Source organism: Embleya sp. L77, assembly GCF_055557415.1.
Genome location: NZ_CM145710.1, coordinates 1020106 through 1249542, shown reverse-complemented (window position 1 = coordinate 1249542; position 229437 = coordinate 1020106). Strand labels below are relative to the sequence as shown.

The following is a 229437-nucleotide window of genomic DNA, read 5'->3' as shown; positions in this document are numbered from 1 at the left end:
GGCCGACCGGGCGCGGAACGGCAACCCCAGCCCGGGTAGGGGCGGCAGTCAGGGGTTCCGCCGCCGATCCCGGGTTCATACGCTGGCGGGGCCAACCGGTTGACCGCCGACGTCGTCGCGCCCGTCGAACCGGCGATTCCCGGACGGGCCGCGGGCGTTGCCCACACCACCGGAGCAGATCCGCAGGGCCCGAAGCGTGTTCGGGACGCATCGCCGAAGGGAGCCACGACATGGACGTGTCGCACCGGGACGAGGTCGGGGAGTTCGCCGCGAACGCGGCGGTCCTGATCACCCGACACTGGGGCCGGGCCGGCGCCGCGCCCACCGGGGACCTGGACCGGCTGTGGGACGTGGGCGCCGTGCACGGCTGGTTCGACCTGGGCGACACCGACGCCCTGGCCGCCGCGATCGCCCTGGTTCGCGCGCTCGGGCGGGCCGCATGCCCACTGCCGGTACTGGACGCCTTCGTCGCGGCCCGGTTGTTCGCCGCGAACACCGGCCTGGCCGGCGCGATCGCCGACGGCGGCATCCGGGTGGTGAGCGCGCTGCCGGGCGGGGGCGAGGCCGACGTCGGCACCGACTGCCTGATCGAGGCCGGCGACGCGGCCACCCACGTGCTGCGCCTGCCGTACGGCGGCGGCCCGGTCGGGCTGTACCGCATCCTCGAGGCCGAACCGGTCGAGGGTCTGGCCGTACCCCGGTGGTCCCGGGCCCGACTCGGGGCGGCCCTCGCGTACGGCGCGATCCCGACGGATCGGGCCGACCGGCTGACGACCCTGCTCCGACTGGGCCTGGCCGCACGCGCGTTCGGCGCCGCCGAGCGCACGGCGGAATCCGGGCGGGCCGGGAGCGGTGCCCGCCGCGAGGTCCGCATCGGGGTGCGCGGCCCGGGCAGGCCGCGGGCCGAGCACAGCCGGATCGAACTCGACGCCGGCGACCTGCTGATCACCGACGCGGTCCGCCGGTACACCGAGGGCGCCACCGACTGGGTGCTCGCCGCCGAACTGGCCGTCGCGCACGTGCGCCGGGTCGCCCCGCGGGTGCGTGCGGATGCCCATCAGCCACATGTTTCGGCCGCCGGCCGCTTCGACGAGCACGAGACGCCGTGGTTGTTTCGCCGGGTGCACACCGACCTGGCCTGCCTCGGTGCGTTCGGCACGCCCGGCGGCGAGGTCGCCGATCGCCTGTTGGAGGCCGACCCGGACACCGACGCGGACGCCGGGCCGGATGCCGGGGTCGGGTTGCCCGAACCGCGCCTGGGGCCGGACGGCGATGCCCTGCGTGAGGCGGTCCGCAAGGTGGTCGCGCGTCGCCCGACACCGCGGCCGTCGGGCCCGGAACACGCCGACGACCCGGCGACCGTGGCCGAGTTGGCCGAACACGGCTGGTTCGCCCTGGACTGGTCCGCAGTGCACGGCGGCAGCGGTGGCACTCCCGCCGAACGGTTCGCGCTGCGCCAGGAGGTCTGCCGGCATCGCCTGCCGGTCGCCGACGCCCTGGCCTGCGCCACCGTGTTCGGTGCGGCGATCGCCCGGCACGGCACGCCGGAGCAGCGTGAGCGGTTGTTGCCCGGGATCCGCCGGGGCACGCTGCGCATAGCGCCGGGCTACCGGGCCGCGCGGGCCGAATTCGACCCGGCCGCGGTGCGGGTGCGTGCGGCGCGGGCCGGCGGCGGCGAACGGGGTGACTGGGTCGTGACCGGCGACCGGCTGTGGTCCGCCGACGCGGAGGGGGCCCGCTACGTGTGGCTGGCCGCGCGTACCGATCCCGACCGCCGGCGACCACAGGCCGGCCTCACCGTGTTCCTGGTGCCGCTCGACACGCCGGGCGTGACCGTGCGACCGCACCGATCCCCGGCGGGCGAAGGCGGATGCTCGGTGCTGTTCGACCGGGTCGAGGTCGCGGACACGGCCAGGATCGGTGCCGTGCACGGCGGTTGGTCGGTGATCGTGGACACCTTCGTCGCCGAGTCGGTCGCGGCCGGCGACGTCGCGGCCACGCTGCACCGCGAACTGGTCGAGCTGATCGGGCTGCTGCGCACGGGCTCGGAAGCGGCCTCGGCGGCGGGGCCGCGCGGCTCCGCCGCGCGTGCCGGACTGACCGAACTGGCCGTGCGGGTTCAGGCGATCCGCCTCCTGGCGGCGGCCGCGGTGCTGCCCGCGCGGGGCATCGGCGACGACACGGCGCGCCTGCACGCCCTCGCGGCCGGCGCGTTGGGCGGTGAACTGGCGGCGGACTTCGGCGCGTTGGTGCTGGATCTGCTGGGTCCCGCGGCGGCCCTGGGCGCGGGTGCGGCGGGCGCTGTGGGCGAGGGGGCCGCCGGGCCGGCGCCGCGTCGGTCAGCGGCGGATGCGCTCGGCGGCACCGGCGACCTGCACCGCGGCCTGTTCGCCCGGGCGTTGGGGCTGCCGGTGCGCGTCTGAGTCGGCCGCCGCGGGCCCGGCGGATCGGGACTCGTCGGTGCGCCGCGGGGCTGCGCCGGGCGGTTCGGGGGTGGGCCGACACCAGTCCAGGTGCGACCGCAGGTGGGCGGGCAGTTGCCGGCGGTTCTTGATGTCGAGTTTGCGGTAGACCCGGGTCAGGTGCTGCTCGACGGTGCTCACCGTGATGAACAATTCCTCGGAGATGCCCCGGTTGCTGTACCCGGACGCGGCCAGTGCGGCGACCCGCTTCTCCGATTCGCTCAGATCCGCGCCCGTGCCGCCGATGTTCGTCTCCAACAGGTCGGCGTACGCGTGCGCGATGTTGCGCGCACGCGGCCGTGCGCCGCAGTCCCGGGTCAGGTGCCAGACCCGGGACTGCAGGGTGGCGGCGCGGACCGGCTCGGCCAGGGCCCGATAGGACTCGGCGAGGGCCTCCAGGGTGCGGGCCAACTCCAAGGTGTCCTCGGACCGGCGCAGCGCCTCGACCGCCCGGGTCAGCAGCGCCGGGCGTTCGGCGACGTCGACGGTCATCGCGTGCAGCCGCAGCGTGGTTCCGCGGATCCGGCCGCCACCGGGACCGCACAGCCGTAGCTGCTCGGTCACCAGTTCCCGGGCGCGCTCGGTCTCGTCGAGTCGCAGCAGGGCCTCGGCGGCGTCGGTGCGCCAGGGCACGAAGAACGGCTGGTCCACTCCCCAGCTGTGCACCAGCCAGGCCACCTGGAGGAAATCGGCGAGTGCGGCCCGGACCCGGTCGGTGGCCAGCAGGAATCGGCCCCGGGCGCGCAGGTAGGCGAGTCCGTGCAGGCCGGTGAACAGGTCCTTGCCGACCGGCTGGTTCACCTGGTGTGCGGCGGCCGCGTAGTCGCCCATCTCGGTGTACACGCAGATCAGGCTCGCCAGCGGGCCGCCGAGGAACAGACTCCCGGCGCGCTCGGGCAGGACCGCCATCGCCTGCCGCGCGTACGTCTCCGCCTCCGGCAACCGGCCCTGGCGCAACGCCGCCTGGGCACATGCCGAGCCGAACACGGCCTGCCAGCCGGGGGCTTCGCGCCGGATCGATTCGGCAAGCAGGGCCCGGGCGTGGGCTTCCGCGCGGCTCGCGCGGTCCCGGTCGATCAACAGGTGCAGCGCGGCGACCAGCGGCGACAGGGTCACGTCGGTCAACCCGGAAACCCGCAACAGGTGCTCGGCGGCCTCGACGCGCTCGACGGGATCGGGTAACGGCGCGGCCGGTTGCGGGTGGCACAGCCACGGGAGCGGGAGGTCCGATTCGACGTGGTCGACCCACTCCGCCCGCGGGTCGGTGTGTTCCTTGAGCCGGTCGAGGACCCGGCGGGCCGCGTCCAGCCGGCCGTGCGACAACAGTTGGTGGGCCAGCGGGGTCATGCTCGACGCGGGCAGGTCGCCCAGGGCCAGCGCGGTCAACGGTTCGCCCAGGCACCGCTGTTCGGCGGCGTGGGGGTTGAGCCGACCGGTGACCTCGGCGAGCCGGACGTGCGTCTCGGCGCGCGCGGCGGGGTCGCGGCACTGTTCGGCGGCCAGTTCGAGGCAGGCGATCGCCCGGTGGGCCCGGTCCCCGTCCAACGCCTCCTCGGCGGCCTCGCGCAGCACGCCCACCGCCCACGGGTCGGGGGCTTCGCGGGCGGCGAGCAGATGGGTGGCGATCCGGGCCGCCGGGGCACCCTCGTAGCGCAGCACGGCGGCGGCGCGGCGATGCAGGCCGCCGTGTTCGGCCGGATCCAGACTGTCCAGCAGCGCGTTGCGGGCCGCGCGGCGCAGTCGGTCCCCGTCCAGCAGGCCGGCGCCGGAGAGTGCGCCCAGGGCCTGTGCGGTGGCGCGTGGCGTGGTGTCGGCGATCCGGGACAGCACCTGGGCCGATGCGCCGGCGTCCAGGACGGCGGCGGCCCTGGCCACCCGCCACATGCCGGCCCCGCCTCGGCGCAGGCAGGTCAGCACGGCCTGGCTGTACGGGCCGCCGGGCGTCGGCGGCGTCGCCGCACTCGCGGCGGACCGATGCTCGGCGATCAGCGCGCGCAGCAACAGCGGGTTGCCGCCGGTGTGTTCGTGGTACCACTGGGCTGGGTCCGACGCCGAGCCCGAATCCGAGGCCGAGGCCGAGGCCGAGGCCGAGTTCGGGTCCGGGGCTGGGATGTCGGGGTGCTCGGCGAGCAGTTCGGCCACGCCGGTCGGGGTCAGCGGGGCCAGGCGAATTCGAGCCAGTTCGGGTTGGCGCAGGAACTCGGTGTCCGACTGCGGGTCCGCCAGGGCGAAGTCGAGCGAGCGGGCGAACAGTACGAGAACCCGGGCCCGGCCCGAATGCCGAGCCAGGTGCAACAGGCACCGCACCGAGGCGGCGTCGGCGTGCTGCACGTCGTCCAGGGACACCACCACCGGTTGCCGCAGCGCGACTTCGTGGATCGCGGTGGTGAATCGTCGGGCCGCGCGGGTGGTGTCCTCGTCCTCGACCAACCGAGCCAGGGCGAGGGACAGTCGAGACGGTACGGCCGGGCCGTCGAGGAACTGGGCCAGGATCGCCAGGGGTCGGGTGCGGGGCGCGGCCGACCCGGTCGCGGACAGCGACAGCGCGCCGATGGCCGCCGCCTGCTCGCCGACCCAGCCGAGTATCTCGCTCTTGCCGCAACCCACGGCGCCGTCCACCAGGACGACACCGCCCCGCGCGGCGGCGCATTCCCGGAGCGCCGTGCGCAACCTGCCGATTTCCGGCCCTCGTTCGATGAACTCCATGGCCTCTGCGAGCCCCCAAGTATCGCCGTGCACACGTTCTCCCACCGGTGCATGAAACCCCGGGGCCGCCGGCCTCGTCAACCATAGGTAACCGGCCATTGACCGCTAGTGACAGTGGACGGGTTGCCTGTGCCTGTGCGAGGGACGGGAGAATCAGTGAACGTGTCCGGTCGCGGCCCACGACCCCACGGCCGCCCGGCGCCGGCCCGGGACTGTGCCGCGGGTGGGTCAGTTCGGCGCGCGGCCGGCGGCGACGCAGAACTCGTTGCCCTCGGGGTCGGCCATCACGAAGTGGTGGCCGGTGTCCTCGTGCAGGATGGTGCCGCCCGCGGCCACCAAGCGCGCGGCCTCGGCGCCGATGCGCTCCCAGCGCTCCTCGGGCGAGCCGTGTCCGGGCACTCGGATGTCGATGTGCAGCCGATTCTTCACGGTCTTGGGCTCGGGCACCTTCAGGATGGACAGCCGAGGCCCCACACCCTTCGGATCGCACAACCACGCACAGTCGTCCGGCGACTCGTCCTTGGGCAGGTCGAACGACGCGAACCATTCCGCGCGAGTTGCGAACGGCGCGGGTGGCGGCTCGTCGATGTAACCCAGGGCCGTCTTCCAGAAGTCGGCCACGAGCGGCGCGTTCGTGCAGTCCAGGGTCAGGGAGATGTGCACAGTCATGCCGCGACGCTAGCGGGAGCCGATGACACTCGGCGGCGTGCCACGCGGGTACCGGACGGTGGCGGCGGCGGTGATCTTCTAGGGTGAACCCGCACGGCGGTTGGCGTCGCGCGGATGTGGAGGACGGCGCGATGGACGTGGGCCGACGGGTGGTGCTGGCAGCCGCGTTGGGCGGGCTTCTGGCGGGGTGTTCGGATGCGGGGAAGTCCGCCGCGCCGACGACGACGGCACCACCGGCGCCGGCGGCGGCTCGCCCCGCCCCGTCGGAGCCGACACCGCCGCACCCCTCGGGCCCGCCGCCGGCCGCCGGCCCGACCCGGGCGGAGATCGTCGCCCGGTACGGCGGGCAGGTGCCCACGAGTTGGGGCCTGGAGGTGCCGGGGTCGTTGTCCCGCCTGCCGACCACCGCGAAGGTCGCGGCGCTGACCTTCGACGCGTGCGGCGGCAAGGGTGGCAGCGAGTACGACCGGGCGCTGATCGACTTCCTGCGTGAACGGTCGCTCCCGGCAACCCTGTTCGTCAACTCCCGCTGGGTCGACGAGAACCTGCCCACGCTTCGGCAACTGGCCGCCGACCCGCTCTTCGAGATCGCCAACCACGGCACCCGGCATCTGCCGCTGTCGGTGTCCGGCCGCGCCGCCTACGGGATCCCCGGCACCAGGGATGCGGGCGAGGTCTACGACGAGATCACCGGCAACCGGGCCAAACTCACCGAACTGCTCGGCCGACCCCCGCGGTTCTTCCGCTCCGGGACGGCCTACTGCGACGACGTGGCGGCGAGGATCGTCACCGACGTCGGTGAACGCTTCGCGAGCTTCCACGTCAACGCCGACGGCGGAGCCACCTTCACCCCCGAGCAGGTTCGCAAGGCGATGCGGGACGTCCGCCCGGGCTCGGTGGTGATCGGCCACATGAACCACCCGCGCGGCGGCACCGCCGCCGGCATCCGCCTGGCCGTGCCCGAACTGCTGCAACAGGGCTACACGTTCGTGCGCCTCTCGGACGCGCCCAAGTCCTGAACCGGCCGATGGCGGTACCGGGGCGGTAGCGTCTCGACTCCGGAATCGGCGGCGCGGGACCCCGGCGCGGCCGAGGGTTCGCTCACGACCGCTCTTCCGGGCGCGCCGAAGAGGGCCTAGCCGGGTCCGGGTGGGCCGGACGTCTCCGGTTGTGGGGTGTGCCAGCGGTAGATGTATTCGGGGCGACCGGCGCGTCCGTAGCGGGGTTCGCGCGAGACCAGGCGGCGGGCGGACAGGTGGTCCAGGTAGCGGCGGGCGGTCGGGCGGGAGACGCCGACCGCGTCGGCGATGTCGGCGGCGGAGGTCACCGCCCCCGTGCTCAGGTGCGCGACGATCGCCTCGAACGTGGCGGCGGCCAGGCCCTTGGGCAGCGGCGCCGCCTCGGAGGTTCGGCGCAGCGCGGCGAACGCCTGGTCCACCTCGCGCTGTCCGGTGGCGGTCGGCGCGGCACCGGCCGCGCCGATCCGGCGGCGGTATTCCGCGTAGCCGTCCAGGCGCTCGCGGAACGCGGCGAACGAGAACGGCTTGAGCAGGTACTGCACCACGCCCAGGGACACCGCCGAGCGCACCAACCGCAGATCCCGGGCCGAGGTGACGGCGATGACATCGGCGTCGTGGCCCTGGGCGCGCATGCTCCGGCACAGGTCGAGGCCGTGCAGGTCCGGGAGGTAGAGGTCGAGCAGGACCAGGTCGACTCGGCGGGTGGACAGCAGGCGCAGCGCCTCGGTGCCGCTGCCGGTGACGCCGACCACCTCGAACTCCGGGATACGGCCGGTGAAGACCGCGTGCGCCTCGGCCAGGACCGGGTCGTCCTCGACGATGAGGGTGCGAATCATGCTTCCTCCCCCGGACGTTGGGCGGGCAGTGCGGGCAGGCGCACGGTGAACACCGCGCCGCCGGTGTCACCGCGGGCGACGTCGACGGTGCCGGCATGCCGGGCCACCGTGGCCCGGACCAGGGCCAGACCCAGACCGCGGTCCTGGGATCCGTAACTCTCCTTGGTACTCCACCCGCGCTCGAACACCCGCGTGGTGAGCGGTTCGTCGATGCCGGGGCCGCTGTCCGCGACCCGCAGCAACAGGCCGCCGTCGACCGCGTCCGGGTCGGCGCCGACGGTGACCCGCACGGTGCGCGGCGGCGGCGCGGACACCGCCGCGTCGATCGCGTTGTCGACCAGGTTGCCCAGCACGGTGACCAGGTCGCGTGGTTCGAACCGGGAGGCGAGCGCGTCGAGCGGGTCCGGCCCGTCGTGGTCGGTCGCCGGCCCGCCGGTCACGGTCAGTTGCACACCGCGTTCGGCGGCCTGCGCGTGCTTGCCGAACAGCAGCGCGGCCAGGGCGGGTTCGTGCACGGCGGCGGTGAGTTCGTCGGCCAGGTCCTGGGCGGCGGTCAGTTCGCCGGTGGCGAATTTGATCGCCTCCTCGCCGCGCCCGAGTTCGATCAGCGCGACGATCGTGTGCAGCCGGTTGCCGGTCTCGTGTGCGGACGCGCGCAGCGCCTCGGCGAAGCCCTTGACCTGGTCGAGTTCGCCGACCAGGGCGCGCAGTTCGGTGTGGTCGCGGAAGGTGGCCACCATCCGCCCGTCCCGGCCGGTCGGGCTGATGTTGACCGCGAGGGCGCGGGTGTTGCACAGGTGGATCTCGTCGCTGACCGTGCGGCCGGCGACGAGCGTGTCGGCCAGTGTGCGGTCCAGGCCCAGGGTGCCCACGTGCCGCCCCTCCGGCGCGGCCGGCAGTGCGAGCAGCCGGACGGCCTCGTCGTTGGCCAGCACCAGCCGGCCGGCGGAGTCCACCACGATCAGGCCCTCGCGGACGGCGTGCAGGACCGCGTCGTGGTGTTCGTACACCCGCCGCAGTTCCACCGGTCCCAGGCCCAGGGTCTGCCGGCGCAGCCGGTGGTGCACCGCCATGCTCGCCGCGCAGGCCACGGCGAGGGCTGCGGCGGCGACCGCGAGCACCACCGGGACGTCCCGGCCGACCAGCGCGTCGACGCGGCGGTTGGTGACTCCGACGGAGACGAGCGCGATCGGGCGGCCGTCGGAGCCGAGGACCGGGACGACGGCGCGCACGGAGGGGCCCAGCGAGCCGGTGTAGGTCTCGGTCGAGGTGCGTCCCCGGGCCGCGGCGTCGATGTGACCGAGGAACGTCTTGCCGATCCGGGTCGGGTCGGGGTGGGTGAAGCGGGTGCCGTCGACGCTCATCACCACCACGAAATCGACGCCGTTCTCCTTGCGGATCCGCTCGGCCATCGGCTGGAGTCGGGCGGTCGGGTCGGCGGAGCCGGCGGCCTCGGCGATGCCGGGCGCGCGGGCCAGCGTGCGGGCCACGTCGAGCGCGCGTTCGCGGGCGGTCTGCTCGCCGGAGCGGCGTACGGCATGGACGGCGACGCCGGAGCCCGCCGCGACGAGCAGCAGGACGAGGGCGAGCTGCCACAGCAGCACCTGCCGAGCGATGCTCTGGTTGGCCATGCGCGAATTATCACTGGACGTCCGGCCCGTCGTGCAAGGCAGCCACTGTCCGCATTTCCGGCGCTTTCCGACGATTCGGCAGGAATTTCGTCGTGCGCGTAATGCGCGTAACCACCGGCGGGCTCCGGTACCGCGCCAATCTACGTCCCGTAACCCGCTGTTTCGCCGATGTTTCCGCCGCCCGACCGGTTCGACCGCCCGCCGGGCCCGCCGGGCGAGGCGAGCCCGGCCCGGTGCCGGCGCCGGTGTCGCAGCGTTCCCGTCCGCTCGACCCGACACCCCTCCCGGGAGGCCCCTCATGTCCCAGGCCACCACGACCGACCCGGCCGCCGGTGCGGCCGAGCCGCCGCCGCCCGCCGAATCGGCGCCCGTCCGGGCAGCGCAGGCGCGCCGGCCCTGGTACACGCTGTTGTACGTGTGGGTCCTGGTCGGCATCCTCGCCGGCATCGTGGTCGGCGCCGCCTGGCCGCACACCGGCGAGCAGCTGCGCCCGCTGGGCGACACGTTCGTCAACGCGATCAAGATGATCATCACGCCGATCATCTTCGTGACCGTGGTGACCGGCATCGCCGGCGTGGACAGCCTGCGCGGCGCCGGCCGGATCGGCTGGAAGTCGCTGGTCTACTTCGAGGCGCTGACCACCATCGCACTGATCCTGGGCCTGGTCGTGATGAACGTGCTGCGCCCGGGCGACGGGGTGCACGCCGACGTCGGCGCGATGAAGGTCTCCGCAACCGCGCAGGGCTACATCGACAAGGGCGAGGCGCAGTCCTGGTGGCACTTCCTCACCGACCTGGTGCCCAGCAGCGTGGTCGGCGCCTTCGCCGATGGCGACGTGCTCAAGGTGTTGTTCTTCGCGGTGCTCTTCGGCATCGCGATCAAGCTGGTCGGACGCCCGGCGGAGGGCATCGCGATCGGCGTGGAGCGGACCGGCCGGGTGCTGTTCGCCGTGCTGCGCATCGTGATGTACGCGGCACCGGTCGGCGCGTTCGGCGCGATGGCGTTCACGGTCGGCAAGTACGGGCTCGACACGCTGACCAGTCTGGGCAAACTGGTGGCGATCTTCTACGGGACGAGCCTGTTCTTCGTGGTGGTCGTGCTCGGTGTGGTGATGGCCGCGATCCGGCTGAACATCCTGCACCTGCTGCGCTACATGAAGGACGAACTGCTGATCGTGCTGGGCACCTCCTCCAGCGAGAGCGTGCTGCCCCGGGTGATCACCAAGATGGAGAACCTGGGCGTGCCGCGGCAGGTGGCCGGTCTGACGGTGCCGAGCGGGTACTCGTTCAACCTCGACGGGACCTGCATCTACCTGACGCTGGCCGCGCTGTACGTCGCGCAGGCCACCGACACACCGCTGTCCATGGGCCAACAGCTGAGCCTGGTCGCCGTGCTGTTGCTGACCTCCAAGGGCGCGGCGGGGGTGACCGGGTCGGGGTTCATCGTGCTGGCCGCGACGTTGTCCACGGTCGGGCACGTTCCGGTGGCCGGAATCATGCTGGTGTTCGGCATCGACAAGTTCATGAGCGAGTGCCGCGCGCTGACCAACGTGTGCGGGAACAGCGTGGCGAGTCTGGTGGTGGCCTCCTGGGAGGGCGTGTTGGACCGGGACCGGGCCCGCAAGGTGCTGGCGGGCGAACCCGTCGCGGCACCCGACGACATCGCCACGATCACCCCACCCGCACCCGCACCCGGCGCCGAGCCGGTCGGCCCGGCCGCCGGGGTGTCGATCACCAAGGACTCGCCGGTGGCGACGCTGCACTGAGCGCGCCCTGTACATCGGGTACGGCCGGTTCCGGCGCCGCCGGGGCCGGCCGCCCCGGCCCCGGCGCGTCGGGCCCCGATTCTGCTCCGCTCGGCCCGGCGCCCGCGCCTCGCCGCCCCCGCGGCGCAGCCGCACCCCACGCGAGCGCGACAAGCACTCCTACAGTCCGCAGCCGTTGACCCGGTCCGCTCCTTCCGCAGCCGCCGGGACGGTGTGGCTCGCGGGTGGCGGCGTGCCGCGCGTGGTCCAGGCGGCCAGGGCGTCGAAGGCCGAGGCGAAGCACGGCGACATCGCCTGGGCCACCTTCGGCAGCGCCGGGTACAGGCCGTCGGCGTGCGTTCCGCCGGTGACCCGGTAGTAGCGGTGCAGCCCGCCGCGCCCGGTTTCGTCGACCATTCTCGCGTATACGTCACCGCTCTTCGTGATCGGCAACAACGCGTCGAGCGTGCCCTGGAGGCTGATCAGCGGACGCTTGATCCGCCCGGTCAGGGACAGCCGTTCCACCACCCTGTGCACGGCGGCCGGACGGTCGGCGTACACGTAGTCGGTGTCGCAACCCTCGATGGTGTTCGGCGGGCAGAACGGCGTGCCGCCCTCCTTGGGGCCGTCGTACCCGGGGTCGATCTCCTCGCGCACGATGCGTTGGAGCGAGTCCCACAACTTCCGGTAGTGGAACTCCCAGGTCGGTTCGGAGCCTGCCGGGTAGCCGGCCGCGTACATCTCCTCCCGTGCGCCCGGCACGTTGTCGCGATACCTCGGGTAGGCGCGCAACGCGGCCGGTGCGGTGTCCAGGATGTTGGGTGCGTCGGGCGTGAGCAGCACACCGTGCAACTCGACGCCGCCGGTGAACAGGCCCGGATTGTGCTCGAGTTGCCACCGCACCAGATAGCCGCCGGCGGAGGCGCCCGCCATGTGGGTGTTCGCCGGCCGCCGACCGTAGTGCCGCGCGGCGACCTGCTTGGCGGCCACGGTCAACTGGGCCACCCGCTCGTGCCATTCCGCGATGGCCTCGCCGGGAAGCCGGCCGTCCTCGAAGATCCGCTCGCCGGTGTTGCCCTTGTCGGTGGCCGCGTAGGCGAAGCCCCGTGCGAGCACGTGGTCGGAGATCAGCCGGTCGTTGGCGTACTGCTCGCGCACGCCGGGTGGGCCGGCGACGACCAGGCCGCCGTTCCACTTCTTCGGCAGCCGGATCACGAACTGGGCGTCGTGATGCCACCCGTGATTGGTATTGGTCTTCGAGGTGTCCGGGAAGTAGCCGTCGAGCTGGACGCCCTCGACGCCGGACGGATTGACCGTGCCGGGCGCCTCCAGGCCGGCCCAGTCGTTCCGGTCGGTGTGCCCGGACGCCTCGGTGCCGGCCGTGGTCAGATCGGCCAGGCAGGCGCCGATCACGTACTCCGCGCCGGGCACACGCACGCTGCACGACGATCCGGTGACCGCGTCGGACGGGGGTACGGCGCTCGCCGCCGTCGAGCCCAGCGTTGCGGTCAGCAGCCATGCCGCGGCGACGGCGAGTGGGCGGGTGGTCTTCGGCAAGATCTTGCCCTTCGTGGGGTGATCGGAACGAACGGAGCGCATCCGCATGGATGGGTGAAGCGGGGTGAAGCCGGTGCGATCGGAAGGCTCGGACCCCGCCGATGCGAGGTTAGGAAGGGCCGGAGGGTGGCCCACAGATGCCGAGTGGCCAGTCCGCGACCGACCGGCTCCCACCGCGGCCGCGATCGGTTGGCCGAACGGCACATGACCTTCGGCCAAGGATGGGCACGACCTGCGCCGCGCCGGTCGTGCGTGCGGTATCCGCCGGTATCGTTCGGCGCACCGCACTCGGGATCGAACAGAGGTACCAGGATGGCCGCGTCGTCACCGCCGACCCCGACCACGGGGGCGTCCCGGCCCATGCCCTGGGTGCCGCCCACCGTCTACGCCGTCGTGCTGCTCGGCGGACTCTACGGCGGGGTGATCGCGCCCGGTCCGGTCCGGGCGCTGCGCCTGGCCGGGTTCGGCGGCTGCCTGCTGCTCCTGGTTGCGCTGGATCGCCGGGAGGTGCGCCGGCACCCGGTCCGCACGCCGCCCCGGCAGGCGGTGCCGCTCCTGATCGGCCGGCTCGCGCTGTTCGCGGTGGCGGCCGGGCTGGACCGCTCCGGAGTCTCCCGGGCGCTGTTCGTGCTGGTTCCGCTCACCGCGTTCGTCGCTTTCGGGCGGCGGGTCGGTGTGCTGCTGAGCGCGGTGTGCGTGGGGGCGATCCTGCTCGGCAACGTGTTGTGGGTGCCCGGGTGGTACCTGCGCACCGACATCGTCACCGACCTGCTGATGTCCGGCCTGGGCCTGGCGCTCGCCGTCGTGATGGCCTCGGTCGCGGTGGGCGAGCAGGCGAGCCGGGCGCGGCTCGCCGACACGCTGAGCGAACTGCGGGACTCACACGAGCGGTTGGCCGAGTACGCGACCCGGGTCGAGCAGCTCTCCGTCGCCCGGGAACGCAACCGACTGGCCCGCGAGTTCCACGACGGCCTGGGCCATCACCTCACCGCGATCGCCATCCAGTTGGAGAAGGCCGCGGTGTTCCGGGACCGGGATGCGCCGGTCGCCGAGCGGGCGATCGCCGACGCGCGCTGGTCCGCGGGCCGGGCACTCGACGAAGTTCGATCCTCGGTACGGGCGTTGCGAGACGAGGACGAGCCGTTCTCGCTGTCCACGGCGCTTGCGGAGTTGGTCCGGCACGTCGACGGCGGCCCCGCCCGGGTGACTTTGGACGTGAGCGGCGACGAGCGCGGATTCCACCTCGAATCGCTCACCGCGCTGTATCGGGCCGCGCAGGAGAGCCTGACCAACGCGCACCGGCACGCCGACGCCGGACACGTCGCGGTGTCGGCACGGTACGGCGAACGCGAGGCACGACTGGTGATCGCCGACGACGGGCGCGGCTTCGCACCGAGCGCAGACCTCGGCGATGGTATGCCCGGCACCCGGGACGGCTTCGGCCTGCGGGCGATGCGCGAACGGGTCGACCTGCTCGGCGGCCGGGTCGAGGTGGACGCGGCGCCGGGGCGCGGCACCGTGGTCACGGTCACGGTGCCGCGTGTTCCGATTGCCGTCGGGGCGTCGAGCCGATGAGTGGGCACGTGGAGGACCCGGTACGGGTGTTGGTGGTCGACGACCAGGAACTGGTCCGCGAGGGCATCGCCTCGCTGCTCGGCATCCAACCCGGCATCACCGTGATCGGCGCGGTCTCGGACGGCCGCCAGGCGGTGGCCGCGGCGATGGCCGAACAGCCCGACGTGATCCTGATGGACGTCCGGATGCCGGTGATGGACGGCGTCACCGCGGTCGCGCGGCTGAGCGAGCGCGCACCGCTGTGCCGGGTGATCATGTTGACCACGTTCGACGACGACGAGTACGTGGCGGACGCGCTGCGCGCGGGCGCGATCGGCTACCTGCTCAAGAACCTGCCCTCGACGCAACTGGCCGCCGCGGTACGGCTGGCCCGGGCCGGCGTCGCCCAGATCGATGCGTCGATCACCCGACGTCTGGCCGCCGGCATGACCCGCCCGGAACCGCCGGCGCCGCAGCCCGAGCAGCCGGCGCCGGCGCGTGATCCGGGCCCGGGGCCGGGCCACCCCGGACCCGGCCCCGGCGTGCTCACCGAGCGGGAGACCGAGGTCCTCCGGCTGATCGCCACCGGGTCGACCAACCGCGAGATCGCCTCCCGGCTGTTCCTCAGCGAGGGCACGGTCAAGAACCACATCTCCCGAATCCTGTCCCGCCTGGGTCTGCGCGACCGCACCCACGCGGCAATCTACGCACACGACCACGGCCTGTTGTGAACGCAACCGGTCGCGGATCACCGATTCGGCGCCCGTGCGCGCGGGCCGCCCGGTGCGCGCGCCGCGACGGTCAGCCGCCCGCCCCCGGACCCGGCTGCCGCGCCCCCGGCAGGAACAGCACCGAGTTGACGTAGCGCCGACTGAACGGTGCCAACGTGCGGCGCAGCAGGCCGCGTTCGGCCACATGCGACGTGCGCGCCTGATGGCCGGCCAGATCGAAGTCGGCCAGGGGCAGCCAGTGCCGGCCGGGCAATACCCAGCCCCGGTAGTCCAGTCGGTGGAGGAAGTCGAGCACCGGCGTGGGCGACTGGATGCGCGCCTCCAACTCGATGAACAGCGCCGGGTGGTCCCGATTCAGCATGTCCTGGGCACCGTGCAGCACGGCCGATTCGCTGCCGTCCACGTCGATCTTGACGAACCTGACGTCGGTCAGGCCGAGATCGTCCAGGCGCACACAGGGTACGTCCAGCGCCCGATCGTGGATCTGCCTGCGCACGAGCGAGGACACGCCGCGATCACCGCGGTCGCCCGGTGGCAACCACAGTGCGACGGTGCCGCCGGCGCGGTCGCCGGCCGCGGCGCCCACCACGCGTACGTTGGCCGGCGTGCCGGTGTCGAGCAACGCGGCCAGGTGCGGTACCGGCTCCACCGTCACCACCGACTCCGCGCGCCCGGCCAGTCGCCGGGACCACGGCCCGTACCAGCCGCCCACGTCGACGGCGGTGCCGCCGCGCGGGACGAAGTCGGCGATCCGCCGCAACTCCGGTTCGAAGCGCGGGTACAGCACGTCGACGGCGGCGATGACCAGTCGCGGGGACACCCGGGGTGCGAGCCGGGCGGCGAGCGTCATCGGGTGACCCGTCGGGTGAGTCGGGCGTGTTCGTCGTCCGAGACCCGGACGCCGGAGGAGGGGAGGAGTTGGGGGATTCCGTCGACGATCGGGTAGCGGCGGTGCAGTCTCGGGTTGTACAAGGCGTCCTCCGAAGGAAGCAGGGTGAGTGGTCCCTTGTCCAGTGGGCAGGCCAGGATCCGGAGGAGCGGATCGTCGGGTTGCATGGGCGACTCCTCTGGCGGGGCGGTGACTTCCGGTGTGCGGCGCGCGTCTTCCTCGGGGTCGATGTCCTCCGCGGCGCCGGTGTCCCGGTCGTGTCGGGGCAGGAGCAGCAGGACGGTCACGGCGAGCATGCCGCCGAGCAGGCGCAGGGTCGGTCGGACCCGGTCGTTTGGCAGCGCCTCGCCGAAGGCGAAGCTGCCCGGCCCGGCGATGAGCAGCGCGGAGACCGTGGTGCACACCGGCACGAGCAGCGAGGCCCGGCAGCGTTGCAGCGCGGTCTGCGACAACACCAGGCCGGCCGCGCCGATGCCGACGAGCAGGTACGGGTAGGGGGAGCGGAGCAGGTCGAGGGCCGTGGCGCCGATGCCGTGCCGGCCGAGCCGGCCGGAGATGCCCTTGATCGCCAGCGAACTCACCCCGTACAGCAGGCCCATCGCGACGCCGTAGGCCACGCCGGTGGCGGGTGGGCGGCCGGGGGTGCGAGCGCGCCGGTCCGCGGCGCGGTACAGCCACAGGCCGGCCGCGAGGGCCGGCAGGCAGACCGCCAGGAACCGGCCGAGCGGGGCATGTTCGCCGACCGGGTCGGCATCGCGCAACGAGGCGACGATCATCGCCAGTGCGGCGAGCACGGCCAGTACGCCCGCGCGTTCCCGGCCGCCGGGGCGCTCGCCCAGCACCGCCGAGGACAGCAGGAGCAGCAGGACCAGGCCCGCGACGAACAGGCCCTGGGCCGCGGCGATGGGCAGCGCGCGGTAGACGGCGAGCTGGGCGACGAAGCCCGCGGCCAGCGCGAGCGAGCCGGCCGACCACAGCGGGCTGCCCAGGAGCAGGCGCAACAATCGGAGCGGCCGGCCGACCGACAGCGCCGGCAGATCGCCCAACGCCCGCTTCTGCAGCACGAATCCGGTGCTGTAGAGCACGTTGGCCACCAGCGCCGCGGCCACTCCCCACCACATGCTCACCACCCCGCCGGGCGCCGCAACGGGGTGAGCGCCGTGGATCCGGTCACGGCTAGACCCGCCGGGCGTGCACGAGCAGGATCGAGGCGAGCGAGGGGGCCAGGCACGCGGCCCGGTCCAGCGGCCCGAGCACCCGCGGCACCCCGTGGAACGGCGCACCGGCCGTGCGGACCACCTCGAAGCCCGATGCGGTGAGGAAGTCGCGCAGCGCGCGGGCGGTGTACAGCCGCAGGTGGCCGACCACCTGCGAGCCGGGTCGGCCGTGGATGCCGCGCAGGCTGACCTCGGAGAAGACCGGTTGCACGCCCGCGAGCAGCAACGCCCGGTTGTACCAGGCGGCCAGGTTCGGCGTGGAGAGCATCAGGTGGCCGCGCGGCTTGAGCACCCGGCGCAGTTCGTCCAGTGCAGCGTCCGGATTCACCAGGTGTTCGAGCACTTCGCCGAACAGCACCGCGTCCACGCTGGCGTCGGCCAACGGCAGCCCGCCGTCCGTCAGTTCGCCGCGGACCACGTGCGTCATGCGGGTGCTCGCCCGGCGCAACGCCTCCTGCGACCAGTCGATGCCGATCAGGGTCCGGCCGGCCGGCATCGGGCCCGCGATCGAGGCCGCCGAGCCGTCGCCGCAGCCGACGTCGACCACCAGGGCCGGGCCGGGGCCGAGCGCGCGGGCCAGCATCGCGGCCTGGCGTCGGCTGCGTTCGGAGCCGGAGGCGACCGGTACCGCCGGGTCCTCGTAGAACTCGCGCAGCCGGGCCGAGCGGGTGGCGGTCATCGTGAACCACCTTCGTGGGGGACCGGCCCGGGGACCGGTTCGGCGACCGGCCCGGCGACCGGATCGGCGCCGAGGGCGGCGGCCGAGACGGTGTCGAGGTATTCCGCGAAGAAGCCGTACAGCCGCTGTCCGGCCGCGTCGTCGAGCAGTGCGCGGGACCAGCGCAGTCCCACGTACAGGCGGCCTGCGATGCCGGTCGTGGTGATCGTCAGGCCCCGGGGCATGCGGGTGGGTGCGGTGAACCAGACCGCCTCCGCCCGGCCCGCGTCGCCGAAGTCCAGCGGGTAGGGGATCCGTCCGAGATTGCTGAGCAGTGTCGTCGAGGTCCAGGGTGCGAGTGCGCGACCGAGGCCGCGGGTGATCGCGGCACGCAGGTCGACCGGGAGGATTGGGGCGGCGAGCAGGGCCACGCCGCGACCGAGTGCAGGACCCGGCGTGGCCCTGAGCCGCCTGGTCCGGCAGGCCGTGCGGCGAAGCAGTCCGACGATCGCCTCCGGGCTCGGTTCGTGCGCGTACTCGCGGGCGCCGAAGGCGACTTCGACCAGTCGGGTGCCGTTGCCGATGGGCATCTCGACGCCCCGGGGGCGGTCGTCGACCGGCATGGTGATCCGGATCGGCCGGGCCGGTGCGCCGTGCAGCCGGTTCCACCGGGCGATGGTCAGGCATGTGGCCACGAGGAGGCGGTCGTTGACGGTGTGGTCGGCGTCGGGTGGGCGTGGGTGGACCGGGAGTTCGCCCAGGACGACGCCGTTGCCCCGGCGCCGATGCGCGAGCGGTGCGGGGGCCGGCGCGACCCGGGCGGAGCGGGCCAGTGGCGGGCCGGGATCCAGCGGCGGCCCCGAGCCGGCGGCGCCGGGCGGGGCGGCCCGGACCGGAGCGGGTTCGGCGCCGGTTCCGCTGTACACCTCGGCGGCGGTGGCCAGGACGCGCAGGAAGGCGGGTCCGTCGAGGGCGGTGTGGTGGATCGTGCACAGCAGTACGCACCCGCCGGAGGTCGCGGACGCGCGGACCACGTCCAGCCGGACCGGCGGGGACAGGGACAGCGGCGGGGCCTCGTCCAGGGCCCCGGCCCGGGCCAGGGCCAACGCGTCCGGTCCGGCCGACGGGAAGCGGACCGGTTCGACGTCGGGGGCGGCGGTGAGTTCCCATTCGTAGCGCCGCCGGTACCACCGGCCGGGGGCCTCGCGGACCAGGATGCGCCCGTGTCGGCGCAGCGCGGTGCCGAACGCGGCGCGCAGTCGGGCCGGATCCGGCTGTCCGGGCAGCCGGATCTCCATGTGCACCCCGATCGGTTCGCCGGGCCGCTGACCCTGCCGGGACATCTCGTCGACGAGCGGGAACGGGATTCGGGCGAGGGCCGGTTCCACCGGGAGTCCGGGCCGTGCCGGGCGGGCTGCGGTCATGGTCGGTCGGCCTCCTTGCCGTCGGACGGCGGCGTCGGCAACGGCGCGGTGTCGGCCTCCCGGTCCGGGCGGGCCGGCGGGGGCGGGGCGTGGTCGTCCCGGGCCGGGGGGCCCGATGGCGGCGCGGCGTGGTCGTCCCGCTCCGGGTGGCTCGGCAGGGGCGCCGTGTGGTCGGCCCGCTCCGGGTGGGCGTGCCCCGGCGTCGGTGCTTCGCTTGCCGGGGTTCGGTCGGGCGGCGCCGGTTCGGCCGTCGATACGGGCCCGGCCGCGGACGCCTTCGCCTCGCCCGGCCTCGGTGGTCCCGAGGGCGCGGGTTGTCCGTCGAGTGTCTCCGGGGATGTGGGCCGTGCCGCGCGTGGTGAACGGCCGTGCCGGGAACCGGATGCGCCGGCGGGCAGCCCGCCCGGGTCGGCGCCGCCCGTGGTCACCAGCGCCGCGATCAGCGCGATCAGCGCGAGCAGTTGGGCGGCGGGTCCGAACGCGCCCGCGTCGTCGACCACCGGCTCGTCCGCGCCGACCGCCGCCGCGATCCCGGCGCCGGCCATCGCCACGAGTGCGATCGGGACGAGCAGCCGGTGACGCAGATGGGCGACCACCGCGAGCGCGGGCACCAGCAGCGCGACCGGGCCCGCCACCACGGCGATCACGACGGTGAGTGCGAGCACGCCCAGGATGCGGCCGGGCGGCGGCGGGTCGGCCGGTGCCTCGTCGAGCCCGGCCGGCTCCGGCCTCCGGCGGCGCAGGAAGGCGAGGGCGATCAGGGCGGCCGGGGCGACCGCGCCGCCGATCAGCCCGGCCCGGTAGATGCCGCCCGGTTCGTAGTCGAGTTCGATCGTGCCGGCCGCGCCGGCGGGCACCAACCAGCCCTGCTGCCAACCGTCGATGCGTACCGGACGCAGTTCCTTGCCGTGCAGCGTGGCCTTCCAACCGGAGTTGTGGTTCTCGTACATCTGCAGATAGGTGGCCTCGCCCGCACCCATCCGTACCGAGCGGTGGTCGCCGCTCCAGTCGGCGGCGGTGGCCGAGCGGGCGGACTGCCGGGCCGTGGCCGGGAGTCGGCCCCGGGTCGCGGTCACGTCGGTGATCTCCAGCGGCCCCTGGTTGCCGGCCTCGACCGTGTGCAGCCCCGAACCCAGCGGCAGGGAGCCGCCGGATGCCTCCGCCGCGCACAACCTCACCGAAACGGGCCGGCGTTCGAGCAGGTCGCGCACCGACCCGGCGGCGCCGGTGGCGTGCAGCACGCCGTCCACCGCCAGCGGCGGTCCCTGCCCGCACGGCAGCGTGAAGCCGAGCTTCGGGTCCGGCGGCTGGGTGCGCAGAGCGGCCAACGCCGGGATGTGGATCTCGCTGAGCCCGACCGGCAGTTGCAGCCGCTTGCCGGCGAGCGGGTTGTGCACGGTCAGCGGTGCGGTCCGGGTGATCGTGACGGTGATGCGGTCGGTGTCGATCGGACCGAATCGGGCCAGTCCGTTCTCGTCCACGGTGGTGGTCACCGAGCCGTCGGGAGAGCTGATCCGCACCTCCTCCGGTCGGCTGGACAGCCCGCTCGCCGGGCCGAAGACGAGCTGATCGATGATCGTGCGGTCCGGCCAGCTCAGGTGGACCACGGGCCGGTCCCCGGCGATCCATGCCGTGGTCAGGTCGCCGTCCACGAGGTTGCGCGGGCTGAGTGAACGGCCGGTGTGACCGGTCGAGTCGGCGGTGACGGTGATCCGCTTGGCCTGCTCGGGCGCGGCGCCCAGCACCAGCCGGTCCAGCTCCGGGCCCGGCGTCGCCACGGCGCGGATGTCGAAGGCGAAGTCGCCGGCCTGCGGGGTGGTGAACCGGCGGTGCAGCCCGTCCTCGGCGGCCACCGGGGAGAGCCCGCCGGGGGCGATGTCGCGGTGCAGCGAGTAGACCGAGGTCTCGGCGCTGCTCCTGTCCGCGTCGGTGGGCAGGCGCAGCAGCCGGGAGACCTGTACGCCGGGGATGGCCACCTCGGCGAAGCCCGCGCCGGACAGCCCGGAGCGCGCGATCCGCGCGTCGAGAATGGTGACCTTGAGCCACGTGGCCGCCCCCGGGGGCGCCTGCACCGATTGGGCGGTGCCCTCGGGCCGCACCGTGCTGTCCCTGGCGCCGCGATCGGTCTCGATCCGCACCCGGATCGGCGCCGCACGCATGTCGTCGCCGGCCAGCGGAGTCAGCGACAGCGCCGCGGGGATGTCGGTCGGCGCGGTGAAGGCGACCTTCAGCCACTGACCGTCCGGCTCGCCGGGACTTCCCTCGGCCCACGCGGTCGCCGGATCGCCGTCGAAGGCGTTCACCGGGTCGAACTGCGGCAGGTGGAAGAGCCAGTTGCCGCTGCTGGACGCGCTCACCGACGCCGCACCGCGCAACTCGGCGGTGCTCTGGTGGTCGGCTCCGCGGACGGGCAGGATCTGCTTCGGCTTCGCGCCCGCGTTCTGCGTGCTGTCGGAGGGGTTTCGCTCCTTCGCGGTGTACGGGTAGGACGTGTTGGCGTTGATCAGCCCGAAACGGGTGTCCGCGCGGCGCAGTCCGTCCGCGACGAGCCGGGTGCCGGGCCGGTCGATGCCCGGGTGGGCGTCGCCGGTGAGCACCGTGGGTCGATCGCGCAGGGTGGGATCGGCGGACAGTTGCAGCAGCGCCTCCGGGCCGCCGCTGAGCACCGCGGTGTCGGCCACCGCGCGGCTGCCGACCCGGCCGGGCCGCGGGGTGTCCGCGGCCGGCTCGTAGATCTCGACGGCCTGCCGGCGACTGAACAGACCCTGTACCTGGACGGGGGTGTCCTCGGGGATCCGGCCGCCGGTGATCAACGGCCCGAATCCGGTGACCCGGTGGTAGCCGGAGGCTTCCAGGGTGCGGATGACGGTGGCCGGCGGGACGTAGCCGATCTGGTCCGGATCCAGGTCGTTGCGCACCACCACCGTGTACAGCCCGGCGCGGGAGAGGAAGTCCCGCAATCCGGGCACCGTGCCGCCGGTGAGCAGCGCCTGCTCCACCGCGTCGGTCGCCCGCCGCACCCCGGGCGTGCCGAACGGGACGAAGTCCCGCTGCGCCCACGGCGAATCGGCCAGCGGGTCGAGTGGTTCGTCGATCGGGGAGCCCCACGTGTACAGCCCGTGGGCGGTCGCGGGCACCACCAGGGCCCGGCTGTCCGGGGAGTGCTTCTCCAGCCAGTCGGCGGTCCGTCGCCAGTGGTCGGGCAGCCTGGTGAAGGCCCCCGGTTGCAGCACCGTGCCGTTGAGGTACGGCCAGGCCAGGCCGGGCAGGATCAGCAGCGCGGCGATCGCGGGCGCGAACCGGCGGGTCGGCCGGGGCAGGACGGGGTTGCGCTCGCCCACCGTGCCCACCAGGTGGGTCAGGCCGAGCACCAGGGCCAGGGCCAGGCCCGGCTCGAACTTGTAGATGTTGCGGAACGGACGCAGCCACCCGTCGAGCCAGTCCCGGGCGGTGCCGTGGAACGGAGCGCCGAACGAACCGCCGTAGCCGGCCAGGGCGATCAGCGCCACGATCAGCACGGTCAGGGTCAGCCAGCGGCGCTCGGGCAGGTCCCGGCGGGCCAGCCCGGCCAGGCCGAGCGCGGCGGCGAAGGCCGACCCGAGGATGGTCACCACGGCGGTCGCCACGGTCCACCCGGCGGGCAGCCACGGCTCGCCGAAGTGCAGATAGGCGACCCAGTCGCCCGCACCGCGCAGCAGTTCGGTCGCGGACATCGTGCGGGTGGTGGTCTCGGCCTGCTCGATGTAGGGCAGGAAGTTCTCGCCGTAGATGCCGAGCAGCAGCAGCGGGACCACCCACCACGCGGTGGCGAGCAGCAGGCCGGGAACCCACCAGCCGATCAGCGCCCACTTGCGCGGCCCGGCCGGGCGGGTGAGCAGGTACAGCCCGACCGGCAGCAGCGCGGCCAGGGTCGAGGCGGCGTTGACGCCGCCCATGAACGGGATGAGCAGCGCCGAACGGGCAGCCGCCGTACGCGGGTTCAGCCGCGGCGAGGCCAGCGGCAGAAGTACCCACGGCAGCAGCGCGCCGGGCAGCACCGCGGCCGAGGTGGACCCGATCACGATGGTGAAGGTCGGCCACAGCGCGTAGGCCACCGCACCGAGCAGCCGACTGCGCGCGGTGCCCACCCGCAACCGCTCGGCCAGCCGCAATGCGCCCCAGAAGGCGGTGCTGACGATCAGCGAGAGCCACAGGCGTTCGGCGAGCCAGATCGGCAGGTGGATCAGATCGGCCAGCGCGTAGTAGGGCAGGATCGGGAAGGCGTAGCCCACGTACTGGTCGGCGAGGCCGCCGAAGCCGCCCCGATCGTGCCACAGACTGCCCAGGTCGCCGATGAATTTCCACGGGTCGGTGACCACGCCGAGCTTGGTCTCGAACGTCATCCGGCCCGGTGCCTTGGCCAGGAACGCGACGAAGACGACCGCCCAGAACGCCGGCAGCCAGGTCCGCCGGCGCGGTCGGTCGGCCGGTGGTTCGGCCGGCGGCACCTCGGTGGGCGGCCGACCGGGCCGGGCCGGGGGGAGGGACAGGGTCGTATCGGTCACGAGTGCCTCCTGCGGAGCGCGCGCGATGCCCGGGCGCCGGGATGCCGGCGGGCGGGACCGACGGGTGCGTCGGGCGATGGCGCCGCCGTCACGGGCACCGCCGAAGAATGAGGAGCAGATTCCAGGTGAGGACCTCGCGCAGCCCGGGAACGCGGGTGACCGCCCCGGGCAGAACGGGCCAGTAGCGGGACCGGGCCGAGACCACCACCACGTCCGGGCGGGCCCGGACGTGCCGCAGCGTGGGCCCGATGTGCACGGCGAACAGGTTCTCGCCCAGGGTGTGCTTGGCGGCACGGCCGGTGCGCCGCGTGTACCGGGCCCGGGCGCGCTCGGCGCCCAGGTAGTGCCAGGGCGCCCACTCGTGACCGCCCCACGGGGAGTACCAGTTGGTGAAGGCGACGTAGATCAACCCGCCCGGGCGGGTGACCCGGACCAGTTCGCTCAGGAAGGTCTGCGGATCCGCGACGTGCTCCAGCACATTGGACGAGAAGCACACGTCGGCCACGCCGTCGGCGAGCGGCAGCAGGTAGCCGTCGGCCAGCACGACACCCCGGGGTGGCGTGCCGGGCGTGGCCAGTTCCCGCGGATTCGGTTCGAAGAGGTATCCGTGGGCTCCGCGCCGGCGGAACTCCCGGGTGAAGTGCCCGCTGCCGCCGCCCACGTCCACCACCACCCGACCGCGCACCCGGACATGCCGCTCGACCTGGTCGGCGGCGTCGCGAGCGAGCAGCCCGTAGCACCGGTCCGGGTCGTGCCGCTCCTGCCGGAAGGCCCGAAGGAGCGCGATCGACCTGCGCAGCGACGGGTCCTTCACGCGATCACCACGCGGTGTCGCCACCGGCGCCCGGAACGGACGCGGCCTCGGCGGCAACGGCCCGGAACCGGCGCACCGTGGCGGTCCAGCGAAACCGGCCGGCCCGCAGCCCGGCGGCGGCGCTCATCGCCGCGCATCGCCCGGGACTGAGCGCCAGGGTGCACCACGCGGCGGCGAACGAACTCTCGCCCCGGGCCAGGACCCCGGTGACGCCGTCGTCGATCGAGTCGCGCAGACCGGGGATGTCGAACCCGATCGCCGGCGTGTGTCGGGCCGCGGCCTCGGTCACCACCAGCCCCCAGCCCTCGACCACCGAGGGATGCAGCAACAGCCAGGCAGAGCACAACAATCGGTGCTTCTCGGCCTCGGAGACCCGGCCGGTGAACAGCACGCCGGGCCCGGCGAGGGCGCGCAGCCGGTCGCCCTCGGGGCCGTCGCCGACGATGACCAGTCGGCCACCGGTCACCGGCCGGACCCGCTCCCACAGGCGCAGCAGCAGGTCGATGCGCTTGTACTCGACCAGTCGGCCAACCGCCACGAACAGCGGCTCCGGCGACTTGGCGGCCCGCGGCCCGGGTTCCTCGACGCCGTTGTGCACCACGCGGATCCGGTCGGGCGGGACCCCGATCGCGCGCAGTGCGGCGGCGGTCGAACCGGACACCGCGACGATCAGGTTGCCCCGATGAGCGCCGGCCAGCCCCCAGCGCTCCAGCCGCCTGCCCAGCCGGGCGGCCGGCCCCGGGAACCGCATTCCCCACAGGTCGGTATGGACGTGGTTGACCAGGCACAGGGTGGGGCCGCGGTGCCACAGCGGGCTCAGGTAAGGCACGCCGTTGCAGACCTCGACGAGCAGGTCGCAGCCGCCGACGCGGCGATCGAGGGCACGGTGGGCGCGCAGGTAGTGGTCGGTGTCGCCGCCGACCGAGACCACGCGGTAGTCGCGGTCGGCGGCGGGCCCACCGCACAGCAGGGTCACCTGGTGGCCGTGGGCGGTGAGTCCGTCGGCCAGTCGATCGACCAGCAGTTCGGAGCCGCCCGCGGCCGGGTTGGCCAGGTCGCGGCGGGCCAGGAAGACGATCCGGCGAGGATGGGGGGATCGGCCGGGCGCGGGTGCGGATGGGGTCGGGCGGGGCGTCGGACGCAGCGCGGGAGGCACGTGCCGGGGCATGAGAGCTCCAACTCGTATCGGGCCTGGATCGAACGCGGGTCGGGTGCATGGGAAGTGCGGGATGTGCGGGGTGAGTTCGTAGTTTTCGCCACCCCCGTGTGCCGCGGCTACTCACGCAGGTGACAACTTTGCCGCCGCGAACACCGACGAACCTTCAGTTCGGTGCCGGTCGGCCGGAGTCGTCCCGCCCGGCAGCCCCCCGGCGCAGCCGCGGCAACCGGCGGGTGCGCACCCGCGCGCCCCGATCGGCGACCGGTTCGGCGGCCCGCTCGGCGACCGGTTCGGCGACCGGTTCGGCATCGGGGGAACCGCGCCGTGGTCCGCGGACCACCAACAGCGCTCCGAGCGCGGTGAGTACGGCCCCCGCACTGCCCGCGGCGAGCGGTGCGGTCTCGCCGACCAGCACCAGCTTGGCGCCGTCCCGCCGCGCCGCATCGACCTGGTGGCGCCGGGTTTCGGGCGTGAAGCGGATCTCGGAGCTGTCCAGCAGTACCACCGAAGCCGAACCCGCGCCGGGTGCCCGCAGGGTCTTGCGCGGGGCGATCCGGGCGTCGAGGACCCGGCCCGTGCGCGGGTCGACGACCAGATCGACACCGGCATTGGCGTACCACTCCTCGGCGAGCACCTGCGGCTGCGCGACGCCGACCAGGGCACCCGGGACCTGGCGGTCGCCGACCCGGGTGTCCGACACGGTGCCGGTGAAGCGATAGCCGCGGTGTCCGCGCACCTTCACCGTGCCGCGGTAGTCCAGCGGGATCGCCGCCCCCAATGTCTCGTCCCACCAGCGGTATCGCCGCTTCTCCAGATCGAACGGGAACTTCAGGAACGCCTCGCCCCGGAACGCCGGCGTCTCCCCGCAGCAGTGCACGGGAGCATTGGTACGCCGGTCGGTCACCCAGCGGGCCACCGTCCACTGGTAGGACCGACGCGGGTCGTGCTCGGCCAGGGTGGCCGGGGTGTCGATCGTGGTCGACACGTCCCACACCGCCCGGCCGCTGCGCTCGGCCTCCGCGACATTGCCCACCACCCGGCGGGTCACGGTGAGCGTCTCGCCGTGCACCGGCCGCAGCGCGGTGGTGTCGAAATAACTCCCGGTACCGGCGAACACCACGGTGTCGTCGATGTCGAGAGGGGTGCGCTCGGCCTGCGGCTCGACGTACCAGGCCAGCATCGCGGCCAGCACGAGCAGGAAGACTCCGGCTCCGAGCACGGCCAGGGACGGAATCGGGGAACGGGCGGAAAGGGTGCGGCGCATCCGGCACTCCTGACGGCAAAGGGCCTCGGGGACGTGCACGTCCGTCTCAGGCCGGGAACCGTAGGCGCACCCTTGACGGAGTGTCAATACGGCTCGCACACTGTGTTCACCACGGAGCCGGTGCATGGGAATGGGCGGGGTGCCCTCCGATCGAGAGGCTCGTCGAAGCATGCACAGACTGCTCGCCGCCGCGCTGACCGTGATCCTCGCCGCCGCCCTCGCCGTGGGTGCCGCGTTCGGCATCGTCGCCGCGTTGCACAAGACCCCCGAGCAACCCAACGTCCCGCTCGTGTCGTTCCGCACCGATTCCACCGCGCCGAACCCACAGCCCTGATGCCGACCCCGCATGCCGGGAAACGGGTCCGACCACGCGTGCACGCGCCGGGCACGGGCGCGGGCCACCCGCCGCGAGGGAGAGGCGACATGACGGTGCGCACCGCATGGCGGGACGTACCTCGGCCGCAACTGCGCCGGTTCGCCGATCTGGCCCTGGCCGAGATCCCCGACCTGGCGCAGGGCATCCTGCGCGACATCCGGGTCGAGTACCCCGCACTCCCGCTGATCCCGGACGATTCCGGCGAACCGATGGCCCTGGTCGCCATCCGACGCGCGCTGGCCGACTTCGTCTCGCACCTGCTCGACACCGACGACCGGCAGCACGAACGCCTGGAACTGTTCGAGATGTTCGGCCGCGCCGAGGTGCTCCAGGGGCGCAGCCTGGACTCGTTGCAGGCGGTCTACCGGCTCGGGGTGCGCCTCGCGTGGCGGCGGCTGGCCGAGATCGGTCAACAGGTGGAGATCCCGCCGCCCGCGATGTACGAACTCGCCGAGGCGGGCTTCGAATACCTCGACGGACTGGTCGCCCAGTCCGTGCACGGCTATGCCGAGGCCGCGGCCCGCCAGGTGGGCGAACGCCTGTGGGCGCAGAAGCGGTTGATCAAGCTGATGCTCACCGAGTACGGCACCGAGCCGGCGGGCGCGCTCGCCGAGCACGCCGCCCGGATCGGCTGGCCACTGCCCGAACAGGTCGCGGTGGGCGTGCTGTTGCGACCCGCGCCGGACGCGGTCGCGCCGGCGGTGGGTCGGGACGTGCTCCTGGACATGGAGTGCGAACGGCCCCGGATGATCCTGCCCGACCCGGACGCGGCCGGGCGTTCCGACCTGCTGCGCCGGGCGATGGCGGGTTGGTCGGGCGCGATCGGACCGGCCGTACCCCTGGCCGACGCGGCCAAGTCGCTGCACTGGGCCTGCACCGCACTGCGCCTGATGGAGCGCGGGCAACTGCCCGACGGGCGGGTGATCCGCTGCACCGAACACACCGAGGCGCTGGTGTTGTTGCCGCCCGAGGAGCTGATCGAGGACCTGGCCCGCCGCTGCCTGGCGCCGCTGGACAACTGCGCGCCCGCACACTCGCGTCGGCTGGCCGAGACCCTGCTCGCCTGGTTGGAGACCCGCGGCGGCGCACCGGAGATCGCGGCACTGCTGGGCGTGCACGCGCAGACCGTGCGCTATCGGCTGCGCCGGATCCGGGAGTTGCTGGGCGACGAGATGGACGAACCGGATCGCCGCTTCGAGTTGGAACTGGTGCTTCGGGCCCGGCGGTTGCGCGAGGACAAGGCGGCGGCGCGGCGGGACTGAGGACGCGGCCGGGGTCGGGGACGTGCCCCACCCCACGAGGACTTGGCCGGTGACGTGCCCCACCCGACCGAGGACTCGCCCTACGGGTGCGAGGGGTGCGCCGATTCGGTCGGTGTCGTCGGCGTCGGCGGCGCCGTGGTCGGTGTCGGTGGCGTCCACGGCGTCGGTTGCCGGGTCGGTGACCACTCCCAGCTCTCCGACGGGGGCCGCTCCGGAGTGGACGGCCGCGCGAACGGCCCCATGCGCTGGTTCATCAGGACCAGCATGACCACGACGAAGACCATGGTGATCACGGTCAGTGCCAGACCGATGGGGTTGCGGACGTTGAATACGTAGGGGCCCGGCCCCCGCCTGCTCCGCTTGAGGATCGGTTCGTCGTCGTTCACGTCCGGCAGCATATTCCGAACGTGCGAGCGAGCACCCGACCCGCCGGTGGGTCGCTCCGAACGCGATGCCGTCCCGTCCGCCCACCTCGGCCCGCCCACCGACCCGGGACATCGGCCGTCGATTCGGGGCCGTGGCCTCATCCGCCCGGGACCGCGGGAGGCGCACGGTTGGCATGTGACCGAACAACCGACCCACCCCGTGGCAGCTCAGCGATCCGCCGCCACCCACGGCACTCCCGGAAGGACCGGGACCATGTGCCGGCACTCTCCCCCCTGTCCCGCCGCATCGGCCTCCGACCATCTCGCGGCACACGTCGTACAGAGCCATCCCGAGCAGGGCTGGAGCCTGCTGTGCAACGGCGTGGTGATCTTCGAGGACACCGGCGCGCTGCTGCCCGACGGTGCGATCGAGGCCCCACACCGGGTGGGCCCGCCCCGGTCGATCCCGATGCAGGCGGCCCGGTAACCGAGCGCACCGCACCGATGCCGGTGCCGTGCCCGGCGACATCCACCCCGCTGTGGCGGCCGGACGCGGCACCGAAACCACCGATGACCCGCGGAGAACCGCATCCGGTTCTCCGCGGTTCCGCACCAGGCAAGGAAGACCACTCGTGAGTATTCTGTGCCGGCCCGCCGTGGCCGTCCCCGAGAACGTCATCACCATGGACGAGTCGCTGGAGATCGTTCGCCGACTGCACGCGGACAACCCCCGACTGCCGCTCGCGCTGTGGCTGATCGAGAACACCGGCGTACGCAAACGACATCTCGTCCAGCCGATCGAGCGCACCCTGCGCCATCCCGGCTTCGAGGCCCGCAACCTCCTCTACCACGAGCAGGCCAGGCTGTGGGTGCCCCCGGTGATCCGCCGGGCACTGGCCAACGCGGAACTGGACGTACGCGACGTGGACCTGCTGATCTACGTCTCGTGTACCGGATTCGGCATGCCGTCGATGACCGCCTGGCTGATCAACGAACTGGGCATGCGCTCGGACACCCGCCGGCTGCCGATCGCCCAGCTCGGCTGTGCGGCGGGCGGCGCCGCGATCAACCGGGCGCACGACTTCTGTACCGCCCATCCCGGCCTCAACGCGCTGATCGTGGCCTGCGAGTTCTGCTCGCTGTGCTACCAGCCCGCCGATGCCGACATCGGCTCGCTGCTCTGCGACGGCTTGTTCGGCGACGCGGTCGCGGCGGCCGTGGTGTGCGGCGCGGGCGGCACCGGCGTCCGGCTCGAACGCAACGCCTCCCACCTGATCCCGCACACCCAGGACTGGATCTGCTACGCGGTCAAGGACACCGGCTTCCACTTCCGCCTGGACAAGCGGGTGCCCGCCACGATGGAGCCACTGGCACCGGTCATCGAGGAACTGGTCGCCCGGCACGCCTGGGACGCCTCGGACCTGGACTTCTACATCGTGCACGCCGGCGGTCCGCGGATCCTGGACGACCTGAGCACATTCCTCCGCGTCGCCCCCGAGGCGTTCCGGCACAGCCGGGCCATGCCCCGGAGGGACGAGCAACCCGGTCGGGCCCTGCCGGGGTGCATGCCCGCTTCGCGGTCACGGTCGAGCCGTCCGCTACGCGCTCGGGATGCACGTCCGCTACGCGCCCGCCACCCCACACCACACGACCAACCGCCCCGCAGCACCCGGCCCGACCCCGGCCCGGCCGCGCAGCGGACGCGCGACCGGCCCGTAGGGGCCGCGCACCCGGCTCGGAGAGACCGGCCGGACCCCGAGCCCGTAGGGGACGCGCAACCGGCCGTGCAGCGTGGGGGCGGTGATGGGAGGACGGGGACGATGGTGGATCTCGCGGCCGTTCTGGACGACCTCGGAGCGGAGAGTGCCGCGCCGGACCGGCTCGTCGGCGGGTTGGCGCCGCACGCGTGGGCCATGCCGACGCCTGTGCCGGGGTGGACCATCGCCCACCGGATCGCGCACCTGGCCTGGACCGACGATCAGGTCCGGCTCGCGGCGAGCGACCCGGCCGGCTTCGCCGCCGCCGTCGCGGAGGCCGGGGCCGACCCCGACGGCTTCGTGGACCGAGCGGCCGAGCGCGGCGCGGCGGCGCCGCCGGATCGCATCCTGGCCGGCTGGCGTGCCGGTCGCGATGCCGTGGCCGAGGTGCCGGCGGCGGTACCGGCGGGCGGGCGGTTGCCCTGGTACGGGCCGCCGATGAGCGCCGCGTCGATGGCCGGCGCCCGGATCATGGAGACATGGGCGCACGGTCAGGACGTCGCCGACACCCTCGGCGTACGGCTCGCGCCCAGCGCCCGGCTGCGCCAGGTGGCCCGGATCGGTGTCCGGGCCCGGGACTACGCCTACTTCGTGCACGATCTGCGCCCGCCCGAGCGGGAGTTCCGGGTCGAGCTGAGCGGCGGGCCCGAGGTCGGCGGCGCCTGGACGTACGGCCCCGAGGACGCGGATGAGCGGGTGACCGGCCCCTTGCTCGACTTCTGCCTCCCGGTCACCCGACGCCGGCACGCCGACGACCTCGCCGTCCGTGCGCAGGGCGACGAGGCGGTGCGCCGGCTGGAAATTGCCCAGTGCTACGCCGGCCCACCCGGGCCGGGCGGCGCCCCCGGCCGGTTCGCCTGACCTCGGGTGGCGCCCCGCTCCTGGTGCGATTGGGCCGGGGGCATGACGGTGCGAGGCATCCCGGAGTGCCGTGGGCCGGGTGCGCGGAGCCCGCTCCCGCTGCGTGATATCACCGGACAAAGGCTTGTGAGCCGACGCCTTCGTGCGGGTTCCGATGCTGAGGAGACGATGAGAGTGTCGGCCACGCCCGCCGGAGTGCCCGAAACCGCGCCACTCGACCCCTTCGCGCCCGTCCGTGCCCGCGGATACGTGGGGCTTCTGGTGATGGCGGCGATCCTCGGAGTCCCGATCTCGGCGGCGGCGTTCGGATTCCTCGCCCTCGTCTCCCGACTGGAGTCGCTGACCTATACCGACCTGCCCGAGGCCGTGGGCTTCGACGGCACGCCCTCGTGGTGGCCGGTGCCGCTGCTCGCCGTGGCGGGTCTGCTGGTCGGACTGATCATTCGTCGGTTACCGGGGGAAGGGGGCCACAAGCCGGCCGAGGGCGTTTCCTCGACGGGCGCGCCGTCCGCGGCGGAACTGCCCGGTATCGCGCTCGCGGCGCTGGCCTCCCTCGGGATCGGCGTCGTCCTGGGGCCGGAGGCGCCGCTGATCACCCTCGGCGCCGGCCTCGCCGTGCTCGGCGCACGCCTGGTGAAGCGGGACATCGAGCCGAAGGCGAGCGCCATCGTGGGCGCTGCCGGGAGCTTCGCCGCGGTCAGCGCGCTGCTGGGATCACCGCTCCTGGGCGCGTTCCTGCTGATGGAGGCTTCGGGCCTGGCCGGGCCGATGCTCGGGATGGTGCTGGTGCCGGGCCTGCTGGCCGCCGGCATCGGTTCGCTCGTCTTCATCGGGCTGGGCTCGTGGACCGGCCTGGGCACGTACTCCCTGGCCCTTGACGACGTGCCCCACGCCGACGTGCCGGATGTCGCGTCGTTCGGCTGGGCTCTCGTCATCGGGCTCGCGGCGGCCTTCCTCGGCACCGGCATCCGTCGGGGCGCCCTGTACGCGCAGGCGCGAGTCGAGCAGTGGAGGGTGCCGGCCACAGTGATGATGGGCGCGATCGTCGGAGTGGCCGCGTTCCTGTACGCCGAAGGATCGGGCTACGACGCGTCGGGGGTGCTGTATTCGGGGCAGCACGGGCTGAACCCCCTGCTCGCCGACAGCGCCGGATACTCGGTGGGCGCGCTTGTGCTGCTCATCGTCTGCAAGTCGGTGGCGTACTGCGCGTCACTGAGCAGCTTCCGCGGCGGCCTCGTCTTCCCCTCGATGTTCGTGGGCGCGGTGGGCGGGATCGCGCTGTCCCATCTCCCCGGGCTGGACCTGACGTCCGGATTCGCGATGGGCATCGGTGCCATGTGCGTGGCGATGCTGAAACTCCCGATGACCTCGGTGCTGCTGGCCACCCTGCTGCTGGGGTCGCAGGGGCTTACCGTGATGCCGCTCGTGATCCTCGCGGTGGTGGTCTCGTACGTCGTCTCGCTGAGACTCACCCCGGTGCCCGCAGCCCCGGCCGCCGCCCCGTCCCCAGCGCCGGCCGTCGGCGGGGACACGGCCTGAGCCGACGCCCGCTCCGGTGTGCGCGAGTGGGGGTCGTCGGTGCCGCGCACGCCTTTCGGTGGGCCTGCGCACGGGGACCGAGGGGCACTGACGCCGCCGGCCGCGATCCGAACGGAAGATCGTCCCCGCGGCCGGACGGCGGCGCTCAGTCCCGACGTGCCTTCGGATTGCCGGCGTCGCCGGCGGTGCCGCCGGTGGCGGGACGCGGGCCGGTGTAGACGCCGACGGCGCGGTAGCGCAGGCCGGGTTGCCGGTATTCCTCCAGGGCGTGGGCGAGCCAGCCGATCGAGCGGGCCATCGCGAAGATCGCCTCGCCGGCGTCCGGTCGCATGTCCATCGCGTGCGTCAGGGCCGCGAGCGCCAGGTCGACGTTGGCGAACATGTTCTCGCGGGTCGCGGTTTCCCGGGTCAGGGCGTCCACGGCCCGGACCACCCGGGCGACCCGGTCGTCGTCCCGGGCATGCTCGCGCAGCAGGTCGAGCACCAGGTCGGCGCGCGGATCGCGGTCCACATAGAGCACGTGGCCCAGGCCGGGCAGGTGCTCGCCGGCGCGGAGGCGGTCGGCGATCGCGATCGTGGGGCTGCCCGCGGGGTCGAGCGCGTCGCGCAGGAAGCGGTGGGTCAGGCCGATCGCGGCGCCGTGGTGGCGGCCGTCGACCACACCGAGGCCGGCGGACACCACGGCGTACACGTCCGCCCGCGCGCTCGCCGCCACCCGCGCGGTCAGCGTCGAGACCGCCAGGTCGTGGTCGGCCATCAGCACCAGTGCGGCGTTCAGCAGGCGCACGTGTTCCGGTGTGGCCGGCCGGGCGGTGAGTTTCGGCCACAGCCGCTCGGCCAGGGTGCGGCCGGTCGGCGGCCGCGCGCCCGCGCACGGCGGCAGGGTGTCGGCGATCACCGCGAGCAGGGTCTCGCCGCCGCGGACGACCGCCGGTTCGGACAGGTCGTAGCGCAGCGGGTCGGTCGTGCCGGTCGCGGCCACGATCATCCGGATGCGGTCGATCAGCCGGGCGGTGTCCGGCAGGAGGGCGACCGTGCGGCGGACCGTCTCGACCCGTTCGGCGGAGACCTCGAACGAGGGAACGTCCGCGAGTTCGGCCCGCCACAGCCAGTGCGCCACCGACTCGAGGCGGTGTTCGGCGAGTTCGCGCACGTCTCGACCGCGGTAGTACAGGCGGTCGTCGGCCAACAGGGTCAGGTGGGTGTGGATGCGCTCGATCGAACCGTTGGGGTCGCGCCGCCCGCCGGTGCGCTCGGCCAGCGCCTCCACCTCGGCGGTGGCGAACCGGCTGCCGCGTTGCCGGGACTCGTCGCGCACGCTGGTCAACAATCCGCGGCTGACGTAGGCGTAGATCGTTTCGGGCTTGACCCCCAACCGCTGCGCGGCCTGGGCTGTGGTCAGGTAGTCGGCGGGGTAATCCTGCTCACTTCCACCGCCCTGAGCCCTGCGCCGACAAGCCACTTCGCCCGCACCTCCGCCGCACATTGACGTAGTCAACATTGACGATACTCGACGCCGTGATCGACATTCTTGGTGGGCGGGCCGGTGCGGCTCCGCCGAGGATGGGAGGCATGTCATGGCGGTCGCCGGTGACGAGCGGATCGACGTACCAAGGGGCCTGAAGGGGGTGGTGGTCACCACCACCGAACTGGGCGACGTGCGGGGCAACGAGGGCTTCTACCACTACCGGCAGTACTCGGCGATCGAACTGGCCGGCACCCGCACCTTCGAGGACGTGTGGTTCCTGTTCGTGCACGGCCGGTTGCCCGCGGCCGAGGAACGGGCGCCGTTCGCCGCGGAGATCGCCCGCCTGCGGGTGTTGCCCGAGGAACTGCGGCCGGTGTTGCGGTCGATCGCCATGGCCGGCGAGCAGTTCGACCCGCTCGCCGGATTGCGTACCGCGCTGTCGCTGATCGGCGCCGCGCGCAACCTGCCACCGCTGTGGGAGTGCGATCCGCGGCGGCGCGCGGCGGACGCGTTGCTGGTCGGCGCGGTGACCCCGACCATCCTGGCGGCGCTGTACCGCATCCGCGCGGGCGCCGAGCCGCTGGAGCCGCGGGACGACCTGTCCACGGCGGCCAACTGGCTCCACCTGGTGACCGGAACGGAACCCGAGCCCGCGCAGGTGGCCGCCATCGAGCGCTACCTGATCGCGACCATCGACCACGGCTTCAACGCCTCCACGTTCACCGCGCGGGTGATCGCCTCCTCGGGGGCGGACCTGGTCTCCGCGGTGGCCGGCGCGATCGGCGCGTTCTCCGGCCCACTGCACGGCGGTGCGCCGGATCGGGCCCTGGAGGCGCTGGACGAGATCGGCTCGCCGGAGCGGATCGACGCGTGGGTGCGGGCCAGGATCGCCGCGGGGGAGCGGATCATGGGCTTCGGACACGCGGTCTACCGCACCGAGGATCCGCGCGCGGTGATGCTGGCCGAGATCGCCGCCGAACTCGCCGAACACGCCGACGCGCAGGGCGTGGAACTGGTGGAGTTCGCCACCGCGGTACACCGTCGGGTGACCGGGATCCTGGCCGAACTCAAGCCGGGCCGCGAGTTGCACGTCAACGTGGAGTTCTACGCGGGCGTGGTGATGCAGCTGTGCGGGATCCCGCGGAGCATGTTCACCCCGACGTTCACCGCGAGCCGGGTGATCGGGTGGTGCGCGAACATCCTGGAGCAGGCCGAGGACACCAAGATCATCCGCCCGATCGCCCGCTACACCGGCCCGCCACCGCCGCAGCCCGTCCCGAGCGCCTGAACCCGCCGCCGCCCGGGGATCGAGGCGTGATCGAAGCGGGGGGCGAGAGTGGGGGCCCGGCCGGGGCCGAGGTCGTGCGGAGGCAATTGGTCCAGACCTATTGACAGTTCGCGGGCACCGGCGGTCAACTCGTCTGACACACAGGCACCCCCGGCACCCTCGGGTGCGCCCGGACGGCCTGCGCACGCCCTGCGCCGAGGCAGCCTGACGTCCCATCAGGCAGTGCGGTGCCGACCCGGGTCCACCCTCCCTTCCACGCACGCCCACGCCCGCAGGCAATCGCCCGGGCCGGTACGGGAGGAACACCCCACGATGGCACCGATACGTCCCCCAGTCGGCCGCGCGGACCAGGCCGCCGCACGCCGCAGGCGCACCCCGCGCCGCCTCGTCACCACCCTGCTCACCGCATGCGCGATGGCCTCGGCCGGCCTGATCGCGCTCGCCTCTCCCGCGCCGGCCGCCGCCGAACTCGTGGTGAACGGCGGCTTCGAGTCCGGCCTGTCCGGCTGGACCTGCTCCGGCGGTTCCGGCAGCCCGGTGAGCACGCCGGTACACACCGGCACCGGCGCCCTCAAGGCCACCCCGGCGGGCGGCGACAACGCCCGCTGCACCCAGACCGTGGCGGTGCGACCCGACTCCGACTACACCGAATCCGCCTGGGTCCAGGGCTCGTACATCCACCTCGGCGCGAGCGGCACCGGCACCACGGACGTCTCCACCTGGACCTCCTCGGCCACCACGTGGCAAAAGCTCACCACCACGTTCCGCACCGGCCCGAACACCACCAGCGTCACACTCCACCTCAACGGCTGGTACGGACAACCCGCCTACCTCGCGGACGACGTCTCGCTCGTCGGCCCCGGCGGCAACACCACGATCCCGGCCGTCCCCACCGGCCTGGCCGCGGCCGGCAGCACCGCGCGCAGCGTCTCGCTGACCTGGTCCGCGGTGCCCGGCGCGACCGCGTACGACGTCTTCCGCGCCGACACCAAGGTGGCCACCGTCACCGGCCCCGCCGCCGAGATACCGGGCCTGACCCCCGAGACGACCTACACCTTCTCCGTCGCCGCGACCAACAGCGCCGGAACGTCCGCGCGTTCGGCGCCGGTCACGGTCACCACCGGTCCGGACGGGCCCACCGGCCAGGACCCGACCGGCCTGCCCAAGCGGGTGATGACCGGCTACTGGCACAACTTCGTCAACGGCTCCGCGAACCTGCGCCTGCGCGACGTGCCCACGTCCTACAACCTGGTCGCGGTTGCCTTCGCCGAGGCCGACCGCACCCGCTGGGGCGCGGTCACCTTCGGCGTCGACCCGGGCCTGTCCACCGCGCTCGGCGGCTACACCAACGCCGACCTCAAGGCCGACGTCGCCACCATGCACGCCCGCGGACAGAAGGTGATCCTGTCGGTCGGCGGCGAACTCGGCGCGGTCTGGGTCGGCGACAGCGCGTCGGCGGCCACCTTCGCGAGCACCACCACCGCGCTGCTGCGCGAATACGGCTTCGACGGCGTCGACATCGACCTGGAGAACGGGGTCAGCCCCACGTACATGGCCACCGCGCTGCGCGCCATCCGGGCGCAAATCGGCACGAGCCTGATCATCACGATGGCCCCGCAGACCCTGGACATGCAGTCCAACCAGGCCGCGTACTTCCAACTCGCCCTGGGCATCAAGGACATCCTGACCATCGTGCACATGCAGTACTACAACTCCGGAACCATGTTCGGCTGCGACCAGAAGCTCTACGCCCAGGGCGGCGTCGACTTCCTGACCGCCCAGGCGTGCATCCAACTCCAGGGCGGGCTGCGCCCCGACCAGGTCGCGCTCGGCGTACCGGCCACCGGACGCGCGGCCGGCAGCGGCCACGTCTCGCCCGGTGTGGTGAACAACGCGCTGGACTGCCTGGCCACGGGCACCAGTTGCGGGAGCTTCCGACCCGCCACCACCTGGCCCGGCATCCGCGGGGCGATGACGTGGTCGGTCAACTGGGACGCGACCGCCGGCTACGCCCTGGCCAACACGATCGCGGCGCACCTGCGCACGATGCCCTGAACCGTCCGGACGTCAGCGTTACCCGATCGGCGACACCGCGTCGGCAGCACGGCGCGGGCGCCACTGGCACGAGCGCTACCGCACAGCCACCCCTACAGCGGACGAAGGTCCGCCCACAGCGCGACCGCACCGCTTGCGAGCGGCACCGCCGGCCCGGCGGTGCCGCTCGTCCACCAGGCCCCCTGCCCCGCCCGCAGCGCCGACCCGGACCCGTCGCCGGCCGGCGCGGACAGGACGTACACCACGCCGGCGTGACCGGCGGGCGGGAGCACCGGTGCATCGGTACGGCGCACGCGGGCGGCCCATCGCCCGCGCCGGGTCATGATGTTGAGCACGCGGGTGTCGCCGCCGAGCAGCGTGGCCCGCAGTCCCGTGTCACCGGAGAAGGCGAACGGCTCGCCGGGTCGGTCCAGACGGTGGTCGAGCCCGTCGTCGCCGACCAGGTGCACGCCGGCGCCCGCCAACAGGGTGATCGTGCGGTCGACGCCGGGGAAGGCGGAGAACGGCCCGTCGGCGGCGATCGTCGCGATGCTCGCGCGCCAGTCGAAGTCCGCCTCGGCCGAGTCCGTCGGCGACTGCGACCCGATCTCGCGGGTGTCGCCGCCGCCGTTGCGCCACGGGCCGACCGGTAGCGTCTCGACGTCGAACAGGTTCATCACGCGCTTGCCTACCTCGGGTCGGGGCTGCTCCGGCACCGCCATGATGCCGGCGGGCCGGCCGAGGTCGTGCCACGCGAGCCGGGCACCGTCACGGTCGACCTTGCTCACACCCGCTCGTGTGCCATGGAACACAATGGACGAGGGCTTGGCGATCGACGCCGAGGAGCAGCCGATGGACCGCTCCGGGCCCCGCACATAGGAATCCCGTCCGACCCGGGCAGCACGCTCTCCCGCCCGGGCCGGACGCCGATCCGCGACCGGCGCCGGTCAGTCCCGCTTGGCCACGGTGAGCAGCACCGCCGAATCCTCCAGCGCCTCCACGCTGTGCCGCGTCTTGGGGCCGACCAGGAAGTCGCCGGACCGCCCCTCCCACGACGTCTCGCCGCTGACCAGCACGACCCGCCCGCGCAGCACCAGCAGCGTGGCCTCGCCGGGATTCTCGTGCTCGGCCAGCACGGTGCCCGCGGTCAGCACGATCAGGGTCTGCCGCAACACGTGCTCGTGGCCGCCGTACACGGTGTGGGCGCTGCGCCCCGTCGACGAGGCAGCGGCGAGCTTGAGCAGTTCGCGGACCTGGGCATCCAAGGAGAGCTTTTCCATGGTCACAGTGTGCACACGCGCACTCACCAAACCCCCGAACGACCCAACCCGATCGCCCCTGGTTCGGCCGGCGCGCGGGTGGCCGGCGTCGGCCTCCGGGCGGGTGCCGGCGCGGCCTCGGGGGAGCGTTGGTGCGGCCGCATCCGGTCCAGGTTGAGTCGCAGCAGCATCGCGGCCAGTGCGGCGAGGGCGAAGCCGGCGCCGACCCAGGCCAGTTCGCGCGCCCCGGCGGCGCTCAGCACCCAACCGCCGACCGTGGTGCCCGCCGTGATTCCCAGGTTGGAGAAGGAGATGAACAGGCTGTTGCCGAACTCGGGGAAGTCCCGGGCGTCGCGGCCCAGCCAACTCTGGCTGACGATCAGCCCGCCGGCGTGCACCGCGCCCCAGATCGGTACCGCTGCCACCATCGCCGCGGGGTACGGGCCGACCGCGTACAGCAGCGGATAGACGGCCAGGCACAGCGCGGGAAACAACAGCACCGTGCGGATCGGGTTGCGCCGCAACAGCGCGCCGAAGGCGAAGTTGCCCAGGATCATTACGACGCCGAAGGCCATCAGCAGTGCGCCGACCCAGGACCCGTCCAGGTCGGTGACCTCGTCCAGGTATTCGGCGAAGTAGCCGTAGACCGAGAACATCGAGGCGAAGACCAGGACCACGGACAGGATGGTCAGCCACATCCGGCCGCTGCGCAGCACGCCCACCTGGGCGCCGTAGGAGTGTCGCCGCTCCACCGGCATGGCCGGGAGGAAGCGCAGGATGCCCACGAACGCGATCAGGTTGACCGCGGCGGCGAACCAGAACGCCGCCTGGAGGGAGAGGTGCTCGGCGAGGTAGGAGGTCAGCGGCACGCCGAAGGCGAAGCCGACGGTGACGCCGGCGAACACGCGCGTGGTGGCCCGCACCGCGTCCCGCGCGGGCACCAGCTTCGCCGCGGTCGCCAGCGCGACCGAGAAGAAGACCGGATGGAAGACGGCGGGGATGATCCGGAACGCGAACATCACCTCGAACCGGGTGGTCAGCGCGTACACCGCATTCGACACGGCGAACACGGCGATCGCCGTCGCGAGCACGGTCTTGCGGTTGACGCCCGAGGCGAGCAGCGTCATGAACGGCCCGGACACCGCGATCACCAGGGCGAACACGCCGACGAGCAGACCGGCGGTGGAGGCGCTGACATCCAGACTGGCCGCGACCTGGGGCAGCACGCCGACGATGCCCATCTCGGTGGTGATGATCCCGAACACGCCCAGGGCGAGGGTCGGGACCGTCAGGGAGGTGTTTCTCATCGTGGCCTTTCGATTCTCTCGATACATATCGAGATATGTAGATGCATCAAGGCAGGGGAACGCCCCGAGGAGGGCGCACCGGTGCCGGTGGAGGTGCGGAGGAGGGCGCGGGCGGGTGTGCCGGGTGTGGGGCGGCCCGGTCCCGCTCCCGTCAGAGTTCGGTGCGGACGTGCTCGGCGAAGGCGGCGATCGCCTGCTCGTTGCGGCGGTAGTAGGTCCACTTGCCGATGCGCTCCGAGTCGAGCAGCCCCGCGTCCTTGAGCGTCTGGAGGTAACCGGACACCACCGACTGGGCCAGTCCGGCCCGCGCCTGGATGTCGCCGACGCAGACGCCGATGTGGAAGCCGAGGCCCTGCTGTCGGTAGGAGTTCTCGTCGAAGTACTTCGCGGGCTCCTTCAGCCAGTGCATGAACCGAAGCCGCGCCGGGTTGGCAAGCGCCTTGTGAATGGCCAGCGGGTCCACGGGGTTCCTTCCCGGGGGCGATGTTACATCCAGTTTTCTCGATATGTAGTGCCGTGTCAATCCACGGCTCACGGCGAGTGCACGGCGGGGGAAATATGCGGTAAATATTCGAGTTCGGGGGATTGGTCGGGATTGCGTCGGCTATCAACCAGGGGACCGTGATTCCTCGGCCGGAAAGAGGGTGGTGGACGTGTCCTCGCCGACAGCGTCACCGATTGAACAGCATCCGGACATAGTGACACTTCGAGCTCACTCCGAGCGGGCCACGACCGGCCCGGTGGCACAGGGGGCGGAAGCCCTGGGCATGCTGTGCGGCGTCTACCTGGCGGCCTCCCCATGGATCGTGGGGTTCAACGGCTTCACGACTCTGGCGACGGCCAACCTGATCACCGGCGTGGCGCTCGCGTTCCTGATGGGCGGCTTCGGTTCCGCCTACGAACGCACGCATGCGATGAGCTGGGCCGCGTTCTGCATCGGCGCCTGGACGATCGTGGCCCCCTGGGTCGTGACCGGGGCTGTCGACACCACCCGCACCATCACGAGCAACGTGATCGTCGGCGGGGTGGCGTGCCTGATGGCTCTCATGCTCGCGTTGCGAGGCGTCGTCGGGCTGCGGCGGTTGTAGCGCAGCCGGTTGCCGCGAAGCGCGTCAGTGCTCCACACCGGCGACGATCGGAAAAGGTGCACCCATCGGTGAAGAGGTCAGAAATCCGAATCGAGTAATCCGAATCTGAGTGATCCGAACCCAGGACCGGGCCGCCGGTCGGTCCCGCCGGCGAACGGTTCGCCTCGCGGATACCGCCCGGCGCACCCCGCCACACGGGTCCCGCCCCGCGCTCCCGGGTGGGAGGTGGATGTGGTGGACGGACCTTCGCTTTCGGGCCGGGAACGTCGGACTCTTGCGTGGCTGGAGAAGTCGCTGCTCCAGGACGAGCAGTTCGTCGCGCTGCTGCGCGTGTTCGAGGACCCGATTCCCGAGTCGGCTCCGCGCCGGCGCCGGATGCGAGCGCACGTGCACGTGCGGGCACCCGATGGAATGGCGATATCGAAATGGACGGCCCTGATGGCGTGCGCCGCCGCCATGGGCCTGCTGGTCGCCGCGGTCCTGACCGGCTCCGCGGCGGTCGAGCTGGCGGCGATCTGCGCGACCGTGGCCACGCTGGCCGTGGTGGGCGTGTTCGGATACCTGCGGTGGCTGCGTCCGGACGCCTCCGGCGCGGCGCATGTGCCGCCCGGGGCTCGTCCCACGCAAGTACACGGCCGCACCCGCACGGCCGACGACCGAGGCGCCGACCCGGACGACCCCGGACCGGATCCGGGCCGGACCGGGTGATCGTGATCCACGAACGATGATCGGGCGCCGGCGGCCCGCAGCCGCCGAACCCGGGCGACGGCTGTCGGCTAGGTGAGCACCCGGATCGGTCGGCCCGCGCGGAAGGCGGCGATGTCCTCGACCGCGTCGCGGTAGAACGTCTCGTACAACTCGCGCGTGACGTAGCCGATGTGCGGGGTGAGGACCACGTTGTCCAGGCCGCGCAGCGGGTGGTCGGCGGGCAGTGGCTCGATGTCGTAGACGTCCAGCGCCGCCGCGGCGATCGACCTCGTGCGCAGCACACCCAGCAGGGCGGCCTCGTCCACGATCGGGCCGCGCGAGGTGTTCACCAGGATCGCGGTCGGCTTCATCAGCGCCAGTTCGGCCGGGCCGACCAGGCCCCGGGTGCGGGCGCTGAGCACGGTGTGGACGGAGAGCACGTCGGCGCGCGCGAACAGCTCCTCCCGGGCCACCGCGGTCACGCCGTGTTCGGCGGCCCGTTCGGTGGTGAGGTTCTTGCTCCAGGCCACGCACTCCATGCCGAACGCCCGCCCGATCCGGGCCACCTCCGTGCCGAGTCGGCCCAGGCCCAGCAGACCCAGCACCTTGCCGCGCAATCCGACGCCGAGCCCGACCTGCCAGCCGCCGGTGCGCATCGAGTGCACCTCGGCCGGGAGGTTCCGGGCGGCGGCCAGGATCAGCGTCCAGGTCAGCTCGGCGGTCGGGTACGCGACGTAACCCGTCCCGCACACCACGACGCCCAGCTCGCGCGCGGCGGCGACGTCGATGGCCGCGTTCACCGGTCCGGTGGTGACCAGGAGCCGCAGGCCGGCCAATCGGGCCAGCACTTCGGCCGGAAACCGGGTGCGCTCGCGCATCGCGACGATCGCCTCGAAGCCCGCCAGCGCGTCGACCACCTCGGCGGCGTCCGCGAACGGCTCGGTGAACACCCGTACGTCGGCGCCCAGCGACTCCCAGTCGGCCAGCCCCCGGGCCACGTCCTGGTAGTCGTCGAGGATGGCGATCTTCATGGTGCTCCCGAGGGGTCCGGACAGGGGCCGGCCGCGAGGACGGCCGGGACGTCGAGATTATCGGGGCAACCGGCCGATGCCGCCGACCGACAGGTGGCCCTCGGGGGTGAGCGGTTCGGTGACCGGCTCGTCCGGACGCCACAGCGGCAGCAGAACCACGCCGGGTTCGACCAGTTCCAGGCCCTCGAAGTAGCCCTCGATCTCCTCCAGGGCGCGGAAGCGACCGCTGCCCAGCCGGCTCAGGAAGATCTTCTCCAGCGCCCGCCCCTCCGGCGTGGAGTCGCAGAAGTGGGTGATGAAGATGTGGCTGCCCGGCGGCAGCGCGTCACGGTAGGCGCGCACCACGCCGGCCGGGTCCTCGTGGTCGGCGAGGTGGTGCAGGACGCCGACCAGGAGCAGGCCCACGGGTCGCGTCAGGTCCACCAGTTCGCGCAGTTCCGGGCGGGCGAGCACGTCCGCCGGGTCGCGCAGATCGGCGGTGACCACCCGGGTGCGGTGGTTCTCGGCGAGCAGCGCACGACCGTGGGCGAGCACGATCGGGTCGTTGTCCACGTACACGACCGCGGCGTTCGGGTTCACCTGCTGGGCGACCTCGTGCGTGTTCTGCACGGTCGGCAGCCCCGATCCCAAATCGACGAACTGGTCGATGCCCGCGGACGCCATGTACCGCACGCCGCGGGCCAGGATGTGCCGGTTGGCCCAGGCGCCCTCGTTGGTCAGATCCTTGAGGGCCTCGTCGGCTATCGCCCGGTCCACCGCGAAGTTGTTCTTGCCGCCCAGGATCGCGTCGTAGACCCGGGCGACGCTGGGCACCGTGACGTCGATGCCGGTCGGCGCCCAATCCTCGGGCGACTCGCCCGCCGGCGGCGTGGAAAAGTTCCACTCGTCCTGCTCGCGCTCGACCACGGCTGCTCCCCGTCGGTGTGTCGTGGCGTCACCCTCTGCGACATCCGCCTGCGCCGACCCTATCCGAGCCTCGCCGAATTCCCGGCAACTTCCCTTTCTTTTCGGTGAGTTCGGGAACCGATCGGGGTGGGTGCGGGTTGTATTCGGGGGATTGGTCCAGACCTCAACCGGGAATTGGTCCAGACCTCAGGGCGGCGGTTGCCCGCGGGAGGCACCGCTCCTGCCCGCCGGGATCACCGCCTCCGCTCGCGGGAGTCACCACCCCTGCTCACGGGAATCACCAACTGTTGCCGAGTCCCTTGGCAGAAGTTGCCGATTCCGTGACGGGGCGCGGCGAAGTTGAATCGCTGACAGCAGCCGGGCGACCCGCCCTCCGCGAATGCGATTTCCCTGCCCCCTCCGATTGGAGCGCGCTGATGACGCCTGCCGCAACGGCGGGACCCCGCCGACGGATCCGGATCGGTATCGACACCGGCGGAACCTTCACCGACGTGGTCGCCCTGGACGAGGAGTCCGGCGAGCTCGTCACCACCAAGACGCCGTCCACGCCCGCCGACCCGGCCGACGGCTTCATGAACGGCATCGACAAGGTGCTGGGCCTGCTCGGCTGCACCGGAGCCGACGTCACCGCCGTCGCGCACGGCACCACGGTGGCCACCAACCAGCTCCTGGAAGACAAGATCGACCGCCTCGGGTTCATCACCACCGAGGGCTACGAGTACATCCTGGAGATCGCCCGCCAGGCGGTCCCGGACGGCTACGGCAACTCCTACTTCTGGGTCAAGCCCGACCGGATCGTGCCCGTGGACCTGGTGCACACCGTCGGCGGCCGGTTCGACTACAAGGGCAACGAGGTCCGCCCGTTCGACGAGGAGGGCGCCCGTACCGCCGCCCGCCGGCTGCGCGAGCAGGGCATCGCGACCATCGGCGTGTGCCTGCTGCACTCCTACGCCAACCCCGCGCACGAGCTGCGGATGCGCGAGATCCTGCGCGAGGAGCACCCCGACGCGGTGGTCTCGATCAGCTCCGAGGTGCTGCGCGAATACCGCGAGTACGAGCGCTCGATGACCACGCTCGTGGACGCCGCGGTCAAGCCGCGCGTGGCCCGCTACGTCAGCGGCATCCGCCGGCGCCTGGACGAGTTCACCACCGCGGCCGGCGGCACCGACGCCGCACGCCGCGTGCCGTTCGCGATCATGAAGTCCAACGGCGGCGTGCTCTCCGCCGAGGAGGTCGTGCACCAGCCGATCACCACGGTCCTGTCCGGCCCGGCCGCCGGCGCCCTCGGCGCCGCGCTGATCGCCGAGAAGGCCGGCTTCGACAAGGTCCTGACCTGCGACGGCGGTGGCACCTCGACCGACGTGTCGGTGGTCCTGGGCGGCGAGCCGACGCTGACCACCGAGGGCTCGATCGGCCGCTACCCCTCCAAGATCCCGATGATCGACGTGGTCACCGTCGGCGCCGGCGGCGGCTCGATCGCCTGGATCTCGCCCGAGGGCACGCTCAAGGTCGGCCCCCGCTCGGCCGGCGCCGACCCCGGCCCGCTGTGCTACGGCAAGGGCGGCACGGAGCCGACCATCACCGACGCACACGTCCTGCTCGGCCGGATCCCCCCGCATCTGCTCGGCGGCGAGATCCCGCTCGACGTGGACGCCGCCCGCGAGGGCCTGACCAAGTTCGCCGCCGAACTGGGCATCGGCGTCGAGCAGTGCGCCACCGGAATCCTGGAGATCTCCGCCTGGAACCAGGCCAACGCACTGCGGCAGATCACCGTCAAGCGCGGTCTGGACGTGCGCGACTTCACCATGGCCACCTTCGGCGGCTCCGGGTCCCTGCTGCTGTGCCGCCTCATCGACATCCTCGGCCTCGCCGGCGTCATCGTGCCGCGCGACCCCGGCAACGTCTCGGCATTCGGCCTGCTCACCGTGGACGTGCGCTGCGACTACGTGCAGACCGCCGTCGGCGGCCACCCGGATCTCGACCACCCCAAGGTGGCGGGCATCTACGCCGAACTGGCGGCCAAGGCGGGCGAGGCCCTGGACAAGGAGGGCTTCGCGGCCGAGGACCACCGCTACGTGCGCACCGCCGACCTGCGCTACTTCGGCCAGGCGTTCGAGGTGCGGGTGCCGGTGCCGGACGGCCCGTTCGACGCCGCGCTCGCCGACACCGTCGCCGAGGGCTTCCACGCCGCGCACGAGCAGCTGTACGGCTACAACTTCCGCGGCGACGCGAGCCAGCCCGTGGAGTGGGTGAACCTGCGCGTCACCGGCGTCGGCCCGATCCGCCGCCCGGAGCTGCGCGAACTGCCCGGACGCGACGGCGGCGTCGAGCGGGCCCGGACCGGCACCCGTCCGGTGTGCTTCGTCGACCGCGACGGCTACGTGGACACCGCCGTGTACGCCCGCGCCGAACTGGCCCCCGGGGACCTGGTCAGCGGCCCGGCCATCATCGAGGAGTTCGGCTCCACCATCCCGATCCACCCGGGCTTCGACGCCCGCGTGGACGCCTACGGCAACGTCGTCGTCACCCGCGACACCGCCGCCGCCGGCACCGCTGACACCGCCTCGAAGGGAGCCTGAGCATGAGCGCCACCGCCACCACCCCGCAGGATGCGCTGCACGGTGTGGACCCCGTGCTCCTGGAGATCGTCGAGGGCACCCTCGCCTCGGTCGAGATGGAGGTCGAGACCGCGATCGGCCGCACCTCGCGCTCGCCGATGATCCGCGACGCGCACGACTTCCGGGCCGGCATCCACGACCGCAAGTTGCGCAAGCTGACCGGCCGTTCGTACTCGGCCCTGGTCCACCCCGTGGCCCGGGACTTCCCGCTGGAGACGATGCGTCCGGGGGATGTGTTCTTCCACAACGACGTCTACGAGTCCGAGGGCGGCATCGGCCACCTGCCCGACCTGTGCGTCACCGTGCCCGTCTTCGCCGACGGACAGGTGGTCGCCTTCGTCCAGGCATTCGGCCACCACGACGACATCGGCGGTTGTTGCCCCGGGTCGATGCCCTCGGGCGCGACCAGCGTGTACGAAGAGGGCCTGATGGTCCCGCCGATCAAGCTGTGGGACCAGGGTGTGCCCAACCAGGCCGCGCTGCGCATCATGACCCGCAACTCGCGGATGCCCGACTCGCTCGCCGCCGACCTGGACGCCGAGTGTTCGGCGTGTCTGATGGGCTCGCGCCGCCTGGGCGAACTCTTCGAGCGCTACGGCCGGGAGACCGTCGAGGCGTGCTTCGACGCGATCCTGGACAAGACCACCGAGACCTACCGACGCGAGATCCTGTCCAAGATCCCGGACGGCGAGTACGTGTGGGAGGACTACGCCGAACACGACGGCGTGGACGAGCCGATGCTGCACACGCAGCGGATCACCCTGACCAAGACGCCCGAGAAGATCGTCATCGACTTCACCGGCACGTCCAGGCAGGCCAAGGGCCCGATCAACCACTGCGGTGACTACGCGGACGGCAACTTCCTCAAGAAGTGGCTCGCGCCGATCCTGCGCAACCTCGCGGACACCCCCGAGCGGATGGCCGAACTCGACGTCAACGAGGGCGTGGTGCCGCTGATCGAGATGAAGTTCCCGGAGAAGGGCACGCTGCTCACGCCGATCTTCCCGGCCCCGACCAACGCCCGTACCTTCGTCATCCTGCGCCTGCTCGGCGTGCTCGCCGGCGTGCTGGCCAAGGCCGTCGACGGCAAGATGCCCGCCGACCAGGAGACGATCCGCTACACCGGCGTGTACGGCCACGATGCGGACGGCCGCTCGTACCTGATGCGCGAGGTGCTCGGCGGCGGTTCCGGCGGGCGCTACTACGCGGACGGCGAGGACACCATCCACGTGGTGCCCGACTCGCGCAACCTGCCCACCGAATTCACCGAATCCCGCTTCCCGTTCCTGGTGGAGCGGCTCGGGCTGGCCACCGACTCCGGCGGCCCCGGTCAGTTCCGCGGCGGTCTGGGCTACGAGAAGCACATCCGGATGTTGCTCGACGCGTCCTTCATGTCCATCGCCGACCGCTCGATCCTGTCCTGCTGGGGCGTCAAGGGCGGCAAGGCCGGACGCTCCTTCCAGGTGGTGATCGACCCGGGCGGCCCCAACGAACGCGAGATGGACGGCCTGGTCGACGACGAACCGGTCAAGGCCGGCGAGGTGATCCGGATCCGCACCACCGGCGGTGGCGGCTGGGGCGACCCGCTGGACCGGAAGACCGAATCGGTGCTGCGCGACGTGCGGTGGGGCAAGGTCTCGCGCGCCGCCGCGGCCGACGACTACGGCGTCGTGCTCACCGGCGAAGGCGACGACCTGGCCGTGGACGAGGCGGCAACCACCGCGCTGCGCGCCTCGGTTCGCGCGGCCCGGCCCGAGGTCGAGCCGTTCTTCGACCGCGGTCCCGGCTATGCGCTGCTGTCGGGCGGCGACGCCTATCCGGCGGTGGACCTGCTGTAGCGACACGCCACGGCCGCGCCCCCCGACCACCGGTGGTCGGGGGGCGCGGCCGTGCACAGCGGTTCGGTTCAGCGGTTCAGCGGTTCGGCGGTTGGTCGGCTCGGCGTCGGACGAAATCGACGTCCTCGGGCGGGCGGCCCGGCCAGGTCAGGCGGGTGGGGGTCGCGGGGGTTTCGGCGACCACGCGGCCGCGGGAGATCACCCGGCTCGGGCGGACCTGGCGGCGCAGCACGTCGAAGGGCGAATCGGCGGGCAGGAGCAGGAAGTCGGCCGGACGCCCGACGGCCAGACCGTAGCGCTCGCCCAGGTCGAGCACCCGCGCCGCCCGCTCGGTGACCATCGCGAACACCTCGTCCATCTCGTCCTGTCCGGACAACTGCGCGGCCAGGATGCCGGCGTGCGCGACCTGGATCGGGTTCGCCGTGCCGAGCGGGAACCACGGGTCCATCACGTCGTCGTGGCCGAACGCCACATTGACCCCGGCCGCGAGCATCTCCTTGACCTGGGTGAGGCCGCGCCGTTTGGGATAGTCGTCGAAGCGGCCCTGGAGGGTCAGGTTCACCATCGGGTTGCAGACCAGGTGGATGCCCGAACGGGCCACGATCCGGCGGAGTTTGCGACTGTAGGCGCCGTTGTACGAACCCATCGCCGTGGTGTGACTGGCCGTCACGCGCCGACCCAGACCGCTGCGGTGCGCGAGGGTGGCGACCACCTCGACGAAGCGGGACTGCTCGTCGTCGATCTCGTCGCAGTGCACGTCCACCAACAGGCCGTGCCGCGCGGCCAGTTCGAAGACGATCTGCAACGAGCGCACGCCGTCCTCGCGGGTGTCCTCGAAGTGCGGGATCGCCCCGAGCACGTCGGCGCCCGCCTCGACGGCGCGGGCCATCAGCCGCTCGCCGTCGGGGAAGGAGACGATGCCCTCCTGCGGGAAGGCCACCACCTGGAGGTCGAGCACGTCGCGCACCCGCTCGCGCAATTCGACCAGGGCGTGCAGCGCGGTCAGTTCGGGGTCGGTCACGTCGCAGTGGCTGCGCACGTGCAGCACGCCGTTCGCGACCTGCCAGCGCAACACCTCCTCGGCGCGCGTCAGTACGTCCTCGCGGGTCAGCAGGGCCTTGCGCTCGGACCACCGTTCGATGCCCTCCCACAGCGTGCCCGAGACGTTCCAGCGCGGCTGTCCGGCGGTCAGCGCGGTGTCGAGGTGGATGTGCGGCTCGACGTACGGCGGGGTGACCAGGGCCCCGGCGGCGTCGAGGACGGGGCCGGACGCGGGAGTGCTGCCGGCGGGGGTGATGCTCGTGATGACGCCGGCCTCGACCGCGATGTCCACGCGCTCCGGGCGGCCCGGAAGCCGGCAGTCGGTCACGGTGCGGCTGTTGCCCTGCATGTCGGATCGCTCCAGGGGGTCGCGGTGGATTCGTTCGCTCACTGCACGCTGTCGTTCACTGCACGCCGTCGTTCACTGCACGCCTGGGGGCACCGCACACCTGCGGTCACCGCACGGCTCGTTCGCGGCGGCCGAGCACCAGGTACAGGCCGCCCGCCACCAGCGAGCCGGCCAGCCAGGACAGGTCCACATTGCCGATCGCCTCGGCTCCCGGCCCGCGCAGCGCCTGCGGCACGCCGTACTCGAAGCACCAGGTCGCGACCATGCCGAGCACCAGTGCGACGATCGCCGACCAGCGCACGTCCGCGAGCAGACCGCGACGCGGCGCGGCGTACAGCGCGGGCACGTCGATTCGCTGCCGGGCGAAGACGTAGAAGTGCACCAGCATCACCGCCGCCCACGGCGCGACCCACGTCACCATGCCCGCGAGCCACGTGTCCAGGGTGTGCGCCAGGCTCGCCCGGAACACCAGGAACAGCGTGAAGACGGTGGCGAACGCGCCCACCAGGCAGGACAACACCCGCCGGGAGACCTTGATGTCCAGGGTCTGGGCACACAACGAACAGCTGTACAGGTTCAGGATGTTGGTCGCGATCGGGCCGTGCAGGACCAGGAGCAGCACCGGGATCGCCAGGCCGCCGAACGAGTCGACGATCAGCCGGCCGGGGTCGGCCTTGGCGTTGACCGTGGCCAGCGAGGCGCCGAGCACGCCGAGCCAGACCACCGGGAGGAACTGGCCCAGCACGCTGGCCGCGTACAGCCTGCGCCGGGAGGTGGCGCGAGGGACGAAGCGGGAGTAGTCCGAGGCGTAGGCGAACCAGGTGATGCCCCAGCCGACGCCGATCGCGGTCATCACCGTGCTCATCGCCGACCACCGGTCGCCGCCGCTCAACGTGCTCGTGTGACCCCAGTCGATGTCCAGCCGGGTCCAGGCCACCACGGTCATCGCGGCCAGTACCACCAGGGTCGCGGGCACCGTCCAGCGCTCGAAGCCGGCGATCGCGCCGAAGCCGGACGCGGCGATCGCGATCTGGGCGGCCATCACGACCAGGACGACCACCACCTTGGTGCCGTTGCCGCCGACGTAGCCGACGCTGTCCAGCAGGGCCATCACCAGGTCGAGCACGATCCAGGTGTTGATCGCACACCACCCGGCGGAGATGACGCCCTGGACGGCGGCGGGCAGGTACGCGCCGCGCCGGCCGAAGGCGGCTCGGGCCAGCACCATCTGGGTCACCCCGGTGCGCTGGCCCATCAGCACGAACAGGCCGAACACGCCCATGCCCACGAGATTGCCCACGACCAGCACCAGCACGGTGTCCAGCAGGCCGAGGCCGAGCACGATGCCCAGGGCGCCCAGCACCCAATTGATCGGCGCGATGTTGGCGCCCGCCCAGATCCAGAACTGGTGTGCGGGGGTCGAGTCACGGGCCTCGTCGGGCACCGGTTCCAGGGACTGGCTGTGGTCGACGGGATGGGTCGGGCCGGTCGGTTGCGGGGGCTGTTCGAGGATTGCCACGGAGACCTCCGGTGGGGCGGAGCGGAGCACGGCGATGGGTGGTGGGGCGGGTACGGCGATGTGGGTGCGGTGCGGATGCGCCGGTGATGTGGTGAGTGGTGATGTGGGGTGATCACCGAAGGTTCCTCGGGCCGCGGGGCCGTGACAACGGACACGGTGACCGGGATACTGGCGCATCCTCCGGACGGAGTGTCCATGACGCTGTCCCTGCGAGCGGTCCTCGCACACCCCCTGCTGCGTGCCGCCGATCCCTTCGTACCGGATCGGCGCGCCGATCTGGAGCGCCCGGTGCGCTGGGTGCACTCCAGCGAGATCTACGAGATCGCGCCGCTGCTGCGCGGTGACGAACTGCTGCTCACCACGGGTCTGGGCCTGGCCGGGCGGGACGCGGGGGAGCGGCGGCGCTACGTCGTCGACCTCGCGGCGGCGGGGGTCGCCGGGGTGGCGTTCGAGGTGGGTCGCACGTTCCGCGAGGTGCCCGCCGACGTGGTGCGGGCGGCGGCCGAGGCGCGGCTGCCGCTGGTCGTGCTGCGCGGGGTGGTTCCGTTCGTGGCGATCGCCGAGGCGGTGAACGCGGCCATCCTCGACTCGGCGGTGACGCGGCTGCGGCACATCAACGAGATCGTCCGGGTCCTGTCCGGAGTGCTTGCCCGCGGCGCGGGCGTGGACGAGCTGACCCGGACCCTGTCCCGTCTCACCGACCGACCGGTGGTCCTGGCCGGCATCGACGGCACGATCACGTCCTGGGCCGGCACCGAGGCCCCGACCCGGGTGGTGCGGGCGCCGGCGGCGGAGGCGGGGGTGGAACTGCGCGGGGCGCTGTGGGGGCGGTTGCTGCTGGGCGCTCCGGGGGCGGAAGGGGCGGACGGGACAGACAGGGCGGACGGGGACGAGGAGGGCGCGGACGCCGGCGAGGGCCGTGCGGCGGCCGTGGCCGACGCGCCGGCGGGCGAGGCCGGGGGCCGGGCGGGGAGCCTACGCCCCGGTGCCGACGAGCACGAGGGTGCCGGGTCGTGGTCGGGCCCGACCGTCGAGGTCGCGGTGGAGGTGGCCGAGCACGCGGCGCAGGTGTTCGCGCCGGCCCTGTTGCGGCTGGCGGATCGGGACGGGTGGGTCGGGCGCGAGCGTCGTGAACTCGTCGAGGGGCTGCTGCGGGACGCGCTGCCGCCGCGCGAGGTGGCGGCGCGGCTGACGGTCTGCGGCCTGGTTCCGGCCGGGACGGCGGCTTGGGCGAGTGTCGCCCTGCACCTGCCGGATCCGGTGCGGGCGGTGACAGCGCTGTACGAGGGGCTGCGGGCCTGCGGCGGCCGCGGCCTGGTCAGCGACGGGCCGGGCGGAGCGTACGCGCTGATCGCGCTCGACCGGGACACGCACGTCGCCGAACTGGCCACGCGCCTGGGTCTGCCGACGGTGGTGGGCGACGAGCCGACCGCCGCGCTCGGGCCGTTGGTGCGCGACGTGGCCCGAGTGGGGCACAGCCTGCGCGCCGCGCGGGACACCCTGCGGCTGGCCCGTCGGCTCCGGCCGGTGCGGTCCGCGGCCGTCGCCGACACGGTGCTCGCCGACGCCTGGGCCCTGGAACGGGTGCTGGATCGGCTGACCCCCGAGGAACTCGCCGACCTGGTCGAGGACCAGCTCGGTCCGCTGCTCGCCTCGGACGCCGCGCGCGGCACGGGCCTGGTGGACACCCTGGAGGCGTACCTGCGCTGCGGCTGCTCCAAGACCGAGACCGCCGGCGTGCTGTTCCTGCGCCGCCAGTCGGTCCACCAGCGCCTGGCCCTGATCGAGTCCCTCCTGCGGGTCAGCCCCGACGCCCCCGACCGCCAGGGCCCGCTCCGCGCAGCCCTGACCGCCCGCGCCCTGCTCGCCACCCGAGGCCCCCACCCGATCCGGGCCACGCCGACGTGAGGTCCCCGCCGGGGATCTGGGCGACGTTCGACCCGGAGGTCACCCGGCAGGTCGCGCGCGTGGCGCGGTTCGCGTGGGATCGGGCCATTCGCGCCGATCGTCGGCCACCCGGTCGAGGGCTCCGCGCGGTGCACCCCGTGCCACATGTGGAATCCTTCTCGCGCGCCGTCGCCCGCGCCCGGCGGAGGCAGCGGCGCGTCACCATGTGGTCCCGGCGAGCGGAAGAGGCGCGATGCCCGAGCGGCGTTCCCCACCCACCGAGAGGGTGGCCCAGGTGCTCAATCTGCTCGCGGACCACGCGGGCAGGCCGCTGTCGCCGGCGGTGATCGCGGAGCGCCTCGACCTGAGCAAGCCCACCTGCCTGGGCATCCTGACGACACTGACCGAGACCGGGTTCGTGCACCGCACCGCCGACAAGACCTACCGCCTCGGCGCGGCGATCGCCCGGCTCGGACGGGCGGCGGAAGTCGGCGTCGCGCCGCTGGACGTGCTGCTTCCGCACCTGAACGACCTGCACCGGGACCTCGGTCTGAGCTGCCTGCTGACCGCGCTCCGGGACGGCGAGACGGTGGTGGTCGGCCGCGCCGGGGCGATCGGCACCGGGCGTCCCCAGGACCTGGGGGGGTGATCGTTTCCCCGCCGTCCCGCCCCTGGGCCTGGCCGAGCTGCTGTGGAACGGGGACCAGGCGCTGGACACCTGGCTGGAGCGCACGCCGCTCGTCCCCGTCACGGCGCGCCGCGGCACGCTGCGCCGCGTCGTGCGCGAGGCGCGCGAGTCCGGGTTCCTGATCGAATGCCTGACCGCGGCACCCGCCGCGCGCAACGACGTGCTGGCCAACCTCGTGACGTCGGGCATGCCGGACGCCACCATCGCGACGCTGCGCGACTACCTCCCGGACGCCGACTGGGAAGAGTTCACCGCATCGGTTCCCGACGAGGCGCTCGACGTGGCCACCATCCACGCGCCGATCCACGACCATCAGGGCGCGCAGTGCTTCACCGTCTCCGTCGTGGTCGGGCGGCGCCGCCTTCCACCGTGCACGTGCGCCAAGTGGACCCGCACGATCACCGAGTCGGCGCGTGCGGCAACGGCGGCCATCGGCGGCTGGAACCCCTGGACCGGGTGACGCCGACGCGTCCTGCCTTCGGCAGGATGTGCCCGATTTCGGGGGTGGCTGTTGGCGAGGGCGGACGGTGCCGGGGATCGGTCGGCTGCCTAGCGTGAGTGCATGATCGTGATCACTGGTGCGGCGGGCAAGACCGGGCGGGCGCTCACCTGGGCGTTGGCGGAGCGTGGGGCTCGGGTTCGGGCGTTCGTGCGCCGGCCCGAGCAGGTCGCGGTGGCGCTCGCGGCGGGGGCGACCGAGGCCGTGGTGGGGGACGTCGGGGAGCCGGCCGACCTGGACCGGGCGCTGCGCGGGGGTACGGCGGTCTATCACATCGCCCCGAACGTGCATCCGGACGAGCCGGCCATCGGTCGTGCGGTGATCGCGGCGGCGCAGCGGGCCGGGGTGGGGCGGTTCGTGTTCCACTCGGTGCTGCGGCCGCAGTTGCGGGCCATGCCGCATCACGAGGCGAAGGCGCGGGTCGAGGAGGCCCTGTTCGAGTCGGGCCTCGCGGTGACCGTGTTGCAGCCGGGGCCGTACCAGCAGAACACCCTCGACGCGCGCGACGCGATCGTGCGGATCGGCGACTTCGCGGTGCCGTACCGGGTGGACGCGCCGTTCGCCGCCGTCGATCTGCGCGATGTCGCCCAGGCGGCGGCCGTGGTGTTGTGCGAGGAGGGACACGAGGACGCGGTGTACGAACTGGCCGGTCCCGAGGCGCTGACCCCTCGGCGGATCGCCGGGCAGCTGTCCGAGGTGCTGGGCCGGCCGGTGACCGCACGCCGGATCGACCCGCGCGACTGGTGCGAGGAGGCTCGGGCCGGCGGGCTGTCCGGTTATGCGCTGGACACCCTCACCGCGATGTTCGCCTTCTACGACCGGCACGGCCTGACCGGCAATCCGCGCACCCTGGCCGCGCTGCTCGATCGTGCGCCGACTCGCTTCGTGGACTTCGCCCGGCGGGTGTTCGGGCCCGAGGACGCGCACTACGCGCCCGGCTTCCAACACCAAGTTTTGCCAAGCGAGCGCGATTCCTTGGGCAGTAACTGACGGCGAGCGGAACCGCGAAGCCGCCTAGCTTGGACGCATTCGGCGCCGGACGACGCATCTCGTCCGGCCACCCGCACCGCGCACACACGCACTTCCGGCACGCGTCACGCACCACACCCGGACACCGCACGGATGCACGGACGCGCCGCACCGCACACTTGCAGAAAGGGGTGTTTCGACGTGAGCGGACCGCTCTGCGACCTCGTCGTGCTCGACCTCTCCCGCGCCCTCGCCGGCCCGCACGCCGCGATGATGCTCGGCGACATGGGCGCCCGGGTCATCAAGGTGGAGAACCCGGACGGCGGCGACGACACCCGTGGCTGGGGTCCGCCGTTCGTCGGGGCCGAGGATGCGCGCGAGTCGACCTACTTCCTGTCCTGCAACCGCAACAAGGAGTCGATCGTCCTCGACCTGAAGACCGAGGAGGGCCGACGGACGCTGGCCCGACTGATCCGGCACAGCGACGTGCTCGTGGAGAACTTCCGCACCGGCGTGCTCGATCGACTCGGCTTCCCGATGGAGGAGCTGACCCGGCTCAACCCGCGCCTGGTGGTGCTGTCCATCACCGGCTTCGGGCACGACGGCCCGCAGGGCGGTCGACCCGGCTACGACCAGATCGCCCAGGGCGAGGCCGGCCTGATGAGCCTGACCGGCCCCGGCCCCGACGACCCCACCCGGATCGGCGTGCCGATCGGCGACCTGCTGGCCGGGATGTACGGCGCCTACGGCGTGGTCGCCGCACTGCACGAGCGCGAACGCACCGGCCTGGGCCGGGTCGTGCGCACCTCGCTGCTCGCCGCGATCGTCGGTGTACACGCCTTCCAGGGCACCAACTACACCGTGGCCGGCCAGGTCGGGCACGCGCAGGGCAACCTGCATCCCTCGCTCCAGCCGTACGGCTCCTACCGCTGCCAGGACGCGATCATCCAGGTCGCGGTGGGCAGCGAGAAGTTGTGGGCCAAGTTCGCGCCGATGGTCGGCTTGGCGGTGGACGACCCGCGCTTCGCGGTCAACGCCGACCGCGTGGTCAATCGGGCCGAACTCGCGGACGCGATCAACGCCGCGTTCGCCGCGCGGGCCGTGGACGAGTTGTTGCCGGAACTGGCCGCCGCGGGCATACCGGCCGGCGAGGTGCGCACCATCGACCGGGTCTACGAGTGGGACCAGACCAAGTCGCAGGGTCTGCTGCTCGACGTCATGCACAGCACTCTCGGTCCGATCACCCTGCCCGGCCCGCCGATCCGCCTCGACGGCGTGGCCGACGTGGACGGCGGTTCGGCGGACGGCGGTCGGCGCCGACACGAGGCACCGCCGACGCTGGGCCAGCACACGGACAGCGTGCAGGCGTGGCTCGACGCCGAGGACGCCCGCGCCCTGCACGCCGCGCGGCGCGCATGAACACCGCGCCCGTGCCGGCGCCCGCGACCGCGCCCGTACCGACCCGCCGCACCCGCGTCGGTGCGCACGAACTGATCCGGCTGGTCCTGGACCCCGACACCTGGACGAGCTGGGACACCGCGCCGCACCGCCCGGAGCGGCTGGACCCGGGGTACGCCGACGAACTGCGGGCCGCCGCAGCCAAGAGCGGCGTGGACGAGTCGGTGGTCACCGGCGAGGGCCGCATCCGGGGTCGCCGAGTGGCCGTGGTGGCCTGCGAGTTCGACTTCCTGGCCGGTTCGATCGGGGTGGCCGCGTCCTCGCGCCTGGTCGCCGCGATCGAACGTGCCACCGCCGAACGGCTGCCGCTCGTGGCATCGCCGACCTCCGGCGGCACCCGAATGCAGGAGGGCACGGTCGCCTTCCTCCAGATGGTACGGATCAGTGCCGCCGTCGCCGCGCACAAGAGCGCCGGCCTGCCGTACCTCGTCTACCTGCGAGGCCCCACCACCGGTGGTGTGCTCGCCTCGTGGGGCTCACTCGGCCACGTCACCGCCGCCGAACCCGGCGCGCTGATCGGCTTCCTGGGCCCGCGCGTGTACGAGGCTCTGCACGGGCAACCCTTCCCCGAGGGTGTCCAGGTCGCGGAGAACCTGTACGCGCACGGCCTGGTGGACGCCGTCGTCGAGCCCGACCGGCTCGGCGAAGTGGCCGCACGAGTCCTGGACATCGTCACCGCGCCGCGAGAACACCTGCCCGACGTCGCGCCGTTGCCGGTGGAGGATCTGGCCGACGTCCCGGCGTGGACCTCGGTCGAACTCTCCCGTCGTACCGAACGCCCGGGCGCCCGCGCCCTGTTGCGACACGCGGCGAGCGCCGTGGTGCCGCTGCACGGGACCGGCCAGGGCGAGAGCGACCCAGGTCTGCTGCTCGCGCTGGCCAGGTTCGGCGGCGCGCCGTGCGTGGTGCTGGCCCAGGACCGGGCCCGCCAGTCGAGCCACGGTCCGTTCGGCCCGGCCGGGCTGCGGGTGGCCCGGCGCGGCATGCGGCTGGCCGCCGAACTCGACCTGCCGCTGGTCAGCGTCGTGGACACCGGCGGCGCGGCGCTCAGCCGGGAGGCCGAGGAGGGTGGCCTGGCCGGCGAGATAGCCCGCTGTCTGGCCGAGTTGGTCACCCTGCCCACCCCGACGTTGTGCCTGCTGCTCGGGCAGGGCGCGGGTGGTGGCGCCATGGCGCTGTTGCCCGCCGACCGGGTGTTGTGCGCCCAGCACGGCTGGTTGTCGCCGCTGCCGCCCGAGGGGGCGTCGGCGCTGCGCTACCGGACACCGTCCCGGGGCGCGGAGATCGCCGCCGCGCAGGGCATCAGGTCGCTGGACCTGCTGCGCGACGGGGTGGTGGACCGGATCGTGGCCGAGCGGCCCGACGCGGCCGACGAGCCGGTCGCGTTCCTGGCCCGGCTGGCGCAGGTGCTGGAGTACGAGTTGGTCGGCCTGCTGCGCCGACCCACGGCCGAGCGGCGTGCGGCCCGGTTGGAACGGTACGCCCGGCTGGGCTGCTGAGGGCGGCGGGCCGACCGCGGGCCCGACCGACCCGCCGGCGTTGCGTATCGCTCGGCAGCCGCCGGCGGCGCGTACCGTCCGGATTCGCCGGCGATATCCACCGCCGGCCACCACTCGGCAAGATTTGCCAGATCGATGGGTGTTTGTGGTCAACAAACTCCCAAGCCATCGACCTGGTGACCGGCCTAGAGTCCCAAGTCCCGGACGGACGGGACTCCCGCGTACGACAGGAACAGGAGAGTTCGACACATGCCAACTCCCCGCACCGGGAGAGTACTCATCGCCCTCGGCGGAAACGCCATGACGGGACCCGATGGCAGCGCCACCCCGGACGCCCAGCGGTCCGCCGTCGCGGTGGCGATGGAAGCGGTGGCCGACCTGATCGCCTCCGGCGTCGAGGTGGTGCTCACCCACGGCAACGGACCGCAGGTGGGCAACCTGCTGGTCAAGAACGAACTCACCGCGCACGTCGTCCCTCCGGTGACCCTGGACTGGTGCGGCGCGCAGACGCAGGGCACCCTCGGCTTCACCATCGTCTCCGCCCTGGAGGCCGCACTGCGGCGCCGCGGGCTGGCGGCACCGGTGGCGGCCGTGGTCACCCGCACGCTCGTGGACGGCGCCGACCCGGCGTTCGAGCACCCCACCAAGCCGGTCGGCCGGCATCTGCCGCGGGCCGACGCGGAGCGGTTCGTCGCGCTCGGTCAGCACTGGGAGGACCGGGGCGCGAAGGGCTGGCGGCGGGTCGTACCGTCGCCGGATCCGCTGGAGGTGGTCGACGCGCCGGCCATCCGGACGCTGGTCGCGGCGGGCTTCACCACGATCGCGGCCGGTGGCGGCGGCATCCCGGTGGTGCGCGACGCGGACGGTGCCGAGCGCGGTGTGGAAGCGGTCCTGGACAAGGACCTCACCGCGGCCCTGCTCGCCGTGTCGGTGGACGCGGACGTGCTGGTGATCGCCACCGACGTACCCAACGCGATGCTCGACTACGGCACCGCGAACGAGCGGGTGATCGGCCGGGTCACCCCCGAAGAGCTGCGCGAGCACGCCGCGGCCGGCCAGTTCGCCGGCGGCAGCATGGGGCCCAAGGTCGAGGCGGCGGTGCGCTTCGTCGAGAAGGGCGGCCGGCGCTCGGTGATCACGTCACTGGACCGGATCACCGCCGCGGTGGCGGGCGAATCCGGGACGGTCGTGGAGTCGGGCGGGTAACGGCCCGTCGTCCGCGGCAGTCGCAGGTGACGAAGTACAAAGAATTCGACCGCAAAGAATTCGGCGTCGAAGAATTCAGCGAACTCCAATGAACGAGGTGGAACGAGTGCCCAGGCCGATCGAGGTTCACAAGGTCGCCATCGAGAGCGTCACCGACGCGTCCGGATTGGCCAAGCTGATCGACGACGGCGTGTTCGCCGCGGACGACGTGCTCGCCGTCATCGGCAAGACCGAGGGCAACGGCGGGGTCAACGACTACACCCGCATCCTGGCCGACCGCGCCTTCCGCGAGGTGCTGGTCGCCAAGGGGAAGCGTTCGGCCGAGGAGGCGCAGCAGGTTCCGCTGGTGTGGTCCGGCGGTACCGACGGTGTGATCTCCCCGCACGCGACGGTCTTCGCGTACGCGCCGGAGAACCGGTACGAGCCCACCGACGAGCCGCGCGTGTCGGTCGGCGTCGCGATGAGCGAGCAGATCCTGCCCGAGGACATCGGCCGGGTGCCGATGGTGGAGAAGGTCGCCGCCGGCGTACGCAAGGCGATGGCCGTCGCGGGCATCACCGACCCGGCCGACGTGCACTACGTGCAGACCAAGACGCCGCTGCTGGTGCTGGACACCATCAACGACGCCAAGGCGCGCGGGTTCGACGTGTGGACCGAGGACACCCTCAAGTCGATGGACGTGTCCAACTCCACCACCGCGCTGGGCATCGCGGTGGCACTCGGCGAGATCGAGCTGCCGACCGCCGAGCAGATCCACCGCGACCTGTCGCTGTACTCGTCGGTGGCGTCCTGCTCCTCCGGCGTCGAACTGGACTGTGCGCAGATCGTCGTGGTCGGCAACGTGCGCGGTGTGGGCGGTCCGTTCCGGGTCGGCCACGACGTGATGAAGGACGCGCTGGACGCGGACGGCATCTGGTCGGCGATCCGCTCGGCCGGCATCGACCTGCCGGAGCGCCCGCACACCTCCGACCTGGGCGACCGCCTGGTCAACGTGTTCCTCAAGTGCGAGGCGGACCCGAGCGGCAGCGTGCGCGGTCGACGCAACATCATGCTCGACGACTCGGACGTGCACTGGCACCGCCAGATCAAGGCCACCGTCGGCGGCGTGACCGCGGCCGTCACCGGCGACCCGGCCGTCTTCGTCTCGGTCGCGGCCGTGCACCAGGGCCCCTCCGGCGGCGGCCCGGTCGCGGCGATCGTGCGGATGGACTGACGCGCTCCTCGCCGGCCTGACGCGCCTCGTTGCGGAACCCGCCGACGGCCACCGCCCCTCGTCCCGGGGCGGTGGCCGTCGGCACGGCCGCCGGTCGCGGCCCACCGTACGAGGGTGGTCCCCGGCCCGGGCCCTGTCCGGCGGATCTCGGCGGGCCACCAAGGTCCGCCGGACAGGGCCTAATCCTCCTGCTGTCGGCCGCCGAAGCACCAGTCGTGGACCTCGATGTGCTCGTACAGGCCGGCCCGGGCGTACGGCTCGCGGGTCAACAGGCGCTCCGCGGACGTGCGGTCCGGCAGCTCGGCCAGGATCGCGATGCCCAGCCATTCCTCGGCGGCGTCGGGGGAGAGCAACGGGCCGCAGGCGATCAGGTTTTCGCGGTCGTCGCCGTCGACCAGAAGACTAAGCTGCTTCTCGGGCCACCCGTCCCGACCGGCGGTCGGGTCAGCGCTGCCGTGGCCGAGGATCAGGAAGCGCGGGTGGCCTTTCGAACTCCCCTCGAAGTCCCACATCTTCCGGCCGAGCGTGTTGCGCCAACGCCGGATGAGTACCTCTTCCTCGTAGACGCCCGCCCGGTGGTTCGGCTCGTCGTACGCGAACACGCGCGCGGCATCGGCGTCCGGCAGGTCGACGATGTGGACGCTGCCGGTCACCGTCTCGCCGTCGGGGGCGAAGGTCGGCCCGCGGGCGATCATGCCCTCGGCGTACCCGTCCATGAACGACCAGTGGTCTTCCAGGAGTTCGTCGCGCAAGGCCCTGGTTCCCGGCTTGTCGCGACAATAGAAGAGGTACTCCATGTCGATCCCCCATGAGTGACGCCGTCGTCGGCACGCACAGTACGGGAGCCGGCCCAGCCTGTCGATCGACCACGAACACCCTTCGGCCGGGGTCAGCCCACGTCGACGCGGTCCAGGAAGGGCAACGCCTCGCCGTAGTACTGCAGGCCGGTGACCCTGGTGGTGTGGATCAGGCCGAGCGGGTTTCGGGTGTACACCCAGATCGGAAGGTCCGCGACCAGGGCGCGTTGCAGGTCGGCGTACGCCTGCTTGCGCACGGCGGGATCGGTGGCCTGCCGGCCGCCGGCCGGGGCGCGGTCGGCCTCGGGGTTCTCTTCCAGCCGGTTGCCAGTAGTCCTTGTTCCTGACGAAGGTCTGCTGCGAGCCGCGGGTCCAGGTGTCCAGGGTGAACGGGTTCACCCCCGCGTTGTTCACCAGCACGTCCAGGGTCCCGAACCGCTCGCCCGCCAACCGCACCGGGGCCGCCCAGTCGTCCTCGTTGCGCACGTCCAGACGCGTGTGCACCGCGTCCGCGCCGATCTCCGCCGCCAGGCTCGCGCCATCCTCGTCCAGCACGTCGGCGAGCACGACCAATGAAATGCCCGTTCCAAACGAAGCATGTATCTGACGGGTCGTCAAGGCAAGTGGAAGGGCTCGCCTTCTGATCGGGAAGCCGCATCCCGGGCAACGGCCCGAGGCACGCCGGCTCCGTGCTCCCGCCCGTCGGCGAGGCCGCGGCGGCCGGTCCGACGGCGCGGCCCACGCCGTTCGAGCGCGCACCGGGCCGGTCGATGGACGGCGGCTCGCCCCCGCATGGAGGCCGGAGGTTCGTGCGGCAAATGTTCGGTCGGACACTCTCCGCTGATGCTCGGATGGCCTAGAGTGACGTTCATGTGCCGCGCAGTGCCCGCCGGTCCCGTGCTCGGTCTGGAGATGTGATCGTGTCGAACCGTGCCGTAATGCCGTCTCCGGTCGAGGACAGGCCGGCGCGGTCGGTGCCGCGTGGGCTGACCTACCTCTCGATCGCCGGGGTCACCTGGGGGACGACCGGGGCGGCCGTGGAAGTGATCTATCGGTCGAGCGACTTCGGGCCGATGGCCGTCTCGTTCTGGCGCTTCGTCAGCGGGATGGTGCTGCTGCTCGCGGCCGGCCTGCTGCGTCCCTCCGGCCCGGCCCCGCGTACCGCCGTGCAGTCGCCGGGTCGCCGTGCGCTCCTGTTCACCGGCACGGGCGCCGGCCTGGCCGTGTTCCAGTCGGCCTATTTCGGCGCGGTGATGCAGACCGGGCTGGCCGTCGCCACGATCGTCGCGCTGGGCGCCGCCCCGGTGTTGACCGCGGCCGGTGGCCGGCTGTTCCTGGGCGAACGCATCGGGCGCAGCGGGCTGTCGGCGATCGGCGCGGCGCTGATCGGGCTCGGGATACTGGTGTTGGGCAACCGGCAGACCGATGTCCGGCCCCTGGGCGTGGGGTTGGCGCTGCTGTCCGCGGCGGGGTTCGCCGCATCCAACCTGCTCGGTCGGTGGACGGGGCGGCTCGGCGCGGGCGAGGATCCCGCCACCCTCACGGTGTGGTCGTTCGGGATCGGTGCGGCGGTGATGCTGCCGTTCGCCCTGGGCGAGGGGGTGTGGCCACAAACCGCGCAGCCGGGGCGGGTGTTGGTGATGATGCTCTACGTGGCCGCCGTGACGACCGCGCTCGCCTATCCGCTGTACTTCGCCGGCACCGCCGCTGTACGGGCGGTCACCGCCTCGGTCGTGATGCTGATCGAACCGGTCAGCGCGGCGGCGCTGGCCGTTCTGCTGCTGGACGAGCGGCTCACCGCGGCCACGATCGTCGGCACGCTGATGATGCTCACGGCCGTCGGCGGCCTCGCACTGGCCGAGTCGCGGCCGGCCGAGCGATGACGATGGTCCGGGGCGGTCTCGTGCCCGCCCCGGACTCGCCACTGCCGCACGCCCCGGGCCAGTTCGGATCCGTCGCCGGCGTGCAGGCCCACCCGCGCCCGGGTTTGTCACCGACCCCGGGGTCCGCTCACACTCCCGGCCCGCTCACGCCCGGGCCCGTCCCGAACCGGCCCGGGAAGGAACCGATCCCGATGCTCAGGTCCACCAGACGAGTTCGCCGTCGTCGTCCTGCGCCGTGAAGCATGTGAGCAGCAGTCGGGCGGCGGGCCGGGCCTGTTCGCTGCCCACCACCGCGTGCGCGAGGTTGCCGTCGATCACGCACAGGTCGCCGGTGGCGACCGGCACCGTCAGATCGGCATGGTCGGTCAACAGCTCCGGCGGATACGGGAAGCCGCTGTAGGTCAGCCCCAGCGCCGCCCGCGAAGCGTCGTCCGGTTCGACGTTCCACAGCCGCAACGCCCCGCTCCCCGCAGGCACTTGCGGATAGGCGTTGATCGCCATCACCCGGGACAGGCGTTGGATCTCGAAGCCCGCCTGGAGCGGGTCGCGGAGCTGGGCGAGATCGTCGTGCGGCATGAGCTGGTAGGCGCCGGTCTGGTTCCAGCACACCGCCTTCGAGTCGCCCGCGACCCGGCCGTCGTGCACGGCCGCGCGGGCCCCGGTGACCACGCCGTGGGCGACGAGCGCTTCGCGCAGGGCCGCCACCGGGTCGACGGCTCCCTCGTACAGGGCCGCCACGGCGTCCGCCGATTTCGCCACGTCGGTCAGGTACTCGGCCGTGCTCTTCTCGATGTGCGAGGCGCCGACGAAGTACCCTTCGACGCCGTCCTGTCCCGCCCCGTAGCGCGGGGTGCGTTGCGGGGAGGCCCAGAAGTTGGCGGTGATCCGCGCGCAGTCCTGCGGCGTGACGAAGCCGGTCACCCGATGCGCGGCCAACTCCCCGCGCAGCACGGCGTGGACGGCGGACACGTCCACGACGCCGGACGTCTCGTGTACGCGGAAGCCCTCGGCGGGCAACGATCGACCGGTGATCACGACATCCTCCCGAATTCGGCGCCGGGTGCGCCGGATGCCCCCGACACGCCGGACGCACCGGACGCGGACGCACGGTGCAGCAGCGGTCGGCGGCGGTCGAGGAAGCCGAGCATGGCCGGGACCGGGCTTATTATCCGCGGTTGGGCATCGAGCCTGGCCCGGTTGCGCTCGCGCACCTGCGGCATCCTCGACCAGTGCATGCCGGGGCTCAGGTGGTGTTCCTGGTGGTAGCCGTCGTTGAAGGTGAGCAGGTTGTACAGCCGCCCGTAGTGGCTCACCGAATCGGCCGCCCGCTCGCTGGGGTCGGCCCCGTAATGGCGGTAGTAGTTCTGTACGTTCACCATGGTCAGCGCCAGGAAGCAGGCCGGCAGGTAGCTCAGCAGCACCCACTGCCAGGAGATCACCGCGAGCAGCGCGGGGGTGAGCACATGCGCCGCCCGATCCGCCTGGATCAGCCGGAGTTCGCTGCGTCGTCGGTGTTCCCGACGCGAGGCCAGCGAGCGCAGGGTGGTCTCGCCCGCGCCCACCCGCCACAGCCGGACCACGTACGACACTTCCCGTACGCGGTCGATCAACGACTCCAGTGCGCCGCCGAGTGCGTAGCGCAGCAGCGGGGCGTGCTCGCCGTTCCTGCCTCGACGGTAGGTCGACGTGGTGTCGCGGGTGGTGCCGTCCGGGCCCGGGGCGTCGTTGTTGAACCGATGGTGGTTGCGCACGTGGGTGAGCTGGTAGGCCTGCACCGATTGGCCGATGTTGGCCGAATTCAGCACGGACACGGCCGCGTTGAGCCGGTCGGAGGTGAACCACGGTACGTGCGTGAACAGATGGGAGATGACGATGATGTTGTACGCCGTCATCACCGCCAGCGCGGCGGTCCCGCCGGCCTGCGCCGGGACCGAGGCGTCGTCCCAGCGCACGGCCAGCAGCACGGTGACGGCGAACTGGGCCACGCTGAGTCCCAGCAGGAGTGCGTCCTTCGGGGTGTTCCGCCAGATCCTCATCGCCGGGTTCCTCACAGGTAGGATTCGAGGGTGCCGCGGCGGCGTACGTCGAGCGTGGCGCAGTGGAACGAGCCGCCGAAGCTGTTGAAGTTCCGGAAGTCGCACGGGATGGGCGTGAAGCCGAACCTGCGCATCGCGGCGATCATCGGCTCGTCCTGGCGCTCCACGATCACCCGTTCCTCGTCCAGCATCAGGATGTTCATGTTGAGCCACTTGCTGGTCATGTAGAGCGGGTGCCCGTCGGGGATGACCGGCTGCGGGGCCGCCATCACGTCCCATCCCTTGAACAGTTTCGGCACCTCGGGGACGCGCTCCGGGTGGATCAGCAGTTTCCCGGGGGCCATCGGCACCAGGGTGGCGTCGATGTGCATCGGGTGCGCGTCCTTGAACTCGAGGACGTGGATCCGGTATTCGTCGCCCAGGTGGCGGCGCAGCCACTCGATGCCGAAGGTGTTGGTGACGTTGCTCGTCTGGGCGATGATGTCCCGGCCGCACCGGGTGAAGTCGGCGGCGTCGAAGGTGGGTTCGAACTCGGTGACCACCAGCCGGGTCGGCCCGTCCGCGCCGGGGTCGGTCCAGTCCTGGTCGTACTGCTCGTCCTTGAGTTCGGGTTTCGGAGCCGCGCTCCACCTGGCCCCGGCACGGAAGTACTCCTTGAGCAGCGGTCGATAGGCCAGCGTCTCGAAGTAGCGGGAACGCCAGGCCATCGGGCATTCGATGATCTCGTTGCCGACGACCAGCAACGCGTCTCGGGGCATGGCCGCGTACATGCCGGTGCTGGTCCAGTCCAGGGTGCGGTAGGTCTGCTGCTGGGGGATGGGTTCCGGGCGGCGCACGGTCACCCCCTCGGCTTCGAGGATGTGCACGAACTGTTCCAGTTCCCGGCGGGCGGCCTCGACTTGTTCGGGCGGGAAGGGTTGGCCCGCCCGGCTGCGGAAGGTGTCGTGTTGGTCGGCGGGTAGGACCGGGGGCAGGGACATGTGCCACGTGGGGAAGCCGGCTCCGTCGACGATGCCGACGATCACCTCCTCCAGCGGGTCCCATTCGGTGTAGGAGCCGACGGGGTACGCCGAGGCGTCCCGGCGCGGCAGCGGTTCGTTCGGGTTGCCCAGGTCGTCGAGAATCAAGGTCCACTCCTCGTCGGGCGGTTCGGGTGGGTTGCCTCGGTGCCGTCGGCGGCACCGAGGCGGAACTCCGGGACGCCGCGCCTGTTGCGCACGGTGGTCGCCCCGTCACCGATCCAATGTCAGGATCACGGTCCGAGACAAGGTCGCTACGATAAGTTGGCTTGGCGGTCGGGGGTTCGCCGTCCGCGCCACGCGGGCCCGCCGCGCCCGGCCGCCCTCCCGCCGCTCCGTCGCCCGCTTCCGCCGGCCGCCCCCGACCTGCGCCGATGCGCCACCCGAGGGCACCGGGAACGGCCGCAGCCCGACGCCGCCGGCCCGTCCGATCACCGCGCCGAGTCGGTATCCCGGGTGAACCGGCGGCCAAACTGGCCGAATCCAGTCGCCACGGCGCGCCGTCGCGGAACCGAACGACGAGGGGCCCGGGGCCGTGGCGAGATCCTCGCCGTCGGTGCCGCGTGGAGGTCAGGAACTGCGCGGGGTCACCAGGCCCGACTCGTAGGCCAGGACGACCAGTTGCGCCCGGTCGCGGGCGTGGAGCTTGGTCATGGCCCGGTTGATGTGGGTTTTCGCGGTCATCGGGCTGATCACCATGCGGGCGGCGATGTGGTCGTTGGACAGGCCCTGCGCGACCAGGGCCACCGCCTCGCGTTCGCGGTTGGTCAGTTCGTCCAGCCCGGTCCGGGCGCCGGTGTCGAGAGGCTGGGAGACGTACCTGTTGATCAGCTTGCGGGTGATCGAGGGTGCGAGCAGGGCGTCGCCGCGCGCGGCGACACGTACGGCGTGCAGGAAGTCCTCCGGCACGATGTCCTTGACCAGGAAGCCGGCTGCGCCGGCGCGCAGCGCGTCGAAGACGTATTCGTCCATGCCGTAGTTGGTCAGGATGACGACGTGCACCCGGGCCAGGGTCGGGTCCGCGGCGATGCGCCGGGTCGCCTCGATGCCGTCGACGACCGGCATCCGGATGTCGATCAGAGCGACGTCGGGCAGGTGTTCCCTGGCCAGGGCCAGGCCCTCCTCGCCGTCGGCGGCCTCGGCCACCACCTCGATGTCGTCCTCGAGGTCGAGGAGCGCGCGGAATCCGCTGCGAATGAGCGGCTGGTCGTCGACCAGCAGGACACGGATCACGAGATCTGCTCCACGGGGAGTTCGGCCCGGACGCTGAAGCCGCCCTCGCCACGCGGTTCCGCGCGCAGCCGGCCGCCGAGGGCGGTGACTCGTTCGCGCATGCCGAGCAGCCCCACGCCGGGCGTCGGGGCGGTGTCCGGCGCAGCCTTGCCGTCGTCGTCGACGCGTATCGTGAGCACGTCCGAGCGGCAGTCGATCCGGACCGACGCCGTGGCGGCGTCCGCGTGGCGGGTGACGTTGGTGAGCGACTCCTGAACGATCCGGTAGACCGTCCGGCTTAGCGCGGCCGGTACGTCGTGCCGCGGTCCGTCGATCGTCAAAGCCGCGTCCAGGCCGCTCATTCGAAACCGTTCCACCAGTTCCGGGACGTGGTCGAGCCCATGGGGCGGGGTCCGGTCGTCGTCGCGCAGCGCCTCCAGGGTCGCCCGCAGCTCCCGGGTGGCCTCACGACCGGCCTCCCGGATCGCGAGCAGGGCATCCGATACCGGTTCACCGCGCTTGCGGGCCAGGTGGACGGCGACTTCGGACTGCACCTTGACGACCGAGATCTGGTGGGTGAGCGAATCGTGCAACTCACGGGCGATGTGCAGCCGCTCCTCGTCGGCACGGCGTCGTGCGGTCTCCTCGCGGGTGCGCTCGGCCTCGTCCGCCCGCCGCTCGGCCTGCCGCAGCGCTTCGCCCGCGGCGCCCGCGGCGATCAGCCAGGCGATCTCCAGGGCACCGCGCGCCCGCGCGAACGCCTCGCCCGTGTCGTGCGGGCCCGAAACCAGGGCCGCGAGCGGGAGCGCGGCCAGCACCGCCACGCTCGCCACCACGGTGACGGTGCGGTGCCCCTCCCGGACGGCCGCGTACACCGCGAACAGGAACGCCACGGCGGGCACGTCGAAACCGGCCGCCTGGTAGCCCACCGCGCACAGCCCGGTGGCGGCCAGGACGGGAACGGGAGTACGACGGCGCCGGACGAGCGCCAGACCGCCGGCCGCCAACAGCGCGTGGCCGAGCAGGGCCGGGCTCGTGCCGGAGTGCCCCTCGGACAGGCCGGTGACCAGCAGCGTCGCCGCCACGCCGACGGCGATCGCCCAATCTCTCACCGCGGCCGGGACATCGGGCCAACCTGTGCTCATCCGCGCACCCTAGTCGGTCGCCCACACAGCCGAATCCCGCTCGCGGCCGAGCGTCCGGCTACCACGTGCGCAGTACTTTTCCGGCGCCTGCCGTGGCCGCGGCAGCGCGAAGAGTCCGCGTCCGCCGGACGACCCGAGGCGGCCCCGGGGACATGCTCGGGTGGTCCGGTTCGAGCGAGGAAAAGGAACACATCGATGTCCGTGCGCACCGTGCTTGTCGTGGTCGGAGCCGTCCTGATCGGTGGTCTCGCGCTTGCCGAACCGGCGGCCGCGGACCCCTCGGTCCATCCGGTCGCCGCGAGTGTCCAGACCCTGAGCGCCGGACGCATCGGGGCCATCGCGGCCGCACTGACGGGCATCCTCGGTGCGGTGAACGGCGGGCTGGCCCTGGCCCGCCCCGCCGCGGGCGGTCACCTCGGTGCCTGGGTCGCCCGGAACGGGGTCGTCACGGCCCTCGTGGCGGGCTCGCTCGCCATCGTCGTCGGCGCGGTCGTCGCGGCCACTGCCGACGGCGGCCTCGGTAGCGGCAACGGGCTGGGCGGCGCCTACGTCGCCGTGCTGGTCGGCCTCCTCGCCGTCGCCCTGGGCTGGGCGGCCCGGCTCCGCTCCCGCCGCACCGGCTGACCGCACCGCGCGCCCACCGCGGGCGCCCACCTCCCGCGCGACCGCGACCGCGCCCGCGGTCGCGCGGGCCGGGCCGCCGGGTGTGCGCCGCCGGTCGCCCGGGGCGCCGATTCGAACATTCAACCTGGTCAAGTGGCTTGTGCGCCAACACCCTTGGGTGCGTTCGTCGAGGTCGGGGACGAACTCCCTGGTATGGTCCGCCGAGGGTTTCGCCACGCGATGGAGAGGGTTCATGAAGCTGCTCCCGCTGTTCCTCCGGCGGCCGATCGAAGCGGTGTACGAGCGTCGACTGGCCGCCACCCTGGTGGGGCTGCCGCGCCCACAGCACGTCGGGATCATGCTCGACGGCAACCGGCGCTGGGCCCGGCAGGCGGGACACGCGGACGTCCGGGAGGGGTACCGGGCGGGTGGCGCCAAGGCGACCGAGTTCCTGGGCTGGTGCGCGGCCGCGGGGATCGAGCGGGTGACCCTCTTCATGCTCTCCGACGACAACCTCGGCCGCCCTGCTGAAGAACTCGGCCCGCTGATCGAGATCATCGAGGAGACCGTCCGGGACATCACGGCCGAGGGCCGGCCCTGGGAGGTCCAGGTGATCGGCTCGCTCGACATGCTGCCCGGCGCCGGCGCCCGAGTGCTCAAGGAGGCCACCGCCGCGACGGTCGGGCGTGGTGGGCTCAAGGTGGACGTCGCGGTCGGCTACGGCGGCCGGCGGGAGATCGTCGACGCGGTCAAGAGCGCCTTCGAGGCGCACATGGCGGCCGGCGGCGACCCGGCCGAACTGGTCGCGCGGTTCGAGATCGAGGACATCTCCCGGCATCTGTACTCGCCGACCGCCGCCCACACCGACTTCATCATCCGTACCTCCGGCGAGCAGCGGTTGTCCGGCTTCCTGCTCTGGCAGTCCGCGTATGCCGAGATGCACTGGGTGGACTGCTACTGGCCGGCGTTTCGGCACGTGGACTTCCTGCGCGCACTGCGCTCGTACGCGAGCCGCGAACGGCGATTCGGCAAGTGACCGGAGCCGGGGCCGGAGCCGGAACCGGGGCCGATGGTCGCCGCAGCCATGCGTGCTGAACCGGGCCCTCGGTAGTCGATCCGTTCGGACCTGCCCGGCCAGGCGTCGAACGGCGCCGTACGGTCCGGCAGGTCCAGCCGCGCGGCCGGCCGTGGCCGTGCAGCGGCGCGGCGGCCGTTCCGGACGCCGGACGCCGGGCGCCGGACGCCGGGCGCCGGTGCCCGGTGCCGGCCGGGTGCGCAGTCGCCGCCGGCCGCATTCCGGTATCGGATCGACGGGGGAGCGGCACCCCCAACGAAGCGCTACCGGCTCTTCGCCTTCACCCGCAGTACGTTCGCGCTCGCGATCAGGGCGAACGACAGCGCCGTCACCACGCCGAACGAGACCACCAGCGATGTCGCGTGTGCCAACCCGCCGATCAGCGACGGGGCGATCAGGCCCGAGGTGTAGGTGACGGTCGCGACGCCCGCGATGGCCTGGCTCGGATTGGGGCCGCTGCGTGCCGCCGCCGCGAAGGCCAGCGGGACGACGACCGCGACGCCCAGGCCGAGCAGGCCGAACCCTGCCATCGCGAACGCCGGGGCCGGCGCGGTGATCACCAACAGGCCGCCCGCCGTGGCCAGTACGCCCCCGGCGCGGACCGTGCGGACCGGGCCGAACCGGTCCACGACCGGATCGCCCGCGAACCGCCCCACCGCCATCGCCAGCGCGAATGCCGTGGTGGTCGCGGCCGCCAGGCCCGCCGAGGTGTCGAACTCGTCCTTCAGGTAGACCGCCGACCAATCCAGGCTCGCGCCCTCCCCGAACACCGCGCAGAAGCCGACGAATCCGATCAGCAGCGCCGACTTCGGCGGCAGCGCGAAGTGCGGCGGGGCTTCCTCGTCCGGGTTCGGCGGTACGTCCAGCACGCCGCGCGTGGCCGCCAGACCGAGCAGCAGCAACACGACGGCGGCGGCCGGGTGGTGGAGCCGCGCGTCGAGGTCCAGCTGTGCGGCGAGCGTGCCGACGGCGGAGCCGAACAGCACCCCCACGCTCCACATGCCGTGCAGGCCGGACATGATCGACCGGCCCAGCCGGTTCTCGGTCTCCACGCCGAGCGCGTTCATCGCGACGTCGGGCAACCCGGCCGACGCGCCGAACACGAACAGCGTCACGCACAGCACGATCAGGTTCGGTGCGAGCGACGGCAGCACCAGCGCGAGGGTCCACAGCGACAGCAGGATGCGCAGCGCGGGGCGTGCGCCGAGCCGGTGGTTGATCGCCGCGGCGAGCGGCATCGCGAGCGACGCGCCGATCGCCGGGAACGCCAGCGCGACGCCCAACTGCCCCGGGCCGACGCCCGCGTGGTCCTGGATCCACGGCACGCGGGTGGCGAAGCTGCCGGTCACCGCGCCGTGCACGGCGAACACCGCCGCGATGGCCCGGCGCCCGCGGACGACGCGCGCCCGCTCCGTGAGGGCGTCGGCGGGGCCACTACCGGGCGGGGCGGCCGAGGCCGCCGCGGGGACCGCCCCGGCCGCCCCGCCGTCCGTCACCGCCGCTCCTTCGCACCGCAGACGCCGTCCACGTCGCGGGCGTTCGCGGCGGCAGGCTCGGTGGCCTGCCATACGTACGTCCCGCCACCGCCGCGCGGCCGCCGCCTCCGGGCCGCCCGACCGGGCGGATCGAAGGCATCCGCGATGCCGGGCCTCGGGGTGACGGCGGCGACGCCGGTGGAACCGCCGATGCCCATCTCTCGCTCCCGGCCACAGCGGACCGCCTGGATGGCGCCGACGATCCCGGCCGCCTGAATCGCTTCAAAAGACATGAAATCCCCCCGAGTTGCCCGGCTCTGTCCGCCCTGCTACCTGACAATAAACTATCAGGAACCCTGCCTGAAAGAAATATCTGCGAGGATCGACCCCATGCCCCCTGCCTCCCCCAGCACCGCCCGGGCCCACAACGACCGGCTCGCCCTCCGGCTTCTCCAGCAGCAGGGCCCGCTGACGGCGGGGCAGCTCAAGACGCTCACCGGACTGTCCCGCCCGACCGTGGCCGACCTCGTCGAGCGACTACAGAGCTCGGGCCTCATCCACGACGTCGGCGAGTCCGCGACCGGCCGGCGCGGCCCCAACGCACGGCTGTACGGGATCGTCGCCGACATGGCGCACCTGGCCGCGCTCGACGTCCGCAGCGAGACCGTGAGCGTCGTGATCGCCGACCTCCTGGGCACCCGCCTCGGCGACGCCGCCGCACCCATCGACGCCGGCGACGGCATACAGGCGGCCGTCGACCAGACCATCGCCCTCGTCGAACGCGCCGCACGCGACGCCGGCGCCACCCGCCTGCACAGCATCGGCATCGGCGCGCCCGGCCTGATCGACCCCACCACCGGCGAACTGCGCCAGGTACCGAGCCTTCCCACCTGGCACCGCAGCCTCGCCGGCGCCCTCCAGGACCGCCTGCACACCATCGTCCGGGTGGAGAACGAGACCAACCTCGCCGCCCTCGCCGAACGCCGCCTCGGCGTCGCCCGCGACCACGAGACCTTCGTGCTCATGTGGCTCGCCAACGGCGTCGGCGCCGCCGTCGTCCTGGACGGAAAACTGCGCCGCGGCGCATCCGGAGGCGCGGGCGAGCTCGGCTTCCTGCCGGTCCCCGGCACCAAGGACCTGCCCTCGCGCGACGGCTGCGACGGGGGCTTCCACTCCCTCGTCGGCAAACCCGCCGTATGCGAACTCGCCGAACGGCACGGGCTCGGCCACCTCATCCCGGCCGGCCACACCCCGCACGACGCGGCGGTCGAGCCGCTCGGCGCCACCGTCGTCCGTGCCGCCCGGGCCGCCGGCCCCGCGGGCTCCGCCTTCCTGGACGAGTTCGCCGGACGCCTCGCCCTCGGCGTCTGCGCCGTCACCGCCGTGCTCGACCCCGGCTTCGTCGTCCTCGCCGGCGAACTCGGCCACGCCGGCGGTGACGACCTCGCCGAGCGGGTCCAGGCCAAGGTCGCCGAACTCTCCCCGGTCGACACCGTCGTCCGCGCGACCACCCTCGGCGGCTCGGCCGTCCTCCAAGGCGCCCTCTTCGCCGCCCAACAGGCCGCCCAGGACGCGCTGTTCCCCTCCGGCAACTGAACCCGGCAGCGCGGCGCCCGGCCCGGAAAACGCCGAGGCCCGTCTTCGACCCCCCCGCGTCGCGGTGCGCGGCGGGGGATCGGAGACGGGCCCTGGGAGATGTGCGTTCTGCGGGCGCCCGCGGCGGCGTGCCGGTGGTTGCCGACGATCGTGGAGTCGCCGCCGACCGGCCCGCCCGGTCTACGCCGGGCGGCCGGGCGGGAAGGGGGTCAGCCGTGCGGGAAGGTGGTCTTCGCCGGGCGGACCAGGTCGTCCGCGTAGTTCGCGATCAGGTCCAGATTGCGGTCGGCCAGGTGGTCGAAGACCTGGGGGACGTTGGAACCCGGGGTCAGCGATGCCAACGCGCGCTCCGGGTCCAGGCGGGCCGAGACCCAGCCCTCGTGCGAGGAGCCGCGGGCGACCACCTCGGCGCCCGGGGTGACGATCATCGAATTGCCGAAGTACAGCACTCCGGCCGGGTCGCTGCCCGTGGCGTTGGCGCCGATCACGTAGACGTGGTTGTCGTACGCCCGCGCCCGGCAGGTGAGTTCCCACAAGTCGGCGGAGCGCAGCAGGGCCGACGGGCGGCAGATGATCTCCGCGCCGTGCACCGCCTGGATCCGGCTCAGCTCCGGGTAGTCGCCGTCGAAGCAGATGATCATGCCGATCCGACCGAGGTCGGTCTCCACCACGCTGACGTACTCGCCCGGCGTCACCCACCCGCCGCGCGAGCGCAGTTCGGGCCCGAACGGGTGGGTCTTGCGGTAGACGCCCAGGACCCGGCCGTCCGGCCCGGCCAGCACGGACGAGTTGTACACCACGCCCCGGTCGTCACCGCGCTCGTACGTGCCCCACACCAGGTGCACGCCCAACTCCCGGGCCCGCGCCTGGAACGGCTCGGTGAGCGCACCGGGGACGTCGTCGACCAGATCCCACAGCTCCTCGGCGCTCAGCGCCGGGGTGAAGCCGGTGGTCACGCTTTCCGGCAGCACCACCAACTCGGCACCGGTGGACTCGACGCAGCGGCTCACCCAGTCCAGCGCATGGGCGATGTTCGCCTCGACCACCGCCGCCGTGAGCGGTCCGGGCCGGGGCACGACCTGAACGGCCGCCGCCGTGAACGCACGCATGGCTACTCCTTTCCGAAACGATCATCGACCAACGACCAACGACCGACACCGACAACCCGCACCGACAACCCACACCAACGACAGCGACCAGCGACCAGCGATTCGACGACCGACGATCAGCGACGGCGGGCGATCACGCCGCCGACGATCGCGCCGAGCAGCGCCACCGCCGCGCCGAACAGGGCACCCTTCGCGAAGTCGTCGCCGAGCGAGGAGGTCGGGGCCGCATACGCGGCGGCGGTCGGCGCGGCATCCGCGACCGCGGCGCCATCGGCCGTCGCCACCACGGGAGTTCCGTTGACCGCGGCAGGCACCGGCGTCAGCGGCGTCTGCCCGGTCAGGATCTTGTCGACCGACTTGAAGAACTCACCCGCCGTCTTCTTGGCAACACCCGTCAGCATGCGCTGTCCGACCCCGCCGATGACCCCGCCCACCACGGCCTCGGCGTCGTACTCCAGCCGGGTCCGGCCGCCGTCGATGTCCGCCAGGGTCACCTTGACCTCGGCGCTGACCGTGCCCGGGCCGCCCGAGCCGGACGCCTTGAGCATGAACGAGCCCGGCGGTACCTGGTCGGTGAGCTGCACGTTGCCCAGGTAGGTGCCCTTGATCGAGGCGACACCCATCGTCACCGTCATCCGATACGCGTCCGGGCCGGTCTCCTCCAGCTTCTCGCAGCCGGGGATGGTGCGGGTCAGTACGGCCGGGTCGTTCAGCGCCGCCCAGACCTTGTCGGCCGGCGCGTTCAGGATGGCGTTTCCTTGGACCTTCATGGTGCGACGTGCTCCTTAACGGTGGGTGCCGGCGGCATGGTCGGCGCCCCGGCGCAGCGCCGGGATCTCGCCGGCGGCGAACCGCTTGCGCAGGTGGAAGAGTTCGGACGGCTGGATCGGCATCCGCACGATCGGGAAGCCCTCGGCGTCCTCGATCGCGGAGGCGAACACGGCCGCCGCGGGGATCACGCCCGCCTCGCCGGCGCCCTTGATGCCGAGCGGGTTGAGCGGGGAGGGGGTCTCCAGGTGGTCGATCTCGATTTTGGGAATCTCGCTGGCGTACGGCATCAGGAAGTCCATGAACGAGGCGTTGACCAACTGGCCGTGCTCGTCGTACTCCATGCGCTCGTACAGCGCGCCGCCGACGCCCTGGGCGACGCCGCCGTGCACCTGGCCCTCGACGATCATCGGGTTGATCAGGTGTCCGCAGTCGTGCACGACGCAGTAGCGCAGGATGCGGATCTCGGCGGTGTCGGGATCGGTCTCCACGATCACCGCGTGCATCCCGTTGGCGAAGGTGGCGGTCGGCGGCGAGTAGTAGTCGCGGCCCTCCAGACCGGGTTCGTCGTCCTCGGCGACCGGCGGCTTGGAGAAGTCGGCGGCGCCGGTGAGCTGGGTGGCCGCCTGGGAGGCCTCGTCGAAGGCGTAGCGCAGCGGGTTGGACAACACCGCGACCGTGCCGAGCGCGACCGAGGAGCCGGGGCTGCCCTTGACCCGCACGTGACCGTCGACGATCTCCAGGTCGCGCGGGTCGGCCTCCAATGCCTCGCCGGCGATCCGCAGCGCCTTGGCCTTGACGTTGCGTGCGGCCAGGGCGATGGCGTTGCCGCTCATCACCGCCGCCCGTGAGGCGAAGGTGCCGACGGCGTACGGGAATCGGCGGGTGTCGCCGGTGGTCACCGTGACGTCTTCGAGCGGTACGCCCAATTCGTCGGCGACGATCTGGGCGAACACCGTCTGGTGGCCCTGGCCCTGGCTGGTCAGGCCGGTGGCGACGTTGACCTTGCCGGTGGTCTCGATCTGGACGTGGCCGCCCTCGTACGGGCCCACGCCGGTGCCCTCGACGTAGCACGCGACGCCGATGCCGACCCGGCGACCCTCGGCGCGTGCCTGCGCCCGGTAGGTCTCGAACTCGTCCCAGCCGACCAGCTTCTTGAGCGCGTCCAGCGAGGCGGGGAAGTCGCCCGAGTCGTAGATCAGCGGGCGGCCGTCCTGGAAGAGCAGGCCGTGGTCGTACGGCATCTCCTCGGGCTTGATGAAGTTGACCGCGCGCACCTCGGTGCGGTCCTTGCCCAGGTGGTCGGCGATCGCGTCCATCGCGCGCTCCATCGCGAACACGCCCTGCGGGCGGCCGGCGCCGCGGTAGGGGGTGACTATCACCGTGTTGGTGTAGAGGCTGCGGAAGTCCACCCGGTAGGCGCCGGGCTTGTACGGGCCGAGCAACTGGGTGGAGGTGATGATCGGGACGATGATCCCGTACGGCGTGTACGCGCCGTTGTCGTGCAGGATCTCCACGTCCAGGCCCAGCAGTCGGCCGTCGTCGTCGAAACCGACCCGCACGGTCTGCAACTGGCCGCGCTCGTGGGCGGCGGAGATGAAGTGCTCGCGGCGGTCCTCGGTCCACTTGACCTCGTGGTCGAGCAGCCGGGCCGCCCACGGGATCAGGATCTCCTCGGGCCACGGGTGCACGATCTTGACGCCGAAGCCGCCGCCGACGTCGGGGGTCACGCACTCGACCCGGTCCAGCGGCAGGTCCAGCTTGGCCGCGACGGCCGCGCGCACGCCGGTGGAGGTCTGCGTGGAGGTGTACACGCGCAGGCTCGCGTCGGCCGCGTCCCAGCGGGCGTAGACGCCGCGGCCCTCCATCGGCATGCACGCGCTGCGCTCGATGTCGAGCTTCAGCTCCAGCCGGTTGGGCGCGGCGGCGATCGCCGCGGGCGCGTCGCCGACCTCCTGGACCAGGTGCGCGGCGCAGTTGCCGGGAACGTCGTCGTGGACGAGGCGGTCGGCGCGGTACGCGTTCTCGATGCCGACCACCGGCGGCAGCGGTTCGTACTCGACGGTGATCCGCTCGCAGGCGTCCTCGGCCAGGTAGCGGTCCCGGGCGACGACCATCACGACGGCCTCGCCGACGTGGTTGACGAACTCCTTGGCCAGCGGGTAGGCGGTGCGGCCGTGGGTGAGCGCGGGGTGCGGGATGAGCAGCGGGAGCGGTTCGGCGACCCGGCCGGACAGGTCCTCGTAGGTGTAGATCGCGACCAGGCCGTCGACGTCGAGTGCGCCGGTGACGTCGATCCCGGTGACCCGGGCCCGGGCGTGCGGGCTGCGTACGAACGCGGCCTCGTAGGCGCCCTCGCCCAGGTCGTCGAGGTAGCGGCCGTTGCCGACCAGCAGGCGCAGGTCCTCGGTGCGTTGTACGGGTGCGCCGAACATCTTGGTGGTCATCGGGCGTCCCCTTCGGCCTGCTCGCCGGCCGGCACGTCGGTCTGCGTGTCGGACTGCGTGTCGGACTGCTCGGCCCGGCGTTCGTTGGTGATCTCGGCGGCGCGCAGCACCGACTTCACGATGTTCTGGTACCCGGTACAACGACACAGGTTGCCGGAGATGGCCTCGCGGGCCTCCTCCTCGGTGGGCGTCGGGTTCTCCTCCAGGAACGCGGAGACCACGGTCAGGAAGCCGGGTGTGCAGAATCCGCACTGGAGGCCGTGGCACTCGCGGAAGGCCTGCTGCACCGGGTGCATGGTGCCGTCGGCGTCGGCCAGTCCCTCGACCGTGGTGATCTCGTGGCCCTGCGCGCTGACGGCGAACATCAGGCAGCCGCGCATCGGCTTGCCGTCGACCTGGATCGTGCATGCGCCGCACACGCCGTGCTCGCAGCCCACATGCGTGCCGGTCAACCCCAGATCGTGGCGCAGGCAGTCGGAGAGCAGGCGGCGCGGGGTGACGGTGGCGGTGTGCAGGACGCCGTTCACGCTCAGCCGGATGTCGAGGCGTTGCTCGGTGGGGATCTGCGTCTCGGTCATCGGGCGCTCCGCTCGTCGGTGCCGGTGCTGCTCGGTGCGGTGGGGTTCGGGTCGGTCGACGCCGCGCGTTCGGTGGCGGTGCGCAGGGCGCGGACGGTGAGTACGCCGGCCAGCTGGGCGCGGTATTCGGCGGTGGCGTGGATGTCCGGTTCGGGCTCCAGGCTGGAGGACGCGAGCGTCGCGGCGTCGGTCCAGTCGGCGGTGTCCGCGGTGCGGCCGATCAGCGCGTCGGTCAGGTCGAGCACGAGCGGGACGGGGGAGAGCGAGAGGTAGGCGGCGCGGGCCGAGACGATCCGCAGATCGTCGTCGACGGTGACCGCCGCCGCGACGCCGCACATCGCGTAGTCGCCGTGCCGGCGGGCGATTTCCACGAACTCGGTGCCGGTGCGGCCGGGCAGGCGCGGGAAGTGGGCGGCCACGGCCAGTTCACCGGCCTCGATGCACGACTCCAGCGGGCCGAGGAAGAAGTCCTCGGCGGCGACGGTGCGGGTCGCGCCCTTGCGGGCCAGCGTCATCGAGCCGCCGAGCAGGGCCAGTACGGCGGTCATCTCGCCGGAGGGGTCGGCGTGCGCGAGGCTGCCCACCGTGGTGCCGCGGTTGCGGATCACCGGGTGGGCGACCAGGCGCAGGCCCTGGCGCAGCAGGGGCACGACCGCGTGTGCGGCCTCGTCCGCCTCGACCTCGGCGTGCCGGGCGAGCGCGCCCACCGCGACGCCGCCGGGGTCGGTGCGGACGTAGGAGAGTTCGGCGAGCCCGTTGATGTCGACCAGGTGGGCCGGGGCGGCGAGTCTCATGTTGAGCATCGGGATCAGACTCTGGCCGCCGGCGAGGACCTTTCCGTCGTGGCCGACCGCGTCGAGTGCGTCGAGCGCCTCGGCGAGATCGGTCGGTGCGTGATATCGGAATGCCGGCGGCTTCACGGTGTCGTCTCCTCCTGATGTTCGCGTGCGGTGGTGCGCGTCGGGTGGGTCGGCCGTCAGCTCGGCGGCGACGTCTTCGTCGGCGGAGCGGCGGTCGAGCCGGCCGACGACCGGTCCGCGGCCCGGTGTTCCTCCACGGTGCCCAGGGACAGCGCGGTGCCGCCCTCGAGTTCGACGTCGGCGGGGGACTTGGGGTCGCGCATGTGTGCGGGGGCCAGGGCGTGCAGGACGTGGTAGATCACCAGGGTGACTATCGTGCCCAGCGCGATGCCCTCGATGGTGAAGTCGTCGTTGAACTTGATCGCGACGCCGCCGATGCCGATCACGACGCCGGCCGCGACCGGGACCAGGTTGATCGGGTTGGCGAAGTCGACCCTGTTCTCGATCCAGATCTTGGCGCCGAGCAGGCCGATCATGCCGTAGAGCACGACGGTGATCCCGCCGAGCACGCCACCGGGGGTGGCCGCGATCAGTGCGCCGAACTTGGGACACAGGCCGAACAGCACGGCGACCACGGCGGCCACGTAGTAGGCGGCGGTGGAGTAGACCCGGGTGGCGGCCATGACGCCGATGTTCTCGGCGTAGGTGGTGGTGGGCGAGCCGCCGACCGCGCTGGCCATCATGGTGCCCAGGCCGTCCGCGGTGATCGCCTTGCCCAGGCTGCCGTCCAGGTCGGCGCCGGTCATCTCGGAGACCGCCTTGACGTGGCCGGCGTTCTCCGCGATCAGCGCGATCACGGCGGGCAGCGCGACCAGGATCGCCGAGGTCTTGAAGTCCGGGGCGTGCGTGGAGGGCAGCCCGAACCAGTCGGCGGAGGTGACGCCGGAGAAGTCGACCCGGTCGTGCGCGAATTCCTTGCCGTCGTGCTGACCGGGCTGGACCGAGGTGATCTGCCCGAAGCCCTTGTCGAACAGCCACGACATCGCGTAGCCGAAGACCAGGCCGAGGAAGATCGCGATCCGGGACCAGAAACCGCGCAACAGCACGGTCATCGCGATCACGGCGGTCATCGTCAGGATGGCGATCCACTGGTCCTGCGGCCAGTACACCTCGGCCACCACGGGCGCCAGGTTGAAGCCGATCAGCAGCACCACGGCGCCGGTGACCACCGGCGGCAGCGCCTTGTTGACGAGTTCGGCGCCGAGCAGGTGGATCAGCAGACCGGCGAGCGCGAGCACGGCGCCGGCGATCAGGATCGATCCGGTCACGGTCGCGCTGGATCCGCCGGAGGCGCGGATGGTGGCGACCGCGCCGACGAACGCGGCGCTGGTGCCCAGGTAGCTGGGGATCTTGCCCTGCACGATGAGCAGGAAGACCACCGTGGCCAGACCCGACATCATGATCGCCAGGTTCGGGTCCAGGCCCATGACCACCGGGAATACGAATGTCGCGCCGAACATCGCGACGATGTGCTGTGCGCCCAGACCGATGGTCCGACCCCACGAGAGCCGTTCGTCGGGGCGTACGACCTCACCCGGAGGTGGGGTACTGCCGTCCCCGTAGAGCTTCCATCCCAAGCCGAGTGCCATGTTCAGCCGCCTTCCAGGCGTAGGGGGGTGCGAGGACGATTCGCTGTCGCACGACCCGGCACGGTGAGCGCGATCCGGTGGTGTTCGCCGTTCTCGCCACGAGGTTGGGGGAAGGTTATGGACGGGTCGGACACTGCGGCTTGGGTGATAGCTGACAGAGCCGGCCAGGCGGTGTTGTGGAATTCACCCAAGGTTTGTTGCCTTCGTGTGTCGGCGTATGGATGAACAACCAAGGGTCTCTCCGTACGTGCGCGTCACGCTACAGCCCGCGCATGCGGCGCACCTGGAGCGCCAGCATGATGTTGAGCCGCAGATGCGAATCGGTGGTGAAGGCGCCGAGCAGCCGTTCCAGTTTGCCGATCCGGTAGCGCAGCGTGTTGTAGTGGAAATGCAGGATGCGGGCCGTCTCGGCCACGTTGAGATTGGTGTCGAGCAGCACCTCCAGGGTGGTGCGCAGATCGGTGGTCTCCTCGTCCTCGCGACTCGCCAGTTCCCCGAGCGTCTCGCGCATGAAACTGGTCAGTTCGGCGGAGTCGGGGACCAGGCTGAGCAGGCGGTACACGCCCAGGCTGTCGAAGTCGGCGATGCCGCCCGGGCCGTGCATCTGCCGGCCGACCTTGGCCGCGCGGCGGGCCTGTTCGTAGGCTTCGGGCAGCAGTGCCGGGTCGGTGACCACGCGGCTGACCCCGGTGGAGAACGAGCGGCGTCCGCCGCCGCCGTCGCCGGAGACCTGGGCGACCATGTGCCGGACCAGTTCGCCGGGCGGGGTGCGCTCGGAGGCGCCCATCACCACCACGACCTCCTGGCTGTAGCCGACCACGGCCGCACGCGGATCGCGTTCGCGCACGACGATGCCCCACGCGGTGGCGAAGCGTTCGTGTGCGGGCCGCAGGTCGTCGCTCTCCGGGTCGGGGCCCTCGCCGGGTTCGAGCTGCGCGACCACCACGGTCAACGGACGGTCGATCGCCCAACCCAGCGACGCGCAGTGCCGTACGGTGTGCGCCGGGTCGCCGGCCCGGCCGGCCAGCAGGTCGCGCATGAAGTCGCCCTGGTACTTGCTCTCCACCGCGGCGACCGCGAGTTCCTTGGTGATCACCAGCGCCGCGGTGGCGGCGGCGCGTTCCAACACCTGGATGTCGCTCTCGTCGAGCGTGCGTCCGGCGGAGATCAGTACGACCCGGCCGTGGTCGAGGGCGCCGGCCAGGATCGGCACCAGGGCCACCCCCGCGGCCGGTTCCTCCAGGGCCCGCGCACCGTGCTTGAAGCGCTCGACCCGGAACCGGCCCGTGGCGTCGAACACGCCGCGCCCGGACCCCTTGCCGACAGCCTCCGAGGCGGAGGAGGCCAGCAGTCGGCCGTCGGGCGTGGTGACCATGACGGTGCCGCCGAGCAGCCGGCTGAGCTCGTCGGTGATCGCCTCCAGGCCGCCGCCCGCGAGCACCACGCTCACCAGCGCGCGGTGCGCCTCCTCGGAGCGGGCCAGCACCGCGGCCTGCCGGTTGAGGATGTCGGTGAGCACCTGGTTGAGGATGTCGTCGAAGGCGACGTCGTCGGGCAGCCGGATGATCGGCAGGCCCACCCGGTCGGCGGCGTCCAGCATGTCGGCGGGCAACTCGTCCAGGTAGCGGCCCAACTTGATGCCCACCGCGGCGAGCCGGCGCGATTCCAGCTCGGTGACCAGGTCACACAACGACTGCGGGGTCTCGCGCAGCGGGTAGCCGGTGGTCAGCAGGAGTTCGTGCGGCTTGGTCCAGGGCAGGATGTCCGGGACCTCCATCACGTTGAGCCGCTGCACGACGCGGTCCAGTCCGCGCTCGCCGGCCATCAGCCGGGCGCCGGACAGGCTGGAGAGGCTCAGCACGTCGCGGACCGAGACGCCGCGAACGAGCGTGCCGGTACTCGCGGTTCGCACGCCCCCGGGGCTCCCACCAGGACTTGGCAAATTACGCGAATTAAGTGCGTCAAGGTTGGCAACTTGCTCCATTCGAGGACCATAGCCATTGGATTACGTTCACAACAGACATAGAGCCGGTCCGATTCAAGTCGTTCGGGTGAGCGGCCGCACCGCCGCTCACCCGACCCCGGGGCCGCGACCACACCGCGTTCACCATCGGCGCGCACCGCTTCGTTCCGTATCGCCTCGGTTCCGCACCGCTTCGTTTCCGTCGCTTCGATTCCGCACCGTTCCCGGGAGGCACCATCGTGGTACACCCGGGAGCACACGGCGATCCATCGCCGACGGCGACGGTGACGCCGACGGCTGTGCCGGGCTCGGCGTCGGTGCGCATCCGTGCCGCACTGGAGCGGCCGGCGCGACCCGCCCGGGTGCTCGGCGTCTTCCCGGCCGCGATCTACCTGGCCGATCCGGACGGCACCGTGCTCGCGCTGTGCACCCACGACGCGGTCCGGCTGCCCAACGCCCTCGTGCTCGCCGCCCGCACCGCGGCCTCCCCCTTCCCCGCACTGGCCGGCCGCACCGACGCCCGAATCGGCGACGGAGGGGTGCGCCTGGGGGCGCTGGGCGTGACCGCGGTCCGCTGGTGGACCCCGCCGCGCCCGCCCGCACCGGGCGATACCGACACCCGCCGGGCCGGCCGCGCCGCGCTGCGCACCGCACTGGCGCCGGTACGCACCGGCCTGTCCGACCGGGCCCGAACCGACCTGGCCGACCTGGGGCGGTACGCGGCGACCGACCCCGAGCGGGCCGGCGCCGCCGCGCTGCGCCTGATCGGCCTGGGCCCGGGCCTGACCCCCAGTGGCGACGACGCGCTGTGCGGCTTCCTGCTCGCGCGGCGCCTGCTGGACCCCGAACCCACCGGCGCCCGGCACGCGGACGCCCTCGGGGCGCGCGTCGCGGCGCACGCCCCCGGCCGCACCACCGACCTGTCCGCCGCCCTGCTCGGCCACGCCGCCCGCGGCGACGGCTGCGCGCAACTGGTCGACCTGATCGGCGCGGTCGGCCGCGGCACCGACGTACTTCCTCGCCTGCACCACCTGCTGACGGTGGGACACACCTCCGGCGCGGACCTCGCCCACGGCGTCCTGGCCGGGGCCGAGGCGGCCGACGCAGGCGCCGTACCAGCCGTGGCCGCAGCCCCGATCGGGCTCGGCGACGGAACCGAACTCCCGTACCCCGAAGGAAGGAGCGCCCGTGAGCAGCGCGCTTGAGCTGCGCCGCGGAACATACCGAGACTCGGTCAGCCTGATGCAGGTGAGCCGATCGGTATCCGCGGTGGACGGGGTGACCAAGGCGCTCGTCGCCATGGCGACGGAACTCAACGTCGGCCTCTTGGCGGGCATGGGCTTCGACACCCCCGACGGCGCCGGACCCAACGACCTGATCGTGGCGATCCGGGCCGACGACGAGGACGCGCTGCGGCGTGCCCGCGAGGTGCTCGAAGAGGCCCTCGTGTTGTCCACCGGCGGCGGCACCGGGATCGGCTCCGCCGCCGGAGTCCCGCCGCGCACGATCCGCACCGCCGCGGGCGCCGTGCCCGGCGCGAGCCTGGCCCTGATCTCGGTGCCCGGGCCGCACGCGTTCGCCGAGGCGATGGACGCCCTCGAAGCCGACCTGGACGTGCTGATCTTCAGCGACAACGTGCCCGTCGAGCAGGAGATCCGACTCAAGGACCTCGGCCGCGAACGCGGACTCCTGGTGATGGGCCCCGACTGCGGCACCGCGCTGGTCGGCGGGGTCGGCCTCGGCTTCGCCAACTCGGTGCGTCCGGGCCCGATCGGCATCGTGGCCGCCTCCGGCACCGGCTCGCAGGAACTGATGTGCCTGCTGCACGCGGCCGGCAGCGGCGTCAGCCACTGCCTGGGCGTGGGCGGACGCGACCTGAGCGAGGCGGTCGGCGCCCGCTCGACCCGCCAGGCGCTGGCGATGCTGGACGCGGACCCGGCCACCGAGCTGATCGTGGTGGTCTCCAAGCCGCCGGCCGACTCGGTCGCGGCCGAGGTCGAGCGCTACGCCGCGACGCTGACCACCCCGGTGCAACTGGCCTTCCTCGGCCAGGGCCGCGAAGACCTGACCGCCGCCGCGACCAAGGCACTGGCCGCGATCGGCCACGCCGGCGTCCAGGACCGGGTCTGGCGACCCGAGCCCGCGGCCCCCGCCCGCACCGGCGCGCTGCGCGGGCTGTTCTGCGGCGGCACGCTGTGCGACGAGGCGATGATCATCGCCGCCGACCGGCTCGGGCCGATCGCGTCCAACATCCCGCTGCGCGCCGACTGGGCGCTGCCCGCGGATCTGCACACTGCCGGGCACCTGATGATCGACTTCGGCGACGACGGGCTGACCGCGGGTCGCCCGCACCCGATGATCGACCCCAGTCTGCGCCTGGAGCGACTCGCCGAGGAACTGGCCGACCCGGCCTGCGCCGTCGTACTCCTGGACGTCGTGCTCGGCCACGGCGCACACCCGGACCCGGCCGCCGACCTGGCCGAGGTGCTGCGCGCGGCCGGCCCGAACGCGCCCACCGTACTGATCTCGCTGTGCGGCACCGACCTGGACCCGCAGGACCTGGAGGCCCAGGCCCGCACGCTGACCGCCGCCGGCGCCGAGGTCCACCTGTCCAATGCCGAGGCCGCCCGGCGCGCCGTGGCGATCGTAGAAGGGCTCGACGCGTGAGTGCTCCCAACCCCCGAGGCAGCGCGCTGCTGACCCGCGACCCGTCGGTGGTGACCGTCGGCGCCGAACTGCTCGCCGACGCGCTGGCCGCCCAGGCCGTACCGGTGACCGCCGTCGACTGGCGCCCGCCGCTGCCCGGCACCGCCGACGCGCTGGCCACGGTGCTTGCCGACGCGCGCCGCGAGGCGGCCAACAAGGTCGCGATCGAGCGGGTCCTGGCGTCCACGCCGCACCTGGTGGACGTCAAGCCCGCGAGCGAGGCACTGGGCCTGACGGCCGGTCAGTTCCGGCACGCCGGACCGCCGATCGACTGGGCCCGGGCGTCGGGTCCGATGCGCGGCGCGCTGATCGGCGCGGTGCTCTTCGAGGGCCTGGCCGACTCGCCCGAGGCGGCGGAGAAGTTCCTCGCCGAGGGCCACGCCGAGCTGGACTCGTGCCATCACCACCACGCGGTGGGGCCGATGGCGGGCGTGGTCAGCCCGTCGATGTGGATGTTCGAGCTGGAGGACACCACCCACGGCACCCGCGCGTGGTGCTCGCTCAACGAGGGCCTGGGCAAGGTGCTGCGCTACGGCGCGTACGGGACCGAGGTGATCGACCGGCTGCGCTGGATGTCGGCGGTGCTGGGCCCGCTGCTGCGCACCGCGGTGCGTGCGGGCGAGCCGATCGACATCCGGGCGATCATCGCGCAGATGTTGCAGATGGGCGACGAGGGCCACAACCGCAACCGCGCGGGCACCCTGATGCTGCTGCGCGAACTGCTGCCGAACATGATCGACAGCGGCGCGCCGACCTCGGACATCGCCGAGGCCGCCCGCTTCGTCGGCGGCAACGACCACTTCTTCCTGAACCTGGACATGCCCGCCTGCAAGCTGGCGATGGACGCCGGCCGCGACGTGCCCGGCTCCTCGCTCGTGGTGGCGATGGCCCGCAACGGCACCGACTTCGGCATCCAGGTCTCCGGCACCGGCGACCGCTGGTACACCGGCCCCGCCGAGGTCCCGGACGGCCTGTACCTGGGCGCCTACGGCCCGGACGACGCCAACCCGGACATCGGCGACTCGGCGATCACCGAGACCGCCGGCATCGGCGGCTTCGCGATGGCCGCGGCGCCGGCGATCGTGCGGTTCATCGGCGGCGAGGTGGACGACGCGCTGGCCGCGACCCGGCGGATGTACGAGATCACCCTCGCGGAGAACCCGGCCTACCAGATCCCGGTGCTGGACTTCCGCGGCACACCGACCGGGATCGACGTGACCAAGGTGGTCCGGACCGGCATCCTGCCGCAGATCAACACCGGCATCGCCGGCAAGGTCGCGGGCACCGGCCAGGTCGGCGCGGGTCTGGTCACCCCGCCGGCGGACTGCTTCGTCGCCGCGATCGAGGCACTGGCCGAGGCGGCCCCGCCGATCGGCTGAGGCATACGACGGAAGGAGCCCGCCACGCGATTCGCGCGGCGGGCTCCTTCGTGCGTGGCGCTCCGCTTCGGGTGTGGTGTTCTGCCTGAGGTGCCCAGTGGTGTGCCTGAGGTGCTCGGTCGTGTGGTGCCCGGCCTGTGGTGCCCGGCCTGAGGTGCTCGGTCGTGTGGTGCCCGGCCTGTGGTGCTCGGTCGTGCGGTGCCCGGCCTGCTCGGTCGGGTGGATGCCGGACTTCGCTGCTCGGCCGTGTGCTGCTCGCCCACGTGGTGCCCGGCCGGTGTTCCTCGGCCGTGTGGTGCTCGGCCCGGCCGCCCGGCCCGCGGTGCTGCGCCGCGTGGGTTCAGCGGTGGATGCGGCCGTCGGTGAGCGACAGCGGGCGGGCGGAGCCGCCGTGCCGGGCCTGGATGATCTCGGCCAGTACCGCGATCGCGGTCTCCTGCGGTGTGCGTGCGCCCAGGTCCAGGCCGATCGGGGAGTGCAGCAGCGTCAGCTCGGCCTCGGTCACGCCCGCCTCGCGCAGCCGGACCAGCCGGTCCGCGTGCGCACGTCGACTGCCCATCGCGCCGACGTAGGCGACCGGCAGCCGCAGTGCCCGGACCAGCACCGGCACGTCGAACTTGGGATCGTGGGTGAGCACGCACACCGCCGTACGCCCGTCCACCCGGGTGCCCGCGAGATAGCGGTCGGGCCAGTCCACCACCAGCTCGTCGACGTCCGGAAAACGCTCCGCCGTCGCGAACACCGGGCGCGCGTCGCACACGGTCACCCGGAATCCGGCCAACGCGCCCATCCGGGCCATCGCCACCGCGTAGTCGTTGGAGCCGAACACCAGCAGGCGCGGGCGCGGCACGTACGAGCGCACGAAGACGATCTCGTCCTGCCGCACGCCCAGCGCCTCGACCGGGACCAGCGCCTCGCCGTCGGCGCGGACCAGGGTGGTCCGGTCGGCCGCGAGCAGCTCGCGCAGCGCGAGCACGACCGGGCCGCTCTCCTCGTCGCCGGCCGCCTCCCGGTCCGCGCCGACCACCACCCGGGTGCCGAGCCGATCCGCGTCGGGCGTGGCGACCACGGTGGCCACCGCGAGCGGCCGACCCTCGCGCAGCGCGGCGATCAGCTCGGGGAACTCCGGATACCGCACCGGGTCGACCGGCTCGACGTACACCTCCAGCGTGCCGCCGCAGGTCAGACCCACCATCAGCGCGTCGTCGTCGCTGATGCCGTAGGCGGCGGTGCGCGGCCGCCCCTGCGCCATGACCTCCAGCGCCAACTCGTACACCGCGCCCTCGACGCACCCGCCCGACACGCTGCCCAGCGCCACACCGTCGGCGGACACCGCCATCACCGCGCCCGCGTCGCGCGGGGCGCTGCGCAGCGTGGACACCACCGTGGCCAGCGCGAAGGTGCGCCCGTCCCGATACCACGTCTCCAGTCGGTCGAGCAGTTCACGCATCGTCGTTCACCCGGTCCGTCGCTCGTCGACCAGCAGTGCACACAATTCCTCCAGCGCCGCCAGGCTGTGCCCGGCGACAAAGTCGTCAACGTACGGCAGAGCCGCGGCCATACCGCCCGCAAGGGGTTGATACCCCTCCCGGGCCCGGTGCGGATTCACCCAGATCACCCGATGGGCGAGCCGATGCAGCCGGGCCATGCCCACCGCGAGCCGGTCCGGGTCGCCGCGCTCCCACCCGTCGGAGGCGATCACCACCACCGCGCCGCGGGCCACGCCGCGTCGGCCCCAGCCCGCCAGGAACGCGTGCAGCTGATCGCCGAGCCGGGTGCCGCCGCTGAAGTCGGGCACCACGGCGGACGCGGCGGCCAGCGCCCGATCCGGGTCGGTGTGGCCCAGCTCGCGGCTGATCCGGGTCAGCCGGGTACCGATGGTGAACACCTCGGTACCGCGGCGCCGACGAACCGCGGCATGGCCCAACCGCAGCAGCGCGTCCGCGTACGGTGCCATCGAGCCGCTGACGTCGAGCAGCAGCACCAGCCGGCGCGGCCGCACGACCCGCTCGGTGTGCCGCAGCCGGTCCACCTCGCCGGTTCGCAGCGCCGCGCGCACCGTGCGGGTGCGGTCGATCCGGCCGTGTCGGGCCGGCCGCCGACGCCGGGTGCGGCGCATCGGCGCGGCCGGGCGCAGCAGCGCGAGCAGGCGGCGCAGTTCGGCGCGCCCGGCCGGATCCAGCGCGGCGATGTCGCGCCGGCGCAGGACCTCGGTGCGGTCGGCCGCCGCGACCCGGGGTTCGGGCTCGGATTCGCCGGACTCCGGGGCCTGCTCGATGCCCGGCAGGCCGACCGCGCGCTCGATGTCCACGGCGGGCCTACGGCGGCCCGGCGGCGGTTGTTCGCAGCCGAAGTACGCGGTGAACGCGGCGTCGTAGCGGGCCAGTTCCTGCGGGCCCGAGCACAGCGCGAGCCGACCCGCCCAGTACGTGCCCGCCCGCCCGTCGGCGCCCAGCTCGGCCGCGGCGGTCAGGAAGACCTGCACCCGCCCGGGGTCGGCCGCGACACCGGCGGCCCGGACCGTGCGGGCGAAGGCGACCAGGGTCTCCACCCCGTCGCGGCGCGTCGGCGCGGCCGCGGCGGCACGCACCGTGGCGGCGTCGAGCGGGCGGGGCCCGGCCATCTCAGTCGCCCGCCGCGAGCAGCCGGCCGAGCCCGGCCGTGTGGATGGCGTCCAGGTCCTCGCGATGCTTGAGCACCGTGCCCAGGGTGCGTGCCGCGCTGTCCGGGTCCAGGTCGCGCACGCCCAGCACGAGCAGTGCACAGGCCCAGTCCAGCGTCTCGGACACACCGGGCGGCTTGACCAGGTCGGTCGCGCGCAGCCGGCCGACGGCGCGGACCACGTCCTCGGCCAGTCGGGCGCTCACCTCGGGCAGCCGGCGGCGCACGATCGCCACCTCGTGCGCGTGGTCGGGGTGGTCGAGCCAGTGGTAGAGGCAGCGCCGCTTGAGCGCGTCGTGCAGTTCGCGGGTGCGGTTGGACGTCAACACCACCAGCGGCGGCACCTTCGCGGCGATCCGGCCCAGTTCGGGCACGGTCACCGCGAAATCGGACAGTACCTCCAGGAGGAACGCGTCGAACTCGTCGTCGGCCCGATCCACCTCGTCCACGAGCAGCACCGCCGGTGCCGCCTCGATCGCCCGCAGCACCGGCCGGGCGATCAGGTAGCGCCGGTCGTACAGCCCGGCCTCCAGGGTCGCGGCATCGGTCTCGCCCGCCGCGCCGGCCGCCCGCAGGTGCAACATCTGACGCGGGAAGTCCCAGTCGTACAGCGCCTGCGAGGCATCCAGGCCCTCGTAGCACTGGAGCCGGAACAGCGGTACGCGAAACGCGTCCGACAGGGCCTGGGCGAGTGCGGTCTTGCCCACCCCGGGTTCGCCCTCCACCAGCAGCGGCCGGCCCATCCGCAGCGCGAGCCAGGCGGCGGTGCCGATGCCGTCCCCGGCCAGGTAGTCCACACCGTCCAGCCGGGCGACCACAGCCTCGGGCCCGTCGACGTCCTCGCCGTCCCACCACGCCTCCGCCACGGCACACCTTTCGACACGCGTACGGCCCGGCCCGTCCGGGACGGGCGATCGGTGTTCAGTACATGCTGTGCAGGCCGCGTCCACGACGGCAACATCTGCCAAAGCATGGCGCGATCCCTGCACAACCGTGCCGGGGCGGTCCGGTCGGCGCCGGATGTGTCCGGCGACGTCCGGGTCCGTCGCCGTCTACAACCAGCGCGGTAGACGCAAGTGGACCGTGGGTTTGACGACCGACCCTCGATTGCGGGCTACGCTGCGCCGATGCGGGCGCGAACGCTGTGGAGTAGGCAGGCCTTCATCCTTCCGCCGATCGTGGTGGACGCGATCCTGGCGTTGTCCTACATCGTGGTCAGCCTGCTGCTGGCCCGCGAGGATCCCACCGGAAACTGGCGCAGGACCGACACGTGTGGCTTCGTGCTGATCGTGGTGATCAACCTGCCGCTGATCCTGCGCCGACGTGCTCCGATCCCGGTCCTGCTGGTCGTGCTCACCCTCCAGGTCTGGTACATCGCCCTGGGCTACTGGCCGGTGGTGAACTCCCTCGGCACGCTGATGGCGATCTACACCGTCGCCGCGCACCGTCCCGTCCGGGTCCTGCTCTGGTGCGTGCCGGCGGTGAGCGCGACCTGGCTGTACGCCGGACTGGCCGCGGACGGCGGCTCGATGGCCACCGTCGTCGCCCAGGCCCTGGTCATCCCGCCGGGGATCTGCTGGTTCGGCATCGCGGCCCGGCGGCTGGGCGAACGCAACGCGCAGTACGCGGTGTTGACGGCCCGGCTGGCCCGCGAGCAGGAGGCTCGGGCCCGGCGCGCGGTGACCGACGAACGGGTGCGCATCGCCCGCGAGTTGCACGACGTGGTCGCCCACCACGTGTCGGTGATCTCGGTGCAGGCGGGCCTGGCGGAGTATGTGCTCACCTCCGATCCGCCCACCGCAGAGGCGGCGTTGCGCACGATCGGCGAGACCACGCGCGAGACGCTGGACGAGATGCGCCGGATGTTGATGCTGCTGCGGGCGGACGGCGAGGAGACGAACCCGGAGGATGCGCCGCCGGACGCCGCGCGCGGGCGGACCGCCGACGATCGGCTGGATCCGGCGCCGGGTCTGGCCCGGTTGCACGAGGTGGTGCGCCGGATCCGGGCGGCGGGAGTCGACGTGCGACGCCGGACGGTGGGCATCGAGCGCCCGTTGTCGCCGGGCATCGAGTTGTGCGCGTACCGGATCGTCCAGGAGGCCCTGACCAACGTGCTCAAGCACGCCCGAACCGCCCGGGTGGACCTTTTGGTGGACTATGGGCCACACCACTTGCGCATCACCGTGACCGACGACGGCGGCGAGGGGCCGATAGTCGCACCGCACGGGTCGGATCCGGGCACAATCGGTGGGGTGGCGGCGCACGGGTTGATCGGCATGTCCGAGCGCGCCAAGCTCTACGGCGGGACGCTCGTTGCGGGACGGCGACCCGAAGGGGGATTCGAGGTCGTCCTCGTCCTGCCGATCCCGGCCGAGCCCGTCGGGAGCGCGGGGGACGTCTAGGCCGCCTCGTACCGACGTGACGGAAGGAACGACGGGGTGACCAAGGTATTGGTGGTCGACGACCAGGTCTTGATCCGGGCGGGACTGGCCGCGTTGTTACGCGCGGCCCCGGGGATCGAGGTGGTCGGGGAGGCATCCGACGGGGCCGAGGCCGTCGACATGGCCGCCAAGTTGCGGCCCGAGTTGATCCTGATGGACATCCGGATGCCCGGGGTGAGCGGCGTGGTCGCCACCGAACGCATCCTGGCCGCCGCCGAGGGCACACCGCCCCGGATCGTGGTGCTGACCACGTTCGATCTGGACGAGTACGTCTATGCCGCGCTGCGGGCCGGCGCGTCCGGGTTCCTGCTCAAGGAGATCGGCCCGCAGCGGTTGCTGGCCGCGATCGATGCGGTGATGGCCGGCGACATGCTCTTCGCGCCCAGTGTCACCCGGCGGCTGATCGAGACCTACGTCTCCTTCGCCGACGCCGCCGGCGGTGGCGACGTGCCGCCCGACCTGGAGGCGTTGACCGGACGGGAGTTGGAGGTGCTGCGCCTGGTCGGCAGGGGCATGGCCAACAACGAGATCGCCGGCACGCTGGTGGTCACCGAGTCGACGGTCAAGACGCACTTCAACCGCGCGCTGGCCAAGCTGAACCTCTCCAGCCGGGCCCAGGCGGTGGTGTTGGCCTACGAGACCGGCCTGGTCACACCCGGCGGCCGGCGCTGATCGACGGACATGGCGGCTGCGACGGCCCGGGTCACCCGGGTCCGTCGCCGGACGGTCGCTCCGTCGGGGCCGCCGGCCCCGCGAACTCCGCCAACGCCGCGAGCTTGGCGAGCACCTTCGGGTCGAGCGCGGCGGCGATCGGGCGGCTGTGCCGGGCGGAGAGCTCGGTGAATCGCTCCTGGAACCAGGCGCGGACGGCGGCGACGCGCGCGGCCGGCGCGCCGAACCGGCTGAACTCGACCTCCTCGCGCTCGGTGACGTGCTTGAACGCGGTCAGGAAGTCCTCGGCACGCAGCTCCGGATCGTGCGCCAGGGCCAGGTCGATCAGCCGGTCGGGGTCGTAGCGGTCGGCGAGCGCGAAGACGTCGAAGGCGTCCCGCACTTGCGAGCGCAGGACCAGGGTGACCAGCTTGGCCGCGGCGAGGTCGTCGGGATGCAGCACCGAAACGCCGGCCACGACGACGGGCTCGTGGGTGCGGGGCGCGACGTGCAGGGTGAGCGGCGTGCCGCGCCCGGCCCCGGCGGGCCGCACGTTCATCCGCACGAACGCCTTGCCGGTGGCCCTGCCGTCGACGGAGACGCGGCACCCCCGCTCGGTCAGGGCCGCGGCGATCGCGGTGCGGGCGGCGGTGAGCCTCCCGGCGTCGCGGGCGGCGAGGGCGAAGTCGACGCCGTCGCCGTCCCGGTCCGACAGGCCGTGCCGGCGCAGGCCCCGGACGCCGGCCAAGGCGAGGCCGAACGGCTCGCCGGCTGCCGCGACGGTGTGGATGAGCTGTTCTTCGGGGCTGTGCCGCACGGTGTCCGGTCCTTGGCTTCGGGGCTTCACAGGTTACGTGTGCCCCTGCGGCCCGGGCCGGCGCGGCGTCCGGATGCGACTACTCCGGGGGGTGACCCGTTCCGTTCGGCTACCGCGCCGGTTGCAGCCACCCCTCCACCCGGGACGGGATGCCTCCGCGGAGCCGGGCTGCTTGGCTGGACCCACGGCGGTTCGCCGGGCCTGCCCCGGACACCCGGCCCCCGCCGCTCGGCATGAGCTCGTACACGGGGGTGAGCTCAGGCCGGGCCCAGGGGTGGCCGGTGCGGGGCTCGCGCACCGGCCGGCCTGCCGTACCCGGCCGCCCGGGCGCCGGGATCCGTCACCTGCGCCGGCGCAGCGTGTGTCGGTGCAGCCGGCGCGGGACCCGCAGCAGCCGGTCGGTGGGCGCCACCGCCCGGCGGATGCGCTCGCGCACCGCCGGGCCGGGCCGGACGACCGCGGCCCGCAGTCGGCGCTCCGCGGCGAGCCGCCGGCGGCGCTCGTCGATCCGCTGCGCCAGGTCGCCCGGGGTGCCCGCGGGTCGGGTCTCGTCGATGAGCTTGTCGACCGCGGTCAGCAGGGTGCCGTACAACTCCCAGCGGTCCGGGTTCTCGATCGAGTCGGCGAGCAGAATCGCCTCGGTCCGCGAGCGGTCCGCGTCCGCCTCGGCCAGCCGGTCGCGCAGCCTGTCCTCGGCCCGGGCGGAGTCCTCCGGGAGATCCTGGCCGTGCAGCACCACCAGGTGGCTGTACGCGGCGAACAGCGCGGCCAGCGAGCGGAACAGGCTGCGCAGCGACTGCACGGTGGCCAACGGGATCTCGGCGTAGGCCGGTTCGCCCCGCTCGCCCCGCGCATACAGGCCACCCAGCGCCCGGCACGCCATGCGCAGCGCCACCGCGCTGATCTCGGCGGTGTCCAGACCGCTGCGCAGCGCGAGCACCCGCACCGTGGCCCGCCGGCCGCGCGGGTTGAACCGGGTGCCCTCCTCGGCGGTGGACAGCGTCGCGTCCACCCGCACGATGTCCCGGTCGATCCGGCGGGCCTCCTCCAGCCAGCCGTGCGCCCGGTCGTGGCCGAGGTCGTCGTCGAGTTCCCCGGCCATGGTGTCCAGGAGCCGGATCAGCGCGTCGAAGGCGGACAACACCGCCTCGTTCGCGGGCCGCACGTGCACGGGCGGTGCCAACACCAGGGAGAACACCATGCCGACGGCCGCGCCGATCAGGGTCTCCGCAACCCGGTCCCACGCGGTGTCCGCGACCTGGCTGACGCCGAGCACGATCATCGCGCTGATCGCCACCTCGTTGATCGAGTCGCCGAGCCGGATCAGGTGCCCCAGACCGAGCGAGGCCAACAGCAGCAGGGTCAGACTCCACCAGTTGAGCCCGACGGCCTCGCTGAACAGCACCGCGATCAGGACCCCCGAGACCACGCTGGCCACCCGCTGGGCGCCGGTGGTGAAGGTCGCGTACGAGGTGACCTGGACGACCAGGAGCGCGGTGAGCGGGGCCAGGATCGGCTGTGGATCGGCGCCGGCCAGCAACAGCGCGGCGACGTACGAGGTCACCGCCGCCACGGTGGTGCGCAGGACCTGGGCGATCAGTGAGGTCTCGCTCTCCTTGACCCTGGACAGCGCCGCGGCGAGATCGACTTCCGACGGCATGCGGCTCCTTTCTTCTCTCCCCGGACTCCGGTGGGCCTCGGAGCTCTCGGGTGGCCCTCGGGACCCTCGGGCGGGCACATCTCCCACGTATGCCCTGTTCGCGTCTCGCACACCACGCGCTTGGCGATCACCCAGGAAATCGGGACGTGTAATATCCCGACCATGCACATGGGCGAGGGCGTGGAGTGGGGACTGCACTGCTGTCTGGTGCTGGCCTGGCTGGAGGCGGAGGGGCCGGTCTCGACGGCGACGCTCGCCACGTGGTTCGAACTGCCTCCCGCCTATCTCAAAAAGCGACTCCAGGCGTTGGTGCGGGCCGGGATCCTGACCTCCAGCGCCGGTGCGCGCGGCGGCTTCCTGCTGGCCCGCCGACCCGAGGCGATCACCCTGCTGGACGTGGTGGTGGCGGTCGAGGGTCCGGACGACCTGTTCCGCTGCACCGAGATCCGGCAGCGCGGCGACGGGATCGACCCGGCGGCGGCCGAGTTCCGGGTCGCATGCGGGGTGAGCACGCTGATGCGCCAGGCCGAACTCGTCTACCGACGTGAACTCGCCGGGCGCACACTCGCCGACGCCCTCGCGGCGGCCTCGCCGACGGCGGCGGAGCGGGCCCGGCGCAGATATGCCCGAATGGCCGGCTGAGCCGGTCGCGTCGGATCTTCCGCAACTCCACGACCCCCTTGTCTTCTCTTCTCTCTGTCTCTCCTCGCAGGAGCTGAATCGGGACATTGCATGTCCCGTTCATTCATCACATCAGGAGGCGAACCATGTCCGAGACCTCGACGACCCGCCCGCCCGGGACGCCGACACCGGCGCGGGCGCCGGACTCGACCTCGGCCCCGGCCGAACCGGGTTCCCGTGGGCTCGTTTCGATCCTCGTGCTCGCGCTCGGCACCTTCGCCGTCGGTACGGACGCGTTCGTCGTGGCCGGCTTCCTGCCCGAGATGGCCGGTTCGCTGCACGTGTCGGAGAACGCGGCCGGGCAGTCGGTGACCGTCTTCGCGGTGGCGTACGCGGTGGCCGCGCCGATCCTGGCCACGCTCACCGCGCGGCTGCCCCGCCGCGGCCTGCTGGTCGGCGCCCTGTTGGTGCTGGCGGTGGCCAACCTCGGCTCGGCACTCGCGCCCGACCTGCCGGTGCTGATCCTCACGCGGGTGTGCGCCGCCGTCGGCGCGGCGGCGTTCACCCCGAACGCGGGAGCGGTCGGCGCCGCCCTGGTCCGTCCCGAACTGCGCGGCCGGGCGCTGGCCGTGGTGATCGGCGGGCTCACCGCGGCCAGCGCCCTGGGGGTGCCGTCGGGCACCGCTCTCGGCCGGCTGACCGACTGGCGGATCGCCCTGGCCGGCGTCGCCGGGCTGTGCCTGCTGATCGCCGTCGCGGTCCGCGTGATCATGCCCGCGCTGCCGGGCGCCGAACGGGTGCCGCTGCGGGCGCGGCTCGCGGTGCTGCGTCGGCCCGGGGTGCTGACGGTGCTGCCGCTGACCGTGCTGGGCATGACCGCCGCGTACACCGCCTACGCCTACAGCGTGCCCGCCCTGGCCGCGGTCGGGGTGACCGGTTCGGCGGTCGCGTGGATGCTGGTTCTGTACGGCGCGGGCGCGGTGCTGGGCAACCTGGGCTCCGGGCAGGTCACCGATCGCCGCGGCCCGCTGCCGGTGTTGGCGGTGATCTATCCGGTGATGGCCGTGGCGCAGGCCGTCCTGGTCGTCCTGGCCGGCCCGGCGGCAGGCGATCCGCCGGCGGCCCTGGTCGGCGTGTTGGTGTTCGGGTGGGGCGCCGCCTCGTGGGCGCAGACTCCCCCACAGCAGCACCGGCTGATCGAGGCGGCACCCCAGGAGGTGCCGTTGGTGGTGTCGCTGAACGCGTCCGCGATATACCTGGGCATCGCGCTGGGCACCGCGATCGGTGGGACGGTGCTGACCCGCGGTGCCGCCACGATGTACCTCGCGGGCGCCGGGATCGCGGTGGTGGCCTGGTTGTTCCTGCTCGGCACGACGCGGCGCGGGGCCGGTCGAGGGTGACCGCGGCCCGCCGCCGGGCCGGTTAAGGGACCGTCCGGCCGAGTGCGTCCGCGCACCCGGCCGGACGGCCCCCCTCACATACGGTTCAGCGACACAGGGCCGTGTTCACGACGGTGTCGACACGCTCCCTGGCTGCCTCGCCGGACAGTTGCATGGTCACCGCGACGTTGACGGCGCGGCCGTCGTCGGTGGCTCCGCCCCGGGTCTCGTAGCCCGGGAAGCTGCCGCCGTGGCCCCAGTAGAGGCGGCCGTCCGCGCACGGCAGCGGCTTGCTCACGAGCCCCAGTCCGTAGCGGGCACCGGGACCGAAGGTGGCTTCGGCGGGAACGGTGGTGCGCATCTGGGCGAGTTGGGCCGGCGGGAGGAGTCGGCCGGCCAGGAGCGCGGTGTAGAACCGGTTGAGGTCGGAGTTGGTGGAGATCAGCTGACCTGCCGCCCAGCCCCAGGACGGGTCGATCTCCGTGATGTCGCGCAGCGGCGCGCCGGGCGCATCGCGGTAGTAGCCCTTGGGGTGGGGCTCTCGGATCGTGGCATCACCGGGGGCGGGGAAGTAGGTGTGCCGCAGCCCGATGCGCTTGATGATGCGTCGGTCCATCTCCTGGGCGAGGGGCCGGCCGGTGACCTTCTCGACGATCAGGCCGGCCAGTACGTAGTTCGTGTTGCTGTACGCCCACTTCTTCCCGGGGGCGAAGTCGGCTTTGTACCGGAGGGCGATGTCGACGAGTTCGCGGGGCGCGAAGTATCGGACCTCCTCGCCGAGATGGTCGCTGTAGTTGGGCAGACCGCTGGTCTGCTGCAGCAGTTGACGGACGGTGATGTTGCGTCCGTCGATGTCCTCCCCGCGGACCAGATCCGGGAGATAGGTGTCGACCTTGGCATCGAGGTCGATCCGGCCTTCGCCGACCAGTTGCAGCACGACCACCGCGGTGAACGCCTTGGTGTTGCTGCCGATCCGCACCTGACCGTCCTCGGGCACCTTCGCGCCGGTGGCGGCGTCGCCCACTCCCGCGGTGTAGGTACGGGTGTGGCCGGCACGGTCCCGGACACTCGCCAGCCCGGCGGGCAGGTCGTCGGAGCGCACCAGCGCGCTCAGGCTCTGCCGGACGCTGTCCGGCCTGCCGCCGGCGGACGCCGAGGGCGGTACCAGGACCCCCATCGCGATCACGCCGACTGCCATCGCGGCGGCGACCGGCGCAACCTTGCGCCGACCGTCCTGCGCCTGCCCGGAAGAACGAAACCTCTGCCATGCCTGCTGTCGCACGAGCCGAACTCCTACGGAATCTCTGGGGGACCAGCGGGATTTGCCGGCCCCAGCATCTCCGGATGCGACCGCCCGGGACGAGCGTGCCACCCGGCCACTCCCGGTAGTGCTAACCCCCCCGGTACGGTCGGCCGGTGTACGTCCGTCATCGCCCCGGTTCGGTGCGATCGCTGTGTGTGCCGCCGGGCGGCAGTGTCACGGTGTCGCCCCCACAGGTCCTCGGGCACTGCTGCCCGGACCCGGGACTCGTGCGCACGGCCCGGTTGCGTGGCTGGTGCGACGCGCCAGGATGGAAGTGGTGCCATCCCACTGGTGACATCGGCACACCTGGAGGACCGTCATGGCCATTTTGATGCAGGTCGATCTGACGGGGGTCGACACGGAGAAGTACGACAAGCTCTCCGCGCGGGTGCAGTCCGGCGAGATTCCGGCGACGGGATGCCTGGCTCATGTGGCGATCGCGACGGGCGACGGCGTACGCGTCATCGACCTGTGGGAGTCGCAGGCGGCGATGGAGGCGTTCACCGCCCGCCTGATGCCGGTGGCCGAGGAACTGGGTTTCCCGCCGAGTCCGACTCCGCCGCTGATCGACGAGGTGTACGGCTACTGGGTCCCCGAGACGTAGCGGAACCGGGTTCCCGGCAGGCAGACCTCCAGCGGTCCCGAGCGCACCGGTCACAGGCCCCGCGGCGGCGCAACGAGGCGCTCGCCGCCCCGGTCGCGCACGCGGCGCAGCAGGGACAGGACGCCCGTGCCGCCCGTGGCCCAGCCGGGATCGGTGCCGGTGAGCGTGTTGTCCGGGAACAGCGGACGCCGTAGTGTGCCGCCGCTGCGGGCCAGGATCAGGGCCACCACGTCCTCGGCGGCCCGCCAGTGTGCGTCGTCGTCGGTGGCGAGCGCGGCGTCCACGAGCAGTTCGCCGACTCCGGACAGGCCGCAGCACTGCGACACCAGGCTCATCCTCGGTGCGAGCTCATGGCACAACTGGGCGCAGCGCAGGCCGAGTTGGAGCAGTTCGGGATCTCGTGCGGGCGAGCCCGCCGCGATCAGCACGGTACCGATCCCGGCCATGCCCCGACACCAGGACCCGAAGTGCCGGGCGGCGCCCGGGCGCGCCGCCGAGGCCAGCAACTCCGGTGTGCGTGCGGCGAGTCGATCCAGACCCGCACGGGCGGCGCGGGCGAGAGCCGGATCGGCGCCGGCGTCCCCGCAGGTGGTGAGGGCGTGCAGGAAGTGCACGATGCCGGCGCTGCCGTGGGCGTAGCCGTGCGCGTAGGCCGCGCGCGAGGAGGCCGGTGGCAGGTCGAGTTCGGGGTGCTCCGGGTCGTGCGGGCGGTTCAGGAGTGACTCGGCGCAGGAGTGCGCCGCGGCCAGGTGTGCGGCGGCCTGCGCGGTGCGACCTGCCGCGTGCGCCTGCCGGGCGAGCAGCAGCCGGCCCGTTCCGGCGCCGGCCGCGCCGCCGATCTGGTCGCCGGTGTCGTCGTACGGCTGCGGCTCGGTGGAAAGGGCCGGCCGCGGGACGTCGGCGTCCGGCAGCGCGGCCGCGCCGCACAGGAAGAGCTCGACCCCGGTCCGGCCGGTGTACAACGCACCGGAGAGCGCGTCCAGTTCGGGGTGTGTCGCGGTGCGCCGGGCCAGCCCGGCGACGGCTTCCGGCACGCCCGGTCGGTCGATGTGCCGCAGCAGTTCCAGGCCCACTCCGGCCGCGCCCGCGTAGAGCGTCAGCGTCGATCCGGGCCGCGGGCCCGACCCGGTGGGCAGGTCGGCGGCGGCGCGTACGCAGTCGGCCACGGTGTGGGCGATCACGTCGTCCAGGAGGCCGGCGGTGATCCGCGGCGGCGCCGGCAACCGCCGTCCGCGCAGCGGTTCGGGCAGGCCGGCCCGCAGCCGCCGGGCGCAGTCGATCCGCTCGGCCCGATCGAGGTTCAGGAGCCCGGCGACCAGCGCTCGGACCGGTCGGTGGGCGGCGCCCGGCAGCGCGGCGGCCAGGCAGGCCAGGGTGCGGTCGCGGCCGACGGCCGGGTCGGGATCGACGATCACCGGATCCATGCCGGTCAGTGCGTAGTGCAGGGTCGCGCCCAGCGCGTACAGGTCGTCCGCGGGATCGGGCGGGTCGTCGGTCGAGCCCGTGGCCAGGGTGTAGCCGGGGGTGCCGCCCGCCGGGCGGTGGGCGCCCAGCGCGCTGATGCCGAAGTCGACCACCCGACAGGTGCCGTCCGTGTCGAGGACCACATTGCCCGGTTTGAGGTCGCGCATCACCACGCCTCGGGCGTGCATCCCGTCCAGTACCGCGAGCAGTCGGCGGGCCAGCACGCTCACCCGGCGCCCGGGCCGCGCGTCGCCCGGATAGGGGCCGTGCGTCCGCACGTCGCGGCGCAGGTCCGCGGGGCCGCAGTCGGTGGTGACCAGGTATTCGTCCTCGCCGTGGCGCAGATGGTCGATCACCCGCGGCACGCCGTCCAGGTCGGCCAGTGTCGCCAGCACGGCGCGCTCGTGCCGCAACCGGCCCCGGGCGTCCACCCCGTCGCCGTCCTCGCCCGCGTACGCCCTGGCCTGCTTGACCACCACCCGCGCGCCGGTCGTGGTGTCCGAGGCGCGGTACACGTCCCCGTGCGGGGATCGGGCGATGCCCGCGGTGAGCCGGTAGCGACCGCCGACCAGGCGGGCGGGTCGCCCCGCGCCGGGTGCGGGGGCGCCGAACGGGTCGGCCGCCCACGGGGGTTGGCGGTAGCGGATGCTCGCCCGGCCGGGGAAGCGCTGTCCGTCGGGGCCGGTCATCACCAACTCGGCGGCCGTGGGCCCGAGTGCGCGGAAGGGGCCGTAGCGGTAGTAGACGGGCGCGTCGGGCCGGACCCGGCGGTCCCCGAGCACGCGCGGGCCGTGGCGACCGGCCAGTACGTCGGCCAGTTCCCGGCCGAGGGCCGTCACGTCCTGCTCGCGCGGGTAGACGGTGACCGCCTTGCCGACCACCGCCGGGTCGCGTACGCCGGCGTTCAGTTCCTCCAGGACGGTGGTACTGACCGCGAACTTGGCCAGGCAGGTGTAGCGCAGCAGGACCGGGACCAGCAGATCCAGCGTCGATACGAAGTCCTCGGGGCGGGCCGAGACGTGCAACTTCCAGCCGTGGTCGAGCGCGGGCATGCGCGGGTCGAACAGGTGCAGCCAGACGTCGTCCGCGCGGCAGCGACGATCGTGACCGGCCACCAGTGCATCCAGTCGGGTGCGAAGGTCCTGCGCGGATCCGGCCGAAATCGATCGCACCATGTCCCCTCCCGCTTCTGCCGCTGCCCGCTTCGTCGCGGCCACGGGTGCCGCGGGTGGGTCGCCGGAGGGCGCCCCGCGCACCGTGGCTCGTGCGTGCTTCGCCGCCGGGACGCGAGCCCGATCGGGTCGAGCGCTTTCCGATCGGGCCGCCGTGCGTGCCGGTGCATCCGGACCATCGAGCGGTCCGGATCATGGGCCCGTCCGGGTGTCACCGGGTCGGGCCGGATCCGTCGGGTCAGTCCTTCCAGTCACACCCGACGCGGGTCGTCGCGGTGGGCCAGGGCTCGGGCAGACACGCCTCGATCCGGCGGTCCGGGTTCGATTCGTCCTCGAACTCGACGGCTTCCTCTTCCACTTCGACGTCGAGCGGCCCGGCGTCGCGAATCTCCACCGTTACGGGGCTCATATCGATCCTTCCTGCAAAAAAGGCGGGTAGGTCATCACACGAACCATGTGTCGTACGGTCGTTCGCGGTCGGCGTGCCCAACGCCTCCTCCGCTGGTGCGGATGAGGCGGCTGGGGTCGCCGCACCGCGCCATCAGTCTCCCCGGTGGACAACAAAAGGAGAACGTGTCGAATCGGCCGGCTTATGGCGAGATTTCGCGCCGATGAACGGGCAGGGCCGACCCCTCGGCCACACCCGGCGGGCCGGGGGTGGCACGCGGACCAGCCGCCGGCCCCTGCCGTCGCCCGTCGCCCCCGGCGCCGCCGTGCCCGGCCCGTGAGCGGCTTCGGTCCACCCCCTACGGTGATCATGTGCCCGGACCGACCGGCCGACCGACCCCTCGGGAGCCGAGGGGCGGTGCGAACACGAACCCGGAGAGCCCGCAGTCGTGACCACACCCTCGTCCCGGGCCGGCGACGCGACGCGTGCGAGGTTGTGGGGCCGCGATGCCGAACGTGCTGCGATCGCCGCGGTGACCGAGCGGGCCCGGGCAGGCCGCAGCGCGGTTCTGGTGCTGCGCGGACCGGCCGGCATCGGCAAGACCGCGCTGCTGGACGAGGCCGCGCGCGACGCCGCGGATGTGCGGGTGCTGCGCGTCGCGGGCGTGGAGGCCGAGGCGGGCCTGCCGTTCGCCGCGTTGCAGGCGCTGTTGCGACCGGTGGTGCACCGGCTGGACACGCTGCCCGACGTGCAGGCCGCCGCACTGCGCGGGGCGCTGGGCCTGGCCGCGGCGGGTCCGGACCGATACCTGGTCGGTTCGGCCGTGCTCGGGTTGCTCTCCGACCTGTCCCGGGAGCGGCCGCTGCTGTGCCTGATCGACGACGCGCACTGGCTGGACGCCGCCTCCGCCGAAGTGCTGTTGTTCGCGGCCCGGCGGCTGGACGCCGAGGGCGTGGGCGTGCTCTTCGCCGCCCGGGACACACCGGAAACTTTCGAGGCCCGTGCGCTGCCCGAACTCGCGCCGTCCGCACTGGACCGGCACCTGGCCGACGCACTGCTGACCGAACGGGTCCCGGACCTGACCCCGGCGCTGCGCGAGCGAGTCGTCGCCGAGTCCGCCGGCAACCCGTTGGCCCTGATCGAACTCGCCGCCGGACTCGACGCGGACACGCGTACCGGCCGGATCGACCCGCCCACCGCGCTGCCCGTCACCGACCGGGTCCTGGCGGAGTTCGGCGACCGGATCGACCGGCTGCCCGCACCCGCCCGCGTGGTGTTGACCGTCGCCGCCGCCGAGGGCACCTGCGACCTGGGCACGGTGCTCCGGGCCGCGCGGACCCTGGGCGCCGGTGCCGAGGACCTCGACGCGTGCGTGGCGGCCGGCCTGCTGCGCGACACCGGCACCGGCAACAGGATCGTGTTCCGGCACCCGCTGGTCCGCTCGACCGCCTACCAGCGGGCCGACGTGGCCGGCCGGTTGGCGGTGCACCGCGCGCTGGCGGCGGTCACCGACGGCGAGCGGCGGCTGTGGCACGCGGCCGAGGGCACCGCCGGGCCGGACGAGAGTGTCGCCGCCGCGCTGGAGCGGGCCGCGGTGCACGCCCACGAACGGGGCGCGACCGGGGCCGCCGCGCCGATCCACGAATGGGCCGCCCGGCTCAGCCCGGAGCGTGCGGATCGGGCCCGGCGTACCGTCCTGGCCGCCCAGTCGGCGGTGATCGCGGGTCGCACCGAGCACGCGGCGGCGCTGGCCGAGCGGGCCTTCGCACAGACCGAGGACCCGCTGCTGCGCGCCGGCCTGGCCATGGTCCGGGCAACCGCGGCGACCGAACGCGGCACCCCGCGCGGCGCCGCCCGACTGCTGATCGAACACGCCCGACCGATCGCGCCCACCCACCCGGACCTGGCGCTGAGCCTGCTGACCATGGCCGCCGGCAGCGCGTGGTCCGTGGCGGAGGAGGTCGAGCTGCGCGAACTGGCCGTGCTCGCGGCCGAGTTGCCGTCCGCCACGGGCGCGTCGGTGGACCCGGGGTCGCCGGCCGCCGCGATCACCGCGCTGGCACACCTGGTCGACGACGACCCGGCGCGTAGCTTGCCGGTCCTGCGCTCCTTCGTCACCGGGGTACGGGCTCGCCCGCCCGGCCCGTTGCTCGTCCGGATCCTGGCCGGCACCGTCGCGGTACTGCTCGGCGACGACGACGCGGCCCTGGAACTGGCCGCCACCGACGCGGCACGCACCCGGGCCCGCGGCCAACTCGGCGCGCTGCCCGGCACGCTCCAGGTCCTGGCCCACGCCCAGGCGATGGCGGGCCTGGATCACGACGCGGCGGCGACGGTGGCCGAGGCGCTCACCCTCGCGCGGGACACCGGGCAGGCGCACCGACCGGCCCGACTCGGCGTGATCACCGCCCGGATCGCCGCCGTGCGCGGTGACGAGGCCGGCTGCCGGGCGGCGCTCGCGACCGGCACCGACCGGGCCGACATGCCCGAATTCGGCGGCGTCGCCGAGGCCGCGGTCGCCGCGGACCGCGTGCTCGGGCTGCTCGACCTCACCCTGGGTCGGTACGAACCGGCGGTCCGCCGGCTGACCGACCGCACCCGCGGCCCGGCCCGGCACACCGCCGCGGCCGTGGCCGCGCAGGCCGACCTGGTCGAGGCCGCCGTCCGGGCGGGCACCCCCGAGCGCGGGCGCGAGGCGGGCGAGCGCTTCGAGGCGTGGGCCCGGGCGAGCGGGACCCCGTGGGCGATCGCGGTCGCGCTGCGCTGTCGGGCGCTGCTCGCCGACCCGGATGCGGCGGGCGAGCTGTACGCCGAGGCGATTCGCGAACACGAGCGGGGCGGGCGGCCGTTCGAACGGGCGCGCACCGAACTGTTGTACGGCGAATGGCTGCGTCGGGCCCGCCGGCGCTCGGCCGCACGCACCCCACTGCGCGCCGCGCTTGCCGCCTTCGAGCGCCTGGCGGCGTCGCCGTGGGCCGACCGGGCCCGGATCGAGCTGCGCGCCACCGGAGACGCGGCTCCGGCCGATACGGGGGACGCGGACGTACTGGGCCGGCTGACCCCGCAGGAACTGCAGATCGTGCGACTCGCCGCCGAGGGCGTGAGCAACCGGGACATCGCAGGCCGGTTGTTCTTGAGCCCGCGCACCGTCGAATACCACCTCTACAAGGCGTATCCCAAGCTCGGCGTCGGCTCGCGCGGCGAACTCTCCCGGTTCCGCGGCTGAGGCCGCCGCACCGGTCACGGGCCCCGGCTGCCGTGGGTCTCCGACCGGGTGGGCACAATGGCCGCATGACGACGCCGAACACCCCTCCGTCCCGTGACGAGTTGCTTCGGCACCTGACGAACACCCGCATCGCCGGCGAAGTGGCCACGCCCCGGGAGGTCAACCTCCGGCACTATGTCGAACTGGTGAAGGGCAACCGGCGGTTTTGGCTGGGCCTGGACCTGGGTGATCGCTGGAAGACCGAGGAGGACGTGCTCGCCGTGATGGTGGAGCGGGTGGGCGTGCATCCCGACCCCGACCACCGCACCGGGCAGGACACCATCGACCCGCGGCTCACCCTGGACGGGCTCGACCGGATGGCCGCCGTCCTGCGCGACGCCGCCGCCCGACGGCTGCGCGTGCTGCTCGCGACCGGACACCCCGGCGGCCTGCTGGACGTACACCAGGCCATCGGCCGGGCACTGCGGGCGGCCGGCGCCGAGATCCTCGACATCCCGCGCGGGCTGCACACCACCGAGGGTGACGACGACACCTGCGGCAGCGTGCGCCAGTTCGGCGACGTGGCGGTGCTCGAGCGCGGGGCCACGCTGTGGCACACCCACGCGCCGCAGCCGATGAGCGCGATCCTGGATGCCCTCGCCGCGGCCGGGCAGCCCTGGCCCGACCTGGTGGTCGCCGATCACGGCTGGGCGGGCCGCGCCGGGCAACACGGCATTCCCACCGTCGCGTTCGCCGACTGCAACGACCCGGCGCTGTTCCTCGGCGAGGCCGAGGGCACCGTCACGGTCACCGTCCCGCTCGACGACCACGTCGTGGACGCCCGGGACTATGCACCGATGACCGCCTACCTGCTCGCCACCGCCGGCCTGACCCACGACATCGGCTGAGCGGCCCCTGCCCGGTCGGGGCCGACTCGGGCGAGCCGCAACGGAACGCTGCCCGGCCGGGGTTCGAGGTCCGTAGCGGCGGCCGGCGCGAGCCCGGTGCATGGCGGCGGCCGCCGAATCGGGCGCCTCGCGGCCGTTGATCACGGTGGCGGTGGCGCCCGCCGATCCCGGCCGACGCGGCGGTGGCCGCCCGGGGCCGGGCGACCACCGTACGGCGGGTCAGGAGCGCGGTCGGCGCGCCTTCGCGGGGGCCTCGTCGCTCTGCTCCGCGCTCTTCTCCTTGTTCTTCTCCCTGATCCGGATCGTTTCCTTCCGGACCTCGGCCTGGGTGGCGCGCTCCTGGCGCAGCCACTCCGGACCGTCCTCCTTCAGCGCGTCGATCTGCTCGGTGGTGAGGGCGTCGGTGATGCCGCCGCGGGCGAGGCCGGCGATGGAGACCCCGAGCCTGCTCGCGACGACGGGCCGCGGGTGCGGGCCGTTGCGGCGCAGTTCCCGGAGCCACTCGGGCGGGTCGGCCTGCAGCGCGTTCAACTCGTCGCGGGAGACGACACCCTCTTGGAACTCGGCGGGGGTGGCCTGGAGGTACACGCCCAGCTTCTTCGCCGCGGTCGCGGGCTTCATCGTCTGGGTGGTCTTGTGCGACGTCATGGTGTCAAGAGTAGCGACCGTGTGCGGTGCCTCCGATCCTGGCCGGTAGCCTGACGTGGTGACAGGCTCGGAAGCACCCACCCCGTTCCGGCTCGCCTACGTTCCGGGAGTGACCCCCACGAAATGGGTGCGGGTCTGGAACGAGCGGCTGCCCGACGTGCCGTTGACCCTGATCGCGGTGTCCGCCGCCGACGCGGCCGACGTGTTGCGCGCGGGCGAGGCCGACGCGGGGTTGGTGCGGCTGCCGATCGAGCGGACCGACCTGAGCGCGATTCCGCTGTATGCGGAGACCACGGTGGTCGTGGTGCCCAAGGACCACGAGGTGACGGCGGTGGACGAGGTGGTCGCCGAGGACCTGGCCGACGCGCTCGTGCTGCACCCCCTCGACGACACCCTGGAGTGGGAGCGGCGCCCCGGGATGCCCGCGAAGGAACGGCCCGCGACCACGGCGGACGCGGTCGAACTGGTGGCGGCCGGGGTGGGCCTGCTCGTGGTCCCGCAGTCGCTCGCCCGCCTGCACCACCGCAAGGACCTGACCTACCGGCCGGTCACCGATGCGCCCGAGTCGCGCGTGGCGTTGGCGTGGCCGGAGGCGCGGACCACGGACCTGGTCGAGGAGTTCATCGGGATCGTCCGTGGCCGCACGGTCAACAGCTCGCGCGGCCGGACCCCGACCCCGCCGCAACCCAAGTCCGCGGCCAAGGCCAAGGCCAAGGCCCAGCGCCCCGACGCCTCCGGTGCCCGACGCAAGCCGGGCGCCGGCGGGTCGGCCGGGAAGGGCGCGCGCGGCGGGCCCGGCGCGAGCAAGGGCGCCAAGCGCGGCAAGCCACGCGGCCGTTCCTGACCCCGGCGCGACCCGCCGCCGGGACACGATCGATTAGGGACACGATCGATTCGGATGCCCGAGAGCTCACGCCTCCGCGACGGCCGGCGCCGGGCGGGCGGCCGGTTCGGGCGCGCCCTCGGGAACCACGCGGAACAGGGCGATCGCGCCGACCAGACTGATCGTGCACATCGCCACCAGGTACCACGTGACGCCGGTCGAGGAGTCGCCGGAGTTCAACAGCGCGGTGGAGATCGTCGGTGCCAGTCCGCCGCCGAGCACGGCGCCGAGTTGCAGGATCAGCGAGGACCCCGAGTAGCGGACGTGCACGGGGAACGTGTCCGCGATGATGCCGCCCTGTACACAGTGCGTGATCGGAATGATCAGGCCCATTCCGGCGAGGGCGAGCACGGCGAGCGCCGAATTCCCGGTGTTCAGCAACGGGAAGAAGGCGATACACCAGGCCAGGATCGCGGCCGAACCGCCGATGAACATGGTGCGCCGGCCGTATCGGTCGGCAATTCGGGTCCACAGCGGGATGCTCACGAACCAGAGCACGGCGGCGGCCGAGACGCTCAGGATCAGGAATCGCTTCTCATAGTCGAGATGCTTGGTGCCGTAGGACAGCGTGAACACCATGAAGACATAGGCGACCGCCGAGTTGGCGACCACGGCGAGCAGGGTGAGACCGAGTCGGGGAAGACCGACCTTGAATGCCTCGGCGAGCGGGAATCGGACCACGTGGTCCTGTTCCAGGGCACGATTGAAGGATGGGGATTCACTGACCCGCAGGCGGATCACCAGACCTGCCGCGACCAGGACGAAACTCATCAGGAACGGGATGCGCCAGCCCCATCCGGTGAATGCGTGATCGCTCATCCCGGTACTGGCGGCGAGGAAGACCATGTTCGCCAGGACCAGTCCCGCGGGTGTTCCCATCTGCGGAAATCCCGCGTACAGGTTCCGCTTCCCGGCGGGTGCGTGCTCCATCGACATCAGCGTCGCGCCGGCGCCCTCGCCGCCCAGCCCGATGCCCTGGACGATGCGCAGCAGGACGAGCAGGACCGGTGCCCAATATCCGATCGTGTCGTAGTTGGGAATGACGCCGATCAGGGTCGAGCCGACCCCCATCAGCACCAGCGACACCACGAGGGTCGCCTTTCGGCCGATGCGGTCGCCGAAATGGCCGAAGACCAGCCCGCCCAGCGGTCGGGCGACGAATCCGACGGCGAGCGTGCCGAAGGAGGCGAGAGTACCCGCCGCCGGGCTCAGGGAGGGGAAGAATTGTTTGTCGAAGATGAGTGCGGCAGCCGTGCCGTAGAGAAAGAAGTCGTACCATTCGAGCGTGGTCCCGGCCAATGTCGCGGCGGCCGTTCTGCCGGCGGCCTTTTCGCCGGGGTCCACGCTTTGTGTCGGAGCCGAATTACGCATGGGTGACCTATCCACTCGGGGGGCGGGCGTTCACTCCGCAAAGCCGCTGCGGCGGCCGATGTTCACAGCGCGTCAAGATGGATCCTGACCCCGGGAGACATCACATACAAATGCCGAATCCGAGGTCTGGTATATCCATGTCGGTATGACGCGCGTGCTTCCCCGAGCCCGCGACGCGGACCGGTCGGTGTGCTTGGTTGCCCGGTGTCACCAGCGGACCCGGCGGGCGTGCCCGGCGCGCAGGGCGCGGTGGGCGAGTCGCACGGCCGGCGGGAACTGGGACCGGACGGCGGATTGCCGGTCCGGAGGGAGTCCTTCGAGGAGCCAGGACAGGAACGCCGCCCCGGGACCCGGACCCAGCGGTTTCCGCTGGGCGATGTCGAAGTGCGCCCAGTCGCCGGGCGTGACCAGGTTCGCCACCAGCGGCAGGACGGTCGTCTCCTCGTGGTGCAGGTGCGCGGTCAACGCCGCCGCCAGCGCGGTCGCGTGCTCCAGCGTGCGACTGGCGGGCCCGCGGCCGGACAGGCAGTCGTCCACCGTGGCCACCAGTTCGGCCACCCGCCGATGCTCGTCCGCCAGTTCGACGAGCACCCGGCGCAGCCCCGATCCGGGGCCCGACGCGGCGTGCAGGAGGGGCCACAACACGGCGTCCTCGGCCTCGTGGTGCACGGTGAGGTACCGGTGGAAGTCCGTCCAGCCGGGAGTGGCCACCGGCACGCCGGTTCGGGCCCAACCCACCAACGTGCGCAGGTCTCGGCGCAGGGCGTGGTGGACCGCGTGGATCAGGACAGGATCCACCCGCGGGTCGTGGCCGGTCCGACCGGGGGCCGCGCGGTGCGGGACGGTCGAGGACATGACGGGTCCCTCCTCCGAGGAGTGCGGCCGCCGGTGATCGGTCGGCTCGGGCGGCGGCGGTCCGCTACGGGTGCTCGTGGTCGCCGGCGAGTTCCCGGTATTCCTCGGCGGTAGGCTTCGCGACCGGTTCGGCGAAGTACCAGTGCGACATCCTCGAACGCAGCTTCTGCGCACGCGTGACCTTGCGGGCCACGCCGTTCTCGTCCTCGGCCGGCGCCGGCTCGTACGGCTTCGGCTGCTCGTGGGCGGTGAGGGCGTGGCGCACCCCGGCGTCGAGCGGTTCGTGGATCTCGACGTACTCGCCGTGCGGGAGCTTCTTGATCACGCCGGTCTCGCGACCGTGCAGGACCTTGTCCCGGTCGCGCCGCTGCAGACCCTTGCAGATCCGCACCGTGGCCAGATAGGCCAGGACCGGCCCGATCAGGAACGCGAAGCGGCCGACCCAGGTGATCGTGTTGATGGACAGGTGGAAGTGGGTGGCGATCACGTCGTTGCCGCCGCAGACCCACAACACGCCGTAGGCCACGATCCAGGCGACGCCCAGGCCGGTGCGGACCGGCATGTTGCGCGGGCGGTCCAGCAGGTGGTGCTCACGCTTGTCACCGGTGATCCAGGCCTCGATCCACGGGTAGGCGCCGATCAGGGTGAACAGCACACCGGGCAGGATCACGGTCGGGATCAGCACGTTGAAGCTGAGTGTGTGGCCCCCGATGTTCCATTCCCAGTTGGGCATGATGCGCAGCGCGCCCTCCAGGAAGCCGATGTACCAGTCCGGCTGCGAGCCCGCACTGATCTGACCCGGGTTGTAGGGACCGTACGCCCAGATCGGGTTGATCTGCACCATCCCGCCCAGCAGCGCGGTCACCCCGAACACCAGGAAGAAGAAGCCGCCGGCCTTGGCCGCGTAGACCGGCAGGAACGGCTGGCCGACCACGTTCTTCTCGCTCTTGCCCGGGCCGACGAACTGGGTGTGCTTCTGGTACCAGACCAGGGTCAGGTGCACGGTGACCAGGCCGACCATGATCGCCGGGACGAGCAGCACGTGGATGGTGAACAGGCGGGGCACGATGTCCTCGCCCGGGAACTCCCCGCCGAACAGGAAGAACTGCAGGTACGTGCCGACCAGCGGGATGGCCAGGATCACGCCCTCGGCGATCCGCAGACCGGTGCCGGAGAGCAGGTCGTCCGGGAGCGAGTAGCCGGTGAAGCCGTTCAGCATGGCCAGGATCAGCAGCAGGAAGCCGAACAGCCAGTTGATGTCCCGGGGTTTGCGGAACGCTCCGGTGAAGAAGATCCGGAACATGTGCACGAACAGGGCCGCGATGAAGATCAGCGCCGCCCAGTGGTGGATCTGACGGATCATCAGGCCGCCGCGCGTATCGAAGCTGATCTCCAGCGTCGAGGCGTACGCCTCGGACATGTGGATGCCCTGGAGCGGTACGTAGGAGCCGTCGTAGACGACCTGCTGCATGCTCGGCTTGAAGAACAGCGTCAGGAAGACGCCGGTCAACAGCAGCACGATGAAGCTGTACAGGGCGATCTCGCCGAGCATGAAGGTCCAGTGGTCCGGAAAGACCTTCCGCAGGTGGCGCTTGGCGGCGCCGTAGATGCCCAGTCGACTGTCGACGGCGTCGGCGAACCGCACGCCCGCGCCGTCCGGGACGGGCCGGTCGGTGTTCGCCCCGCCCTTGGCCGTGCGGGTCTGTTCCCCTGTGCTCATTCGCGACGTCCCTCTCGTTCGCGCGCCGTGCCGGCCGAGCCCGACCGCGGCATCCCTCGCGATCGGGCCCGGGCCGTACGCCCTCGAACATGTGACGTGTTCGGTCGGCCGGATGTGACTCGATCCGGGCCGTGCGACGGCGAATTCGGTGTGCTTCCGGTCACGTGCCGGGGTTCGGCCCGGTGCGCCGGCGACGGCATTCCCGGGGTCCGGCGAAAAAGTTCGCCGGGATCGGGAACCCGGCGCGGGGCCGCGCGTCTGGATGTCCGTCACTCGATGGTGGCGGCCTCCGTGTACACGGCGGCCCGTTCGATGCTCCACAAGGAGAACGGTGTTCATTCCTTCCCCACGCCTGCCGCGCCGCACGACCGCCTCGCCGCACGGCGGCCGGGTCCGGGCCGGGCGCGTGCTCGGCGCCGGCCTCGTACTCGCGGCCTCCGCCGTGCTGTTGCCGCAGAGCGCGGCCATGGCCGCGGACGCCCCGCCGGCGGGCGCGGCCCACGCCGCGGACGGCCGGGTTGTGCCCAGCACACCCCCGGCTCCCCGATCGCCTCAGGGCTCGGCGCCCGAGGCACGCACCCCCTCCGTGTCGCCGACCGCCCGCCCCGGCGACCCGACCGCGCCGCCGACCGCCCGCCCCGGCGACCCGACCGCGCCGCCGGCCGCCGACGGGCGGTCCGGTGGCAACCCGGCCACCCCGTCGGCGGTGCCGCCGCGCCTGGCCGAGACCGGCGGTGACGACAAGACCGCGCTGTACATCGGCGCAGCCGCGGGCCTGCTCCTGCTCGGTGGCGGTGCCGTCGTGCTCGGCCGGCGTCGCGGTCGTACCGCGACCTGATCGCTGCCCGGAACCGGCCGGTGTCCCGGGGACGTCGACGTCCCCGGGACACCGGCCGGCCACGGCACACCCGGCGTACGCGTCGCCGTCCGCATCCCGACCGGTGCTCGCCCACGTACGCCGCCGGTCCGCCCGGCGCCGACACCCCGTCGGTACGCACCCGAGGAGTTCACGGCCATCCAGGAATCCCACCTCCGGGTCCAGCACGACCCGAGTCCGGCCCACCCGGCGCCGCCCGCCGAGGGCACGTCGCCCCGCCGGCGTGCGTTCGGCCTGTTCCGTCGTCGGACCCGGGAGGCGGGCGAGCCGCCGCCGACCATGGCGCAGCTCTACCACGCGCACCGGATCCGCCTGGTGCGCCTGGCCACGCTGCTGGTGGACGACCAGGAGACCGCGGAGGACGTCGTGCAGGAGGCGTTCACGGCGGCCTTCCGCCGCTACGGCGCGCGCCTGGGCGAACTCGACGACCCACCCGCCTACCTGCGGCGCTGCGTGGTCAACGGCGCCCGATCGGTGCTGCGCCGACGGCGCACCGCCCGGGCCTGGATACCGCCGGTGCCGCCGCCGGTGGCCTCGCCCGAGGACGATGCGCTGCGGGCCGAACGCGACCGGCGGCTGCGGCACGCGCTGGGGCGATTGACCGGCAGGCAACGCGAGGTGCTGGTGCTGCGCTATTGGGAGAACCTCAGCGAGACCGAGATCGCCGGCACGCTGGGCATCCCGTCCGGCACCGTGAAATCCACCGCGAGCCGCGGGCTGACCGCGCTGCACCGGTTGCTTATGGAGGACGACGCGTGACCCGACACGGTGCCGAACCCCTGCGCTCGGGAACGCCCGAGCATGCCGCGCTGGAGGCCGAACTGCGCGACTGGATGGGCCGGCGGGCCGACGCGGTGACCCCCGAGACGCTGCGGACCCGGGACGTGCCGCTGCCGGCCGGGACGGTGCGCGGGCGCCGCGTCCCGCTGCGCCTGGCGCTGCCGGTGGCGGCGCTGGCCGTGGTCGCGGCCGGATGGGCGGTGCTCGGCTCGACCGCAGGCTCGGATGCCCCGCATCCGGTGCGGGTGCCGCCGGCCGCACCCGTTCCGCAGACCGACGCGCCGACGCCGAGCACCTCCACGCCCGCACCTCTCGCGACGGCGCCCTCGCCGGCGAGTGTGGCACCGGTGAATCCGTCGGCCGCCACGATCCCCCCGTCCGTACCTCCGCCCGACACCTCGCCCGACACGCCCCGGACCCCGAGCACCGACAACCCGAGGCGGACCTCGCCGCCCGCCGCCGGCGACGGCAGGCGCATCGGCTGAGCGATCGGACCCCGCCCCTCGGCGCGCGACCGAGAGTCCCCGGAGCCCGGTGGAGGTCCGCCGACCGGGCGGGTGACCCCGGGCATTCGCCGCACACCCATGCGAAGTCCCGCTCCGGCGCGGCGATTACGGGTCGTCGGCCCGGCGGCGCGTTCGGATGACGCGGCAACTTTCCCGCAGAGAGGGAAGGTTGTCCTTCTTCCGGACTACCGCTCCCGCAATCGGCGATCTACTCTGCGGAGATGACAGATGTTGCGCCTGGGGTGCGTGGGACCAGAACGGCGGAGCCGATACCCAACCGGGACACGGATACGGACACGGACGAACCGATCCGGATGATCGTGGTGCGCAACGTGCGCATGCTCGCGCGGCGGGACGGCTACACGGACGGCGCCATCGGCGAGGCGCTGGGCCACGGCCGGTCCTGGGCGTGGCGCCGATTCACCGGCGAACTGCCCTTCGACCTCAACGATGTGGAGCGCCTGGCCCAGCTGTTCCAGGTGGAACCGGCGCACCTGCTCGCCCCCGCCCACACGTGGGCTCCGGACCCGGCCCGAAGGGTTGTCTCATGAGCACCGACCGTCGCCCGAGCAGCCGGCGCAACCGAACCGACGCCAAGCACCGCACCGAACGGGTCGCCGCGCGCCCCGCCCGACACAACGACGGTGCCTCCGTACCGGCCATGTCCTCGGAGGTGATCGAGGCCGCGCTCTACCGCGCGGCCGAGGGCAGCCACTCGGCGCAGGCGACCACGTACATCCTCACCGAGGAGGGCTCGTTCGTACGCCGCCCCGAGCTGTACGCGGTCTGTCTGGACTGGTCCGACGACGGCCGCTACGCGGCGGTGCGCTGGCGCACGCTGCGCGAGGTGGTCACCGCCCCCGACGCGCCGTTCCCGCCGGGGGCGTTGCGCACGATGCTGCTGCTGTGTTGTTCGCTGCACGACGACGGCCCGGCGCCGCTGTCCCAACTGTCCCTGCTCGACTCGACCAACGCACGGATCGTGTCCCGGGGAATCCACATCGCCACCGGCGCCCTGCCCCTGCGTCAGGCCCTGGGCAACACACCGTGACCCGTCCGGCCGCGGGCACGGCCCGATGCGGTCCCCGGGCCGGCTCACCCTCGGAGGATGCGCGTGCCCGCCGCACGCCCTTCGCCGAGGGTGCCTTCGGGTGGCCCGCGCGACCCGCGTCCCGCGTGCTTCCCGGGCTTGCCGCATGACGGTCACCTTCGAGTGGCGCGGCGACTTCGACAACTCCGCCGTCAACGCGCTGCACGCCGAGGGGTTCGAGCACCCGCCGCTGGCGATCGACTGGCGAGCCCAGTTGCATCGGTACAGCCTGGGCTGGGTGTGCGCACGGCAGGACGATCGCCTGGTCGGCTTCGTCAACGTGGCCTGGGACGGGGGAGTGCACGCGTTCGTCCTGGACACCGTGGTCGCCCGGCGAAATCGCCGGAGCGGGATCGGGGCGGAGTTGATCGCGGTGGCGGTGCGCGAGGCCCGCGCCGCGAAGTGCGAGTGGTTGCACGTCGACTTCGAGGACGGCCTGCGCCGGTTCTACGTCGACGCGTGCGGTTTCAGACCGACGGACGCGGGCCTGATCCGGCTCTGAGCGCGGTCGCGCGACCCACCGCACCGGTGCACGGCCCCGCAGGCCACACGCCCCACGGGCGTACCTCCCCGCCTCGACCGTGGGGTGCCGCCGTCCTGCGCCGGATCGAGCCGGGCCGCCTCGTCGGGCGCGGGCGCGGCCGACCGCGGCGGGGCCCGGGGCGCGGCCCCGCACGGGGACGTGTGTATGGTGCATGGATCGGGTGTGCCGTGGACACCCGCCGCGCGAGACGTACCGGAAGGACGTGACATGACCGTTGGGATTGCGACCGACTCCCCGGCCGGCACCGCTCTCGTCGAGGAGACCGCCGGTGTCGCCGAGCCCGCCGGGGGCGAACCGCCCGCCGGCTCGGCCCTGTTCGCCCGGCCGGAACCGGGCGTCGAGGACGCGGACGGGCCGCCGACCGCGAGCGACACGCGGGCGATGTCCAGGGTGCTCTTCGACCGCCTGCAGGCGCTGGAGGAGGGCACGCCCGAACGCCAGTACGTGCGCAACACCCTGATCGAACTGAATCTCCCGCTGGTGCGTTTCGTGGCGGCCCGCTACCGCTCACGCCGGGAGGAGACGCAGGAGATCCTCCAGGTCGGCACGATCGGCCTGATCAAGGCGATCGACCGCTTCGACCCGGCCTTCGGATACGAGTTCCCCACGTTCGCGGTGCCCACCATCTCGGGCGAGATCAAGCGCTTCTTCCGGGACCACACCTGGGCCGTGCACGTCCCGCGCCGACTCCAGGAACTGCGCCTGGAACTCGCCGAGGCCCGGGACGCGTTCACCGCCGAGCACGATCGCGAACCCACCGCGGCCGAACTCGCCGCGCACCTGGACCTGGACGTCGCGCAGGTGACCGAGGGCCTGACCGCGGCGGCCGGATACACCGCCGACTCGCTGGACGCCCCCGCCGGCGACGACGGGCCCCTGCAGGCGCATGCGGCGCGGGCCTCGTTCGTCGATCCCGGCTTCGCCCGGGTCGAGGAACTGCACGCGCTCAAGCCGCTGATAGCCGCCCTCCCGGACCGCGAACGGACCATCCTGACGCTGCGCTTCGGCCGGGAACTGACCCAGTCGCAGATCGCCGAACGGCTCGGCATCTCCCAGATGCACGTCTCCCGGCTGCTCGGTCGCACCCTGGCCGGTCTGCGCACCGGCCTGCTCGCCGACTGACCCGCACGCGCCGAGGTCACCGCGGGCGGCACGGTCAGGCCCCGGCCGGGTCCCGGCCGGGACGCGAACACACCGCGCCCGGCCGGGGGGTTCGTCAGGCCAGGGCCGATCGCGCCTCGACCGTGCTGCGATACGCCGCCAGGTCACCCACCGAGATCAGATGCAGGTCCTCCCGTTCGGCCAGCGCGATCAGATCGCCCAGGCGTGCCATGCTCCAGTCCGCGAGCACCACTTCGCACATCGCGGTGACCCCGGACAACCCGGCGAGCCGGGACAGGTCCACCCCCGCCTCGGTGTGCCCGTCGCGTGCCAACACGCCGCCGGGCACCGCCCGGATCGGGAACACGTGGCCCGGGCGGCCCAGGTCGTCCGGCCGGGTCCCCGGGTCGGCCAACGCCCGGATGGTACGCGCCCGTTCGGCCGCGGAAATGCCGGTGGTGGCGCCCTCCTTCAGGTCTACCGACACGGTGAAAGCGGTCTCGTGCAGGCCGGTGTTCCGCGCCGTCATCGGCGGCAACTCCAGCCGGGTCAGCGCCTCGTCCGGCATGGCCACGCAGACCACCCCGGCGGTGTTCGCCAACATGAACCGCATGGCCGCCTCGGTCGTGTGCTCCGCGGCCACCATCAGGTCGCCCTCGTTCTCACGGGATTCGTCGTCGAAGACGATCACGAACGCCCCTCGGGCGAAGGCCTCGATCGCCCGAACCACCTTCTCCGGGCGCTCGTCCGTCGGGCCGGAGTGCTGCTCGTGGATCTGCTCTGTCATGCGTACTCTCCTGTGGTTTGCGCGACGACCGCACCCGAGGAGGGAATCGGCCGCACGCGTGGTTCTCGTGCCAAGGAGGGGCCGCCCCGGCGGGCAGGCGTCCTCGACGCATGCCACCGGGGACGGCCACGGTGTACGGGAGCATCCGGATCCGACAACGGCCCGTTCTCCCGTGCGCCGACGCCGTTCCGGGAGAGCGAGCACGTTCGGTCCGCGCTCGGGCAGCGCCCGACCGCGGGAATCGACGTGTCGCCGCGCACTGCCTTCCATCCGGACTTTCACCGTCGGTCCCGGAGTTTCACCGGGTCAACCGGCCGCCGGCTGCGGTCGGGTCGCGGACTGTCACCGCCGGTTCGGAATTGCACCGACCCCGGAGCGCGCGAACACTCACGGTGAGTCTTCCACGGTCGACGGCCGCACCGATACGTGTCCCGTATCACCAGCCTCCGGCCCCGTCGCCCGGACCGACCGACGGGTCGGTTGTTTCGGGCGGCCGCGGAAGTCGTACCCGCCCCGGGAATCGGGCGGCTGCGCGGCCCTCCCTACTTCCACGGCCCGCCGGAGCCGCCCGCGTCGGCCAGGTCGGAGCACCGTATGCGAGCACCGCCCGACGCCGGGCGTCACCCGCGCGGCCCAGGGGCCCGACCGGGGATTCTCCCTGCTCGGGCGCCCTCGGACGCCGGATCGACCCGGGACCGGCGGCCCCTGGGAGTGCAGGGTGGGCCGGCAGCGGATTACATGGTGAGGTCGATGGATCTCACGACACGGGAGCGGACATGCACGTGATGAGAGCGGTCCAGGACGCACAGAGCGTGGTGTGGCACGCGATGGAGAGCGAGGACGTCGCGTTGTGCGGCGTGACTCTGCCGCCCGGTCGGGACGTGGACGGCACCCGCCGAAGGGAGACGTTCTGCGTCCCCTGTATGAGCGAGGTCGAGCGGACCATGCACCCCGTCGACAGTTCCGACGACCGCGCGGACGAGGGGACACCGGTCTGACCCGTGACAAGCCCTGGGGGCGCCGCGCCGGCGGCGCCCCCAGGCATGATGCGGACCGAACGTTCTCGGGCCGGTGGTGCGCCGCGGGCGGGCGCCCCGTCGATGGACACGGTTCCAAGGAGTGCGCGATGGTGCGTGCGATTCCGGGGCGCGCGGTGGCCCCCGTACCGCGTTCGACAGGCCGCGGATCCGCGTTCGGCGCGGGCACCGTGGTCGGTGTCCGGGCGTGATCACCTTCGGGGTCGAGGAGGAGTACCTCCTCGTGAATCCCGCCGACGGCCGCCCGATGCCGGTCGCCGAGGCGGTCCGGGCGGCGGTGGACCTGCAGCCGGCGGTGTCCGGCGGCGAGGTCCAGCCCGAGTTGTTGCAGGTGCAGGTCGAGGTGGCGACGCCGGTGTGCGCGACCCTCGACGAGGTCGGCGGGCACCTGCTGCGGCTGCGCCACTCGGTGGCCGTGGCGGCCGAACAGGCGGGATGCCGGCTCGTCGCCTCGGGTACCGCACCCTTCGGCCCCGACACCCCGATCGGAATCACCGACGACGCGCGCTATCGCCTGCTGCACTCGGACGCCCCGCGCCTGGTCGACGAGATGTTCATCAACGGTATGCACGTACACGTCGCCGTGCCCGACCGGGACGCGGGCGTGACCGTGCTCAATCGGCTGCGCCCCTGGTTGCCCCTACTGGTCGCGATGGCCGCGAACTCGCCGCTGTGGGAGGGCGGCGACACCGGCTTCGCGAGTTGGCGCACCATCGTCTTCGGCCGCTGGTCGATCACCGGGGTGCCGCCCCACTTCGTCGACGCGGCCGACTACGACCGCCGGATCGAGAATCTGCTGACCGCGGGCGTCCTGCGCGACCGGGCCAGGGTCTACTGGCAGGTCCGGCTCTCCGATCGCTACCCCACCGTCGAGATCCGTGCCATGGACGTGCAACTGCGGGCCGAGGACGCGGTGATGCTCGCCGGGCTGGTCCGGGCCCTGGTCACCCAGGTGCTGCGGGACGCGACGGCCGGGCAACTCTCGCCCCCACCCGCACCCGAGTTCGTCTCGGCGGCCCAGTGGCACGCCGCGCGGCACGGCCTGACCGATGCGCTGATCGACCCGCACGCACCGCGCCGGCTCAAGGCCGGTGAACTGGTGGGCCGGCTGATGGAGTACGTCGCCCCGGCGCTGGCGGACACCGGGGACGCCCGCCAGATCGACGCGCTGGTGCATCGACTGCTGCGGGAGGGAACGGGGGCCGATCGACAGCGGGAGGCATTCCGGCGCGGCGGCCGGGACGCGCTGCTGGGCCTGTTGGTGTCCGAGTCGATGTCCACGCACGGATGAACGCGCAGCGCGGTCCTCCCGGGCAAGTCGCGGCGGCGGGGCTCGGGCACGGCAGGGAGCGGCGCGGGTCGGGCGCGGAGTGCGTACGGCATTCGGGTGATATATCGGGGTCGGACTCTGGTCGGGACCCGGGCGCGGTGGGACGCTGGGCCGGTGATGTCGAGCTACCGGTTGTTGGTTGCACGGGTGTTGACCGAGACGAACCGCACCGACTCATGGCGGGTATGGCACGGCGATCCCTGGTGCATGGTGTCGCCTCCCGGGCACGTACGACGGCGCCAGGGTTGGAAGTTGCACCTGTCGGCCACCGCCCGATCCGCGCCGGACGTGTTGGAGCGCGCGGCCCGGGTTCTCGTCGCCCACGGCTGTGCGTTCAAGTTCGCGGCCGATCCGGACGTCGCCGCCGAGCTGAACGCGGTCCGGGCCGCCCGGGCCCGGTCCGGAAAATTCATCACCGCCTATCCGGCCGACGACGAGCAACTGGTGCTGCTCGCCGCCGAGTTGCATGCGGCGACCGAGGGTCTGCCGGGGCCGGCCATTCTCTCGGACCGGCGCTATCGGCCGGGCAGCGTGGTGCACTACCGGTTCGGCTGCTTCGCCCGCCCTCGCGAACTCAACGACGAGGGCTTCTACGAGGGCCGAGTGCAGGCACCCGACGGCACGTCGGAGCCGGACCGCCGCGAGGCCTGGTTCTCCCCGCCGCCCTGGGCGGTGGACCCGCTGGCCGTGCCGGGCCCGCGGCACTTCGGGCGGCGGCGCGGCGACTCGGTCCTGCTCGCGGGCCGCTATCGGGTCCGCGAGGCGATCCGGCATTCCAACCGGGGCGGGGTCTACCGGGCACGCGACGAGCGCACCGGCGAACAGGTCCTGATCAAGGAGGCCCGTCCGCACGTCGGAGCCGGGCCCGACGGGCGCGACGCCCGGGACTGGTTGCGGCACGAGGCACAGGTGTTGACCCGCCTCGCGCCGCGCCGGATCGCACCCGAGCCGCGCGAGGTGTTCGACAGCGGCGGGCACGTCTTCCTGGTCGAGGAGCTGATCGAGGGCATCAGCCTGACCCGATGGACCGCGGACCGACTGGAGCGCCGACACGGCGACGACGGCCGGATCCCGGTCGCGGCAGGTTGGGAACTGGCCCGCGAACTCACCCGGTTGCTGGCCAGGGTGCACGCCGAGTCGCTGGTGCTGCGGGACTTCAAGCCGGGCAACGTGATGATGACGCCCAAGGACTGCCCGATGCTGGTGGACCTGGAGAGCGCGGTCGCGGTCGGGAGCAGGGTTCCGGTGGTCGGCACCCGCGGCTTCACCGCTCCCGAATACCTGGGCGCGGCCGGATCCGAACGGGCCGCCCCGGCGGCGGACTTCGCGGCGGACTGCTTCAGTCTGGGCGCCACCCTGCTCCAGGTCGGCGCCGGGATCAACCCCGTGCTGGCCGCCGAGAGCGCACCCGCGCGGCCCGTCGGCGAGCGGATCGCCGCGATCGTCGCAGCCGCCGCGCCCGCGTTGCCGATGTTGCGGGCCCTGGCCCCGTTGATCGTCGGGCTCACCGGCGAGGTCGCCCGGCGATGGACGCTGGAACAGGCCGCCGACTTCCTGCGGGCGGAACCCGACCCGACCCGACCGCTCGGGATCCGGCCGCCCGTCCCGGCCGATCCCGACCGCCTGCTGACGGACGGGCCGGCCCACCTGGCGGACACGATGGACCCGGACGCCGAGTATCTTTGGCCCGCCCCGCGCTCGTTGCCGGACGGCGATCCGTGCAACGTGCAACTCGGCGCGGCCGGTGTGCTCGCGGTGTTGGACCGGGCCGTGCGGTGCGGCCGGCGCGACGCGGAGCCGGCGCTGCGCACCGCCGCGTGCTGGCTCGATCGCCGGTTGACCCGACCGGACCGGGTGCTGCCCGGGCTGTACTTCGGGCGCTCCGGCACGGCGTGGGCGCTGTACGAGGCGGCCCGAACGCTGGCCGACGACGCGTTGGCGGAGCGCGCGGTGGCCTACGCCCTGGCCATCCCGCTGACCGGCACCAACCCCGACGTGTGCCATGGCCTGGCCGGGGCGGGCACGGCCCAGTTGCACCTGTGGCACGCCACCGGTGACCGGCGGTTCGCCGAGCGGGCCGGGCAGTGCGCGGACGCCGTGCTGCGATTGCTCGCGACCGCCGAGGGCGGGGTGGACTGGCCGGTGGGTCCCGAAGCGCGCGCCGAGTTGGCCGGATCGGCGCTGTACGGTTTCGGCCACGGAGTGGCCGGCAACGCGACGTTCCTGCTGTCGGCGGGCCGGGACCTGGACCGGCCCGAGCTGATCGACATCGCGGTCGGCGGTGCGCACGCGCTCGCGGCGGTCGCCGATCGGCGCGGGGGCGTGGTGATGTGGCCGAAGGGCCCCGGGCGTACCGAGCGACCGGGACTGGACTTCTGGTGCAACGGCACATCCGGCGTCGGCACGTTCCTAATCCGGCTGTGGCAGGTCACCGGCACAGAGCGCTGGCTGGACCTGGCCGAGGGGGCGGCACGCGCGGTGTACGCGGATCGCTGGCGGATCGGGCCCGGCTCGTGCCATGGCGTGGCCGGCAACGCCGAGTTGCTGCTCGATCTGTACGCGGCCACCGGGGACGAGCGGCACCGGTCCCGGGCGCACGAACTCGGCGGCTGCATCGCGGTGCGCGCCGCCCACCGGCACGGCCGATGGCTCGTCCCGGACGACACGATGCGCGAGATGTGCGCCGCGTACGGCGTCGGGATGGCCGGCGTGTTGGATTTCCTGCTCCGCCTGGTACACGGCGGACCTCGTTCGTGGCTGGTCGACCGGCCGGCCACCGGGCACGACCAAGACCCCCGGAAAGGGGAGATGAGGCATGGAGAGCTCCGTTCTGGAACTTCAGGAACTGCCGGAGACCGATGAACAGCAGGACCTCGAACCGATGATGTGTTGCGACACCGGTCACCACAGCTACGAGTGGACCGACCTGTGCGTGGCGGCACTCGACTGATCGACTGTCAGGGGTTTCGTGCGGGTGGCCCGGCCACCCGCACGGAACGTCCGGTGGTCCCCGGGCATCGACGGGGCTCTCAGTGGTGAAGCCACGTGCCGGGTCCGACGTGTGGACGTCGGCGGTGTCGGGGCCGATCGCGGTCGCCGCGCTGGAGCGGGTCGCGCTGCTGGCCGGGCGACCGGCGGCCACGCCGCGACGGGTGCGGCACGACCTGGGCGGCGGGGGTGCCGGGTTGGCCGTGGTGTGCCGGCAGTTGGATCGGTGGCGGCCCGGTCGGGGGTGGGACGCGATGGCCGAGAGCTGGTTGGCGGCGGCGGACGCGGGCGCCGACCGGCCGCAGGTCACCGCGTCCGGTCTGTTCGGCGGCCTGGGCGGCCCGGTGTTCGCCGGCTGGGTGCTCGGACACGAGCGGCCGATGGCCGCGGCGGCCGGACGGTCCGGCGGCGAGCCGTGCGGCGGGCGCGAACTCGACCTGATCTCCGGCCTCACCGGGACCTGTACGAACCTGCTGGGTCGCGCCGCCGAGCCCGCCGCCGGGGCGGCGCTGCGCGCGGGGCTCGCCGTGTTGTGCCGGTCCGCCGAGCCGGGGGAGTGGGCGGAACCGGGTCTTGCGCACGGCATCGCCGGTCCGCTGGCCCTGCTGTCGCTGGCGCACGCCGCGGACGTGCGGGTGAGTGGACAGCGCGCCGCGATCGAGCGCATGGCCGGCCTGCTCGGCGAGTACCGGCGGGACGACGCGTGGGGGCCCGACTGGTCGGCCGGCAGCGCCGACGCCCGCTCCGTACACGGCTCCTGGTGTGCGGGTGCGCCCGGCATCGCGCGGGCGCTGTGGTTGGCCGGGAATGCCCTGGACGACGCCGCGATGCGCACCCTGGCGGTCGACGCGCTGGTGGCCGTGCTTGCCCGGCCGACCCGGCAGCGGTTGGTCGACCGGGCGCCGGGCCTTTGTCACGGACTCGCCGGGCTGCTCCAGATCACCGTGCGTTTCGCGCACGACACGGGCGACGCGATGCTGCGGGCCGCGGCCACGCGGCTGACCGAGGAACTGCTCGTGCGCCACCCGACGCCCGCAGACGCGGGCCCGGGCCTGCTGGAGGGTGCCGGCGGGGTGATCCTCGCGTTGCTGGCCGCCACCACGGCGACACCGCCACTGTGGGACCGGGCCTTGCTGCTCGGATAGGGCGTGTCACCGATTCGCCGCCGAGCACCACGACGCGGGATCGACGACACGCTCCGGGGGCCCGGTGCCCGGTGGGTTCAGGAACCGTTGTCGAGGGGGCGGAGGAAGCGGCGTTCGTAGCGCTTGATGCAGCCGGTGTCGCGGGCCAGTCGGATGGCCGCCTGGCAGTCGGGGTCGGTGGCGCTGTCGGTGCGGTACTGCTCGTACGTGGCGAAACTGGGGAAGGAGAAGAGCGCGTAGGCGATGTCGCTGTCGCCCTCGCTGGGCAGGAAGTAGCCGTGGTGCGTGCCGCCGAAGCGGTTGACCAGGCCCACCCAGCGGCGACCGTACTCCTCGAAGTCGGCCAGCTTGTCGGCGTCGATCTCGTACTTGAGATGAATGGTGATCACGCCCACATGATGCAGTGTCGCGACTCGCGCCGCGAGCACGGCCCGGGGGCCGCCGACCCGGTGCGGGGTCGGCGACCCGATCGGGGCGGGGTCACAGGTCGGTGGCGATGATCTTCTCGATGTTGCGTTCGGCGAGGGCGGTGATGGTGACGAAGGGGTTGACGCTGGTGTTTCCCGGGATCAGTGCGCCGTCGATCACGTACAGGCCGGAATATCCGTGCAGACGCCCGTAGTTGTCGGTGGCCTTGGTCAACACCGCGCCGCCGAGCGGGTGGTACGTGAGGTGGTCGCCCCAGATCTTGTACGCGCCGAAGAGGTCGGTCCGATAGATCGTCCCCTCCTTCGCGTTGATCTTGTCGAAGATGGTCTTGGCCATGTCGATCGAGGGCTGCTTCCAGGCGGCCTGCCAGTTCAGCTCGACCTTGCCGGTCGCGGCGTTCCAGGAGAACCGGGCCCGGTTGGGGTTCTTGGTGATCGACAGGTAGAACGAGGCGTAGGTCTCGATGCCGGTGGGCAGCGGGGCGACCTCGGCGAACGCGCCGCCGGCGTTCCAGTTGTCGATGCCGCCGGTGGGAATGGACGCCTGGAGGGAACCGGTGGGATCCCACATGTGGTTGGCGCGCCCGCACATCACGTTGCCGTTGTCCCCCCAGCCCTGGCCGATCTCGGCGTTGAGGTTGGGCAGCGCGCCGGTGGCCTTGAGCCGGACCAGCAGTTTGCTGGTGCCGACGCTGCCGGCGGCGAAGAAGACCTTGTCGGCGGTGACGGTCTTGGTGAGCGTGGTGGCGCCGGTGGTGTCGATCTGGTCGATCGTCACGGTGTAGCCGCCGCCGGCCGCGGGGGAGACCGAAGTGACCTTGTGCAGCGCGGAGATGGTGACCCGACCGGTCTCCTTGATGCGGGCGAGGTAGGTCTTCTGCAGCGACTTCTTGCCGTAGTTGTTGCCGTAGAGGATCTCGCCGGCCAGCGCGGACTTGGGGACGGCGCCGGCGGCCTCCTGCTTCATGTAGTCCCAGTCGTACACGGTGGGTACGAAGACGAACGGGAAGCCGGCGCGCTGGGCATGCTTGCGGCCGACTCGGGCGTATTGGTAACAGGCGGTGCTCTCGAACCAGGCCGGGTCGATGGTGGCCGCCCCGAGCCCGGCGTTGGCGCGCGGGTAGTAAGTGTTGTACATCTCGTCGGCGTCGACCGAGGGGAGGATGGCGCCGAAGTTCTCCCGCTTGGGCGTGACCGCCATGCCGCCGTTGACCAGTGAGCCGCCGCCGACGCCTCGGCCCTGGTAGACGGTGATGCCGGCGAACTCCTCGGCGTCCAGGATGCCGGTGTACTTGGGGATGGCCCGGTCGATCGGGAAGCCGAGGAAATTGCTCAGCGGCTGCTTGGTCTTGGTGCGGAGCCAGAAGGAACGGGCGTCGGGAGAGGTGGTGTTGGCGAAGATCTTGCCGTCCGGGCCGGGGGTGTCCCAGGACATGCCCATCTCGATCATGTGTACGTCGACGCCGGCCTGGGCCAGTCGCAGTGCGGCGACGGAGCCGCCGTAGCCGGTGCCGATCACCAGGGCCGGCACGTGTGCCCCGGCGGGAATCGAGGCGGCCGAGGGAGCCGCCGTCGGCTGGGCTGCGGAGGCGCGGCCGGCCACGGCCGCGACGCCCAGGATGGAACCTGTTCCAGCAATGAAAGTGCGGCGCGAGAAACCCTTGAAACCGTTACGGTGCATGGCGGAATCGCTCATGTGACGTTCCTCACTCTGGGACGGAGTGGGAACAAGTTCTAGGCGTGAATGCGTGACAAGTCACGGCATACTCGTGAGTAACTTGCTATTGGGGTAAGGGAGTTGCTCGCGGATTGCGGAGCGTCGGTGTGCGGTCACGGAAACGACCCCGAAACATCCGACTCGTTGTCCGGAAGCGGGGTGGGACGGGTCGAGTCGGGGCCTGCGTTCGACCGCTCGCGGGACGCGGATCCGGGTGGAGCCGGGTGCGGGGGACGCTCGGGTTCGCTCGTCCCCCGCGCGGGCGCGCTGCGCTGCGATACGGCCGCCGATCGGCTACGACTGCCGGGAGTTCGGTCGCCACTCCAGCAACCGGCCGGGCCAGGGCGGCTGTCCGGGTCGGTCCACGAAGAAGGTCGCGGCGGGAGTGAAGCCCAGCGCTTCGTACTGCCGGACGAGGGCGCCGTCGCCGCCGGCATAGCAGTCCACCCGGACCAGGCCGGCGTCCCGGACGGCCGCCTCGCGGCGCACGTCCTGGATCAGCGCGGCGCCCACCCCCGCTCCGGCGAAACGGCGGTCGGTGACCAGCAGGTTGACGAACCACTCGGGTTCGTCGACCGCGGGGACATAGGCGGAGGGCGTGTCCGAGGCGACGCAGACACCGGCGGGCTCGCCGTCGACCTCGGCCAGCCGAACGTGCCCGTCGCGCAGGACCGTCTCCACGCGGTCCACGGCCTCGGGGCGGGTGGACCACGGCTCGGTGCCCCATTGGCCCTCGCGGCCGTGGGCGACCAGCCAGGCCACCGCGCGGTCGAGCATGCCCAGGACGATCGGCAGGACGGTGGTGTCCACGGTGCGTATGTGTATGTGACGTGATGCGCGGATGTCGTGTTCCCCGGTGATACCGGACCTCCTGCTCCTCGACCCGGTCACCGGACGTGGCCGACCGGGCACGACCGTGCGCCCCGCGGATGCCCGACGCCCGAGGATCGTCGCAGGCCGAGGCAGGTTCCGGCGAGGGCCGCCGGTCGCGGAGGGCGGCGCGGTTGTGCTTGTGGGGTCGTCGGCGCGGTTGCGCTCGGGCCCGCAGGTGCGACCGCGCGGGCCCGGAGGTGGCGCCGCGGTACGACCGCGGGCGGGCTCAGGACGGTGATGGGCCGCCGGGCTCCGCATGCAGGGGTCGGACGAAGCGCAGGGCCGGGCGGCCGTTGAGGTCGAGTTCGCCGGTGGGGCTGAAGCCGGTTCGGGCCAGGACCGTTCGGGAGCCGGTGTTGTCGAGGGTGGTGACAGCGCGCAGGGTGGCCAGGCCGTATTCCGTGCGGGCGAGCGTGCAGATCTCGCGGACCGCGCTCGTGGCCAGTCCGCGGCCGGCGGCCCGTTCGGCGATCCGGTAGCCGAGTTCGGCCGCACCGTCCGCCACGTCGATCAGGTTGACCCGACCCAGGATTTCGCCGTCGGTGTCGACCAGGACATGGAAGTGGTGCAGCCCCGCGGCCTGTTCGGCGAGCAGCTCGTGGTGGCGTTCGGTGAAGTGCGCGAAGTAGTGGTCGCCTCGGTCGGAGATCGACGCGGCGAAGTAGGCCCTGTTCCGCTGCTCGAAATCGAGCAGGGCCGGAGCATGGTCGAGGCGCAGGCGCCGAAGCCGGGACATGGCCTCATGGTGGCATGTGATCCGGGCGACGGCACAGGTGGGACGGTGGTTGCAACGCGAGTTGCAACGCGAACCGCAACGGGAGCCGCAGCGGAGTATGGAACGGGAGAGGGTACGGGGGAAGGCGCGCGGGACGCTACGGAGGCGGCAGCGGCGCACGGTACGGGAGACGCGGCGCGGGCCGGAGCGCGCAACGCAGCGGCGGGTGGAACGGGAGCCGGCCCTCGGTGCGCCGCGCGAGGTCCGCGGTGCGCCGCGCGTGGTGTGCGGGTCGGCGTTCGGTGGGTGGCCTCGCCGACTCAGGGCGGGAATCCGGGCGTCCGCGGGGCGCGATGTTAGGGTCGGTGCGCATTGCATTGGACGAATCGACCTGGAGAGGAACCGGATCATGCCCCGAAAGACCAGCGGTCCCAACGGAGTTCGTCCCATCAATGCAGCCGCGGGAGCCACTGGCCGTCATGAACCATTTGAACATCGGGATCGTCGCGCATGTTGACGCCGGCAAGACCAGCCTGACCGAGCGTCTGCTGTTCGACGCGGGTGTGATCACCCGGATCGGCAGCGTCGACGCGGGCAGCACCCAGACCGACTCGCTCGAACTCGAACGCAGGCGTGGCATCACCATCCAGTCCGCCGTGGTGGCGTTTCGGATCGGCGACCTCCGGGTCAACGTGATCGACACGCCGGGCCACTCCGACTTCGTCTCCGAGGTCGAGCGGGCGTTGCGGGTGCTGGACGGCGCCGTGCTCGTGGTCTCCGCGGTCGAGGGTGTGCAGGCCCGAACGCGCGTACTGATCCGTTCACTTGCCCGTCTGCGCATTCCCGTCCTGGTATTCGTCAACAAGATCGACCGCCGCGGCGCACGCTATGACGACGTGCTCGAAGCGATCGCCGCCGAACTGGGCCCGAACTGCGTCGCGATGGGCTCGGTCGACGACATCGGCACCCCCGGCGCGCGTTTCACGCCGTTCACCGGCACCGACGCGCGGTTCACCGCCCGACTCGCGGAAACCTTCGCCGACCACGGCGACGCGTTCGTGGATTCCTATCTCGACGACCGGATCACCCTCACCGAGGCCGACTACCGGCGCGAGTTGACGCGTCACGTCGAACACGCCTGGGCCTACCCGGTGTTCTTCGGCTCCGCGATCACCGGCGAAGGCGTCGACCACCTGGTCCGCGGCATCGCCGAACTGCTGCCCCGAGTGGGCGCGGAGGCGGCCGAGGAGCCGTTGCGCGCGGTGGTGCTCAAGATCGAGCGCGGTCGCGCGGGGGAGAAGATCGCGTATGTCCGCACCCGGAGCGGCATCCTTCGCCCGCGTACGGAGGTCACCCTCCATCGCCGCGACCACGCGGGCGCGGTGGTCGAGCTGACCGGGCGAACCTCCACGATCCAGGTGTTCGACGAGGGCACCCGGCTGCGGGACGCGGACGCGACCGCGGGCACGATCGCCAAGGTCCGGGGCCTGGCGCAGGCGCGCGTGGGCGACCAACTCGGGTCCGCCGACGGGCTGCCCACCCGGGGCCTGTTCGCCCCGCCCACCCTGGAGTCGCAGGTGACGCCGGAGAGCCCCCGGCAGCGGCCCGCGCTCTACGCCGCACTGCAACGCATCGCCGAGCAGGATCCGATGATCGACGTGCGCGGGGACGAGCAGACCGGGGCGATCTCGGTGCGCCTGTACGGCGAGGTGCAGAAGGAGGTGATCGGCGCGACGTTGGCCGACACGTTCGGCCTCCGGGTCGTCTTCGAGGAATCCCGTCCGCTGTACTTCGAGAAGCCGGTCGGGGTGGGCGAGGCCGTGCGGGAGATCGCCGGCGACGGGGTGAACTTCTTCTGGGCGACCGTGGGCCTGCGGATCGAACCCGCGGCGCCCGGGGCCGGGATCGTCTTTCGGCTGGGTGTGCGGCTCGGCGGGTTGCCGCTCGCCTTCCACCGGGCGATCGAGGAGGCCGTGCACGGCACACTGCGCCAGGGCGTGCACGGCTGGGAGGTGCTGGACTGTGCGGTGACGCTCACCCGGACCGGCTACGCGAGTCCGATCAGCGCGGCGGGCGACTTCCGCAGCGTGACGCCCCTGGTGGTCGGCGAGGCGCTCAAGCAGGCCGGGACCCGGGTGTTCGAGCCGATCCACCGCTTCGAACTGGAGGCACCCGCGGCGGGCGCGGGCGCGGTCGTCGCACTGCTGACGGGTGCGCGGGCCATCCCCGAGGAGCAGTCCACGCGGGGGGACCGATGCCTGGTGCGGGGCACGATCCCGGCCGCCGAGGTGCACGGGGTCACCCGGCGGCTGCCGGAGGCGACCCGCGGCGAGGGGGTCCTGGTCAGCGAGTTCGACGGCCACCGGGCCTTCACCGGACACCCGATCCCGACCCGGCCGCACACGGGCCCCGATCCGTACGACCACGACCGCTACCTGCTCCACACCCTGGGTCGGGTCCCCGGCGCGTGAGATGCGGGTCGGCACCGGGCGGCGGTGGGCGACCACCCGCCGCCCGGTGCCCCGGCCGGTACGGGCCCGAAGCGTGTTCGGGCCCGTACCGGGCGACCTGCCCGACGACGTGCTCCAGGACCCGCGCTGGGTGCGGTCCGGGCACACCGAACGGGGCCGGGACGGGTGCCGTGGTCGGGCGAGCGGGCACCGTACGGATTCGGTGTGCCGGCCGGCGCGGCCCCGTGGCTGCCGCAGCCACGCGAGGGGCGCGAGTCGAGCGTCGAGGCGCAGTGGGACGACCCGGCGTCCACGTTGTCGCTGTACCGCTCCGCGCCGGCGATCCGGCGCACGCTACCCGGAGTTGGGCGACGGCGCCGGGCTGCGCCGGCTCGACGCGCCCGCGGGCACGCTGGTCTTCGGCCGCGGCCGATCGCTGGTCTGCGCGGTGAACCCTGGCCCGGAGCCGGTGCCAAGCGCCTGGCCTGAACGGCGCCCGGGCCCGTCATGCCCCGACCCGGCGCCGTGCTTCGTGTGCGTGGCGTGGGTCGGGGACCTCGGCGGTCGGCGTCGGGTGGTGCGGCCCCACAGCCGTGCTCGCCGGGCCGGGCGTGGCTCCGGGGGTAAGGGACCCGGCGACGATGAGTTTTCGGGTGCGCTCGGGTCTACCCATGAGGCGAAGGATCCGTCGTCGGCGGCGGTGGGCGCCTCGGGGTCGCGAAGGGTCGTGGCACATGTCCGAGTGGACCGTTCTGCGGGAGAACATCGTCTTCGGGGAGTCGGTGCGGTGGCATCGGGATCGGGTGTGGTTCTGTGACTGGGGTGCCCGGGAGATCGTCGCGGTCGGGCCCGACGGCGTCGGGGAGGTCGTGGTGGGGGTGCCGTTTCCGTCGATGCCGATGTGCATCGACTGGCTGCCGGACGGGCGCCTGCTGATCGTCTCGTCCGCCGAGGCGCGGGTGGTGAGCCTGGAGGCGGACGGATCGTTGGCCACCCACGCGAATCTGCGCGGGCTCGGGACCGGCTTCAACGAGATCGTGGTGCACGGGCGCGGCCATGCGTACGTCAACGCGATCGGGTTCGACATGGCGGCGGGCGAGCCGTTCCGGCCCGGGTTCGTCGCGCTGATCGGTGCGGACGGCTCGGCCCGCCGAGTGGCCGAGGACGTCGTCTTCCCCAACGGCATGGCGGTGACGTCGGACGGCTCGACGCTGATCGTCGCCGAGTCGTACGGCAACCGGCTCACCGCATTCGACATCGCACCCGACGGCGGGCTGTCGGGGCGCCGGGTGTGGGCGGACCTCGGCGACGGGGTTCCGGACGGAATCTGCGTCGATGCCGAGGGCGCCGTCTGGTACGCGGACGTGCCGAACAAGTGTTGTGTGCGCGTGCGCGAGGGCGGCGAGGTGTTGCGCAGGGTCGAGTCGGACCGGGGCTGCTTCTCCTGTGCGCTGGGCGGCGCCGACGGCGGGACGTTGTTCGTCGCCGCCACCGAATGGCGCGGCATGGACGACCCGACGGGCGGCCCGCGTACCGGTCGACTCGTCGCGGTGCCGGTGTCGGTGCCGGCGGCCGGCCGGTGAGTGCGGGCGGGTCGGCCCGGTGGGGCGGACGCGACCGTCGGGATCGGTTCGGGGCACCCCTGTGGGCACGTGTGATGACCTAGAGTTACCCAATGATTTTCATCGTGGTGAAGTTTCCGGTGAAGCCCGAGCACGCCGACGACTGGCCCGAACACGCTGCGGCGTTCACCGAGGCCACCCGGGGTGAACCGGGCAACCTGTGGTTCGAGTGGTCGCGCAGCCTGGAGGACCCGAACACCTACGTGCTGGTCGAGGCGTTCCGGGACGACGCGGGGGCGGCACACGTGAACTCCGACCACTTCAAGGCGGCCCTGGAGCGGTTCCGTCCACTGGTCCGGCACACGCCCGAGATCGTGAGCACGGTGATCCCGGACGCGAACGGGTGGAGTGCGATGGGTGAACTGCAGATCGACTGACCGAACCGGATCGGACCGGAGCTGGGTGGGCCTGGGTGGGCCGGGACGGGCCGGATCGCATCGGCCCGCCGGGTCGGCGGCCGACTCTCGCCGGAGCGACGCTCGACCGCCTGCCCGGTGGCGGCGCGGCCCGGCGCGGGATGGGGGTGCCGAGCACGCCGACGGACGCCTAGTGCAGGACCTTCAGGCCGACCACGCTGCCGACGATGCCGGCCAGCAGGAGCAGCTTGACGACGGAGAATGCCTCGCCCTCGAAGAGCATCGCGTAGGTGACGGTCAATACGGCACCGATGCCCACCCACACCGCGTAGCCGGTGCCGACCGGCAGGGTGCGCAGCGCGTACGCCAGGCCCGCCATGCTGGCGGTCAAGCCGACGCCGAAGACGACGGTCGGCACGATTTTGCTGAATCCGGCGGACTTGCCGAGTGCCGTCGCCCAGACGGCTTCCAGGACACCGGAGATGAGCAGGACGATCCAAGCCATGACAGGCACGCTCCCTGACACCGTCTTGTCTCAACCGGGTACGGCGTGCCTCGTCCGGGAGCCGGTTCGGGCTCCGTGAATCACTCTCGCACGCCCCTCTCGGCGCACACAATTCGGGCATCGTCCACCCTCCGGACGATCGATTTCGGTGGTGTGGGTCACCGCGTGGCCGCCGCCCGCGCGGCGACCCGGTCGACGCCGATCACCTTCCGCCGGCGATGCCGGCCCCGAGGATCCGCACATATCCGAAATCGATGGCCATCAGCCCGGTTCGTCGCGATCAAACCCGGTGATCGCCACCAAGGTCGGCCCGTGCCGGGACGCGGCGGGCCACGACCCGGTCTCCAACGTGGCCGCCGGCGCGCTGCGTCCGACCGCGGCCGGCCTGGCGACCCTGGACGACCTGCACCAGCGCTCCCCGCTACCGTCGTCGGCATGAACTCCGACCCCGCCAAGCACCTCGACCCGCTGCCCGGACGGAGCGGCCACGTGGCCGGCATCGAGTCGCTCGTCCTCGACGGGCACCGGTACTTCTTCGGCTTCGACGGCCGGAGCGACATGGTCGTCTCGCCGCTGATCGACGACCCGGACACGATGGCGGCGTTCGCGAGCGAGCACATCCGGCAGACCGACGGACGGCACGAACCCGACTACTGGGCGGACCTGGTGGCGTGGGCGGTGCACGGCTCGGACCTGGTGGCAAAGGACGCGGACCGGGAGTTCGACACGGCCCGACTGCGTGCCGAACTACCGCTGCCCGGCAGCCATGTGCTGTACCTGCTCGACGCGGCCGCCGGATGGGACGAGTCGTTGTCGAAGCCCGCGGAGGTGGAACAGGCGTACGCACGACTGGGGTTCGACGAGGAGGACCAGGTCGAGGCCCTGGACCACGCCCTGGAGGTCGTCCGGGCACACGGTGCGCCGGCGCGGCCGGACGAGTGGACGGTGGTCCGGTTCCATCTCGGCTCCGCGGTGCGGCGCGTGCCGGGCAACTGGACGCTGCTGTTCGACCCGGTGGGGGAGTGCGTCGCCGCCCACGGCTGAGCGGTGGATCCGGATCCGGTCCGGGAGTTCGGGTGTGGCCGAGTCAGCGGCGGATCAGGTGCATCGGCAGGGCACGCGGGGTCAGCACGCTGCGTGGGACGGCGCGGACCGGAGCGGCGGAGGCCGGTCGCAATCGCCAGCGGGACGCGATCGAGGCCAGTGCGAGAGTGGCCTCGGTCAGCGCGAAGGTGTCGCCGATGCACTTGTGCGGACCGCTGCCGAAGGGCACGAACGAACTGCGCGACCAGGTCCCCGGCCCGATGCCGTCCGCGTGTTCGCGTTCCGGCCGAAACCGGTCCGGCTCGGCGTGGAACCAGGGGTGGCGGTGCAGGATGTACGGGCTGAACACGAGTGTGCTGCCCGCGTCCAGTCGCCGGCCCGCCACCTCGATCTCGCGTGTGGCGGTGCGCGGGAGCACCCAGGCCGGCGGGTACAGGCGCAGCGTTTCGCGGATCACCCGGCCGGTCCAGGGCAGCCGGGGCAGGTCGTCCGGGCCGGCCGCGCGTCCGCCGAGCACGATATCGACCTCGGCGTGCAGGGCTTCCTCGGCTTCGGGGTGGGCGGTGATCAGGTGCAGTGCCCAGGCCAGTGCGGACGACGTGGTCTCGGCGCCGGCCAGGATCAACACGGCGACCTGGTCGTGCAGTTCCGCCTCGGTCATCGCCCCGCCCGCCTCGTCCCGGGCGGCGAGCAGCCGGCCGAGCAGATCCCGGTCGTCGGGGTCGGCGGCGCGGCGCGCGGCGATGATCCGCGTCACGTGCGCCCGCCAGGTGGCCAGGCCCCGGGTGTAGCGCCGGGCGCCCGGGGTGGGCAGGGAGTCGACGGCGGGCAGCAGGGCGCGCAGGTAGACCCCCTTGAGGAAGGTGTCCAGGCTGTCGCGCAGTTCGGCGATGTCACGATCGGCGATACCGGCGCCGAAGAGGGTACGCACGGCCACCGTTGTGGTCAGCGCGAACATCTCGTCGACCATGTCGACCACCCGGCCCGGCCGCCAGCGATCCAGCGCGGCGCCGATCTCGCGCCGCATCGCTTCGGCGTAGCCGGGCAGGTGCTCGGTGCGGAACGCGGGCTGCATCATCAGCCGTTGCCGGCGATGGTCACCGTGCGGACATGTGGCCAGGCCGTTGCCCAGCGCGGCGCGCGAACCCTCGTAGAGCGGTCCGACGCGGTCGAAGGTGCGACCGTCGGCCATGACGTGCCGGGCGAGTTCGGGATGGCACAGCACGAAGGCCGGGCGCGGGCCGAGCCGGATCTCCACCAGATCACCGTGTGCGGGCAGCGAGCCGAGGAAGCGCAGCGGTGCGCGGAGCAGGTGCGGGAGGTGGCCCAGCCCGGGCCACGCGCCGGGGGCCCGGCCGGCGCGGGCCGCCGATCCGGGCGGGGTCGACGACGGGCGTGGCGGATGTGCGGTCGTCATGGGTCGCTCCCTCGCCTGCCGCGCGGCGCCGATTCGCCGGCCGGCGCCGTGCTCCCGTGCGGTGTCCGGTTCCATTCCAGCAGCGCCGGGCCGAACGCGGGCGGATGTTTCCCGGATCGAGGGCGTGTCGGGCCGGCCGACGAGGTCGCCGCAAGGCGGCACACATCGATGTGTGTGTCAACCCGGGGTGCCCCACCGGCGACACCCGGGACGCGCGGAGGCGGGTCCCCCCGGTGCCCGGATGTCGGCCGGCGCCCCCGATCCCTAGCGTCGAGGCATGGATACACGAGGGTTCGACACCCCAGGCAGGAACACCCGTACGGCACCCCTCCGGGGTGCCCCGACCATCATTGCCGGCGCGATCGCCCGCCGGTTCACGGTGGCGCTCGCCCTGGCGGGTGTGCTCACCGTGCCCGTCGCCGCGACGGCCCGGGCCGACGCCCCGACCCCGCCGCCCGCCGCGGCCGACGAGGGCCGCGATCGCGGCGCGCTCGTGGAGGCGGTGCCGCTGCGGACCGTGACCGCCGGGCAGGCCCGGGACGAACTCGGGCGCGACGGTTGGGACGTCGGTACGGTCCGCGACGACGTGCGGCTGTACCGGCTGGTCTATCGCACGATCGACGCGACCGGTCGGCCGACCACCGCCACCGGCCTGCTCGCACTCCCGGTGAACGACGAACGGCGGCTGCGCGCGGTGTCGTTCACGCACGGCACCGAGCTGTACCGGGCCGACGCGCCGTCGACCGCGGACGACACGTGGGGCATCGCGCCGGCGCTGACCCTGGCCTCGGCCGGCTTCGCCGCCACGATGCCCGACTACCTCGGCCAGGGCGAGGGACCGGGTGCACATCCGTGGATGGACATCCCGTCGGAGACCACCGCCTCGCTGGATCTGCTGCGCGCGGCCCGGCGGTTCGCCGCCGGGCAGGGGCGCAGCCTGGCCCGGGAGGTGTACGTGAGCGGGTTCTCCCAGGGCGCCTCCGCCGCGCTCGGCCTGGCCCGGGCACTCCAGTCCGGCGCGGACCCATGGTTCCGGGTCGGCGCGATCGCCCCGATCAGCGGTGCCTACGACTTCCGCCGAGCCGAACTGCCCGCGCTGCTGCGCGGCGACCTGGACGACAAGGCGAGCGTGATCTACGCGAGCCTGCTCCTGGTCTCCTACAACCGGCTGCATCACGTCTACGACCGACCGGCCGACGTCTTCCGGTCCCCCTACGCGGACACCATCGAGGGCCTGTTGGACGGCTCGCACCGGCCCGGAGAGATCCTGGAGCGGACCCCGGCGAACATCGACGGCCTGCTCACCGGGCCCGGTCGGGACCTCCTGGAGCGACCCACCGGCGCGTTCGCGGCCGCGCTGCGGGAGACCGACTCGGTGTGCACCGACTGGCGTCCGCGAGTGCCGGTGCGGTTGTACGTGGCGGTCGACGACCGGGAGGCCGCACCCGCGAACACGGCGCATTGTCGGGCAGCGTTGCGCGCGTCCGGAACGGATGTCCGGGTGACCCGCTTCGGGCCCGACGTGACGCACTCGGACTCCAACCGTCCGGGCACCGCCGCCGTGGTCCGCTGGTTCCGCGAACTCGGTTGACCCGCCGTCGGATCGCGGTCGGCGTCAGGCTCGGGCCGGGGGCGCGGCGGACAGATTGCCGAGGAGGCGGAGGGACTGTTCCGTCGGGCCGCCCGGCTCGGCCGCCGGTCGGGCCGGCCCGAAGGCATGACAGCGATGCCTGGACGCGGTTTCCCGACCGTTCCGATTCGCCGCGCCCGCGCGCGGCCGATCGGCCCGGGGCGTGCGGCGGCGCTACTCCTGCCGGTCGTCGGGGCTCGGCAGGCCGAACAGCGGGAGGCGGCACAGCGGAGGCGGTTCGCCCGGCAGACCGAGTCGGTACTAGTGCGCCCGCAGCGTGTAGCGCAGCGACCGGCGGGCGCGGGTGGCCGGGAACGCGGCGAGCGGCAGTTCGCACAGCGCGGCGGACGCGATGCTCGGGGCCACTCTGCGGTCGAAGACCTACGCCTGGCCCGTTTCGAAGCGGCTGATCTGTCCGTCGGGGGTGACGGTGAAGCGCCAGGTGGTGCGCATCTCGCCCCACGTGTCGTTGCGGTAGCCCACGATCAGGGTGCGTCCGCCGTCGGATTCGGTCACCACCTCCATGTGGCCGTTGGAGGAGAAGATCTCCCGATCCGCCCAGTCCTGCGGGTCGCGGTCCGAACCGTCGTCGGACATCGTCGCGTCGGGGGTCAGGAGCGCGGCGAAGGCGTCCTTGTCGCGCGCGTTGACGGCGGCGACGAACGCGCCGACCGCCGGTTCGGACAACTTGCCGGGGGCGATGCTCACGGGGGCCTCCTGGGCGGATGAGCGAAGGAGCGAAGGAGCGCAGGGCGTGCGCGTGTTCGGTACGTCGTGCGCGGGGGGTGGTGCCCTACCAGGGAACAACACGGCCGGCCCGGGGACGCCGACCCTCACCCGTTTGCCGCAGGACGGCGTGTCAGGGTGCCGGTCGCGGGGGCGCCGGCCCGGTCGGCCGTCCCGTGCGAGTGGAGCAGGATTGGTCGGCCGTGGTGGACCAGGAGCACGGTCCCGAAACCCGGTCCCGGGCGGCGAGTTCGGCGACGGGCCGGTCGTAGGGCCCGCCGGGCCGCAGCTCGTCGGGGATCCGGCCGGCGAGCGGGGCGGCGGCCAGGACACCGAGCACGGCTCGCCGGGACGGTCGGATGATCGGCTGGTCGATCGTGTGTGCTGGTCGGTCACGGCCGTTGTCCACCGAACGGCGCATGTCGACCGCCGATGGCTCGGCGACAGGCGATCCATACGCGGCGCCGCGGGCCGCCCCGGACGCCGCCGGTCCGACGGGCGGTGCCGGCCGAGCGCCCGACACCACCTTGATGGCCGCACCACAAGCGCCGGGAACGGGCCGAAGCGCGGGTTAGCGTCGTCGTATGAGACGCCCCACCGGGTTCGGCGGCCGATCCCGCGTGCGGCGACGGGGCCCGCTCGGCGACGCGCCGGCCGGATCGCCCGAGGCGCGCCGGATGTGCCTGTGGACGCTCGCCTGCGCCGCGTCGATCGGCGTGTACCTGCTCGTCCGCCACCTCAGCCACCCCTCGATGGTCGACCTGGTGGTCTACCGCGCGGAGGGGCTGGCGGTGCGCGACGGGATCGACCTGTACGGCCCGCTCGACGCGCCGCACGGGCTCAGGGCGACCTATCCGCCGTTCGCCGCGCTGTTGTTCGTCCCGCTGACCTACCTGCCCGAGGACCTGCTGCTCGGGCTGGCGGTGGCCGCGAACCTGCTGCTCGTGGCGGTCGTGGTCCGGCTCTCGATGCGCTTGGTGGACCCGGACGGGCGCTGCCTGGGCCCCTGGGTGGTTCCGGCCGCGACCACCTTCGCCATCTGGTTCGAGCCGGTGTTCACCACGATGCGCTACGGGCAGGTCAACCTCGCGGTGCTGGCCGTGGTGTTGTGGGACTTCACCCGGCCGGCCGGCGCGCGGCCGCGCGGGGTGGGTCTGGGACTGGTGGCCGGCATCAAGGTCACCCCGGCGGTCTTCATCGTTTATCTGCTGCTCACCGGACGCCGCCGGGAGGCGCTCACGGCCATCGGCACCGCGGCCGGGACCGTGCTGTTCTCGGCCGTGATCCTGCCCGGGGCCACCCGGCGATTCTGGACCGACCTGGTGTTCGACCCCGAGCGGGTCGGGCGGGTGGAGAACGCCGCCAATCAGTCGGTGCGCGGACTGCTCACCCGGGTGACCCGGTTGTTCGACCCCGGCATCGGCGGGACGGCGACCATCGTCGCGGTGGGGGTGCTCGGCATGCTGTGCGCCGTGCTCGCCCACCGTCGGCGCGGGGACGCGTGGGGGCTGCCCGCGGCGGCGGTGGCCGGGCTGCTCGCCAGTCCGATCTCCTGGAGTCACCACTGGGTGTGGTGTGTGCCGATCGCGATCCTGCTGTGGGCGAGAGCGCGGGGCCCACACTCGCGGAGCGAGACGCTGTTGTCCGCGGGGTTGATCGTCTTCCCGAGTTTCCTGGTCTGGTCCGTACCGCACCTGCCCGGTCAGGAATGGCACCTGACCGGCTTCGAACTGCTGCGCTCGTCCTGCTACGTGGCCTTCGGGGTGGCGTTCCTGCTCGCGGCCGCACGCCCCGAACCCGAGCCGTCGAGGCAGGCCGCGGCCTCGTCGACGCTTTTCGGCTGACCGGGCGGCGAGGTGCCGTCCCGCGCGGCCATGTGCGTGCGCGACTCGCGGCGCAGCCGCTGCGCGAGCGCGACCGGGGTGCGGACCATGCGCGTGCGCGACCGGGGGCTGCCGCCGTGCGGGCATCGCCGGTGTGTGCGAACTCGGCGCCTCGGCACGGGGATTTTGCGCCTCGGTGGGGCCGTCGGCGGCTTGGGGGCGGTGACGGTCGGGAGTTCGTCCGCCGGCGCCATCAAATGCCGTGTGAATGTCGCGGGTTCGCCAAACGCGGGCGCGATGTCGGTGTCCGCGGGTTACTGCTGCAGGGCGTGTCGGAGGGCTTGGACGAGGGCGTCCGGGTCGATTCCGGGGTCCAGGTGCAGTACCGGTACGGCCTGCCCGGGGCCGTCGGGGTCGGTGCGGGGGCGAGCGGGCGCCGGCTCCGGCACGGGCTCGGGTGTGGCGGAGGGGGCGAGGAGGTCGAGGATGTCCTCGATTGCCGTGGCGAGTGTGCCCAATGCCTCGTCGAGCGACGCGGATGTGGTCATGACGGATCAACGAGCCCCCGCCGTCGGCCGCAACGGCGTATGCCGGCACACCATCCGATCGACTGCCTTTGTGTCACTCCCACCACCGGCGTGCCGCGGCCCTGTGTCCCCCGCGGCCCGGCCGCGCCGGCAGGCTCGGGAGCGCGCATTAGGGTGGCCGGCATGGCGAAACGGGGCCCGTACGAGAAGGGCGAGGCGAAGCGGCGCGAGATCCTGCGGGTCGCCCTGGAGGTCTTCGCGGAGGAGGGCTACCGGGGTACGTCGCTGCGCAAGGTCGCGGCGCGCTGCAACCTGAGCCTGCCCGGCCTGATGCACTACTTCGCGTCCAAGGAGGACCTGCTCACCCAGGTGCTCCGGGCCCGCGACGAGGAGAACCGCCGGTTGTGGGAGGGCTACGAGGGGCCCGATCCGCATCTGGAGATGGTCCGGGCGGGCGCGCGTGCGGCGGGCTTGATCGAGCTGTACGTGTCGATGGCCGCGGCGGGCAGCGACCCCGAGCATCCGGCGCACGCGTTCTTCGCCGAGCGGTATCCGCGGGCGCGGCAGTCGGTGCTGAACGTGATGGAGCAGCGGATTCGGGACGGCGCCATCGCGAGCGCGATTCCGCCGGAGCGGCTCGCGGTGTTGTTGATCGCGATCGCGGACGGCATCCAGTTGCAGTGGTTGAACGACCGCTCGATCGACATGGAGCAGGCGGTCAAGGACATGCTGACCCTGCTGGAGCCGCAGTCGCAGCCGCAGCCGCAGCCGCTGCCGGCGACCGGCGACTGAGGCCGGGTCCGCGTGCGCCCGGCGGGCGGGGGATCCGGGTGGAAGCCCCGCCCGCCGGGCGCAACCGGGTGACGACTCAGCCCGTCGCCTCGGCGACCCTGTCGGCGAGCGCCGCCGGCTTGTCCCGGCCGATCAGGCCGCCGGCGAAGTCGGCGACCACCTCCAGCGGGACGTTGTGCGCCGCCCGCCGCAACGTCGCGTCGTCCGCCTGCCGGCTGGTCAGACCGGCGTTCGACCGGGCCGGCCGCTCCAGCAGCAGCGGGCCGCCGACCGGGTGGGCCAGCCACTCGCCCAGTGTGTTGCGCGCGTCCAGTTCGACGGCGTCGGCGTCGGCGGCGACCGCCAGTTCGGCGGCGAGGCGCACGTCCCGCGAGGACGCGGCGGCCTCGATCCGGTAGGTGCCGCCCTCGACGCGCCAACGGTCCTCGCGCACGCTGAAGTAGGCCAGGTCGGCGCGGGGGAACTCGACCGGCACCTCGCGGCTCTCGCCCGGCTCCAGTCGGAACGAGGCGAACCCGCGCAATTCGCGGACCGGGCGTTCCGCAACCGAGTGGGCGGGCGCCGCGGAGTAGACCTGCACCACCTCGCGGCCGGCCCGCTCGCCGGTGTTGGCCACGGTCACCCGTACCGCGATCGCGGCGCCGTCGTCGGTGGTGGTCACCGCCAGGTCGCGGTAGGCGAAGGTGGTGTAGGACAGGCCGTGTCCGAACGGGAAGGCGACGTCCAGGCGGGCGGCGTCGTAGCCCCGGTAGCCGACGAACACCCCCTCGCCGTACCGCACATGGCCCTCCGCGCCGGGGAAGGTCAGGAAACTGGGGGAGTCCTCCAGGCGCAGCGGGACGGTCTCGGCGAGCTTGCCGGAGGGGTTGACCGCGCCGAAGAGCACCCGGGCGAGGGCGCCGCCGCCGGCCTGGCCGAGCAGGAAGCCCTCGACGAGCGCGGGCACCCGGTCGTGCCAGGGCGCGGTGCGCACGATGCCGCCGTTGGAGAGCACCACCGCCACCCGCCCGTTGACCGCCAGGACGCGGTCGAGCAGGGCGAGTTGGTCGGCGGGCAGGTCGATGTGATCGCGGTCGAACCCCTCGGATTCGTCCTGTTGGGCGAGGCCGAGGAAGAGCACGACGGTGTCGCTCGCGGCGGCCGGGCGTACGGCCCGGTCGGCGGCCTCGGTCGGGTCGGCGTCGGGTTCGGGCCCGTCGGCGAGCGGGTAGCCGGGCGCGAACTCGACCCGGGCGCCGTCGGCGAGTTCGCGGATGTGGTCGAGCGGGATCTCGACCCGGGTGGGGGTGACCTGGGAGCTGCCGCCGCCCTGGAAGCGCGGGGTGCGGGCGAGTTCGCCGATCACCGCGACGGTGCCCGAGGCGGGGTCCGGCGGCAGCAGCGGGCCCTCGTTGCGCAGCAGCACGATGCCGTTGTCGGCGACTTCGCCGGCGAGGCGGTGGTGTTCCTCGTACGGTGCGGCCGAGCCGTCGCGCGGCCCGGTGGGCGAAGTGCACGAGTCGCTCGACGGCCCGGTCGAGCACGGCCTCGTCCAGTTCGCCGGCGGTGACGGCGGCGACCACTTCGCGGTCGGTGCGGCCGCCGTTGGGCGGCATCTCCAGGTCGAGTCCGGCGCGCAACGCGGAGACCCGGTCGCGCACGGCGCCCCAGTCGGACATCACCAGGCCCTCGAAGCCCCACTCGGTGCGCAGGATGTCGGTGAGCAGTCGGGTGTTCGCCGACAGGGTGACGCCGTTGATGCCGTTGTAGGCGCACATCACCGCCCAGGGCTTGGCACGGCGGACGACGCGTTCGAAGGCGCGCAGGTAGATCTCGCGCAGCGGGCGTTCGTCGATGTCCGCGCTGACCCGGCCCGGAGCAAAAACCATATGGTGATCGGTAAAAACCATATGGTGATCGGTTTTGATGGTCAAGGGTGGGCCGGTCCCGGGGGCGGCGGGGCTCAGGTTCGGCGGCTCCGACGCCGCCGCAGCCGGGGGCTCGGTCATTCCCTCCGGGGAATTGTTCGGACTGCGCGACGGGCCCAGGATTGTTCCCACGAGCCGCCGCCGGTCGGGCGGCGCGGAGTTCGGGCCGCGGGTCGGGCCGTACGGACAACGGGACGCGAGTCGGCCGGCACGGAGGCCGGGCCGCGAGTGGGCCGGGCCGGACAGTGTTCCGGGAGTTCGCGAGCGCGCACAACGTTCCGCCGAGTTCACACCGAGTACAACAGGAGCCACGCCATGTCGGAGAACACCACCACCACGGCCACCGCCACCCTGACGACCGCCGAGGTCATCGCGCGGTTCAACGACGCGTTCACCACGCACGACCCGGCGCTGCTGGTCGGTCTGGTCGCCGAGGACTGCGTGATGGTGAGCGTGCAACCGGCGCCCGAGGGCACGCGGTACGAGGGCCTGGACGCATGCCTCGGGTTCTGGCAGGACCTGGCGGCGGACACCGGCACCAGCTTCCAGCCGCAGGACGTGTACGTCTTCGGGGACCGCGCGGTGATCAAGTGGCACGTGTCCTTCGGCGCCGGCGAGGTCAACGAGGTGTTCGGCGACGCACATGCCGACTCAGCGTGGGTGGCGGGCGTCAACCTGATGCAGATCCGCGACGGACGCATCGTCGAGGCGCTGGGTTACAGCAAGTCCCCGTGACGTGGGACCCGGTGGGGCCCGGGCCGGTCGTGATCCGGACCGGGCCGCCGATGCGCCGCGAGTGGGCCGGGCGGATCGTGACCGGTCCGCCGCCGACGCGGAACGTGCGTGCCGGCGAAGGGTCATGACGGGTCGTCAGTCAGTCAGCGCGGACGCGAGTTCCCCGCGAAGTTCCGCGTAGGTGGGGGCGAGGCGACGCAGCCCGGCGGCCAGTGCCGCGTCGTCGTCGACCACCAGGGGATATTGCAGCGCTCCGACCGACGCGGCCTGCCGGGCGGCCACCCGCGCCGCCCGGTCGAGGCCCAGCTCGGCCAGGCAGTCGGCCGCGTCGTTCAGCCTGCGGGCGCCGACCCGGATACCGAAGGCCGCCAACAGGGCACGCACGTCCGGGGCGAGCCCGTGCGAGACCGTGTCGGCCAGGGCCGCCAGGGCGTCCGCGCCGCCGAGCGTGCCCGGCGGTACCGGCAGGTCCTGCCGGCCGTCGAGCCAGCGCACGGCGGCGGGCAGCGACTCGCGCAACGCATCGGCGGCGGCGACCTCGCGGACCCGGGTGAACCGGGTGCGCAGCACGTACGGCGCGTCCAGGTAGGCGATCGACGCGCCGCGCCACGCGGTGATGAACTCTCGGATGGGCAGCCGGGCGTAGGGATGCCCCTGCGGATCGTGCAGGAGCACGGTGTCCTCGTCGGCGGCCAGGACCACCACGTAGTGGTCGCCGCCGCCCGCCGCCGGCGTGCCGGGCCGATACGTCAGCAGTCCCAGGTCCAGCGGCCCGGCCAGGACCGGACCCCACGCGCAGGCGGCTCGCAACCGATCCGGCGCCTCGTCCGCGGAGCCGCCGCACTCGCGCTCGCAGGTCCAGCCCAGCGCGGCGATCGCGGCGTCCAGACCGATTTCCGGATCCCAGCCGAACGGGTCGAAGAACGGCGTTTCGCCGGCGACGAGTTGCATCCCGAACGGCGAGCCGGTGAGGGTCTCGACCACGGCCGGAGCCGGCGCGTACGAGCCGAGCATCATGCACAGGCAATGGGTGTAGCAGTACGGCCCGGAGCCGTTGTAGGCGATCATGCGACCCAGCACAGCGCCTGACACGGTGTCAGGGTCAACCGCCCACGGCCCGGATCGACATCCGGGGCCGGCACGCCGACCGGGTGCCCGCAAGGGGGCGCGGGGTGGTGCGGACTGCGGGCACAATGCGGTCATGACCACCGCGACGCGCTACCTGACCCCGGCCGAGACGGCGGAACGATCCGGTTTCAGCCTGGACACCCTGCGCTACTACGAACGCATCGGCCTGCTGGCGGACGTGGACCGAGCGCCCAGCGGCCACCGCCGTTTCACCGAGGACGACCTCCAGTGGCTCGGCATCCTGCGCTGTCTGCGGGACACCGGCATGCCGATCGCGGACATGCTCCGCTATGCCGAACTGGCGCGCACGGGGGACAAGGAATCCCTGGCCGAGCGCATCGCCCTGCTGGAGAAGCACGACACCGCCGTCGAACAGCAGATCGCGCTGCTGCGCACCCAACAGGGGCACCTGCGCGGCAAGATCGACTGGTACCGCTCGATCCTGCCGGACTGATTCCGTACGGTGAGGCGTCGACTGCTCCAATTACGGTGAAACGATCAGTAAAAGGCTGCCCGGATCGGAGATCCACCTCTTCAATGGAAAGCGGGTCGAGCCGTGCGCGGCCCGCCCGTGGCCCGACCCGTCGAGACACCGGGACAGGAGAGGATCACCATCACCGATCACACCGAGGTCGCGCAACTGCCGCCGACCGTCACCGCCGACCACGAGGCGACGCTTCTGGAATACCGGCGAGCGCGCGGCCGGCAACACGTCCGCGATTGGTACGCCGGGCTGCGGATCAAGAAGTTTCCCGAGGACCTGCGCGTGTTCGAGCACGTGTTGTGGTCCTCACGCGCGCAGGTGGTGGTGGAACTGGGCACCCACCTGGGCGGCTCGGCCCTGTGGTTTCGCGACCGGCTGCGCACCCAGGCCGGCTACGGGCGCGTGCCGGAGGCGATCCGGGTGATCTCGGTGGACCTCGATCAGGATCGCGCCGCCGGCCTGCTGCGTGCCGCCGATCCGGCCTTCGAACGGGAGATCACCCTCGTCGCCGGCGACGTCACCGACCCGAGACTCGCCGACCGCGTCGCGGACCTGATCCCGCCCGGTGCGCGCTGCCTGGTGGTCGAGGACACCCTGCACGAATACGCCACGACCACCGCCGCACTGCGCAACTTCGCCCATCTGGTCCCGGAGGGCGGGTTCTTCGTCGTCGAGGACGGCATCGTCGACGACCCGGACCTGTGCCCGCCCGGCATGCCCGGCGGCGTGCTGCCCGCCGTCGCCGACTGGCTGGCCGGCGAACAGGGTGGCGCCTTCACCACCCGCCGTGACCTGGAGCTGTACGGCGTCACCAGCCACCCGCACGGGTGGCTGCAACGGATCGCGGCTGCGGGCTGAGCGGGGACGGGCTGAGTGGCTGCGGGCTGAGTGGCGGCGGTCTGAGTGGCCACGGACTGAGTGGCTACGGGTTGAGTGGCGGCGGGGACGGGCCGTCGGGTGACGAGAGGCCGTGTCGCGCGGCGACTTGTCGGTGGGTGGGCCCGGCCGCGCGGCGGGCGCCGCATACCGCGGTGGGTGGAGTCGGCGCGGCATGTACCGCCGGAGTTCGACGCGATTCTCATCCGACGAGGGAATGTCGAACCGGCGCCGGATTCATAGCGTTGCTCTCGGCCGGTCGACGTCGAAGGACGCCGAGCGGCGGCGCGGGGTGGTCGACGGGAGACGGTGGCGCGATGCGTGTGGTGGAACGTAGACGCGACTCGGGGGACGGGGGCTCGGTTCGGACTGCCGGGATCTGCGGAGATCCCTCTCGGCTTCCGTCGACCATCGCCGGTAGGACATGAACGAACGGGTACCGCCCACCGGGCGGCGGAGCCGGAGGCCCAGTGTTCCGCGATAGGCCGCGCGGCTCGCGCCGGAAGGGGCCCGGGCGCGCCCACGTCCGGGCCCTGATCCGGCGCCCGGATCCGTGGGTGGTCGACGCGCTCCTGGCGGTGGCGATGGCCGCCGGCGGTTGTGTGGCGGGGCAGCAGTTCCACCCGGACGGCTGGGTGCGTTTCGACGCGACCGCGTATCTGCTCACCTGTGCGCTGAGCCTGCCGCTCGGGATGCGCCGGCGCGCTCCCGTACCGGTGCTGATCGCGTCGGGGTCGATGTACACCGTGTACCTGGCCGCCGGCTACCAACCCTCGTTGAACTTCTGGGCGCCGGTGATCGCGCTGGTGACCCTGGCCGGTCAGCGACCACCGCGGAGCGCGGCCATGGGAGCCGTGTTCGTCGCCGCGGTCGTCGCCTTCAGCGGCATGCGGGGTCGGCTGGGGACGGCGCTGGTACTCGCCCAGGCCGTACTGGTCCCGGTCGTTGCGGTGGTGATCGGCGACGCCGTGCGCAGACTCGCGCAGCGCAACCGCCAACTGGTCCTGCTCACCGCGCGCCTGGAACGCGAGCAGGAGGAACGGGCCCGGCGCGCGATCGTCGACGAGCGGGTACGGATCGCCCGGGAACTGCACGACGTGGTGGCGCACCACATGTCGGTGATCACCGTGCAGGTGGGCCTGGCCTCCTACGTCTTCGACTCCGACCCTCGCGCGGCGCGCGCCGCCCTGGACGTCATCGGGGACGCGGGGCGGGACGCGTTGGACGAGATGCGGCGGTTGTTGTCGCTGCTCCGGGTCGACTTCGACGAGGACGGCGGGGGCGAGGGTCAACGGGCCGACGGTGTCGGCGACATCGATGGTCTCGGCGGCGGCGGCGGTGTCGGCGGTGACGGCGGTGTCGATGGCGCAGCCGATCCGATGCCGGGGCTGGATCGGCTCGCGGATCTGGCCGAGCGGATGAGCGCGGTCGGCGTCACGGTCGACCTGACCACGGAGGGCGCACCGAGGCACCTGGCCCCCGGTTTGGAACTGTGCGTCTACCGGATCGTCCAGGAGGCGCTGACGAACGTGGTCAAGCACGCCGGGACGCCGCGCGCCGACGTCCGGATACGGCACCTGTCGGACCGGCTGTCCGTCAGCATCGCCAACGACGGCCCAGGGCGCGACGCGGCCCGACCACGGGTCGGCACGGGCACCGGTCACGGCCTGATCGGCATGCACGAGCGAGCCAAGATCCTCGGCGGCACCCTCTCCGCCGGCGAACGCCCGGAAGGCGGCTTCCGCGTCCACCTCACACTGCCCCTCGACGCGGAGTCCGGGGCGGGGACGTAGGGCGGGGGCGGGTGTTCGGGGGGTGGGTGTTCAGGTACGTGGGGTGGGGGTGGTGTCCGTAGGTGGTGGGGGCCTGGGCGGGTACGTGGTGGGGGTGGGTGCGGAGTGCGGGGGACGGATCGGTACGTGCTGCGCGTGGGGACGGGTTGGGCGCGGGTTGCGGGGGCGCAGGTAGGCACGTGGGTCGCGTCGGGGCGGGGCGGGTGCGAAGTGCGGGGCCTGGGGCGGGTGTTCAGCGCTGGGCCAGCGTCGGGCGCGAAGCTCGGGGGCGTTGCGGGGCGGAGGGGACGGAGCGACCCGGGCAGGGTCGTGGCGCGGACGGACCCGGCCGCGGGGCGTACGTGGTGGTCGGCTGCGCCCCGTCGGGGCTGCCCGTGCGCTCCGCGGCCGGGGGTGTCAGACGCGGACCGGGGTGCCCGGGAGGGCGTCGAGGCACAGGATGCCGTCCTGGACGACGGGTACACCGCCGACCAGGACGTGCGCGTATCCGGTGGACGGGCGCGTGCTGTGTTCGTAGGTGGCCTGGTCGGTGACCGTGTCGGGGTCGAAGACGATCAAGTCGGCATCGCACCCCGCCTGCACGCGGCCCTTGCGGCGCATCGCGGGCACGCTCTCCTGGAGGATCTGCGCGGGCCCGAAGCTGCTGCGCGCGATCGCGTCCATGAGGGTGAGCGCGCCCTGCTCGCGTACGTAGCGGCGCAGCACCTTCGAGAAGGTGCCCGAGGTGCGGGGGTGGGTCATCGCGCTCGGCGGCAGTGGCCACGCCATCGGGTCGGCCGGCCCGTTCGTCCAGGTCAACGGCATCGCGTCGGAGCCGATCACGCTGCCCGGGTTGAGCAGGGCCCGGTCCACGAACGCGCGATCGTGCGGGTCGGTCTCGTCCAGGAAGTGCACGATGGCCAGGCCGCCCGGGTCCTGCGCGCGCAACTCGCGCAGCCGCGCGGCGTCGGCCGGGCGTTCGCCGGTGGGGGCGTAGACGATGTCGCCGGGCGTGATGCCGGCCCAGCCGAGGTGCTCGGGGGCGAGGAAGGCCGCGCCGATGGCCGTCATCCCGGCGCCGTAGGGGTAGACCTCGGTGGAGACCCGGCCGCCTTCGGTGCGCACGGTGTCCATCAGCCGCATCACCCGGTCGGTGTGCCGGAGCGAGGTGGACTGGACGTGGCAGAAGTGCGCGTGCACACCGGTCTCCGCCGCCGCACGGGCGATCTCCTCGGCGCCGTCGACGAGCGTGTTCTCGTCCTGCTCCACCAGGTTCCGGGCGTGCGTGTACGTCGGGCGGCCTGCGCCGGCGGCCAACTGCGAGACGGCGAGGTACTCCTCGGGCTTGACCCGCGGTGCGTAGCCGACCACGATCCCGATGCCGAGCGCACCGGCGGCGAGGTCCTGGCGCAGCAGTTCGAGCAACTCGTCCACCTGGCGGTCGTCCGCCTCGCGCTGCCACGCCGGTGCGCCGAGTTGGCCGAGCGCGACGCCGATGCCTCCGCCGTGCGGAAACCCGCCGACGGCCGTCATCCGGGCCTGGCACCAGGACGCGGAGAAGCCGTAGTTGAGCGGTCGGCCCTCGGTTCCGGCCTGCCGGTAGCCCTCGTCGACCGGCGACAGGCCGGCTTCGAGGTCGAGCGCGGTGGTGACGCCGTCCATGGCCTGGAGGCGGTGGCCGGCCACGTCGTGCGAATGGCTGTGCATGTCGATGAAGCCCGGAGCGACCACCAGCCCGCGCGCGTCCAACGTCCGCAGGCCGGTCAGTGGCTCCCGGGAAACGGCACTGATCGCGCCGGCGGTCACCCCCACATCGGCCACCGCGTCGAACCCGGTTTCGGGGTCGAGCACGCGACCACCTCGCAACACGAGGTCGTGGGTCCCGGACGGCAGAGCGGCTGATTGCGTCATGGGACCACACAGTAGGCAGTCGACGCCGGGGCGGATCCGTCCGAGCGACTGAAATCCCGCCCGCGTCTTCGTACACACCGACCAGTCGGGCACGGGTTCGACCGCGATAAGGAGGCCGATGAGGGGGCTGGGGCTGGGGCGGGTGGGGTGGTGGTGCCGGTGGCGCGGCGGAGGTGGCGGTGGGGTGACGGGCTGGGGTGGGAGATGTTGGCGCGTCGGGTGGGGCGGCGGTGGTGGTGCCCGCGCTGGTTCCGGGGGCGGTGGCGCGGCGGAAGTGCCGCGGGGGCGGTGGCGACGGACTGAGGTGGGGAGATGTTGCCGCGTCCGGTCGGGGACGGTGGCGATGGTTGCGGAGGCCGTGACGGTGGTGCGGCGGAGGTGGCGGTGGCGAGGAGCTGGGTGGGGGTTGCCGCGTCCGGTGGGGTGGTGCCCGTGCCGGTTCCTGGGGCGGTGGCACGGCGGAGGTGGCGGTGGTGGCGACGGGCTGGGTGGGCAGATGTTGGCGCGTCCGGTGGGGCGGTGGTGGCGACGGATCCAGTTTCGGTTTCGTAGGTGGCGATGGTGACGGATCCGGCATGGATCCCCCTCAGCCGGACCGAGCCTAGGTCGCCCGGCGTGCCCGGCCTGCCCGGCGCCGGGGAGGCGACGGGCTCGGGTGGCGAAGTGTTGTCGTGTCCGATGGGGGCGGTGGCGGCTGTGCGCTTCCGGTTCCGGTGGCGGCGGTGGTGACGGGTCCGGTCGCGCGGCAGCGGCGGTGGCGGTGACTGGTCCGGTGGTGCCGGCGGTGGCGACGGGCTCGGGTGGGAGGTGTTGTGCCGTTGGTGGCGGTTCCGGTAAGGGCGGCGGTGCCGGTTTTCGAGGTGGCGGTGGCCGTGCTGACGGGCCCGTTGCCGTGCCGGTGCCGGTGGTGTCGGGGCCCGTCGGCCTAGCGGGCCGCGTCCAGTCGGGTGCGTTGGTCGCGGGTCAGTTCCAGGTCAACCGCGGCCAGGTTCTCCTCCAGTTGTTCGACCGAGGAGGCGCCGACGAGCGGGATGATCGGGAACGCCCCGCCCATCTGCCAGGCCAGCACCACCTGGTTCACCGTGGCTCCGGTCTCCTGCGCGACCTCGCGCAGAACCGCCAGCCGCGCGGGCGTGCCCGGGTGGTCGTAGTCCGGCGGCAGCGGCTTGTCCGCGCGCCCGTACGCGCCGCCCAGCAGCGGCGAATAGGCGACCAGGGTCAGGTCGGGCTCGGCCCGCAGGTAGCTCAGCAGATCGGGACCGGCGTGCCCCAGACTGCCGTCCTCGAACAGCGCGTCGGGCATGTCGTAGCGCGGCCGCAAGTGGCTGTGCTGGTACTGCAACACCTCGTAGCCGGGCAACTCGGCCGCCGCAGCCAGCGCCCTTGCCCGCTCCACCCGCCACATCGCGTGGTTGCTCACACCCAGCAGCCCGACGGTGCCCTCCCGTACCAACTCACCGAAGCCCTCGACGGTTTCGCCCAGCGGCACGGTCCGGTCCTCGATGTGCGCGTAGAGCAGGTCGAGCCGGTCCATCCCGAGACGTTCGCGGCTGCGCTCGGCGGCCTCGCGGATCGCCTTCGCGGACAGGCCCTCGGGGTTGTCGAGGTAGCCGGTGCCCGGCGCCAGCGGGGCCGCACCCAACTTGGTGGCGATCACGATCTCGTCGCCGACGCCACGGCTGCGCCGCCACCGCCCGAGCAGCGCCTCGCTCTGGCCACCCACGCCGCCGTCCTCCCAGAAGGCATAGTTGTCGGAGGTGTCGATGAAGGTGCCACCGGCCTCGACATAGCGGTCCAACACCGCGAAGGAGGTCTTCTCGTCCGTCCGGGTACCGAAGAGCATCGCGCCGAGAGCGAGCACGCTCACGGTGCGGCGGGTGGCCGGATCGGTGCCTATGGTGCGGTACTTCATGGGTCTTCCCTCCCGTTCGGCCCGTCGTGTCGGGCCCGGAACGGGAGTCAACAACCTGGAGCGCGCTCCAGGTCAAGCACCGAACCCAGCGGACCCCGATGAGCCGGCCCCTCCCCGCCAGGCATCCGGATACGGGCCACGGCGGTGCGCGGGGGCCGATCGGCATCCGGAGGCCAGGCGTACGCGGGCCACCTCCTGGACAGGGGCAACCACCATCGCCGCCGCGTGCTCGACGTATGCGGGGCGTCGGCGTCGGCGTCGGCCTCGGCGAGCACGGGGTCGTTGAACGCCGGGCCGTCGAACGAGGGGTCCTCGAATGCGCGACCGCCGAGCGCCGGGTCGTCGAACGACGGGTTGTCGAAGCCGGGAAGCGAGTCGGAGTCGAGATCGAGGCCGACCCGACGCATTGCGTCCACAAGGTGCTCGGGCAGCCGAGTGCCATATCGCAAGTCCGGCTCGACCGCGTCGAACCCCGTCCACACGTCGCCGTCCACGACGTAACCGAAGCCCTGGCGCGCGACGAAGTCGCCGTGCACCGAGGCCAGTCCGTGCAAGTCGACAGCGCCCCCGCCGCCTCCACTCCCGCGTTGTGGCGGCAACTGCCCTCCAGCACGAGCGCCCAACCGCCGTGGCACGCACGCACCGAGACGAGCCGATCGCGCGAGGGCCGCCGTCGTATCGCAAACGTGTCCGGCCGTTGTGGGCGAGGAAGTCGGTGCACGCCGTGGCCAGTTGCGTGCCCGCCGACAGCGCCGCCGCATCGTCCACTTCGAGGCTGTGGCGGCAGTCGTCCTCCAAGACCACGGCCCAACCGCCGAAGGAGCACGTACGCGCCGGGACGAGGTGGTCGGGCGGAGGTCTCGTATCGCAAGTCCGGCTCGGCCGCCTCGAACCCCGTCCACACGTCGCCGTCGCCGGCGTGGCCGAAGCCGTGCTGTACGAGGAAGTCGGCGCGCTCCGACTTGAGTTCCGTGCACGCCGAACAGCGCCGCCGCCGCATCGGCTCCCACGTTGTGGCGGCAGTCGTCCTCCAACACCACGGTCCAACCACCGAAGGCACGCGCGTACCGAGACGAGGCGACGGAGTCGGGGCGGTCGGAAAGCATCTCGGGTGTCATCGACTTCGCGGTGCGCAGGTCGGCGTCGAGTCGGCGCAGCACCTGGTCGGGATCCGACCTCCCACGAGCGGGATGCGGTAGTAGACCGGGAGCCAGCGCCCCGCGATTCAGTGGTAGGACTCGTGACCGAGACCCACGCCTGATCCTCCGACCCGTGCTCGGCCCGGAAAACGGTTGCGTCGGCGGCGCGTGGGTTCCACTCCCTCCGGCCGTGACGACAGGGGGCGGGCCTCGACGGGGCGATTGGAGGGTGGGTGGCAGTGGCTTGGCGGTGGCGGTGGCGGTGGCGGTGGCGGCGAGCGGTGGGAGGTGGTGTGGCGATCGGACCGGGTCCGGTTGTCGGAACCGGTCCGATCGCCATAGCGTTCGATCCCACACGTCTCGATCCCAGAGGGTCTGATCCCGCAGAGCCTGATTCCGCCGGGTTCGATCGACCCATAGGGTTCGACGCCTCACACACACCTCAGCCCCACAGGGTTCGTGTCCCCGGAGGTCACTTCCGTTCGTCGGCCGTCACGTTTCGGGGGTCAGCGCACTCGGAAGCCGTGTTGGTTGCCGAGGCGGGTCAGGGAGGTCTGGCCCGGTATGCCGTTGGCGTCGGTACCGGAGAAGCCCAGACGACGTTGGTAAGCCGCGTACGCCCGGATCGTCGCGGTGCCGTAGGACCCGTCGACCAGACCGGACGCGAGCAATCCCTCGGCCTGAAGCGCCTGTTCGACCAGCAGGACATCGGTGCGGTGCGCCGCGGCCCCCTGTGCCGCGGGCGGGTCGAGCCGGGCCGAGTCGATCACGTTCGCGAGGGTGACCGTGGGCCTGCCGCTGCTCGGTGCGCCGCTGCGCGGGTCGTGCGGATCCGCCGTCGGTGGGCATCCGTCGGGAAAGCAGGGTGCGAGGTAGCCGGTCACCCTCGGGTCGGTGCGGCGGAACGTGTGCGAGTACACGCCGTTGCCCTGACCCGCGTCGCCGCCGGTCGGGATCGTATTGCCGCCCTTCGTGTACACGTGCACGTCGTCGAAGCGCACCACGATCTCGGTGTGCGCCCCATTGCCGAAGTCGACCCACGCCCCCCAACTCGGATACTCCGACCACTGGCCGCGCGCCCGCGCCCAGTCGGCAAACGCGGACACGTTGTCCACCTTCGGCACGATGTGAGCGAGACCGACGTCGTTGTACATGCACCAGTCGAAGATGACGCACCACGCAACGCCGTCCTCGCCGAACTCCCGACCCCACTTGGTGTGGTTGTCGTATCCATTCCGGGCGTCCCAGCCCTCGTACACGCCCTCGGGAACAGCTTGCAGATGTGCGATCAGGTCGTCCCATGTAGCCATGGACGCCCCCCATTTCACGCCAGGCGGAACGTACACACGATGGCCGAGGTGAGCGGCCCCGTTCCGATGGACCCACCCACACCTCGGGCACGCCCCGCAACCGGCACGAAGCGCACACTGACGTCGATCGGGGCATACCCAGTGACCTGCATCGTGTACCGCGAGTATATGTTCGACAACTCTAAGTAATCAGATCATAATACGTATCGCCCTGCCCAAGCCTCGCTGTGCATTGGGCCCCGCCGCCCTCCGCCAAATGCCCCGAACCCCTGCCCGAGGCGGGGCATTTGCCAAGCCTTCCCAAGTCGCAGCAGCCCCGACATCGAGGCCACGACTCCGTCCCGCGCGATGAGCGGAGAATCCCACCTCGGCGCACTCGGTGCGGCACGCCGACCTCATCGCTCGTCGATCGGACCCAAACAGGCACGGTGCCATCAGCCGCAAGAGTCGCGGGTGGGCCGGAAGTCGGCCACGCCCTTGTACGGGGCGTGGTAGCCCCCGCCTTTCCGGGGCGCCAAGGTCGCGCTGCGCTCACATGGGTCGGGGAAGGTGAGGGTCGGCAGCGAGAGTGCGGCGGGGCGAGGAGAGCGCCGAAGACACCCTGCCCCGCTCGGGCGCATACGAGGAGCCCGAAGGATTCGGCGGCGCCGCCGAGGGGGCCGAGGACCCGGTCCTGGCGGTCTGCCAACGCGACGGCCCCGTCGCGGCGTTCCTGAACCAGCGTCGGCATCGGGGCATGCGCATCCGCCGCGCCGGGCGCCGCCGACCCGTGCGGTGGCCCGGCCCGCGCCGCGGACGGGAAGCGGTGCATGCCGCCGCGGCCCCCGCCAAGGTCCGCCGGACGCGGCCTAGTTGCCGGTTGCGCGGGCTGCGGCGCGGCCGGCGAGGCGGCCGCCGAACAGGCAGCCGCCCAGGAAGGTGCCTTCGAGGGCGTTGTAGCCGTGTACGCCGCCGCCACCGAAGCCGGCCACCTCGCCCGCCGCGTACAGGCCCTCGATGGGCCGTCCGTCGAGGCCGAGGGCGCGCGCGTCGAGGTCGGTCTGGATGCCGCCGAGCGTCTTGCGGGTGAGGATGTGCAGCTTGACGCCGATCAACGGGCCGGCCGCCGGGTCCAGGATGCGGTGCGGCGCGGCGGCTCGGCCGAGCCGATCGCCCAGGTAGCGGCGGGCGTTGTGGATGCCCTGGATCTGCGCGTCCTTGCCGTACGGGTTGGCGATCTGCAGGTCGCGGGCCTCGATCTGACGGCGGATCAGCGCCGGGTCCAGGAGCGGCTCGGCGGTCGAGCGGTTCATGCCGGCGACGAGTTCGTCCAGGGTGTCGGCGACGACGAAGTCCGCGCCGTGCCGCTTGAAGGCCTCCACGGGGGCGGGTGCGCCCTTGCCGATCAGGCGGGTGCGCAGGAAGCCGACCCGGTCCTTGGCGGTGATGTCGGGGTTCTGTTCGGAACCGGAGAGCGCGAACTCCTTTTCGATGATCCGCTGGGTGAGGATGAACCAGGAGTGGTCGTGGCCCGCGAGGTCCTCGGTGGTGCGCAGGTGTCGAAGCGTGGCCAGGGTGTCGTAGCCGGGCAGGCACGGTGCGGGCAGTCGGCGTCCGAGCGCGTCGAACCACATCGAGGACGGGCCGGGCAGGATCCGGATGCCGTGGCCGGGCCAGATCGGGTCCCAGTTGCGCAGGCCCTCGGTGTAGTGCCACATCCGGTCGCGGTTGACCACCCGGACACCGGCCGCGGCGCCGATGTCGAGCATGCGCCCGTCCACGTACGCGGGAACGCCGGTGACCATGCTCGCGGGCGCGGTGCCCAGCCGGGCGGGCCAGTATCGGCGGATCAGGTCGTGGTCGGCGCCGATCCCGCCGGTGGTCAGGACGAGTGCCTGCGCGGTGAGTTCGAAGTCGCGGACCTCGTCTCGGTTGCTCGGCGCGCCCCTACGGGCGGAGTCCGGGGCCAGGACCCGGCCGCGGATCCCGCGGGCGGCGCCGTCCTCGACGATCAACTCGTCCACCCGGTGCCGGTGGTGGAAGGTGAGCAGTCCGTCGGCGGCGGCCCGGCGGGCCGACCGGACGAAGGGCTCCAGCACGCCGGGGCCGGTGCCCCATGCGACGTGGAAGCGGGGTACCGAGTTGCCGTGCCCGTCGGCGCGCAGATTGCCGCGTTCGGCCCAGCCGACCGTGGGCAGGAAGCGCATGCCGTGGCCGGCCAGCCACGAGCGCTTCTCGCCGGCGGCGAACTCGACGTAGGCGCGGGCCCAGCGCACCGCCCAGGAGTCCTCGTCGTCGAGCCGGTCGAACCCGGCGCTGCCGCGCCAGTCGCTCCAGGCCAGTTCGAAGGAGTCCTTCACGCCCATCCGGCGCTGTTCGGGCGAGTCGACCAGGAACAGCCCGCCGAACGACCAGAACGCCTGCCCACCCAGGTTCGCCGGGCCCTCCTGGTCGACCAGCGCGACCTTGCGGCCCAGCGCGGTGAGTTCGTGGGTGGCCACCAGGCCGGCGAGTCCGGCCCCGACTACGATGACGTCAGCGTCCACTGTGCGTTCTCCCTGGGTCGGGTGCGGGCGAGCAGGTCACCGGCGCGCTCGCGCACACGCCGAGATCCCAGGAGGGTACCGGCGCGCGACACACACCGACGGCACCCCCGCGCCGACGGCACTCGCATCCGCATTCACCCGCGGCACCCGCGCCGGCCGCGCCCGCGCCGTTCGGCGCCACCCTCGGCACCCGCCCCGCCGGTACCCACTTCGCCGGCGCCCGCTCGGTTCGGCGCCACCCTCGGCACCCGCCCCCACAGCACCCGCCCCCACAGCACCCGCCCCCACAGCACCCACCCCCACAGCACCCACCCCCACAGCGCCCACCCCGCCGACCTGCGCGCCTTCGTCGCCGGCGCGTCGCCGTAGGATGCGGCCCGAATCCCGGATCCGGGTCGGTGGATCGGGAACGGGACGGGGGAGTCCAGGAAGATGACGGTTCGGATCCTGGCCGAGCGCTACGAACTGACCGCACTGCTCGGCCGCGGCGGCATGGGCGAGGTGTGGGCCGCCCGTGACCTGACGATCGACCGTCGGGTCGCGGTCAAACTGCTGCGCACCGGTGCGGACGACGGCGACACCGCACTGTTCCTGCGCGAGGCCCGCACCGCCGGCGGCGTCGACCACCCGGGCATCGTCACCGTCCACGACGTCGGACGGGACGCCGCCGACGGCACGCTCTACCTGGTCATGGAGCACGTCGAAGGCCGGGACTTGGCCCGGGTGTTGCGCGAGGACGGCCCGCCGCCGGTCCCGCTGGCCGCCGACCGGGTGGCACAGGCCGCCGTCGCGCTGCACGCCGCGCACCGGGCCGGCATCGTGCACCGCGACCTCAAGCCCGCCAACCTGATGCTCACCCCCGAAGGCACGGTCAAGGTGCTCGACTTCGGCATCGCCCGCTACGCCGCCGCGACCCGGGAATCGACCCGACTGATCGGCACGCTCGGCTACATGCCGCCCGAGCGCATGCGCGGCACCTCCGGCGACGCCCGCGGCGACCTCTACTCGCTCGGTTGGGTGCTGCACGAACTCCTCACCGGGGAAAAGCCGTTCGGTACGAGTGAGCCGGTGGCGCTGATGTACGCCCACCTGCGCACGGCGCCCGAGCCGCCGAGTCGGCGGCGCCCGGAGGTCCCGGCGGCGCTCGACGCCGTGGTGCTGCGCATGCTGGCCAAGAAACCGGCCGACCGACCGCGTGACGCCGCCGAAGTGGCGCGCCTGCTGCGGCCGTTCGCCGACGGCACGGACACCGTCGTGCTCGACCGCGGTGCTCGGCCACAGATCGGTCGCCGCAGCCTGCTCCTGGGCGGCGTCGGCGTCGTGGGCGCCGGGGTGGGCCTGAGCCTGTACAACCGCGGAGCCGGTGCCGGCACCGGGCGAGGGGAATCGCCCCGATCGCGCAACTCCGGTAAACCGACTGCTGATGCCTCGTCCGGACCGCCGACGGCCACGCCCAAGCGGGTCGGATGGCGGTTCGCCGCGCGGGAGGCGATCAACACCGCGCCCACGATCGTCGCGGACACCGCGTACATCACGAGCGACGACCGCCACGTGTACGCGATCGACACCGCCACCGGCCGGCAACGCTGGTCCTTCGAGGCGGACGGCCTGCTGGAGCGGCCGCTGGTCGCCGGCGGCCTGGTGCACGTGATCGGTCACCTCGACAAGCTGTACACGCTCGACGCGGCGACCGGCGGCAAGCGCTGGGAGCACCCGACCGGCGAGGTGCTCGGCACCCCCATCGCCACCGGTGGCGTGCTCTATGTCGGCGGTCGCGACAGCGGGCTGGTCTACGCGTTCGACGCCGGCACGGGCAGCAAACACTGGGAGTTCGCCACGAACAACGCGGTGAACGACCCGCTCGCGACCTGGAAGGGCGTCGTGGTCGCGGCCGGTTGGGACGGTCGCCTGTACGGCCTCGACGCGCAGACCGGCGCCAAGGTATGGACGTTCGATCCGGGCGGCGCGGGCCCGTGGGCTCCCGTGGTCGCCGGCGGGCGGTTGTACTGCACCGGCCGCACCGCCTCGGGCAAACCCCAGCTGTATGCGATCCACCACCTGACCGGCGAGCCCGAGTGGGCCGCCGACACCACCGGAATCCCGTGGGCCCACGTGGCGTTCGCCGACTACACCGTCTATCACGCGGGCGCCGATCCGGACGTGCCCGAGGTGCTGCGCGCCTTCGACACGTCCACGGGAAAGATGTCCTGGGAGTATGCGCTCGGGACCAGGACCGTTACCGGACTGACCCCGAACAACCGCATGTTGTACGTCGCTTCCGTGGAGGGCACGATCATCGCGCTGGATGCCCGAACCGGGGCGGAGCGCTGGAGCACGACCCCGGGCGGCCCGGTCCGCGCGCCCCTGGCGGTGTCCGACGGCCTCGTCCACGCCGGCAGCGAGGACCGCAATCTGTACGCACTGGACGCCGGCACCGGTGCCGTCCGGTGGACCCGGACCGCCACCGGCGCGATCAAGACCGAGCCGGTGGTGGCCGACCGCATGGTGTACGCGGCGACGGCGGACGGGGCGTTGTATGCGCTCGACGCGAGGACGGGTGAGGGCCCGTGAGCGTGTCGAGCGACCCGCACAGCGGCCCGGTCGCGGGCCCTGGCGGGCGGGATCGGGCCGGGGCCCGGAGTCAGCCGGTCCAGGCGGGTTCGTTCGGCGGCAGGGGCACGTCGGCCACCACGCGGAATCCGCCTTCGGGGCGGTGTCCGGCCTCCAGGGTGCCGCCGTGCAGGGTCACCCGCTCGCGCATGCCCATCAGGCCGTAGCCGCTGCCGGCGATGCCGCTGGGCGCCGCCGAGCCGCCTGCGCCGTCGTCGAGCACCTCCAGCACGACCCGATCGGGCAGATGCCGCACCCGCACGGACGCCCGTGCGGCCCCCGAGTGCTTGCGCGTGTTGGTGAGCGCCTCCTGCACGATCCGGTACAGGGTCAGCCCGGTCGCGGGCGACAACGACCGCCGCTCGCCGATCTCCTCGTACTCGATCGGCAGGCCGGCCGCTCGGGACTCGGTGATCAGCCGGTGGATCTCGGGCATCCCCGGTTGGGGTTCGGAGGGCGCGTCCTCCGGCCCGTCGGTGCTGCGCAGCACGCCCAGCAACTGGCGCATCTCGCTCAGCGCGGTGCGTCCGGACGCCTCCAGCGTGAACAGCGCCTCGCGGGCCGTCTGCGGATCGCGGTCCAGGGTTGCCCGGGCGCCTCCCGACATCAGGTACATCGTGGTGATGTGGTGCGCCACGATGTCGTGCAACTCGCGGGCGATCCGGCGGCGCTCCTCGGTCACCGCCCGATCCGCGCGCAACTGCCGGTTGATGGCCAGTTGCTGCTGCCACTTGGCGGTGCCGACGCCGACGACGATCACCAGGGCGGATCCGCCGAGGCCGGAGGCGGTCGCCTGGGCGAACGACTCGCCGGCGCCGGGGAGCGCCCGCAGCAGCTGAACCGCCACCGCCAGGCCCCCGGCGACGCCGGTTTCCAGAGGTCGGCGATACCGGGCCACGGTGTACAACGCGACCATCAGCGCGCAGCCGAAGCTGCGCGTGGCCGCGTCGGTACACAGCACGAAGGCCGCCTGGGCCAGCACCACGGCGATCAGCACCTGCATCGGATACCGGCGACGCACGATCAGGACCGCGGCGCCCAGGACCGTCAGCAGGAACCCGAGCACCGTCGTGGTCGCATCGGCCGAGTCGAACTCGGCGGCCGTGACGAAGGCGAGCGAGTCCATGACGGTGGAGGCGAGCACGAGCAGCAGGTCGTTGCGGTACGCGGAATGGTCCACGATCCTGCGCCGCAGCCGGGTGTACGTCCCCGCGCTCGGGCGCAGGGTGATGACCTTGCCGGGTGATGCCGAGGCCGCCGGAGGGTGGTCGGACCCCATTCTCGGGTCTCCTTAGCTGGTGGTCGGTGCTGGGTGGTCGACGGGCTTGTCGGGGGTCGACGCGCGCGGCGCCGGTCGGCGTGCCGGGTCGGCCGCGCGTTGGGGACGAACCGTTCTCGCGGAATGGAGTCGCCCTCCATTCCATCGCATCCGGAGACCGCGGCAGACCACCACACTGACGATCTCGACCCCGGACTCGAGTCCTGCTTCACCCCCTGCCTCGGGACCGAGGTACCGGATGTCGCCTCGTTCGCTGCCGCTGCCGCTGCGCCCCCGCCCCGGACGCCGCTCCCCCCGTCCCCGCTGCCGCCGCTGCCGACTCGTCCGCTCTTGGGCGCACGCGGCGTCTCGGGTGTGGCAGGGGCCTCGGCGGCGGCCATCCGGGGCGGGGGTGTGCATGATCGAGAGTCGGTCGGGAAGTCTGATTATCCGGTTTTGTCCTGACGGTAAGGCCGCCCACGTCCCGCTCGAACCGATCCCGCACGAGGCGTCCTCGGCGCGGACACCGGGCCCGGGTCGAGGGTGTCGAGCCGCGGGGCATTCGTCAACCGTCGCATCCGGAGGGACACCATGGACACCCGTCGCCGGCTGACCGAGGCATTCGACACCTGGTCCGCGTGGGCCGACGCGCAGGCCGGCGACGGGGACCGCGGCGAGCCGCACCTGGCGGACCTGGCCGCGCGGCTGCGCGGTGGGCGGCCCTCCCCGCACCCGGCCGGCGTCGAACACCCGGTCGAGCCGCCGCATCGGGCGGCGCTCGTCGGTCGGCTCGCCGCCACGCTGGTGGGGCCCGAGGGGCGGGAATGCGACGGCGATCCGGGCTCGGACGGGTTGGCGGAGGAGGTCGTCGCCGAGCTTGCGGCGATGTTCGGGCTGCCCACCGCGTACGGACACCTCACCTCGGGCGGTGCCATCGCCAACCTGGAGGCCCTGCGGGTGGCCCGTGAGGCCCATCCGGAGGGCGGCATCGCACACGGCGCCGACGGCTTCCCCGCACACGAACGCATGTGCGACGCGCTGCGCGTGCCGGCCCACTGCGTCCGGATCGACTCGGCCGGCCGGATCGACCTCGACGCCCTCGCGACGCAACTGGCCAAGGAACGTATCGGTACGGTCGTGGTCGGCGCCGGCACCGGGACGCTCGGCGCGGTCGATCCCATCGCCGACATTCTGGCGCTGTGCCGCGAGCACGACGTGCGGGTACACGTGGACGCCACCCACGGCGGATTCTTCACCCTGCTGGCCGACGCGGACGAACTGCGCGACACCCCCACCGCCCGGCACCTTCGCGCCATCGCCGACTGCGACTCGGTGGCGGTGGACCCGTACCGCCGTGGCCTGCACCCGCATGCGTGCGGCGTGCTGTTGTTCGGCGCCGCCGACGGCCTCGGCGAGGAAGCGCGCCTCGACCAGGCCCCTCTGGGCGCCACCGCGGCGGCCCTGTGGCTGACCCTGCGTGCCCTGCCGCCCACCCCCGAGGGCCTGGGTGAGCTGCTCGCCGGTCGACTCCGCAGCACCCGCCGCTGGCGCGACCTGATCGACGGCGAACCGGAGTTGATGCTGTACCAGGAACCCGAACTGGACATCCTCACCTACCTGGCCCTCACCGGCGAACCGCGCCCCCGCATGTCGTCCGTGGCCGGCTCCAGCCGGCACATCGTGCACGCCGACCCGCCCGGGACCGACCACCCGGTGTACCTGAGCACGCTGCACGTGCGCGTCCTGGACTTCCTGGGCCGACACCCGCGCGCGATCGCCGACCGCAACGACACCCACATCCTGCGCAGCACCCTGCTCGGCCCGGACTGCGACGCCCACGTCGACCCGGCGCACGACCGGGTCACCGCCCTGGCCGCCGCCGCGCCACGCCGCACCCACGCCGCCGCCGATCCGCACGCACGAACCCCGGCGGTCGAATCGGCGGTGTGACCTCGGGCCGGTAATGCGGTCGCGTGGTTGCCGCCGGGGCGGGCCGGCGACCGCTTTCGCCGCAACCGCGCTGCCCGCGGCGACGTTTCGGTGGGGGCCGTAGCGTCGAGAGACCAGCATGGGCCCATGACGATGCGAACTCCCGCCGTGCTGACCGATCCCTCCTACCGGGTTCCGTCCGTGCCCGACGCGCCGCCCGGGGGTGTTGCCTGGCTGCGCGCTTCGGTCGCGCGGTTCAGCGATGGTGCCGCGCACGAGCGCCGGCGTGCCCTGGCCGTGGCCGAGTTGGCCCGAATCGACCCCCGGGCACTACTGGAGCGTGCGTCGGCCGGCGCCGCCGGGCCGGTCGAGGTGCTCGCCGAGGCGCTCGGCCTGCCCTCCGGCGTCGCGGCAGACGTCGCCGTGGTGGCGCGCTCCTACCAACCGCACGCCGCGATCACCGACGAGGCCGACCGGGCCGTGCGGCGGCTGGTCCGGGTCTGCGGCGGTGTCGCCGACGAGGCCACCGCGAGTCGCATCGGCCTGCTCGTTCAGGCTTGCGACTCGACCAAGGCCCTGGTCGCGAACCTGGCGGCCGGGCGCACCGACGCTCCGGTACCGCTGACCCGCCGGATCGCACCCGACGGCACGTCGGTCGAAGTCGACCTGTCCGAAGCGCCGTTCGGCCTCGGCCCGCACGCCTGCCCCGGACAGGCACATGCGCTCGCCCTGGCGACCGGCTTGCACCGCGCCGCCGCCGGCGGGTGCCCGGCCGATCCCGGCCACGCGCGTCCGTGAGGGGTCGCACTGATCCGGACACCGGCATACCCGGGCGCCGAACTCGGCCGGGTCGGCGACGTACCGACGCGGGACGCGCGTGAGGGCGGTGCGGACGGCGGTGCGGACGGCGGTGCGGACGACGCTGGTGTGGCGATGGCCGACGTGTGCTTCCGGGGGTGTGGGAGGCCGGTGAATTCGGTCGCTCGGGGGCTTGCGGCGGGGCACGATACGACCATGAATGGCGATCATTTCCTTGGCCGGGCTCGGGAGTTGTGGGTTGAGGCGGCGGGGGCCGCGGTGGAGTTTCCGGGAGTGGGCGAGGTGAACGTGGTGGTCTCGCCCGGGTCGCGGTTGTGTCCGCCCGCCTGGGCGGGGGTGGTGCTGCTCGGCGGGGCCGGGATCGCCACCGCGCCGAACGCACGAGACGCCGAGCTGTTGGCGGACGCGGTCCGAAAGGTGGCCCCGGCGAGGGGGATTGGGGACGCGGGCGGGCTGTTGGGGGCGTTGCCCGTTGTCGACGTGCTGGGGCCGGCCTCGCTCCTCTACCTGGACCGCGCGGCCTTCCTGCCCCACGACGGCGCCGCCGCCGTCGAGGAAGTGACGGTCGATGGTGTCGAGTTGGCTGCGCTGCTGGACCGGGCCGGCGCGGCGGATGCGGACGAGAGCGGTTTGGCGGACGTCACGTCGCCGGTGTTCGTCGTGCGCGAGGGTGTCCATGTGGTTGCCGCGGCCGGCTATCAGGTCTGGCCCCGGTCCGTGGCGCAGCACGGTGTGCTGGTGGCGCCGGGGAGCCGAGGCCGGGGCCTGGCGCGGACCGTCGCCTCGGCCGCGGTGACCCATGCCCTGGCCGGGGGCCTGCTTCCGCAGTGGCGAGCACGACCGGAGCCGTCCAAGCGGGTGGCGCTCGCGCTGGGATTTCGGGAGGCGGGCTCGCAGGTGAGCGTTCGGCTCGGTGCCGAGGAGCAGGCAGCCGGAGTTCGGTGACCGCCCTTCGGTTCGGTCCGGGTGGCCGTCTTCACCCGGTACGGCACGGCCATGGCGGTCCGCACCGGCTCCGCCGGTTCGCCCGCGTTCAGGAGCGCTGTGCCCGCTCCTCCGTCGTGGTCGCGTCTGCGCCCCAACTGGCCAGCAGACGGAGGTTTTCCGCCGTGGTCGAGCCGGGTTCGGCGTGGTACATGGTCAGGGACTGTTCGGAGTCGTCGGGTAGGCGCAGCGATTCGAAGGACAGGGTCAGGGCGCCGACCAGCGGGTGGTGTAGGCGCATGGCGCCGTGGTGTTGCTCCCTGATCTCGTGCCTGGCCCACAGGCAGCGGAACTCCTCGCTCTTGACCGAGAGTTCGCCCACCAGGGCGGAGAGTTGCGGATCGTTCGGATGGCAACCCGCGTCCAGGCGCAGGGCGCCGACGATGTCGGCTGCCTTGGCCTCCCAGTCCACGAACAGGCGGCGCTGGTCCGGGTGCAGGAACACCAGCCGGGCCCAGTTGCGCTCCCGGGGCGGTAGTCGGTCCCAGTCGCCGAACAGGGCCGCCGCCATCGGGTTCCAGGCCAGGATGTCCGAGCGCTGCCCGGTCACATACGCCGGCACCCCCTCCAGCGAGGCCAGCAAGCCCCTGAGTGCGCCGCGCACTTGTTGTTGCGGAGGTGTGCTGCGCCTGCGGCGCTGGCACCTGATCAGGTGATCGAGGTACTCGGCCTCGGCGTCGGTCAGCCGCAGGGCGCGGGCGACGGCGTCGAGTACCTCCTCGGACACGTTGTGGCCGCGGCCCTGTTCGAGCCGGGTGAGGTAGGCGACCGACACACCGGCCAACTGGGCCAGTTCCTCGCGGCGCAGTCCCGGCACGCGCCGGTGCCGCCCGGTCGAGCCGGCCAGGCCGACGTCCTCCGGGCGCAGCCGGGCTCGCCGATTGCGCAGGAACTCGCTGATCTCGGCGCGCGGATCGATCGGCTCGCCGCCGAGTTCGGCCGCCTCGGTCGCCCGCGTCGCCTTCGTCGTCTGTGCTGCCTCGGGCCGGTCGTTCATATCGCCCATTATCCGCAGCGGCGGACCGACGCGGGCGGGCGAGCCTGACCCTGGCAGTGGTAGGAACACCGGTCGTAAGCCGATCAGGGCTCTGGGTGACTCGGCCGCGGTGCGGCAGGCTCGTGGTCGCCCCGTCGGCCGAGTCGTCGGTGGCAGCGACCGATCACGACCCTGGAGATTGCGATGAGTATCGACGCCGAGCAGGCAGCGGCCCACGCCGACCGCCCGACCACCGACGCCGACCACATCCGGGCCGACGCCGATGACGCACCGGCCGGCGCCGACCGCCCGCCGACGGGATCCGCGGGAGCCCTTCGTGGAAATGCGGCACCGGGACTACCGGGCCGAAGCGCCCGTCGCGCGGTGCGGACGACCGTGCACTCTCCCCTTCTGGAGCCGTACCACGGCCCTGCCCTCCGACTGCCGAACCGCGTGGCCATGGCGCCGATGACCCGCTCCCGTGCCGACGACGCGACCGGCGTTCCCACGGCGATCATGACCCGGTACTACGCCCAGCGTGCCGCCGCCGGCCTGATCGTCAGCGAGGGCATCTGGCCGCACCGGCTCGGCAAGGGCGGCCCCGGCGTCCCCGGCCTGACCGATCCCGCCCAGGTCGAGGGCTGGCGCCGGATCACCCGTGCCGTACATGCCGCGGGTGGGCGGATCTTCGCCCAGTTGTGGCACGTGGGCCGGGTCTGCCACCCCGATCTCCTCGGGGGCGAGGAGCCCGTCGCGCCGTCCGCCGTCGCGATCTCGCACGGCTTCATTCACACCGCCGCCGGTCCGAAGGACTACGTCCGGCCCCGCGCGATGTCGGCGGGCGAGATCGGCCAGGCGATCGAGGCGCACGCCGACGCGGCCCGGAACGCCGTCGATGCCGGCTTCGACGGGGTCGAGATCAACGGGGCCTACGGCTACCTCCCGGCCCAGTTCCTCTCCGACAGCGCCAATGTGCGCACCGACGCCCACGCCGACCGGGTCCGGTTCGCGGTGGAGGTGGTCGAGGCCGTCGCCGCCGCGATCGGGGCGGACCGGACCGCGCTGCGCATCTCGCCCGACAACCGGCTCCACGACATCGTCGAGTCCGACCCGGCCCGGCGCTACCGCCGGCTGGTGGACGCGCTGGACGGCATGGGCCTGGCGTACCTGCATGTGGTGCAGTCCGGGGAGTATCCGGCGCTGGCCGATCTGCGCCCGCGTTGGCGGGGCACGCTGGTCGGCAGTTACGACGGCCCGGAGCCTGGCGGTCGCGAGCAGGCCGAGCGGTTGCTGCGCACCGGCCTCGCCGACGTCTACGCGTTCGGCCGGTTGTTCCTGGCCAACCCGGACCTGCCGCAGCGGATCGCGGCCGATGCCGCGCTCAACGCACCGCGCGAGACCGGGATATACGGGGGCGGCGCGGAGGGATACCTGGACTACCCGAGCCTGGCGGCCGGATAGCCGACCGGTGGACCGTGGTCGGCGTCGGATCGGGGCGTACCGGGGGTGGTCGTGGGGCGCCGCGTAGGCTGGTCGGTCGGGTAGGGAGTGCGAGCGGGAGGGCGCGGCGTGCGGAAGTCTCGCGGATATCGGTGCCGGCCGGCGGCGATGGTGCTCGTCGTGGCCGGTGCCGGAGCGGTGGCGTGTGAACCGCCGAGGAGCGACTCCGCGCGGGCGTCCGGATCGGCGGCGCCGGGTGCCGCGGACACGGCGGCGCCCAAGGGCGGCGGCGGGCAGCCGGCCCGCTACGCGCCGCAGGTGATCGAGCAACGAGCGCGTTTCCGCGACCGCGTACGAAGCTGCCGACGGGCGCGTTTCCGCCATCGCGCACGACGCGGCAACAGCCTGCGGCTGTCGGCTCGTTACCGGGGCGTCTCGGTGTCGGCGGGGTTCGGGGGTGCGTGGGTGGTGGCGTCGTGGGCCTCGGCGAGGGCGGCGACCGGGAGGGGCTTGATTGGGGGGCGGGCCGTGAAGGGGCCGAGGGTTTCCCGGGGGATGTGGGTTTCCTCGTGCAGGAGTTCGACCAGGGCGGGGCCGCACATGCGGCCCTGGCAGGGGCCCATGCCCGCCCGGCTGAGCAGTTTGACCGCGTCGGCGGTGCCCAGGCCCGGGTTGTCCCGCAGTGTGCAGCGGATCTGCCCGTAGGTCACCTCCTCACAGCGGCACAGCAGCGTGTCGTCCTCGGCGAGTGCGTTCAGGGCGGCACGATCGGGTGCGCAGGTGTGTTCGAGCAACCTGACCATCCGGGTGGTGGCGGCCAATTCGCGTTCCACGGAGGGTAGTTCACGGTCTTGAGCGGCGCCGTCGAGGAGGCCCAGGCTGCGGCAGATGTCCAGCGCGGCGCGTTTGCCGGCGGCGACCGCGTGTTCGGCGCCGGCGATGCCGGTGAGTTCGCCGGCCGCCCAGATGTGCGGGAGGGTGGTGCGCATCGCGTGGTCGTGGACCAGGACCCAGCCGCCGGCGGGCCCGTTCCAGGTGGCCTCGCATCCGGCCTGGCGGGCCAGTTCGGTGGAGGGGACGAAGCCGTAGCCGGTGCCGACGGTGTCGCAGGCGATGGTGCGTTCGGTGCCGGGTACGGGACGCCAGTTCCGGTCGACCCGGGCCAATACGGCGGTGGTGACGTGCTCCTCGCCATTGGCGCGCAGGAGCAGGGTGTGGGTGTGGATCGGCACGCCGGCCTGCCGCAGGGTGCGCACGGCGGCGAGGCCCTCGGCGACCTTGGCCCGGTTGCCGGGCAGCGCGGCGAGTGCGCGGGTGAGTTCGGCGGGGCCGGGCAGGCCCTGGGCGAAGGCCACTTCCGCGACGTCGGCCCCGGCACGGACGAGCTGCGCGGCGGCGATCAGCAGCAGCGGATGGGCGCCGGCCAGCACGATGCGCCGGCCGGCGAGGGTGTGGTGACCCTTGAGCAGGGCCTGGATGCCGCCGACGGTGAGGAAGCCGGGGAGGGTCCAGCCGGGTAGGGGTACCGGCAGGTCGTAGGCGCCGGCGGTGAGCAACAGGGCGCGGGGCAGCAGGATTGCCACCCCGCCGGGGCCGTGCACCGCGACCCGGGGACCCTCGGGCACGGGCGTGCCGGGTGGCGCGGCGAAGCCGTCCGGCGTGGTGTGCGTGCCGAAGACGCCCCACGCGGTGGTGTCGTGCGCGAAGGTGATCCCCGGGTGCGCGGCGGCCCGGGCGAGCAACGCGCGGCCGGCGTCGTACGCGGGGCCGGCGAGCGGATCGGGGCCGCCCGCGTCGGGGTCGGGTCGGCGCCAGATCTGCCCACCGGGACGGGCCTGTTCGTCGACGACCAGGACCTGCGCGCCGTGCCGGGCGGCGGTGACGGCGGCAGCGAGACCGGCGGGACCGGCACCGACGATCAGCACCTGCGGTTCGGTGGCGGTCATCACACGTCCTCGATCTCGGTGGGCGCGTTCGTGTCGTTCCGGGTGCCGTCCCCGGTTCCGACCTCGTTCCCCGCGCCCGTGCCCGTGCCCGTGCCTGCGCCCGCGCCCGTGCCTGCGCCCGTGCCCGTCCCCGTGCCGGTGTCGGCGCCTGTGCCGATCCGTACGTGCGGGCCATCCTCCGTGTCACCGTCCACACGCATGTCCGCATGCACATCCCGGCCGGCGTCGGCACGCACGTCCGGCCTGTCCTCCGTGCCGGTGCCCCCACCCGCGCCCCTGTCCGCGCCGACCCCCCGGCCGGCCCCGATGCCCGCACCCGCGCCGACCCCGCCCCCCGTGTCCACGCGCATGCCCGCGCGGACCGGTTCCTGGCAGGCCCGTACCAGTGGGATGCCGTCGACGGTGACGGCGCAGTCGAAGCACACGCCCATCCCGCAATAGGGCGCGCGCGGCCGGCCGGCCCGGTCGTACCGGGTGACGGGGTGCTCGGTGGCGATCAGGGCGGCGGCCAGCGAGCGGCCGCGGGGGACGGTGTGCGGGCGGCCGTCGAGGGTGATGGACACCTGCGCCGGGTGGTCAGACAAAGTTCAGTGCTCCGAACCGTGCGGGGGAGTAGTCGTCGAGGGGCAGCCCGGTGGTGCCGGTAAGGACCTGTTCGGCGAGCAGGCGACTGTAGGTGGGGCCGAGGGTGAAGCCGGATCCGCCGGTGGCGACGAAGAAGTCGGGGCGGCGCGGGACGGCTCCGAGCAGCGGCAGTTGGTCGGGAGCCAGCGAGGTGGCGCCGGACCAGATGCGCAGCACCGGCAGGCGCTGTACGGCCGGCACCACGCGCGCCGCGTCGGCACCGGCGAACACCGAGTCCAGCCGCAATTCGGGGCGGGCGTCCAGGTCGAGGGCGCCGGCGTGCTGGACGAACTTGGCGGCGCGGCCACCGCCGATGAGCACGTTGCCCTCCTCGGTCTGCTTGAGCGAGAGGCGGCGGCCGGCGTGCTGGACCAGGTGCGGGATCAGCGGCGGCGCCGCGGCGGTGACCGTCATGGTGAGCGCGACGGGCACCAGGGGCAGCCGGATGTCGGCCATGGCGGCCACCTCGCCGGTCCACACGCCGGCCGCGACCACGACCGCGCGCGCGGCCATGCGCTGCCCGTCGGCGGTCTCGGCGAGCCACCGTCGGCCGTCGTGGCGCAGCGCGGTCAGCCGTACGCCGGTGTCGATCCGGGCGCCGTGTCGGCGGGCGGCGCGGGCGTAGGCGTGGGTGACCAGGCGCGGGTTGGCCTTGCCCTCGCCGGGGCACCAGGCGGCGCCGATCACGCGGTCGGAGAGATAGGGGGCGCGTTCGTGGGTGGCGCGGGCGTCGAGCAATTCGACGTGCAGTCCGTGGGTGTGTTCCAGGTGTGCTTTATGCGCGAGCAGGGCCATGTCCTCGGGGGATTCGGCGAGCATCAGGCCGCCGGAGCGGCGCACGCCGCACGGTTCGCCGAGTTCGTCCTCCAGGCCGGCCCACGAGTGCATGGCGTCCAGGTGCAGCGGCAGCGCCTCGGCGGCGCGGGCGGCCACGGTGGGGCCGTGTTGGATCATCCGGTACTCGAGTTGGAAGTGCAGGCTGCCCGCGTTCTGCCCGGAGGCGTGCCGGTTGAGCTGGTCCTTCTCGATCAACCGCACCGAGGCGCCCGCGCGGGCGAGGTGGTAGGCCAGCGCGCAGCCGAGCAGTCCGCCGCCGACGACCAGGACTTCGGTGGGTTCGGTCGGGCCGGGAGTCATCAGGCCAGGAGTCCGAGTTCGGCGACCGTGGCGCGGACCTGCTCGGCCTCGGCGACGGTCAGCGGCAGCAGCGGGCGGCGCGGGTGGCCCGCGGGTACGCCGCGCAGGGTGAGGGCGTGCTTGAGGATGGCCGGTGCGCTGGCGAAACGCGGTCCGTAGTCGGCGGTGAACCAGGCCTGCATCAGCACCCGGTCGCGGGCGCCCACGGCCAGTGCGGCGGCCTCGTCGCCCGCGGCGAGGTGATGGAAGAAGTCGGGGTGGTCCCGGCCCAGGACGGCGCCGGCGCCCATCAGGCCGTCGCCGCCGATGCCGCGCATCAGCGCGACGCCGACCCGGTCGGTGGTGATGCCGAAGTAGCGCACCCGCTCGTGCAGGGCGATCAGGCCCTTGACGAAGGAGCCGAAGTCGCCGGTGGAGTTCTTGATCGCGACCACGGTGGGCAGGTCGGCGAGCGCGCTCAGGGTGTCGGTGTCCAGGTCGACGCCGGTGCCCCGGGGCCAGTTGTAGACGCAGACGGGGATGTCGACGGCGGTGCAGACCTCTGCATAGAAGGCCACGATCTCGCGCGAGTTGGGCACCACGTACGGCGGCGGGGTGAGCAGGATGCCGTCCAGGCCGGCGGCGCGCGCGGCGCGGGCGTGGCCGATCGCGGCGGAGGCGGTGTAGGCGTTGCAGCCGCCGAGCAGGGTGTACCGGCCGCGGACCCGGCGGGCGGCGCGGGTGAACAGGGCGGCGCGTTCGGTGGCGGTGAGGGTGTACCACTCGCCGGTGGTGCCGGCGATGACGACGCCGTCGAGGCGTTCGGCGGCGAACCACTCCAACTGTTCGTCCCAGGCGGCGAGATCGAGGTCGCCCTGGGAGGTGAAGGGGGTTGTCACGGCCGGTATGTAGCCGTGCCAGTCGACGGTGTTGCGGTCCATGCCCTCGGTCCTTTCGGGGCACAAACGCGGGATCCGGATGACGCGATACCCGTGGGAGCCGGGAACGTGGTCCGTTCCCGGCCGTCGGGACCGGTGCGCCGTTCCCACCCCAGGGTGCGTGGCCGCGAACGTGAGCGTTCCCGGCCGCGGGCCCTACGGCATCGGCGGCGTCACCGCGACGAGCAGCCGGGCCGGTTTGTCGGAGGAGTTGACGAACCGGTGCGGCAGGCGCGAGTCGAAGGTGATCGCGTCACCCTCTTCGAGGCGGTGGACGCGGCCGTCCACCTCGACGTCGAGTCGTCCGGCGAGCACGGTGGCGCATTCCGTGGAGGGATGGCTGTACGGCTCGTCGGAGGATGCCTGGCCGGGCTCGATGTCGGCCTCCAGCACTTCGAGATCGCCCGATCCGGGGGTGAGCCTGGAGTAGGTGATGTGCTGGCGGGGCGCGCCGAGCCGCATGCGTCGGTCGCGCGTGGTCACGGCCACGCGCGGTACGTCCGGATCGTCGAACAGGGTCGAGATGGAGGTGTCGAAGACGCGGGCGAGCTTGCGCAGAGTGCTCAGGCTCGGTTCCGCGGCGCCGTTCTCCAGTTGACTGAGCATGCCCGCCGATATCCCGGCTTGGACGGCCAACTGACGCAAGGTCAGATCGTGCGCTTGCCGTAGTTCGCGCAGTCGGTCACCCAGCATGGTCCGATCCCCGTTCGCTCCGGTGCCGAGCACCCTCGACTCGCGGATCCTGGCTTGTGCTTCATGGCGTGTTCAATGTGGTTGAACGTTTCGGGGCGAACATAAGCATGAAGCTGACTCCCCGTCAAGATCACTGCGCCGCCCGGGTGATGGCCGCCGGGTTGCCGGTGGATGAAGCCCGGGTTGCGAGTGCCCGGCACGGCGTCGTCGGCGAGTGCGGTTTTTGACGTCGATGGGGGCTCTGAGCAGTCATCAAACCGTTATCAAGGCGAAAAATCGTCGCTCCACGTTTACGAGTGATCACCGTGAATGGATCTTTGGTCCCAAATGCCGAGACGGCCGAGAAAGCCATTGACCATCACGTTCGGCGACGCCTACTTTCAAGCCCACCGTTCAGCCAGATCAAACACTCGGTTCCGTCATCGGCCGATCGGGTGGCTTGAGGAAGGTGCGCCATGCAGGGCAATCACCCCATCGGGGACAGTCGCCGGGCCAAGGCCGTGCGTCGGGCCGCCGCCCCACTGGCGGTCACCGTCGCCGCCGCTTTGATGCTCGCCGCGTGCGGCGGCGCCAAGAAGCAGTCCGGCGACGCCCAGGGCGACGGCGGCACGCTCGTCGTCGACACCTCGTTCAGTCTCAAGACCGCCGACCCGGGCCGGACCTTCGAGCCCACCGGGATCCTGGTCACCCGCCCCGTCTACGACACGCTGCTGACCTTCGCGGGCGGCGACGTGACCAAGCCGGTACCGCTGCTCGCCGCGTCCTTCGAGGCCGCCCCGGACGCCAAGACGTTCACCTTCCCGCTGCGCCCGGAGGCCAAGTTCTCCGACGGCACGCCGGTGACCGCCAAGGACGTGGTGTTCTCGTTCAACCGGGTCAAGAACCTCAAGGGCAACCCGGCCTTCCTGCTCGACGGCGTCACCGCGACCGCCAAGGACGAGCACACGGTGGTGCTCACCACCGAGGCCGCCGATCCCGCGCTGCCGTTCCGCATCGCCACCCCCGCACTGGGCGTGGTCAACTCCAAGACGGTCGCCGCACACGGCGGCTCGGACGCGGCGGGTGCGGACCAGGGCGACAAGGCCGAGCAGTTCCTGAACTCCGACTCGCAGGGCAGCGGCCCGTACCGGATCACCAAGTACGACGTGAGCAGTGAGGTCATCCTCACCCGCAACGACAACTACTGGGGCGCCAAGCCCAAGTACGCCAAGGTCGTGGTGCGCAACGTGCCCGCGAACACCCAGCAGTTGAACGTGCTCAGCGGCGAGAGCCAGGTCTCCCTGGACATGTCGCCGGACCAGGCGGTCAAGGTCAAGGGCCAGGCGCAGGTGCTGCAACAGCCCACGCCCACCACCGCGTTCCTGTTCACCAACGACAACCCGGCCACCTCGCCGACCACCTCCAACAAGGACTTCCAGGAGGCGGTGCGCTACGGCCTGGACTACAAGAGCCTGCTGGACGTGGCCGGCGCCGGCTCCGCACAGGCCGCCGGCGTCGTGCCCGGCTTCTTCACCGGCGCGCTCGACCCGGCCAAGGCCGTGCAGCGCGATGTCCCGCGCGCCAAGGCCGCGTTGGCCCGTGCCGGGCTGAACAACCCCAGCGTCGACCTGTACTACGCCTCCGACGTGACCATCAACGGGATCAACTTCGGCGACCTCGGCGCCCGGGTGCAGGCCAACCTCAAGGAGGTCGGCATCAACATCAACCTCAAGCCGGCCCCGACCCAGACCGCGCTGGACTCCTACCGCAACGGCACCGAGTCGATGGGCCTGTGGTGGTGGCAGGCCGACTACCCCGACGCCAGCGACTACCTCGCGTTCACCCCGGGTGAACTGGTCGCCCTGCGCGCCGGCTGGAAGAAGGACGCCAACGCCGAGGTGAGCGACCTCGCCCAGCGGGCCAAGGTCGCCACCACCGACGCCGAGCGCGTCGCGCTGTACAAGCAGCTCCAGGAAGCGATGAACAAGACCGGCCCGTTCATGCCGCTGCTCCAGCCCGCACAGGTGATCGCCGCGAACAACTCGGTGAAGAACCTGCACTACAACCCGATCTGGTACATCGATGTCGACAAGCTCGGCTGACCCCAGGGTCGACCGCGGCACCCCCCGGCCGGCCGCACCCCGCAAGGGTGCGGCCGCCGGCCCCCGGGCCGCGCGCGGCTCCCACCCCTTCGCCCGCTTCGTGCTGGTGCGCCTGTCCGTCGGGCTGCTGCTGTGCCTGGGCATCACGATCCTGGCCTTCGTGCTCACCCACGCCGTGCCCGGCGACCCGGTCGCCGCCAACCTCGGCGACCGCGCCCAGAACGACCCGGCCGCCGTCGCCGCGTTCAAGGAGAAGAACGGGCTCAACGAGTCCCTGCCCTCCCAGTACGGCACCTACCTCGACAACCTCCTGCACGGCGACATGGGCACCTCCCAGCAGACCCACCGACCCGTGTGGGACGACCTGGCCGACCGGGTGCCCGCCAGCCTCGAACTCGCCCTGGTGGCCATCGTGTTGGCGCTGGTGATCGGCGTCGGACTGGGCATCGTCGCCGCGGTGACCCGCAACCGCTGGCCGGACCGGATCATCCGCGTCGTCAGCCTCGCGGGCGTGTCCATGCCGGTGTTCTGGCTCGCCCAGGTCTCCTTCTATCTCTTCTCCTTCAAACTCGGCTGGATCCAGGCTGGCGGGCGACTGTCGCCCGGCGCCATCCCACCCGAGGACATCACCGGCCTGTACACGCTCGACTCGCTGCTCACCGGCGACCTCGGCACCTTCGGCGAGGCCTTCTCCCGCCTGGTGCTGCCCGCGTGCGTGCTGGCCGCGTTCAACATCGGCGTGCTCACCCGCTTCACCCGCGCCGCGGTCCTGGAAGCCCTCGGCAACGACTACGTCCGTGCCGCCCGGGCCAAGGGCCTGCCCGAGTTCACCGTGATCCGCCGGCACGTGCTGCGCCCGGCACTCACCTCGATCCTGACCGTCGCCGGGCTCACCTTCGGTGGCATGCTCGCCGGCACCGTCCTGGTCGAGAACGTGCTTTCCTGGCCGGGCCTGGGCCAGTACGCGTACAAGAGCGCACTGAACCTGGACCTGCCGTCCATCATGGGCGTCTGCCTGTTCGTCGCGGTCGTGTACGTCGTGATCAACCTCCTCGTGGACCTGCTCTACGGGGTCATCGACCCGAGGATTCGCCTCTCGTGAACGCCACGCGCCTCTTCCTCGGCGATCGGCTCGGAGCCGACCGCACCGGCACGGACGACCCCGCCCCGCGGCGCAAGCGCCGCCCGGGCAAGTCGCCGTGGCGCAGCCCCCTGGCCATCACCGGTCTGGTCATCATCGGCGCCTTCCTGATCGCGGCGATCTTCGCTTCGCTGATCTCGCCCGAGGACCCGCTCGCCCAGAAATGGCCCAAGTACCAGTCGCCGTCCGGCGAACACTGGTTCGGCACCGACCAACTCGGCCGCGACATCCTCTCCCGGGTCATCCACGGCACCCGCATCTCGCTCCCGCTCGCCCTGCTCCTGGTCGTGCTCGCCATGGTCATCGGCACCGTGCTCGGCGCGGTCGCCGGCTACTTCGGCGGCTGGATCGACATGATCGTGATGCGCTGCGCCGACCTGGTGCTCGCCTTCCCGGCGATCATCCTGGCCATGGCCGTGGTCGCGGCACTGGGCCCCAACCTGACCAACGCCGTGCTCGCGGTGGTGATCGTCAGCTGGCCCACCTACGCCCGCGTGGTCCGCGGACTGGTGCTGACCCTGCGTCAGTCCGACTTCGTCCAGGCCGACCGGCTGCTCGGCGCCTCCGGGTGGCGGGTGCTGGCCGTGGACCTGCGGCCCAACCTGGCCGGCCCGGTCGCCGTGCTCGCCGCGCTCGACCTGGGCAACGCCGTACTGCTGCTGTCCGGACTGTCCTTCCTGGGCCTGGGCGCGCAGCCGCCCGCCGCCGAGTGGGGCGCGATGGTCAACGCGGGCTCGGCGAACTTCGACGCGTGGTGGGTCGCGGTCTTCCCCGGCGCGGCCATCCTGCTCTCGGTGCTCGCCTTCAACTTCCTGGGCGACACCCTGCGCGACGCGCTCGACCCGCGTACGGCACGGGCGATCCGAAAGTGACGGACATGAACGACACCCCGACCCCGCCGGCGGTCGACGACGAGCCGCTGCTGGCGATCCGCGACCTCGTCGTCGAACTGCCCGGACCCGACGGCGAACGACTGCGCGCCATCGACGGCGTCGACCTGACCGTGGGCCGCGGCGAGATCGTCGGCCTGGCCGGCGAGAGCGGCTCCGGCAAGACGATGACCGCACTCGCCCTGCTCGGGCTGCTGCCCCAGGGCGGCAGCGCGAGCGGACGGATGCTCGTCGAGGGCCAGGACGTGCTGACCATGACCCCGGGTCAGGTCCGCGACCTGCGCGGCAACCGCGTCGCGATGGTCTTCCAGGACCCGATGACCTCGCTGCACCCGATGCTGAGCATCGGCAAACAACTCACCGAACACCTGCGCCACCACAAGAAGTTGGACAAGCGCGCGGCCAACGCTCGCGCGGTGGAACTGCTCGCGACGGTGCGCATCCCCGACCCCGAGCGGGCCCTGCGTCGCTACCCGCACCAGTTCTCCGGCGGCATGCGCCAGCGCATCGCCATCGCCATCGCGCTGGCCTGCGATCCGGCGCTGCTGCTCGCCGACGAGCCCACCACCGCGCTGGACGTCACCGTGCAGGCCGGCATCCTGCGCCTGCTGGACCGACTGCGCCGGGAGAACGGCCTGTCGGTGCTGATCATCACGCACGACCTGGGCGTGATGTCCGCGCTGGCCGACCGGGTTTCGGTGATGTACGCGGGCCGGATCGTGGAGAGCGGGCCGCGCGCGGACGTGCTGCGCGAACCCCGCCACCCCTACACCCGCGGCCTGCTCGACGCGCTGCCGCACCCCGACGGCGGCACCGCGGCGCTCGTACCGATCGTCGGCGCCCCGCCCAAGCTGGGCCAGGCGCCCACGGGTTGCGCGTTCCATCCGCGCTGCCCGTACGCGGTCGACGGTTGCCGGGAGGAGCGCCCGCGGCTGCTGGCGCTGACGCCGACCCACGCCGGGGCCTGCCCGATCGATCCGCTCGCCGTCGCCGCCTCGAAGGTGGGTACCCCATGACCGTCTCCTCCGTCACGTCCACCGTCACCGTCACCTCCAAGGACACCGGGCTGACCCTGCGCGACGTGAGCGTGTCCTACCGCTCGCCGGGGCGACCCGCCGTGCGCGCCGTGGCCGGTGTGGACCTGCGGGTGCAACCGGGCCAGGTGGTCGGCCTGGTCGGCGAATCCGGCTGCGGCAAGTCGACCCTGGGCAAGGCCGCGGTCGGGCTGCTCAAGCCCTCCGCCGGCGTCGTCGAGTTCGACGGACGCCCGGTCACCCCGCTGGGGCTGCGGTCGCGACCGACGCGACAACGCGGCCTGCAGATGGTCTTCCAGGACCCGTACGCGTCGCTGAACCCGCGCCGCCGGGTCGGCGAACAGATCTCCGACGCCGTGGTCCTGGCCGGCGGCACCCGCGACCGCGGCCGCGGCGTGGCCCGCGAACTGCTCGACCGGGTCGGCCTGCCGGTCGAGTTCGCCGACCGCTTCCCGCACGAGTTCTCCGGCGGCCAGCGCCAGCGCATCGCCATCGCCCGGGTGCTCGCCGCGGAACCCACGTGCATCGTCGCCGACGAGCCGATCGCCGCGCTGGACGCCTCCGCGCAGGCGTCGGTGGCCAACCTGCTGCTCGAATTGGCGCGCGAGCGCAACGTGGGCCTGCTGTTCATCTCGCACGACCTGTCCATCGTGCGGCAGATCGCCGACACGGTCGCGGTGATGTACCTGGGCACCGTCGTGGAGAGCGGCCCCACCGACCAGGTCTGGGCCGAGCCGCGGCACCCCTACAGCAAGGCCCTGATCGCGGCCGTGCCGCGCGCGGACGGCAGCGGCGAGTTGCCCGTGGACCTGCCCGGCGACGTGCCCGACCCGGCCTTCCCGCCGGCCGGCTGCCGGTTCCACCCCCGGTGCCCGATCGCCGTCGACGCCTGCGCGGTCGGCGAACCGGCACTGGTCGAGTTCCTTCCGCGCCGGCGCGCCGCGTGCACCGTCCTCGCGCCGACCCTCACGAAAGCAGGGTGACCGCACTCATGTGGCTGACCAACTGTCACGTCGTCGACGTCGTCACGGGCGAGGTGCTGCGCGATCGCAGCGTGCGGGTCGAGGGATCGACCATCGCCGAGGTGCGTGCCGCGCTGCCGCCCCACGCGAACGCGCACGACCTGGGCGGCCGGCACCTGCTGCCCGGGCTGATCTCGTGCCACTCGCACCTGTCGGTGATCTTCCCGTTCTCCGACACGCGCGAGGACGAATCGCCGGGCCTGACCGCGTTCCGCGCCGCCCAGCGCGCGCACGACGCGCTGCGGGCCGGCATCACCACGCTGCGCTGCGTGCACGAACAGAACCAGATCGACCTGGTGTTGCGCGACGCGCAAAAGCGCGGCTGGATCCGGGCCCCGCGGATCTTCGGCGCCGGCCGCGCGCTGTCCACGCCGCACGGGCACGGCGAGGGCGCGGACTGCTCCTACGCGAGCGGCCCGGACGGCTTCTACCGCGCGGCTTTGGGCGAACTGGCCGCCGGCGCCGACCACCTGAAGATCTTCATCAACTCCGGCCTGGCCCGCGAGGGCGAGGACTTCGAGCACGCGGAGATGACCGACGAGGAGATCGCCGCCACGGTCAAGGCCGCCCACGAACACGACGCGTACGTGGTCGCCCACTCCGGCGAGTCCGCCGCGATCCGCGCCGCGCTGGCCCAGGGCGTGCGCTCCTTCGAACACGCGTATGCGCTCGACGACGACACCGCGCGCCTGCTCGCCGACCGGCGTGCCTTCGTGACCCCCACGCTGTGCGTGACCAACTCGCTCGAGTGGATGCGGGAGAACCGCTTCGAGGAAGCCTCGATCGCCAACGCGCAGAACGCGATCGAACCGCACCAGGAGAGCTTCCGGCGTGCGGTCGCGGCCGGTGTGCAGCTGGTCAACGGCACCGACATCCCGCCCGCCGACCTGGTCGAGGGCGTGCCGGCGGCGGTGTACGAGATGTTCCTGATGGCCCGCGGCGGCCTGGACAACCTGCGCGTGCTCCAGTCGGTGTCCACCACCGCGGCGCGACTGGTGCAGGCCGAGGACCGGCTGGGACAGGTCGCGCCCGGCTTCACCGCCGACCTGGTCGCCGTCGACGGCGACCCGCTGCACGACATCTCGGCCCTGGCCCGGCTGTCGTTCGTCATGCAGAGCGGCCGGATCGTCCGCGAGGACCTGGCCGCCTGACCCGTCACGGACGCCTCCCGGCGGATGCACCTCGCCGGCCCCCGCCCGGGAATCGCCGCGTCCGCGACCCGATCCACCCACGACGTAAGGACCTTCGTGCCATGACCGACGCCGCCGCGCGCAACACCCACCGACCCGCCGGGTCGGCCGAGGACCGGGCCGCCGTCTGGAGCGCCCTGCTCGACATCTACGCCGGCTTCACGGCCGGCGACCGGGAACGCATCGACAGCCGGATCCACCCCGAGGCCACGATCTGGGACTCGGCCGCGCCGGAACTCCTGTTCGGTCGGGCCGACCTGGACCGGATCCGCGCCGCCCGACCGGCGGGCCCGGACGCGCCGGTGGTCACCGGGATCCACGCGAGCGACGAGGTGATCGACGTCTGGGACGACACCGCCCTCGCCCGCTACACGCTGCGCGTGGACTTCGCGCCGGCCGCCGACGGCTCGACACCGGCCTCCGAACACATCCGCAACACGGCGGTGGCCCGCCGCTTCGACCACGGCTGGCTGGTGGTGCACAACCACGAGGACCTGCTGGCGTAACCCGCCCGCCGCTGCGACGGGCGTGCTCGGCGGCGGTCGTCGGGACGGGTGTGGGCCTGGCCCTGGCCGGTCTGATCCCCTCCAGCATCCGCCAACCCCCGTATGCGGCCACCTGGTTGATGGTGTTGAGCGTGGTGTGCCTGTTCCTGGCCGGCGTGGTGGTCGTGCAGGCGGTCCGCACCGCGCGGGCGATGTCCTTCGGCGCGGGCTGCGCGACGATCGCGAACTATCTGGGGTCCCGGCTGGCCGCCGACGGGTCCCCGGACTGGCTCGACGCGCACGCCCTGATCATCGTGACCGCCGGCCTGCTGACCGTGGGCTGCGCGGCCACGTATCTCGGCCGGATCCCGGAACAGCCCAGCCCGTGGGGCATCGCCGCGCCGGGCCGCCCGGAACGCTTCGAGGCGCTGGTTCCGGAGCATCGCCCGCCGGGCTCGGGTGAACTGGTCCGCTGAGCACGTGGTGACAGGGGGCTCCGACCTTCGTCGGGGCCCCCTTTCGCCTGTCCGGTCGCGGAAGCCCCGGTCCGTCGCACCGGAGGCGAGGTACCCCGGCGCCCTGCTCCGTCGGGGAAGTGGAAGTCACCCATATGCGCGCCCGGTTCCTGCATGATGGCGGTGCTGCCCGGAACGCCGGGCTCCGGTCGTCGGGGTGCTCGCCCCGGTTGCCGTCGTGACTCACCTGCGCGGGGTGGACGTCTTGGCTCCCTCTTTCGACGATGCGTATCGGGCCGCCGCGGAGCGGGAGGCGGACGCACTCCGGGCCGAGCAGGCTCATGGGCGGCTTGCGCAGGACGGTCGGGCGCATGCCCGGGCCGTCGCCGAGCCGGCGCTCCTGGCGCTGGTCGAGCCGCTGCGCCGGCGGCTGGAGGCGTCGCGGATCCCGATGCAGACCTACACCGATCGTTCGCGCTCGGGACTGTTCGCGCGTCGCGGTCGGCACTTCTGGCCGCTGGCACCCTCCTTCCGGGGAACGCGCGAGACGCTGAACGTCGCGGGCTGGAGCTCGGACGGCCTGGTGCTGACCCGCAGCGGCCATTTCTCGATGGACTACCGGCTGCCGGGGCCGGAGGGCTTCGCGGCGCTGCTGGACGGCATCGACACGGCCGACGCGAGCGCGCCGTCGTCGGTGCGCGCCGGTGGCCTGTTCGTGGACCGGGCGACGAATCTGGTGCACTGCCTCCGCGCCATCGGGGACGGCGTGGAGGAGCGCACGGTGCACGAACTCTCGTCGTATCTCGCCGACATGGTCGTCCGGCTGGAACTGGTGGAGAAGAACCGCCGCAACGGCACGGCCTACGGCAGCTGAGCGCCCCCGCGGCAACACCGCCGACGTCCACTCACGCGCGGTCGGAACTCGCCATCAGCGCGGACAGCAGACCCGGGAAGGATTCGTCGAACTCGTCGCGGCGCAGCGCGTTCATCCGCGACGTGCCCACGTAGAACTGGCGGATGAGGCCGGCCTCGCGCAGGACGTGGAAGTGGTGGGTGGCGGTGGACTTGCTCACCGGCAGCTCGATCGTGCCGCAACTGACCGGCTCCGGGGCGGCGTAGAGCTCGCTGACGATCCGTCGGCGCACCGGGTCGACGAGGGCTTCGAGGACCTGTTGCAGGCTGATCGTCCGCACGTCCGGGTGGGGCGGGACGCGTTCTCGACCGCCGCGCTGCGTTGTCGCCATCGATGTCCATACCTCCTGTCCGCATGCTACTACGGCGTACATCAAAGTGCGATGACCATCAAAGTTTGACAGTTGTCGTACCTTCCGTTTGAGTGAGGCACGTCGACGCGATCCCGTGTCACCAGTGCCCGGAAGGAACGATGCGTGATGGTCAGGACAGTGCGCTTTTACGAACTCGGCGGGCCGGACGTGCTGCGCGTGGAGGACGTCGAACTCGGTGCCCCGGGGCCCGGTGAACTGGCGATCCGGGTGGACGCGATCGGCGTCAACCGGGCCGAGGCCCTGTTCCGCAGCGGCAACTACATCCAGGACGTGGAGGAGTTCCCCGCCCGGCTCGGCGTCGAGGCCGCGGGCGTGGTCGAGGCCGTCGGCGCGCAGGTCACCGGATTCGAGGTCGGCCGGCCGATCAGCGTGGTGCCGGCCTTCTCGATGAACGACTACGGCGTCTACGCCGAACGTGCGATCGTGCCCGCGTCGGCCGTGCTGCACCGCCCCGAATCGCTGGACGCGGTCGCCGGCGCCGCGGTGTGGATGCCGTATCTGACCGCCTACGGGGCCCTGGTCGAGGTCGGCGGGATGCGCGCCGGGGACACGGTCGTCCTGACCGCCGCGTCCAGCAGCGTGGGCCTGGCCGCGATCCGGACGGCGCACCGGGTCGGCGCGGTCCCGATCGCCACCACCCGCACGCGGGCCAAGGTGGAGCAACTGCGCAAGGCCGGCGCCGCCGAGGTGATCGTCACCGAGGAGGAGGACATCGTCGAGCGGGTGCGCGCCATCACCGGAGGCCGCGGCGCCGAGTTCGTCTTCGACGCGGTCGCCGGTTCCGGCGTGGTGGACCTGGCCAGGGTGGTCGCCCCCGGCGGCACGCTTTTGATCTACGGCGCGCTCAGCGGCGAGGTGACCCCCTACCCGGGATTCGAACTCGGCATGCCCGCACTGAACATGCGCACCTACACCGCCCTGGAGACCACCACCGACCCGGAACGGCTGCGCCGAGCCGAGGCGTTCGTCGCCTCCGGCCTGCGCACCGGAGCCTTCGCGCCGACCGTGGACCGTACCTTCGACCTGGAGCGGATCGTCGACGCGCACCGCTACCTGGAGGCAGGGGCCCAGGTCGGCAAGATCGTGGTCACCGTCGAGCACTGACCGGCCCCGCCGACCGTCGGCAACGGACCGCCGCCACCCGGCCGTTCGTCCGCGATCGTTCCCCATCGTGCAGGCTCCGTGAACGACGCCGGCGGGCCTGACGGCCGTTTCGTCGGGAGCCGCGGACGCGGCGGCGGTGCGAGCCGGTTCGCGTCGGGCCGGTCCGCGTCGGCCCGGCCCGCGTCGCCCGGTTCGCGTCGGCGCGCGCCGGCGGGGCGAGCGAGCCGGCGACGGTCAGCGCGAGAGCGGGCGGCGGGGTGAGGAGCCGGGGCCGCCGGGTGTGGATCCGCGCAGCACGACATCGGGGCGGTGGCCCAGGGCGAGGGCCATCCGGATGTCGTCGAAGCGCTCGTTGTCGACCTCGATGACGTTGGGCAGGCGGCCCCACACGGTGAAGCCGAACTCCTCGTAGAGCTCGATGGCGCCGTGGTTGTTGCCCCGCACACCCAGGGTGAGGGTCTCGATGCCGGCTCGGCGGGCGCTGTCGATCAGGGCCGTCATCAGCAGGCGGCCCAGCCCCAGGCCGCGGCTGGCCGGGTGGGCCATCACCTTCTCCACGTCGGCGGTGTGCGCGAAGACCGGTTCGGGTCGGCGCCGCCACAGGCCGGTCGCGGCGACGTCGCCGTCGACCAGGGCGACGACCAGCGTGGCGTCGCCGATCCGGACGGCGGCGAGCGCGTCCTCCAGCCAGGCGTCGGTGGTGGGCTTGCCCGGCGGGGACAGGTAGCCGATCGCGCCGCCGAGGCGCGCGACATCGTGAAAGATCCGGTGGATCTCCGCGCGCAGCCGGTCGTCGGCGTCGGTCGGTCGGACCAATTCGATCTTCGGTTCCATGGCGGACATTGTTCCGGCCCCGATTCCGCGGGCGGGCACCGGCCCGGCGGAGCGCCGGCCCGCCCGGACGCGCCCGCCCGCCCCGGTTGCCTCGTCCGGCCGGGGGCGCCGTGACCGCGCCGCAGGGCGTGGCGCGGACGGGCGCGGCGGCGTCGCGAGGAAGGTGGGAGTACGCACACCGGGTGCGTGGGTACGACCCGAGGGTTGCGTGATCCCGGGACCGAGGCGGTGACCTCGGTGCCGACCCGAGCGAGGAGAACCCATGGGTACCGTGCCGGCCTGGCAATTGCGAGCCGCCTTCGCCCGCCGCCTGTCGGACATGTACGGATCCGAAGTCCCGGCCTACACCACACTCCTGGCCGCGGTCGCGGAGATCAACGAGGACGTGTCGCGAATCGACGGCGCCGCCGGTCGGCTGGGCGGCATCGAACGGGTCGCGGCGGAACGACACGGGGCGATCCGGGTCGGCACGGCCCGGGAGTTGCGTCGGGTCGCGGCGATCTTCGGCGCGATGGGGATGCATCCGGTCGGCTTCTACGACCTGCGCGAGGCCAGTCGCAGCTCGGTTCCCGTGGTGTCCACGGCCTTTCGTCCGATCGAACCGGCCGAACTGGCCCGCAACCCCTTCCGGGTCTTCACCTCCTTGCTGACCACGGCCGATCGCCGGTACTTCGATCCGGACCTCCAGGCCCGGCTGGAGGCCTTCCTGGCCGCACGCGAGCTCTTCCCCGCCGAGTTGTCGGAGCTGGCCGAACGGGCCGAGCGCGAGGCCGGGCTCGATCCGGAGTCGGCCGAACGTTTCCTGACGCTCGCCGTCGACGCCTTCCGGCTGTCCACCACGCCGATCGACCGGGCCTGGTACGAGGAACTGGCCCGGGTGTCCGCGGTGGCCGCCGACATCGGCGGGGTGAGCGGTACGCACATCAACCACCTCACCCCTCGGGTGCTGGACATCGACCGGCTCTACCGGGAGATGGGGCGGCGCGGGATCACCATGATCGACGAGATCCAGGGCCCGCCCCGCTGGGACGGTCCCGACGTACTGCTGCGCCAGACCTCGTTCCGGGCCCTGGAGGAGCAGCGGCGCTTCCGCGATGCCGACGGCGGCACCGGGACCGCCCCGCTGCGGGTGCGGTTCGGCGAGGTCGAGGCCCGGGGCATCGCTCTGACCGCGACCGGCCGAGCCCTGTACGACGACCTCATGGCCGAGACCGATCGCCGCTCCGAGGGGGTCGCGACGACGGACCGCGCCGACATCGCCCGCGAGGTGTGGACCGCGCGCTTCCCCCGCACCGAACGGGAACTGGCCCTGAACGAGCAGGCGTTCTTCACCTACCGGGCCGTCGCAGCCGACCGGCGACCCGCCGATCGACAACCCCCGGCGGACCTGGCCGGCCTCCTCGACCAGGGCTGGATCGACGCCGAGCCGATCGTGTACGAGGATTTCCTGCCGCGCTCCGCCGCCGGCATCTTCCAATCCAATCTCACCGATGCCGGCACCCGGGACACCGCCCGCTCCGGCGCACACTACGACCGGCAGTGGCTGGCCGAGGTCATCGGGCGACCCGTGCACGATCCGCTCGACCTGTACGCGGCACAACAGCACGCATCCCTGGCCGAGGCCCGCGCCGCCCTCGGCTTCGCGCCCGCCGCGCCGGCGTGACCCGCGGGCGCCGCGCCACCCACCGCGCACCCCGCGCGCGTTGACCACCCCGCCGTCCCCGTCCTCGTCCCCGGCCGTTCGTCGTGGCCGGAACCGAGCACCCGCCGTCCCGACCCCGCACGACGCACCCGCACGCCGCACGCCGCACGCCGCACGTCGAACGCCGAACGCCGAACGCGACCTTGCCCCCGTCCCCGTCCCGGCCAGGAGCCCCGATGCCCGACTCCACCGCCACTCTTCCCGACACCGACCGGCTGCGCGCCCGGGCGGAGGCGTGCCTGCATCGCTGTGGCGCCGTGCCCGGCCCCGACGCCGGCGACCTGACCGTGCGCACCCCGATCACCGGCGGCGTCCTGCGCCGACTGGCCTCCGCCACGCCGGAGCAGGTCTCCGAGGCGGTCGGCGCCGCGCATCGTGCGTTCGGCGTCTGGCGCACGACGCCCGGGCCGGTACGCGGGGCGTTGGTCAAACGCCTGGGCGCACTGCTCGGGGAACACCACGAGGACCTGGCCGAACTGATCACCCTGGAGGCGGGCAAGATCCGGACCGAGGCGCGCGGGGAGGTGCAAGAGATGATCGACGTCTGCGACTTCGCCGTCGGGCTCTCCCGGCAGCTGTACGGGCGCACGATGCCCTCGGAGCGACCCGGCCACCGGCTGTCCGAGTCGTGGCACCCGTTGGGCGTGGTCGGCGTCGTCTCCGCCTTCAACTTCCCGGCGGCGGTGTGGTCGTGGAACACCGCGATCGCCCTGGTCTGCGGCGACGCCGTGGTGTGGAAGCCGTCCGAACTGACCCCGCTCACCTCGCTGGCCTGCGCCGCGCTGCTCGACCGGGCCGTCGCCGACGCCGACGCGCCGACCGACCTGCACCGCCTGGTGCTGGGGCATCGTGCGGTCGGCGAGGTGCTGGTCGAGGATCCGCGGGTCGCGTTGGTGAGCGCGACCGGGTCGGTGCGGATGGGCCGCGAGATCGGCCCCCGGGTGGCTGCCCGGTTCGGTCGTTGCCTGCTCGAACTCGGCGGCAACAACGCGGTGATCGTCGCGCCGTCGGCCGACCTGGACCTCGCGGTGCGCGGCATCGTCTTCGCCGCGGCCGGCACCGCCGGACAGCGCTGCACCACGCTGCGCCGGGTGATCGTGCACGAGGATGTCGCGGACGTGCTCGTCGCGCGGCTGACCCGGGCGTACGCGGAGCTGGGGATCGGCGATCCGTTCGCGGACACCACCCTGGTCGGGCCGCTGATCGCCGCCGCGTCGGGGGAGGCGATGGCCGCGGCCCTGGAGCGGGCGCGGGCCGACGGCGGCGAGGTGGTGGTCGGCGGCGAGCGCGTGCTCGAATCGCAGGCGCCCGACGCGGTGTACGTGCGCCCTGCGATCGTGCGGATGCCCGGGCAGACCGAGATCGTGCGGGAGGAGACCTTCGCGCCCATCCTCTACGTGCTCACCTACCGCACGTTCGATCAGGCGATCGCCCTGAACAACGATGTGCCGCACGGGCTTTCGTCCGGCGTCTTCACCCGGGACCAGCGCGAGGCGGAACGATTCCTGGCCGCGGACGGCTCCGATTGCGGAATCGCCAACGTCAACATCGGCACCTCCGGCGCCGAGATCGGTGGCGCGTTCGGCGGCGAGAAGGAGACCGGCGGCGGCCGGGAGTCCGGATCCGACGCGTGGCGCGCGTACATGCGCCGGGCGACCAACACGGTCAACTACTCCGACGAACTCCCGCTTGCCCAGGGGGTCGACTTCGGTTGAGACCGGCGGGGGCACGATCTCGACGCCCGGCGGGAGGAGGCGCCCGGTGCGGATCCGTTCGGGCGCCCGGGACCGCGTGCGGGTGCGCTCAGCCGGGCTGGAGCGGCCGTGGCGCCAGCAGCCGAAGAAGGCGATGTCCGACTTGGGGACCTTGCGCTCGTTCACCGGGTGCCGACGCGGACCGATCGGCGACGACACCCCCGCGAGCAGCGCGAACGCCCGCGCGTCGGGCCCACTCGCGCCCGCGTCCGGGGCGGGCTGCTCACTTTTTCCGATCAGCTGCGATCGCCAGGCTCTAGGATCCGAACGGTTGATCGACAGCCGGATCTGCACGGCCATGGCGGAAGGACGAGAATGTTCGCGACATCCCTGGGCGACGGAGCCGAGTTGCGGCCGCTGGAGCCCTGGCGGGCCGAGGAGTTCCTCGCCCACATGGACCGCGGGCGGGAGTTCGTCGGCCGCCACATCGGGCTCTCCGACGTCACGGCCGACCTCGACTCCGCCCGGAACTGGCTCCAGTCCTACGCCGACAAGACCGCCGCCGACGCCGGCCGGTTGTACGGCATCTGGCTGGACGGGCTCCTGGTCGGCGGGGTGCTCTTCCGGGTCTTCGACGCGCCTGCGGGCAACTGCGAGGCGGGCTGCTGGCTCGAACCGGCCGCCGCCGGCCGGGGGTTGGTCACCCGTGCGGCCACGGTGATCATCGACTGGGCGATCCGTGAGCGCGGGATCCACCGGGTGGAGTGGCTGGTGTCCTCGGAGAACACCCCGAGCATCAACGTGGCCAAGCGCCTCGGCATGACCCGCGACGGCGTCCAGCGGCAGAGCCACCTCTACCGAGGCGTGCGGCAGGACACCGAGATCTGGTCCGTCCTGGCCCCGGAATGGCTCGCCGTACACGGCACCGCCTGACCTCGGCGTGCCGCCGGAGGCTCAGTGCCCGCCGGACGTCCACCCCTGCCGGTGCAGGCGGTCGAAGCCGTCCAGGAGCAGGTCCAGCGCGAACTCGAATTCGAAACGGTCGTCGCACCCCGCCCCGACGGTCGACGCCGGGTCGTGGGCCCGGGTCGTCGCCAGCTCCGCGATGTGCGGATACCGTTCCGCGACCTGCGGCGGCAGGGCCGCCGGCGCCGATCCGGGGTCGGGCGAGTCGTCGAACAGTTCCTGGGTGAAACCCAGCATGCGGCTGCCGAGGGCATGCATCACATGATGGGTGAGGTCCACGGAGAAGCCACCGGCCCGGAACATCCCGATCATCGAGTCCATGTAGGCGAGCAGGACCGGGGTCGGACTGCTGCGCGACTCGATCACCCGGTACGCCCAGCGATGCCGTAGCAGCGTCTCGCGCGCGGAGAGGATCCGCCGGCGGACCGCGCTCCTCCAGTCCGAACCGGGGACGGGCGGCTCGACCTCGCCGACGACGACGTCCACCATGCCGTCCAGCAGCTCGTCCTTGTTGGCCACGTGCTTGTAGAGCGCCATCGGCACCACGCCCAGCCGCTGGGCGAGCCGGCGCATGCTGAGCGACTCGATCCCGACTTCGTCGGCGAGCGCCACCCCCGCCCGCAGCACCCGATCCCGGCTCAACGGGACCCGGCGGGCGGTCTCCGACTGCCGAGCCGTCTCGACCATCTCCCCTGCACCCCTTCGCCGACCGGTGTTCGCGCTTGACGAGTGTACGGCGTACGCCTACCTTGAACGCGAGGTGTACGCCGTACACCTCGACCCGGCGGGTCCGTCCGTGGGTCGATCCGTCCTGGAATGGAGTCCGGATGAAGCCGACCAGAGGGACCGCGATGGTCGCCGGTGTGCTCTTCCTCGTCACCGAGGTGGCCGCGATCGCGGGGGTGCTGCTGTATCGCCCCGTCCTGACCGACTCGCGCTACGTCCTCGGGGCGGGCGCCGACAATCGTGTCCTGGCGGGGGCGCTGTGCGAGATCGTGCTGGTGATCGCGATCATCGGCAGCGCGGTCACGCTGTACCCGGTCCTCAGGAAGCGGCACGAAGGAGCCGCTCTCGGCTACGTCTGCCTTCGGCTGCTCGAAGCCGCGGTCATCGTCGTCGGGACCGTCGCCACGGTGTCGATCGTGACGCTGCGCCGGGATCGGGCGGGTGCCGCCGACGCCGACGCGGCCGTGACGGTCGCCAAGTCCCTGCTGGCGATCCACGACTGCACGTTCCTGTTCGGCCCCAACTTCATCCTGGGTGCGAACACGGTGGTGCTGGCGGCCCTGGTGTACGTCTTCCGGCTCGTGCCGCGAACGATCGCCGTGTGCGGGCTGATCGGCGGCCCGCTGATCTGCGCCTCGGCGACGGCCGTGTTGTTCGGGCTCTACGAACAGGTCTCGGTGGTGGGGTCGATCGCAGCCGTCCCGGTCTTCGGGTGGGAGGTGGCGCTGGCCGTCCGGCTGATCGCCAAGGGCTTCGATTCGTCTCCCGTCGAGGCGCGCCGACGGTTTTCGCGGCGCCGCCGGATGGTGGTGTCGGAATCGGTGTGATCACGATGCCGGGACCTGTTGCGGATTCCGCAGCCGTGGCATGGCAGCATGCATCCTGACTGATCTGACGGTGCGTCACACAACTGGCGAGCCGGTCGGGGTCGGCGCGGAACGCACGAGCAGGACACGGTCGTCCGGCGCCGCGACGGAACGGGCAAAACCCGGGAGGTCGACGGCGTTCGGCGGACGGATATCATCGACGCAGTGATCAAGTTACCAATGGGTAAGGTGCTCAAGGGGCCTTGCCCGGTCGGCCGATACACGCCCCGGAAGGGACGTCCCACCGGAGGAGTCGAACGCCCATGCAGCTCGCAGGGATCGTGATCTCGCTGCTGATCAGCGTGATCGGGTTCGCCCTACTCGGGCGCACCGCCGCCTACATCTATTCGTTCGTCAAGCTCGGGCAGCCCGTGCGCGGCCGGACCAGCGCGGCCGGCACCCGTTTGCGCACGATGCTCACCGAGACGGTCGGGCACACCCGGATGCTCCGTTGGGGCATCGTCGGCGCCGCCCACTGGTTCGTGATGGTCGGCTTCGGCGCGCTGATCCTGACCCTGGTCAACGCGTACGGACAACTCTTCTCGCCCGAGTTCGCACTGTGGGGTCTCGGACACTGGGACGTGTTCGAGGTCTTCACCGAGTTCATGGGCCTGATGACCATCGTCGGCATCCTCGTGCTGATCACGATCCGACAGCTCAGCCACCCGCGGCGGGCCGGGCGCAAGAGCCGGTTCGCCGGATCCCGGTTCGGCCAGGCGTACTTCGTCGAGTTCGTGGTCGGCTCGGTGGGCGTGTGCATCATGCTGCTCCGCGGCCTGGAGGGCGCGCTCGCCGGAGTCGACGCGTACGAGCCGGGCTACTGGGTGAGCTACCCCCTGGTGTCCGCGTTCGGAGGGCTCTCCGACGGTGCGCTGGAGAACCTGATCTACCTCGTCGCGACGATCAAGATCGTCATCTCGATGACGTGGGCGATCACCATCGGCCTGAACCCGAGCATGGGTGTGGCGTGGCATCGTTTTCTGGCGTTCTTCAACATCTACTTCAAGCGTGAGGCGGATGGTGGGGTTGCGTTGGGTGCGTTGCAGCCGATGCGTTCGGGTGGTGAGGTGATCGATTTCGAGGACCCGGCGGACGATGCGGTGTTCGGGGTCTCGCAGGTGGAGCATTTCACCTGGAAGGGTCTGCTGGACTTCTCCACGTGTACCGAGTGTGGTCGGTGTCAGTCGCAGTGTCCGGCGTGGAACACGGGCAAGCCGTTGTCGCCGAAGTTGTTGATCATGTCGTTGCGCGAGCACGCGTTCGCGAAGGCGCCCTACCTGCTGGCCGGGGGCGGGAAGGACGAGGAGGGCAACGAGCGGGCGACGCCGGAGCAGTTGGCGAAGGTGCCGGCGTCGGCGCTGGCCGAGGCGGAGCGGCCGTTGATCGGGACGGCGGCGGAGAACGGGGTGATCGATCCGGACGTGTTGTGGTCGTGCACCACGTGCGGGGCGTGTGTGGAGCAGTGTCCGGTCGACATCGAGCACGTGGACCACATCGTGGACATGCGCCGGTATCAGGTGTTGATCGAGAGTGCGTTCCCCTCCGAGGCGGCGACGATGCTCAAGGGGTTGGAGAACAAGGGCAACCCGTGGGGTGTGGCGACCAAGGCCCGTCTGGACTGGGTCAAGGAGTTGGCGAAGGCGACCGGCATCGAGGTGCCGATCGTGGGGCGGGACGTGGATCCGGCGGAGTTGGAGTACCTGTTCTGGGTGGGGTGTGCGGGGGCGTTGGCGGACGGTCCGAAGAAGACCACGAAGGCGTTCGCGGAGCTGTTGCACATCGCGGGGGTGCGGTACGGGATCCTGGGCAAGGAGGAGTCCTGCACGGGTGACTCGGCGCGCCGGTTGGGGTCCGAGGTGGTGTTCCAGATGTTGGCGGCGCAGAACGTGGCGACGTTGAACGCGGCGTTGGAGGACGCGCCGCGCAAGCGGATCGTCACGACGTGTCCGCACTGTTTCAACACGTTGGCCAACGAGTACCCGCAGTTGGAGGGGCACTTCGAGGTGATCCACCACACGCAGTTGTTGCAGCATCTGTTGGACGAGGGTCGGCTGACGCCGGTGGAGCCGGTGGACGGGCTGGTCACGTATCACGACCCGTGTTATCTGGGTCGGCACAACAAGGTGTACACGCCGCCGCGGGAGATCATCGCGCGGGTTCCGGGGTTGCGGAACGAGGAGATGCACCGGCACAGGGAGCGGGGTTTCTGTTGTGGTGCGGGTGGTGCGCGGATGTGGATGGAGGAGCGCATCGGCAAGCGCATCAACAACGAGCGCATGGACGAGGCCCTGGCGCTGAAGCCGGACATCGTCTCCACCGCCTGCCCGTTCTGCCTGGTGATGTTCACCGACTCGATCAACGCCAAGAAGCAGGCCGGCGAGGCCAGGGAGGACCTCCGCGTCGTCGACGTGGCACAACTCCTGCTGCAATCCGTGCAACTCCCCGAACCACCGGCGAAGCGGGACGAGACCGAGGACGCGGCGGAGCCGGAACCGGTCAAGTAGCCGCAATCCGCGACGCACCGCACCAGCGCGAAGCCCTCATCCCCCGACCGGTCGTCGGGGGGTGAGGGCTTGCGTGCTTCGTGGCGGCGCGCCGAGGGTGGGGCTACCCGGGTGGCGTGCGCGACCCGGGCGTCCCGGTCGGCGGCGGGTGCCGGTCGCCCGGCCCGGCGGCGGCCTCCGCGGTGGCGAGCAGTTCGGCCACCGTGCCGATGAAGTCGGGCAACATCGCGTACGCGGTCACCCACGCATCGGGCCGACCGGCCAGGTGCCGCTCGACCGCTTCGGCCAGGGCCCGGCCGACGGCGGCGGGCACGGTTTCGTGGGCGGCCTCGGACAGCGTGCGCAGCACGGTGGCGGCGGGCCGGCCGTGTGCCGCCCAGAGGCCGGGGTCGAGCGTGCCCGCCTCCAGCGCCCGGGTGATCAGGTCCGGCCATTCGGCGGCCGGCTTCGCCCTGCCGCCGAACGGGTGCACGCCGCGCAACAGCGAGCGGGCCAGTGTCCACGAGTGCTCGGCGATGTGCGCCGAGTCGCAGTACGCGCCGACGTGTTCGGCCAGGGCACGGGTGAGTTCCGCGGGCAGATCCGGGCGGGCCTCGGCGAGAGCCTCCAGCGCCGGGAGGGGCAGCGGGTCGGCGCGGTGCGCGGCGAGGATGGCCGCCCAGCCGGGATCGTGCGTGGTCTCCAGGTAGCCGCGCGCGCCGCCGGTGGCGAGCAACTCGACCGCCCCGCCCGCCCGGGCACGCTCCACCCAGTCCTGCGCCGCCTCGCGCAACAGGACGTCCGCCTCGGCGGGCGGCGCGGCGCGAGCGCGGCGGACGATGCCGGCCACGTCGATGCCGAGGCTCTCGCGTTCGTAGACGCCGTCGAACCCCGGCCGCAGCACGCCGTACGCGAGGCGCTCGGCGACGATCGCCTGCCCGGAAGCGATCGCCGCGCGGCAGGCGAGCAGGGTTTCGTACACCGTGGCCTGATTGTGCCGGCGCAGCCTGGACAACCGGGCCCCGAAGTCGTTCTCGGCGGCGCCGATCAGACTCGCATACAGCGCGGGGGTCCGCGTCCGGAGCAGGAACTCGCGTACCTGCGGGGGTGTTCGCGGGCAGGAGTGGATGCCGGCGTCGACGGCCGGCGCGCCGAGTGCGCGCAATGCGGCGTCGAGGCGGGCGCCGCCCGGGCGGCCGTACAGGTCGGCGGTGAACGCGGCCGGCAGCCGTGCGGCGATCCGGGCGACGGTTTCGGGAGCGGTCTCGCGCAACAATCGGCGCATGGCCGCGTGACGTTGCCGGCCGGGCGCTCGGCCGAGCGGACCGCGCCGCAGGTAGTCGGGGTCCGCCCAGACCGGCCCCTCGGCGGCGTGCTCGTCGGCCGCATCGGGGTGCGCCGTGGCGTCCAGGAGGTCCGGCAGGGTGCCCGGCCAGGCGGGGCCGATCCGGGCCAGGCGGACCCAGCGCTCGACGTCGTCGCCGAGCCGGGCGCGGACGAGTCGGGCCAGTTCGGCGTCGACGAGCGCGAAACGCTCCCGGAGCCGGCGCGAGGTCGCGGTCTGCGCGGCGGCCTCGGCGTAGTTCTCCAGGAACACCCATCCGGGGGCCGCGTCGGCGACCAGATCGGCCACGCTCGGCGCGTCGGCGGTACGGACCGGTTCGCACGCGTCCAGGAGGCACCTGGTCAGGTCGCCGTCGTCCACGCCTTCGGAGGCGCGCCAGTCCGACAGGTATGGGCGTCCGTGCGGGTCGGTGCCGACCATCGCGCGCAGGACGTCGTGATCCAGGCCATGGCGTCGCACGAGTTGGTCCACGTCGTCGGCGAGGAAGGGCCTGCGGTGGTGGGCGCGGACGACGGCGGGCCACTCGAACGTGTGCGGTGCCGTCGCCACGACGGCCACGGCGGGGTCCAGGCGCGAGCGGGTCGGCGACTCGATCGCGCACAGCCGGCGAACGAAGCCCTCGGGGCCGGCCGCGTCGAGGATGGTGGTCTCCACGTCGGCGCGGACCTTCGGGTTGTCGAGGGCTTCGTGCAGTTGCCGGTGCAGCCCGCGGTAGCGGCTCTGCCGCTCGCGGGTCCACTCCCGGACGGCGTCGGGACCCTCCGCGTCCCACAGGCGCAGCAGGGCCAGGGCCCGTTCGGCGCGGGTGAGCCGGCCGTCGGTGCCCAGGGTGCGCAACGCGTGCCGGACCAGGTCGGGATCGGCCGCGACGACGGCCGGGGCGAGCAACTGGTAGTCGGTGTTGTCGAGCAGGGCGCTGCGCAGCGTGGGATGCGTGGGCATCGGTCCGATCGGGATCAGGCCGGCCTGCACTCGCCGGTCGGGCGGCAGGCATCCGGGCGGGCTGCCGGCCAGGATCAGCCGGCACATCAGCGGCGAGTCGGTCCGGTAGAGAGCCGGCACGAGTTCGGGGTCGCCGAGCGTGTACAGGGCCCACAGTGGGCTGTCGTAGCGGCGTAGGTAGCCGGGCTTGGCGCGGAACTCCGGGTCCGCGGCCAGGCAGGCCCGGTCGTCGTGCTCGCCGTGGGTGAGCATTCGGTGCAGGAACGCGTCCGGGGCGCCGAAGGCGTGTGCCACCAGCCGACTTCGGGCCGCGGCGCCCATGCGTTCGGCGACCGCCGCCACCTCGGCGGCGCTCGCGCGGCCCAGCAGATGCGTGAACGCCCTCTCCGCCATGCCGCGTCCCCGTCCCGTTCCCGGCCCGCCCTCGCCCGATACCCGGGTCGCCGACGACAGGATGCTACGGGCCGACCGGGCGCCCCCGGCGTCGAGGTCCTCGCGCCGGGATCGGGGTGGGCGTGGCGCCGCCCTCGGGTCGGATCCTTCATCGTCGCGAGCGGCTGGGGGCTCGACGCGGCGGGCGGGCCATCCGCGAACGAAGCGGCGCTGCGCCTGTATTCGGCCAACCCTGGCAGCGGCCGAGGCCGGCGCGTCCCGCAATGTGCGCCCCCGTGGCCGGTGGGCAGGGTGGTCCCGCGGTGCGGATCGGGACGAACCCCGACAGCCGGGCAACCGACGGTTTGTACCGGTTGGCGCGAGTGCGGAGGCCGGCTGATTTGCTGCCTGTTTCTTGCCGGGACCGGGCCCTAGAGTCGTGTTCACGGGTGGTGACGAAGAGATCACGGAAACGTGATGAATCGTCGGCATCCCGGGGGCGACCGTGATTCCCGCGTCACGCCGGGGTCGATGGTCGGAAGGGGGGAGGCGCGCTCGACGATCCGTACGACGGCGTTGCGGGCGATCCTCGACGGGAGGGGGCTCGTCGAGGTCGCGGGCAGGTGTCGAGGATTGTCCCGCAACGTTTTCGAGGCCGAGCTGCCGGGTGGCGCACCGTCTCGGAGTCGTTCGTGCGGAACCGACGGCGCACCGAGGTGTACGGGTACGGCGGCGCGCGCCGCCGTACCCGTCACCTGCATCGAAGCCGGCGATACACCGGTCCGACCCGATCGCATGCCCACGACGCCGGCCGCTCGACGCCCGGGACGGCAGTCGGCCCGCAGCCCGCGTGGCCGGGTTTCCGAGCCGTGTCGGCGGGATCGGTTACCGTGCCGCGATGACGGAATTCGTGTTGGTCGCGGGTGCGTGGTTGGGGTCGTGGGCGTGGGACGAGGTGGTGCCGGAACTGCGGGCGGCGGGGCACGGGGCGCACCCGGTGACGCTGTCCGGTCTCGCCGACCGGCAGGGTGAGCCGGCCGGGCAGCAGACGCACGTGCAGGACATCGTGGACGTGGTCGAGCGTGCCGACCTGCGAGATGTGGTCCTGGTCGGGCACAGCTATTCGGGCATCCCGGTGGGCCAGGCCGCCGGGCTGATCGGCGATCGGTTGACCCGGGTGGTCTTCGTCGACTCCAATGTGCCCACCGAGGGCGAATCGTTCGCGTCCGGCTCGTGGCTGGGCGAGGAGAAGTTCACGGCCGGGCTCGAGGCCGGCGGCGGCTTCTGGATGCCGCCGGCGGCGGCGGACTTCGCGGGCCAGGACCTGACCGACGAGCAGATCGCCCGGCTGGTCGAGGGCGCGACGCCGCATCCGGGCGCCACCCTGACCGAACCGGCCATGCCGGCCCGGCCGTTGGGCGAACTCCCGGCGACCTACATCAAGTGTCTGCTCGACGGCGCGGAGCCGCGCGAGGACGTGGCCGAACTGCTGGCCGGCAGCACGCGGTGGCGATTGGTCGAGATGGACACCGGACACTGGCCGATGCTCTCCCGGCCGCGCGAGTTGGCCCGCATCCTCCTCGACACCGTGGAAGCGTGAGGCACACCGCTGTTGCGGTCGCGGTCGGGGCATCCGGACGCCGCCGCCCCGGCACGCGCGCGACACGGGGCCCGGGAGCGCGCCGGGACCGGCCCAGCGGGCCCCGCGTCGCGCGCGTACCCGGGCGGGTCAGGTCGGCGGCGGGGTCGTGCGGGCGTCGGGGAGGGCGGGCAGGCGAACGCTGACCACGGTGCCGCGCTCGGGGGCGGGGTCGATCCGGATGGTGCCGTGGTGCATGTCGACGATCGCGGCGACGATGGACAGGCCCAGGCCGCTGCCGCCCTGGGCGCGGCTGCGACTCTTGTCCGCGCGGTGGAAACGGTCGAAGACGTGCGGCAGGTCGTCGGCTGGTATCCCAGGGCCGCTGTCGCGCACCGTCAGCAGCACCCGGTCGGCCTCGCGCCGCAGTTCGACCACGGCCGGGGCGTCCGGCGGGGTGTGCATCCGGATGTTGCCGAGCAGGTTGGCCAGCAACTGCCGCAGCCGGTCCTCGTCGCCGAGCACCAGTACCGCCGCGGGCCCGGCGGGGGTGGTGTAGTCGAGCGGTCGGTCGGGTTCGACGGCGGCGGCGTCGCGGCACGAGTCGGCCACCACGCGGGCCAGGTCCACCGGTTCCAGGTCGGTGTCCTGCTCCTCGTCCAGGCGCGCGAGCAGCAGCAGCGCCTCGACCAGGCCGTTCATCCGGCGCACCTCGGCCCGCATCCGGGATATCGCGTCGTCGACCGAGCCCCGGTCCGGGAGTGCGCCGCGCTGGTACAACTCGGCGTATCCGCCGATCGATTGCAGGGGCGTGCGCAACTCGTGGGAGGCGTCCGCGACGAACCGACGCAGGCGCTCCTCCGAGGTGTCCCGGGCGATGAACGCGGCCTGGATCCGGTCCAGCATGCGATCCAGGGCGGTGGCCAACCGGCCGACCTCGGTGCGCGGGCCGATCAGCGGATTGTGCACGCGCCGGGCGTAGTCGCCCGCGGCGATCGAGTCGGCGACCCGGGCGGCCTGTTCCAACGGCCGCAGTTCGCGGCGCACGAACAGCGCGCCGAGCAGGCCCAGGGTCGGCAGGGCGATGCCGACGGTGATCAGCACGACGTACAGCGCGTGGTCGGCCGCCCGTTCGGCGTCGTTCGTGCTCAACGCGACCAGGACGGTGCGCCCGTCGGGCAGGTCCTCGACCCGGACCCGGAACTTCTCGTGCGAACCGGGCTCGCCGGAGCGAGCGGTGACCGTGCGCCCCGCGACCGGCAACGTGCCGGTCAGTTTCGGTCCGAGGCCGTGCGGCGGACGGCGACCCGGGGCGGCCAGGGCGACGCGCAGGCCGCCGGGAAACTTCAGCCAGATGCCCGGGGTCAGGCCCAGCGGCTGGTTGTTGCGTTCGCGCTGGTCCAGGGCGCGCAACGCGGCCACGGTGGTGTCGAGTTCATTGTCGAGGCGGTCGAAGAGCGAGTCCCGCAGCACGCCCACGGTCACCGCCGCGCAGGTGTTGAGGACCGCGGTGCACACCAGGACGAGCACGATCACCAGGCGACGGCTCAGCGGTTGCCGGCGGGTCCTGGGCCGCAGGCTCAGCACGGCGGGGTACGCAGGCAGTAACCCACCCCGCGGCGGGTGTGGATCAGGGGAGTGCCCTGGCCGTCGTCGATCTTGCGGCGCAGGTAGCTGATGTAGGTGGCCACCACGGTGTCGTCGCCGTTGAAGTCGTAGGACCACACGTGTTCCAGCAGGCGGGCACGGGTCAGCACGTGGTCGGGGTGCAGCATCAGGTAGCGCAGCAACCGAAATTCGGTGGGCGACAGGTCGACGGCCCGGCCGCCGCGGCGCACCTGGTGTGCGGTGGCGTCGAGTTCGAGGTCCCCGACGCGCAGGACGTCGCCGCCGGGGTCGGTGCGGCGGGTGCGGCGGAGCACGGCCTCGACGCGCGCGGTGACCTCGTCCAGGCCGAAGGGTTTGGTGATGTAGTCGTCGCCGCCGGCGGTCAGGCCGCGGACGACGTCCTTGCGGGTGTCGCGCGCGGTGAGGAAGACCACGGCCACCGGGAGCCCGTCGGAGCGCAGCCGGCGCAGCACCTCGAAGCCGTCGTCGTCCGGGAGCATGACGTCGAGCAGGATCAGCTCCGGCAGGAAGTCCCGGGCGACGGTGAGGGCTTGGCGGCCGGTGGCGGCGGTGCGCACGTCGTAGCCGACGAAGCGCAGGTATCGGGCGACGGTGTCCACGATCGCCGGTTCGTCGTCGACGACCAGGAGCCGGCCGCGATCGTGGGATGCGGCCTGGCCGGCCTGCGGGTCCGGGTGGCTCATCGGGGCCTTTCTCGCGACGTGTGCCGCCGGGTGGGGCAGCGGTGGTGGTGGTGCGGCGCGCGTGGTGGATGCGGTCGGTGGTCGAGGGCGGTCCGTGGGCGAGTCGCCTGCCGCCGGGGCCGGCCGCCGGTCGGGGTCGGTCGGTGGTCGGTGCGTGGTCGGCGTGCCACTACGGTGCCGGCCCGCGTCCGGCCGTCTCGTGCCCGGGTCCGGCGGGCGGGCGCGCGGTCCGGTTCGGAGCAGGTGTCTGCACCCGTCCAGGGTCGCGCACCAACGGGAGGCCGTTCTATGGGAGTTGCGTGTGAATGGCGCCGGCAGGCGGCGCTGTGGCCGGCCTCGGCCCGGGTCGGCTTCCAGCGTGGTTCGGGCCGACCGGCCCCGCCCCCGCCCCCGCAGCGCACCGTCCGGGAGTTTCTTCCGGGCGGCGCCCCCGGGCACGATCACCGCGGGACCGGCGCGGCAGGCGGTTACTGGTGGCCACCGCCGAGGCCGCCGCAGTGCGGGCTCGTTGCGGCGCGGGGTGGACGGCTCGGTGATCCCCGCGCCGGCTCCGGTGCGGGTGCCCGCACCGACTACGCGGCGGTCCGGCCGGTCTCTCCGAGCCGGGTTGCTTGTCCGCTGCGCGGCCGGTTGCGCGTCCCCTTCGGGTTCGGGGTCGGGCCGGTCTCTCCGAGCCGGGTTGCGTGGCCCCTACGGGGCCGGTTGCGTGTCCGCTGCGCGGCCGGGTCGGGGTTGGGCCGGGTGCTGCGGGGCGGTTGGTCGTGTGGTGTGGGGTGGCGGGCGCGTAGCGGACGTGCATCCCGGGCGCGTAGCGGACGGCTCGACCGTGACCGCGAAGCGGGCATGCACCCTGGCGCGCCGACCGGGTTGCTCGGCCCCTACGGGGCCGGTTGCGCGTCCCCTTCGGGTTCGGGTCGGGCCGGTCTCTCCGAGCCGGGTTGCGTGGCCCCTACGGGGCCGGTTGCGCATCCGCTGCGCGGCCGGGTCGGGGTTGGGCCGGGCGCCGCGGGGCGGTTGGTCGTGTGGTGTGGGGTGGCGGGCGCGTAGCGGACGTGCATCCCGGGCGCGTAGCGGACGGCTCGACCGTGACCGCGGAGCGGGCATGCACCCTGGCAGGGCTCGACCGGGTTGCTCGGCCCTCCGGGGGGCCGGTTGCGCGTCCCCTTCGGGTTCGGGGTCGGGCCGGTCTCTCCGAGCCGGGTTGCGTGGCCCCCGGTCAGGATGCGGTCCAGGCGGGCGATCGAGGCGGGCGATTCGCGGTGCAGCCCGGCGATGTCCAGGCCCTCGTCGCCGACGATCGCCAGCAGCGCGTGGTTGCCGATCGCCAGGATCACCACGTGTCCGCCGTTGCAGCGCGCCACCACGTCGCGCAGGCCGCCCAGACCCGCCTCCCCGGCGGTACGGCTGCCCAGGTGGCGGAAAAGGGGACGACCGCCGCGCCCGATCATCGCCGATGTATGCGAAATCCGGGATATGCCGACCGATGCCGGCAATCGACGGCGACGCCGCTTCGAGGCCGCGCCGTTGTCACGGTGACGGCCGCGAATGCCCCGCGCCGGAAGCGGTATTGCGGTCGGCGGAGGTCTCGGCGGGAGCGGCGAGGCGCTGTGAGTGGGCGGAGCGCGGTGTCGGCCACGGCCGCGCCGGGCGTACCGCCGCGGCGGTGGGGGAGGGGCGTGGTCGATCGGGGGACGTCCGCCCGGTCGGGACGGACCGCGCCCCGCCCTCCGACGGCTGTCGCAGGGCGGGGCGCGGTGTGTGCGGGTGGATCGGCCGGATCAGTGCGTGTAGAGGTAGACCAGCCCCTGGGGGCCGTCGGCACAGAAGAAGCTCGGACCCCACAGTTCGTAGCCCGCCACGCCCGCCGCGTGACACTGGGCCTGCGTGTAGTACACGCCGCGCACGTGGAACTCGCCGGCCGCACTCGCGCTCGTCGCGGTGGCAAGGGGGAGCAGGACGGCGGCGGCACTCGCGACGAGCAGCCCGATGCGTTTCTTCACGTGCCAACTCCTTTGATTCGGAAGGCATTTGACTGAACGTGAGATGCCTTCGGAGGTGGTGCGATGTCGCTCGAATGTTAGCCGGGCAGGCTCGATAGGTCTATGCCAATGAGTGGAAAGGTCTAGGCCAATTCTCCGCCTCGGCCGGCACCCGGTCGATGCCCAACCGGTGGCCGGTTTCCCCCCGGTGTGCGGGTGTGGTCGCCGTCGGTCAGGGGGCGCGGGTCCCCCCGGGGTGTGGCCGGGTGGGTGGGGGTGGCGGTGACAGGCTCCGTTCGATGGCGGCGACGCGTTCGAGCGCGTGGTGGATTTCCGCGGCCTCCCGCCGGTACGTCGCGAGAGCTTGCGGGATGACGTACACGGGAACCCGGTCCTTGAGCTCCCTGCGCAGGTCGGAATAGCCCTGGCGGAGCTCGGCGAGCTCGGCCAGGAGGTGGTGCCGGGCCAGGCGTACCAGCAGTGCCGGGTGGCGGCGCAGCACCTCGTGGTTGCGGTAGCCGGGTGGGCAGACCTCGTACAGCGTCTCCGCCGTGCGCGGATCCAACCCGGTCGGCTCGGGCGCGGGCTCGGGTCCGCCCGGGGGCTGGACGCCGTGCCGGGCCTTTTGGCGCGCGACGTCGAACCGGCTGGGCAGCTCCCAGGACGGTGTGGCATCGGCGGTGTCGTTCATATGTTCGAATCATCGCATCTCGGGTACCCCCCTCGGCAACCGGAACGGAAAGCCGAGGCCGCGACCGGCCCGGTTGCGGGCGAGTGGGGCCGGGAGCCGGCACCGTCGCGGCACGGGGAACGCGGATGGTGTCCCGATGCCGGGGTCGTGACGACGACCGCTGCCGCCGGCCGGGCCCCGACGACGGACGCCGCCCGGGTCTCGACCACCGACACCGCCGGCCGGCGTCGGTGACCGTTGCCGCATCGGGCCGGACCGGGACCGCTCGGGTGAGCGACCCCGGTCCGGCACGTCGGGTCCCGGTGGTGGGTGGATCGATGCGCCCACCGGCCCGCTACCTGGTCAGCCGGTGATCGGGACGAGCAGGACGGGGGCCTCGGCGTGGTGGAGCACGGCGTGGGTGACGCGGCCGAGGTTGGGGCCGAAGCGGCCGGTTTTGCGGTGGGCGGCCAGTACGACCAGCGTGGCGTGGGGGCTCGCGGTGACCAGGGCGTGGGCGGGGGTGTCGAGGGCGATGTCCTCGACGACGGTCACGTCCGGATACTTCTCCCGCAGCGGTGCGAGGGCGGCGGTCACGGTGGCCCGGGCCGCCTCGCGCCAGTCGTACATGGCCGGGGCGTAACCGGCGCTGCCCGCCATCATGGCCGGGTAGCGCCACACGTGCAGGGCGCGCAGCGGCAGGCCCTGGGACCGGGCCCAGGCGAAGGCGGCCTCCAGCGCGGGGGTGCATTCGTCGTCGGATACGCCGACCACGACCGGCTTCGCGGCGCCCTCGCCGCTGGTGTCGTGATCCGGGTGGACCACCAGGAGAGGGCAGCGGGTCGCGGCCGAGACGGGCAGGCTGACCGAGCCCAGCAGCAGGCCGGCGAATCCGCCCAGGCCCCGGCTGCCGACCACGAGTAGGGCGGCGCGGTCGCTCGCGGCCTCCAACGCGTCGATGGCGTTGGCGAATTCGATGGTGGTGCGGATCGACAGCTCGGGATGGCGCAGCCGGGCGCGCTCGGCGCCCCGGTCGACGATGGTGCGGGCCTCGTCGCGCAGCTGTTGCCCGAAGCGGTCGTCGGCGTGGCCGAGTTCGACCCATTCGAGGGCGTGCAGCACCTCCAGGGTGGTGTGCCGGCGCAGCGCCTCGTCCGCGGCCAGATCCACGGCCCGGTCCGCGCCGGGCGAACCGTCGAAACCGACGACGACGTGCCCGCGCGGGGAAGTCGGCTGGGAGGTCGAACCGGTGGAGGCGGCTGCCTGGTTCACGGCGGATCCCTTCGGTGTGCTCGGCGGCCCCGGTGGGCCGACCTGTGATCAGTCTTCGCCGTCGCGCGGCCCGGGCCCAGGGCCGGAGGTCCCGCTCCGGATGAGCCGGTCGGCCTGTTCGGCCCGTTCGGCCCGATCGGCCGGTTCGGCGTCGATCGACCCGATCGGCGGCGGGGCGGATCGCCCGCCCCGGTGCGCGTACCCCACGTGCGTGGGCGTCGAATCCACCGGCCCGGACGGTGCGGGCGTCGGGCGGGGGCTTCGAGGCCGGAGCGGGCCGTTCCGAAGGCGCACGGTGGTCGGTGGGCGCGCGGGCCGACCGGCCCCGATCATCCGGGACTTCCGGCCCTGTTGCACCGGCCTCTCGCCGTCGAGACTGAGTGCGCGTCGACCCGACCGGGTGCGCGTTCGCAACTCTCGGGGAGCACAGCATGGAAGCCGGCCTGAGCACCGAAGGCGTCGCCGGAGCACGGCTTCCGCGGGTCACAGGCACCGCGAGCATTCCCGTGCCGGGGCCGGCGACCGGGCAACCGGACGCCACGATCCGGGTGTTCCTGCTGGACGACCACGAGATCGTCCGGCGTGGCCTGGCCGACCTGCTCGGCAGCGAACCCGACATCGAGGTGGTCGGCGAGTCGGCGTCCGCGCAGGAGGCGATCCGGCGCATACCGGCACTGCGCCCGCACGTGGCCATCCTGGACGGGCGACTGCCCGACGGCAGCGGGGTGGACGTCTGCCGCGTGGTGCGCTCGTCCTTCCCGGAGATCAACGCGTTGATCCTGACCTCCTACGACGACGAGGACGCGCTGTTCTCCGCGATCATGGCGGGCGCGGCAGGCTACGTGCTCAAACAGATCCGGGGCAGCGATCTGGTGCGCGCCGTGCGGGAGATCGCGGCTGGCCGCTCGCTGCTGGATCCGGCGGTCACCGCCAAGGTGCTCGAACGCGTGCGTACCGGATCGGGCGAGGACCCCCGGGTGGCCTCGCTCTCCGACCAGGAGCGCCGGATCTTCGAACTGATCGCCGAAGGTCTGACCAACCGGCAGATCGCCGAGCGCATGCACCTCGCGGAGAAGACCGTCAAGAACTACGTGTCGACCATGCTGCACAAGCTGGGCTTCGAACGCCGCGTCCAGGCGGCGGTCTTCGCCGGCACGCTCTCGCACCGCACCGGCGACTGAGCGGGCGGCCGTCCGCGCAGGCCCGATCCGGATCAGTGCGCGTCGGCGTGCCCGGGCGGATGCCGGCCGGGGACGACGAGCACCGGCCGCTCGGCATGCCCGGCCAACTCCTTGGCGACGGACCGCTCCAACCAGCGATGCAGCAACGTCCCGGGGCCCGTCCCCGGCCCGCCGACGACGATCATGAGCGCGTCGCAGTCGTGCGCGATCGCGGTGATCCGGTGCAGCGCATCGCCCGATTCGTCGGCATAGGACCACTCGCCCGCAAAATCGGCCAGGAGTCCGGCCACGTCCGCGCGATGCCCGGCGAGGGCGTCGCGCACATACCGGGCCTCCAGGTCGGATCCGGCGAGATCGGGATCGCTGGGATGGTCCGCGGAGTCCTTCACGTGTACGACCCGCAGCCGAACCCGCAGGCGCCCGGCCAGGTCCGCGGCGAAGGCCAGGGCCGCCCCGCTGCGCGCGTACGTTTCGAAGCCCACGACCAGGTCGCGCGTGGCTGAGTCCTCGCTCGACGGTGACATGTGCGCCTCCCACGAGCCGCAGGGAAGGGCCCCGGGCACGAGCGAGCCCTCCCGGCCAGTGTCGACCCGACCTCTCCGAGCCCGCAACGCACACGGGCGCGGGCGCGTGGCCCGGCCGCCGTACGCCGGGGCGCGGGTGGGGCGCCGCCCGGTGTCGGTGCGTTGGGCGCGTGAGTCGTGGGGCGCTGCACGGTTTCGGTGCGTCGGGGTGCGACTTGCTAAAGTCTGCAATGCCCAATCCGTGACCGGCCGCCTGCTCACCGACCGGATGGGTCTGCTCGAAGACCTGCGGGCCGCCGTGCCCCGGGCCCGCCGCCGGGGTCCGCGACGGCTTGGGCCGGGTCGCCGCGAGCCCCACCCGCGAACACGCAGGGGCCCGGGGTCGGCACGTACGGACACCGCGGTGCCCGCGCGCAACGCGTGGACATCGACAGGACGTCAGGCTTCATCGACAGAACGTCGATCTTCGAGGAACGAGGGACCCGCGCCATGGACGACCGGCGGGAAGCATCCGAGACCACCGGGCACGTGCCGCCCCGGGTGCTGCCGTGGTGAACCGCGACCTGCCGGGATCCTCCGCGACCAACCCGGCCTACAGCATTCGCATCCACGTACCACCCGGCGCCGCCGGCCTGGTCGCGGCCATCCTCACCGAAGCACCCGGCACCGTGACCAGCCGCGTGGACGCACCGGACGCGATGGGCACGTGTCGCATCACCCTGGACGCCGACGGTGCCGGCACGCTCACCTGGCTCACCCGGACGCTGACCCGGCGCCTGGGCGCGGACCTGCTGCACACCCAGGACCCGGTGTTCGCCACGGCGTCCACCGGCAAGCTGACCCTGCGGGTGTGCGCGGCGACCACGACCGGTCACGACATCGCCCTGCTCGACGCCGACGCCGACCGTCGTGTCGTCTCGCACCTGGCCGCACACCCCGATCAGACCGACCACTACACCGGACGCCGGCACCGCGTCGCGCTGATCAGCGACGCCAGCGCCGTCCTGGACTTCGAGGCGCTGCCCGCCGACGCCGCGCTGCCGGCCCTCGAATCCCAGGCCGTACACCTGCGCCGGGCCACCGGGCTGGACGTCTTCCCACTGCCCATCGCCACGCCGCACGTCGAGGACATCGCCCAAGCGGTGCGGTTGCTCGCCCCCGGTTTCGCCGCGGCCGTGCTCGTGCACACCCGCCCCGAACACGTGTCGACCACCCGGACGATCCTCGGGCCCACGCCGCCGGTACTCCTGCTAGACGCCCTCAACGACGGCCTCGCCGTCGCGATCGCCGCCGCGACGGTCAATGCGCTGGTCAACCGCGGCGTGAATCCGTTGGGTGGGCGCGTGGTGCTGGTGGATCCGGCGCGGGGCGGGGACCTGACCGGGTTGCTGATCGCCGCCGGGATCGCCGACCTGACCCTGTTCGACCCCTTCGGCCCGGGCGGTGGCACGCTGCATGTGGTCGCCGCCGAGGCCGACTTGATCGTCGACCTGACCGGCCTGGCCACGCCGCCGGAGGGGGTACCGATCCTGCGCGCCCGGCCCGAGGCGCCGCCGCCCTTCGCGGCGGCCACGACCGGCCCGCGCCCGCTGCACGCGCTGCCCGGACTGCTCACGGCGGCCACCGCGACCCGGCGGCCGATCACCGCGCTCGCGCGCGTCGCCGCGGTGCGTGCGTTGATCGAGGGCACGCCCCGGAACGCACTGCTGCCCGCACCGGACCAGCCGGGCCTGACGGCGGCGATCGCGGCTGCGGCCACGCACGTGCTCACGCCCGACTCGGGTTGAGCCGGGCCCGCGCGGGCCGGTTCGATGCGCGAGGCGGGCGGGAAATGTGACCCGGATCTCTTTCCGATGCCGATGAGTCGGGTGGGTGAGGACGGTCTTCTCTGCAAGAAGGACGGCAGGGGCCGAGCGGCTCGGGTGTTTCCCGGGAGCGGGCGCTCTGTCACAATCCGAGCTCGCGATCATGAGATCACCATCCGGCGAGAGGAGACGAGAAGATGAGCGACGTCGTGAAGGGTCCTGCCGCGTACTTTCCTTCGATCGAGAAGAAGTACGGCCGGTCCATCTCGGAATGGCAGGGCCTGATCCGGTCCTCGCCGCTGACCAGGCACATGGAACTGGTCACCTGGCTCAAGACCGAGCACGGCCTCGGCCACGGCCACGCGAACGCCCTCGTGGCACACACCCTCGCCGAGGACAACGCCAAGTAGGGCTCCGCGCCGTACCCGAGCGCGCGAGGTGTCGTCGCCGGACCCGGGCGTGGCGGGCCCGCCACGGGGGTGCGGGCCCGCCGCGGGTGCGGGACGGGCGATGGCCCGATGGGGTCTCGCCCGTCCCGTGTGGATCGTTCGGTGTGTGGTTGCCTACGGGGTGCAGGTGAGGGTGCCGGTGCGGAGGGCGTGGCCGCCGTCGTTGCCGTCGTCCGCCCAGATCACCGGCTTGACGCCCGCGACGCAGGCGGCCTGCGGTGCGATGGCGAAGCCCTCGTTGTTGTAGTTCGGCATTCCGGTCGGGCGGTCGTACCGGGCGGTTGCGGTGAACCGACCCTGCGTGTCGATGTCGAGCACGGCGGCCCGGCCCTGGCAGGTGTCGTCGCAGGCGGCCCACAAGTGGCCGGTCGCGGGCTCGAATTCGAGGTCCATCAGGGCGGGGAATCCGCTCGCGATCGTGGCGATCCGGGTGTATCCGCCGCCGCTCTGGTTCAACGCGTAGGCGTACACCGTGCCGTTGGCCTCCAGGGCGGCGAAGACCAGGCCGCTGCCGTGGCCCGGGTAGGCGGCCGGATCATAGGTCGCGCCGGTGTGTTCGTCGTGGAAACCGTGGGCGGTGAGGAACGTGTCCGGGATCCAGGAGATGCCCTCGAGACCGCTGTTGGCGGCCACCGCGGGCAGATCGGCGGTGAGGTTCCATTCGGCGGTCGCGTTCAGCGAGCCGGCCGTGCCGGAGACGTCGTAGCGAAGGATCTTCGGCATGCTGACGCCGTCGTCGTCGTTGTCGCGTTCGGTGGCGACGAACATCCCGTCGGGAGTGACGCTCACGCCCTCCGCGTCCGGATCACCGCCGCCGTCGGCGTAGTTCAGCGGCTTGCCGGACGCCCAGCCGCCGGATGGATCCGGGCGCCACGTCGCACCGTCGGGCACCAGCCGGTAGAGCCTGCTCGGGCCGTTGCGCACCGCCCACAACACGCCGGCGCTCTGGAACGAGAGACCGCTGAGGTTCGTGCCGAACACGTTCGAGGCGTCGGCCACGGTGACGCCCGCGCCGCCCGGCCAGGCGGTGCCGGAGGGCTGCCCGCACGCGTTCGCCGCGCCCTTGGTGGGTGCGGTGGTCGTGCCGAACGCCCCGGTGCCGTCGGCGCAGCGGCCGTAGGTGGTGCCGGCGTGCGCGGTCCAGGAGTAGGAGTCCACCAGGGTGGAGCCGCCGGGTCGGAACAGGCGGGCCGAGTCGGAACTGCCCAGCCCGAACGAGGAGTCGACGTCCAGCGCCCGATGCCCGCCCGCGGGCAGCGAGGTGCCGGCGGCGATGGTGTACGAGTGCGAGTTGTCGTTGTCCTTGACGACCCAGCCGGACACGTCGGCGGCCGTGGAGCCGGTGTTGACCAACTCGACCCAGTCGCCGGGTGAACCACCGTTCGACTCGACCTCGTTGATCCGCACGGCGGATTGCGCCTGGGCCCCGGCCGCGTCCTGGGCCTGCGTTCGGGGCGGGGTCAGTGCGGACGCCGGTGAGCCGGACAACCCGAGGGCCATGACGGACAGGGCGACGGCGACGAGTCGGACTCTTCCACGCCAATGCGTAAGCAAGGTGACCAGTCCTTTTGTCTCAGGGGGTCGGGCAGCGCACACCCTCCTGGCGAAAAGGTTCCGGCATATCGGCGACGGATGCTTGAACTTGCCGCAAACGGCGTGGGAAGGGCGCGGGGCAGGCTCCGTTCCGGAGCCGACCGAGGCGACTTCGGTGACCTGCGGTGCGGAAACCCCGTGAAGGACAGGACGGTTGGCGGGAGGAGCCGGTCGACCGGGACATGAGGGACGGGTCAGTCCACTCCCGGGTAGGTGACGCCGATCTGCTTGCGGACGGTGTCCAGGGTGCGCATCACCGCGAGGGTTCCCGCCAGCGGCACCAGGGGCGATTCGGTCTCGCCGGCGCGCAGGCAGCGGTTCACCTCGGCGGCCTCGTGACGCATCGTGCCGCGTTCGGGGTCGGCGGTGGCCTCGGCGAGCAGGACGGTCTGCGGCTGCCGGCCCGGCCGGTGGATCACGAAGCGGTCCGGGTAGAAGAAGCCCTCGGCGAATTCGATCCTCCCCTTGGTGCCGGTGATCGTCGCGGGCGCGTCGGTGTCCGCGGTGAACGTGCAGCCGAGGGTGGCCACGGCGCCGTTGTTCCAGCCCAGCACGATTCCGGTGTTGTCGTCCACGCCTTCGGGGGTCAGGTGCGCCCAGGCGCGGATCGCGTCGGGCTCACCGAGCAACAATTGGGCGAACGACACCGGGTACACGCCGAGATCGAGCAGCGCGCCGCCGCCCTGCGCGGGATCGCGCAGCCGGTGCTCGGGCGGGAACTCCCCGGCGAAGCCGAACGCCGCCGAGATGCTGCGTATCTCGCCGATCTCGCCGGCGTCTATCACCTCGCGCAGTCGGCGGATCAGCGGGTGGCAGTACGTCCACATCGCCTCCATCAGGAACAGCCCGCGATCGCGGGCCAGTTCCACGAGTTCGCGGGCCTGTCGCGCGTCGAGGGTGAACGCCTTCTCGCACAACACGGCCCGACCCGCCTCCAGGCACAGCCCGGCCGCGAACCGGTGCGCCGCGTGCGGCGTGGCCACGTAGACGACGTCGACGTCGTCGTCCGCGGCCAGTTCGGCCCAGCTGCCGTGGGCGCGGGGGATGCCGAACCGTTCGGCGAACGCCTTCGCGGCCTCCGCGCTACGCGAACCGACCGCGACGACCTCCGTGTTCGGCAGGCTCTGCAGTGCCCCGGTGAACTCGGCGGCGATGCCGCCGGTGGCCAGGATCCCCCATCGGATGGTCCGCGTACCGTCGTTCATCGGCGTGCTCCACGACTCGGTCTCGATCCCGCGCGACCACCGAGGGTTCGGCGAACGGCGCGACGTGCTCGGAAGGAGCGTGCCATACGCCCTGCCGGGCCGCGCACACCGGAGCCACCGGCGGGGCTCGCCGGCCGACCCGGCCGATCGATTCTGCGGACCCGCCACCGCCCGGCCGCTACGCCAACGCGATCTCCGTGCCGATCGACCGTTCCCGGGCGGCGGCGACCACCAGTGCCGCCGCCACCGCGTCCTGTACCGCGACGCCGACCGATTTGTACACGGTGAGCTGGTCCGCGGAGGTGCGTCCGGGGCGGGTGCCGGCGACGAGTTCGCCCAGTTCGGCGTGCACGTGCTCGGCGGTGATCACGCCGTCACGGATCGGCATCAGCAGGTCGTTGCTGCCCGCGGGAAACGGCGCCAGTACGGCCTGCCGCGATTCGACGCACACCAGCGCGTCGGCGATCGTGGCGTCGTCGAGTTCGCGGCCGGCCGGGTTGAAGCCGACCGAGGTGACATGCGTTCCGGGCGCCAACCACGCGCGGCGCACCACGGGTTCGAGACAGTGGGTGGTCGCCGCGACGATGTCCGCGCCCGCGAGGGCCTCGGCGTAGTCGTGCGCCGCCCGCACCTCGACCGGCAGTACGGACGACAGTTCATCGGCCAACGCCGCCGCCTTGGTGCGATCCCGGCCGGCCACCCGGATCTGCCGGATCGGGCGGACCCGGCACATCGCGAGGGCGTGTGAGCGAGCCTGCACCCCGGTGCCCAGGATCGCGAGCACCGTCGCGTCCTCGCGGGCCAGAAGCCGTGCCGACAGCGCCGAACAGGCGCCGGTCCGCAGCGCGGTGACCGCCGTGCCGTCCAGCAGTGCCGTGGGTTCGCCGGTCGTCGGGTCGAACACCACGATCAGGGCCTGATGGGTCGGCAGCGATGTGCCGGCGTTGCGCGGGAACAGCGAGACCAGCTTGCTCATCAGCACGTCGGCGGAGGGCACGTAGCCCGGCATGGCCGCCAGGAACGCGTCCCGCTCGGGGACCGGCGCGGCCACGCGATCCGGCGCCGAGGCGCGACCCGCGCTCAGGTCCGCCATCGCCGTGGCCAAGGCGTCGATCAACGGGTCGAGGTCGAGCAGTGCCTCGACCTGTCCGTGTCCGAGAACAAGCATGCCCATCCTCCTCGCGGCCGTGAGCGGCTCCGAGCGGCCCTGCTCGGCTCTTGGCGGCCCTGGGTCGGCGGTCGTGATCGGGCCGCGCGGCCGCGCACCAGCGTTGCCTGTGTTCGCCGCGCTTGCGCGCGCGACACGCACCGGTTGGGCATGTTCAACGCGGCCGTACCCCATCCGGCCCCTTCGCCGCTGCTCCCCGCGAGTCGGGATCGGGCGGCGGGGGTGTCGGCACGGCCACGCAGCCGGGTGGGGTCAGGGGCGCGGTCGTCGGCTTCGCCGTGGGGTGTGCGGGGTGACCGGTGGTGACGGCGGCGGTGTCTCGGTCAGCCCGTTCGGTACGGCTGCGCGCAGGGCTTCGACGGCCGCGGCCACCGCTGGGTGCGCGGCGGCGCCGCTGCGGAAGGCGATCCTGGTGCGGCGATGGATCGCCAGCCGGGTCAGGTGCACCGCGGGCGGCGGATCCGCGATGCCGAGCTGCGGTACGACGGCGACGCCCTGACCGGCCGCGACCAGTGCCAGTACGGTGGCGAAGTCGTCCACTTGGTGGCGCACATGCGGGGTGAACCCGGCGGCCTGGCAGGCCCGGATCGTCATCGCGTGGCACATCGTGCCCGAAGTCGCGGTGATCCAGGGCGAGTTGCGCCAGTGCGCGAGCACCGAGGAGGCGGCCTCGGCGGCCGGGGCGGGGGTCGGCGCGGCCAGGTACATCGGCTCGGTGCACAACGGCCGGTCGGCCAGGCCCGGTTCGTCCGTCGGCGGGACGAAGTCGTACTCGTGGATCAGCGCCACGTCCAGATCGCCCGCGCGCAACGCGCCCGCGACGCCGGCCGGGTCGATCTCCAGCACCATCGGCTCCAGCCCCGGGTGCCGGTCGCCGAGACGGGCCAGGGCGGCCGGGACGATCGTTCGGGTCGCGGTGGGGAAGGTGCCGATCCGCAGCGGGCCCGCCAGGCCGCGGCGCGTGTCGGCCAGTTCCGCCGCGGCCTGTTCCAGGTGGTCCAGGACGGCCTCCGCGTGCCGGACCAGCTTCCGGCCGGCGGGGGTGAGGGTGACCCGCCGGCCGGTGCGCTCCAGCAGGGGGACGCCCGCCTCGCGTTCGAGGGTGGCGAGTTGCTGGGAGACCGCGGACGGGGTGAAGGCGAGCGCTTCGGCGACCGCGGCGATCGTGCCGCGCAGCGAGAGTTCGCGCAGCAGGCGCAGGCGGCGGACGTCGAGCATCAGCTCAGCTTACGCTCGGATTCACAAATGTGAACTGGACCTGAACGAAAATCGCGGGCCACCCTGGTGGGTATGAACCGACGCCCACCCCTGCACGGGGTTCACGTACCGCTCGTCACGCCGTTCGCCGCCGACGGGGACGTCGCCGAGGAGGCACTGGAGGGCCTCGCCCACGGCGTCCTGGACGAGGGTGCCGCGGGGATCGTCGCGCTGGGGACGACCGGCGAGGCCGCCACGCTGGACGCCGACGAGAAGCGCGTGGTGGTGGACGTGTGCGCGCGGGTGTGCGCGGCCCGTGGCGCGGCCCTGACGATCGGCGCCGGCGGCAACGACACCCGGGCCGGTGCGCGTGCCCTCGCGGACCTCGCGCAGTGGCCGACGGCGGCCGCCGCGCTGGTGCCCGTCCCGTACTTCACGCGTCCCGGGCAGGCGGGCGTCCGGGCACACTTCGCCCGGCTGGCGAGCACAAGCCCGCTGCCGCTGATCGTCTACCACATCCCCTACCGCACCGGGCAGGCGCTCGACGCGGCCGGACTGCGCGAGTTGGCCGGGATTTTCGGCGTCGTGGGGGTCAAGCTCGCGACGGGCGGCATCGATCAGGAGGCGGTGGACCTGCTCGGCGACCTGCCGCCCGACTTCACGGTGCTGGCCGGCGACGACCTGTTCCTGTCGCCGCTGCTGGCCCTGGGGGCGGCGGGCGGCATCCTGGCCTCGGCGCACCTGGCCACCGGCCGGTTCGTGGAACTGGCCGACGCCTGGCGGGACGGCGACCCGGCCCGGGCCCGGGACCTGGGCCACGCGCTGGCGAGGCTGTCGGCCGCGGCGTTCGGCGAACCCAACCCGACCGTGATCAAGGGCGTCCTGCACGCGCAGGGCCGGATCCCGACCCCGGACGTACGACTGCCCCTGCTGCCCGCCCGACGCCCGTCGATCGACGCGACCCTGAAGTGCCTGGCCGACCTGGGCGCGTAGGCGCCGGCGCTGCTGGTCGGGCGGTGTGCGGGTCGCGCACGATGTGCGCCGGGCAGGCAGGGTGCGGGTCGCGCGCGATGTCCGCGGCCCGGTGAGGCGCGGACGGCCCGTATGCCGCGCCGCGCCCTCGCCGCCGTGACCTGCCCGGGCCACGGCGGGCGTGCCGAGCAGCGCACGAATGGCGGTGCCCGGCGCAGTTCCTCTGGTGCGGCGGAGACGATGGCCGGTGCGAGCGATCCGGTGGGCGCCGTTCCCCGCGTCGGAGGCGGGTCACCCGGCCGGGAAGCGGGCCACCCAGCGGCGCTGCCACGGCGTTTCGACGGCGCGTGGGTGGTGCTGTCGTCGGGTCCAGGCGATGGCGTCGGTGGGGTCGAGCCCGGTCAGGACGGCGAGGCAGGCGATGACCGTACCGGTGCGGCCGACGCCGCCACCGCAGGCGACTTCGACCGAGGCGCCGGTACGGGCCCGTTCGTACAGGGCGCGGATCTCGCGTACGGCCGCGTCCCGATCGCGCGGCAGGAGGAAGTCGGGCCAGTCGATCCACGTGTGCGGCCACGACAGCTCGTCCTCGTGCCGGCGGCGCAGTCGGTCGGAGCCGAGGTAGAGGCCGAACTCGGGGACCGGCCCGTCCGGCGGCGGCCGGCGCAAACCGCGCCCGCGGATCGCGGTGCCGTCCGGCAGGCGCAGGGCGTTCGCGAGGGAGGTGTCGCTCATCGGGTGGTGTCTCCGGTCGGGTTACGGTCGGGATGTGACGCTGTCGTCGGCTGTCGGCGCCGCAACGCAGTGCGCGAGAGCGCGGCCCGCACGCGCGGCGAGCACGGCCGCGCCCGCGACGGGCGGCGCGAACTAGAAGACGGGTGGCCCCGCTTCGATCCGGCGCAGGATCGGGGCCGACAGGTACAGGTCGGCGTTGTCCATGCGTTGGCGTTCGTCCCACCACGTGGCGCCGGCGTCGATCAGCGGCCCGAGCAGGTCGTGGGCCCGGGCCGGATCGGTGGGGCTGACGCCGCCGAGGACGAACTCGAAGGGGGCTTCGGATCGCTCGCCGCGGTGCTTGCGCACGTACGCGACCAGGTCGCGGACCTGCTCGACCGGCGGGGCGTGACCGTGCCTGGCCGAGGCGAACAACGGGACCGCGCCGTCCCAGCGCGCGGCGCGGCGCATCGGCGGCCGATGGGGCCAGAACCCGCCGATCCACACCGGCGGTCGCGGACGTTGCGTCGAGGCGGGCAGCAGCGTCACGTCCCGAACCCGGTAGTGCGGTCCGTCGTGGTCCACCGGTTCGCCCGACCAGTAGCGGTCCAACAGGCCCAGGCCCTCGTCCAGGCGCTCGGCGAGGACGACCGGGTCGGTCGGCTCGCCGAAGTCGCCGTACTCGTCCTCGACCGGCCCGCCCAGCCCGGCCCCGAAGATCACCCGCCCACCACTGAGCGCGTCCAACGTGGCCACCTGGCGGGCCAGTTGCTGCGGACGCCGGCGCGGGACCGGGGTGACCAGGGTGCCCAGTCGGATCCGCGAGGTGGCCAACGCCGCCGCGGTCAGCAACATCCAGGGATCACCGAAGGGTTGACCCCGCCGCGCCTGTTTGTCGTGCACCACGTGATCCCAGACGAACAGGCCGTCCCAGCCGGCCCGTTCGGCCGCGACCGCGACCGCGGCCACCGTCCTGGGATCGGCGAAGTCACCGAAGTTCGGGATGTTGACAGAGAAACGCATCCCCGCATCCTGCTCCGCCCCGCCGACCCGGGCAACCCGTCCATGGGCCCGGTGCGGTGGGCTAGTCGTTGCCCCGACGGCGCCGATCCCGACGAGTACGCGGTCTTCGTCGATCTCGGCGGGGGCGGGTTGCGGGCGGGCCCGCGTGGGAGCGGCCTTCGACGCCGACGTTCGGTATCCGGCACGCGGCGCAGACGGCAACGGTCGGCCCGGGGGTGGCGAGAGCGGGGCGACGGGGCGAGCGGCCGGGTGGGGGTGGGGACTTGGCGGGACTTGTTTGGGGTCTGTTGGCCGGGGCCACTGTTCGGGGTGTGGGGGCTTCACGGAGAATCGTGGTGGAGCCCCGATGTGCGGGGTCGGCGGGAAGGGAGCAGGTCGTTGATCCGTTTCGCGCACCGCGCCAAGGGCGGGGCCGTGCTGGGCGCGGCGCCGGGCCATCACGGGCCGTTCGGCGCCGATGGCCCCAACGCCCATGCCGACGTTCGTCTCGTGCCGCGTCCCTACACCCATCCGGACACGCAGATCCTCCTGTACGCCCTGTATTCGGAGCAGGTCGGCCTGTACGGCTTCGCCGATCATCCCGACACCACCGAGCCTCGCGATCTGGAGCCCCCCGAGGGCCTGTTCGTACTCGCCTACAGCGGACACGCCCCGGTCGGCTGCGGCGGATGGCGCACGATGCCCGGTCGGGCGGCGGAGATCAAACGCCTGTACGTCAGCCCCGAGCAGCGCGGCCACGGCCACGGCCGCCGCCTGCTCGGCACACTGGAGCACACCGCCGCCCAGGCCGGCGCCCGGCGACTGGTGGTGGAGACCGGCAGCCGCAACATGCGGGCCCTGGCCCTGTTCGCGGGAGCCGGCTACACCCTGCGCGACCCCTACGTCGACGGCCGCGACCCGACGATCACCCGGGCGATGACCAAACCCCTCCTGCGCACGGCGGGCAGCGGTCCGCTCTCGGCCCCACCCCGCTGACCCACCTCGGCGAACGGCAAGGCGGCCCCGTGGTTGCACGGGGCGGGGTCAGTCGAAGAGGGACTCCTGCACGTCGAGTGCGGGCATGAATTCGGGTTCGACGGCGGGCACGGAGGACCCGGCGACCCGGATGAGGTCCTCCAGGGTGGACCAGCGGCCCGCGGCGATGCCTTGGGCGACGGTGGCGTGGAACAGGTGGGTCAGCGCGTACGCGTCCCAGGTGACCGCGCGTTCGTGCGGAGGGCGCAGGCCGATGTGCCGGAGCCTGGCGTCGAAGGACTGTGCTGCGCCGGTCGGGCCGACGACTGCGGCCAGGGTCATCACGTCCAGGACGACGCACGAGGCGAGCAGCGGGCAATAGGCGCGCTGTTCGCGAACGAGCGTCTTCTCGGCGAACGGCGGCAGCCCGATCACCGCGTGCGGGAGGTCGCGGACCACGTGGCGTTCGATGTCCGCGAGCGCCGCGGCGAGGGAACCGGGTGCGACGGGCGGTACCGGGACGGTGATCGGCGCGGGTGGCGGGCTTCCGGGTGCGGGAGGTTCGATCGGGGCATACGCGCGCCAGGCGACGTGATCGCCCGGACCGTGATGGGTGAGTGCGGCGACCTCGACCGGGACCGGGCGCTGCAACCCCCGTGTCTCCAGCCGAAAGCGCAACCCCACGAAGCGCACATCCGACAGCGGCGTCGTACTCGTTTGTCCGGCCACGTTCGGAGTCTATGGCGGAGCGCCCACGCCGCCGCGTCGCCGCGACTCGCCACCCCGACCGGCCGCACCCCGCGCACCCGTTGCCGTACGGCAGCCCGACTTGCCGGCCGAATCCGAATCCGAATCCGATGCCGGATCCGCGTCCGACTCCGGATCCGCGTGCGGATCCGCCTCCGACTCCGGGTCCGCGTCCGAATCCTGGTCGGTGCGGGAGCGGTTGTGGGATCCGATGCTCGGCATGATCGAGGTTGACATGGCCGACCCCGGGCGGCGCGGCTGCCTGGCGTTGAACGCCGCCACCGAACCCGGCAGGCGCAACGAGGCCGTCGCGGCGCTGGTGCACGGCCGGTTCGTGGATCTCTGCACGATGTCGCCGGCGACGGCGACGTGGACGTGTCGATCTCGGCCGCCGGACTGCTGGTGACGGCGTACGTGAGCGGGATGGTCGTCGGCGGCCCGGTGCTGACCGGCCGCGCCTCCCGCATCGCGCGCAAGCCGCTGATCACCGTCATGCTCGCGATCGTCGTCGCCGGCAACTTCGCCTCCGCCCTCGCGCCGAACCACCCGGTGCTGTTCGCGGCGCGGATCGTCACCTCACTGGTCACCGCCACCTTCTTCGCCAACGCGATCGTCATCGCGGCCTCGTCCGCACCGCCCGGCAAGCAGGCATCCACCGTCTCCGCGCGCGTGTTCGGGATGAACCCGTCGATGATCCTCGGCGCGCCGATCGGAACCCTGATCGGCAACGGCTTCGGCCGGCGCTCCACCTTCGTCGCCATCGCCCCGTGCTGCGCCCTGGGGTGGGTGCTGGTCCGGCGTCCGGTACCGGACGTCCGTGAGGCCACGCCCGCGACCTCCGCCGTGGCCGAACTTCCGCGTACCAACTCGCCGCCCTGGGCGCCCGGCTCGGCGGCCGGGTCGTCAACGACGGTCCCGGGTCGCGCTCGATCCACCTGTTCGCCGCTGCCGCCACCGTCGTCGGCATCCTGCTCGGCGGCTAGGCGTGGCGTCGTGACCGGGCGGCCGTCGCGGTGACCTCGGCGAGTTGATCCGCCCGCCGCCGACCACCGGAAGCGACCACCCGCCGCGCCGGCGCCGGCACCCGGTTCACAGACCGTGCCGGCGGTCGCCCAGCACGCTTGCACACACACGCGCCTCGTGCTCGGCCGAGAACGGGTCCCGGCGGGCGGCGACCGCGCGTCGGGTCTCCTCGGCGACCAGGTCGGCGTTGATCCGAATCGCCGCGGCGGCACCCGCTGCCGCCGCCGTGCCGACCTGGGCGGAGGGATCGGCGACGTTGCCCGCGACCCATACGCCGGCCACGTCGGTGGCGCCGCCCGGATCGCACGGGACGTGCTCGCCGGCCCCCGACGGATGCTCCACCGGCCACAATCCGAGCCCGGCCAGGAATCCGGCGCGGGCCATCATGCGCGGTGCGACCACTAGCGCCGCCCGCTCGACCACGGTGCCGTCGGCCAACCGGACGCCCACGAGGCGGTCCCCGGCGACTTCCACGGAGGCCACCGTGCCCGCGACCACGCGGATGCCGCGGGCGGCCAGTTGCTCCGCCTCCTCGTCGGTCGGCGGCACGGTGTGCGTGAAGAACGTGACATCCGCGCTCCACTGGCGCAGCAGCAGCGCCTGGTGCACCGACAGCGGCCCGCAGCCCAGCACCCCGACGGCGCGGTCGCGGATCTCCCAACCGTGGCAGTACGGGCAGTGCAGCACGTCCCGGCCCCACCGCTCGCGCAGCCCCGGTACGTTCGGCAACTCGTCGACCAGCCCGGTGGTCACCAGCAACCGACGGGCGCGGACGGTACGGCCGTCGGCCGACGTCACCGCGAACCCGCCCCCCGTACGGCCGACCGTCTCGACCTCGCCGTCGGCCACATGCCCGCCGTAGCCGCGGACCTCCGCCCGGGCACGTGCCAGGTACTCCGTCGGCGTGATCCCGTCCAGGGCCGGCAGCCCGTGTACGCCCTCGGCCGGGGCGTTGCGCGGGGCGCCCGCGTCGATCACCAGCACCGAGCGCCGAGCGCGCGTCAACGTCAGCGCCCCGCTCAGTCCCGCGGCTCCACCGCCGACGATCACCACGTCGTAGCCGTCATTCATCGGCTGATCGGTCATCGTGACCACCTCCACGACGACCATGCGACCGGGGTTGAGGTTTCGGCAAGCTTCTTTGCCGGTTCGGCAAACGCGACGGCGGGTCGGAGCGCCGCGGCGCGCGGCGCACCCCGGTTGGGACCGCCACGGCGCGCGGCGCACGCGCGCATGTCGGACGCGGGCATCGGGTGCACGCGTCGCGCATACGCGTCGGGCGCGGGCGCCGGGCGGCAGGAACGCACCGCGGCTGCGCATCTCGCGCGCGAACCCGGGAACGACGTACGGCCGTGCCCGAACGCGGGGCGGCCGGCGGCGAATGCCCGGCCTCAGCCGGGAAGATCCCAGACGGTCGCTTCCAGACGCAGCGGAGCGCCGGCGGCGGCCGGTCCGGTCACCTTGATGTACCCGGTGCGTCCCTCGTTGGTGATCATGCAGTAGCGGGCGCCCTGGGCGAGTTTGCCGCCCACATAGGTGCCGCGCTTGCCGACCGCGTCGGCACACACCTCCGCCGTCGGCTCGGGGCTGCCCTGGGGGAGCGCGGCCAGGGTGTTGGTGGAGCCCACCGTCATGAGCTCGGGGTCGCCCAGCGTGTACGCGAAGAACAGGTCTACCGCCTTGTTCGACTGGGAGACCAGCGGCGGGCTGGTGTCGAACTCGACGTACTGCTTGTTCGGGTCGACGGTGACCGGACCCGGCCCGAACAGGACCCGGGCCGGCTGACCGCCGGGTGCCGGTGCGTTCGAGGTCGACTGCCCGCCGCCGCCCGTGGTGGTCGGCGGTTTCTGCGAGACCTGCGGAGCCTGCGGGCTCTGCACGCCGGGCACGGGAGCCGAATTCGCCGACGGCGTCTTCGAATCCGAATCCGAATCGGACCGACTGACGGTAATGGTGACGATGATGCCGATCAGCGGAATGGCGATGCCCACCACCCACCACGCCCACTTGGGTTGGCCGTGATGCGGAGGAGGAGGGGGGCTCTGCGAGCCTGGATATCCCGGATGGTTGGACAAGTCGCCTCCGTGGTACGCGTGGCCGATCAGCCGCGGCACTCTATCCAAGGAACCTCCCCGGCCGCACCCCTGCGAGCACGCCGCGCCCGCCGGCCCCACTCCGGCCGGCAACTGCCGGTCCGGAGCCCGCGAACGCCGTGCCGCCCAGCGCGGACGTTCGTCGCGCGACTCGCCGGAGACTCGCTCCACAACGGGCATTCGTCGGTCAAGGGCAACGACTTCGCGGTGTACGCGACCACCGTACGGTCGGCGCACAGGCCGTCGTCGGCGACGTGACGTAGGGCCCTACCGATCGGTCGCGTTCAGTCGGTCGGTCGGTCCGGAGGCGATCGGTAGCGAGGGCGTCCGGGGTGGCGCCGGTCAACGGAATCAGGCCGCACCTCGTCTCGGCGCGACGCCCGACAACTGGACGGGTGACGACGCGGGGTGTGGAGGGCGCCGACGGGTGCGGTTTTCGGCGAGGCAAGGGAACTCTAGGCTGACACGTATAAGCAAGAGTTGAGATCAAGCCGTTATGCAGGAAAATTCACCAGGGTCAAAATAACGCGATCACTCTTGTGGATGGCTGTTTGCGTTCGTACGATCGGCAACGACCCGGAGCGTACGGATCCAAACATCCTCCGGGTGGGGCGTCCTCGCACGCACATCGTTGTGCTTGTGATCGCGTCCATGCGATGCACATCCCGAACGACGAACGCTCGTTCCTCCGCCAAGATCCCGCCACCGCGCCCGACGCAGCGCGCGGTTCCGGGGTCGGCGGCGCGACATCGGCGCGGCGCGACACGGCGCAGCGCAGGTCCCGCGGCCGAACGCCGCGACCGCTTTTCCCATGCCATGCCGCCGAGTGCGCCCGGAGCCGCTCGGGGCCGGCCCCGCGTGTTCCTCGACAACCCGCGTCGCCTCGCGAACGCGGTTGTTCCGCCCATCACCGATCCCGAGGACAGGTTCGATGGATTCGATGGATTCGATGCGCAAGCGTGTGCCCCGCCCCTCGATCACGGGAGCCATTCCGACGACGACGGCCGCCGCGGCCACACCGCCGTTGCCTGCGGCCGTACGGCGCGGCATACGCTCTGCGACGCGCCTCGCCATGCACCCCGCCATGCGCCCTGCCGTGCGACCTGCGGTGGGGCTGTGTCGGCGACTCGGGGAGCAGCCGTGAACGGGCCGCGTCCACGACCCCGCCCGCATGCGTACGTCTCGACCGCCAGTGGCGAGATCCGTACCGCCGCGCAGGGAAACATCTTTGCCTTCAAGGGAGTTCCGTATGCCGCGCCGCCAACCGGCCCGAATCGCTTCCGGGCACCGCGGCCTGTGCAGCCGTGGACCGGTGTCCGGGATGCGTCCAGGTACGGTCCGGCCGCACCGCAGAATCGGGACGTCGTCCTGGAGCGCATGTTCGGCCACCCGCCGTTCGCTCACGACGAGGCCGCCTGTCCGACCCTGAACGTGTGGACGTCCGGTGTGGACGATGCCCGACGTCCGGTGCTGGTCTGGTTGCACGGCGGGGGCTTCGTCACCGGGAGCGGAAGCGACCCGGTCTTCGACGGAGCCCGGTTGGCGGAACGGCACGACCTGGTCGTCGTCACCGTCAACTACCGGCTGGGCGCCCTGGGTTTCCTCCATTTCGGCGAACTGCTGGGCGAGGACTACGCGGACTCCGGCAACCTGGGTCTGCTGGACCAGCGTGCGGCACTCGCCTGGGTGCGGGACAACGTCGCCGCCTTCGGTGGCGACCCCGACAACGTCACGGTCGCGGGCCAATCGGCCGGAGCCTGGAGCATCGTGGCGCACGTGGCGACGCCCGCCTCCGGCACCCTGTTCCACCGGGCCATCGTCCAGAGCGGCAGCGGTGAGGGCGTCGCCGGTGTCGAGGCCGCGGCCGAGGTCGCCCGCGACCTGCTCGCCGAACTGGGGATCACTCCCGACGTCGCCTCGAAGGTACTGACCGTGCCGACCGCGGAACTGCTGCGGGCGCAGGCGGCGGTGCTGCGGGCCGCCCGGGCGAAGGGTGCCGGTACGGCCCTGCCCTTCGCGCCGATCGTGGACGGCCGCACGCTGGCCGAGCCGCCGATCGACGCGATCCGCAGGGGAGTCGGCGGCCACATCCCGCTGCTCCTCGGCGCCAACGGTGACGAGGGTCGGATGTTCACGGTGTTGGATCCCGGTGCGACGGAGGCGGCGGAGGCCGCCGTCGGGCCGATGTTCGCCGCCGCCTACCGCGAACCCGACGTCGCGCTGGCCGTCTTCGGCGCGGTCGAGTGGGACACCTCGCCGACCGGCCTGATGGCAGCGCTGATCGGGGAGCAGGTGTTCGGCGGGCCCACGCGCCGACTCGCCGAGGCCCGAGCCGCTTCGGGCGGTGACGTGTGGCGCTACCTGTTCCGTTGGCCTTCGACGGCGCTCGACGGGCGGCTCGGGGCCTGCCACTCGCTCGAACTTCCCTTCGTCTTCGACAACTTGGCGGTCGAGGGGGTCGAACGATTCACCGGTGCCCGACCGCCGCAGGAGCTGGCCGACGCGCTCGGTCGGGCCTGGGCCGCGTTCGCGCGCGACGGCGACCCCGGCGACTGGCCGAAGTACGAGTCGGGGCACCGCCACGTGATGGTCTTCGACCGTACGCCGCATGTCCGCAGCGACCCGGACCGGGCGTTTCGACTCCTCGACACGGGCCCGCCGGCGGGCCGCTGAACGCGACCGGCGATCCCCGTACCCTCGGGGCCGGGCGATCGGCGGCGCCGTGGGGGTGGTTCGCCGCCGGCCGCGCGGGACGGGCGGATGGGGGAAACCTGCTCCGTCGCTGCCGGTCGCGTCGCCGGCTCAGCGCATCGCCGCTGATCGCATCACCACGGGGGCCGAGCCGCCGAGCCTGAGCTGCCGGGCCCGAGCCGCCGAGCCTGAGCTGCCGGGACCCGAGCTGCCGGAACCCGAGCCCGAGCCACCCGGCCCGAACCACCCGCCCGAGCCACCCCGTCCGAGCCACTCGGCCCGAGCCACCCCGCCCGAGCCACTCGGTCCGAGCCACCCCGCCCGAGCCCCTCGGCCCGAGCCGCCGGGACCCGAGGGCCGTCGGCGCTTCGGACCCAACGCCGCGGCTGCGCCCCGGACTTCACCACCCCAGGAGGAAACCGATGAACCACGTCGTGGACACAACCGCCGGCACCGTCGAAGGGGTGCGACTCGGTGCGACGACCGTCTTCCGCGGCATCCCGTTCGCAGCCCCGCCCGAAGGCGCCCTGCGGTTCCGCGCCCCCGCGCCGCCCGTGCCGTGGGACGGTGTGCGCTCGGCCGACACCTTCGGTGCCGCGCCGCCGCAGGTTCCGCTGGTGCCGGGGATGCCCCGGGCCTGGCGGCCCGAGGACGGTATGGACTGCCTGAGCGTCAACGTGTGGACGCCCGGTGGCGGCGGCGACCGGCTGCCGGTCATGGTGTGGATCTACGGCGGTGCCTGGAAGTCGGGGCATTCGGGGGATCCGACCCATGATGGGGCGGTGCTCGCCGCCGGTGGCGTGGTGCTGGTCACGTTCAACTACCGGGTGGGTTTCGAGGGTTTCGGGTTCGTGCCCGGGGCGCCCGCCAACCGGGGCTTCCTGGACCAGATCGCGGCCCTTGCCTGGGTGTGGGAGAACATCGCCGGCTTCGGCGGGGACCCGGACAACGTGACCATCTTCGGCGAGTCCGGCGGTGGCGCCTCGGTGGCCGCGCTGTTGACCGCACCCGCCGCTCGGGGACTGTTCCGACGCGCCATCGTGCAGAGTCTCGCGGGTCGGTTCCTGCCCGAAGAGGAGGCGCGGCGGATCTCCGCGACCATCGCCGACGCGGCCGGCGTCGCCCCCGGCGACGTGGCCACGCTGCGGCCGGAGGCACTCTTGGCCGTCCAGGACGTCCCGCTCGCGGCGATGGAGGCCGAACCGGGGGCCTGGACCACGCCGGAGGCCATCACCGCGTTCTCGCCGGTCGTCGACGGAATCACCGTCATCGACAAGCCGTGGCTGGCGCTGCGTTCGGGGGCGGCGCGGGACATCGACCTGATCTCCGGATACACCCGCGACGAGTTCAGCCTGTGGTCCCTCCAACGCGGGCTGCTCAAACCGAGCCTGTCCGCGATGGCCAAGACCGTGGCCACGTCGCTGCCCATGGTGATCGCGATGGCCCGCAACCGGCCGCGCCGGGACGCACAGGACACGTCGGCCGGGCGAGGTCGGCGCACGGGACGGCGCGGCGGGGTGGACCTGGCGGAGGTCGCCAAGGAACTGGGCCTGGATGATTCCGCGCTCGCGGACTACCGGGCGAGCCATCCGGGCCGCTCGGTCGGCGAGTTGTACACCGCGATCTACTCGGACTCGCTGTTCCGAATGCCCTCGACGTGGCTGGCCGAGGCGCATGCGGCCGCCGGTGGGCGGGCGTTCGTGTACGAGTTCGCGTGGCGCAGTCCGGTGCTGGGCGGTGTGTTGGGTGCCGTGCACACGATCGACATCCCGGTGACGTTCGGGCACGCGCGGGGCGGTTCCGGCGAGTTTCTGTTCGGCGGCAGGCCGCCGTCGGCGGACTTCCATCGGCTCTCCGAGCAACTGCGGGCCGCCTGGATCTCCTTCGCCGGGACCGGCGACCCGGGCTGGCCGCGGTTCGCGGCCGACGACCCGCAGGTCCGCATCTGGGACGTCGAACCGACCGTGGTCCGCGACCCGTTGGCCGCGTCCCGGCGCATCTGGCAACCACTGTCCACCCGGTGACGCGAGCACCACCCCCGTTGCACCCGCCCGCCCCCGTTGCACCCACCCCGTCGCACCAGCACCCACGAGGTGAACATGGCAATTCTCCGACTGATATCCCGACGGCTGCTTTCCTCCATCCCCCTGCTGTTCGTCGTCTCCGCACTCACCTTCGTGCTCGTCTCCCTGGTCCCGGGCGATCCGGCCCGCACCATCGTGGGTCAGCACGCGACCGAGGAGCAGTACCACGCGGTCCGCGACCAGCTCGGCCTGAACGACTCGTTGCCGGAGCAGTATTGGGACTGGCTCAGGGGCGTCGCGCACGGCGACCTGGGATCCTCGCTGTTCAGCGGCGAGTCGGTCACCGCGATGCTGGACAGCCGTATTCCCGTCTCGTTGTCGCTGATCCTGACCGGTACGGCCGTATCCGGCGTCGGCGGCGTGACTCTCGGCATCCTCAGCGCGCGCCGCGGTGGGCCGCTGGTCAAGGCGGTGGACGTGCTCTCGCTGCTCGGTCTCGCCGTGCCGGCGTTCTGGCTGGCCCTCGTCCTGATCGCCGTCCTGGCGGTCGAGTTCGGGTGGTTCCCGGTCACCGGGTACGTTCCCCTGGCCGACGACCCCGTGGAGTGGGGCCGTTCGCTGGCCCTGCCCGTGCTCTCGCTCTCGCTCGGCGCGGTGGCGGTCATTTCCAAGCAGACCCGCGACTCGATCCTGGACGTCTCCACCAAGGATTTCATCCGCGTCATGGAGGCCAACGGGTTCTCCCGGCGGTCGATCCTGTACCGGCACATCCTGCGCAACGCCGCCATGCCGGTGGTGACCGTGCTGGGCGTGGTACTGGTCAATCTGCTCGCCGGCACGGTGTTCGTGGAAACGGTGTTCGCGATGCCCGGCCTGGGCGGTCTGATCCAACAGGCGACGATCCAGCACGACATCCCCGTCATCCAGGGCACCGTCCTGTACATCACGCTGTTCGTGGTCCTGGTCAACCTCTTGGTCGACCTGGCGTACGGCCGGCTCGACCCGAGGATGCGTGCCGCATGAACACGCCCACTTCCACCACCGGAGTCGAGCGCGTCGGCATCGTGCGCCGCGTGCTTCGCCGTCCCGTCGCGGTGTTCGCGCTCACCTGGCTGGTGCTCCTCACCGCGGCGACCGCCGGCGCGCCGCTGCTCGCCGACGGCCCGCTGACCCAGGACCTTGGCGACGTCCTGGCCGGGCCGTCGGCCGAACACCCGCTCGGAACCGACGTGTTGGGCCGCGATCTGCTCGGCCGTCTGCTGTACGGCGGCCGGTCCACCCTGCTCGCCGTCGTCGAGGCTCTGCTGGTGTACCTGCTCATCGGGGTCACGCTCGGCCTGGCCTCGGGTTATCTCGGCGGGTGGGTCGACTGGTCGACCACCCGTGCCGCCGACCTGATGTTCGCGCTGCCGGGCATCGTCATCGTCCTCGTCGTGCTGTCCGTCTTCCCCGGCAACCTGCACGCCGCGATGGTCACCTTCGGACTGCTGGGCAGCCCGGGCCTGATCCGCATCCTGCGCTCGCAAACGCTGGGCATCCGGGAGGAGTTGTACGTCGATGCGGCCAGGGTCGCGGGCCTGTCCCAGGCCCGCATCCTGAGTCGGCACATCCTGCCCCGGATGGCGAGCATCGTCATCGTCCAGGCCGCGCTGTTCGCCGCGATCGTGGTCACCATCCAGGCCGGACTCGGCTTCCTCGGCCTCGGCGCGCAACCACCGGATCCCTCCTGGGGCGGCCTGGTCGCGGACGCTTCCCAGGCCATCGATCGCGACCCGTGGATGCTGGTCCCGGCCGGAGTCCCGATGGTGATCACGGTGATCGCACTCGCGCTGCTCGGCGACGCGGTGCGCGATGCGGCGGTGGAGAACTGGGCGGTCCCCAAAGGCTCCGGCCCTGCCGGTCGGCGCACCACGACCGAACCGCCGGAGGTCGCAGCGGAGTCGAGCGCAGCCGAATCCGCGAACCCCGCCGCACTGCTCTCGGTGCGCAACCTGTCGATCGAGATCGGCGGACTCCCGGTTGTGCACGACCTCAGCCTCGACGTGCTGCCCGGGGAGACGGTGGGTCTGGTCGGCGAATCCGGCTGCGGCAAGTCCGTGACGTCGCTGGGCATCCTGGGCATGGTTCCGGGCGGCGGTCGGGTCCGGTCCGGCAGCGTGGTCTTCGACGGCGTCGAACTCGTCGGGCGGCCCGCCGAGTTGGCAAGCGTACGCGGTACGGGTATCGCCTATGTATCGCAGGAGCCGATGGTCGCCCTGGACCCCACCTTCTCGGTGGGCCGGCAACTCGGCGAGGCGGTACGCCGTCATCGCCGCTGCGACCGGCCCACCGCCCGGCGCCGGGTGCGCGAACTGCTCGAACTGGTCAACCTGCCCGCCCCCGAGGCGGTGGCCCGACGCTATCCGCACCAGCTCTCCGGCGGCATGGCGCAACGCGTGGCCATCGCGCTGGCCCTGGCCGGCGAGCCCCGGCTGCTGATCGCGGACGAGCCGACCACCGCCCTGGACGTCACCGTCCAGGCCGAGATCCTCGACCTGCTCCGCGCCCTCCAGGACCGGACCGGCATGGCCGTGCTGATCGTCACCCACGACTGGGGTGTCGTTGCCGACCTGTGCCGGCGCGCGGTGGTGATGTATGCCGGGCAGGTCGTCGAACAGGCCCTGGTGGAGCCGATGTTCGATCTCCCGCTGCATCCGTACACCTCCGGTCTGATGGCGGCCAACCCGCACCACGCCGGTGCCGGCGGCACGCTCTTCACCATCCCGGGCACGGTGCCCGCCCCCGGGGACCGGCCGCACGGGTGCCGATTCGCCCCGCGCTGCCCCCGCGTGACCGACGCGTGCACGCATGCCCCGGTCGCGCTCGCCGAACCGGAACCCGCCCGGTGGACACGCTGCGTCCATGCCGGACACCTGCTCGCGGAGGGAACCCGCCGATGACCGACCTCCTGCACATCACGGATCTGGCAGTCGAGTTCCGCCAGGGTCGGGGCATCGCGCCACTGCGTGCGGTGGACGGTGTCTCGCTGGGCATCGGGGCGGGCGAAACGGTGGGCCTGGTCGGGGAGTCCGGCTCGGGGAAGTCCACCATCGGCCGGGCCGTGCTCGGCTTGAACCCGGTGCACTCGGGCCGCATCCGGTTCGAGGGCGTGGACATCACGCACGCCACGCGCAACACCCGCCGCGGGCTCGCGGACCGCCTCCAGGTCGTCTTCCAGGACCCGTACTCGTCGCTGAACCCCGCCCGCACGATCGGGCAGACCCTGGCCGAACCGCTCCTGGTCCACGGACGATCGAAGCGGGTACCGATCGAGGAACGGGTCGCGGAGATGCTGGAGCGGGTCGGCATGCCCGCCGACACCGCGCGCCGCTACCCGGGTCAGTTCTCCGGCGGACAGCGGCAACGCATCGCGATCGCCCGGGCGTTGATGATCTCTCCTCGGCTGGTGATCTGCGACGAACCGGTCAGCGCGCTCGATCTGTCCATCCAGGCCCAGGTGATGAACCTGCTCGCCGACCTGCAACGCGAGTTCGGGCTCGGCTACCTCTTCATCGCACACGACCTGCCGGTGGTGCGGCATCTGTCGCACCGCATCGTCGTGTTGTACCGGGGCCGGGTGATGGAATCCGGCGACGCCGAGGAGATCTACTCGGACCCGGCGCACCCCTACACCCGGGCGCTGCTGGCCGCCGTGCCCGAACCCGACCCCCGAGCCCAACGGGCCCGTCGGCAGGGCCGAACGGACGCGGTCGCGGTGCGGCCACCGGGGCTCACCGGGTGCGTCTTCGCCCACCGTTGCACGTACGCCGTGGAGATCTGCCACGTGGAGCGTCCGGTGCCGCTCACGCTCGCGGTCACCGCTGCGGGCCGGCTTCGGGCCGACCGTTCGGTGGCCTGTCACCGTGCCGCCGAACTGAACCCACATCCGCACCGGCAGCCGCAACCGCATCGGTAGCCGTAGCCGTAGCCGCATTCGCATTCGCATTCGCGGCGGATCGGCTCGGACCCGACCACTCCCGACGCGTCGTCGTCGGGCATCGAGTAAGCGAGGGAATCGTTGTGCGAAGAACACGAATGGCCCGTGCAGTGGCGGCTGTTGCCACCGTCGTATTGCTCGCCGCAGGTTGTGGTGGCGGCTCGTCCGGCGACAAGAGTGGTGGGAAGGGCGGCAAGGGGGACACCCTCACCGTGGTCTCGCTCAGCCCGCCGGCGAGTCTGGATCCGGCCAAGGCGAACGTCGGTTCGGACAACTGGTTCGTGAACCTGTCCTACGACACGCTCCTGCGCCTGGACGAGAAGGGCACGACCCAACCCGGCCTGGCCACCGAATGGGGCTACGTCGGCACCGGCAACACCGACTTCGAGTTCAAACTCCGCGAAGGCGTCACCTTCTCGGACGGATCACCGCTGACCGCCGACAGCGTCGCCGCATCGCTGAACTACGCGCGAAAGAACGGCCTCAACGTCTCCTGGCTGTCCTCCATCGAGTCGGTCACCGCCACCGGGCCGCTGACCGTGCGGATCCACTGCACGACGCCCAACCCGGTGCTGCCGCGCCTGCTCGACAACGTCTCGTTGGTGGGCTCGGTGATCAGCCCGGCGGGTCTGGCCGACCCGGCGAAAATGGGCACCAGGTCCTTCGGCGCCGGGCCGTACGTCCTCGACCCCGGGCAGACCGTGTCCGGCGACCACTACACCTACACGCCGAACGCACGGTACTGGGACAAGACGAAGATCCACTGGAAGAAGGTGGTCGTCAAGGTCATCCCCAACCCGAACTCCGCGCTACAGACCGTCAAAACCGGTCAGGCCGACGCCCTCACCATCACCGCCGGGCAGGTCGACGCCGCGAGATCCGGCGGCCTGACGGTCGCCCACACGCCGATCGTGACGCTCGGAGTCAACCTGGTCGACCGCGCCGGCACGCTGGCCCCGCCACTCAAGGACGTCCGGGTCCGCCAAGCCCTCAACTACGCCGTCGACCGGGCCGCGATCACCAAGGCCGTGGTGCAGCAGTACGGACAACCCACCACGCAGATCGGCCTGCCCGGGGCCGAGGGCTTCACCGCCGAGACCGATCAGCGCTACCCGTACGACCCGGCCAGGGCCAAGCAGTTGCTGACCGAAGCCGGCTACCCGAACGGATTCGCGCTCGACATGGAGACACAGGGTCTGCTCGGCATCGACCTGGTCACCCAGGCTGTGGTCGAGCAATGGAAACGGATCGGCGTGACCGCCAAGGTCACCACCGACACCAGCGTCGGCCAGTGGCTTGCCAACGCCACGTCGAGGAAGTTCGCCGCGGTCGGATTCGGCTACGGAGCCGCGCCCACCTACCTGATGGCGCTGGACTGGCTGCTCCCGCACCCGACCGCGTTCAACCCCTTCGCGTCCCAGGACCCGGAACTCACCCGCAGACTCACGGACGCCGCGAGCGCACCGCTCGACCAGCAGGACGCCAGGTACCAGGAGGTCGTCCGCTACGTGGTCGACCAAAGCTGGTTCGTCTCGGTGATGCGCATGGATGGCATCTACGCCTTCAACGCCAAGAAGCTCACCGGTTTCACGACGGCTCCCAACTACCTTCCCGACATCGCCTGGGTGGTTGCGCCGAAGTAGTCGGGGGTCGGCGGGGGGTGGGGGCGGCGCAGGGTCGGCAGGACGGGGGCGGCACGGCGTCTGCGCCCGTGTCGGCGGCGGGGGCCACGCGGGGTGGGTTGCCCGGTGTGGTCCTCGCCCGGCCGGTGACCGACGATGTGCGTCGGCTTCGCGGTCACGGCGGGGCGCCGATTGCTCCGAACGCACGTGTGGGGTCGCCCACTCGGCCGGGTCGGAATCGATTCAGCCTCCCCGTGGGAGTGATGCGGCGTGCCACGCGACGGATCCGCCTGTCGGCCGCGAAAGGGTGGGGCCGAACGGTC

191 protein-coding genes, 3 pseudogenes and 2 riboswitches are annotated in these 229437 nt (G+C 72.7%); of the genes and pseudogenes, 98 read left to right on the top strand and 96 right to left on the bottom strand.

Annotated features, from left to right (window positions below; genetic code table 11):
• The first annotated feature begins 230 nt into the window (after positions 1-230).
• On the top strand, positions 231-2423 hold the full coding sequence (locus ACZOOI_RS35510; RefSeq protein WP_465283679.1) for an acyl-CoA dehydrogenase family protein: 2193 nt from the start codon (positions 231-233) through the stop codon (positions 2421-2423).
• Here ACZOOI_RS35510 and ACZOOI_RS35505 read toward each other — a convergent pair.
• Both ACZOOI_RS35505 and ACZOOI_RS35500 read right to left on the bottom strand, forming a co-directional pair.
• Positions 2340-5168 (bottom strand): LuxR C-terminal-related transcriptional regulator, encoded by a 2829-nt coding sequence (locus ACZOOI_RS35505; RefSeq protein WP_465283678.1) that lies wholly within the window; start codon positions 5166-5168, stop codon positions 2340-2342. The two genes, ACZOOI_RS35510 and ACZOOI_RS35505, sit on opposite strands and share 84 nt — an antisense overlap.
• Positions 5169-5396: 228 nt before the next feature.
• Entirely contained in the window at positions 5397-5837 is a 441-nt protein-coding gene (locus ACZOOI_RS35500; protein ID WP_465283677.1) for a VOC family protein, read from the bottom strand.
• A gap of 83 nt (positions 5838-5920) precedes the next feature.
• Here ACZOOI_RS35500 and ACZOOI_RS35495 point away from each other — a divergent pair, with 83 nt between their 5' ends.
• Positions 5921-6856, top strand: coding sequence for a polysaccharide deacetylase family protein (locus ACZOOI_RS35495; RefSeq protein ID WP_465283676.1), 936 nt, complete (start codon positions 5921-5923; stop codon positions 6854-6856).
• Positions 6857-6972: 116 nt separating this feature from the next.
• On the opposite strand, the gene ACZOOI_RS35490 is transcribed toward ACZOOI_RS35495, so the two are convergent.
• Both ACZOOI_RS35490 and ACZOOI_RS35485 read right to left on the bottom strand, forming a co-directional pair.
• Positions 6973-7692 (bottom strand): response regulator, encoded by a 720-nt coding sequence (locus tag ACZOOI_RS35490; RefSeq protein ID WP_465283675.1) that lies wholly within the window; start codon positions 7690-7692, stop codon positions 6973-6975.
• On the bottom strand, positions 7689-9323 hold the full coding sequence (locus ACZOOI_RS35485) for a sensor histidine kinase (protein WP_465283674.1): 1635 nt from the start codon (positions 9321-9323) through the stop codon (positions 7689-7691). Before ACZOOI_RS35485 ends, ACZOOI_RS35490 begins: the two co-directional genes overlap by 4 nt.
• Before the next feature lie 298 nt (positions 9324-9621).
• On the opposite strand from ACZOOI_RS35485, the gene dctA reads away from it, so the two are divergent.
• Positions 9622-11088 (top strand): C4-dicarboxylate transporter DctA, encoded by a 1467-nt coding sequence (gene dctA, locus ACZOOI_RS35480; protein ID WP_465283673.1) that lies wholly within the window; start codon positions 9622-9624, stop codon positions 11086-11088.
• Positions 11089-11247: 159 nt separating this feature from the next.
• Here the strand turns inward: dctA and ACZOOI_RS35475 are convergent, their stop codons facing one another.
• A complete protein-coding gene (locus ACZOOI_RS35475) occupies positions 11248-12624 on the bottom strand; it encodes a tannase/feruloyl esterase family alpha/beta hydrolase (RefSeq protein ID WP_465283672.1) in 1377 nt (458 codons plus the stop codon).
• A 312-nt stretch (positions 12625-12936) separates the two neighbouring features.
• On the opposite strand from ACZOOI_RS35475, the gene ACZOOI_RS35470 reads away from it, so the two are divergent.
• Both ACZOOI_RS35470 and ACZOOI_RS35465 read left to right on the top strand, forming a co-directional pair.
• A complete protein-coding gene (locus ACZOOI_RS35470) occupies positions 12937-14199 on the top strand; it encodes a sensor histidine kinase (RefSeq protein WP_465283671.1) in 1263 nt (420 codons plus the stop codon).
• Positions 14196-14909, top strand: coding sequence for a response regulator (locus tag ACZOOI_RS35465; RefSeq protein WP_465283670.1), 714 nt, complete (start codon positions 14196-14198; stop codon positions 14907-14909). The genes ACZOOI_RS35470 and ACZOOI_RS35465 overlap by 4 nt, the downstream gene beginning before the upstream one ends.
• Before the next feature lie 70 nt (positions 14910-14979).
• On the opposite strand, the gene ACZOOI_RS35460 is transcribed toward ACZOOI_RS35465, so the two are convergent.
• The 8 genes from ACZOOI_RS35460 to pgfA form a co-directional block, all read right to left on the bottom strand.
• On the bottom strand, positions 14980-15759 hold the full coding sequence (locus ACZOOI_RS35460) for an FkbM family methyltransferase (protein WP_465283669.1): 780 nt from the start codon (positions 15757-15759) through the stop codon (positions 14980-14982).
• Positions 15756-15965: a Trm112 family protein gene (locus tag ACZOOI_RS35455; protein ID WP_465284107.1), complete on the bottom strand. Its 210-nt coding sequence runs from the start codon at positions 15963-15965 to the stop codon at positions 15756-15758. Before ACZOOI_RS35455 ends, ACZOOI_RS35460 begins: the two co-directional genes overlap by 4 nt.
• A 1009-nt stretch (positions 15966-16974) precedes the next feature.
• Entirely contained in the window at positions 16975-17694 is a 720-nt protein-coding gene (locus tag ACZOOI_RS35450) for a class I SAM-dependent methyltransferase (RefSeq protein ID WP_465283668.1), read from the bottom strand.
• Positions 17691-19097, bottom strand: a complete 1407-nt coding sequence (locus tag ACZOOI_RS35445; protein ID WP_465283667.1) for a condensation protein — start codon at positions 19095-19097, stop codon at positions 17691-17693. The genes ACZOOI_RS35450 and ACZOOI_RS35445 overlap by 4 nt, the downstream gene beginning before the upstream one ends.
• Positions 19094-23641: an alpha-(1->3)-arabinofuranosyltransferase domain-containing protein gene (locus ACZOOI_RS35440; RefSeq protein WP_465283666.1), complete on the bottom strand. Its 4548-nt coding sequence runs from the start codon at positions 23639-23641 to the stop codon at positions 19094-19096. Before ACZOOI_RS35440 ends, ACZOOI_RS35445 begins: the two co-directional genes overlap by 4 nt.
• Before the next feature lie 88 nt (positions 23642-23729).
• The gene (locus tag ACZOOI_RS35435; protein ID WP_465283665.1) at positions 23730-24455 is read right to left on the bottom strand and encodes a class I SAM-dependent methyltransferase; all 726 of its coding nucleotides are present in this window, start codon (positions 24453-24455) and stop codon (positions 23730-23732) included.
• A 4-nt stretch (positions 24456-24459) separates the two neighbouring features.
• Positions 24460-25623: a glycosyltransferase family 4 protein gene (locus ACZOOI_RS35430; RefSeq protein ID WP_465283664.1), complete on the bottom strand. Its 1164-nt coding sequence runs from the start codon at positions 25621-25623 to the stop codon at positions 24460-24462.
• 154 nt (positions 25624-25777) lie between these two features.
• Complete coding sequence (gene pgfA / locus ACZOOI_RS35425; protein ID WP_465283663.1) at positions 25778-26878, bottom strand: cell envelope lipid trafficking protein PgfA; 1101 nt, start codon at positions 26876-26878, stop codon at positions 25778-25780.
• Positions 26879-27047: 169 nt separating this feature from the next.
• Between pgfA and ACZOOI_RS35420 the strand changes: the two genes are divergently transcribed.
• Both ACZOOI_RS35420 and ACZOOI_RS35415 read left to right on the top strand, forming a co-directional pair.
• Entirely contained in the window at positions 27048-27212 is a 165-nt protein-coding gene (locus ACZOOI_RS35420) for a hypothetical protein (protein ID WP_465283662.1), read from the top strand.
• An 89-nt stretch (positions 27213-27301) separates the two neighbouring features.
• The gene (locus ACZOOI_RS35415; protein WP_465283661.1) at positions 27302-28516 is read left to right on the top strand and encodes a PucR-like N-terminal domain-containing protein; all 1215 of its coding nucleotides are present in this window, start codon (positions 27302-27304) and stop codon (positions 28514-28516) included.
• A gap of 80 nt (positions 28517-28596) precedes the next feature.
• Here the strand turns inward: ACZOOI_RS35415 and ACZOOI_RS35410 are convergent, their stop codons facing one another.
• Complete coding sequence (locus tag ACZOOI_RS35410; protein ID WP_465283660.1) at positions 28597-28902, bottom strand: hypothetical protein; 306 nt, start codon at positions 28900-28902, stop codon at positions 28597-28599.
• Between the two features lie 253 nt (positions 28903-29155).
• Here ACZOOI_RS35410 and ACZOOI_RS35405 point away from each other — a divergent pair, with 253 nt between their 5' ends.
• From ACZOOI_RS35405 to ACZOOI_RS35390, 4 genes and pseudogenes are all read left to right on the top strand, one after another.
• Positions 29156-29368, top strand: a complete 213-nt coding sequence (locus ACZOOI_RS35405) for a DUF5999 family protein (protein WP_465283659.1) — start codon at positions 29156-29158, stop codon at positions 29366-29368.
• A 145-nt stretch (positions 29369-29513) separates the two neighbouring features.
• Positions 29514-30401: pseudogene (locus ACZOOI_RS35400) on the top strand (type III polyketide synthase); the annotation flags it as partial.
• Positions 30402-31499 (top strand): TIGR03084 family metal-binding protein, encoded by a 1098-nt coding sequence (locus ACZOOI_RS35395; protein ID WP_465284106.1) that lies wholly within the window; start codon positions 30402-30404, stop codon positions 31497-31499.
• A gap of 174 nt (positions 31500-31673) precedes the next feature.
• On the top strand, positions 31674-33038 hold the full coding sequence (locus tag ACZOOI_RS35390) for a chloride channel protein (protein ID WP_465284105.1): 1365 nt from the start codon (positions 31674-31676) through the stop codon (positions 33036-33038).
• 145 nt (positions 33039-33183) lie between these two features.
• Here ACZOOI_RS35390 and ACZOOI_RS35385 read toward each other — a convergent pair whose 3' ends face one another.
• Complete coding sequence (locus tag ACZOOI_RS35385) at positions 33184-34500, bottom strand: citrate/2-methylcitrate synthase (protein ID WP_465283658.1); 1317 nt, start codon at positions 34498-34500, stop codon at positions 33184-33186.
• 115 nt (positions 34501-34615) lie between these two features.
• Between ACZOOI_RS35385 and ACZOOI_RS35380 the strand changes: the two genes are divergently transcribed.
• Together ACZOOI_RS35380 and ACZOOI_RS35375 are read left to right on the top strand one after the other, a co-directional pair.
• Positions 34616-35794 (top strand): citrate/2-methylcitrate synthase, encoded by a 1179-nt coding sequence (locus ACZOOI_RS35380; protein WP_465283657.1) that lies wholly within the window; start codon positions 34616-34618, stop codon positions 35792-35794.
• Between the two features lie 312 nt (positions 35795-36106).
• Positions 36107-37849 (top strand): chitinase, encoded by a 1743-nt coding sequence (locus ACZOOI_RS35375; protein WP_465283656.1) that lies wholly within the window; start codon positions 36107-36109, stop codon positions 37847-37849.
• A gap of 92 nt (positions 37850-37941) precedes the next feature.
• Here ACZOOI_RS35375 and ACZOOI_RS35370 read toward each other — a convergent pair whose 3' ends face one another.
• The 4 genes from ACZOOI_RS35370 to ACZOOI_RS35355 all read right to left on the bottom strand — a co-directional run bounded on the left by ACZOOI_RS35370 (position 37942) and on the right by ACZOOI_RS35355 (position 40857).
• Positions 37942-38616 carry a HutD/Ves family protein gene (locus ACZOOI_RS35370; RefSeq protein ID WP_465283655.1) on the bottom strand — a complete coding sequence of 225 codons (675 nt, stop codon included), beginning with the start codon at positions 38614-38616 and terminating at the stop codon, positions 37942-37944.
• A 159-nt stretch (positions 38617-38775) separates the two neighbouring features.
• Positions 38776-39108: a cupin domain-containing protein gene (locus tag ACZOOI_RS35365; RefSeq protein ID WP_465283654.1), complete on the bottom strand. Its 333-nt coding sequence runs from the start codon at positions 39106-39108 to the stop codon at positions 38776-38778.
• Between the two features lie 23 nt (positions 39109-39131).
• On the bottom strand, positions 39132-40394 hold the full coding sequence (locus ACZOOI_RS35360) for an MFS transporter (protein ID WP_465283653.1): 1263 nt from the start codon (positions 40392-40394) through the stop codon (positions 39132-39134).
• A 151-nt stretch (positions 40395-40545) separates the two neighbouring features.
• Positions 40546-40857 carry an ArsR/SmtB family transcription factor gene (locus ACZOOI_RS35355; RefSeq protein WP_465283652.1) on the bottom strand — a complete coding sequence of 104 codons (312 nt, stop codon included), beginning with the start codon at positions 40855-40857 and terminating at the stop codon, positions 40546-40548.
• Positions 40858-41134: 277 nt separating this feature from the next.
• On the opposite strand from ACZOOI_RS35355, the gene ACZOOI_RS35350 reads away from it, so the two are divergent.
• Both ACZOOI_RS35350 and ACZOOI_RS35345 read left to right on the top strand, forming a co-directional pair.
• A complete protein-coding gene (locus ACZOOI_RS35350; RefSeq protein WP_465283651.1) occupies positions 41135-41482 on the top strand; it encodes an SPW repeat protein in 348 nt (115 codons plus the stop codon).
• A gap of 234 nt (positions 41483-41716) precedes the next feature.
• Complete coding sequence (locus tag ACZOOI_RS35345) at positions 41717-42190, top strand: hypothetical protein (RefSeq protein WP_465283650.1); 474 nt, start codon at positions 41717-41719, stop codon at positions 42188-42190.
• 68 nt (positions 42191-42258) lie between these two features.
• On the opposite strand, the gene ACZOOI_RS35340 is transcribed toward ACZOOI_RS35345, so the two are convergent.
• Together ACZOOI_RS35340 and ACZOOI_RS35335 are read right to left on the bottom strand one after the other, a co-directional pair.
• Positions 42259-43200 carry a D-2-hydroxyacid dehydrogenase family protein gene (locus tag ACZOOI_RS35340; RefSeq protein ID WP_465283649.1) on the bottom strand — a complete coding sequence of 314 codons (942 nt, stop codon included), beginning with the start codon at positions 43198-43200 and terminating at the stop codon, positions 42259-42261.
• A 57-nt stretch (positions 43201-43257) separates the two neighbouring features.
• On the bottom strand, positions 43258-44106 hold the full coding sequence (locus ACZOOI_RS35335; RefSeq protein ID WP_465283648.1) for an SAM-dependent methyltransferase: 849 nt from the start codon (positions 44104-44106) through the stop codon (positions 43258-43260).
• A gap of 416 nt (positions 44107-44522) precedes the next feature.
• On the opposite strand from ACZOOI_RS35335, the gene ACZOOI_RS35330 reads away from it, so the two are divergent.
• Together ACZOOI_RS35330 and ACZOOI_RS35325 are read left to right on the top strand one after the other, a co-directional pair.
• Positions 44523-46685 (top strand): hydantoinase/oxoprolinase family protein, encoded by a 2163-nt coding sequence (locus ACZOOI_RS35330; RefSeq protein WP_465283647.1) that lies wholly within the window; start codon positions 44523-44525, stop codon positions 46683-46685.
• Positions 46686-46687: 2 nt separating this feature from the next.
• Complete coding sequence (locus ACZOOI_RS35325) at positions 46688-48562, top strand: hydantoinase B/oxoprolinase family protein (RefSeq protein ID WP_396006266.1); 1875 nt, start codon at positions 46688-46690, stop codon at positions 48560-48562.
• A gap of 76 nt (positions 48563-48638) precedes the next feature.
• On the opposite strand, the gene codA is transcribed toward ACZOOI_RS35325, so the two are convergent.
• Positions 48639-49994 carry a cytosine deaminase gene (codA, locus tag ACZOOI_RS35320; protein WP_465283646.1) on the bottom strand — a complete coding sequence of 452 codons (1356 nt, stop codon included), beginning with the start codon at positions 49992-49994 and terminating at the stop codon, positions 48639-48641.
• A 64-nt stretch (positions 49995-50058) separates the two neighbouring features.
• Positions 50059-51471, bottom strand: a complete 1413-nt coding sequence (locus ACZOOI_RS35315) for a purine-cytosine permease family protein (protein ID WP_465283645.1) — start codon at positions 51469-51471, stop codon at positions 50059-50061.
• 195 nt (positions 51472-51666) lie between these two features.
• Here ACZOOI_RS35315 and ACZOOI_RS35310 point away from each other — a divergent pair, with 195 nt between their 5' ends.
• The 8 genes from ACZOOI_RS35310 to bar all read left to right on the top strand — a co-directional run bounded on the left by ACZOOI_RS35310 (position 51667) and on the right by bar (position 60890).
• The gene (locus ACZOOI_RS35310) at positions 51667-53379 is read left to right on the top strand and encodes a helix-turn-helix domain-containing protein (RefSeq protein WP_465283644.1); all 1713 of its coding nucleotides are present in this window, start codon (positions 51667-51669) and stop codon (positions 53377-53379) included.
• Positions 53380-53611: 232 nt separating this feature from the next.
• Positions 53612-54007 carry a helix-turn-helix domain-containing protein gene (locus ACZOOI_RS35305; protein ID WP_465283643.1) on the top strand — a complete coding sequence of 132 codons (396 nt, stop codon included), beginning with the start codon at positions 53612-53614 and terminating at the stop codon, positions 54005-54007.
• A gap of 130 nt (positions 54008-54137) precedes the next feature.
• Complete coding sequence (locus ACZOOI_RS35300; protein ID WP_465283642.1) at positions 54138-54506, top strand: hypothetical protein; 369 nt, start codon at positions 54138-54140, stop codon at positions 54504-54506.
• A gap of 102 nt (positions 54507-54608) precedes the next feature.
• Positions 54609-55535 (top strand): SDR family oxidoreductase, encoded by a 927-nt coding sequence (locus tag ACZOOI_RS35295; protein ID WP_465283641.1) that lies wholly within the window; start codon positions 54609-54611, stop codon positions 55533-55535.
• A 180-nt stretch (positions 55536-55715) separates the two neighbouring features.
• Positions 55716-56933, top strand: coding sequence for a CaiB/BaiF CoA transferase family protein (locus tag ACZOOI_RS35290; RefSeq protein WP_465283640.1), 1218 nt, complete (start codon positions 55716-55718; stop codon positions 56931-56933).
• Positions 56930-58471 (top strand): carboxyl transferase domain-containing protein, encoded by a 1542-nt coding sequence (locus ACZOOI_RS35285; protein WP_465283639.1) that lies wholly within the window; start codon positions 56930-56932, stop codon positions 58469-58471. The genes ACZOOI_RS35290 and ACZOOI_RS35285 overlap by 4 nt, the downstream gene beginning before the upstream one ends.
• A gap of 249 nt (positions 58472-58720) precedes the next feature.
• The gene (locus ACZOOI_RS35280) at positions 58721-59677 is read left to right on the top strand and encodes a carbamate kinase (RefSeq protein WP_465283638.1); all 957 of its coding nucleotides are present in this window, start codon (positions 58721-58723) and stop codon (positions 59675-59677) included.
• Between the two features lie 88 nt (positions 59678-59765).
• Complete coding sequence (gene bar, locus ACZOOI_RS35275; RefSeq protein WP_465283637.1) at positions 59766-60890, top strand: barbiturase; 1125 nt, start codon at positions 59766-59768, stop codon at positions 60888-60890.
• A 179-nt stretch (positions 60891-61069) separates the two neighbouring features.
• Here the strand turns inward: bar and ACZOOI_RS35270 are convergent, their stop codons facing one another.
• From ACZOOI_RS35270 to ACZOOI_RS35260, 3 genes and pseudogenes are all read right to left on the bottom strand, one after another.
• The gene (locus ACZOOI_RS35270; protein WP_465284104.1) at positions 61070-61687 is read right to left on the bottom strand and encodes a YciI family protein; all 618 of its coding nucleotides are present in this window, start codon (positions 61685-61687) and stop codon (positions 61070-61072) included.
• A gap of 92 nt (positions 61688-61779) precedes the next feature.
• Positions 61780-61944 carry a hypothetical protein gene (locus ACZOOI_RS35265; protein ID WP_465284222.1) on the bottom strand — a complete coding sequence of 55 codons (165 nt, stop codon included), beginning with the start codon at positions 61942-61944 and terminating at the stop codon, positions 61780-61782.
• 142 nt (positions 61945-62086) lie between these two features.
• A pseudogene (locus ACZOOI_RS35260) lies at positions 62087-62446 on the bottom strand (SDR family oxidoreductase); the annotation flags it as partial.
• A gap of 179 nt (positions 62447-62625) precedes the next feature.
• On the opposite strand from ACZOOI_RS35260, the gene ACZOOI_RS35255 reads away from it, so the two are divergent.
• Positions 62626-63570, top strand: a complete 945-nt coding sequence (locus ACZOOI_RS35255) for a DMT family transporter (protein ID WP_465283636.1) — start codon at positions 62626-62628, stop codon at positions 63568-63570.
• A gap of 195 nt (positions 63571-63765) precedes the next feature.
• Here ACZOOI_RS35255 and ACZOOI_RS35250 read toward each other — a convergent pair whose 3' ends face one another.
• The 5 genes from ACZOOI_RS35250 to ACZOOI_RS35230 all read right to left on the bottom strand — a co-directional run bounded on the left by ACZOOI_RS35250 (position 63766) and on the right by ACZOOI_RS35230 (position 68982).
• Complete coding sequence (locus ACZOOI_RS35250; RefSeq protein WP_465283635.1) at positions 63766-64605, bottom strand: hypothetical protein; 840 nt, start codon at positions 64603-64605, stop codon at positions 63766-63768.
• Positions 64602-65606: a fatty acid desaturase family protein gene (locus tag ACZOOI_RS35245; RefSeq protein ID WP_465283634.1), complete on the bottom strand. Its 1005-nt coding sequence runs from the start codon at positions 65604-65606 to the stop codon at positions 64602-64604. The genes ACZOOI_RS35250 and ACZOOI_RS35245 overlap by 4 nt, the downstream gene beginning before the upstream one ends.
• Before the next feature lie 11 nt (positions 65607-65617).
• Positions 65618-66733: an amidinotransferase gene (locus ACZOOI_RS35240; protein ID WP_465283633.1), complete on the bottom strand. Its 1116-nt coding sequence runs from the start codon at positions 66731-66733 to the stop codon at positions 65618-65620.
• Between the two features lie 462 nt (positions 66734-67195).
• Positions 67196-67858 carry a response regulator gene (locus tag ACZOOI_RS35235; protein ID WP_465283632.1) on the bottom strand — a complete coding sequence of 221 codons (663 nt, stop codon included), beginning with the start codon at positions 67856-67858 and terminating at the stop codon, positions 67196-67198.
• Entirely contained in the window at positions 67855-68982 is a 1128-nt protein-coding gene (locus ACZOOI_RS35230; RefSeq protein ID WP_465283631.1) for a sensor histidine kinase, read from the bottom strand. Before ACZOOI_RS35230 ends, ACZOOI_RS35235 begins: the two co-directional genes overlap by 4 nt.
• Before the next feature lie 195 nt (positions 68983-69177).
• On the opposite strand from ACZOOI_RS35230, the gene ACZOOI_RS35225 reads away from it, so the two are divergent.
• A complete protein-coding gene (locus ACZOOI_RS35225; RefSeq protein ID WP_465283630.1) occupies positions 69178-69606 on the top strand; it encodes a DUF6223 family protein in 429 nt (142 codons plus the stop codon).
• Positions 69607-69838: 232 nt separating this feature from the next.
• Entirely contained in the window at positions 69839-70621 is a 783-nt protein-coding gene (locus tag ACZOOI_RS35220) for an isoprenyl transferase (RefSeq protein ID WP_465283629.1), read from the top strand.
• 302 nt (positions 70622-70923) lie between these two features.
• On the opposite strand, the gene ACZOOI_RS35215 is transcribed toward ACZOOI_RS35220, so the two are convergent.
• Together ACZOOI_RS35215 and ACZOOI_RS35210 are read right to left on the bottom strand one after the other, a co-directional pair.
• Entirely contained in the window at positions 70924-72156 is a 1233-nt protein-coding gene (locus ACZOOI_RS35215) for an MFS transporter (protein WP_465283628.1), read from the bottom strand.
• A complete protein-coding gene (locus ACZOOI_RS35210) occupies positions 72153-72428 on the bottom strand; it encodes a hypothetical protein (RefSeq protein WP_465283627.1) in 276 nt (91 codons plus the stop codon). Before ACZOOI_RS35210 ends, ACZOOI_RS35215 begins: the two co-directional genes overlap by 4 nt.
• A gap of 97 nt (positions 72429-72525) precedes the next feature.
• On the opposite strand from ACZOOI_RS35210, the gene ACZOOI_RS35205 reads away from it, so the two are divergent.
• Positions 72526-73731 carry an ROK family transcriptional regulator gene (locus ACZOOI_RS35205; protein WP_465283626.1) on the top strand — a complete coding sequence of 402 codons (1206 nt, stop codon included), beginning with the start codon at positions 72526-72528 and terminating at the stop codon, positions 73729-73731.
• A 209-nt stretch (positions 73732-73940) separates the two neighbouring features.
• On the opposite strand, the gene ACZOOI_RS35200 is transcribed toward ACZOOI_RS35205, so the two are convergent.
• The 7 genes from ACZOOI_RS35200 to ACZOOI_RS35170 all read right to left on the bottom strand — a co-directional run bounded on the left by ACZOOI_RS35200 (position 73941) and on the right by ACZOOI_RS35170 (position 82994).
• Positions 73941-74840 (bottom strand): carbon-nitrogen hydrolase family protein, encoded by a 900-nt coding sequence (locus ACZOOI_RS35200; RefSeq protein WP_465283625.1) that lies wholly within the window; start codon positions 74838-74840, stop codon positions 73941-73943.
• 116 nt (positions 74841-74956) lie between these two features.
• Positions 74957-75610: an SRPBCC family protein gene (locus ACZOOI_RS35195; protein WP_465283624.1), complete on the bottom strand. Its 654-nt coding sequence runs from the start codon at positions 75608-75610 to the stop codon at positions 74957-74959.
• 15 nt (positions 75611-75625) lie between these two features.
• The gene (gene cutA / locus ACZOOI_RS35190; protein WP_465283623.1) at positions 75626-78055 is read right to left on the bottom strand and encodes an aerobic carbon-monoxide dehydrogenase large subunit; all 2430 of its coding nucleotides are present in this window, start codon (positions 78053-78055) and stop codon (positions 75626-75628) included.
• Positions 78052-78633, bottom strand: a complete 582-nt coding sequence (locus tag ACZOOI_RS35185; protein ID WP_465283622.1) for a (2Fe-2S)-binding protein — start codon at positions 78631-78633, stop codon at positions 78052-78054. Before ACZOOI_RS35185 ends, cutA begins: the two co-directional genes overlap by 4 nt.
• Positions 78630-79553 (bottom strand): FAD binding domain-containing protein, encoded by a 924-nt coding sequence (locus tag ACZOOI_RS35180; protein WP_396006295.1) that lies wholly within the window; start codon positions 79551-79553, stop codon positions 78630-78632. The genes ACZOOI_RS35185 and ACZOOI_RS35180 overlap by 4 nt, the downstream gene beginning before the upstream one ends.
• Before the next feature lie 56 nt (positions 79554-79609).
• Complete coding sequence (locus tag ACZOOI_RS35175) at positions 79610-81082, bottom strand: uracil-xanthine permease family protein (protein WP_465283621.1); 1473 nt, start codon at positions 81080-81082, stop codon at positions 79610-79612.
• Between the two features lie 259 nt (positions 81083-81341).
• Positions 81342-82994 carry a PucR family transcriptional regulator gene (locus ACZOOI_RS35170; protein WP_465283620.1) on the bottom strand — a complete coding sequence of 551 codons (1653 nt, stop codon included), beginning with the start codon at positions 82992-82994 and terminating at the stop codon, positions 81342-81344.
• Positions 82995-83362: 368 nt separating this feature from the next.
• Here ACZOOI_RS35170 and ACZOOI_RS35165 point away from each other — a divergent pair, with 368 nt between their 5' ends.
• From ACZOOI_RS35165 to ACZOOI_RS35155, 3 genes are read left to right on the top strand one after another with little or no spacing between them, the layout of a single operon-like run.
• Positions 83363-84250 (top strand): oxamate carbamoyltransferase subunit AllH family protein, encoded by an 888-nt coding sequence (locus tag ACZOOI_RS35165; protein ID WP_465283619.1) that lies wholly within the window; start codon positions 83363-83365, stop codon positions 84248-84250.
• The gene (locus tag ACZOOI_RS35160) at positions 84234-85712 is read left to right on the top strand and encodes an FdrA family protein (protein ID WP_465283618.1); all 1479 of its coding nucleotides are present in this window, start codon (positions 84234-84236) and stop codon (positions 85710-85712) included. The genes ACZOOI_RS35165 and ACZOOI_RS35160 overlap by 17 nt, the downstream gene beginning before the upstream one ends.
• Positions 85709-87130, top strand: coding sequence for a YlbE family protein (locus tag ACZOOI_RS35155; protein WP_391583852.1), 1422 nt, complete (start codon positions 85709-85711; stop codon positions 87128-87130). The genes ACZOOI_RS35160 and ACZOOI_RS35155 overlap by 4 nt, the downstream gene beginning before the upstream one ends.
• Positions 87131-87470: 340 nt before the next feature.
• Here ACZOOI_RS35155 and ACZOOI_RS35150 read toward each other — a convergent pair whose 3' ends face one another.
• The 3 genes from ACZOOI_RS35150 to ACZOOI_RS35140 are packed head-to-tail and all read right to left on the bottom strand — an operon-like array spanning position 87471 to position 90657.
• Positions 87471-88580 (bottom strand): XdhC family protein, encoded by a 1110-nt coding sequence (locus ACZOOI_RS35150; protein WP_465283617.1) that lies wholly within the window; start codon positions 88578-88580, stop codon positions 87471-87473.
• A 6-nt stretch (positions 88581-88586) separates the two neighbouring features.
• Positions 88587-89753: a vWA domain-containing protein gene (locus tag ACZOOI_RS35145; RefSeq protein WP_465283616.1), complete on the bottom strand. Its 1167-nt coding sequence runs from the start codon at positions 89751-89753 to the stop codon at positions 88587-88589.
• 1 nt (position 89754) lies between these two features.
• On the bottom strand, positions 89755-90657 hold the full coding sequence (locus tag ACZOOI_RS35140) for an AAA family ATPase (RefSeq protein ID WP_465283615.1): 903 nt from the start codon (positions 90655-90657) through the stop codon (positions 89755-89757).
• Between the two features lie 261 nt (positions 90658-90918).
• Between ACZOOI_RS35140 and ACZOOI_RS35135 the strand changes: the two genes are divergently transcribed.
• Both ACZOOI_RS35135 and ACZOOI_RS35130 read left to right on the top strand, forming a co-directional pair.
• The gene (locus tag ACZOOI_RS35135; RefSeq protein ID WP_465283614.1) at positions 90919-92193 is read left to right on the top strand and encodes a sensor histidine kinase; all 1275 of its coding nucleotides are present in this window, start codon (positions 90919-90921) and stop codon (positions 92191-92193) included.
• Positions 92194-92229: 36 nt separating this feature from the next.
• On the top strand, positions 92230-92904 hold the full coding sequence (locus ACZOOI_RS35130) for a response regulator (RefSeq protein WP_396006304.1): 675 nt from the start codon (positions 92230-92232) through the stop codon (positions 92902-92904).
• A gap of 31 nt (positions 92905-92935) precedes the next feature.
• Here ACZOOI_RS35130 and ACZOOI_RS35125 read toward each other — a convergent pair whose 3' ends face one another.
• Together ACZOOI_RS35125 and ACZOOI_RS35120 are read right to left on the bottom strand one after the other, a co-directional pair.
• The gene (locus tag ACZOOI_RS35125; RefSeq protein ID WP_465283613.1) at positions 92936-93700 is read right to left on the bottom strand and encodes a nucleotidyl transferase AbiEii/AbiGii toxin family protein; all 765 of its coding nucleotides are present in this window, start codon (positions 93698-93700) and stop codon (positions 92936-92938) included.
• A 340-nt stretch (positions 93701-94040) separates the two neighbouring features.
• Complete coding sequence (locus ACZOOI_RS35120; RefSeq protein WP_465283612.1) at positions 94041-95360, bottom strand: FUSC family protein; 1320 nt, start codon at positions 95358-95360, stop codon at positions 94041-94043.
• A 162-nt stretch (positions 95361-95522) separates the two neighbouring features.
• Between ACZOOI_RS35120 and ACZOOI_RS35115 the strand changes: the two genes are divergently transcribed.
• Together ACZOOI_RS35115 and ACZOOI_RS35110 are read left to right on the top strand one after the other, a co-directional pair.
• Positions 95523-96002, top strand: coding sequence for an RrF2 family transcriptional regulator (locus ACZOOI_RS35115; protein WP_465283611.1), 480 nt, complete (start codon positions 95523-95525; stop codon positions 96000-96002).
• 125 nt (positions 96003-96127) lie between these two features.
• Positions 96128-97381: an MFS transporter gene (locus tag ACZOOI_RS35110; protein ID WP_465283610.1), complete on the top strand. Its 1254-nt coding sequence runs from the start codon at positions 96128-96130 to the stop codon at positions 97379-97381.
• 85 nt (positions 97382-97466) lie between these two features.
• Here ACZOOI_RS35110 and ACZOOI_RS35105 read toward each other — a convergent pair whose 3' ends face one another.
• Complete coding sequence (locus ACZOOI_RS35105) at positions 97467-98642, bottom strand: serine hydrolase domain-containing protein (protein ID WP_465283609.1); 1176 nt, start codon at positions 98640-98642, stop codon at positions 97467-97469.
• Between the two features lie 340 nt (positions 98643-98982).
• Between ACZOOI_RS35105 and ACZOOI_RS35100 the strand changes: the two genes are divergently transcribed.
• Complete coding sequence (locus ACZOOI_RS35100) at positions 98983-99267, top strand: hypothetical protein (RefSeq protein WP_465283608.1); 285 nt, start codon at positions 98983-98985, stop codon at positions 99265-99267.
• Between the two features lie 50 nt (positions 99268-99317).
• Here the strand turns inward: ACZOOI_RS35100 and lanL (ACZOOI_RS35095) are convergent, their stop codons facing one another.
• Together lanL (ACZOOI_RS35095) and ACZOOI_RS35090 are read right to left on the bottom strand one after the other, a co-directional pair.
• Positions 99318-101906: a class IV lanthionine synthetase LanL gene (gene lanL / locus ACZOOI_RS35095; RefSeq protein ID WP_465283607.1), complete on the bottom strand. Its 2589-nt coding sequence runs from the start codon at positions 101904-101906 to the stop codon at positions 99318-99320.
• A gap of 235 nt (positions 101907-102141) precedes the next feature.
• A complete protein-coding gene (locus ACZOOI_RS35090; RefSeq protein WP_465283606.1) occupies positions 102142-102312 on the bottom strand; it encodes an SflA family class IV lanthipeptide in 171 nt (56 codons plus the stop codon).
• Between the two features lie 427 nt (positions 102313-102739).
• On the opposite strand from ACZOOI_RS35090, the gene ACZOOI_RS35085 reads away from it, so the two are divergent.
• Together ACZOOI_RS35085 and ACZOOI_RS35080 are read left to right on the top strand one after the other, a co-directional pair.
• The gene (locus ACZOOI_RS35085; protein ID WP_465283605.1) at positions 102740-105517 is read left to right on the top strand and encodes a helix-turn-helix transcriptional regulator; all 2778 of its coding nucleotides are present in this window, start codon (positions 102740-102742) and stop codon (positions 105515-105517) included.
• A gap of 65 nt (positions 105518-105582) precedes the next feature.
• Entirely contained in the window at positions 105583-106404 is an 822-nt protein-coding gene (locus ACZOOI_RS35080) for a phosphatase (protein ID WP_465283604.1), read from the top strand.
• A 219-nt stretch (positions 106405-106623) separates the two neighbouring features.
• Here the strand turns inward: ACZOOI_RS35080 and ACZOOI_RS35075 are convergent, their stop codons facing one another.
• The gene (locus ACZOOI_RS35075) at positions 106624-107052 is read right to left on the bottom strand and encodes a DUF5997 family protein (protein ID WP_465283603.1); all 429 of its coding nucleotides are present in this window, start codon (positions 107050-107052) and stop codon (positions 106624-106626) included.
• Positions 107053-107110: 58 nt separating this feature from the next.
• Here ACZOOI_RS35075 and ACZOOI_RS35070 point away from each other — a divergent pair, with 58 nt between their 5' ends.
• On the top strand, positions 107111-107896 hold the full coding sequence (locus ACZOOI_RS35070) for a LysR family substrate-binding domain-containing protein (protein ID WP_465283602.1): 786 nt from the start codon (positions 107111-107113) through the stop codon (positions 107894-107896).
• Between the two features lie 66 nt (positions 107897-107962).
• Here ACZOOI_RS35070 and ACZOOI_RS35065 read toward each other — a convergent pair whose 3' ends face one another.
• From ACZOOI_RS35065 to qcrB, 3 genes are all read right to left on the bottom strand, one after another.
• On the bottom strand, positions 107963-109306 hold the full coding sequence (locus ACZOOI_RS35065; RefSeq protein ID WP_465283601.1) for an MFS transporter: 1344 nt from the start codon (positions 109304-109306) through the stop codon (positions 107963-107965).
• Positions 109307-109513: 207 nt separating this feature from the next.
• Positions 109514-110161 carry a hemerythrin domain-containing protein gene (locus tag ACZOOI_RS35060; protein WP_465283600.1) on the bottom strand — a complete coding sequence of 216 codons (648 nt, stop codon included), beginning with the start codon at positions 110159-110161 and terminating at the stop codon, positions 109514-109516.
• A gap of 64 nt (positions 110162-110225) precedes the next feature.
• Complete coding sequence (gene qcrB, locus ACZOOI_RS35055; protein ID WP_465283599.1) at positions 110226-111881, bottom strand: cytochrome bc1 complex cytochrome b subunit; 1656 nt, start codon at positions 111879-111881, stop codon at positions 110226-110228.
• 331 nt (positions 111882-112212) lie between these two features.
• On the opposite strand from qcrB, the gene ACZOOI_RS35050 reads away from it, so the two are divergent.
• The 7 genes from ACZOOI_RS35050 (at position 112213) to ACZOOI_RS35020 (ending at position 116800) form a co-directional block, all read left to right on the top strand.
• Positions 112213-112719: an LAETG motif-containing sortase-dependent surface protein gene (locus ACZOOI_RS35050; RefSeq protein ID WP_465283598.1), complete on the top strand. Its 507-nt coding sequence runs from the start codon at positions 112213-112215 to the stop codon at positions 112717-112719.
• A gap of 318 nt (positions 112720-113037) precedes the next feature.
• On the top strand, positions 113038-113517 hold the full coding sequence (locus tag ACZOOI_RS35045) for an RNA polymerase sigma factor (protein WP_396006323.1): 480 nt from the start codon (positions 113038-113040) through the stop codon (positions 113515-113517).
• Positions 113514-114023 carry a hypothetical protein gene (locus tag ACZOOI_RS35040; RefSeq protein ID WP_465283597.1) on the top strand — a complete coding sequence of 170 codons (510 nt, stop codon included), beginning with the start codon at positions 113514-113516 and terminating at the stop codon, positions 114021-114023. The genes ACZOOI_RS35045 and ACZOOI_RS35040 overlap by 4 nt, the downstream gene beginning before the upstream one ends.
• A 242-nt stretch (positions 114024-114265) precedes the next feature.
• Positions 114266-114595, top strand: a complete 330-nt coding sequence (locus ACZOOI_RS35035; RefSeq protein ID WP_465283596.1) for a helix-turn-helix domain-containing protein — start codon at positions 114266-114268, stop codon at positions 114593-114595.
• Positions 114592-115095 carry a hypothetical protein gene (locus tag ACZOOI_RS35030; protein WP_465283595.1) on the top strand — a complete coding sequence of 168 codons (504 nt, stop codon included), beginning with the start codon at positions 114592-114594 and terminating at the stop codon, positions 115093-115095. The genes ACZOOI_RS35035 and ACZOOI_RS35030 overlap by 4 nt, the downstream gene beginning before the upstream one ends.
• Before the next feature lie 145 nt (positions 115096-115240).
• Complete coding sequence (locus ACZOOI_RS35025; RefSeq protein WP_465283594.1) at positions 115241-115636, top strand: GNAT family N-acetyltransferase; 396 nt, start codon at positions 115241-115243, stop codon at positions 115634-115636.
• A gap of 249 nt (positions 115637-115885) precedes the next feature.
• On the top strand, positions 115886-116800 hold the full coding sequence (locus tag ACZOOI_RS35020) for a SigB/SigF/SigG family RNA polymerase sigma factor (RefSeq protein ID WP_465283593.1): 915 nt from the start codon (positions 115886-115888) through the stop codon (positions 116798-116800).
• A gap of 94 nt (positions 116801-116894) precedes the next feature.
• On the opposite strand, the gene ribB is transcribed toward ACZOOI_RS35020, so the two are convergent.
• Positions 116895-117566 (bottom strand): 3,4-dihydroxy-2-butanone-4-phosphate synthase, encoded by a 672-nt coding sequence (ribB, locus tag ACZOOI_RS35015; protein WP_465283592.1) that lies wholly within the window; start codon positions 117564-117566, stop codon positions 116895-116897.
• 252 nt (positions 117567-117818) lie between these two features.
• Positions 117819-117949: riboswitch (FMN riboswitch) on the bottom strand.
• Between the two features lie 393 nt (positions 117950-118342).
• Here ribB and ACZOOI_RS35010 point away from each other — a divergent pair.
• The 5 genes from ACZOOI_RS35010 (at position 118343) to ACZOOI_RS34990 (ending at position 124066) form a co-directional block, all read left to right on the top strand.
• Positions 118343-118564, top strand: coding sequence for a hypothetical protein (locus ACZOOI_RS35010; RefSeq protein WP_465283591.1), 222 nt, complete (start codon positions 118343-118345; stop codon positions 118562-118564).
• 226 nt (positions 118565-118790) lie between these two features.
• Entirely contained in the window at positions 118791-119894 is a 1104-nt protein-coding gene (locus ACZOOI_RS35005; protein ID WP_465283590.1) for a carboxylate-amine ligase, read from the top strand.
• 156 nt (positions 119895-120050) lie between these two features.
• On the top strand, positions 120051-122795 hold the full coding sequence (gene lanL / locus ACZOOI_RS35000; RefSeq protein WP_465284103.1) for a class IV lanthionine synthetase LanL: 2745 nt from the start codon (positions 120051-120053) through the stop codon (positions 122793-122795).
• Positions 122749-122883: a hypothetical protein gene (locus tag ACZOOI_RS34995; RefSeq protein WP_391583823.1), complete on the top strand. Its 135-nt coding sequence runs from the start codon at positions 122749-122751 to the stop codon at positions 122881-122883. Before lanL (ACZOOI_RS35000) ends, ACZOOI_RS34995 begins: the two co-directional genes overlap by 47 nt.
• Before the next feature lie 82 nt (positions 122884-122965).
• Entirely contained in the window at positions 122966-124066 is a 1101-nt protein-coding gene (locus ACZOOI_RS34990; RefSeq protein WP_465283589.1) for a lanthionine synthetase LanC family protein, read from the top strand.
• Between the two features lie 77 nt (positions 124067-124143).
• Here the strand turns inward: ACZOOI_RS34990 and ACZOOI_RS34985 are convergent, their stop codons facing one another.
• The 4 genes from ACZOOI_RS34985 to ACZOOI_RS34970 all read right to left on the bottom strand — a co-directional run bounded on the left by ACZOOI_RS34985 (position 124144) and on the right by ACZOOI_RS34970 (position 127820).
• Entirely contained in the window at positions 124144-124455 is a 312-nt protein-coding gene (locus tag ACZOOI_RS34985; protein WP_396006330.1) for an NIPSNAP family protein, read from the bottom strand.
• A gap of 91 nt (positions 124456-124546) precedes the next feature.
• Positions 124547-126190: a GMC oxidoreductase gene (locus ACZOOI_RS34980; protein ID WP_465283588.1), complete on the bottom strand. Its 1644-nt coding sequence runs from the start codon at positions 126188-126190 to the stop codon at positions 124547-124549.
• Positions 126191-126505: 315 nt separating this feature from the next.
• Positions 126506-127021, bottom strand: a complete 516-nt coding sequence (locus ACZOOI_RS34975) for a GNAT family N-acetyltransferase (protein WP_465283587.1) — start codon at positions 127019-127021, stop codon at positions 126506-126508.
• A gap of 289 nt (positions 127022-127310) precedes the next feature.
• Positions 127311-127820, bottom strand: coding sequence for a GNAT family N-acetyltransferase (locus ACZOOI_RS34970; RefSeq protein WP_465283586.1), 510 nt, complete (start codon positions 127818-127820; stop codon positions 127311-127313).
• A gap of 458 nt (positions 127821-128278) precedes the next feature.
• Between ACZOOI_RS34970 and ACZOOI_RS34965 the strand changes: the two genes are divergently transcribed.
• The 3 genes from ACZOOI_RS34965 (at position 128279) to ACZOOI_RS34955 (ending at position 132248) form a co-directional block, all read left to right on the top strand.
• Positions 128279-130270 carry a GTP-binding protein gene (locus tag ACZOOI_RS34965; protein WP_465283585.1) on the top strand — a complete coding sequence of 664 codons (1992 nt, stop codon included), beginning with the start codon at positions 128279-128281 and terminating at the stop codon, positions 130268-130270.
• A 713-nt stretch (positions 130271-130983) separates the two neighbouring features.
• Positions 130984-131832, top strand: coding sequence for an SMP-30/gluconolactonase/LRE family protein (locus ACZOOI_RS34960; protein WP_465283584.1), 849 nt, complete (start codon positions 130984-130986; stop codon positions 131830-131832).
• Positions 131833-131924: 92 nt separating this feature from the next.
• Positions 131925-132248: a putative quinol monooxygenase gene (locus ACZOOI_RS34955; RefSeq protein WP_465283583.1), complete on the top strand. Its 324-nt coding sequence runs from the start codon at positions 131925-131927 to the stop codon at positions 132246-132248.
• 169 nt (positions 132249-132417) lie between these two features.
• Here the strand turns inward: ACZOOI_RS34955 and ACZOOI_RS34950 are convergent, their stop codons facing one another.
• Positions 132418-132732, bottom strand: a complete 315-nt coding sequence (locus ACZOOI_RS34950) for a DMT family transporter (RefSeq protein ID WP_465283582.1) — start codon at positions 132730-132732, stop codon at positions 132418-132420.
• A gap of 14 nt (positions 132733-132746) precedes the next feature.
• Positions 132747-132809: riboswitch (guanidine-III (ykkC-III) riboswitch) on the bottom strand.
• A 212-nt stretch (positions 132810-133021) separates the two neighbouring features.
• Here ACZOOI_RS34950 and ACZOOI_RS34945 point away from each other — a divergent pair.
• Positions 133022-133171: a hypothetical protein gene (locus ACZOOI_RS34945; protein WP_465283581.1), complete on the top strand. Its 150-nt coding sequence runs from the start codon at positions 133022-133024 to the stop codon at positions 133169-133171.
• The gene (locus ACZOOI_RS34940) at positions 133168-133776 is read left to right on the top strand and encodes a hypothetical protein (RefSeq protein ID WP_465283580.1); all 609 of its coding nucleotides are present in this window, start codon (positions 133168-133170) and stop codon (positions 133774-133776) included. The genes ACZOOI_RS34945 and ACZOOI_RS34940 overlap by 4 nt, the downstream gene beginning before the upstream one ends.
• Before the next feature lie 43 nt (positions 133777-133819).
• Here the strand turns inward: ACZOOI_RS34940 and ACZOOI_RS34935 are convergent, their stop codons facing one another.
• A complete protein-coding gene (locus tag ACZOOI_RS34935; RefSeq protein WP_465283579.1) occupies positions 133820-135193 on the bottom strand; it encodes a cytochrome P450 in 1374 nt (457 codons plus the stop codon).
• Positions 135194-135470: 277 nt separating this feature from the next.
• Here ACZOOI_RS34935 and ACZOOI_RS34930 point away from each other — a divergent pair, with 277 nt between their 5' ends.
• Positions 135471-136784, top strand: a complete 1314-nt coding sequence (locus ACZOOI_RS34930; RefSeq protein WP_465283578.1) for an alpha/beta hydrolase family protein — start codon at positions 135471-135473, stop codon at positions 136782-136784.
• A 420-nt stretch (positions 136785-137204) separates the two neighbouring features.
• Here ACZOOI_RS34930 and ACZOOI_RS34925 read toward each other — a convergent pair whose 3' ends face one another.
• Positions 137205-137531: a Cif family virulence factor gene (locus ACZOOI_RS34925; protein ID WP_465283577.1), complete on the bottom strand. Its 327-nt coding sequence runs from the start codon at positions 137529-137531 to the stop codon at positions 137205-137207.
• 602 nt (positions 137532-138133) lie between these two features.
• On the opposite strand from ACZOOI_RS34925, the gene ACZOOI_RS34920 reads away from it, so the two are divergent.
• Positions 138134-139393 (top strand): glycosyltransferase 87 family protein, encoded by a 1260-nt coding sequence (locus ACZOOI_RS34920; RefSeq protein ID WP_465283576.1) that lies wholly within the window; start codon positions 138134-138136, stop codon positions 139391-139393.
• 293 nt (positions 139394-139686) lie between these two features.
• Here the strand turns inward: ACZOOI_RS34920 and ACZOOI_RS34915 are convergent, their stop codons facing one another.
• Entirely contained in the window at positions 139687-139920 is a 234-nt protein-coding gene (locus ACZOOI_RS34915) for a hypothetical protein (RefSeq protein WP_465283575.1), read from the bottom strand.
• 162 nt (positions 139921-140082) lie between these two features.
• Here ACZOOI_RS34915 and ACZOOI_RS34910 point away from each other — a divergent pair, with 162 nt between their 5' ends.
• Positions 140083-140691 (top strand): TetR/AcrR family transcriptional regulator, encoded by a 609-nt coding sequence (locus tag ACZOOI_RS34910; protein ID WP_465283574.1) that lies wholly within the window; start codon positions 140083-140085, stop codon positions 140689-140691.
• A gap of 76 nt (positions 140692-140767) precedes the next feature.
• On the opposite strand, the gene ACZOOI_RS34905 is transcribed toward ACZOOI_RS34910, so the two are convergent.
• Both ACZOOI_RS34905 and ACZOOI_RS34900 read right to left on the bottom strand, forming a co-directional pair.
• Positions 140768-142096: a glycoside hydrolase family 3 C-terminal domain-containing protein gene (locus tag ACZOOI_RS34905; protein ID WP_465283573.1), complete on the bottom strand. Its 1329-nt coding sequence runs from the start codon at positions 142094-142096 to the stop codon at positions 140768-140770.
• Positions 142097-142244: 148 nt separating this feature from the next.
• Positions 142245-142559: pseudogene (locus ACZOOI_RS34900) on the bottom strand (glycoside hydrolase family 3 N-terminal domain-containing protein); the annotation flags it as partial.
• A 354-nt stretch (positions 142560-142913) separates the two neighbouring features.
• On the opposite strand from ACZOOI_RS34900, the gene ACZOOI_RS34895 reads away from it, so the two are divergent.
• Complete coding sequence (locus ACZOOI_RS34895; RefSeq protein WP_465283572.1) at positions 142914-143333, top strand: nuclear transport factor 2 family protein; 420 nt, start codon at positions 142914-142916, stop codon at positions 143331-143333.
• Positions 143334-143468: 135 nt separating this feature from the next.
• Here the strand turns inward: ACZOOI_RS34895 and ACZOOI_RS34890 are convergent, their stop codons facing one another.
• Positions 143469-144401: a hypothetical protein gene (locus ACZOOI_RS34890; protein WP_465284102.1), complete on the bottom strand. Its 933-nt coding sequence runs from the start codon at positions 144399-144401 to the stop codon at positions 143469-143471.
• 133 nt (positions 144402-144534) lie between these two features.
• Between ACZOOI_RS34890 and ACZOOI_RS34885 the strand changes: the two genes are divergently transcribed.
• The 3 genes from ACZOOI_RS34885 (at position 144535) to ACZOOI_RS34875 (ending at position 147614) form a co-directional block, all read left to right on the top strand.
• Complete coding sequence (locus tag ACZOOI_RS34885) at positions 144535-144915, top strand: MerR family transcriptional regulator (protein WP_465283571.1); 381 nt, start codon at positions 144535-144537, stop codon at positions 144913-144915.
• A gap of 102 nt (positions 144916-145017) precedes the next feature.
• Positions 145018-145803 carry a CmcI family methyltransferase gene (locus ACZOOI_RS34880; protein ID WP_465283570.1) on the top strand — a complete coding sequence of 262 codons (786 nt, stop codon included), beginning with the start codon at positions 145018-145020 and terminating at the stop codon, positions 145801-145803.
• Between the two features lie 575 nt (positions 145804-146378).
• On the top strand, positions 146379-147614 hold the full coding sequence (locus tag ACZOOI_RS34875; RefSeq protein WP_465283569.1) for a sensor histidine kinase: 1236 nt from the start codon (positions 146379-146381) through the stop codon (positions 147612-147614).
• 396 nt (positions 147615-148010) lie between these two features.
• Here ACZOOI_RS34875 and ACZOOI_RS34870 read toward each other — a convergent pair whose 3' ends face one another.
• The 5 genes from ACZOOI_RS34870 to ACZOOI_RS34850 form a co-directional block, all read right to left on the bottom strand.
• The gene (locus ACZOOI_RS34870) at positions 148011-149504 is read right to left on the bottom strand and encodes an amidohydrolase family protein (RefSeq protein WP_465283568.1); all 1494 of its coding nucleotides are present in this window, start codon (positions 149502-149504) and stop codon (positions 148011-148013) included.
• 925 nt (positions 149505-150429) lie between these two features.
• On the bottom strand, positions 150430-151416 hold the full coding sequence (locus tag ACZOOI_RS34865) for an aldo/keto reductase (protein ID WP_465283567.1): 987 nt from the start codon (positions 151414-151416) through the stop codon (positions 150430-150432).
• Positions 151417-151463: 47 nt separating this feature from the next.
• Entirely contained in the window at positions 151464-151970 is a 507-nt protein-coding gene (locus ACZOOI_RS34860; protein WP_465283566.1) for a DUF6461 domain-containing protein, read from the bottom strand.
• Between the two features lie 1091 nt (positions 151971-153061).
• A complete protein-coding gene (locus tag ACZOOI_RS34855; RefSeq protein ID WP_465283565.1) occupies positions 153062-153865 on the bottom strand; it encodes a peptidoglycan-binding domain-containing protein in 804 nt (267 codons plus the stop codon).
• 848 nt (positions 153866-154713) lie between these two features.
• Positions 154714-156390, bottom strand: coding sequence for an FAD-binding dehydrogenase (locus ACZOOI_RS34850; RefSeq protein ID WP_465283564.1), 1677 nt, complete (start codon positions 156388-156390; stop codon positions 154714-154716).
• A gap of 432 nt (positions 156391-156822) precedes the next feature.
• On the opposite strand from ACZOOI_RS34850, the gene ACZOOI_RS34845 reads away from it, so the two are divergent.
• Positions 156823-158961, top strand: coding sequence for an outer membrane protein assembly factor BamB family protein (locus tag ACZOOI_RS34845; protein ID WP_465283563.1), 2139 nt, complete (start codon positions 156823-156825; stop codon positions 158959-158961).
• A 70-nt stretch (positions 158962-159031) separates the two neighbouring features.
• On the opposite strand, the gene ACZOOI_RS34840 is transcribed toward ACZOOI_RS34845, so the two are convergent.
• Positions 159032-160279 (bottom strand): sensor histidine kinase, encoded by a 1248-nt coding sequence (locus ACZOOI_RS34840; RefSeq protein WP_465283562.1) that lies wholly within the window; start codon positions 160277-160279, stop codon positions 159032-159034.
• A 570-nt stretch (positions 160280-160849) separates the two neighbouring features.
• Between ACZOOI_RS34840 and ACZOOI_RS34835 the strand changes: the two genes are divergently transcribed.
• The 3 genes from ACZOOI_RS34835 to ACZOOI_RS34825 all read left to right on the top strand — a co-directional run bounded on the left by ACZOOI_RS34835 (position 160850) and on the right by ACZOOI_RS34825 (position 163951).
• Positions 160850-162208 carry an aminotransferase class I/II-fold pyridoxal phosphate-dependent enzyme gene (locus tag ACZOOI_RS34835; RefSeq protein ID WP_465283561.1) on the top strand — a complete coding sequence of 453 codons (1359 nt, stop codon included), beginning with the start codon at positions 160850-160852 and terminating at the stop codon, positions 162206-162208.
• Positions 162209-162334: 126 nt separating this feature from the next.
• Entirely contained in the window at positions 162335-162985 is a 651-nt protein-coding gene (locus ACZOOI_RS34830; RefSeq protein ID WP_465283560.1) for a hypothetical protein, read from the top strand.
• 216 nt (positions 162986-163201) lie between these two features.
• On the top strand, positions 163202-163951 hold the full coding sequence (locus ACZOOI_RS34825) for a GNAT family N-acetyltransferase (protein ID WP_465283559.1): 750 nt from the start codon (positions 163202-163204) through the stop codon (positions 163949-163951).
• Between the two features lie 88 nt (positions 163952-164039).
• Here ACZOOI_RS34825 and ACZOOI_RS34820 read toward each other — a convergent pair whose 3' ends face one another.
• Positions 164040-164987, bottom strand: coding sequence for a helix-turn-helix transcriptional regulator (locus ACZOOI_RS34820; protein WP_465283558.1), 948 nt, complete (start codon positions 164985-164987; stop codon positions 164040-164042).
• Between the two features lie 375 nt (positions 164988-165362).
• Between ACZOOI_RS34820 and ACZOOI_RS34815 the strand changes: the two genes are divergently transcribed.
• Complete coding sequence (locus ACZOOI_RS34815) at positions 165363-166427, top strand: alkene reductase (RefSeq protein ID WP_465283557.1); 1065 nt, start codon at positions 165363-165365, stop codon at positions 166425-166427.
• 401 nt (positions 166428-166828) lie between these two features.
• On the opposite strand, the gene ACZOOI_RS34810 is transcribed toward ACZOOI_RS34815, so the two are convergent.
• From ACZOOI_RS34810 to ACZOOI_RS34790, 5 genes are all read right to left on the bottom strand, one after another.
• Positions 166829-168352, bottom strand: coding sequence for an FAD/NAD(P)-dependent oxidoreductase (locus tag ACZOOI_RS34810; protein WP_465283556.1), 1524 nt, complete (start codon positions 168350-168352; stop codon positions 166829-166831).
• Positions 168352-168936, bottom strand: a complete 585-nt coding sequence (locus tag ACZOOI_RS34805; RefSeq protein ID WP_465283555.1) for a (2Fe-2S)-binding protein — start codon at positions 168934-168936, stop codon at positions 168352-168354. Before ACZOOI_RS34805 ends, ACZOOI_RS34810 begins: the two co-directional genes overlap by 1 nt.
• Complete coding sequence (locus tag ACZOOI_RS34800; RefSeq protein ID WP_465283554.1) at positions 168929-170113, bottom strand: NAD(P)/FAD-dependent oxidoreductase; 1185 nt, start codon at positions 170111-170113, stop codon at positions 168929-168931. Before ACZOOI_RS34800 ends, ACZOOI_RS34805 begins: the two co-directional genes overlap by 8 nt.
• A complete protein-coding gene (locus ACZOOI_RS34795; RefSeq protein WP_465283553.1) occupies positions 170113-171033 on the bottom strand; it encodes a dihydrodipicolinate synthase family protein in 921 nt (306 codons plus the stop codon). The genes ACZOOI_RS34800 and ACZOOI_RS34795 overlap by 1 nt, the downstream gene beginning before the upstream one ends.
• Positions 171034-171186: 153 nt before the next feature.
• The gene (locus tag ACZOOI_RS34790) at positions 171187-171723 is read right to left on the bottom strand and encodes a helix-turn-helix domain-containing protein (RefSeq protein ID WP_465283552.1); all 537 of its coding nucleotides are present in this window, start codon (positions 171721-171723) and stop codon (positions 171187-171189) included.
• Between the two features lie 455 nt (positions 171724-172178).
• Between ACZOOI_RS34790 and ACZOOI_RS34785 the strand changes: the two genes are divergently transcribed.
• From ACZOOI_RS34785 to ACZOOI_RS34745, 9 genes are all read left to right on the top strand, one after another.
• A complete protein-coding gene (locus ACZOOI_RS34785) occupies positions 172179-173804 on the top strand; it encodes an ABC transporter substrate-binding protein (RefSeq protein ID WP_465283551.1) in 1626 nt (541 codons plus the stop codon).
• The gene (locus tag ACZOOI_RS34780) at positions 173785-174906 is read left to right on the top strand and encodes an ABC transporter permease (RefSeq protein WP_465283550.1); all 1122 of its coding nucleotides are present in this window, start codon (positions 173785-173787) and stop codon (positions 174904-174906) included. Before ACZOOI_RS34785 ends, ACZOOI_RS34780 begins: the two co-directional genes overlap by 20 nt.
• Positions 174903-175817, top strand: a complete 915-nt coding sequence (locus ACZOOI_RS34775) for an ABC transporter permease (RefSeq protein ID WP_465283549.1) — start codon at positions 174903-174905, stop codon at positions 175815-175817. Before ACZOOI_RS34780 ends, ACZOOI_RS34775 begins: the two co-directional genes overlap by 4 nt.
• Before the next feature lie 5 nt (positions 175818-175822).
• Positions 175823-176851: an ABC transporter ATP-binding protein gene (locus tag ACZOOI_RS34770; protein WP_465283548.1), complete on the top strand. Its 1029-nt coding sequence runs from the start codon at positions 175823-175825 to the stop codon at positions 176849-176851.
• Positions 176848-177852: an ABC transporter ATP-binding protein gene (locus ACZOOI_RS34765; RefSeq protein WP_465283547.1), complete on the top strand. Its 1005-nt coding sequence runs from the start codon at positions 176848-176850 to the stop codon at positions 177850-177852. Before ACZOOI_RS34770 ends, ACZOOI_RS34765 begins: the two co-directional genes overlap by 4 nt.
• Entirely contained in the window at positions 177849-179042 is a 1194-nt protein-coding gene (locus ACZOOI_RS34760) for an amidohydrolase family protein (protein ID WP_465283546.1), read from the top strand. Before ACZOOI_RS34765 ends, ACZOOI_RS34760 begins: the two co-directional genes overlap by 4 nt.
• Positions 179043-179143: 101 nt before the next feature.
• Positions 179144-179587: a DUF4440 domain-containing protein gene (locus ACZOOI_RS34755; protein WP_465283545.1), complete on the top strand. Its 444-nt coding sequence runs from the start codon at positions 179144-179146 to the stop codon at positions 179585-179587.
• Between the two features lie 50 nt (positions 179588-179637).
• Positions 179638-180042 carry a hypothetical protein gene (locus ACZOOI_RS34750; RefSeq protein WP_465283544.1) on the top strand — a complete coding sequence of 135 codons (405 nt, stop codon included), beginning with the start codon at positions 179638-179640 and terminating at the stop codon, positions 180040-180042.
• A 244-nt stretch (positions 180043-180286) separates the two neighbouring features.
• Positions 180287-180895 carry a hypothetical protein gene (locus ACZOOI_RS34745; protein WP_465283543.1) on the top strand — a complete coding sequence of 203 codons (609 nt, stop codon included), beginning with the start codon at positions 180287-180289 and terminating at the stop codon, positions 180893-180895.
• 31 nt (positions 180896-180926) lie between these two features.
• Here ACZOOI_RS34745 and ACZOOI_RS34740 read toward each other — a convergent pair whose 3' ends face one another.
• Positions 180927-181265, bottom strand: a complete 339-nt coding sequence (locus tag ACZOOI_RS34740) for an ArsR/SmtB family transcription factor (RefSeq protein ID WP_465283542.1) — start codon at positions 181263-181265, stop codon at positions 180927-180929.
• 147 nt (positions 181266-181412) lie between these two features.
• Here ACZOOI_RS34740 and ACZOOI_RS34735 point away from each other — a divergent pair, with 147 nt between their 5' ends.
• Entirely contained in the window at positions 181413-182411 is a 999-nt protein-coding gene (locus ACZOOI_RS34735; RefSeq protein WP_465284101.1) for a zinc-dependent alcohol dehydrogenase family protein, read from the top strand.
• Between the two features lie 234 nt (positions 182412-182645).
• Here the strand turns inward: ACZOOI_RS34735 and ACZOOI_RS34730 are convergent, their stop codons facing one another.
• The gene (locus ACZOOI_RS34730) at positions 182646-183245 is read right to left on the bottom strand and encodes a GNAT family N-acetyltransferase (RefSeq protein ID WP_465283541.1); all 600 of its coding nucleotides are present in this window, start codon (positions 183243-183245) and stop codon (positions 182646-182648) included.
• Positions 183246-183507: 262 nt separating this feature from the next.
• Between ACZOOI_RS34730 and hglS the strand changes: the two genes are divergently transcribed.
• The 3 genes from hglS to ACZOOI_RS34715 all read left to right on the top strand — a co-directional run bounded on the left by hglS (position 183508) and on the right by ACZOOI_RS34715 (position 187574).
• Complete coding sequence (gene hglS, locus ACZOOI_RS34725) at positions 183508-184908, top strand: 2-oxoadipate dioxygenase/decarboxylase (RefSeq protein WP_465283540.1); 1401 nt, start codon at positions 183508-183510, stop codon at positions 184906-184908.
• 215 nt (positions 184909-185123) lie between these two features.
• The gene (amaB, locus tag ACZOOI_RS34720) at positions 185124-186662 is read left to right on the top strand and encodes an L-piperidine-6-carboxylate dehydrogenase (protein WP_465283539.1); all 1539 of its coding nucleotides are present in this window, start codon (positions 185124-185126) and stop codon (positions 186660-186662) included.
• 354 nt (positions 186663-187016) lie between these two features.
• Positions 187017-187574, top strand: a complete 558-nt coding sequence (locus ACZOOI_RS34715) for a GNAT family N-acetyltransferase (protein ID WP_465283538.1) — start codon at positions 187017-187019, stop codon at positions 187572-187574.
• Positions 187575-187595: 21 nt separating this feature from the next.
• On the opposite strand, the gene ACZOOI_RS34710 is transcribed toward ACZOOI_RS34715, so the two are convergent.
• Positions 187596-188294 carry a TetR/AcrR family transcriptional regulator gene (locus ACZOOI_RS34710; protein ID WP_465283537.1) on the bottom strand — a complete coding sequence of 233 codons (699 nt, stop codon included), beginning with the start codon at positions 188292-188294 and terminating at the stop codon, positions 187596-187598.
• A gap of 140 nt (positions 188295-188434) precedes the next feature.
• On the opposite strand from ACZOOI_RS34710, the gene ACZOOI_RS34705 reads away from it, so the two are divergent.
• Positions 188435-189160: a DUF4386 domain-containing protein gene (locus ACZOOI_RS34705; protein ID WP_465283536.1), complete on the top strand. Its 726-nt coding sequence runs from the start codon at positions 188435-188437 to the stop codon at positions 189158-189160.
• 302 nt (positions 189161-189462) lie between these two features.
• Complete coding sequence (locus tag ACZOOI_RS34700; RefSeq protein ID WP_465283535.1) at positions 189463-191703, top strand: (Fe-S)-binding protein; 2241 nt, start codon at positions 189463-189465, stop codon at positions 191701-191703.
• Positions 191704-191806: 103 nt separating this feature from the next.
• On the opposite strand, the gene ACZOOI_RS34695 is transcribed toward ACZOOI_RS34700, so the two are convergent.
• A complete protein-coding gene (locus ACZOOI_RS34695; RefSeq protein ID WP_465283534.1) occupies positions 191807-194362 on the bottom strand; it encodes a hypothetical protein in 2556 nt (851 codons plus the stop codon).
• An 877-nt stretch (positions 194363-195239) separates the two neighbouring features.
• On the opposite strand from ACZOOI_RS34695, the gene ACZOOI_RS34690 reads away from it, so the two are divergent.
• Positions 195240-195941, top strand: coding sequence for an alpha/beta fold hydrolase (locus tag ACZOOI_RS34690; RefSeq protein WP_465283533.1), 702 nt, complete (start codon positions 195240-195242; stop codon positions 195939-195941).
• A 129-nt stretch (positions 195942-196070) separates the two neighbouring features.
• Here the strand turns inward: ACZOOI_RS34690 and ACZOOI_RS34685 are convergent, their stop codons facing one another.
• The 6 genes from ACZOOI_RS34685 to ACZOOI_RS34660 form a co-directional block, all read right to left on the bottom strand.
• Positions 196071-197507: a sensor histidine kinase gene (locus ACZOOI_RS34685; protein WP_465283532.1), complete on the bottom strand. Its 1437-nt coding sequence runs from the start codon at positions 197505-197507 to the stop codon at positions 196071-196073.
• The gene (locus tag ACZOOI_RS34680; RefSeq protein ID WP_465283531.1) at positions 197501-198232 is read right to left on the bottom strand and encodes a response regulator transcription factor; all 732 of its coding nucleotides are present in this window, start codon (positions 198230-198232) and stop codon (positions 197501-197503) included. Before ACZOOI_RS34680 ends, ACZOOI_RS34685 begins: the two co-directional genes overlap by 7 nt.
• 878 nt (positions 198233-199110) lie before the next feature.
• Complete coding sequence (locus ACZOOI_RS34675; RefSeq protein ID WP_465283530.1) at positions 199111-199680, bottom strand: roadblock/LC7 domain-containing protein; 570 nt, start codon at positions 199678-199680, stop codon at positions 199111-199113.
• 330 nt (positions 199681-200010) lie between these two features.
• Positions 200011-200232: a hypothetical protein gene (locus tag ACZOOI_RS34670; RefSeq protein WP_465283529.1), complete on the bottom strand. Its 222-nt coding sequence runs from the start codon at positions 200230-200232 to the stop codon at positions 200011-200013.
• Between the two features lie 211 nt (positions 200233-200443).
• Positions 200444-200902, bottom strand: coding sequence for a hypothetical protein (locus ACZOOI_RS34665; RefSeq protein WP_465283528.1), 459 nt, complete (start codon positions 200900-200902; stop codon positions 200444-200446).
• A gap of 342 nt (positions 200903-201244) precedes the next feature.
• On the bottom strand, positions 201245-202153 hold the full coding sequence (locus ACZOOI_RS34660; RefSeq protein WP_465283527.1) for a universal stress protein: 909 nt from the start codon (positions 202151-202153) through the stop codon (positions 201245-201247).
• 431 nt (positions 202154-202584) lie between these two features.
• Here ACZOOI_RS34660 and ACZOOI_RS34655 point away from each other — a divergent pair, with 431 nt between their 5' ends.
• A complete protein-coding gene (locus tag ACZOOI_RS34655) occupies positions 202585-203334 on the top strand; it encodes a response regulator (protein WP_465283526.1) in 750 nt (249 codons plus the stop codon).
• A gap of 32 nt (positions 203335-203366) precedes the next feature.
• Here the strand turns inward: ACZOOI_RS34655 and ACZOOI_RS34650 are convergent, their stop codons facing one another.
• Complete coding sequence (locus tag ACZOOI_RS34650) at positions 203367-203858, bottom strand: universal stress protein (protein ID WP_465283525.1); 492 nt, start codon at positions 203856-203858, stop codon at positions 203367-203369.
• A 548-nt stretch (positions 203859-204406) separates the two neighbouring features.
• Between ACZOOI_RS34650 and ACZOOI_RS34645 the strand changes: the two genes are divergently transcribed.
• Positions 204407-205645 (top strand): malic enzyme-like protein, encoded by a 1239-nt coding sequence (locus ACZOOI_RS34645; RefSeq protein WP_465283524.1) that lies wholly within the window; start codon positions 204407-204409, stop codon positions 205643-205645.
• Between the two features lie 215 nt (positions 205646-205860).
• Complete coding sequence (locus ACZOOI_RS34640; RefSeq protein WP_465283523.1) at positions 205861-206073, top strand: DUF4287 domain-containing protein; 213 nt, start codon at positions 205861-205863, stop codon at positions 206071-206073.
• Positions 206074-206226: 153 nt separating this feature from the next.
• Here the strand turns inward: ACZOOI_RS34640 and ACZOOI_RS34635 are convergent, their stop codons facing one another.
• The 4 genes from ACZOOI_RS34635 to ACZOOI_RS34620 all read right to left on the bottom strand — a co-directional run bounded on the left by ACZOOI_RS34635 (position 206227) and on the right by ACZOOI_RS34620 (position 211296).
• On the bottom strand, positions 206227-207612 hold the full coding sequence (locus tag ACZOOI_RS34635; RefSeq protein ID WP_465283522.1) for a lamin tail domain-containing protein: 1386 nt from the start codon (positions 207610-207612) through the stop codon (positions 206227-206229).
• Positions 207613-207899: 287 nt separating this feature from the next.
• On the bottom strand, positions 207900-208910 hold the full coding sequence (locus tag ACZOOI_RS34630; protein WP_465283521.1) for a Gfo/Idh/MocA family protein: 1011 nt from the start codon (positions 208908-208910) through the stop codon (positions 207900-207902).
• 178 nt (positions 208911-209088) lie between these two features.
• A complete protein-coding gene (locus ACZOOI_RS34625) occupies positions 209089-210078 on the bottom strand; it encodes an ornithine cyclodeaminase family protein (RefSeq protein WP_465283520.1) in 990 nt (329 codons plus the stop codon).
• 252 nt (positions 210079-210330) lie between these two features.
• On the bottom strand, positions 210331-211296 hold the full coding sequence (locus ACZOOI_RS34620; protein WP_465283519.1) for a LysR family transcriptional regulator: 966 nt from the start codon (positions 211294-211296) through the stop codon (positions 210331-210333).
• A gap of 72 nt (positions 211297-211368) precedes the next feature.
• Here ACZOOI_RS34620 and ACZOOI_RS34615 point away from each other — a divergent pair, with 72 nt between their 5' ends.
• Complete coding sequence (locus ACZOOI_RS34615) at positions 211369-212268, top strand: dihydrodipicolinate synthase family protein (protein ID WP_465283518.1); 900 nt, start codon at positions 211369-211371, stop codon at positions 212266-212268.
• A gap of 270 nt (positions 212269-212538) precedes the next feature.
• On the opposite strand, the gene ACZOOI_RS34610 is transcribed toward ACZOOI_RS34615, so the two are convergent.
• Both ACZOOI_RS34610 and ACZOOI_RS34605 read right to left on the bottom strand, forming a co-directional pair.
• Entirely contained in the window at positions 212539-212982 is a 444-nt protein-coding gene (locus ACZOOI_RS34610; protein WP_465283517.1) for a protein-tyrosine phosphatase family protein, read from the bottom strand.
• A gap of 132 nt (positions 212983-213114) precedes the next feature.
• The gene (locus ACZOOI_RS34605; RefSeq protein ID WP_465283516.1) at positions 213115-213984 is read right to left on the bottom strand and encodes an LLM class flavin-dependent oxidoreductase; all 870 of its coding nucleotides are present in this window, start codon (positions 213982-213984) and stop codon (positions 213115-213117) included.
• A 378-nt stretch (positions 213985-214362) separates the two neighbouring features.
• Between ACZOOI_RS34605 and ACZOOI_RS34600 the strand changes: the two genes are divergently transcribed.
• Positions 214363-214959 (top strand): GNAT family N-acetyltransferase, encoded by a 597-nt coding sequence (locus ACZOOI_RS34600; protein WP_465283515.1) that lies wholly within the window; start codon positions 214363-214365, stop codon positions 214957-214959.
• A 48-nt stretch (positions 214960-215007) separates the two neighbouring features.
• On the opposite strand, the gene ACZOOI_RS34595 is transcribed toward ACZOOI_RS34600, so the two are convergent.
• Entirely contained in the window at positions 215008-215667 is a 660-nt protein-coding gene (locus ACZOOI_RS34595) for a hypothetical protein (RefSeq protein WP_465283514.1), read from the bottom strand.
• Positions 215668-215905: 238 nt separating this feature from the next.
• Here ACZOOI_RS34595 and ACZOOI_RS34590 point away from each other — a divergent pair, with 238 nt between their 5' ends.
• Both ACZOOI_RS34590 and ACZOOI_RS34585 read left to right on the top strand, forming a co-directional pair.
• Complete coding sequence (locus tag ACZOOI_RS34590) at positions 215906-216091, top strand: hypothetical protein (protein WP_465283513.1); 186 nt, start codon at positions 215906-215908, stop codon at positions 216089-216091.
• Entirely contained in the window at positions 216055-216702 is a 648-nt protein-coding gene (locus ACZOOI_RS34585) for an MFS transporter (RefSeq protein ID WP_465283512.1), read from the top strand. The genes ACZOOI_RS34590 and ACZOOI_RS34585 overlap by 37 nt, the downstream gene beginning before the upstream one ends.
• A 72-nt stretch (positions 216703-216774) precedes the next feature.
• Here ACZOOI_RS34585 and ACZOOI_RS34580 read toward each other — a convergent pair whose 3' ends face one another.
• Together ACZOOI_RS34580 and ACZOOI_RS34575 are read right to left on the bottom strand one after the other, a co-directional pair.
• Positions 216775-217794, bottom strand: coding sequence for an NAD(P)/FAD-dependent oxidoreductase (locus ACZOOI_RS34580; RefSeq protein WP_465283511.1), 1020 nt, complete (start codon positions 217792-217794; stop codon positions 216775-216777).
• Between the two features lie 305 nt (positions 217795-218099).
• Positions 218100-218588, bottom strand: coding sequence for a hypothetical protein (locus ACZOOI_RS34575; RefSeq protein ID WP_465283510.1), 489 nt, complete (start codon positions 218586-218588; stop codon positions 218100-218102).
• A 756-nt stretch (positions 218589-219344) separates the two neighbouring features.
• Between ACZOOI_RS34575 and ACZOOI_RS34570 the strand changes: the two genes are divergently transcribed.
• The 6 genes from ACZOOI_RS34570 (at position 219345) to ACZOOI_RS34545 (ending at position 229135) form a co-directional block, all read left to right on the top strand.
• Positions 219345-221474, top strand: a complete 2130-nt coding sequence (locus ACZOOI_RS34570; RefSeq protein ID WP_465283509.1) for a carboxylesterase/lipase family protein — start codon at positions 219345-219347, stop codon at positions 221472-221474.
• Between the two features lie 440 nt (positions 221475-221914).
• Positions 221915-223516 (top strand): carboxylesterase/lipase family protein, encoded by a 1602-nt coding sequence (locus tag ACZOOI_RS34565; RefSeq protein WP_465283508.1) that lies wholly within the window; start codon positions 221915-221917, stop codon positions 223514-223516.
• Positions 223517-223591: 75 nt separating this feature from the next.
• Complete coding sequence (locus tag ACZOOI_RS34560; RefSeq protein ID WP_465283507.1) at positions 223592-224539, top strand: ABC transporter permease; 948 nt, start codon at positions 223592-223594, stop codon at positions 224537-224539.
• The gene (locus tag ACZOOI_RS34555; protein WP_465283506.1) at positions 224536-226455 is read left to right on the top strand and encodes a dipeptide/oligopeptide/nickel ABC transporter permease/ATP-binding protein; all 1920 of its coding nucleotides are present in this window, start codon (positions 224536-224538) and stop codon (positions 226453-226455) included. The genes ACZOOI_RS34560 and ACZOOI_RS34555 overlap by 4 nt, the downstream gene beginning before the upstream one ends.
• The gene (locus ACZOOI_RS34550) at positions 226452-227471 is read left to right on the top strand and encodes an ABC transporter ATP-binding protein (RefSeq protein ID WP_465283505.1); all 1020 of its coding nucleotides are present in this window, start codon (positions 226452-226454) and stop codon (positions 227469-227471) included. The genes ACZOOI_RS34555 and ACZOOI_RS34550 overlap by 4 nt, the downstream gene beginning before the upstream one ends.
• Positions 227472-227590: 119 nt before the next feature.
• Positions 227591-229135, top strand: coding sequence for an ABC transporter substrate-binding protein (locus ACZOOI_RS34545; protein WP_465283504.1), 1545 nt, complete (start codon positions 227591-227593; stop codon positions 229133-229135).
• Positions 229136-229437 lie beyond the last annotated feature (302 nt).

What these genes read in the sequence shown, in the direction of transcription:
- ACZOOI_RS35510 (WP_465283679.1), top strand. Translation starts at nt 231, where the DNA reads ATGGACGTGTCGCACCGGGACGAGGTCGGGGAGTTCGCCGCGAACGCG.
- ACZOOI_RS35505 (WP_465283678.1), bottom strand. Translation starts at nt 5,168, where the DNA reads ATGGAGTTCATCGAACGAGGGCCGGAAATCGGCAGGTTGCGCACGGCG.
- ACZOOI_RS35500 (WP_465283677.1), bottom strand. Translation starts at nt 5,837, where the DNA reads ATGACTGTGCACATCTCCCTGACCCTGGACTGCACGAACGCGCCGCTC.
- ACZOOI_RS35490 (WP_465283675.1), bottom strand. Translation starts at nt 7,692, where the DNA reads ATGATTCGCACCCTCATCGTCGAGGACGACCCGGTCCTGGCCGAGGCG.
- ACZOOI_RS35485 (WP_465283674.1), bottom strand. Translation starts at nt 9,323, where the DNA reads ATGGCCAACCAGAGCATCGCTCGGCAGGTGCTGCTGTGGCAGCTCGCC.
- dctA (WP_465283673.1), top strand. Translation starts at nt 9,622, where the DNA reads ATGTCCCAGGCCACCACGACCGACCCGGCCGCCGGTGCGGCCGAGCCG.
- ACZOOI_RS35470 (WP_465283671.1), top strand. Translation starts at nt 12,937, where the DNA reads ATGGCCGCGTCGTCACCGCCGACCCCGACCACGGGGGCGTCCCGGCCC.
- ACZOOI_RS35465 (WP_465283670.1), top strand. Translation starts at nt 14,196, where the DNA reads ATGAGTGGGCACGTGGAGGACCCGGTACGGGTGTTGGTGGTCGACGAC.
- ACZOOI_RS35460 (WP_465283669.1), bottom strand. Translation starts at nt 15,759, where the DNA reads ATGACGCTCGCCGCCCGGCTCGCACCCCGGGTGTCCCCGCGACTGGTC.
- ACZOOI_RS35455 (WP_465284107.1), bottom strand. Translation starts at nt 15,965, where the DNA reads ATGCAACCCGACGATCCGCTCCTCCGGATCCTGGCCTGCCCACTGGAC.
- ACZOOI_RS35450 (WP_465283668.1), bottom strand. Translation starts at nt 17,694, where the DNA reads ATGACCGCCACCCGCTCGGCCCGGCTGCGCGAGTTCTACGAGGACCCG.
- ACZOOI_RS35445 (WP_465283667.1), bottom strand. Translation starts at nt 19,097, where the DNA reads ATGACCGCAGCCCGCCCGGCACGGCCCGGACTCCCGGTGGAACCGGCC.
- ACZOOI_RS35430 (WP_465283664.1), bottom strand. Translation starts at nt 25,623, where the DNA reads ATGCCCCGGCACGTGCCTCCCGCGCTGCGTCCGACGCCCCGCCCGACC.
- pgfA (WP_465283663.1), bottom strand. Translation starts at nt 26,878, where the DNA reads ATGCGCCGCACCCTTTCCGCCCGTTCCCCGATTCCGTCCCTGGCCGTG.
- ACZOOI_RS35420 (WP_465283662.1), top strand. Translation starts at nt 27,048, where the DNA reads ATGCACAGACTGCTCGCCGCCGCGCTGACCGTGATCCTCGCCGCCGCC.
- ACZOOI_RS35415 (WP_465283661.1), top strand. Translation starts at nt 27,302, where the DNA reads ATGACGGTGCGCACCGCATGGCGGGACGTACCTCGGCCGCAACTGCGC.
- ACZOOI_RS35405 (WP_465283659.1), top strand. Translation starts at nt 29,156, where the DNA reads ATGTGCCGGCACTCTCCCCCCTGTCCCGCCGCATCGGCCTCCGACCAT.
- ACZOOI_RS35395 (WP_465284106.1), top strand. Translation starts at nt 30,402, where the DNA reads ATGCCCCGGAGGGACGAGCAACCCGGTCGGGCCCTGCCGGGGTGCATG.
- ACZOOI_RS35380 (WP_465283657.1), top strand. Translation starts at nt 34,616, where the DNA reads ATGGCGGTCGCCGGTGACGAGCGGATCGACGTACCAAGGGGCCTGAAG.
- ACZOOI_RS35375 (WP_465283656.1), top strand. Translation starts at nt 36,107, where the DNA reads ATGGCACCGATACGTCCCCCAGTCGGCCGCGCGGACCAGGCCGCCGCA.
- ACZOOI_RS35365 (WP_465283654.1), bottom strand. Translation starts at nt 39,108, where the DNA reads ATGGAAAAGCTCTCCTTGGATGCCCAGGTCCGCGAACTGCTCAAGCTC.
- ACZOOI_RS35360 (WP_465283653.1), bottom strand. Translation starts at nt 40,394, where the DNA reads ATGAGAAACACCTCCCTGACGGTCCCGACCCTCGCCCTGGGCGTGTTC.
- ACZOOI_RS35340 (WP_465283649.1), bottom strand. Translation starts at nt 43,200, where the DNA reads ATGAAGATCGCCATCCTCGACGACTACCAGGACGTGGCCCGGGGGCTG.
- ACZOOI_RS35330 (WP_465283647.1), top strand. Translation starts at nt 44,523, where the DNA reads ATGACGCCTGCCGCAACGGCGGGACCCCGCCGACGGATCCGGATCGGT.
- ACZOOI_RS35325 (WP_396006266.1), top strand. Translation starts at nt 46,688, where the DNA reads ATGAGCGCCACCGCCACCACCCCGCAGGATGCGCTGCACGGTGTGGAC.
- ACZOOI_RS35310 (WP_465283644.1), top strand. Translation starts at nt 51,667, where the DNA reads ATGACGCTGTCCCTGCGAGCGGTCCTCGCACACCCCCTGCTGCGTGCC.
- ACZOOI_RS35305 (WP_465283643.1), top strand. Translation starts at nt 53,612, where the DNA reads ATGCCCGAGCGGCGTTCCCCACCCACCGAGAGGGTGGCCCAGGTGCTC.
- ACZOOI_RS35295 (WP_465283641.1), top strand. Translation starts at nt 54,609, where the DNA reads ATGATCGTGATCACTGGTGCGGCGGGCAAGACCGGGCGGGCGCTCACC.
- ACZOOI_RS35285 (WP_465283639.1), top strand. Translation starts at nt 56,930, where the DNA reads ATGAACACCGCGCCCGTGCCGGCGCCCGCGACCGCGCCCGTACCGACC.
- ACZOOI_RS35280 (WP_465283638.1), top strand. Translation starts at nt 58,721, where the DNA reads ATGCCAACTCCCCGCACCGGGAGAGTACTCATCGCCCTCGGCGGAAAC.
- bar (WP_465283637.1), top strand. Translation starts at nt 59,766, where the DNA reads ATGAACGAGGTGGAACGAGTGCCCAGGCCGATCGAGGTTCACAAGGTC.
- ACZOOI_RS35270 (WP_465284104.1), bottom strand. Translation starts at nt 61,687, where the DNA reads ATGGAGTACCTCTTCTATTGTCGCGACAAGCCGGGAACCAGGGCCTTG.
- ACZOOI_RS35255 (WP_465283636.1), top strand. Translation starts at nt 62,626, where the DNA reads ATGCCGTCTCCGGTCGAGGACAGGCCGGCGCGGTCGGTGCCGCGTGGG.
- ACZOOI_RS35245 (WP_465283634.1), bottom strand. Translation starts at nt 65,606, where the DNA reads ATGAGGATCTGGCGGAACACCCCGAAGGACGCACTCCTGCTGGGACTC.
- ACZOOI_RS35230 (WP_465283631.1), bottom strand. Translation starts at nt 68,982, where the DNA reads ATGAGCACAGGTTGGCCCGATGTCCCGGCCGCGGTGAGAGATTGGGCG.
- ACZOOI_RS35225 (WP_465283630.1), top strand. Translation starts at nt 69,178, where the DNA reads ATGTCCGTGCGCACCGTGCTTGTCGTGGTCGGAGCCGTCCTGATCGGT.
- ACZOOI_RS35220 (WP_465283629.1), top strand. Translation starts at nt 69,839, where the DNA reads ATGAAGCTGCTCCCGCTGTTCCTCCGGCGGCCGATCGAAGCGGTGTAC.
- ACZOOI_RS35210 (WP_465283627.1), bottom strand. Translation starts at nt 72,428, where the DNA reads ATGTCTTTTGAAGCGATTCAGGCGGCCGGGATCGTCGGCGCCATCCAG.
- ACZOOI_RS35205 (WP_465283626.1), top strand. Translation starts at nt 72,526, where the DNA reads ATGCCCCCTGCCTCCCCCAGCACCGCCCGGGCCCACAACGACCGGCTC.
- ACZOOI_RS35200 (WP_465283625.1), bottom strand. Translation starts at nt 74,840, where the DNA reads ATGCGTGCGTTCACGGCGGCGGCCGTTCAGGTCGTGCCCCGGCCCGGA.
- ACZOOI_RS35195 (WP_465283624.1), bottom strand. Translation starts at nt 75,610, where the DNA reads ATGAAGGTCCAAGGAAACGCCATCCTGAACGCGCCGGCCGACAAGGTC.
- cutA (WP_465283623.1), bottom strand. Translation starts at nt 78,055, where the DNA reads ATGACCACCAAGATGTTCGGCGCACCCGTACAACGCACCGAGGACCTG.
- ACZOOI_RS35185 (WP_465283622.1), bottom strand. Translation starts at nt 78,633, where the DNA reads ATGACCGAGACGCAGATCCCCACCGAGCAACGCCTCGACATCCGGCTG.
- ACZOOI_RS35175 (WP_465283621.1), bottom strand. Translation starts at nt 81,082, where the DNA reads ATGGCACTCGGCTTGGGATGGAAGCTCTACGGGGACGGCAGTACCCCA.
- ACZOOI_RS35150 (WP_465283617.1), bottom strand. Translation starts at nt 88,580, where the DNA reads ATGCGTGAACTGCTCGACCGACTGGAGACGTGGTATCGGGACGGGCGC.
- ACZOOI_RS35145 (WP_465283616.1), bottom strand. Translation starts at nt 89,753, where the DNA reads ATGGCCGGGCCCCGCCCGCTCGACGCCGCCACGGTGCGTGCCGCCGCG.
- ACZOOI_RS35135 (WP_465283614.1), top strand. Translation starts at nt 90,919, where the DNA reads ATGCGGGCGCGAACGCTGTGGAGTAGGCAGGCCTTCATCCTTCCGCCG.
- ACZOOI_RS35120 (WP_465283612.1), bottom strand. Translation starts at nt 95,360, where the DNA reads ATGCCGTCGGAAGTCGATCTCGCCGCGGCGCTGTCCAGGGTCAAGGAG.
- ACZOOI_RS35115 (WP_465283611.1), top strand. Translation starts at nt 95,523, where the DNA reads ATGCACATGGGCGAGGGCGTGGAGTGGGGACTGCACTGCTGTCTGGTG.
- ACZOOI_RS35110 (WP_465283610.1), top strand. Translation starts at nt 96,128, where the DNA reads ATGTCCGAGACCTCGACGACCCGCCCGCCCGGGACGCCGACACCGGCG.
- ACZOOI_RS35100 (WP_465283608.1), top strand. Translation starts at nt 98,983, where the DNA reads ATGGCCATTTTGATGCAGGTCGATCTGACGGGGGTCGACACGGAGAAG.
- lanL (WP_465283607.1), bottom strand. Translation starts at nt 101,906, where the DNA reads ATGGTGCGATCGATTTCGGCCGGATCCGCGCAGGACCTTCGCACCCGA.
- ACZOOI_RS35090 (WP_465283606.1), bottom strand. Translation starts at nt 102,312, where the DNA reads ATGAGCCCCGTAACGGTGGAGATTCGCGACGCCGGGCCGCTCGACGTC.
- ACZOOI_RS35080 (WP_465283604.1), top strand. Translation starts at nt 105,583, where the DNA reads ATGACGACGCCGAACACCCCTCCGTCCCGTGACGAGTTGCTTCGGCAC.
- ACZOOI_RS35075 (WP_465283603.1), bottom strand. Translation starts at nt 107,052, where the DNA reads ATGACGTCGCACAAGACCACCCAGACGATGAAGCCCGCGACCGCGGCG.
- ACZOOI_RS35065 (WP_465283601.1), bottom strand. Translation starts at nt 109,306, where the DNA reads ATGCGTAATTCGGCTCCGACACAAAGCGTGGACCCCGGCGAAAAGGCC.
- ACZOOI_RS35060 (WP_465283600.1), bottom strand. Translation starts at nt 110,161, where the DNA reads ATGTCCTCGACCGTCCCGCACCGCGCGGCCCCCGGTCGGACCGGCCAC.
- qcrB (WP_465283599.1), bottom strand. Translation starts at nt 111,881, where the DNA reads ATGAGCACAGGGGAACAGACCCGCACGGCCAAGGGCGGGGCGAACACC.
- ACZOOI_RS35045 (WP_396006323.1), top strand. Translation starts at nt 113,038, where the DNA reads ATGGCGCAGCTCTACCACGCGCACCGGATCCGCCTGGTGCGCCTGGCC.
- ACZOOI_RS35035 (WP_465283596.1), top strand. Translation starts at nt 114,266, where the DNA reads ATGACAGATGTTGCGCCTGGGGTGCGTGGGACCAGAACGGCGGAGCCG.
- ACZOOI_RS35030 (WP_465283595.1), top strand. Translation starts at nt 114,592, where the DNA reads ATGAGCACCGACCGTCGCCCGAGCAGCCGGCGCAACCGAACCGACGCC.
- ACZOOI_RS35025 (WP_465283594.1), top strand. Translation starts at nt 115,241, where the DNA reads ATGACGGTCACCTTCGAGTGGCGCGGCGACTTCGACAACTCCGCCGTC.
- ACZOOI_RS35020 (WP_465283593.1), top strand. Translation starts at nt 115,886, where the DNA reads ATGACCGTTGGGATTGCGACCGACTCCCCGGCCGGCACCGCTCTCGTC.
- ribB (WP_465283592.1), bottom strand. Translation starts at nt 117,566, where the DNA reads ATGACAGAGCAGATCCACGAGCAGCACTCCGGCCCGACGGACGAGCGC.
- ACZOOI_RS35010 (WP_465283591.1), top strand. Translation starts at nt 118,343, where the DNA reads ATGCACGTGATGAGAGCGGTCCAGGACGCACAGAGCGTGGTGTGGCAC.
- lanL (WP_465284103.1), top strand. Translation starts at nt 120,051, where the DNA reads ATGTCGAGCTACCGGTTGTTGGTTGCACGGGTGTTGACCGAGACGAAC.
- ACZOOI_RS34995 (WP_391583823.1), top strand. Translation starts at nt 122,749, where the DNA reads ATGGAGAGCTCCGTTCTGGAACTTCAGGAACTGCCGGAGACCGATGAA.
- ACZOOI_RS34980 (WP_465283588.1), bottom strand. Translation starts at nt 126,190, where the DNA reads ATGAGCGATTCCGCCATGCACCGTAACGGTTTCAAGGGTTTCTCGCGC.
- ACZOOI_RS34970 (WP_465283586.1), bottom strand. Translation starts at nt 127,820, where the DNA reads ATGTCCCGGCTTCGGCGCCTGCGCCTCGACCATGCTCCGGCCCTGCTC.
- ACZOOI_RS34965 (WP_465283585.1), top strand. Translation starts at nt 128,279, where the DNA reads ATGAACCATTTGAACATCGGGATCGTCGCGCATGTTGACGCCGGCAAG.
- ACZOOI_RS34960 (WP_465283584.1), top strand. Translation starts at nt 130,984, where the DNA reads ATGTCCGAGTGGACCGTTCTGCGGGAGAACATCGTCTTCGGGGAGTCG.
- ACZOOI_RS34955 (WP_465283583.1), top strand. Translation starts at nt 131,925, where the DNA reads ATGATTTTCATCGTGGTGAAGTTTCCGGTGAAGCCCGAGCACGCCGAC.
- ACZOOI_RS34950 (WP_465283582.1), bottom strand. Translation starts at nt 132,732, where the DNA reads ATGGCTTGGATCGTCCTGCTCATCTCCGGTGTCCTGGAAGCCGTCTGG.
- ACZOOI_RS34940 (WP_465283580.1), top strand. Translation starts at nt 133,168, where the DNA reads ATGAACTCCGACCCCGCCAAGCACCTCGACCCGCTGCCCGGACGGAGC.
- ACZOOI_RS34935 (WP_465283579.1), bottom strand. Translation starts at nt 135,193, where the DNA reads ATGACGACCGCACATCCGCCACGCCCGTCGTCGACCCCGCCCGGATCG.
- ACZOOI_RS34930 (WP_465283578.1), top strand. Translation starts at nt 135,471, where the DNA reads ATGGATACACGAGGGTTCGACACCCCAGGCAGGAACACCCGTACGGCA.
- ACZOOI_RS34920 (WP_465283576.1), top strand. Translation starts at nt 138,134, where the DNA reads ATGAGACGCCCCACCGGGTTCGGCGGCCGATCCCGCGTGCGGCGACGG.
- ACZOOI_RS34915 (WP_465283575.1), bottom strand. Translation starts at nt 139,920, where the DNA reads ATGACCACATCCGCGTCGCTCGACGAGGCATTGGGCACACTCGCCACG.
- ACZOOI_RS34910 (WP_465283574.1), top strand. Translation starts at nt 140,083, where the DNA reads ATGGCGAAACGGGGCCCGTACGAGAAGGGCGAGGCGAAGCGGCGCGAG.
- ACZOOI_RS34895 (WP_465283572.1), top strand. Translation starts at nt 142,914, where the DNA reads ATGTCGGAGAACACCACCACCACGGCCACCGCCACCCTGACGACCGCC.
- ACZOOI_RS34890 (WP_465284102.1), bottom strand. Translation starts at nt 144,401, where the DNA reads ATGATCGCCTACAACGGCTCCGGGCCGTACTGCTACACCCATTGCCTG.
- ACZOOI_RS34885 (WP_465283571.1), top strand. Translation starts at nt 144,535, where the DNA reads ATGACCACCGCGACGCGCTACCTGACCCCGGCCGAGACGGCGGAACGA.
- ACZOOI_RS34870 (WP_465283568.1), bottom strand. Translation starts at nt 149,504, where the DNA reads ATGACGCAATCAGCCGCTCTGCCGTCCGGGACCCACGACCTCGTGTTG.
- ACZOOI_RS34865 (WP_465283567.1), bottom strand. Translation starts at nt 151,416, where the DNA reads ATGAAGTACCGCACCATAGGCACCGATCCGGCCACCCGCCGCACCGTG.
- ACZOOI_RS34855 (WP_465283565.1), bottom strand. Translation starts at nt 153,865, where the DNA reads ATGGCTACATGGGACGACCTGATCGCACATCTGCAAGCTGTTCCCGAG.
- ACZOOI_RS34845 (WP_465283563.1), top strand. Translation starts at nt 156,823, where the DNA reads ATGACGGTTCGGATCCTGGCCGAGCGCTACGAACTGACCGCACTGCTC.
- ACZOOI_RS34840 (WP_465283562.1), bottom strand. Translation starts at nt 160,279, where the DNA reads ATGGGGTCCGACCACCCTCCGGCGGCCTCGGCATCACCCGGCAAGGTC.
- ACZOOI_RS34835 (WP_465283561.1), top strand. Translation starts at nt 160,850, where the DNA reads ATGGACACCCGTCGCCGGCTGACCGAGGCATTCGACACCTGGTCCGCG.
- ACZOOI_RS34830 (WP_465283560.1), top strand. Translation starts at nt 162,335, where the DNA reads ATGACGATGCGAACTCCCGCCGTGCTGACCGATCCCTCCTACCGGGTT.
- ACZOOI_RS34825 (WP_465283559.1), top strand. Translation starts at nt 163,202, where the DNA reads ATGAATGGCGATCATTTCCTTGGCCGGGCTCGGGAGTTGTGGGTTGAG.
- ACZOOI_RS34820 (WP_465283558.1), bottom strand. Translation starts at nt 164,987, where the DNA reads ATGAACGACCGGCCCGAGGCAGCACAGACGACGAAGGCGACGCGGGCG.
- ACZOOI_RS34810 (WP_465283556.1), bottom strand. Translation starts at nt 168,352, where the DNA reads ATGACCGCCACCGAACCGCAGGTGCTGATCGTCGGTGCCGGTCCCGCC.
- ACZOOI_RS34800 (WP_465283554.1), bottom strand. Translation starts at nt 170,113, where the DNA reads ATGACTCCCGGCCCGACCGAACCCACCGAAGTCCTGGTCGTCGGCGGC.
- ACZOOI_RS34795 (WP_465283553.1), bottom strand. Translation starts at nt 171,033, where the DNA reads ATGGACCGCAACACCGTCGACTGGCACGGCTACATACCGGCCGTGACA.
- ACZOOI_RS34790 (WP_465283552.1), bottom strand. Translation starts at nt 171,723, where the DNA reads ATGCTGGGTGACCGACTGCGCGAACTACGGCAAGCGCACGATCTGACC.
- ACZOOI_RS34785 (WP_465283551.1), top strand. Translation starts at nt 172,179, where the DNA reads ATGCAGGGCAATCACCCCATCGGGGACAGTCGCCGGGCCAAGGCCGTG.
- ACZOOI_RS34780 (WP_465283550.1), top strand. Translation starts at nt 173,785, where the DNA reads ATGTCGACAAGCTCGGCTGACCCCAGGGTCGACCGCGGCACCCCCCGG.
- ACZOOI_RS34770 (WP_465283548.1), top strand. Translation starts at nt 175,823, where the DNA reads ATGAACGACACCCCGACCCCGCCGGCGGTCGACGACGAGCCGCTGCTG.
- ACZOOI_RS34765 (WP_465283547.1), top strand. Translation starts at nt 176,848, where the DNA reads ATGACCGTCTCCTCCGTCACGTCCACCGTCACCGTCACCTCCAAGGAC.
- ACZOOI_RS34755 (WP_465283545.1), top strand. Translation starts at nt 179,144, where the DNA reads ATGACCGACGCCGCCGCGCGCAACACCCACCGACCCGCCGGGTCGGCC.
- ACZOOI_RS34740 (WP_465283542.1), bottom strand. Translation starts at nt 181,265, where the DNA reads ATGGCGACAACGCAGCGCGGCGGTCGAGAACGCGTCCCGCCCCACCCG.
- ACZOOI_RS34735 (WP_465284101.1), top strand. Translation starts at nt 181,413, where the DNA reads ATGGTCAGGACAGTGCGCTTTTACGAACTCGGCGGGCCGGACGTGCTG.
- ACZOOI_RS34730 (WP_465283541.1), bottom strand. Translation starts at nt 183,245, where the DNA reads ATGGAACCGAAGATCGAATTGGTCCGACCGACCGACGCCGACGACCGG.
- hglS (WP_465283540.1), top strand. Translation starts at nt 183,508, where the DNA reads ATGGGTACCGTGCCGGCCTGGCAATTGCGAGCCGCCTTCGCCCGCCGC.
- amaB (WP_465283539.1), top strand. Translation starts at nt 185,124, where the DNA reads ATGCCCGACTCCACCGCCACTCTTCCCGACACCGACCGGCTGCGCGCC.
- ACZOOI_RS34715 (WP_465283538.1), top strand. Translation starts at nt 187,017, where the DNA reads ATGTTCGCGACATCCCTGGGCGACGGAGCCGAGTTGCGGCCGCTGGAG.
- ACZOOI_RS34710 (WP_465283537.1), bottom strand. Translation starts at nt 188,294, where the DNA reads ATGGTCGAGACGGCTCGGCAGTCGGAGACCGCCCGCCGGGTCCCGTTG.
- ACZOOI_RS34705 (WP_465283536.1), top strand. Translation starts at nt 188,435, where the DNA reads ATGAAGCCGACCAGAGGGACCGCGATGGTCGCCGGTGTGCTCTTCCTC.
- ACZOOI_RS34700 (WP_465283535.1), top strand. Translation starts at nt 189,463, where the DNA reads ATGCAGCTCGCAGGGATCGTGATCTCGCTGCTGATCAGCGTGATCGGG.
- ACZOOI_RS34695 (WP_465283534.1), bottom strand. Translation starts at nt 194,362, where the DNA reads ATGGCGGAGAGGGCGTTCACGCATCTGCTGGGCCGCGCGAGCGCCGCC.
- ACZOOI_RS34690 (WP_465283533.1), top strand. Translation starts at nt 195,240, where the DNA reads ATGACGGAATTCGTGTTGGTCGCGGGTGCGTGGTTGGGGTCGTGGGCG.
- ACZOOI_RS34680 (WP_465283531.1), bottom strand. Translation starts at nt 198,232, where the DNA reads ATGAGCCACCCGGACCCGCAGGCCGGCCAGGCCGCATCCCACGATCGC.
- ACZOOI_RS34675 (WP_465283530.1), bottom strand. Translation starts at nt 199,680, where the DNA reads ATGATCGGGCGCGGCGGTCGTCCCCTTTTCCGCCACCTGGGCAGCCGT.
- ACZOOI_RS34665 (WP_465283528.1), bottom strand. Translation starts at nt 200,902, where the DNA reads ATGAACGACACCGCCGATGCCACACCGTCCTGGGAGCTGCCCAGCCGG.
- ACZOOI_RS34655 (WP_465283526.1), top strand. Translation starts at nt 202,585, where the DNA reads ATGGAAGCCGGCCTGAGCACCGAAGGCGTCGCCGGAGCACGGCTTCCG.
- ACZOOI_RS34650 (WP_465283525.1), bottom strand. Translation starts at nt 203,858, where the DNA reads ATGTCACCGTCGAGCGAGGACTCAGCCACGCGCGACCTGGTCGTGGGC.
- ACZOOI_RS34640 (WP_465283523.1), top strand. Translation starts at nt 205,861, where the DNA reads ATGAGCGACGTCGTGAAGGGTCCTGCCGCGTACTTTCCTTCGATCGAG.
- ACZOOI_RS34635 (WP_465283522.1), bottom strand. Translation starts at nt 207,612, where the DNA reads ATGGCCCTCGGGTTGTCCGGCTCACCGGCGTCCGCACTGACCCCGCCC.
- ACZOOI_RS34630 (WP_465283521.1), bottom strand. Translation starts at nt 208,910, where the DNA reads ATGAACGACGGTACGCGGACCATCCGATGGGGGATCCTGGCCACCGGC.
- ACZOOI_RS34625 (WP_465283520.1), bottom strand. Translation starts at nt 210,078, where the DNA reads ATGCTTGTTCTCGGACACGGACAGGTCGAGGCACTGCTCGACCTCGAC.
- ACZOOI_RS34620 (WP_465283519.1), bottom strand. Translation starts at nt 211,296, where the DNA reads ATGCTCGACGTCCGCCGCCTGCGCCTGCTGCGCGAACTCTCGCTGCGC.
- ACZOOI_RS34615 (WP_465283518.1), top strand. Translation starts at nt 211,369, where the DNA reads ATGAACCGACGCCCACCCCTGCACGGGGTTCACGTACCGCTCGTCACG.
- ACZOOI_RS34610 (WP_465283517.1), bottom strand. Translation starts at nt 212,982, where the DNA reads ATGAGCGACACCTCCCTCGCGAACGCCCTGCGCCTGCCGGACGGCACC.
- ACZOOI_RS34605 (WP_465283516.1), bottom strand. Translation starts at nt 213,984, where the DNA reads ATGCGTTTCTCTGTCAACATCCCGAACTTCGGTGACTTCGCCGATCCC.
- ACZOOI_RS34590 (WP_465283513.1), top strand. Translation starts at nt 215,906, where the DNA reads ATGATCGAGGTTGACATGGCCGACCCCGGGCGGCGCGGCTGCCTGGCG.
- ACZOOI_RS34580 (WP_465283511.1), bottom strand. Translation starts at nt 217,794, where the DNA reads ATGACCGATCAGCCGATGAATGACGGCTACGACGTGGTGATCGTCGGC.
- ACZOOI_RS34570 (WP_465283509.1), top strand. Translation starts at nt 219,345, where the DNA reads ATGGCTGTTTGCGTTCGTACGATCGGCAACGACCCGGAGCGTACGGAT.
- ACZOOI_RS34565 (WP_465283508.1), top strand. Translation starts at nt 221,915, where the DNA reads ATGAACCACGTCGTGGACACAACCGCCGGCACCGTCGAAGGGGTGCGA.
- ACZOOI_RS34560 (WP_465283507.1), top strand. Translation starts at nt 223,592, where the DNA reads ATGGCAATTCTCCGACTGATATCCCGACGGCTGCTTTCCTCCATCCCC.
- ACZOOI_RS34555 (WP_465283506.1), top strand. Translation starts at nt 224,536, where the DNA reads ATGAACACGCCCACTTCCACCACCGGAGTCGAGCGCGTCGGCATCGTG.
- ACZOOI_RS34550 (WP_465283505.1), top strand. Translation starts at nt 226,452, where the DNA reads ATGACCGACCTCCTGCACATCACGGATCTGGCAGTCGAGTTCCGCCAG.
- ACZOOI_RS34545 (WP_465283504.1), top strand. Translation starts at nt 227,591, where the DNA reads ATGGCCCGTGCAGTGGCGGCTGTTGCCACCGTCGTATTGCTCGCCGCA.